General features: G+C 45.7%; 195 protein-coding genes, 2 tRNA genes and 4 pseudogenes (1 of these 201 cut by a window edge). 52 read left to right on the top strand and 149 right to left on the bottom strand.

The window, feature by feature from the left end; all coding sequences use genetic code 11:
* The 4 genes from C170_RS11990 to C170_RS12005 all read left to right on the top strand — a co-directional run.
* Positions 1-820 carry the 3' portion of a THUMP domain-containing class I SAM-dependent RNA methyltransferase gene (locus tag C170_RS11990; RefSeq protein WP_036609715.1) on the top strand. Its footprint begins 335 nt before the window's first position, so the window shows 820 of its 1,155 coding nt (coding positions 336-1,155); its start codon lies beyond the left edge, outside the window; its stop codon occupies positions 818-820.
* A gap of 214 nt (positions 821-1,034) precedes the next feature.
* Positions 1,035-3,035 (top strand): LTA synthase family protein, encoded by a 2,001-nt coding sequence (locus C170_RS11995; protein WP_036609717.1) that lies wholly within the window; start codon positions 1,035-1,037, stop codon positions 3,033-3,035.
* A gap of 75 nt (positions 3,036-3,110) precedes the next feature.
* Complete coding sequence (locus C170_RS12000; RefSeq protein WP_036609718.1) at positions 3,111-3,539, top strand: cytidine deaminase; 429 nt, start codon at positions 3,111-3,113, stop codon at positions 3,537-3,539.
* A gap of 82 nt (positions 3,540-3,621) precedes the next feature.
* The gene (locus tag C170_RS12005; protein ID WP_036609720.1) at positions 3,622-4,347 is read left to right on the top strand and encodes a DsbA family oxidoreductase; all 726 of its coding nucleotides are present in this window, start codon (positions 3,622-3,624) and stop codon (positions 4,345-4,347) included.
* A 354-nt stretch (positions 4,348-4,701) separates the two neighbouring features.
* Here C170_RS12005 and C170_RS12010 read toward each other — a convergent pair whose 3' ends face one another.
* Both C170_RS12010 and C170_RS12015 read right to left on the bottom strand, forming a co-directional pair.
* Positions 4,702-5,532 carry an aldo/keto reductase gene (locus C170_RS12010; protein WP_036609722.1) on the bottom strand — a complete coding sequence of 277 codons (831 nt, stop codon included), beginning with the start codon at positions 5,530-5,532 and terminating at the stop codon, positions 4,702-4,704.
* 174 nt (positions 5,533-5,706) lie between these two features.
* Positions 5,707-5,988: a hypothetical protein gene (locus C170_RS12015; protein WP_036609724.1), complete on the bottom strand. Its 282-nt coding sequence runs from the start codon at positions 5,986-5,988 to the stop codon at positions 5,707-5,709.
* Positions 5,989-6,138: 150 nt separating this feature from the next.
* On the opposite strand from C170_RS12015, the gene C170_RS12020 reads away from it, so the two are divergent.
* Entirely contained in the window at positions 6,139-6,537 is a 399-nt protein-coding gene (locus C170_RS12020) for a hypothetical protein (RefSeq protein WP_036609725.1), read from the top strand.
* A gap of 101 nt (positions 6,538-6,638) precedes the next feature.
* Here the strand turns inward: C170_RS12020 and C170_RS12025 are convergent, their stop codons facing one another.
* From C170_RS12025 to C170_RS12070, 10 genes and pseudogenes are all read right to left on the bottom strand, one after another.
* Complete coding sequence (locus C170_RS12025; RefSeq protein WP_017689421.1) at positions 6,639-6,860, bottom strand: DUF1450 domain-containing protein; 222 nt, start codon at positions 6,858-6,860, stop codon at positions 6,639-6,641.
* A gap of 21 nt (positions 6,861-6,881) precedes the next feature.
* Positions 6,882-7,184, bottom strand: coding sequence for a heme biosynthesis protein HemY (locus C170_RS12030; RefSeq protein WP_036609727.1), 303 nt, complete (start codon positions 7,182-7,184; stop codon positions 6,882-6,884).
* A gap of 142 nt (positions 7,185-7,326) precedes the next feature.
* A complete protein-coding gene (locus tag C170_RS12035) occupies positions 7,327-7,584 on the bottom strand; it encodes a hypothetical protein (protein WP_017689423.1) in 258 nt (85 codons plus the stop codon).
* 196 nt (positions 7,585-7,780) lie between these two features.
* Positions 7,781-8,992: a M14 family zinc carboxypeptidase gene (locus C170_RS12040; protein ID WP_442789458.1), complete on the bottom strand. Its 1,212-nt coding sequence runs from the start codon at positions 8,990-8,992 to the stop codon at positions 7,781-7,783.
* A 228-nt stretch (positions 8,993-9,220) separates the two neighbouring features.
* Positions 9,221-10,030 carry a glutamate racemase gene (gene racE, locus C170_RS12045; RefSeq protein ID WP_036610949.1) on the bottom strand — a complete coding sequence of 270 codons (810 nt, stop codon included), beginning with the start codon at positions 10,028-10,030 and terminating at the stop codon, positions 9,221-9,223.
* A 221-nt stretch (positions 10,031-10,251) separates the two neighbouring features.
* Entirely contained in the window at positions 10,252-10,629 is a 378-nt protein-coding gene (locus C170_RS12050; protein WP_017689426.1) for a YtxH domain-containing protein, read from the bottom strand.
* A gap of 183 nt (positions 10,630-10,812) precedes the next feature.
* Positions 10,813-11,727 (bottom strand): DUF4261 domain-containing protein, encoded by a 915-nt coding sequence (locus C170_RS12055; RefSeq protein WP_036609729.1) that lies wholly within the window; start codon positions 11,725-11,727, stop codon positions 10,813-10,815.
* 10 nt (positions 11,728-11,737) lie between these two features.
* Entirely contained in the window at positions 11,738-12,199 is a 462-nt protein-coding gene (locus tag C170_RS12060; protein WP_036609731.1) for a DUF86 domain-containing protein, read from the bottom strand.
* Between the two features lie 173 nt (positions 12,200-12,372).
* Positions 12,373-12,660 (bottom strand): Dabb family protein, encoded by a 288-nt coding sequence (locus tag C170_RS12065; RefSeq protein ID WP_017689429.1) that lies wholly within the window; start codon positions 12,658-12,660, stop codon positions 12,373-12,375.
* A 286-nt stretch (positions 12,661-12,946) separates the two neighbouring features.
* A pseudogene (locus C170_RS12070) lies at positions 12,947-13,330 on the bottom strand (phage holin family protein); the annotation flags it as partial.
* A gap of 448 nt (positions 13,331-13,778) precedes the next feature.
* On the opposite strand from C170_RS12070, the gene C170_RS12075 reads away from it, so the two are divergent.
* The gene (locus tag C170_RS12075; RefSeq protein WP_017689431.1) at positions 13,779-14,375 is read left to right on the top strand and encodes a helix-turn-helix domain-containing protein; all 597 of its coding nucleotides are present in this window, start codon (positions 13,779-13,781) and stop codon (positions 14,373-14,375) included.
* 223 nt (positions 14,376-14,598) lie between these two features.
* On the opposite strand, the gene C170_RS12080 is transcribed toward C170_RS12075, so the two are convergent.
* On the bottom strand, positions 14,599-15,753 hold the full coding sequence (locus C170_RS12080) for a sn-glycerol-1-phosphate dehydrogenase (protein WP_036609733.1): 1,155 nt from the start codon (positions 15,751-15,753) through the stop codon (positions 14,599-14,601).
* A 158-nt stretch (positions 15,754-15,911) separates the two neighbouring features.
* Here C170_RS12080 and C170_RS12085 point away from each other — a divergent pair, with 158 nt between their 5' ends.
* Positions 15,912-16,097: a hypothetical protein gene (locus C170_RS12085; protein WP_036609735.1), complete on the top strand. Its 186-nt coding sequence runs from the start codon at positions 15,912-15,914 to the stop codon at positions 16,095-16,097.
* Positions 16,098-16,202: 105 nt separating this feature from the next.
* On the opposite strand, the gene C170_RS12090 is transcribed toward C170_RS12085, so the two are convergent.
* A tRNA-Leu gene (locus tag C170_RS12090) sits at positions 16,203-16,286 on the bottom strand.
* A gap of 226 nt (positions 16,287-16,512) precedes the next feature.
* Here C170_RS12090 and C170_RS12095 point away from each other — a divergent pair.
* Positions 16,513-17,505, top strand: a complete 993-nt coding sequence (locus C170_RS12095; RefSeq protein WP_036609737.1) for a Gfo/Idh/MocA family protein — start codon at positions 16,513-16,515, stop codon at positions 17,503-17,505.
* Between the two features lie 223 nt (positions 17,506-17,728).
* Positions 17,729-18,091, top strand: coding sequence for a winged helix-turn-helix transcriptional regulator (locus tag C170_RS12100; RefSeq protein ID WP_036609739.1), 363 nt, complete (start codon positions 17,729-17,731; stop codon positions 18,089-18,091).
* A 51-nt stretch (positions 18,092-18,142) separates the two neighbouring features.
* On the opposite strand, the gene C170_RS12105 is transcribed toward C170_RS12100, so the two are convergent.
* The 5 genes and pseudogenes from C170_RS12105 to C170_RS30420 all read right to left on the bottom strand — a co-directional run.
* Positions 18,143-19,762, bottom strand: coding sequence for a sensor domain-containing diguanylate cyclase (locus tag C170_RS12105; protein ID WP_051447134.1), 1,620 nt, complete (start codon positions 19,760-19,762; stop codon positions 18,143-18,145).
* 164 nt (positions 19,763-19,926) lie between these two features.
* On the bottom strand, positions 19,927-20,664 hold the full coding sequence (locus tag C170_RS12110) for a spermidine synthase (RefSeq protein WP_036609741.1): 738 nt from the start codon (positions 20,662-20,664) through the stop codon (positions 19,927-19,929).
* A gap of 160 nt (positions 20,665-20,824) precedes the next feature.
* Positions 20,825-21,727 carry a LysR family transcriptional regulator gene (locus C170_RS12115; RefSeq protein WP_017689438.1) on the bottom strand — a complete coding sequence of 301 codons (903 nt, stop codon included), beginning with the start codon at positions 21,725-21,727 and terminating at the stop codon, positions 20,825-20,827.
* Between the two features lie 59 nt (positions 21,728-21,786).
* Entirely contained in the window at positions 21,787-22,524 is a 738-nt protein-coding gene (locus tag C170_RS12120; protein ID WP_036609743.1) for an SDR family oxidoreductase, read from the bottom strand.
* Positions 22,525-22,548: 24 nt separating this feature from the next.
* Positions 22,549-22,653 (bottom strand): annotated as a pseudogene (locus tag C170_RS30420) (Atu4866 domain-containing protein); the annotation flags it as partial.
* A 214-nt stretch (positions 22,654-22,867) separates the two neighbouring features.
* Here C170_RS30420 and C170_RS12125 point away from each other — a divergent pair.
* A complete protein-coding gene (locus tag C170_RS12125; RefSeq protein WP_036609745.1) occupies positions 22,868-23,803 on the top strand; it encodes an AraC family transcriptional regulator in 936 nt (311 codons plus the stop codon).
* A 63-nt stretch (positions 23,804-23,866) separates the two neighbouring features.
* Here C170_RS12125 and C170_RS12130 read toward each other — a convergent pair whose 3' ends face one another.
* The gene (locus C170_RS12130; RefSeq protein ID WP_051447136.1) at positions 23,867-24,304 is read right to left on the bottom strand and encodes a MerR family transcriptional regulator; all 438 of its coding nucleotides are present in this window, start codon (positions 24,302-24,304) and stop codon (positions 23,867-23,869) included.
* Between the two features lie 168 nt (positions 24,305-24,472).
* Between C170_RS12130 and C170_RS12135 the strand changes: the two genes are divergently transcribed.
* On the top strand, positions 24,473-25,351 hold the full coding sequence (locus tag C170_RS12135) for an SDR family NAD(P)-dependent oxidoreductase (protein ID WP_036609746.1): 879 nt from the start codon (positions 24,473-24,475) through the stop codon (positions 25,349-25,351).
* 90 nt (positions 25,352-25,441) lie between these two features.
* Here C170_RS12135 and C170_RS12140 read toward each other — a convergent pair whose 3' ends face one another.
* The 3 genes from C170_RS12140 to garR all read right to left on the bottom strand — a co-directional run bounded on the left by C170_RS12140 (position 25,442) and on the right by garR (position 29,269).
* Positions 25,442-26,800: a GntP family permease gene (locus C170_RS12140; RefSeq protein ID WP_036609749.1), complete on the bottom strand. Its 1,359-nt coding sequence runs from the start codon at positions 26,798-26,800 to the stop codon at positions 25,442-25,444.
* A gap of 92 nt (positions 26,801-26,892) precedes the next feature.
* Complete coding sequence (locus C170_RS12145; protein WP_051447137.1) at positions 26,893-28,317, bottom strand: four-carbon acid sugar kinase family protein; 1,425 nt, start codon at positions 28,315-28,317, stop codon at positions 26,893-26,895.
* A 58-nt stretch (positions 28,318-28,375) separates the two neighbouring features.
* Entirely contained in the window at positions 28,376-29,269 is an 894-nt protein-coding gene (gene garR / locus C170_RS12150) for a 2-hydroxy-3-oxopropionate reductase (protein ID WP_036609751.1), read from the bottom strand.
* A gap of 200 nt (positions 29,270-29,469) precedes the next feature.
* On the opposite strand from garR, the gene C170_RS12155 reads away from it, so the two are divergent.
* The 3 genes from C170_RS12155 (at position 29,470) to C170_RS12165 (ending at position 32,646) form a co-directional block, all read left to right on the top strand.
* The gene (locus C170_RS12155) at positions 29,470-30,090 is read left to right on the top strand and encodes a GntR family transcriptional regulator (protein ID WP_036609753.1); all 621 of its coding nucleotides are present in this window, start codon (positions 29,470-29,472) and stop codon (positions 30,088-30,090) included.
* A gap of 173 nt (positions 30,091-30,263) precedes the next feature.
* Positions 30,264-31,427: an oxalate decarboxylase family bicupin gene (locus tag C170_RS12160; protein ID WP_036609755.1), complete on the top strand. Its 1,164-nt coding sequence runs from the start codon at positions 30,264-30,266 to the stop codon at positions 31,425-31,427.
* 79 nt (positions 31,428-31,506) lie between these two features.
* Positions 31,507-32,646, top strand: a complete 1,140-nt coding sequence (locus tag C170_RS12165; RefSeq protein WP_036609757.1) for a zinc-dependent alcohol dehydrogenase — start codon at positions 31,507-31,509, stop codon at positions 32,644-32,646.
* A 139-nt stretch (positions 32,647-32,785) separates the two neighbouring features.
* On the opposite strand, the gene C170_RS12170 is transcribed toward C170_RS12165, so the two are convergent.
* From C170_RS12170 to C170_RS12235, 14 genes and pseudogenes are all read right to left on the bottom strand, one after another.
* A complete protein-coding gene (locus C170_RS12170) occupies positions 32,786-33,574 on the bottom strand; it encodes a class I SAM-dependent methyltransferase (protein ID WP_036609759.1) in 789 nt (262 codons plus the stop codon).
* A 143-nt stretch (positions 33,575-33,717) separates the two neighbouring features.
* The gene (locus tag C170_RS12175; RefSeq protein WP_036609761.1) at positions 33,718-35,685 is read right to left on the bottom strand and encodes a PTS fructose transporter subunit IIABC; all 1,968 of its coding nucleotides are present in this window, start codon (positions 35,683-35,685) and stop codon (positions 33,718-33,720) included.
* A 90-nt stretch (positions 35,686-35,775) separates the two neighbouring features.
* Positions 35,776-36,687 carry a 1-phosphofructokinase gene (pfkB, locus tag C170_RS12180; RefSeq protein WP_036609763.1) on the bottom strand — a complete coding sequence of 304 codons (912 nt, stop codon included), beginning with the start codon at positions 36,685-36,687 and terminating at the stop codon, positions 35,776-35,778.
* A 2-nt stretch (positions 36,688-36,689) separates the two neighbouring features.
* Positions 36,690-37,436: a DeoR/GlpR family DNA-binding transcription regulator gene (locus tag C170_RS12185; RefSeq protein WP_017689448.1), complete on the bottom strand. Its 747-nt coding sequence runs from the start codon at positions 37,434-37,436 to the stop codon at positions 36,690-36,692.
* A gap of 251 nt (positions 37,437-37,687) precedes the next feature.
* A complete protein-coding gene (locus C170_RS12190) occupies positions 37,688-38,173 on the bottom strand; it encodes a hypothetical protein (RefSeq protein ID WP_036609765.1) in 486 nt (161 codons plus the stop codon).
* A gap of 134 nt (positions 38,174-38,307) precedes the next feature.
* Positions 38,308-39,738, bottom strand: a complete 1,431-nt coding sequence (locus tag C170_RS12195; protein ID WP_036609767.1) for an NAD(P)-binding domain-containing protein — start codon at positions 39,736-39,738, stop codon at positions 38,308-38,310.
* Between the two features lie 323 nt (positions 39,739-40,061).
* Entirely contained in the window at positions 40,062-40,301 is a 240-nt protein-coding gene (locus tag C170_RS12200) for a DUF896 domain-containing protein (protein ID WP_017689452.1), read from the bottom strand.
* Between the two features lie 111 nt (positions 40,302-40,412).
* Positions 40,413-46,472: a hypothetical protein gene (locus tag C170_RS30030; protein ID WP_051447138.1), complete on the bottom strand. Its 6,060-nt coding sequence runs from the start codon at positions 46,470-46,472 to the stop codon at positions 40,413-40,415.
* Positions 46,473-46,824: 352 nt separating this feature from the next.
* Positions 46,825-47,788: pseudogene (locus C170_RS12210) on the bottom strand (NAD-dependent epimerase/dehydratase family protein).
* A gap of 74 nt (positions 47,789-47,862) precedes the next feature.
* Positions 47,863-48,384 carry a TetR/AcrR family transcriptional regulator gene (locus C170_RS12215; protein WP_036609769.1) on the bottom strand — a complete coding sequence of 174 codons (522 nt, stop codon included), beginning with the start codon at positions 48,382-48,384 and terminating at the stop codon, positions 47,863-47,865.
* Between the two features lie 235 nt (positions 48,385-48,619).
* Positions 48,620-49,432 (bottom strand): (2Fe-2S)-binding protein, encoded by an 813-nt coding sequence (locus tag C170_RS12220; RefSeq protein ID WP_036609771.1) that lies wholly within the window; start codon positions 49,430-49,432, stop codon positions 48,620-48,622.
* On the bottom strand, positions 49,433-50,413 hold the full coding sequence (locus tag C170_RS12225) for an ABC transporter substrate-binding protein (protein WP_036609773.1): 981 nt from the start codon (positions 50,411-50,413) through the stop codon (positions 49,433-49,435).
* Between the two features lie 108 nt (positions 50,414-50,521).
* Complete coding sequence (locus tag C170_RS12230) at positions 50,522-52,123, bottom strand: AraC family transcriptional regulator (protein ID WP_036609775.1); 1,602 nt, start codon at positions 52,121-52,123, stop codon at positions 50,522-50,524.
* A gap of 51 nt (positions 52,124-52,174) precedes the next feature.
* The gene (locus C170_RS12235; RefSeq protein ID WP_036609777.1) at positions 52,175-54,196 is read right to left on the bottom strand and encodes an AraC family transcriptional regulator; all 2,022 of its coding nucleotides are present in this window, start codon (positions 54,194-54,196) and stop codon (positions 52,175-52,177) included.
* 421 nt (positions 54,197-54,617) lie between these two features.
* On the opposite strand from C170_RS12235, the gene C170_RS12240 reads away from it, so the two are divergent.
* From C170_RS12240 to C170_RS12250, 3 genes are all read left to right on the top strand, one after another.
* Positions 54,618-55,037 carry a MarR family winged helix-turn-helix transcriptional regulator gene (locus C170_RS12240; protein WP_036609779.1) on the top strand — a complete coding sequence of 140 codons (420 nt, stop codon included), beginning with the start codon at positions 54,618-54,620 and terminating at the stop codon, positions 55,035-55,037.
* Between the two features lie 27 nt (positions 55,038-55,064).
* Positions 55,065-55,715, top strand: a complete 651-nt coding sequence (locus C170_RS12245) for a nitroreductase family protein (protein WP_036609781.1) — start codon at positions 55,065-55,067, stop codon at positions 55,713-55,715.
* 64 nt (positions 55,716-55,779) lie between these two features.
* Positions 55,780-56,076, top strand: coding sequence for a putative quinol monooxygenase (locus tag C170_RS12250; protein WP_036609783.1), 297 nt, complete (start codon positions 55,780-55,782; stop codon positions 56,074-56,076).
* Positions 56,077-56,248: 172 nt separating this feature from the next.
* On the opposite strand, the gene C170_RS12255 is transcribed toward C170_RS12250, so the two are convergent.
* The 4 genes from C170_RS12255 to C170_RS12270 all read right to left on the bottom strand — a co-directional run bounded on the left by C170_RS12255 (position 56,249) and on the right by C170_RS12270 (position 60,601).
* Positions 56,249-57,598 (bottom strand): FAD-binding oxidoreductase, encoded by a 1,350-nt coding sequence (locus C170_RS12255; protein ID WP_036609785.1) that lies wholly within the window; start codon positions 57,596-57,598, stop codon positions 56,249-56,251.
* Between the two features lie 112 nt (positions 57,599-57,710).
* Complete coding sequence (locus C170_RS12260; protein WP_036609787.1) at positions 57,711-58,232, bottom strand: MarR family winged helix-turn-helix transcriptional regulator; 522 nt, start codon at positions 58,230-58,232, stop codon at positions 57,711-57,713.
* A 46-nt stretch (positions 58,233-58,278) separates the two neighbouring features.
* Positions 58,279-59,088 (bottom strand): alpha/beta hydrolase, encoded by an 810-nt coding sequence (locus C170_RS12265; RefSeq protein ID WP_036609789.1) that lies wholly within the window; start codon positions 59,086-59,088, stop codon positions 58,279-58,281.
* 463 nt (positions 59,089-59,551) lie between these two features.
* Positions 59,552-60,601 (bottom strand): LLM class oxidoreductase, encoded by a 1,050-nt coding sequence (locus C170_RS12270; RefSeq protein ID WP_081745922.1) that lies wholly within the window; start codon positions 60,599-60,601, stop codon positions 59,552-59,554.
* A 152-nt stretch (positions 60,602-60,753) separates the two neighbouring features.
* On the opposite strand from C170_RS12270, the gene pdxR reads away from it, so the two are divergent.
* Entirely contained in the window at positions 60,754-62,169 is a 1,416-nt protein-coding gene (pdxR, locus tag C170_RS12275; protein ID WP_036609791.1) for a MocR-like pyridoxine biosynthesis transcription factor PdxR, read from the top strand.
* Between the two features lie 139 nt (positions 62,170-62,308).
* Here the strand turns inward: pdxR and C170_RS12280 are convergent, their stop codons facing one another.
* Entirely contained in the window at positions 62,309-64,735 is a 2,427-nt protein-coding gene (locus tag C170_RS12280) for a flavocytochrome c (RefSeq protein ID WP_036609793.1), read from the bottom strand.
* Positions 64,736-64,748: 13 nt separating this feature from the next.
* The gene (locus tag C170_RS12285) at positions 64,749-65,363 is read right to left on the bottom strand and encodes an NADPH-dependent FMN reductase (RefSeq protein WP_036609795.1); all 615 of its coding nucleotides are present in this window, start codon (positions 65,361-65,363) and stop codon (positions 64,749-64,751) included.
* 180 nt (positions 65,364-65,543) lie between these two features.
* Between C170_RS12285 and C170_RS12290 the strand changes: the two genes are divergently transcribed.
* Positions 65,544-66,473: a LysR family transcriptional regulator gene (locus C170_RS12290; RefSeq protein ID WP_036609797.1), complete on the top strand. Its 930-nt coding sequence runs from the start codon at positions 65,544-65,546 to the stop codon at positions 66,471-66,473.
* A 9-nt stretch (positions 66,474-66,482) separates the two neighbouring features.
* Positions 66,483-67,421 (top strand): FAD:protein FMN transferase, encoded by a 939-nt coding sequence (locus C170_RS12295; protein ID WP_036609799.1) that lies wholly within the window; start codon positions 66,483-66,485, stop codon positions 67,419-67,421.
* A 232-nt stretch (positions 67,422-67,653) separates the two neighbouring features.
* Here the strand turns inward: C170_RS12295 and C170_RS12300 are convergent, their stop codons facing one another.
* Positions 67,654-68,322, bottom strand: coding sequence for a Type 1 glutamine amidotransferase-like domain-containing protein (locus C170_RS12300; RefSeq protein WP_036609801.1), 669 nt, complete (start codon positions 68,320-68,322; stop codon positions 67,654-67,656).
* A 208-nt stretch (positions 68,323-68,530) separates the two neighbouring features.
* On the opposite strand from C170_RS12300, the gene C170_RS12305 reads away from it, so the two are divergent.
* Positions 68,531-69,061 (top strand): hypothetical protein, encoded by a 531-nt coding sequence (locus C170_RS12305; RefSeq protein WP_051447139.1) that lies wholly within the window; start codon positions 68,531-68,533, stop codon positions 69,059-69,061.
* A 95-nt stretch (positions 69,062-69,156) separates the two neighbouring features.
* Here C170_RS12305 and C170_RS12310 read toward each other — a convergent pair whose 3' ends face one another.
* Entirely contained in the window at positions 69,157-77,205 is an 8,049-nt protein-coding gene (locus tag C170_RS12310; protein WP_036609803.1) for an immunoglobulin-like domain-containing protein, read from the bottom strand.
* A 398-nt stretch (positions 77,206-77,603) separates the two neighbouring features.
* On the opposite strand from C170_RS12310, the gene C170_RS12315 reads away from it, so the two are divergent.
* On the top strand, positions 77,604-81,233 hold the full coding sequence (locus C170_RS12315) for an S-layer homology domain-containing protein (RefSeq protein ID WP_036609805.1): 3,630 nt from the start codon (positions 77,604-77,606) through the stop codon (positions 81,231-81,233).
* A 237-nt stretch (positions 81,234-81,470) separates the two neighbouring features.
* Here the strand turns inward: C170_RS12315 and C170_RS12320 are convergent.
* Both C170_RS12320 and nrdR read right to left on the bottom strand, forming a co-directional pair.
* A tRNA-Ala gene (locus C170_RS12320) sits at positions 81,471-81,543 on the bottom strand.
* A gap of 185 nt (positions 81,544-81,728) precedes the next feature.
* Positions 81,729-82,196: a transcriptional regulator NrdR gene (gene nrdR, locus C170_RS12325; RefSeq protein ID WP_036609807.1), complete on the bottom strand. Its 468-nt coding sequence runs from the start codon at positions 82,194-82,196 to the stop codon at positions 81,729-81,731.
* Positions 82,197-82,312: 116 nt separating this feature from the next.
* Here nrdR and C170_RS12330 point away from each other — a divergent pair, with 116 nt between their 5' ends.
* Positions 82,313-82,534, top strand: a complete 222-nt coding sequence (locus C170_RS12330; RefSeq protein ID WP_017689472.1) for an alpha/beta-type small acid-soluble spore protein — start codon at positions 82,313-82,315, stop codon at positions 82,532-82,534.
* 82 nt (positions 82,535-82,616) lie between these two features.
* Here C170_RS12330 and C170_RS12335 read toward each other — a convergent pair whose 3' ends face one another.
* From C170_RS12335 to C170_RS12390, 12 genes and pseudogenes are all read right to left on the bottom strand, one after another.
* Positions 82,617-83,180 (bottom strand): lytic transglycosylase domain-containing protein, encoded by a 564-nt coding sequence (locus C170_RS12335; protein WP_036609809.1) that lies wholly within the window; start codon positions 83,178-83,180, stop codon positions 82,617-82,619.
* Positions 83,177-83,773: a dephospho-CoA kinase gene (coaE, locus tag C170_RS12340; protein WP_036609811.1), complete on the bottom strand. Its 597-nt coding sequence runs from the start codon at positions 83,771-83,773 to the stop codon at positions 83,177-83,179. Before coaE ends, C170_RS12335 begins: the two co-directional genes overlap by 4 nt.
* Before the next feature lie 9 nt (positions 83,774-83,782).
* Positions 83,783-84,556, bottom strand: a complete 774-nt coding sequence (locus C170_RS12345; RefSeq protein WP_036609813.1) for a manganese efflux pump — start codon at positions 84,554-84,556, stop codon at positions 83,783-83,785.
* A gap of 142 nt (positions 84,557-84,698) precedes the next feature.
* Complete coding sequence (mutM, locus tag C170_RS12350) at positions 84,699-85,526, bottom strand: DNA-formamidopyrimidine glycosylase (protein WP_036609815.1); 828 nt, start codon at positions 85,524-85,526, stop codon at positions 84,699-84,701.
* A 118-nt stretch (positions 85,527-85,644) separates the two neighbouring features.
* On the bottom strand, positions 85,645-88,299 hold the full coding sequence (gene polA / locus C170_RS12355) for a DNA polymerase I (protein WP_036609817.1): 2,655 nt from the start codon (positions 88,297-88,299) through the stop codon (positions 85,645-85,647).
* A 233-nt stretch (positions 88,300-88,532) separates the two neighbouring features.
* Positions 88,533-89,192: a phosphate signaling complex protein PhoU gene (gene phoU, locus C170_RS12360; RefSeq protein ID WP_036609819.1), complete on the bottom strand. Its 660-nt coding sequence runs from the start codon at positions 89,190-89,192 to the stop codon at positions 88,533-88,535.
* Between the two features lie 63 nt (positions 89,193-89,255).
* Positions 89,256-90,011 (bottom strand): phosphate ABC transporter ATP-binding protein PstB, encoded by a 756-nt coding sequence (pstB, locus tag C170_RS12365; protein ID WP_036609821.1) that lies wholly within the window; start codon positions 90,009-90,011, stop codon positions 89,256-89,258.
* A gap of 229 nt (positions 90,012-90,240) precedes the next feature.
* Positions 90,241-91,422, bottom strand: a complete 1,182-nt coding sequence (locus tag C170_RS12370; RefSeq protein ID WP_036609822.1) for a methyl-accepting chemotaxis protein — start codon at positions 91,420-91,422, stop codon at positions 90,241-90,243.
* 152 nt (positions 91,423-91,574) lie between these two features.
* Entirely contained in the window at positions 91,575-92,303 is a 729-nt protein-coding gene (locus C170_RS12375) for a response regulator transcription factor (protein ID WP_036609823.1), read from the bottom strand.
* A 279-nt stretch (positions 92,304-92,582) separates the two neighbouring features.
* Positions 92,583-94,403, bottom strand: coding sequence for a two-component system histidine kinase PnpS (gene pnpS, locus C170_RS12380; RefSeq protein ID WP_036609824.1), 1,821 nt, complete (start codon positions 94,401-94,403; stop codon positions 92,583-92,585).
* A 43-nt stretch (positions 94,404-94,446) separates the two neighbouring features.
* Positions 94,447-94,792: pseudogene (locus C170_RS12385) on the bottom strand (cupin domain-containing protein).
* A gap of 292 nt (positions 94,793-95,084) precedes the next feature.
* Positions 95,085-95,957, bottom strand: coding sequence for an SDR family oxidoreductase (locus C170_RS12390; protein ID WP_036609825.1), 873 nt, complete (start codon positions 95,955-95,957; stop codon positions 95,085-95,087).
* Positions 95,958-96,347: 390 nt separating this feature from the next.
* Here C170_RS12390 and C170_RS12395 point away from each other — a divergent pair, with 390 nt between their 5' ends.
* Entirely contained in the window at positions 96,348-97,907 is a 1,560-nt protein-coding gene (locus C170_RS12395; RefSeq protein WP_036609826.1) for a histidine kinase N-terminal 7TM domain-containing diguanylate cyclase, read from the top strand.
* A 263-nt stretch (positions 97,908-98,170) separates the two neighbouring features.
* Here the strand turns inward: C170_RS12395 and C170_RS12400 are convergent, their stop codons facing one another.
* The 4 genes from C170_RS12400 to citZ form a co-directional block, all read right to left on the bottom strand.
* Positions 98,171-98,596, bottom strand: coding sequence for a hypothetical protein (locus C170_RS12400; protein WP_017689485.1), 426 nt, complete (start codon positions 98,594-98,596; stop codon positions 98,171-98,173).
* A gap of 135 nt (positions 98,597-98,731) precedes the next feature.
* Complete coding sequence (mdh, locus tag C170_RS12405; RefSeq protein ID WP_036609827.1) at positions 98,732-99,673, bottom strand: malate dehydrogenase; 942 nt, start codon at positions 99,671-99,673, stop codon at positions 98,732-98,734.
* A gap of 15 nt (positions 99,674-99,688) precedes the next feature.
* Positions 99,689-100,981, bottom strand: a complete 1,293-nt coding sequence (gene icd / locus C170_RS12410) for an NADP-dependent isocitrate dehydrogenase (RefSeq protein ID WP_036609828.1) — start codon at positions 100,979-100,981, stop codon at positions 99,689-99,691.
* Positions 100,982-101,128: 147 nt separating this feature from the next.
* Positions 101,129-102,241, bottom strand: coding sequence for a citrate synthase (gene citZ / locus C170_RS12415; RefSeq protein WP_017689488.1), 1,113 nt, complete (start codon positions 102,239-102,241; stop codon positions 101,129-101,131).
* 530 nt (positions 102,242-102,771) lie between these two features.
* Between citZ and ytvI the strand changes: the two genes are divergently transcribed.
* The gene (ytvI, locus tag C170_RS12420) at positions 102,772-103,890 is read left to right on the top strand and encodes a sporulation integral membrane protein YtvI (RefSeq protein ID WP_036609832.1); all 1,119 of its coding nucleotides are present in this window, start codon (positions 102,772-102,774) and stop codon (positions 103,888-103,890) included.
* Positions 103,891-103,992: 102 nt separating this feature from the next.
* Here the strand turns inward: ytvI and C170_RS12425 are convergent, their stop codons facing one another.
* The 9 genes from C170_RS12425 to C170_RS31330 form a co-directional block, all read right to left on the bottom strand.
* The gene (locus C170_RS12425) at positions 103,993-104,391 is read right to left on the bottom strand and encodes an FxsA family protein (RefSeq protein WP_036609835.1); all 399 of its coding nucleotides are present in this window, start codon (positions 104,389-104,391) and stop codon (positions 103,993-103,995) included.
* Between the two features lie 7 nt (positions 104,392-104,398).
* A complete protein-coding gene (locus C170_RS12430) occupies positions 104,399-104,905 on the bottom strand; it encodes an acyl-CoA thioesterase (RefSeq protein ID WP_036609837.1) in 507 nt (168 codons plus the stop codon).
* A gap of 131 nt (positions 104,906-105,036) precedes the next feature.
* Positions 105,037-106,464 carry a pyruvate kinase gene (pyk, locus tag C170_RS12435; protein WP_017689492.1) on the bottom strand — a complete coding sequence of 476 codons (1,428 nt, stop codon included), beginning with the start codon at positions 106,462-106,464 and terminating at the stop codon, positions 105,037-105,039.
* A gap of 105 nt (positions 106,465-106,569) precedes the next feature.
* Positions 106,570-107,601 (bottom strand): acetyl-CoA carboxylase carboxyltransferase subunit alpha, encoded by a 1,032-nt coding sequence (locus tag C170_RS12440; protein WP_036609840.1) that lies wholly within the window; start codon positions 107,599-107,601, stop codon positions 106,570-106,572.
* On the bottom strand, positions 107,602-108,495 hold the full coding sequence (gene accD / locus C170_RS12445) for an acetyl-CoA carboxylase, carboxyltransferase subunit beta (RefSeq protein ID WP_036609844.1): 894 nt from the start codon (positions 108,493-108,495) through the stop codon (positions 107,602-107,604).
* A 63-nt stretch (positions 108,496-108,558) separates the two neighbouring features.
* Complete coding sequence (locus C170_RS31015; protein ID WP_036609848.1) at positions 108,559-108,813, bottom strand: hypothetical protein; 255 nt, start codon at positions 108,811-108,813, stop codon at positions 108,559-108,561.
* Between the two features lie 87 nt (positions 108,814-108,900).
* Complete coding sequence (locus tag C170_RS12455) at positions 108,901-109,089, bottom strand: hypothetical protein (protein ID WP_017689496.1); 189 nt, start codon at positions 109,087-109,089, stop codon at positions 108,901-108,903.
* A 284-nt stretch (positions 109,090-109,373) separates the two neighbouring features.
* Positions 109,374-109,865: a phosphatidylglycerophosphatase A family protein gene (locus C170_RS12460; protein WP_036609851.1), complete on the bottom strand. Its 492-nt coding sequence runs from the start codon at positions 109,863-109,865 to the stop codon at positions 109,374-109,376.
* Between the two features lie 310 nt (positions 109,866-110,175).
* The gene (locus tag C170_RS31330) at positions 110,176-114,315 is read right to left on the bottom strand and encodes a DNA polymerase III subunit alpha (protein WP_036609854.1); all 4,140 of its coding nucleotides are present in this window, start codon (positions 114,313-114,315) and stop codon (positions 110,176-110,178) included.
* A gap of 268 nt (positions 114,316-114,583) precedes the next feature.
* Between C170_RS31330 and C170_RS12470 the strand changes: the two genes are divergently transcribed.
* The 3 genes from C170_RS12470 to C170_RS12480 all read left to right on the top strand — a co-directional run bounded on the left by C170_RS12470 (position 114,584) and on the right by C170_RS12480 (position 115,847).
* A complete protein-coding gene (locus C170_RS12470; RefSeq protein ID WP_026081169.1) occupies positions 114,584-114,913 on the top strand; it encodes a YtrH family sporulation protein in 330 nt (109 codons plus the stop codon).
* Between the two features lie 21 nt (positions 114,914-114,934).
* A complete protein-coding gene (locus C170_RS12475; RefSeq protein WP_036609856.1) occupies positions 114,935-115,423 on the top strand; it encodes a hypothetical protein in 489 nt (162 codons plus the stop codon).
* An 82-nt stretch (positions 115,424-115,505) separates the two neighbouring features.
* Complete coding sequence (locus tag C170_RS12480; protein ID WP_036609858.1) at positions 115,506-115,847, top strand: YtpI family protein; 342 nt, start codon at positions 115,506-115,508, stop codon at positions 115,845-115,847.
* Positions 115,848-115,990: 143 nt separating this feature from the next.
* Here the strand turns inward: C170_RS12480 and C170_RS12485 are convergent, their stop codons facing one another.
* The 3 genes from C170_RS12485 to C170_RS12495 all read right to left on the bottom strand — a co-directional run bounded on the left by C170_RS12485 (position 115,991) and on the right by C170_RS12495 (position 118,366).
* Positions 115,991-117,325, bottom strand: a complete 1,335-nt coding sequence (locus C170_RS12485) for a DRTGG domain-containing protein (protein WP_036609860.1) — start codon at positions 117,323-117,325, stop codon at positions 115,991-115,993.
* A 212-nt stretch (positions 117,326-117,537) separates the two neighbouring features.
* The gene (locus C170_RS12490) at positions 117,538-117,822 is read right to left on the bottom strand and encodes a hypothetical protein (RefSeq protein WP_085981456.1); all 285 of its coding nucleotides are present in this window, start codon (positions 117,820-117,822) and stop codon (positions 117,538-117,540) included.
* Between the two features lie 196 nt (positions 117,823-118,018).
* Positions 118,019-118,366 carry a YlbF family regulator gene (locus tag C170_RS12495; protein WP_036609862.1) on the bottom strand — a complete coding sequence of 116 codons (348 nt, stop codon included), beginning with the start codon at positions 118,364-118,366 and terminating at the stop codon, positions 118,019-118,021.
* Between the two features lie 237 nt (positions 118,367-118,603).
* Here C170_RS12495 and C170_RS12500 point away from each other — a divergent pair, with 237 nt between their 5' ends.
* Genes C170_RS12500 through C170_RS12520 form a run of 5 tightly spaced genes read left to right on the top strand, consistent with a single transcriptional unit; the run spans position 118,604 to position 124,966 of the window.
* The gene (locus C170_RS12500; RefSeq protein WP_036609865.1) at positions 118,604-119,971 is read left to right on the top strand and encodes a YheC/YheD family endospore coat-associated protein; all 1,368 of its coding nucleotides are present in this window, start codon (positions 118,604-118,606) and stop codon (positions 119,969-119,971) included.
* 50 nt (positions 119,972-120,021) lie between these two features.
* Positions 120,022-121,212: a YheC/YheD family endospore coat-associated protein gene (locus tag C170_RS12505; protein WP_051447141.1), complete on the top strand. Its 1,191-nt coding sequence runs from the start codon at positions 120,022-120,024 to the stop codon at positions 121,210-121,212.
* Positions 121,213-121,272: 60 nt separating this feature from the next.
* Positions 121,273-122,646, top strand: a complete 1,374-nt coding sequence (locus tag C170_RS12510; RefSeq protein ID WP_036609869.1) for a YheC/YheD family endospore coat-associated protein — start codon at positions 121,273-121,275, stop codon at positions 122,644-122,646.
* Positions 122,646-123,752 (top strand): YheC/YheD family endospore coat-associated protein, encoded by a 1,107-nt coding sequence (locus C170_RS12515; RefSeq protein WP_036609870.1) that lies wholly within the window; start codon positions 122,646-122,648, stop codon positions 123,750-123,752. The genes C170_RS12510 and C170_RS12515 overlap by 1 nt, the downstream gene beginning before the upstream one ends.
* A 35-nt stretch (positions 123,753-123,787) precedes the next feature.
* The gene (locus C170_RS12520; protein ID WP_143781262.1) at positions 123,788-124,966 is read left to right on the top strand and encodes a YheC/YheD family endospore coat-associated protein; all 1,179 of its coding nucleotides are present in this window, start codon (positions 123,788-123,790) and stop codon (positions 124,964-124,966) included.
* 63 nt (positions 124,967-125,029) lie between these two features.
* Here C170_RS12520 and C170_RS12525 read toward each other — a convergent pair whose 3' ends face one another.
* The 8 genes from C170_RS12525 to C170_RS12560 all read right to left on the bottom strand — a co-directional run bounded on the left by C170_RS12525 (position 125,030) and on the right by C170_RS12560 (position 135,030).
* Positions 125,030-126,952 (bottom strand): alginate lyase family protein, encoded by a 1,923-nt coding sequence (locus C170_RS12525; protein ID WP_036609872.1) that lies wholly within the window; start codon positions 126,950-126,952, stop codon positions 125,030-125,032.
* Positions 126,949-127,284 carry a cupin domain-containing protein gene (locus C170_RS12530; RefSeq protein WP_036609875.1) on the bottom strand — a complete coding sequence of 112 codons (336 nt, stop codon included), beginning with the start codon at positions 127,282-127,284 and terminating at the stop codon, positions 126,949-126,951. The genes C170_RS12525 and C170_RS12530 overlap by 4 nt, the downstream gene beginning before the upstream one ends.
* 68 nt (positions 127,285-127,352) lie before the next feature.
* A complete protein-coding gene (locus C170_RS12535) occupies positions 127,353-128,750 on the bottom strand; it encodes an ABC transporter substrate-binding protein (RefSeq protein WP_036609877.1) in 1,398 nt (465 codons plus the stop codon).
* Between the two features lie 135 nt (positions 128,751-128,885).
* Complete coding sequence (locus tag C170_RS12540; protein WP_036609880.1) at positions 128,886-130,490, bottom strand: helix-turn-helix domain-containing protein; 1,605 nt, start codon at positions 130,488-130,490, stop codon at positions 128,886-128,888.
* 11 nt (positions 130,491-130,501) lie between these two features.
* On the bottom strand, positions 130,502-132,253 hold the full coding sequence (locus C170_RS12545; RefSeq protein WP_036609882.1) for a sensor histidine kinase: 1,752 nt from the start codon (positions 132,251-132,253) through the stop codon (positions 130,502-130,504).
* A 104-nt stretch (positions 132,254-132,357) separates the two neighbouring features.
* A complete protein-coding gene (locus C170_RS12550; protein WP_051447142.1) occupies positions 132,358-133,227 on the bottom strand; it encodes a carbohydrate ABC transporter permease in 870 nt (289 codons plus the stop codon).
* A 22-nt stretch (positions 133,228-133,249) separates the two neighbouring features.
* Complete coding sequence (locus C170_RS12555; RefSeq protein WP_036609885.1) at positions 133,250-134,140, bottom strand: carbohydrate ABC transporter permease; 891 nt, start codon at positions 134,138-134,140, stop codon at positions 133,250-133,252.
* A gap of 203 nt (positions 134,141-134,343) precedes the next feature.
* A complete protein-coding gene (locus C170_RS12560) occupies positions 134,344-135,030 on the bottom strand; it encodes an HAD family hydrolase (RefSeq protein WP_036610980.1) in 687 nt (228 codons plus the stop codon).
* A gap of 294 nt (positions 135,031-135,324) precedes the next feature.
* Here C170_RS12560 and C170_RS12565 point away from each other — a divergent pair, with 294 nt between their 5' ends.
* On the top strand, positions 135,325-137,043 hold the full coding sequence (locus tag C170_RS12565; protein WP_036609887.1) for a methyl-accepting chemotaxis protein: 1,719 nt from the start codon (positions 135,325-135,327) through the stop codon (positions 137,041-137,043).
* A gap of 156 nt (positions 137,044-137,199) precedes the next feature.
* Here C170_RS12565 and C170_RS12570 read toward each other — a convergent pair whose 3' ends face one another.
* The 3 genes from C170_RS12570 to C170_RS12580 form a co-directional block, all read right to left on the bottom strand.
* Positions 137,200-137,649 carry a hypothetical protein gene (locus tag C170_RS12570; RefSeq protein WP_036609890.1) on the bottom strand — a complete coding sequence of 150 codons (450 nt, stop codon included), beginning with the start codon at positions 137,647-137,649 and terminating at the stop codon, positions 137,200-137,202.
* A 24-nt stretch (positions 137,650-137,673) separates the two neighbouring features.
* Positions 137,674-138,573, bottom strand: coding sequence for a hypothetical protein (locus tag C170_RS12575; protein ID WP_036609894.1), 900 nt, complete (start codon positions 138,571-138,573; stop codon positions 137,674-137,676).
* 84 nt (positions 138,574-138,657) lie between these two features.
* The gene (locus C170_RS12580) at positions 138,658-139,638 is read right to left on the bottom strand and encodes a Gfo/Idh/MocA family protein (RefSeq protein WP_036609898.1); all 981 of its coding nucleotides are present in this window, start codon (positions 139,636-139,638) and stop codon (positions 138,658-138,660) included.
* A 411-nt stretch (positions 139,639-140,049) separates the two neighbouring features.
* Between C170_RS12580 and C170_RS12585 the strand changes: the two genes are divergently transcribed.
* From C170_RS12585 to C170_RS12600, 4 genes are all read left to right on the top strand, one after another.
* Positions 140,050-141,681 (top strand): thiamine pyrophosphate-binding protein, encoded by a 1,632-nt coding sequence (locus tag C170_RS12585; protein ID WP_036609901.1) that lies wholly within the window; start codon positions 140,050-140,052, stop codon positions 141,679-141,681.
* Between the two features lie 12 nt (positions 141,682-141,693).
* Positions 141,694-142,062, top strand: coding sequence for a carboxymuconolactone decarboxylase family protein (locus tag C170_RS12590; RefSeq protein ID WP_017689521.1), 369 nt, complete (start codon positions 141,694-141,696; stop codon positions 142,060-142,062).
* A 187-nt stretch (positions 142,063-142,249) separates the two neighbouring features.
* Positions 142,250-142,600, top strand: a complete 351-nt coding sequence (locus C170_RS12595; RefSeq protein ID WP_036609902.1) for a hypothetical protein — start codon at positions 142,250-142,252, stop codon at positions 142,598-142,600.
* Positions 142,601-142,654: 54 nt separating this feature from the next.
* Positions 142,655-143,647 carry a 3-oxoacyl-[acyl-carrier-protein] synthase III C-terminal domain-containing protein gene (locus C170_RS12600; protein WP_036609905.1) on the top strand — a complete coding sequence of 331 codons (993 nt, stop codon included), beginning with the start codon at positions 142,655-142,657 and terminating at the stop codon, positions 143,645-143,647.
* A gap of 263 nt (positions 143,648-143,910) precedes the next feature.
* Here C170_RS12600 and C170_RS12605 read toward each other — a convergent pair whose 3' ends face one another.
* The 8 genes from C170_RS12605 to C170_RS12640 form a co-directional block, all read right to left on the bottom strand.
* On the bottom strand, positions 143,911-144,219 hold the full coding sequence (locus C170_RS12605) for a hypothetical protein (RefSeq protein WP_036609906.1): 309 nt from the start codon (positions 144,217-144,219) through the stop codon (positions 143,911-143,913).
* A 193-nt stretch (positions 144,220-144,412) separates the two neighbouring features.
* Positions 144,413-144,982, bottom strand: coding sequence for a manganese catalase family protein (locus C170_RS12610; RefSeq protein WP_036609908.1), 570 nt, complete (start codon positions 144,980-144,982; stop codon positions 144,413-144,415).
* Between the two features lie 98 nt (positions 144,983-145,080).
* Positions 145,081-145,356, bottom strand: a complete 276-nt coding sequence (locus tag C170_RS12615) for a spore coat protein CotJB (protein ID WP_036609910.1) — start codon at positions 145,354-145,356, stop codon at positions 145,081-145,083.
* Positions 145,346-145,585 carry a spore coat associated protein CotJA gene (locus C170_RS12620; protein WP_036609912.1) on the bottom strand — a complete coding sequence of 80 codons (240 nt, stop codon included), beginning with the start codon at positions 145,583-145,585 and terminating at the stop codon, positions 145,346-145,348. The genes C170_RS12615 and C170_RS12620 overlap by 11 nt, the downstream gene beginning before the upstream one ends.
* Before the next feature lie 278 nt (positions 145,586-145,863).
* Positions 145,864-147,216, bottom strand: a complete 1,353-nt coding sequence (locus tag C170_RS12625) for a hemolysin family protein (protein ID WP_036609914.1) — start codon at positions 147,214-147,216, stop codon at positions 145,864-145,866.
* 46 nt (positions 147,217-147,262) lie between these two features.
* The gene (gene yfkAB, locus C170_RS12630; protein ID WP_155985059.1) at positions 147,263-148,399 is read right to left on the bottom strand and encodes a radical SAM/CxCxxxxC motif protein YfkAB; all 1,137 of its coding nucleotides are present in this window, start codon (positions 148,397-148,399) and stop codon (positions 147,263-147,265) included.
* A gap of 220 nt (positions 148,400-148,619) precedes the next feature.
* The gene (locus tag C170_RS12635; protein WP_036609917.1) at positions 148,620-149,741 is read right to left on the bottom strand and encodes an HD-GYP domain-containing protein; all 1,122 of its coding nucleotides are present in this window, start codon (positions 149,739-149,741) and stop codon (positions 148,620-148,622) included.
* A 73-nt stretch (positions 149,742-149,814) separates the two neighbouring features.
* Complete coding sequence (locus tag C170_RS12640) at positions 149,815-151,245, bottom strand: bifunctional metallophosphatase/5'-nucleotidase (protein WP_036609921.1); 1,431 nt, start codon at positions 151,243-151,245, stop codon at positions 149,815-149,817.
* Between the two features lie 120 nt (positions 151,246-151,365).
* On the opposite strand from C170_RS12640, the gene C170_RS12645 reads away from it, so the two are divergent.
* Together C170_RS12645 and C170_RS12650 are read left to right on the top strand one after the other, a co-directional pair.
* On the top strand, positions 151,366-152,112 hold the full coding sequence (locus tag C170_RS12645) for a molybdenum cofactor biosynthesis protein (protein WP_036609923.1): 747 nt from the start codon (positions 151,366-151,368) through the stop codon (positions 152,110-152,112).
* A gap of 124 nt (positions 152,113-152,236) precedes the next feature.
* On the top strand, positions 152,237-153,286 hold the full coding sequence (locus tag C170_RS12650) for an HD-GYP domain-containing protein (RefSeq protein ID WP_036609925.1): 1,050 nt from the start codon (positions 152,237-152,239) through the stop codon (positions 153,284-153,286).
* A 132-nt stretch (positions 153,287-153,418) separates the two neighbouring features.
* Here the strand turns inward: C170_RS12650 and C170_RS31150 are convergent, their stop codons facing one another.
* The 10 genes from C170_RS31150 to C170_RS12695 all read right to left on the bottom strand — a co-directional run bounded on the left by C170_RS31150 (position 153,419) and on the right by C170_RS12695 (position 162,999).
* Complete coding sequence (locus C170_RS31150; protein ID WP_017689533.1) at positions 153,419-153,559, bottom strand: hypothetical protein; 141 nt, start codon at positions 153,557-153,559, stop codon at positions 153,419-153,421.
* A gap of 150 nt (positions 153,560-153,709) precedes the next feature.
* The gene (locus tag C170_RS30035) at positions 153,710-154,429 is read right to left on the bottom strand and encodes a M23 family metallopeptidase (protein WP_051447143.1); all 720 of its coding nucleotides are present in this window, start codon (positions 154,427-154,429) and stop codon (positions 153,710-153,712) included.
* Positions 154,430-154,638: 209 nt separating this feature from the next.
* Positions 154,639-155,988: a jacalin-like lectin gene (locus C170_RS12660; RefSeq protein WP_200868500.1), complete on the bottom strand. Its 1,350-nt coding sequence runs from the start codon at positions 155,986-155,988 to the stop codon at positions 154,639-154,641.
* Positions 155,989-156,289: 301 nt separating this feature from the next.
* Positions 156,290-157,687 (bottom strand): Fe-S cluster assembly protein SufB, encoded by a 1,398-nt coding sequence (sufB, locus tag C170_RS12665; RefSeq protein WP_036609927.1) that lies wholly within the window; start codon positions 157,685-157,687, stop codon positions 156,290-156,292.
* Between the two features lie 20 nt (positions 157,688-157,707).
* Positions 157,708-158,139 (bottom strand): Fe-S cluster assembly sulfur transfer protein SufU, encoded by a 432-nt coding sequence (gene sufU, locus C170_RS12670; RefSeq protein WP_017689537.1) that lies wholly within the window; start codon positions 158,137-158,139, stop codon positions 157,708-157,710.
* A complete protein-coding gene (locus tag C170_RS12675) occupies positions 158,129-159,349 on the bottom strand; it encodes a cysteine desulfurase (protein ID WP_017689538.1) in 1,221 nt (406 codons plus the stop codon). The genes sufU and C170_RS12675 overlap by 11 nt, the downstream gene beginning before the upstream one ends.
* A complete protein-coding gene (sufD, locus tag C170_RS12680) occupies positions 159,346-160,650 on the bottom strand; it encodes a Fe-S cluster assembly protein SufD (protein ID WP_036609929.1) in 1,305 nt (434 codons plus the stop codon). Before sufD ends, C170_RS12675 begins: the two co-directional genes overlap by 4 nt.
* A gap of 25 nt (positions 160,651-160,675) precedes the next feature.
* Positions 160,676-161,458: a Fe-S cluster assembly ATPase SufC gene (sufC, locus tag C170_RS12685; protein WP_036609931.1), complete on the bottom strand. Its 783-nt coding sequence runs from the start codon at positions 161,456-161,458 to the stop codon at positions 160,676-160,678.
* A gap of 379 nt (positions 161,459-161,837) precedes the next feature.
* A complete protein-coding gene (locus tag C170_RS12690; RefSeq protein ID WP_017689541.1) occupies positions 161,838-162,413 on the bottom strand; it encodes a DUF1802 family protein in 576 nt (191 codons plus the stop codon).
* Positions 162,414-162,537: 124 nt separating this feature from the next.
* On the bottom strand, positions 162,538-162,999 hold the full coding sequence (locus C170_RS12695; protein WP_017689542.1) for a Dps family protein: 462 nt from the start codon (positions 162,997-162,999) through the stop codon (positions 162,538-162,540).
* Positions 163,000-163,295: 296 nt separating this feature from the next.
* On the opposite strand from C170_RS12695, the gene mtnK reads away from it, so the two are divergent.
* Both mtnK and mtnA read left to right on the top strand, forming a co-directional pair.
* Entirely contained in the window at positions 163,296-164,513 is a 1,218-nt protein-coding gene (gene mtnK, locus C170_RS12700; protein WP_036609933.1) for an S-methyl-5-thioribose kinase, read from the top strand.
* Positions 164,514-164,536: 23 nt separating this feature from the next.
* Positions 164,537-165,610, top strand: coding sequence for an S-methyl-5-thioribose-1-phosphate isomerase (gene mtnA, locus C170_RS12705; protein WP_036609936.1), 1,074 nt, complete (start codon positions 164,537-164,539; stop codon positions 165,608-165,610).
* A gap of 106 nt (positions 165,611-165,716) precedes the next feature.
* Here mtnA and C170_RS12710 read toward each other — a convergent pair whose 3' ends face one another.
* The 15 genes from C170_RS12710 to C170_RS12780 form a co-directional block, all read right to left on the bottom strand.
* Entirely contained in the window at positions 165,717-166,019 is a 303-nt protein-coding gene (locus tag C170_RS12710; protein ID WP_017689545.1) for a YunC family protein, read from the bottom strand.
* Positions 166,020-166,234: 215 nt separating this feature from the next.
* Complete coding sequence (locus C170_RS12715) at positions 166,235-166,495, bottom strand: hypothetical protein (protein WP_036609939.1); 261 nt, start codon at positions 166,493-166,495, stop codon at positions 166,235-166,237.
* Between the two features lie 145 nt (positions 166,496-166,640).
* Complete coding sequence (locus tag C170_RS12720) at positions 166,641-168,587, bottom strand: CBM96 family carbohydrate-binding protein (RefSeq protein WP_162158968.1); 1,947 nt, start codon at positions 168,585-168,587, stop codon at positions 166,641-166,643.
* 23 nt (positions 168,588-168,610) lie between these two features.
* Complete coding sequence (locus C170_RS30040; RefSeq protein ID WP_051447144.1) at positions 168,611-170,716, bottom strand: hypothetical protein; 2,106 nt, start codon at positions 170,714-170,716, stop codon at positions 168,611-168,613.
* Between the two features lie 47 nt (positions 170,717-170,763).
* Positions 170,764-172,029, bottom strand: a complete 1,266-nt coding sequence (locus tag C170_RS30045) for an SPRY domain-containing protein (RefSeq protein ID WP_051447145.1) — start codon at positions 172,027-172,029, stop codon at positions 170,764-170,766.
* Between the two features lie 57 nt (positions 172,030-172,086).
* On the bottom strand, positions 172,087-173,520 hold the full coding sequence (locus C170_RS12735; RefSeq protein WP_036609946.1) for a hypothetical protein: 1,434 nt from the start codon (positions 173,518-173,520) through the stop codon (positions 172,087-172,089).
* Positions 173,521-173,579: 59 nt separating this feature from the next.
* Positions 173,580-174,779 (bottom strand): SPRY domain-containing protein, encoded by a 1,200-nt coding sequence (locus C170_RS30050; RefSeq protein WP_051447146.1) that lies wholly within the window; start codon positions 174,777-174,779, stop codon positions 173,580-173,582.
* A 65-nt stretch (positions 174,780-174,844) separates the two neighbouring features.
* A complete protein-coding gene (locus tag C170_RS12745; RefSeq protein ID WP_162158969.1) occupies positions 174,845-177,019 on the bottom strand; it encodes a hypothetical protein in 2,175 nt (724 codons plus the stop codon).
* Complete coding sequence (locus tag C170_RS12750; protein WP_036609950.1) at positions 177,019-177,705, bottom strand: hypothetical protein; 687 nt, start codon at positions 177,703-177,705, stop codon at positions 177,019-177,021. Before C170_RS12750 ends, C170_RS12745 begins: the two co-directional genes overlap by 1 nt.
* 4 nt (positions 177,706-177,709) lie before the next feature.
* The gene (locus tag C170_RS12755) at positions 177,710-178,282 is read right to left on the bottom strand and encodes a hypothetical protein (RefSeq protein ID WP_036609952.1); all 573 of its coding nucleotides are present in this window, start codon (positions 178,280-178,282) and stop codon (positions 177,710-177,712) included.
* 32 nt (positions 178,283-178,314) lie between these two features.
* Complete coding sequence (locus C170_RS12760; RefSeq protein WP_036609954.1) at positions 178,315-178,935, bottom strand: hypothetical protein; 621 nt, start codon at positions 178,933-178,935, stop codon at positions 178,315-178,317.
* Positions 178,936-179,000: 65 nt separating this feature from the next.
* Positions 179,001-179,543, bottom strand: a complete 543-nt coding sequence (locus C170_RS12765) for a hypothetical protein (RefSeq protein ID WP_036609956.1) — start codon at positions 179,541-179,543, stop codon at positions 179,001-179,003.
* A 17-nt stretch (positions 179,544-179,560) separates the two neighbouring features.
* Positions 179,561-180,322 carry a hypothetical protein gene (locus C170_RS12770; protein WP_051447147.1) on the bottom strand — a complete coding sequence of 254 codons (762 nt, stop codon included), beginning with the start codon at positions 180,320-180,322 and terminating at the stop codon, positions 179,561-179,563.
* A gap of 146 nt (positions 180,323-180,468) precedes the next feature.
* Positions 180,469-181,227, bottom strand: a complete 759-nt coding sequence (locus C170_RS12775) for a hypothetical protein (protein ID WP_036609958.1) — start codon at positions 181,225-181,227, stop codon at positions 180,469-180,471.
* A gap of 5 nt (positions 181,228-181,232) precedes the next feature.
* Complete coding sequence (locus C170_RS12780) at positions 181,233-183,944, bottom strand: hypothetical protein (protein ID WP_051447148.1); 2,712 nt, start codon at positions 183,942-183,944, stop codon at positions 181,233-181,235.
* A 269-nt stretch (positions 183,945-184,213) separates the two neighbouring features.
* On the opposite strand from C170_RS12780, the gene C170_RS12785 reads away from it, so the two are divergent.
* Entirely contained in the window at positions 184,214-184,786 is a 573-nt protein-coding gene (locus C170_RS12785; RefSeq protein ID WP_036609959.1) for a hypothetical protein, read from the top strand.
* A 124-nt stretch (positions 184,787-184,910) separates the two neighbouring features.
* Here the strand turns inward: C170_RS12785 and C170_RS12790 are convergent, their stop codons facing one another.
* On the bottom strand, positions 184,911-185,297 hold the full coding sequence (locus C170_RS12790) for a DUF423 domain-containing protein (RefSeq protein WP_017689551.1): 387 nt from the start codon (positions 185,295-185,297) through the stop codon (positions 184,911-184,913).
* A gap of 286 nt (positions 185,298-185,583) precedes the next feature.
* Here C170_RS12790 and C170_RS12795 point away from each other — a divergent pair, with 286 nt between their 5' ends.
* On the top strand, positions 185,584-186,054 hold the full coding sequence (locus C170_RS12795; RefSeq protein WP_051447149.1) for a hypothetical protein: 471 nt from the start codon (positions 185,584-185,586) through the stop codon (positions 186,052-186,054).
* Positions 186,055-186,159: 105 nt separating this feature from the next.
* The gene (locus C170_RS12800) at positions 186,160-187,008 is read left to right on the top strand and encodes a DegV family protein (protein ID WP_036609970.1); all 849 of its coding nucleotides are present in this window, start codon (positions 186,160-186,162) and stop codon (positions 187,006-187,008) included.
* A 194-nt stretch (positions 187,009-187,202) separates the two neighbouring features.
* Here the strand turns inward: C170_RS12800 and pdaA are convergent, their stop codons facing one another.
* Together pdaA and C170_RS12810 are read right to left on the bottom strand one after the other, a co-directional pair.
* Positions 187,203-187,982, bottom strand: a complete 780-nt coding sequence (gene pdaA, locus C170_RS12805) for a delta-lactam-biosynthetic de-N-acetylase (RefSeq protein WP_036609971.1) — start codon at positions 187,980-187,982, stop codon at positions 187,203-187,205.
* 97 nt (positions 187,983-188,079) lie between these two features.
* A complete protein-coding gene (locus C170_RS12810; protein WP_036609973.1) occupies positions 188,080-188,490 on the bottom strand; it encodes a hypothetical protein in 411 nt (136 codons plus the stop codon).
* Between the two features lie 207 nt (positions 188,491-188,697).
* On the opposite strand from C170_RS12810, the gene cysC reads away from it, so the two are divergent.
* Entirely contained in the window at positions 188,698-189,336 is a 639-nt protein-coding gene (cysC, locus tag C170_RS12815) for an adenylyl-sulfate kinase (protein WP_036609975.1), read from the top strand.
* 171 nt (positions 189,337-189,507) lie between these two features.
* Here cysC and C170_RS12820 read toward each other — a convergent pair whose 3' ends face one another.
* From C170_RS12820 to C170_RS12855, 10 genes are all read right to left on the bottom strand, one after another.
* Positions 189,508-191,304: an ABC transporter ATP-binding protein gene (locus tag C170_RS12820; protein WP_235200757.1), complete on the bottom strand. Its 1,797-nt coding sequence runs from the start codon at positions 191,302-191,304 to the stop codon at positions 189,508-189,510.
* Between the two features lie 20 nt (positions 191,305-191,324).
* Complete coding sequence (locus C170_RS12825) at positions 191,325-192,458, bottom strand: nucleotidyltransferase domain-containing protein (protein ID WP_235200772.1); 1,134 nt, start codon at positions 192,456-192,458, stop codon at positions 191,325-191,327.
* A gap of 52 nt (positions 192,459-192,510) precedes the next feature.
* Positions 192,511-192,993: a lasso peptide biosynthesis B2 protein gene (locus C170_RS12830; protein WP_036609979.1), complete on the bottom strand. Its 483-nt coding sequence runs from the start codon at positions 192,991-192,993 to the stop codon at positions 192,511-192,513.
* A gap of 4 nt (positions 192,994-192,997) precedes the next feature.
* Positions 192,998-193,297, bottom strand: coding sequence for a lasso peptide biosynthesis PqqD family chaperone (locus tag C170_RS12835; protein ID WP_036609983.1), 300 nt, complete (start codon positions 193,295-193,297; stop codon positions 192,998-193,000).
* Positions 193,294-194,241 (bottom strand): hypothetical protein, encoded by a 948-nt coding sequence (locus tag C170_RS12840; protein ID WP_036609987.1) that lies wholly within the window; start codon positions 194,239-194,241, stop codon positions 193,294-193,296. The genes C170_RS12835 and C170_RS12840 overlap by 4 nt, the downstream gene beginning before the upstream one ends.
* Positions 194,242-194,380: 139 nt before the next feature.
* Complete coding sequence (locus C170_RS30755; RefSeq protein ID WP_174806426.1) at positions 194,381-194,518, bottom strand: paeninodin family lasso peptide; 138 nt, start codon at positions 194,516-194,518, stop codon at positions 194,381-194,383.
* A 53-nt stretch (positions 194,519-194,571) separates the two neighbouring features.
* Positions 194,572-194,700: a paeninodin family lasso peptide gene (locus C170_RS30760; RefSeq protein WP_152683099.1), complete on the bottom strand. Its 129-nt coding sequence runs from the start codon at positions 194,698-194,700 to the stop codon at positions 194,572-194,574.
* 71 nt (positions 194,701-194,771) lie between these two features.
* The gene (locus C170_RS12845) at positions 194,772-196,703 is read right to left on the bottom strand and encodes an asparagine synthase-related protein (RefSeq protein ID WP_036609989.1); all 1,932 of its coding nucleotides are present in this window, start codon (positions 196,701-196,703) and stop codon (positions 194,772-194,774) included.
* Positions 196,700-197,968, bottom strand: a complete 1,269-nt coding sequence (locus C170_RS12850) for a sulfotransferase family protein (RefSeq protein ID WP_036609992.1) — start codon at positions 197,966-197,968, stop codon at positions 196,700-196,702. Before C170_RS12850 ends, C170_RS12845 begins: the two co-directional genes overlap by 4 nt.
* 424 nt (positions 197,969-198,392) lie before the next feature.
* Positions 198,393-199,727, bottom strand: coding sequence for an MFS transporter (locus C170_RS12855; protein WP_036609996.1), 1,335 nt, complete (start codon positions 199,725-199,727; stop codon positions 198,393-198,395).
* Positions 199,728-199,981: 254 nt separating this feature from the next.
* On the opposite strand from C170_RS12855, the gene yhbH reads away from it, so the two are divergent.
* Positions 199,982-201,151: a sporulation protein YhbH gene (gene yhbH / locus C170_RS12860; protein ID WP_036609998.1), complete on the top strand. Its 1,170-nt coding sequence runs from the start codon at positions 199,982-199,984 to the stop codon at positions 201,149-201,151.
* The gene (locus C170_RS12865; RefSeq protein ID WP_036610000.1) at positions 201,148-202,584 is read left to right on the top strand and encodes a SpoVR family protein; all 1,437 of its coding nucleotides are present in this window, start codon (positions 201,148-201,150) and stop codon (positions 202,582-202,584) included. The genes yhbH and C170_RS12865 overlap by 4 nt, the downstream gene beginning before the upstream one ends.
* A 135-nt stretch (positions 202,585-202,719) precedes the next feature.
* Here the strand turns inward: C170_RS12865 and C170_RS12870 are convergent, their stop codons facing one another.
* The 5 genes from C170_RS12870 to C170_RS12890 form a co-directional block, all read right to left on the bottom strand.
* A complete protein-coding gene (locus C170_RS12870) occupies positions 202,720-205,200 on the bottom strand; it encodes an EAL domain-containing protein (protein WP_036610003.1) in 2,481 nt (826 codons plus the stop codon).
* Between the two features lie 265 nt (positions 205,201-205,465).
* Positions 205,466-208,288, bottom strand: a complete 2,823-nt coding sequence (locus C170_RS12875; protein WP_051447151.1) for an endo-1,4-beta-xylanase — start codon at positions 208,286-208,288, stop codon at positions 205,466-205,468.
* A gap of 273 nt (positions 208,289-208,561) precedes the next feature.
* Positions 208,562-209,566 carry a LacI family DNA-binding transcriptional regulator gene (locus C170_RS12880; protein ID WP_036610005.1) on the bottom strand — a complete coding sequence of 335 codons (1,005 nt, stop codon included), beginning with the start codon at positions 209,564-209,566 and terminating at the stop codon, positions 208,562-208,564.
* Positions 209,567-209,695: 129 nt separating this feature from the next.
* Entirely contained in the window at positions 209,696-210,703 is a 1,008-nt protein-coding gene (locus C170_RS12885) for a globin-coupled sensor protein (RefSeq protein ID WP_036610007.1), read from the bottom strand.
* A gap of 243 nt (positions 210,704-210,946) precedes the next feature.
* A complete protein-coding gene (locus C170_RS12890) occupies positions 210,947-212,842 on the bottom strand; it encodes a PrkA family serine protein kinase (protein WP_036610009.1) in 1,896 nt (631 codons plus the stop codon).
* Between the two features lie 361 nt (positions 212,843-213,203).
* Here C170_RS12890 and C170_RS12895 point away from each other — a divergent pair, with 361 nt between their 5' ends.
* The gene (locus tag C170_RS12895; protein WP_081745924.1) at positions 213,204-214,049 is read left to right on the top strand and encodes a DUF2161 domain-containing phosphodiesterase; all 846 of its coding nucleotides are present in this window, start codon (positions 213,204-213,206) and stop codon (positions 214,047-214,049) included.
* Between the two features lie 114 nt (positions 214,050-214,163).
* Here C170_RS12895 and C170_RS12900 read toward each other — a convergent pair whose 3' ends face one another.
* From C170_RS12900 to C170_RS12910, 3 genes are all read right to left on the bottom strand, one after another.
* Complete coding sequence (locus C170_RS12900; protein WP_036610012.1) at positions 214,164-214,790, bottom strand: FMN-dependent NADH-azoreductase; 627 nt, start codon at positions 214,788-214,790, stop codon at positions 214,164-214,166.
* 190 nt (positions 214,791-214,980) lie between these two features.
* Positions 214,981-216,204, bottom strand: a complete 1,224-nt coding sequence (locus C170_RS12905) for an aminotransferase-like domain-containing protein (RefSeq protein WP_036610015.1) — start codon at positions 216,202-216,204, stop codon at positions 214,981-214,983.
* Between the two features lie 136 nt (positions 216,205-216,340).
* Entirely contained in the window at positions 216,341-216,997 is a 657-nt protein-coding gene (locus C170_RS12910) for a response regulator transcription factor (protein ID WP_017689577.1), read from the bottom strand.
* Between the two features lie 439 nt (positions 216,998-217,436).
* On the opposite strand from C170_RS12910, the gene C170_RS12915 reads away from it, so the two are divergent.
* On the top strand, positions 217,437-217,847 hold the full coding sequence (locus C170_RS12915; RefSeq protein ID WP_051447152.1) for a uroporphyrinogen-III C-methyltransferase: 411 nt from the start codon (positions 217,437-217,439) through the stop codon (positions 217,845-217,847).
* The gene (locus C170_RS12920; protein ID WP_036610017.1) at positions 217,844-218,908 is read left to right on the top strand and encodes a phosphodiester glycosidase family protein; all 1,065 of its coding nucleotides are present in this window, start codon (positions 217,844-217,846) and stop codon (positions 218,906-218,908) included. Before C170_RS12915 ends, C170_RS12920 begins: the two co-directional genes overlap by 4 nt.
* Before the next feature lie 298 nt (positions 218,909-219,206).
* On the opposite strand, the gene C170_RS12925 is transcribed toward C170_RS12920, so the two are convergent.
* The 6 genes from C170_RS12925 to C170_RS12950 all read right to left on the bottom strand — a co-directional run bounded on the left by C170_RS12925 (position 219,207) and on the right by C170_RS12950 (position 226,869).
* A complete protein-coding gene (locus C170_RS12925; protein WP_036610019.1) occupies positions 219,207-220,223 on the bottom strand; it encodes a LacI family DNA-binding transcriptional regulator in 1,017 nt (338 codons plus the stop codon).
* A gap of 77 nt (positions 220,224-220,300) precedes the next feature.
* Positions 220,301-222,466: a beta-glucosidase BglX gene (gene bglX, locus C170_RS12930; protein ID WP_036610022.1), complete on the bottom strand. Its 2,166-nt coding sequence runs from the start codon at positions 222,464-222,466 to the stop codon at positions 220,301-220,303.
* A gap of 98 nt (positions 222,467-222,564) precedes the next feature.
* Positions 222,565-224,160: an ABC transporter substrate-binding protein gene (locus C170_RS12935; RefSeq protein ID WP_036610025.1), complete on the bottom strand. Its 1,596-nt coding sequence runs from the start codon at positions 224,158-224,160 to the stop codon at positions 222,565-222,567.
* Between the two features lie 52 nt (positions 224,161-224,212).
* Complete coding sequence (locus tag C170_RS12940; protein WP_036610027.1) at positions 224,213-225,115, bottom strand: carbohydrate ABC transporter permease; 903 nt, start codon at positions 225,113-225,115, stop codon at positions 224,213-224,215.
* A gap of 18 nt (positions 225,116-225,133) precedes the next feature.
* Positions 225,134-226,093, bottom strand: a complete 960-nt coding sequence (locus tag C170_RS12945) for an ABC transporter permease (protein ID WP_017689585.1) — start codon at positions 226,091-226,093, stop codon at positions 225,134-225,136.
* Between the two features lie 11 nt (positions 226,094-226,104).
* Positions 226,105-226,869 (bottom strand): alpha/beta hydrolase, encoded by a 765-nt coding sequence (locus C170_RS12950; protein WP_036610029.1) that lies wholly within the window; start codon positions 226,867-226,869, stop codon positions 226,105-226,107.
* Between the two features lie 473 nt (positions 226,870-227,342).
* Between C170_RS12950 and C170_RS12955 the strand changes: the two genes are divergently transcribed.
* The gene (locus C170_RS12955; protein WP_036610030.1) at positions 227,343-228,260 is read left to right on the top strand and encodes a serine hydrolase domain-containing protein; all 918 of its coding nucleotides are present in this window, start codon (positions 227,343-227,345) and stop codon (positions 228,258-228,260) included.
* Positions 228,261-228,361: 101 nt separating this feature from the next.
* Here the strand turns inward: C170_RS12955 and C170_RS12960 are convergent, their stop codons facing one another.
* The 3 genes from C170_RS12960 to serC all read right to left on the bottom strand — a co-directional run bounded on the left by C170_RS12960 (position 228,362) and on the right by serC (position 230,479).
* On the bottom strand, positions 228,362-228,616 hold the full coding sequence (locus C170_RS12960; protein WP_036610032.1) for an AbrB/MazE/SpoVT family DNA-binding domain-containing protein: 255 nt from the start codon (positions 228,614-228,616) through the stop codon (positions 228,362-228,364).
* Between the two features lie 167 nt (positions 228,617-228,783).
* Positions 228,784-229,251: a tRNA (uridine(34)/cytosine(34)/5-carboxymethylaminomethyluridine(34)-2'-O)-methyltransferase TrmL gene (gene trmL / locus C170_RS12965; protein WP_017689589.1), complete on the bottom strand. Its 468-nt coding sequence runs from the start codon at positions 229,249-229,251 to the stop codon at positions 228,784-228,786.
* Between the two features lie 139 nt (positions 229,252-229,390).
* Entirely contained in the window at positions 229,391-230,479 is a 1,089-nt protein-coding gene (serC, locus tag C170_RS12970) for a 3-phosphoserine/phosphohydroxythreonine transaminase (protein ID WP_036610035.1), read from the bottom strand.
* Positions 230,480-230,686: the final 207 nt, after the last annotated feature.

Genomic DNA, 230,686 nt, shown 5'->3' on the forward strand with positions numbered 1-230,686 from the left:
GATCGTGAAAAAAGCAATCGTAGAGAAACTGAAGCTGACTTATGACACGGAGTGGTTCCCAGAGGATGGGTCTCGTTATGTGATTGAGGTCATTCTGCTGAACGATCGCGCCCTGCTTACTTTAGATACGACGGGACCAGGTCTGCATAAACGGGGTTATCGTAAACTCGTTACCGAAGCGCCACTCAAAGAAACACTTGCTGCAGCTCTTATTCAGCTCAGTCGCTGGAATGTATCCCGTCCATTCTATGACCCATGCTGTGGATCAGGCACAATGCTGATCGAAGCCGCTATGATCGGCTGGAACATTGCACCAGGACTTCGTCGGACCTTCAACTCTGAGGACTGGGCTGTCATTCCTGAAGAATTGTGGGAACAGGCGCGCGAAGAAGCATTCGATGCTGTACGTGACGATGTCCCGTTACAAATTTCAGGTAGCGATATTGATCCTGAAGCGATTGAAGTTGCTATGGCAGCGATCAAAAGTGCTGGCTTTGCCAAAGATATTGAAGTCAGCGTCCTGCCCGCTCATCGCGCAAGACCACAGGGTGAATATGGTGTCATCATTACCAATCCCCCATATGGTGAACGTTTGAGTGAAGAAAAAGAAGTTCAGAAGTTGCTCCGCTCATTAGGGCGCAGTTACCTCGACATGCCAACATGGTCCTTTTTTGCAATCACGTCAACCAAAGCTTTTGAGGAGTATTTCGGTCATAAGGCAGACAAACGTCGCAAGTTGTTCAACGGACGAATCGAAACCCAGTACTATCAGTATTTGGGCCCACTGCCCCCACGAAATAAAACACCACAATCTTCATAATTATTTCGAATCTAAAGTGCTCCTGCCATCTATGGCCGGGGCGCTTTTTTTGTGCGCTTTTCTGGTCATATGAATTCACCGACTTCGGTCTTCGGCTGGACAAGATTCAATTCTCCCTGAGGCATAGTTGAAAACACATGAGGCCACGCTATAATGGATGGAGCCCTATTTTACATTCCGATAACAAAACAACAAAAGCAAGGGGGACATACATATGGTTGTCACTCGGCCTACGCGCAGTGCCATGCCACGCGGGCTTCTAAATCATCCATTAACGTTATATCTTATTTTTCTTGTGCTCATGCTGCTCAAACTCATGTGGCTCCATCACAATCTTCACGCTTATAACATTACGATGGGACTGCTGGATAAAGTCATTGCTATTGGATCTTTACTACTCTTGTCCTTCTGGACCTGGTTGCTGCCACGTAGAGGCATGATCGTGTCTCTCGTGGTGCTTAACCTGCTGCTTACCGCACTAATCTACGCCGATATGGTGTATTATCGCTATTTCCAGGATTTCTTGACCATCCCGGTATTGTTGCAGGCGAGACAAGTTGACGCATTGGGTGACAGCATCGCTACATTGATCTACACAAGCGATCTATGGTTCTTTGCCGATTGGCTTGTCGTCATTCCATTCGCAGCTATCGTACTATTCAACAGACGTTACCGTTCGAAGCACACCAGTCCGTCTGTTCATGGCTATGGAAGTTATTCGTACAACGATGGCAAGGCACGGTTGCGCCGCCGTCTCACGGCTGGCAGCATTGCCCTTGTGCTGGGACTTGGCCTCGCGGTTGGCCCGATTTATTTCTACAGTAAAACATGGGCCAAAGGCCTGTTTGATAACAACTGGTGGAATGTATCCATGTATAATGTGACCGGACTGCTCGCTTTTCACGGTTATGATCTGTACAACTATGCCAAAGACCACATCGGCTCCGGGCCGCAGGCTGACCCCGCTGATGTTGAACAAGCAAAGGCATTCTTCGCCGAAAGGCAAGGAACTGCCCCGCAGAATGATGCCTTGTTTGGCAAATATAAAGACAGCAATGTGATCATTGTCCAGGGTGAGGCTTTTATGAACTTCATGATTGGCCAGAGCATTGGCGGTCAGGAGATCACGCCCCATTTTAATGAACTGATGAAGGAAAGCCAGTATTATAGTCACTTTTACCACCAGACCGGTCAGGGCAGAACGTCAGATGCCGATTTTGGTGCAAACATTTCCCTACATCCACTTCCGGTTGGATCAGCGTTTGTACGTTATGCAGACCATACGTATGATTCCCTTCCTTCCATTCTGAAGGATAACGGGTACAGCACCAACGTATTTCATGCTTATGAGAGTGGCTTCTGGAATCGGTATACGATGTATCAGAATATGAAGTACGACAAGTTTTATAGTAAAAATGATTTTGCACAGGATGACCCGCTTGGCTGGTCCCTGTCTGATGAATCCTTTTTCCGGCAATCCGTTGAGAAAATGAGTAGTGAGGTGACCGAACCGTTCTATTCCTTCCTCATTACACTCAGCAGTCACCATCCATACGCCTTGCCTAAAGAGAAACAGCAACTGGATGTAGGCGAGTTCCAGGGGACCATGTTTGGTAACTATCTGCAATCCGTTCATTACGTGGATTCAGCACTCGGTCAGATGGTGGAAGATCTGAAAAATCGGGGATTATGGGAAAATACCATTTTTATGTTCTACGGAGACCACGACAACTCAATTAAGGAACAATCACAATACGAACAGTTCCTGGGACGTTCGCTGAACGAACTGGATATGGCAAAGATCATGAACGAGGTTCCCCTGCTCGTGCATTTACCGGACGGAGCAGCTGCCGGAACCATCAACGAACCTTCGGGACAACTGGACATCACGCCTTCCGTACTGCATTTGCTAGGCTTATCCGACCAGTCCTATTATCATATGGGTAACGACGTATATGACGGGTCTGGGCGTACGGTTGTGCTACGTAATGGCACATTCTCGGATGGTTCTGTATTCTATATTCCATCGGATGATTATATCTATGAGAGCGGTGCTTGTTATGACCTGTCCACACGCGACAAAACGGACATCAATGCTTGCCGCCCCGGTCATGATGAAGCAGCCAAGCGATTACATGTCTCGGACACCGTAATTACCTATGATTTGATTCAGCGCTTTCGAGAGGAAGACAGTGGAGCAGCAACATCGCAATGAGCAATATCGTAATGACAAGCTAAACAAAAACACGAAATGAATTAAATTGGATTTAAAAAGGGGAACTTGCATTACATGACATCATACACTGAACCACTCAATATTGAACAGCAATTGTTCGATGCAGCCGCAAAATTTGTGAAGCAACGTTATCCTCAGGGATGGGGCGGTGCGGGTGCCGTCTATACCGAAGCTGGCTCCCTGCTGATTAGCGTAGCTCCAGAGGTCATCAACGATGCCACGCATCTGTGTATGGAAACAGGAGCTTATCTGGAAGCCCACAAATTGAACGAACGTGTCACCCACTCCCTCTGTATCACTCGTGATGACGAGCATTCAGAATTTAAGGTTCTTACACCTTGCGGTGTATGCCAGGAACGATTATTTTACTGGGGCGAAGAAGTCAAAGCTGCCGTATACGATCCTTCTGGTCAACTGGTCTTCAAGAGACTGGATGAGATTCAACCTTACCATTGGTCCAAGGCATATCGGGATAAAAAGTAATCTCCTTGCGAATTATAGAAAGTGGCTTTATAATTGTAACCATATTAGTTTCAACTAAAAGGATGATGGAGGTTTTAATAAAATGAATATTGAGATATGGTCTGATTTTCTGTGCCCTTTCTGTTATATCGGTAAACGCCGCCTGGAGAATGTACTGGAACAGTTCCCACACCGTGATGAAGTGAAGCTGCAATTCAAAAGCTTCGAGCTTGATCCAAACGCTGCATTGAACCCAGGCAAAACCAATTCGGAATATTTGGCTGCCAAATATAATATGAGCGTGGAACAAGCCAAAGGTATGAATGCCCAGATGAATGCCAATGCTCGTACGGCAGGACTGGAATACAATATCGATGCCATGATTCCTACAAACTCCTTCTCAGCTCACCGCTTGACACACTGGGCAGATACACAAGGCAAAGCGCTTGAACTGAGTGAACGAATCTTCCAAGCTGTGTTTATTGAAGGTAAACACTCCGGTGATACTGAAGTGTTGGCTCAGTTAGCAGAAGAAGTCGGCTTGGATCGAGACGCAGCTACGGCAGTGCTGTCCAGTGATCAATTCACCGACAATGTCCGCGCTGACCAAGCAGAAGGCGAGCAACTCGGTATCCGCGGTGTACCTTTCTTTGTATTCGACCGTAAGTTCGCCGTATCGGGCGCTCAACCTGACGAGGTGTTCCTGGATGCCATTCAAAAAGCATGGGACGACCGTTCCCCTTTCACCATGGTTGAATCCAACACAACAGAAACAGACGGCAGTGGCATCTGCACAGATGACGGATGCGAAGTCCCGAAAAAAAATTAAGCCAATTCACACGAAAAAAGCAACAGGATCAGGGATATTTCCCGATCCTGTTGCTTTTTTATATACTTCTTAATTACCCACCAAATCTAAAGATGGATTTATAATTTTCACGATAACGGAGTGGGCAGAAAAAAGCTGGAGAAGCGGAGCGCTCGCATTTATCACCGGATTTCTCCCTTGATACAGGGAATTTCAAAAAAATCCGGGTATAACGGCGATCGAAAGATTGTTCTGCACAAGTAGTGTCTTAGCGTGACCGATTATGCTACATCTTAAAACCCACGAAGAACGATCCGTGACCGGAACCTCCACTAACTTATCATCAAACACATAATTCAATTAGCGCCTACCCACTTAATCCCAGAACAGTTGATCCGGATGTGGACCTGTCCGCTTATCCGAATCCAGTGCATCAATCTGTCTCAACTCATCCGGTGTCAATTCAAAGTTAAAGATGTCCGCATTCTCACGAATACGCTCCGGGGTAACCGACTTCGGAATCGTCACAATCTGATTCTGAATGTCCCAGCGCAGAATGATCTGAGCTGGCGTTTTCCCATATTTCTGGGCCAGCGCTTTGAGGGTGGACTCTTGGTTAAGTTTGCCTTTCATAATAGGACTCCATGCCTCCAGCTGAATTCCCTGCGCCCCGCAGAAATCCTGAAGTTCCTGCTGGATCAGACCCGGATGCAGCTCTACCTGATTTACCGCAGGTACCGTTCCGCCCTCATCTATGATATCTTGCAAATGATGTACTTGAAAGTTACTCACACCAATCGCACGGATGCTTCCTTCGCTATATAGACGTTCGAATGCTCTCCACGTCTCCTTGTACTGATCTCTGCCAGGCCAGTGAATTAAATAAAGATCAATCACATTCAGTCCAAGTGCCTTCTGACTGGCTTCAAATGCTCTCAACGTTGAATCAAATCCCTGATCCTCATTCCAGAGCTTGGTCGTCACAAACAGTTCGTTACGGGCAACACCACTGCTTGCAATAGCTTGTCCCACTTCTTCCTCATTGCCATAGATGGACGCGGTATCAATACTACGATATCCAACCTCCAAAGCGGTCTCAACCGCCTGTTGTACTTCCTTACCTTTTGCTTTATATGTTCCAAATCCTAGCCATGGCATCGTTACTCCGTTGTTCAGAATCGTACAATCTGTAATATGTTTTGTCATTCTGTACCTCCCGTATGGAATTTTGCCTGCTCTTGTTCTATTAACCTTCTCACAGAATTTTAAGCGACCATTCGACATACTGTCGGAGTAAACCCATGGACCCAGAGTCTTTGCAAAAGATATGAAAAACCCGCAAAGCATTACTGCCCTGCGGGTTCTGATGTGACAGGAACGTTATAAATCCCCTTGACCGTGCTGACTCTGGATTGAATTCAATCTTCTCTTCTCCTCGATGAACATTTCCTCTGCCAACTCAACACCTTGCCCTCCGAGTGAAAGCTCTGCTTGTCGCATCGCCTGCTCCGTGTGTGCCAGACGTCGTTCCGCCTGTACAATGGTCTGTGCCGTCGGATGAGACATGGCCTGAGATACAGCATAATGAAGCTTGTTCACCGCATTTTGCGCCTGAGATACGGTGGTATCGGCTTGCAAACTGGAATCATAACGCTTCGGCATGAGTATTCCTCCTTGGGATTATCATGTTCCTGTTACCCCTTTAGGATGGATAACACAAGCCTTCCTTATTCTTCTTTTGTGTTTTTATCGTAACTTTAGTTGATTACGATACGTTTATTACATAATCATGCCGAATCAGGAGGAATTCATTTGAAGAAAATATTACTGACACTCTGTATGCTGCCCTTCCTCATTTGGGTACAAGGCTGCGCTCCAGCTACATACGAGATAGAAGGATATACAGCGTCATCCATGAACCCAGACATCCCGGTTCCAACCAATGCAAAACTTATTGAGAACATAACTTATTCCGATGATCCAAATCTTAAAAAAGGCGCTAATTACGAGCTGAAACATATTGGGGGTGAGCAAGGACTATACCCACCAATGGATTATTTTCAGAAGTTAGCGGATACAGGTTGGGTAGGATTGGAGGAAAAACGACTGGGAAATGTACATTTTCTGAAAAAGGATACTACCGTCATCGCCATTGAAATTCAAGAAAACACCTTCCAAATTACTGAGTTGGTCGAAGGTGCTATGGAGTAACACACCCTTTCACTTCTACCCAAACGCAAAAAAAGGAGAGGCACGTAGCCCCTCCTTTCTGATGTGTGGACAGTTTTCTCCACTCACCTTGTTATATCCTATTACTTCACAAACTTTGCGACTTTGGCGAGCACTTCTTCTTCTGTCGGCGCACTGATATACCGACCATTAATAAAGACAAATGCACGTTTCGCGCAAGGACCGCAATAGGATTTGCACCCAATCTTGATCTCCGTGTCTGGAGCCATTTTCTGCAACTTGGGCACAATCGATTTCAGTCGGACATGATTACACTTTTCGCATACGCGGATATCGTTAGCCATGAGTTCCCCTTCTTCGCGCCCTTAGTGGTCGCCGTGATTACCCTGGGACGGATTCGTAATAACAAATCCCTCTTCCGGGAAGTAGAGGTAGTCAATTTTAACACCGTTTAACAAAGGCTGATCATTCGCGAGAATGACATCAATCTCTTTATCGGTAGATACAACTGTATCATTTTCTTTTGGTGTGTCGATATCCAGGCCGTAGTGAGCATGGTCACCATGTGCATGGGTGATGACAACGCGCAGTTTTTTTCCTTCGTTCTCCGGCTTGTCCAATTCAAGCTTCAATACTTTAGCAGCATTACGCGTAATTTTGCAGTTCATTCTCTTCATCTCCTATATTGTAATTGCAGGTTTCAACAATTTCAGCATTCTTAAACTACAGCATCTATTGTAAAGAAAGTTACCGCTCTTCGCAATAACATTGATGCGAATTCATTGTTAAACCTATCCATTTAGGCACAAATTAAGAAGGAGCCCCTTCCTGAAGCACAGGATATTTGCGTTCTGCCCGGCTTACAAACCAGTTCATCAGAATCAAAGTGACCCCGATATCATCGATGGGCATAAACGGCATGACGTCAGGAAGTACCCAGTACAACAGCGCTGGAATAATAAACAACAGCTTTTCTCCCAAAGGAATCTGCGGAGCCCGGAGCAGCCGGGGGAGCCTTTTGAAAACTTGTGTCCATCGTTTGAACGACAGTAGTCTTCTCCACTTCATTTGAATCCCTCCGTATAATTATATATGTCGCCGAAACGGCACATCCATCATTACCCGTTCGAAAACCATTCAGAACGAATGACGTAACATGCCATTATAAAAAATAATAAAAACGGAACGTCGCTCATAGCGTCCGTTCCTGTTATACGAATGATCTACTGTTAAGTTTCACACCATCATAATTCAGGGTCTTGCCTCATTGTCCATTGGATAACAGTTCAGCCAGCAACATTCCCACTTCGATACAAATATCATCAAACTGTTCTACGGGAAGCGGATTAACACCCAATCCAACTTCTACCGTGAAGCCCGGTCTACCGAAATCTTGAATAAACCAGTCCTTGTATCCGGCATCACTGCCACCGAGCTTCACCGCCTTGTAGCCGGAAGCTTTGGCGAGTCTACGAGACAGCGGTCCACTCTCCCTGGGTTCCAGATCACGGTAGTTCCAATAAATCTCCTGTCCCTGACTATGCAGGGATACAACCGCATCAAATGTGTGTTGCCGCGTCCACTGCGCAAGAGCCTGTGCCTCCGGTTCTGTCAATGGCGCGGTCCCCGCATAATCCCTGGGGCCAGGTGAGGTCACACCTCTTCTCGCTGCCTCTTCATCCCAATGAGCTGGAAATTGATCATTCAGATCCACCCCTCTGATGTTGGCCTTCCAATGGGTGAAATGTGATCTGTCCGCATTCCAGGCTAACAACTGCTGTGCATGTGGATGCTGATTGAGCACACCTTCCTGAACCAGTTCGACCCCGTCCGGATTAACCATCGGCACGGCCCAGAGTGTCGTCTCTTGCATCCAGCGTTCTGTCTGATATTGATGCCATGTCCTATGCGCACTATACGCCTCGGCATACTCTTCGATAAACTTCATCAAAACTGCTGTTGTCAACCACTCATTCGCATGAACGGAAGCATTAACATGGATATGTCTCGACCCTTGCCCAATACGCAAATAAGGCAACGACTTCCCCATGACACTTGTTCCAATGGACCCCGTTTCTATAAACGGGTATTGATTCTCCAGCTTGTCTATATCCCTGATTAATTCTCGATAACCATACTCTCCCTGTATCTTTACAATAGTTTTTCCATTCGAAGCCGGAATATGAATACAGCGACCAACCCAGTCGGTTACATTGGTAATTTCGGGATTGGCCTGGCGCAACAACTCTTCGTCCAGACCAAATCTCCCTGCAATCTCCCCTACACTTTCTCCAGGCGGTACAGCGTATCTGCGACCTGTCCCGGGGACAATACGCAGCATCTGACCTGCCAGCAAGTATGGCTGGGAAGCCACTTCCGGGTTTAGTGCAGCAAGTAACTCTTTGGTCATATGATGTGCTGACGCAATTCGCGGCAATGTATCTCCCCGCTGAACGATAATCCACTGCAGATCCATGTTGTTCTCCTTTCCACAGGAAAAGACAGGTCTCCTGTCCAGTTCTGACCAATTTCGTGTCTGTAACATATGTATGCAGGTCAGGTTGTCCGTCATGTGACAAGAATCATGTTTATCTCCTGTTAATGCATAATGACGACAAAAAATCCCGGAACTTCACAGTTCCGGGATAGTCCACAACCATATTACATTAATTAAAAGTCTTATTCATGCATAATTTGAGTATAACTATGATAATTGCGTAACCTGCCAGACAACAGGGGTCTTGGAGATCTGCTCCCCCAACCATCGACGGGTGATATTCTGGAACATTCTCGGGTCACCCGTGCAGAAAAATTGATGCACCGGAGTCTCATCCCCACTGGCCAGCTTTCGTTTATCATATAAAATCGTACTGATTTCACGTGCCGTTTCATCTGCTGAACTGATTAACTTCACTTCCTGTCCCATAACTTCCTGAATCGTGTCCATGAGAAAGGGATAATGCGTACAACCCAGAATAAGACAATCGATTGGCTGTTGTTTGATCTCGCCCAATGATTGTTCCACCGTATGTGTCGTGTGCTCGGAACGAAATTCACCTTGTTCCACCAACGGCACCAGCGCCGGACAAGCCTGACTGACCACATCAATATAGGGGGACAACTGTTTGAGTGCCGATGTATAAGCCCCACTACCTATGGTACCCGTGGTACCAATCACACCAATACGTCCTGTACGTGTCGCTGTGATTGCGGCCCGCGCACCCGGATGTATAACACCAATGACAGGCATATTCACCTTGGCACGGATATACTCCAACGCGGCTGCTGTTGCTGTGTTACAGGCGATAACGATAACCTTCGGATCGAATTGGATCAAGAAATCAACGATTTGTTCCGTAAATTGTTTTACTTGTTCGGACGAACGGGGTCCGTACGGTGTCCGGGCAGTATCCCCAAAATAAATGATCTTTTCCCGCGGGAGCTGACGCATCACTTCCTTGGCGACGGTCAATCCCCCCACACCGGAGTCTAATATAGCGATTGCTTGCTGCACGAACACACCGCTTCCTTCTTCATTGAATTGGTTCTCAAAACGATTGTTTCTCAGAGCTTTCTTCCTACCGTATGAACATTCCGGCAAAAAGGTACCTACATCTTACCCGATTTCATCGCAGGGTTCAAATTAAATCCACGCGCTATGTCATCTATGTGTGGACACGCAACAAAGCAGGCTCTCCTCTAATTAGAGGAAAGCCTGCTTATCCCAAGCTTTGCTTAGTTGTCGTCCTTGGACTCATCCGCAGGAAGCTTCGCTACAATGTCAATTCCGGGTTCATCCACTGTTTTATCGATATCATTATCAACAATGGCTGCCGAGATGCGAATTTCTTTCCCTTCAGCGCAATTACGCCAGGATTGAATATCCTGAATCACAACATCTGCGGTCTCTTTAACTTTGGATACGATCTGTGAACTTTGTTCTCCCACGATACCAGCCAGTTCCTGACCTTTCTCCGATACCTGACGAGCACCTTCTGTAATATCCTGACGAAGTTCACGTCCCGATTTTGGTGCCAGCAATAATGCCGTTACTGATCCAACCACGGAGCCAATAAGAGCTCCCCACAACAAACTTTTGTTAGAATCCTTCACGTCACATCTCTCCCTTTGCTATTGTTTAAGTACCGGATCAGAAGCAACGGTCTGTCGCTCAGCCATCCGGGCGAATGCCTACTCTGTTGATGCATTATAAGCAACACAGGCTTGACTTGACACTCCAGATGTTAAAAATAATCTGAACGCCCTTTTTGAATGGATGCAAATGACGGCTTAAACTCAGTTCTGACGAGCCGGCTCGAGATCAGCCGCGGCATGCTCATCCCCCGGGTCCAAATCAATGACATATCGTCCAGGTGCAATTAATGCCGCCTGATGTTCACAACGCCAGCGACGTCCACCTGAAGAACCCAGCGTCTGTCCATCTTGCAGAACATCCCCCTGATCAAATATGTAATACGCTGCACCCAGTAAGGTCTGAGCCACCGTATCGGGATCAAGACCGACGAAGTGACACTGGACATCAGGTACACCCAGCGCAGATAATCCCACGGTATCCATGACCAACCCGCGCTGTTCCTCTGTACCTCCGGCTTGATACATTCGAACGTTCATGGCTGCATACAGATGTTCCTCACGTTCCTGAGCTTGCGTATATGCTTCCGGTTCAACCAGCTTATCACTGCCATACCAATACAGCGCGTCACAGGTCAAACCCTCCATGATTGCCAGTACAGTCTTCTGAAACAGCTCCAGGCGCTGTTTACGAGGCATGGCAGCCGTGAACATATCATGTATCCGAATGGAGTAACGCGCAGCTTCCACAGCTTGTCCTGCATCCGGCCAATGCCATGCTTGTTGCAGAGCACCGCCAAAGCGAGCACGATCTGCGATTTCATTCACAGGGAGCATACAAGTCTGAGCAGGGATATCCCCTTCCTGGAAGGATACCTTGTGGTCCAGATGATAGAAGACAAGCATCTCATGCTTTTGCCCTCCGCTCTCTTGTTTCACATCCAGTCGGACTTGTCCTGTATGACGAATCATAGCTTCCTGCAAACGCAAGCGATCCACCTCTGGACGTTCCCGGAACAAAAGTTCAACCATATACACCGGATGGAATCCGGAAGGTGTTTCATTTGTTTCGTTACTTTCAGTATTTACTTCATTGAATTCTTTTGATTCATTTGTCATGCGATTTCCCTCATTCCTTACGCTGTCCCTCGGCTTGTGCCGTATTGAAAGGACCAAGTTCTTTTTCCACGTAGGCGCTAACCTGAGTAGTAAAATGTTCAAGTATACTCGGCAACTCTACGCTAAGTGGATGGAGCTCAGACCGCTCCCAAGTGTAATAATCCTGCACCAGTGGCTTGCGTAACGTGACAAGCTGACGCAATATCTCATAGGTCGGATTATCAAAAACCTTTTCTTCATAATTAATCTGAATAATATCATCATAGCTGCTTGCATCTCTCATGATGAAGCCGTCTATCAGATAACTTCCCACATCGGTAACAATCTCGATCGCCAGGTGAAGACAACGTTCCTGTACCATACCCAGCATGAGACTGCCATCCCAAGCTTCTGCTGCCCCGCGAAGCCCTTTAGCTACTTCCGGTACAGCAGCAAGCCGGCGGGCAATCTGTTCTCTGTTCACATAATACATTCGTTCACTTCCCGTTCAGTGAGTTATCGGTTCCGTTTCCCTCTTCGCTTAAGCCAGAATATCATCACAGGACAAGCGATTAGAAACACAACAAAAATATATAGAAATTCCATAACGTCTCTTAAATCGCTCATGCAGAGTCCCCTTTATCTCAACGTAGTTTGAATGATAGATCAGATTTCGTAGTCCACTGCAATTGACTGTTCTCTGACTTCGTTCATGTACTTGATAACTTCCTGATGAAGCGGGTGTACCTGATACGCCTGGAGATCCTCCAGTGACGCAAACTCCGCCGTGAGTGAAATGTCGAACGATCTCTCCGAGCGAAGCACATCAATCCCGATTTCAAGTGAAACCAGGACATCAATTTTACCTTCCAGATTGCGAAGCACCTGGGCTGCAGCTTCAATACTTTCTGCTGACCGATCTTTCATTTTGAACAGGACAATATGTTTTATCATCTGGGCAAACACCTCGTTTAATATAATAGTAGAAATGAATGAATTTTCATGTATCCAAAATATATCATAACGTTCTCTATTACGAAAGGATACTTGGAAACGTTCTCTTGATTAAGAAAAACTAATCCGAACCGTTTCCTTTCGATTCGGATTTCTTTTGCGATCCATCCTCCGTCTGTTTCGCGGAGTCATCCTGCAAAGTTTGTCCTGTTTCAGCCTGCTGTTTGATGTTGTCCGGGGTTTGCTGCGGTTTGGACCATTCACGATTCGTCAGATACTCCTGATCCTCCTGTTTCTTCAACACTGCAATGGCCTGTCTGAGCTTTGCAGGCAATGGAAGACCGATTTTGGCATAATTCTCGGTAATTGAAATGAGTTCATTCACCAGATAGAAATAAATAGCTCCGCCTTTGATAAAATCGGTTCCCATGATCAGATCAATTCGATGAGCAAGCAAAACAACCGTCAGCATGAGCCCTTTGCGAGCAATCCCCCAGAATCCAATGTTGCTATTCAAGCCGGTACCTGTTCTTACCGCCGCTGCCAAACCTGTTATATAATCCACAGCCATCGCGACCGCGAGCAGGCTCAGCAATTGATCCCATCCGCCAAAAGCAAACGTAACAAATGCTCCCGAGATGACAGCAAAGGTATTCACAGATAGATGCACGTTCCTCACCTCTCCTTTACACTTGAGTATCATACAATATATGTAAAAGTAAGAGATTTGACAGGTCACATGTCATGCTGAACACGCGGATTTATCATTTCAGATTTGTGCACATCCTCTTCGCAACAGGGGAACGAAAATCACATGCTTTTGGGGAATTCAGGGAAATAAACCGCATCATATCAACAAAAAACAGATAAAAGTTCTTTAGACCTAGTAATAAGTAATTAGAACTATATTATTTTTATTCCTGTTCAATTTCTCCCCTCATTTTTAGTGAAACATTGTAATCTAGGAATATACTAGGATGTGAATTGCGCATGGTCTAGTTCGTAGTTCCCTCTTTATCGTGAATTCACGCATTGATGCATTTGTAACCGGTAATCCCGGCACTTGAAAGTACCCCGTTGTTTATTGTAGTATTTGGTTAAAAAAAATCGGAGGAAATATGCCTAATCAACCAGAACAACATTCCATCCAGGCGTGGTCTCTGATCAACCGTAAATACTTGGGAAAAGGCGTCCGTGTTAAACGATTCCGAAAACCGACACGCTGTCAAATCCGCAATCGTGTTCTTCTTGCCGTGCTGATGGCCAATGATATCAAGTTGTCCCAGCTTGCTGAAGACCTCTCCATCTCTTCACGCAGTGTCAGTGCGTGGGTATATGAAGGACGGATACCCGGCAGTACCAATTTGGACAAGACTTGCCAATTACTCGGCTACCCGCGTCATATTCTCTTCAATGAAGAAGTTGTGCGTAATAGCCCTGTCATATGTCAACCCGAGTCATCTCGCTTCATGAAGCGTACGGTGACCCGTTCTCCGGTTAGTAACCGTATTTTGACAGGCTTGTGTATGGTCCATGATCTGTCGGTGACAGATGTCAGCCACTGGATCGGGGTTCATCCCGGCACTTTCCGCAAATGGCTGCATCAGGGAACACTGCCTTCTGCTGCATTTCAGGAACAAGCGGAGCAATTTTTCCGTATCCCGAAAACTATTTTGTTCGCAGATGTCATCTTGAAAGATCGTCGCAACAACTAAATAAGCGAACAGCCAAAAGGCTCTGATCTCCCCATAGGGAGGCCAGAGCCTTTTTTAAAATAAATTGTATGCCTTCTCTCTCGGACTTGAAGCACTGTTCTGGCTATTCCATCAGAAATGTCAGATAACCTACCCTTTTTCGTCTTTTGCTCCCAAGGAGAGCCATCACAGCCCGCTACAAGTGAAGTTAATGCATTTCATCATGATCATTCTCTCTAAAAGGTCATCCTAATCTCGTGTTTAACACTTCATTGATATATCTCAATCCGGTATATCGAGGACGAAGCGTATGCGCTGTGTTGAATGCATGTTCCACCATCTCCGGGGTTACACCGAGTTGCTCAGTAGTCACAGGTCCACCTACTTGTTCCAACCATGCGATGAGCTGAGAAGCCTCCGGCAATTGATCATATATCCCAAACACTGGTTCATCCGATGTCTGTGCAAGTTCTTTATATTTCACTGTAAGCAATGCACATGCTACGCCAACTTTGGCACCATGCAGAACCGGTCTTTCTCCCGCTTGCATCAGATCCATCTCCAAAATATGGGACAGATGATGCTCACCTCCGGATGCCGGACGGGAATGGTCAATGATCAGCATGGAGATACCAGAAACAATTAATGCGTCCATTAATACAGCTACTCCCTCTGCTCGCCCCTCCGCAATCGCTTGTACATGATCTATGCAGGTATGCAGCGCTTCTTCTGTCATCCGATAAGCAACCGGACAGAACGGTTCCCCGCCCAGATCACGAGAAACAATCCAATCTGCAAGGGAAGTATATTTGCCAAGCATATCTCCGAATCCGGCAGCCGTCATCACTTGGGGAGCTTGCTCCAGGATATTCATATCAGCAAAAATGGCTTCAGGCGGAACAGCCTGAAATGTCTGTTTGATTCCGCTTACAATTAAGGGTGCACCCGCAGAGGTAAAGCCATCTACTGAAGCCGCTGTCGGTATCGACAGAAAGGGCTTATTCATTTTGGAACAAACAAATCTCACCAGATCATGAATGGTACCTGAACCCACCGCAATCACAGCCTGACTTTCGAGTCTCACACCCAACATGACCTGTACAATAGCTGCTTCATCCGCAATGATATCCCCCGTGCGATTCTCCGGTAGAGCGATCTCATCCACATGCATTCCCGCTTCGCGAATACTACTCAGCACATCAGATCCGGCGGCCCGAAACGTATGTCGATCATAAACAACCGTCACCTGACGATATCCTTGCTCAGACAAATAACCCGGTAACCTCTGAATGGCACCAGCTTCCAGATGTATCAGCATATCCACCACTCTGTGTTGATGACCGCAAGCACACTGCTGTGCTTCCTCATTCCATGCTGCAATTCGTTCGTTCATATTCATTCGCTCTTACCCTCCCATATGAGATATCATGCATAATTAACGGGTTAAAACCACAAGATAAAAAAGGAAATAAAATGTGATGATTTTCCTGATCACACTTTACTGCCTGTACCCAATATTTGCAAATCCATATCTCACATTTCCAAGTAGGTGAAGCAATGAAATTAACGAAAGAATTAGGAATTTCGCTCGGATTTCTCGCCGGAACCACTTTTGGCAGCGGTATCGCTTTTTTGTTTCGTCTCCAGTCGGTTGAAGTGGTTGCCAGTGTAACGCTATTTGGTATTGCAGGAGCCATTGCCGGGATCATCACGGCAGTCATTCTGCGCCAGCGGCAACATTAGCATTGGCATGCTGGTAGCAAAATGTAGGCTTCACACGAATGATCCACAAAATAAAAAAAGGTTCGTGAATTGCCCTAGAGCAACTCACGAACCTTTTTTGTTAGATGCGGTCGAGAGGACTCGAACCTCCACGGGGGTTAGCCCACACGGACCTGAACCGTGCGCGTCTGCCAATTCCGCCACGACCGCATAATATGTATCTCCTCATCCATCGATGAAAAGCGTTCCGGTGAAACAATTCCTTGTTTTACCGTAATTCAGAGTATACATGCTCCAAAATAAAAATGCAACTTCTTTTTTTACTCATTCAAGAATAGGACATATGTCCTTTTTTCTCAACTTCAAACACCCTATCGTAGCATTAATCAACAAATATACCATCCATAAGAATGCAAAAATGAAGGAGAGATCCACCTTGAAAACAACCCATCTGTGCTTTATCGGTGCAGGGTTTCATGCATCCACGAATATTTACCCTTCTGTTGTTGAAGCCGGAGCGCAGATCCAGGCCATTGCCACACGCAGTATGGAACGCTCTGAAGCAGCTCTGCTGCGATTTGGCAGCAACGGACAAGCGTATGATAACGCTCAGCTTATGTTACAGCAGGAAACTTGTGACGGTGTCGTTGTGGTCGCCCAGCCTGTAGATCAGACCGCTCTTGTTCTCGAATGCATTGGGGCTGGCAAGAATGTATACGTGGATAAGCCGCTCGGATGGAACGCAGCGGAAGCCGCCACTGTAGCAGAAGCTGCCGAGCAGGCTGGCGTCGTTGTCATGGTTGGTTTTATGAAACGTTATGCCCCCATATACATGAAGCTGAAGGAGCTAATTGATAGTGGTTCGCTAGGTAAGGTACGTTCATTCCAGATGAAATTCGCTGTAGACAGTACCCCATTTTGCAAGGATGAGGAACAGTTCATAAAGCTCGCTGCCATTCATATGGTCGATCTGATGCGTTACTTATTCGGAGAAGTAATACGAGTTACAGGCACAACCGTGAAGGATGGGGAACACATTAATCAAAGCATTTCCCTTGTATTTGAGAATAACGTAGTAGGCAGCGCTTATTTTACCGGCATGAGTGCTTGGTCACGGGAAAGTGAAAGTGTACTCGTCACCTTTGACAACGGATTTGCGTCAGCTGAAGAGATCAACACACTTACTGTTCATCAATCCCGAAGCTCGACCAGCCTTCCCTGGAAATCTCTCGAGGAGCAAGATACTGTATATACACCTTCCGGATCTCCCATGTCAGGAGCTTATCGTGACCTTTATCTACGCGGGTTTGTTGGTGAAATGGTGCACTTCATCGCGTGTTGCCAGAATCAGACTGTCCCACATTCCAGCGCCAAGGATAATATTGCAACGATGGCTCTATGTGACTCCATTCTATCGTCACTGAAGTAGCGTATATACGCTCATCATCATATTTTATACATCCAGCGAAGAGCCTGAAACCCGGGCTCTTTTTTATATTCTAGACATCAGCACATCTGCCTTCGGCTAGAGTTAGGGTTTATAATCTGCATCATAAGTGATATGCTCTTTCATGAACTATACGTACGTTATGTAATATAACCACCCAAATAGATACTATAGAAAATCACCGTAAAGTGGAGGTGTACTTATAATGAAAAAGGACGCAACCAAGCTATGTCCCGCGCCCTACGGCTGTTCCGTGGAAGTTACCCTCAGTGTGATCGGAGGCAAATGGAAAGGTGCCATTTTGTATCATTTATTCTCCGGTCCTTTGAGATTTAACGAGATCCGAAAATTGTTTCCTGACATCACCCAGCGAATGCTCACCCTGCAACTTCGAGAGTTGGAAAGCAGCGGAATTGTTCATCGTGAAATATACCCCCAGATCCCACCTAAAGTGGAGTATTCCCTCACACCATTTGGTGAAACGTTACGGCCGATTATCTTCAGCATGCGAGATTGGGGAGAAACGTATACAAATGAGGTTCTGGCCAGATCCTCACAAGAGGTATAGTACACAAAAGAAGCTGTCCCTGGTTTTTAAGGGAACAGCTTCTTTGCTTGCTTATTTAATAACCGATTGGATCGTAACCGTACGGTTACGTCCCTCTTCCTTCGCTTGATACAATGCATTATCCGCCAAGTGAAACAGTTCTGTGGATGTTGTGGAGTGCTTCGGATATTCAGCAATTCCAGCCGAGATGGTGACGGAACGATCTATAGGCAATATGCTTTCTTCGACCGTTATTCGGATACGTTCAGCAATCTCAAAAGCGACGTTAGACTCGGAATTTCTTAACAAGACTACAAATTCCTCTCCACCAAACCTGGCGCATACATCTTCTGGTCGAACAGACAATTGAATGATATTGGCAATGTGTTTTAATACTTCATCCCCAGCATGATGCCCGAATGTATCATTAATGGACTTGAAGCGGTCGATATCCAGAACAATAATGGAGAATGGCGCCTCATCCTGAATCCATTCCTGAATGACTTCTTCGAAGGTTCTGCGATTGTTCATGCCTGTTAAAACATCGGTTCTGGCATCATAGACAAGCTGGTTTGTCTGTTTCCTAAAGTTCGCCAACGCGCCAACAACTGCTCTTGTTAGAAGGTCTGCCTCTCTATTCCAGTGAGGTTTCATCACAGGCAGATCTACTTGTCCCTTATCGACCTGATTCACCAAATCAGCCAGCATAGCAAAAGGACTGGCCAGCTTGCGTGCAACCCGAACCACAATAAGGGTCAGGATCAGAAAAGGCACTGAGGTGTACAGCAACAACATACGGATATGATGATTCAACTGATCGTACACCGTTTGGGTTGGAGACACGATTACGACGCCCCAACCTGTTGATGGAACTTTGTAATAACCTGCAAGCGAATCCACACCTGCCAGGTTTTTGTATTGTTCTTTACCGTTCTTGTTTACTAGCAGCTTTTGCACCACTTCATTTTTACTGACATTTTCACCAATTCGGTTGGTGTTTGGGTGAAATAACAAAGTGCCCTTCTTATCCACAATAAAAAAGTAGGACCCATTACTTGTCTTGAGCTGACTGCCAAAAGACAGACTCAATATATTATTTTCCTGTAAAAAGATATTTCCACCGATTGTTCCTTGATACTCCCCTGCCGAATCAAAGATCGGTTCACTGACAAATACAATTCTGCGTTTGGTTCTGGGTGTCTGGTACGCTTCGGAGATATACGAAGTTCTCAATTTTACCGCTTCTTTTGCTGCATTGGAACTAACATGGTGACCTACACTAGCCTCTGAGTAAGGTGAGGTTGACCTGACTACCCCCGCTTTATTTACCAAAGAAACGGAATTGAAAAAATTACTGCTATTGCGAACTAAATCCAATGTGGAATTCAACTCTTTTGTATTGGAGTGATCCATATTCGGGAAATAATTGGCTGCATATTTCAAGCTCTCCTGCATGGAATAAAAAAGCGAATCCAGCGTTTGGCTCATTTGCACAGCGCTTGCATAGTTTAGGGACAGGGTGTTATCAATGAGTGACTGTTTCTGAGATGTATAAGATGAGATGACCATGAGGGTCAATGTCATTATAACTGAAATAGTGACCAACCCGCCGAGTAAAGCCGTGAGGCTGATCTTCTTGATGTTTTTTATTTTTCTTCGTAATCTTCTAGATCTCTTGATCTGTGCAATCATCGTTTACTTCCCCCGGATTTTCATGAAAAAGCATATTCCTTCTATCTTATACGAAAGTTGTTAAGATCAAATAAAGAGACTGAGAAATCTTAACAATTACATCGTAAGATTGACGATTTAATGACATTTTACTTTCCCTGGAAGAATCACTGTTCAGGATCGCCCTAATCGACAATGATATATCCTTCTTCTGGCTCTTGTTCCACAAACCCTGCCATCTGACGAACCTGAAATTCGATCGGGTGATGACTACCCATTAAAATGCGATTCTGAACTTCATCCGCTGTTTCTGTAGGTAATGCGAATGCACGTGTATAGGCAAACTGTGCCTGAAGTGTCGTATAGATCGCATTGACAAGCCGATCGTTGCCCGCACGCCCAAACACATTAAGGATGACAGCTCCGTCCGAGTCCAGCTTGTCCTTGACCATCGCAAAAAAATCACTGGATATAAACTGCTCGGGTGTACCCGTTGCCGTAAAGGCATCAATAATAATATAATCATATGACGCAGCAGGTTCCTGGCTCAATAATTCACGACCATCCCCAATGAGCACAGGGCTTCCCTCATAACCAAAAAAGGTTTGGCTCAACTCCACGACCTCCGCGTCAAGCTCAGCCACTTTTACCTGACGATCAGACAAGTAGGTTGGCAATGTGCCAATACCATGTCCCACCACAAATACGGTATCAAACTCAGGATCATTCCGTTCCATTAGATGCACCATCGCTCTCGGATACTCCAACACCATCCGGTTAGGCTCATCCAGATCCATGGCTCCCTGCACAGCTGCATTGGAGAATTCTAATACACGAAACTGGCCCTTCTCTCCATAAAGCTTTTTGGTATCATATACCGTCAGCTCATGCTGTTCACTTTTATTCCGATACAGAACTCTCACTAACCGTTCTCCCTTCGATCTCTTGCACACATTCGACATATACCTTCATTCTATTACACGTGATGACAACATACCACCCTATACTTTAAAGATCATAGTACAACAAAAAAACCGTTCCGACTCATACGGAAACGGCCTTTTGATGAACCATTTAACACTTCTAAGACCCTATGGCCTCATGCAGAGCCTGGACATATGCTACACCCAGATTAGAGAGAGAAGTGCTCTTGTGGCTTATCCACCCTACATTAATGGATTCCTCACATTCCAGCGGTACAGGAATGATCTCGTCTCCGTTCAGATCAGCGCTAAGTACGCCCGTAGAGATCGTATAACCATTCAGACCAATCAATAGGTTAAACAATGTTGCGCGGTCATTGACCTGTATGCTTTTGGGGTGAGATAACGTACTCAGGATCTCTTCGGAAAAGTGAAAGGAATTGTACTCTCCCTGATCAAATGACAGGTACGGATAATCCTGCAGTTGCTCGATTGCAACCGACTCCTGCTTCGCCAGCGGGTTCTTCACACTGATAAAGATATGGGGCTTGGCTGTGAACAAACTCGTGAAAACCAATCCCGCATCTTTTAACAATTTGTTAATTACCTTGGCATTGAACTCATTCAAATACAGGATGCCAATTTCACTACGCAGGCTTTTCACGTCCTGAATAATCTCGTAGGTCTTTGTCTCCCGAAGCGCCAACTCGTATTCATCCTGACCATACTGCTGCACCAGACGAACAAAGGCATTCACTGCAAACGCATAATGCTGCGTCGATACAGAGAAGTGCTGCGGGGATGGCTTGGCGTTCAGATAACGATTCTCCAGCAATTCAGCTTGTTCTACCACCTGACGTGCATAACTCAGAAACTCAACGCCTTCTTTAGACAGAGATATTCCCTTATTGGTACGTTCAAAAATAGTAATTCGCAACTCCTGCTCCAGATCCCGAATGGCATTCGAAAGGCTGGGTTGCGAGATAAACAACCTTTTGGCTGCTTCATTCATGGAACCGCGCGTGGCAACTTCGATCACATATTTTAGTTGTTGTAATGTCACTGCACTATTCCTCTTTTCGTATCAATTGAATCTATTATATACCAAAAGAGGATCCGAACTTAAGCCATGCTTGCTGTCGGTCTCACTACAATCTCATTTACGTCCACCTCTGCCGGCTGGCTAATGGCATACAAGATACTTTGCGCAATCGCCGAGGCAGGAATGGATATGCGCCGATACTCTTTCATGAGATCACGTGCTTCTTCATCAGAAATCGTATCCGCGAGTTCCGATTCCGTCACGCCCGGTGATACAAGGGTTACACGGATATCTCCGCCTACTTCCTGTCGCAACCCCTCCGAAATGGCGCGGACCGCGTATTTGGTTGCACAATACACCGCTGCCGTTGGTGACACGGCATAGGCTCCAATAGAGGCGATATTAATAAACTGGCCGAAACCCTGCTTTTTCATGACGGGCAGTCCAGCCGCAATGCCATGCAGAACACCACGAATGTTAACATCTATCATGCGATTCCACTCATCTACTTTTAACGATTCAAGGGGAGATAGCGGCATAACTCCAGCGTTATTTAAAATAACATCGATACGTCCATAGCGAGTTTGAGCGAGGTCAACGATGGTTTGCATCTCTTCCAATCGGGTAACATCCAGTGAATGATACTCCACCGATCCGCCCTCCAAACGAATGGCGGAGGCCAATGCCTCCAAACGTTCCATACGTCTAGCTCCAATAACTACATGTGCTCCATGCTGTGCAAGCAATCGAGCTGTTGACTCACCAATTCCACTACTTGCACCGGTAATCACAACAACTTTCCCTTTTACATTGGACATATTAAATCGCTCCTTATTTGGTTGTTATTGTACATTTTCTCTATACAAAATCATGCCTGCATGGTACAAAACGCCGTCCCTGAAGTCTCCATCCGCCGTAAATCCCGTATCATCCACGTATTCTATATGTTTCCTACATACGGGTGTTTTGGTTCTTGTGGTCGCCCATTGAATTGCGCTCCATTGTTTCTCACTCCTCTCTGCTTCAAAAGATTCCGTTGCTTATCTCCATTATGTAGAGGATCAGTCGTTGTACGATAGAAAAATCCTGCAATATTCTTGCCTATTCCTCCAGCGCGTTTTAAAATAATAGTTATCGTGGTTTACAAGGGGGCTGCAATTCATGTTTATCAAAACAAATGAAACGGATACGGGCATCACGGAGCAGCAGCAACAATTGGCTCAACTTATTGAGCATTTCACCCCAAATGACGGGATACATCCAACAGCAATTCCATCCCTTGCCTTAATCCGTACCTCCGAGATCTCACAACCCATATATTCCGTTCATCAGCCTGCCCTCTGCATTGTCGCTCAAGGTTCCAAATTAGTTATACTCGGCCGCGAGAGTTACACCTACGACCTGTCACAATATTTGGTAGCTTCCGTAAACTTGCCTATTTCAGGGCAGGTTGTAAAGGCTACAACCGAACATCCCTATCTATGTATTCGACTGGATTTTGATTCAGGGCAGATTTTTGATCTGATTCAGGATACGCCTTCTGCACAACCCAAACCTGACCATTCAACACAAAGAGGATTGTTTGTTAGCTCAACCAAACCTTCCCTTCTTGAAGCCGTGATCCGATTGGTTCGGCTGCTGGATACACCTGAAGACATTCCTGTCCTTGCCCCTATGTTTATCCGCGAAATTCTATATCGTATTATCCAGGATGAACACGGACATTCCATCAAGCAGTTTGCTATTCAGGACAGTCATGCACAGCACATCGCCGAGGTGATCGAAGTCATCCAATCTGATTATGCTAAGCCACTTCGGATTGAGCAACTCGCTGCCATGATCAACATGAGTTCTTCTTCATTACATCATCATTTCAAAGCCATTACCGCCATGAGCCCTTTGCAATTCCAGAAACAAATTCGATTGCACGAAGCCCGGCGAATGCTGCTTGCAGGTTCAACCGATGCCGCCGACGCTGCGTTCCAGGTTGGCTATGAAAGTCCGTCTCAATTCAGCCGGGAGTATGCCCGCATGTATGGTCTCCCTCCCAAAAGCGATATCAAACGACTTCGTCATACACTCGATATTAAATGCTAGAATCAGCAAAAAGACCCGCGTCATCATGACGTGGGTTTTCGGATTCAAATGGCAGCAACGCCATCAAGAGAATATGTTCTGTTTTTCAAAAACAGACATCTGGTTCTCCACGGAAATAGGACATTCATCAGGATACATACTTCGTTTCTCCAACTTCTCATCGATAAAATCAACGACTTGCTGTAGCGAAGCAATCTGGGCTTCAACTTTCTTCCGGTGATTCACCAGCATCTCCCGTTCATCCGGGAAATCTGCGAGATCGGAATCCATGGACATTTGTAAATAAGGCTTCATTTCCTCCAGAGACATTCCTGTTTTTTTCAGGCAAGTGATCAACTTCATCGTATGGATATCCTCCGAGCGATATACACGATGACGATTGGCTTTGCGTTCAGCTCGGGGGAGCAGCCCAATCTTCTCATAATAACGAATTGTATCTTCTGATAATCCGGCCTGTTCTGACGTTTCTTTAATGGAGAATACTTCATTCTCACTCATCATATGGGCCTCCTCCACATTCATTTCTCTCCATATTACAACTTGGAGCTGACTCCAAGTCAAGCATGATCCGTTCAATCCCAACACCCCTTGACTTGGAGTCGACTCCAAGTTATAGAATGAGCGCAGCATACAGATTCGTTCTGTAATCCCATTCTTCTGGAGGTATATATGAATATACAAAATCAACTTCGCACAGCTCTCATCACAGGGTCAACGTCAGGAATTGGTCTTGAACTGACACGCAAGTTACTGGCTGAAGGATGGCAGGTAATCGGTCTCAACCGTTCTGCTTTCCCATCCGAGGATACCGATATTGAGAACGCCTTACGTACAGGCCAGCTCCGTTGGGTTCAGGCTAATCTGACCAACTACGACAGTCTTAGAACTGCACTCGATCAGATTAAATCCGATACCAATTCGATCGATGTCTTGTTTAACAATGCCGGAGGCAGCGCTGCCGAACTTCGTTTCTCTGATCAGGGGCATGAACTGCACTTTGAACTTCAGACGGTAGTCCCTTACATCATCTACATGGAATTAGTTGAGCTATTGCTCAAAGGACAGATGAAAACAGTTATTAATACTTCCACCACCTCGTTCAATATGATCAGACAATTTGATATGAACATCCTGGAACGTCCAGCCGAATTCAAAAAGCTGTTTGGTCCTTATGCCACCTCGAAGCTCGGCTTATCCCTATGGACACGCGAGGTTGCCAAGTCTCCCAATGCGGATGGCATGCAATTACTAAGCGTAGATCCCGGTGGAAATAATACGCTAAGGGGCAACAAAACATCCGGCCTGCCCTTCTATATCAAACCTATCATGAAATGGTTCTTTCCTCATCCAAGCCATGGCGCTTCGTTGCTCTACAATGCGGCCTTATCCCCAGCCAGACACGAATCCGGTGCGTTCCTGGTTAAAAATAAAGCGACAGAGCTTCGTTTCACAGAGCAAGGCCCTGCTGTTTTAAAGCGGGTAAATGAGATCTACGAGCAGCGTTTTCGTACAACGCAGTCTGGAAAGACCACAATCACCCCATCTTAATCATGATGGATGGTGAGCAGTAAACATAACCTAAAAACACGCCATAGCGGCGTGTTTTTAGGTTTATAGGCTTTATGGTTTTTTTCCTTGTTAGATAAAGACACTCAACAATAACACCATGCCAAAGGCAGCAAATCCGAGAATGGTCTCCATGACCGTCCATGTTTTAAGTGTCTGCGGCACAGACAGATTCAAGTACTCTTTGACAATCCAGAATCCCGAATCATTTACATGGGACAAAATAATCGAACCTGCTCCCGTTGCGAGCACCAGCAATTCCGGACTTACCCCCGGCATCGTCATGGCGATTGGAGCCACAATACCCGCCGCTGTTGTCATCGCCACCGTAGCTGAACCTACCGCTGCACGAATCAATCCGGCAATGACAAAGGCCAGCACGAGTGGAGAAAGATGCGCACTTTGGGCAAATCCTGCGATCGCATCACCTACACCGCTGTCTGTCAGGATACGGTTGAATCCGCCGCCTGCACCGATCAGCAAGATGATGGAAGCAACTGGGCCCAAGCAATCATTTGTATATTTCAATATCTGCTGTTTGCTGAAACCACGTGCATATCCAAAAGAATAAAAGGAAAAGAGCAGAGCGAGCAGCAGTGCAATAATCGGACTACCGATGAAATCAACGACCTGACGGAATCCGTTTGTCTCTGGTAAAATCAGATCCACAATCGTAGCGAGTAACATCAGAATCACCGGAAGCAAGATCGTAAAGAGGGTGATGCCGAAACCAGGCAGTTCCCGATCTTTGGTCTCGGTGAACTGTTCCATTAGCTCACTTGAAGTCTCGACTTTGATCCGCTTGGAAATCCACGTTCCATAGAGCGGACCTGCAATCGCTGCGGCTGGAAGGGATACAATCAGAGCCAGGAATATCGTTTTACCAACATCGGCATTGAAGATTCCTACCGCGAGCATCGCCGCCGGATGAGGCGGAATCAGACTGTGTACTACGGCAAGACCCGCCACAAGTGAAAGTCCGATTTTGATCAGCGACGTCCCTGTATGCTTCGCAATAACAAATACCAGCGGGAAGAGTAGCACGATCCCAACCTGGATAAATACCGGAATACCACAGATCAGCGCAACAACCATCATCGCCCAGTGTACGTTCTTCTCACCGAAGACACGAACGAGTGTCTGGGCTATTCGTTCGGCCCCACCAGACTCGGCCATGAGTTTCCCGAGCATCGTTCCAAGTCCCAGAACAATCGCGATGAATCCGAGAACGCTTGCAACACCTTCCTGATAAGACTTCACGATATCCGTGAACGGCATACCCGAGATCAATCCCATAAAGACAGCACCCACGATCAGGGCAACAAACGGGTTCATTTTAAATTTGGCAATCAACAGAATCAACCCAAGAATGGATATCAGTGCGTAGAGCAGCAGACTTGCATCATGACTAAGACCGAATACGGAATACATCCGAATAGCCTCCCCCAAGTTGTTATGTTGTGTCAGCACGCAGTATTACACTGGTCCAAACGACCTGAACACTGCGTACCTTCCGTAATAGCTTAAGCTTCGATCTTCTCTACCGTCTCCAGCAGCGCACGTTCCCCGCCAACATTCCCCGGAAATACGATGTATGGAATACCACTGAATTTGGCTTCTTCCCCTGTCAACCATACCGGAATACCCGCAGCCACTTGACCAAGTACCCTTGCTTTGCGTATGGCCAGACCTTTTGTTGCCACATCACTGGATGTAATGCCACCTTTGGCAATAATGAACTTTGGTACGACTTCAAGGGATTGCACAATCTCGACCAAAGCTGACGATACCGTCTGGCTGATCTTGAAATTACCCTCATGTCCTTCGACGGTGATGAGCTTACGGCTGCTATATACAACAACATTGTTGCCCTCCGCAAGCTGCCTGTTCGCTTCACCAATCACACGTTGAATTTCCTCCGTATATCCATCCGGCGTTAATACACGCTCCACATCGATCTCCAGACTTATGATGCCCGGAAACGTAAGCAGGTGTTCCAGTTGACGAGTCGTCTTCTGCACATAGGAACCAACAACAACGATGCCGCCATGTTGTTCCTGTCCGCTTGCGATCAGCTGTTCTTTCGGCAGAAATGCCTGATCCGAGATGCCCGCATACGATTTGACAAAGGAGGCCGCCGTCCGAAAAATAAAAGCTTTCCCCTTATCCTCTGCTTGCAGCAAAGCCAGAGAAAGTACATCCATGTCTGCATAAGAGAGCGCATTCACGATAATCGGTACATTGTCTTCGGCTTTTAGCAAAATCGCTTTGACTACATCGACTCCTTGACGGATTTCCTCCAGTGAAATGGTAAGGCAGCGACTAGCCTTAATACGGCCTGAAGTCTTCTCCTCTACCCACGATGGCAGATCTCCATGCTCATACCCAAATACTTTATCCTTGGCAAATTCCGTCTCATGAACTGGAATCAACTGTTCGCCCTCAACCATATAATGCGTGTTGCCTACCGTAACCCGTCCTGCCTCGAAAAAGGCCGGAATGATCAGTTGTCCGTCATATGCACGTCCGCTGACACGCGCCACTTCTTCGGCTAGCACATCCGTCTCCAGCGGATAATAACCACGTAGCATGGAGTCACTACGACTCACAAAGGTGAAACTCGTTCCTTCCTCTGCTGCAACCTCTTGCACATTGCTGGCAATCTCCCGATTAATACGTTCCGCTGTATCTGCATCCAGTCCTCGGGTATTAGTCAGAATATAGAATATCGATTCAGAGGATCGAAATGCCTCCTGCAACAGTGGCTTGTCCCACTGCGTCAACACATCAATATCATGAACCGTCTGTACACCGGTTGGGTCATCATCCAGCACGATAATTTTGCGAGCCCTCGCGTCCTGCAATTGTTTAATCTGTCCTCGCACTCCTTCAGAAGAGTTGTCCGTCCGAAGAGCTGCGGGGATATCCGATAACGTCTGATAGGTCATGTCTCTCCACCTCATATCTATATCTATTAACATTCTTTTTTCTTTTTTTAATTTTTTATTAGACCCGATTCACTTCTACACCTGCGAGTTTCTCAAAATACTGAACGATTCCGCCATGGTCATCTGCGGCTTTCCCATCAATCTTCAGTGCATGGAAAATCTCCAGCAACTGACTGCTGAGCGGTAAAGGAACTCCGATATCATGCGCCGTTTCCATCACATTGGTCATGTCTTTGAGGTTAATATCAATCCGTCCCCCAGCGACAAAGTTACGATCCAGAATGAGTGGCACTTTTGCATCCAGTACCGCACTTCCAGCGAGCCCGCTGCGGATTGCCTGATACATCTTTTCTACATCAATGCCAGCTTTGGCTGCAAATACAAGCGCTTCGGACATGGCCGCAATATTCAGGTTCACGATAATCTGATTCGCCAGCTTGGCGGTAGCACCGGAACCATTATCCCCGACTCGCGTTACATCCTGTCCTACCACTTGCAGAACCTCTTTCACAGATTCAAAAATCATTTCATTGCCACCCACCATGATGGCGAGTGTGCCATCTATAGCTTTGGGTTCCCCACCACTTACGGGGGCATCCAGCATATACAAACCTGATTTGGATACAAGCTGAGCCAGCTCTTTGGAAACGACCGGTGAGATGGAGCTCATGTCGATAATGATACTTCCCGTATTGGCTCCTGCCAGCACACCTTGTTCGCCCGTTATAACGGTGCGGACATGCTCTGAGTTGGGCAGCATCGTGAAGATGACATCACTATGCTCAGCCACCTCTTTTGGAGATGCTGCGCCTCGCGCTCCCGCATCAGCCAATGACATCACAGCCGTTTGATTAATATCGTATACGCTTACATCATATCCCGCCCGGATCAGGTTCAATGACATAGGACGTCCCATAATACCGAGTCCAATAAATCCAATTCGTTTCTTCATATTGCAATCCCTCCAGCCTAAATTCTTCGCTTTTCACTCTTGTAATCGCTATCATTCCTGTTCACATTCGTTATTGTACACAACATTTTAATTTTTGTATACAATTTTATTATTTATGTATCCTAAAATTAAAATTCGGTTTTTAATCTTGTTGTTTATTGCCTTCTTTTTCGCTAAAGTAAAGGGAGAGGTGAAATACAATGCAACCAAGTACGGACAAGTCCCGTCCAGCTTATCAGCAGGCCTATGAAGTTCTGCGGGACATGATTTTGCAAGGCACCCTTTCTCCGGGAACCAAACTTGTGGAAGAGAAGCTGGCGACCGATCTGAATGTCAGCCGGACCCCGATCCGTGAATCCATCCGCCGCTTGGAACAAGAAGGATTAGTCGTGAACAAACGGGTCGTCAAGCTAACCGAGACCGATCTAAGAAATACGTTTGAATTACGGAAGTTACTGGAGGGACATGCGGCTCAATCTGCTGCTGCCTTCTTATCCGCCCAGGAAGTGGCGGCTCTTGAGCATTGCGTGCACGTGGGACATACCGGAAGCAAAGAAGAGATTATGGAAGCCAATAAAGAGTTTCACGAAATCATCATGCGTGCGAGTAATAATGCATTGATGATTGATCTGTTCGACAAAATGCAATCCGTCATTTATCTATTCCGTCAGACGGTTGTATATTATCAGCGCCCCTTCCTCATTGAAGAGCATCATCAGATCTGTGAAGCGATCAAGGCACATGACGGGCAGACTGCCGAACGACTGATGAAAGAACATCTGCAATCCGATCTGGAATTCTGCCTTCATCTGATTCGATAACCGGATTCATGAATTGTTCGACCTTCTCACATACGTATAAAGACGTGACCACATTGTGGTCACGTCTTTTTTTGTCGTTTGTCCTTCATATTATCCAGGCCCTGATTCATAGGTGTAAACATAACGATACAGTGTCGCGTGTGACATGTTATTGAATCTGGAGGGATCACTCAATGACTAAAGGACAGGACCCAAACGAAAAACCATTTATTATCCCGCAACCCATTCGTAGTGATGGCGCTGGAGGACCTGATCTGGGACCCAGAGATGTTATGAGAGATATACAAAACCCCGATATGCTGGTACCTCCAGCAACAGATAACGGGTTATTGCCCAATCTGAGAATGTCTTTTTCCGATACGCATATGCAATTGAACCATGGGGGTTGGTCACGTGAAATCACCGTACGGGATCTCCCTATTGCCACGACACTGGCTGGTGTGAACATGAGCCTGACACCGGGAGGTGTACGAGAATTGCACTGGCATCAACAATCCGAGTGGGCCTATATGATCTGGGGAACGGCAAGAATCACTTCGGTAGATCAGAACGGACGTAATTTTATTGCGGATGTCGGGCCTGGAGATCTCTGGTTTTTCCCCAAAGGTCTACCCCATTCCATTCAGGGACTGGAGGATGGTTGTGAATTTCTGCTTGTGTTTGATGACGGGTCCTTCTCCGATCTGAATACGTTATCCATATCGGATTGGTTTGCCCACACCCCACCAGAGGTATTGTCTGTCAATTTCGGCGTGCCCGAATCCGCTTTTCAGTCAATGCCGAAGGAACAGGTCTACATTTTCCAAGATACCGTCCCGGGTTCCATCGAGAGCCAGGAAGTTCAGTCGCCATATGGCACCGTTCCTCTCACATTCAAACACCGATTGCTGGCCCAGGAACCACTCATTACCCCCGGCGGAAGCGTCCGGATTGTAGACTCCACCAACTTCCCCATCTCAACTACCGTTGCTGCCGCACTCGTTGAAATCCGGCCTGGCGCCATGCGTGAACTGCACTGGCATCCTAATGCAGATGAATGGCAATACTATCTGACAGGACAAGGAAGAATGACTGTCTTTGGAGGCAATGGCATTGCTCGCACATTTGACTATCGGGCTGGAGATGTCGGATATGTTCCTGTCGCAATGGGACACTATATACAGAATACCGGTACAGACACTTTATGGTTTTTGGAGATATTCCGAAGTGATCGCTTTGAGGATGTCTCGCTGAATCAGTGGATGGCATTAACTCCTCGGGATCTGGTCCGTGACAATCTGAATGCGCCGCCTGAGTTGCTCAATGCCTTGCGTAAAGTAAAATGGCCTGTCGTTTAATTTAGTATGTATATCTATCATCTGTGCTGAAATGGGGTAATTGTCAGAGAATCCCACTATATAAGGAGGAATATGAAAGATGAGAGCCGTTACGTTTCAGGGTATAAAGGACATTCAAGTCAAAGAAGTTGAAGATCCCAAACTGCAACAGAAGGATGACATTATCGTTCGTATTACTTCCACAGCTATATGTGGATCCGATTTGCATATTTATCAGGGAGCCTTGCCTGCTGCCAAAGATTACGTTATCGGTCATGAACCGATGGGCATTGTAGAAGAAGTAGGTCCCGAAGTGACACGTGTGAAGAAGGGGGACCGTGTGGTCCTGCCTTTTAACATCGCTTGTGGTGAATGCTTCTATTGCAATCATGACATGGAGAGCCAGTGTGATAATTCCAATGGCAATCCGGATATTCATACAGGTGGATATTTTGGATTCACCGAACGTTACGGAAACCACCCCGGAGGTCAGGCAGAATTATTGCGTGTTCCCTACGGGAACTTCACTCCGTTTGTGATTCCTGAATCCTGTGAACTGGAAGATGAGGCTTTATTATTCCTGTCCGATGTTCTTCCAACCGCATATTGGAGCGTGGAGAATGCCGGAGTTAAACCGGGAGATACGGTTACTGTACTCGGTAGTGGACCCATTGGGCTGATGACGCAGAAGTTCGCCTGGATGAAAGGTGCCAAACGCGTTATTGCTGTGGATCGCCTGCCCTATCGACTGGAGAAAGCCAAACGTTTGAACGATGCAGAGATCTTTAATTTCGAAGATTACGATGATATGGGTGAGCACATTCGTGAGATTACACAAGGCGGAACCGACGTTGTTATCGACTGTGTAGGTATGGATGGTAAAAAAACCACGCTGGAGGAGATCGGACAGAAGCTGAAACTTCATGGCGGTTCACTGAGTGCGATCGAAATCGGCATGAAAGCAATCCGCAAATTCGGCACACTCCAACTTACGGGTGTATATGGCTCTTCCTACAACATGTTTCCGTTAGGTAATTTGTTTGAACGCAATATCAATCTTAAAATGGGACAAGCTCCTGTTATACATTACATGCCTGAATTGTTCCGCAAAATCACTGCTGGTGAATTTGATCCAACGGAGATCATCTCCCATCGGATTTCACTGGAGAATGCAAGCGATGCATACCGCATTTTCAACGATCATGAAGACGAATGTACCAAAGTTATACTAAAACCCTGAACCGTCGCTTTGATTATAAATATGCAAAATAAAACAAGCAGAACTACCTGTTCAAGGTACTCTGCTTGTTTTATTTTATCGACATTCATCCTGTTACCGTTGCATAAACTGCTCAGCCAGCTAAATGGTCTGTACCTAATCAGACATGAGTCGGTTTAGTCGCTTGGATATACACACTTTCTCCTTGGAAGCTGTCGAGCTTCCCGTTCGTTGTCACTTCAAAATTGAAAAATTTTCTGATGATGGACGGTGCACTCAACATACTTGCTTCAAGTTCCCTTCTCTCCCGTTCCGGCAGTGCCGCACGGTTACACCACTCTTCAAACTTAAAGCGCTTCTGGAAGGAAACCATCGTTTCCATTCGGAAGCCCGCATACTCCAGCATATGAATCCATTCCGTCTTGCGCCATGCTCGAACATGGCTTGCATCCCGGCACTTCTCCACTTCATTGTAAAACTGGTCATTCTCATCACGTTCAGGTGCCACGTTGTCAATGAATAATAACCTTCCACCAGGCTTCATGACTCGTAATGCCTCATGAACAAACGAAGAAACGTCCGGAAAATGGTGAGCAGCGATTCGGCAGGTCACAAGGTCATAGATATCATCATCGAATGGAAGCTTCTCTGCATCCCCGGCTACAAAATCTACATTACGGTGTCCATTGCCATGGATAAATGCTTCAGCTACCTGAAGCATTTCTTCCGTTAGATCGAGGGCTGTCACCCGCTGAACAAGTGGAGCCAATGCATTAGCGACATGCCCTCCTCCAGTGGCGATATCCAGCACGTTCATATCCGGAGTGGCTTGAGATGAAGCCACGAGCAACGTGAGATCCTCACCTTTGGCATGCCCCGAACTCGTCACATATTTACCTGCATTTTTCGCAAACTGCTTCTGCACCTGACTTTTGATTACATCAGACATTCCAATTCCTCCTGCATAAGTTTCATTAGACGAAACATAGTTTCAAAATATAATTATATTTATTTTACCATAGATGAATGTAAAAGCTGAAATAAAAAACATCCCCCAAGTGAATTTCACCCAGGAGATGTTTCTTATATTTATTACTTCACAAGCGTTGGTGACTTCTTCCACAGTCCCAGAATCAGACCGGAGATCACAGAACCAATCGCAACAGCGAGCAGGAACAATAATGCGTGGTTCGCCAGTGCTGCAACAAAGATCCCGCCGTGCGGAGCTGGTACATTAATGCTCCACAGTTGTGTCAATCCGCCAGCAACAGCGGAACCCAGAATACAAGAAGTCAATACACGTAATGGATCAGCCGCAGCAAATGGAATTGCACCTTCTGTAATGAAAGAGAATCCAAGTACATAGTTAGTCAGGCCTGATTTGCGTTCTTGCTCTGTAAATTTGGATTTGAAGAATGTTGTTGCAAGTGCAATCGCCAGAGGAGGCACCATACCGCCTGCCATTACCGCTGCCATCCATGCACCGTCTGTGTTACCACTGGATGTGAATACACCAATGGCGAACGTGTAAGCTGCTTTGTTGAACGGTCCACCCATATCGATGGACATCATACCGCCAAGCAACAAGCCCAACAATACCGCATTACCTGTACCCAGATTACCCAGTGCATCTACAAGCCAGGTGTTCAGGGAACCAAAGATTGGATCAAAGACATAGAAACTGATGGCACCCACGATCAGCAAACCAAATACCGGATACAGCAAGATTGGTTTCAAGCCATCAATCGCTTTTGGCAATCCTTTGAACAACTTACGGAGACCAATAACTACATAACCCGCCAGGAAACCGGCAGCCAAACCACCAAGGAAACCGGCATTTGAGTTAACCGCCATCAATCCACCGACCATACCAGGCATCAGGGCTGGGCGATCACCAATGCTCATCGCGATAAATCCGGCAAGTACCGGAATCAGGAAGTGGAACGCACCTGTTCCGCCACCGATCGTTTGAAGCAGTTGCACAATCGGATTCTCAGGGCTAGCAAGCTGTTCGAACAAGAAGGAGATTGCTAGCAGTATACCGCCACCTACAACGAATGGTAGCATATGCGAGATACCATTCATCAGATCTTTATAGATTTTGCTACCTACACTAATCTTGCCAGTGCTTGCACCCTCTTCCTTGGCATTTCCGCCTTGGCTGCGATAGATCGGTGCATCACCGTTAACAGCCTTGCGAATCAGCTCTTCGGATTTACGGATTCCATCACTCACCGGTCTTTGCAATACCGGTTTGCCATCGAAACGTGCCATCTCCACATTTTTGTCTGCGGCAACGATAACCCCTTTAGCACGAGCGATCTCATCAGCAGTGAGAACATTCTGCGCTCCTTCAGAGCCGTTTGTCTCTACGCGAATATTAATGCCCATTTCCTGAGCTTTCTTTTTAAGTGCATCTTCAGCCATAAACGTATGAGCTATACCGGTTGGACAGGCTGTAACCGCAACAACAAAATCTTCCGAATTGGCATTACCTACAATCACACCAGAAGTATTCTGTTGCTGACCAGTAGTAGAAGTGGATGCGGCATTTGCTGCTTTTTCAGCTTTTTCTTTTTCTTTGGCTGCTTCCTTCTCAGCTGCTTCAGCCTGTTTGGCATCAAACAATGCACTAACTTCGGCTGGTGTATCTGTACTCATCAATTGTGAGATGAAATCGCTATCAATCAACAACCTGGAAAGAGCTGCAAGCGTACGCAGATGGGTATTACCTGCGCCTTCTGGAGCCGCAATCATGAAGAACACATGAGCTGGCTGATCATCCAACGCTTCAAAATCAAGTCCTTTTCTACTCTTGGCAAATACAACTGTTGGTTCGTTCACCGCTGTTGTTTTGGCATGTGGCATTGCAATTCCGCCACCGATACCTGTGCTGGATTCAGCTTCTCTTTTATAGATCATTTCCTTGAACAGGACCGGATCATTGATTCGTCCGCTTCGGTTCAGGCTTGCAATTAGTTCATCAATAGCCTCATCTTTGGTTGTGGCTTGCAGGTCCATGATCATCGTTTCTTGGATCATCAAGTCTGTTATTCTCATCTTGGTACACTCCCTTAAGTTCAGTCGGCCTGCATAGGCAGGCCTCACTACATTACAATTACAATTAAGACCTTCTATAAGACCGTTAGACTAGATTGTCGTAATGGTCACTTGATTACGCAATTCATCAATCAATTCACGTGTTGCCAGATCATCCGAGAACGCAGTTGCGCTTCCAGATGCAACCCCTGTGCGGAAAGCTTCCAGCAAATTTCCGCTCTGTACATAGGTACCTACGAATCCGCCAATCATGGAGTCACCGGCACCAACCGAGTTTTTCACAGTACCTTTTGGCACATTCGCATGATGAACTTCCGCTTTGGTAATGAATAATGCACCCTCGCCTGCCATGGAGATCAACACATGTTTGGCACCGGCTTCCAGCAACTTACGCCCGTATAACACCAGTTCCTCGCGAGTATTAATCGTTACACCGAACAGTTCGGCCAGTTCATGATGATTTGGCTTCACCAGCAATGGTGCATGTTCAAGAGCTTCCATTAACGCAGGGCCAGTTGTATCAATCACAAATTCGGCACCCGTTTGCTTGCACACTTTAATGAGACGATCATAAAAATCCGTTCCAAGTGAAGGAGGTACACTTCCGGAGAGAATGACAATATCTCCTTTTTGCAATGAGGACAATTTGTGAAGCAACTGCTCCGCCTCTTCGGCACTTATTGCAGGTCCAAGACCATTAATCTCTGTCTCTTCTCCATGCTTCAGCTTGATGTTAATGCGAGTATCGTCTGCAATCGTAACAAAGTCTGTCCGAATGTTATCTTCTTGCAACTTGTCATTAATGAAACGTCCCGTGAATCCACCAAGGAAACCAATAGCCGTGTTATCTGCTCCAAGTTGATTCAGTATGCGAGAGACATTAATGCCTTTGCCGCCAGGGAGCTTCAAATCCCGATTCATTCGATTCAATCCGCCAAGCTTCAGCTCATCCACTTCCACGATGTAATCAATGGACGGGTTAAGTGTTATCGTATATATCATCGTTATCCCTCAATTATTTTAGTTTTCTGGGCGATTCCAGGCCGCCAATGTTCTGGCATCTGCTCGGTAATCAAATCGGCCTCCTCCAAATCAAACAATTTGGCAAAAGTAATTTCCCCTATTTTGCTGGAATCAGCCAGCACATAAGATTTTCCCGACAATTGATGTGCACGCCTTTTAATCAAGGCTTCCTCCGGATCCGGTGTTGTATACCCCATTTCGGGATCAACTCCGTTGCTTCCAAGAAAACATTTATCAAAACGGAAATTATCCATGTTCTGTAATGCGATACTGCCAATGACTGCTTTTGTATGAATTTTCATCATACCTCCGAGCAAATAACTGCGAATACGCTTGCTTACCAAAGCCTCAACATGTGAAAGTCCATTGGTAACAACCGTTACGTCTTTAGCTTCAATAAAAGGAATCATGGCTAACGTTGTCGTTCCTGCATCCAGATAAATGCATTCGCCATTTTCGATCTCCTGTGCAGCCAAACGGGCAATCGTCGTTTTTTGTTGAATGTTTTTGAACGTTTTTTCTTCCATGCCCGGTTCCAGCGTTTTTTCATTCACCAGTGCGGCACCGCCGTGGATGCGTTTGAGCATCTGACGACTCTCCAGATCGATCAAGTCACGCCTAATTGTTGATTCAGAAGCACCCAACACATCAACAAGCTCTTGCAATTTCACAATTCCCTGTAAATGTAAGCGCTCTATAATTGCAGCATATCGTTCTTCAGTCAGCATCTTCATTCCTCCAACTGCTTCTATAGTATCATAATTCACTCAAAAAACAACCACTTTCATTCAAAATAATTTAAAAACATTCAAAAACCCGCATCTTTCGACTTATTTTCTTGTCCAATTGTCCCTTTCTTACTTCATGTTCTTAAAGTTGGAATTCTGTGCCCTTCAAATCTTCATTAAAAATCCTGCAGCCTCCAGCGCTTGATGCGCGGCGTTGCAGGATTTTGATTTTCATGGGAACTGCATGACGTTTATGACTCTACAACCATAGCATCCGGTTTGGGTTTAAGCCATTTGCCATCTTCATTAATAAAAGCACCCTTGAAGCGGCCCATCTCCAATTGTTCAATTAACCTCTCCTCGTCCATGACCAGAATCTCAGCGAGCTGCCCCGAGGTGTAATAATGAGCGGGATTGTAATCGAGCAGAACAGGAACAGACGTATCATATAATTCTTTGATCAGATTCTCAAAGGAATGGCGACCCAGGTTCTCCATATCTCTATAAAACTGCAAATGTTGGGACACCATATTACGGAAAGATTTATTCTCCAGATGCATCCACAACGTATTGCAGGCCCGAACACTCATATGATTTTGTTCCACATCGTAAAATTGAACTTCTTCAATCTTCATGTATTTCTCTTGAAATGCTACGATCTTAATCAAAGGTACATTTCGTTTACGCGACGCTTTCTTCAAATGGGCTCTAAATTGTTCATAGTTCATTTCATTCATCTATTATCCCTGCCTTTAACATGTTCCAACCGACATTTTACAACAAATTAAAGGCAAGTGTAACCTTCATCATATGAAAAACGAAAAAACGTGCAGCATCAGATGCCACACGTTCACAATATTATAGAGTGCGATTACTCAGCGAGGGCACCACTTTTCACCCACGTAGCCGTAAATTCCTGTTCTTCATACGCATAGAATTGTTGCAAAATAATCTCCCGATCATCGAGGAACAATTGATCCGCTATGGCAGAGACCAGTTTCGGCACCGCGCTCTTGGTCCCCGATATTGCCGATGCCGACAGACCACAGCTGGCAAGTGCAGAGTAGTTGAATACAAACAGTCCGTGCAACGGTTTCTCACCCTGTTCACTCCTGCTGGTCATTGCAAACCCGGAACTCAGGTATGGATGTGCGTCCAGCAACGCATTGCGAAGCTCTGGCGGAGCCTGGTAACAATCCTCCCAACGTGCGATGTATGGCTCCACAAGCTTCAGTTCAGGACGGAGTGCCGGATCACTGAGAAGACCTGTGCTAATAATTAGAAAATCAAACTCATATGCACCCTGCGCGGTATGCACAATCGCGCCTTGGTCTGTTGCTTCTACACTCAGCCAAGGCGAATTCAAATGTAGTTCGAATCCTGGCCAGGCTGCCGCACGATTAAACGTATCATTGGTAGGCGGTTGATTGAATTTGAAGAAATGAGAGATCACTTCATATTTATCAGCAACCGGAAGAGCGTGGTATCGCTCTATCATACCGGATTGTTCCATCTGACGAATGGGATTAACACTAGGCAGTTGTTCCCGCCGTACAAATACATAAGCTTCTGCCACACCGGTGGCAAGGGCATAACTGGCATTATCGAATGCAGAAGCGCCGCCGCCAAGAACAGCAACCCTTTTACCTTTTAACCGATCAAAATCAATTGCTTCCGACGTATGTGCATACCGATCCCGAGGTAATCTATCCGCAATCATGGATGGCACATGCCACTCTCCACCACCTTGTATTCCCGTAGCAAACACTACTTTGCGAGCAAGTATAACGTCCATCTGAGATCCAGCCTTGTTCACATGAAGTCGATGTATTCCGTTCTCTATAGGCTCAACCAGCGTCACTTCTACCTCATTAAGCACAGGCAGATTCAGCACTTTCCGATACCAGCGTAAATAATTCATCCAGTCTCCACGCGGGATTTTATCTACCTCTTCCCAACCTTCGGGCCCTACCTGTGCTTCCCACCATGAGCGAAAGGTTAACGAGGGGATCCCCAGATCGATGGAAGTCAGATGCTTGGGTGTGCGCAAAGTAACCATACGCGCATAAGTCTCCCAAGGTCCTTCAAGCCCCGATGCATTCTCGTCAATGACAACAATATTGGAGATCCGTTCACGAAGAAGTCCAAATGCCGCTCCTAATCCACTCTGGCCTCCACCCACAATGACGACATCATAGACATGACCATCTGCATGTTCTCTTGGACGTACCCAGTTCGCGCCACCAAATGACAAATAAGCCAGATCATTCTTCACACGTTCATTTAAAGCTTCCAGGCTCATGATTCATCAACCCTTTCGAGATACATATATGAACTAATCTTTCTTTGATTATTTGATGTAAGTTTGTTGTCAGTTATATTGAGAGTAATTGTGATTTTTCTTTGTGTTTCTGAAATATATTAGCGTTATTATATGAGTTATCGGGGATTTTTTGAAGTTCGCGGTAGATTTATTGTCATCAATACTAAAAATATCTAACATGCTTGTTAATTAATACGAAACTCTAACTGGATTATTAATGCAGTTCCTGCTGAGCGGATGATTGCAGAAAATAAAAAAAGACAGACCAAGATGTAACCTTGGTCTGTCTTTTTAAAGGAATGCTATTGGCCGGCTTGTTCACGGCGCTGCAATTTTTCATTGGTTAATTTCTCAGGGGTCACATCATGACCCAGTGGGTCCACAACGGATACTGCCAGCATGGTTGTCAGCACCTGACCTCGAATAGCCTGCAAATATTGTTTTCTAAGCTCTTGCTGCTCGCTTTGTTCTGCTTTTGTCAAGCCGACGCTGCTGCGTTGTTTTCGACTTAATTCGTTAATGCGTCCCAAAATAGGAATCATGCAATCCACCTCACTTGTTAGTCCAAATTTCGAAAGATACTTCGAATATCTTCAAACTAACTTATTACAACTTTACGAATTTGTCCATAGGCGCAATCCGTTGAGAAGTGTTTAGGTGATCTCATGCACAGACCACACAATTCCATTTGTAGCACCACTGCCCAGGTTCAATGTAATCGTCAACCCATTTGCAGCATAGAACAGTCCAATCACATCTCCCGCATTCAATGCGACTTCCACTGCCAAAGTCACTGAACCACTTCCCAGCACTGCCCGCAGTGTGAGTAGCGTGATCGCGACATTTAGGACGGGCAACAAACCACTGACAAGTGTCGTTACCGTAGGTGATGTTCTCTGTACAAGAAAGGCTGGGTTAACCCCAGCACCCAGAGATAGGGCAATCGCTGCAGTCGTTGCATAATTGATCGTGGCCACAATGGAGTATCTTCCGGTTACCGGGACGGTATAGTTTCCTGTTGTTGCATTGAAGTTGGCATTACCGTAATAGGGAGCCGTAGTCGTCCAGTTGGTTAACTGAGTGCTGGTTGCTGTCGAAAGTGTAGCCAGGAATGCCGAGAACCCTTGTGTTGCAAAATTGGGGCCGGTTGGGCCCGTGGCTCCTGTCAGCCCCGTTGCCCCAGTCGCACCGGTAGTTCCTGTTATGCCTGTTGCTCCAGTGGCACCCGTAGCTCCGGTTGCACTCGTTACACCGGTTGCCCCCGTAATTCCATTAGCCCCAGTTGGTCCAGTCGGGCCGGTGGCTCCTGTGATGCCTGTAACCCCAGTAGTTCCCGTAACTCCGGCAACCCCAGTTGCACCTGTAGTTCCTGTTGTCCCAGTTACACCAGTTAGTCCTGTAGCTCCCGTTATTCCTGTTTCTCCAGTTGTTCCGGTCGCGCCAGTTATACCGGTAACTCCTGTTGAACCAGTACTTCCGGTGGCTCCTGATACACCTGTGAGCCCTGTAGCCCCAGCTGCTCCGGTCACGCCAGTAATACCCGTGGTTCCTGTTGTTCCCGTCGCGCCGGTCGTGCCTGTAACGCCTGTTACACCCGTCTCTCCTGTAATACCCGTGGTTCCTATTGCTCCAGTCACACCTGTGATCCCAGTGGCACCAGTCGCACCCGTAGTTCCTGTCGCTCCGGTTACGCCTGTAACTCCCGTAGTTCCCGTTGCTCCAGTAGCCCCGGTTGGTCCCGTCACACCAGTCGTACCTGTGCCCCCTGTTAGACCCGTCTCTCCTGTAATACCCGTGGTTCCTATTGCTCCAGTCACACCTGTGATCCCAGTGGCTCCAGTCGTACCTGTTGTACCTGTTGTACCCGTAACACCAGTTACGCCAGTTGTGCCAGTGGCACCAGTCGCACCCGTAGTTCCTGTCGCTCCGGTTACGCCTGTAACTCCCGTAGTTCCCGTTGCTCCAGTAGCCCCGGTTGGTCCCGTCACACCAGTCGTACCTGTGCCCCCTGTTAGACCCGTCTCTCCAGTTTGACCAGTTGGGCCGGTGGCACCTGTAATTCCAGTAGCTCCAGTCACACCCGTAATGCCAGTTACGCCGGTCGTGCCGGTTGCTCCTGTTTCACCAGTAATACCCGTTGGACCGGTTGCCCCTGTAGCACCAGTCGTACCTGTAACTCCGGTTATGCCAGTCGCACCAGTGGCTCCGGTTGGTCCTGTTGTACCTGTCGTGCCGGTAACGCCTGTTGCACCCGTCTCTCCAGTCGAGCCGGTTACGCCAGTAACTCCCGTAGTTCCGGTTGCCCCAGTGGCTCCGGTCGCACCGGTTGGTCCCGTTACACCTGTTGTACCGATGGCGCCTGTTACGCCCGTCTCTCCTGTAATGCCCGTGGTTCCTGTTGCTCCAGTAGCCCCGGTGGGCCCCGTCACACCAGTCGTACCTGTGACCCCTCTTAGACCCGTCTCTCCTGTGGCACCAGTTGTTCCCGTCGTTCCAGTAAATCCTGTATTACCTGTAACCCCAGTAAGTCCAGTTACTCCCGTCTCACCAGTTTGGCCAGTTGTGCCGGTGGCGCCTGTAATTCCTGCTTCACCAGTAATACCCGTTGGACCGGTTGCCCCTGTAACTCCTGTAAATCCAGTTACCCCAGTAATACCAGTAGCACCAGTCGGTCCGGTTACGCCAGTTATTCCTGTGGAACCCGTACTCCCCGTTGATCCTGTAACTCCAGTCGCACCAGTGGCTCCGGTTGGTCCTGTCGTGCCGGTAACGCCTGTTACACCCGTCTCTCCTGTAATGCCCGTGGCTCCAGTTAATCCCGTAACACCAGTAACTCCCGTAGTACCCGTACTTCCCGTTGCTCCAGTCGTACCCGTTTCCCCTGTGACCCCAGTGGCTCCGGTCACACCGGTTGGTCCTGTGAACCCTGTTTCTCCAGTTACACCTGTCGTTCCGGTAATTCCTGTTATGCCACTAACTCCTGTTGCACCTGTAATCCCCGTTTCTCCAGTTGATCCCGTCACACCAGTCGTACCTGTTGGACCTGTAGTTCCAGTAGCTCCAGTAGTTCCTGTTGATCCTGTTTCACCAGTATTCCCTGTTAGTCCTGTAGTGCCTATCGGACCGGGTATACCAGTAACTCCAGTCGTACCTGTGCTCCCAGTTAGACCCGTCTCTCCAGTGACGCCTGTTGCTCCGGTCGCACCAATTGTACCCGTAACGCCAGTTAAGCCAGTCGTGCCGGTTGGTCCTATTTCACCAGTTGGGCCAGTCGAACCGGTAGGGCCCGTTACACCTGTGTTTCCTGTTAGACCGGTCTCCCCAGTAACACCTGTCGTTCCGGTTATGCCAGTCACTCCCGAGATACCTGTAATTCCGGTTGCTCCTGTCGCCCCAGTCGATCCCGTCGGTCCCGTCGCGCCTGTGAATCCTGTTAGACCCGTTTCCCCAGTGACACCAGTCAGTCCGGTAACTCCGGTCACGCCTGTGATACCCGTGGTTCCAGTAATGCCAGTTAGTCCAGTTGTACCTGTAATTCCAGTTTCTCCAGTTGCACCGTTCAGTCCCGTCACACCAGTCGGACCTGTGACCCCGGTTAACCCCGTCTCTCCTGTAGGGCCAGTCGATCCGGTAGGGCCCGTTACACCTGTGGCCCCAGTTATACCCGTTTCCCCGGTGACACCAGTGACACCAGTGACTCCTGTTAGACCCGACTCTCCAGTTACACCAGTTGTTCCGGTTACTCCCGTGGCACCTATACTTCCTGTTGCTCCAGTGGCACCTGTTGGGCCCGTTACCCCAGCTGTACCCGTGGTTCCGGTAATACCAGTTAGTCCAGTCGCACCCATAGCACCTGTAATACCAGTTGCACCTGTACCTCCTGTTAGACCCGTCTCTCCAGTGACACCTGTTGCTCCGGTTACTCCCGTAATACCAGTTGTTCCCGTTATGCCACTAGTGCCAGTAGTTCCGGTCACACCAGTAAGTCCCGTTACGCCAGTTAAACCAGTCGTGCCGGTTGGTCCCGTTACACCTGTGTTCCCTGTTAGACCAGTCTCCCCAGTAACGCCCGTGGTTCCGGTAATGCCAGTTAGTCCAGCCGCACCTGTAATTCCCGTTTCTCCAGTTGCACCGGTCGGTCCCGTCACACCAGTCGTACCTGTGACCCCTGTTGAACCTGTATCTCCAGTAGTTCCGATTGAGCCGGTTGCTCCAGTAGGGCCTGTAACTCCAGTGATTCCTGTTTCACCTGTTGGACCCGTAAATCCGGTGACACCCGTTGGTCCTGTATTTCCCGTCAGACCTGTAGCTCCTGTCTCTCCAGTGACGCCTGTTGCTCCGGTCACACCAATTGTACCCGTAACGCCAGTTAAGCCAGTTGTGCCGGTTGGCCCTGTTTCGCCGGTGACCCCGGTTATGCCAGTAGCTCCGGTATTACCAGTTGAACCAGTAACCCCGGTGAGTCCTGTCGCGCCAGTTACGCCAGCAATTCCTGTTGTGCCACTAACTCCGGCTGCACCTGTAACACCAGTTGTTCCCGTCGCACCCGTACTTCCAGTAGCTCCAGTTAGACCTGTTAGTCCTGTCTCTCCTGTTGGGCCAGTCGAACCGGTTGAGCCCGTTACACCTGTAGCCCCAGTTAGACCCGACTCTCCAGTTACACCAGTTGTTCCGGTTACTCCCGTGGCACCTGTACTTCCTGTTTCTCCAGTCGCACCTGTTGGGCCAGTTACACCAGCTGTACCCGTGATTCCTGTGATCCCAGTCGCACCCGTAAGACCTGTAATACCAGTTGCACCTGTACCTCCTGTTAGACCCGTCTCTCCAGTGACACCAGTGGCCCCGGTCGCTCCCGTAATTCCCGTCATTCCGGTTACGCCAGTCACTCCCGAGATACCTGTAATTCCGGTTGCTCCAGTCGCCCCAGTCGGTCCCGTCGCTCCTGTCGTGCCTGTGAATCCTGTTAGACCCGTTTCCCCAGTGACACCAGTCAGTCCGGTAGCTCCGGTCACGCCTGTGATACCCGTGGTTCCAGTAATGCCAGTTAGTCCAGTTGTACCTGTAATCCCTGTGGCTCCAGTCTCACCGGTGATTCCGGTTACCCCTGTTAACCCTGTCGTTCCTGTGACCCCTGTTTGACCTGTATCTCCTGTATCTCCAGTAGTTCCAGTTGCTCCAGTAATTCCTGTGGCTCCTGTTACACCAGTATTGCCGGTTATGCCGGTTATGCCTGTAACGCCGGTTGTACCTGTACTTCCCGTTGCCCCTATCGCCCCAGCAGATCCTGTAGCACCTGTAACTCCGGTGGTACCCGTTTCTCCAGTAGCCCCGGTCGGTCCTGACACACCAGTCGTACCTGTGACTCCGGTTGTGCCAGTGGCACCAGTTGGTCCGATCGCACCTGTACTGCCTGTAAATCCAGTAATACCTGTTGCACCTGTTATTCCAGTCGTTCCTGTTGTGCCCGCAATTCCAGTAACGCCAGTTATACCTGTAACGCCAGTTATACCTGTAACGCCAGTTATACCTGTAACGCCAGTTAATCCGGTTGTACCTGTTGGTCCTGTTTCACCAGTGACACCACTTATACCAGTGGCCCCAGTGAGTCCTGACACACCAGTCGTACCTGTGACACCGGTAGTGCCAGTAGCACCAGTTGCTCCAGTAATCCCCGTGAGGCCTGTAATTCCAGTAGAACCGGTTACACCCGTGGTACCCGTAACGCCAGGTAATCCGGTCGTACCTGTTGATCCTGTTTCACCAGTATTACCTGTTATTCCAGTACTTCCTGTAGTTCCGGTTACACCAGTAACTCCCGTAGACCCGATCCCCCCAGTGGGTCCTGTCGTACCAGTACTTCCCGTTAGACCCGTTTCCCCAGTGGCACCAGTTGCGCCGGTTATGCCAGTATTTCCAGTTGGCCCCGTACTTCCCATTGCTCCTATCGCCCCAGTAAATCCTGTAGCGCCTGTAACTCCGGTGATACCTGTCTCACCGGTTGGGCCGGTCGCGCCCGTAGTACCTGTCGTTCCAGTTACGCCACTGACGCCTGTAATACCTGTGGTTCCAGTAATACCAGTTGTTCCTGTTGCTCCGGACGGGCCTGTGATTCCAATTTCGCCAGTACTTCCCGTTAATCCAGTCGCACCCGTAATACCTATTAGACCCGTCGCTCCGGTTGGGCCAGTCGAACCTGTAACTCCTGTGAATCCTGTTTCACCAGTAGATCCCGTTAGTCCCATCACACCAATCCCAGTTGGACCAGTTGGACCAGTTGCTCCAGTGAACCCGGTAGCCCCAGCTAATCCTGCAACTCCAGTTGGACCTGTGAAGCCGGTTATACCGGTATTTCCTGTAGCACCGGTCACGCCTGTAACACCAAATCCGGTAATTCCAGTTGCGCCGGTTGTTCCTGTGACTCCAGTCGATCCTGTACCCGTTGCACCTGTAGCTCCTGTACTTCCTGTAGATCCAGTTGCTCCCGCCTCACCCGTTGGACCGGTCGGACCTATAACTCCTGTAGTTCCATCCACACCTATGGTGCCCATCAGTCCGGTAGCTCCTGTTGCACCTGTGACTCCAGTTATTCCGGTACTTCCCGTGGTTCCGGTTACTCCGGTCCGTCCTGTTAAAATGGTTGCTCCCCATATGCCGGGATACCCAGGGTCTCCAGTTAACCCAGTAGCACCTGTTGCTCCAGTGAATCCTCTCATTCCCTGATAACCCCGTGGGCCGCGAAGGAAGGGAATCCTGTGACTTTTCTTTTTTTTGCATTTACGTCTGCTTTTCTTACAAGACTTACTCTTCTTCTTTGGGATAGAGTGCTTTTTTGATTTTTTTGCTTTCCGTTTACCTGTACTGATTAAGGAAATTTTGCGTTTCCTTTTGGATATACCGCTCACAAGAGAATCCCCCCTCCTTGTACACCACGTCAAATCCCCGCATTTTACAATAGTACACTCTATGCCCTGGACTAGCTTTGTGCGCCCCCCTATTCAATATACCTATGAAACCTTCACAGTTAGTGATCAATCAATTACTTTTCTCCAAAAAATATATTCCCCTCTACTCCCCCTGCAACTCCAACTCCTTAATCGTCAACGCAATTCCTTCCTCAAAAGATGTTGCCACAACCGGGCCAATCCGTTCCTCATACTTCTATCTACTCAGGATCAGGGGTTCCTCAGTCAGATATAACATTTCTACAATTTCTTTCATAACGGGTACACCTAGTCCAATCAAAGACAATCCCACTCTTCCTAACGCCATCACAGGTTTGCTTCTTCCCGCAGCCTTCTGTGCCAATCGCACGATGTCATGACCCGAGATGATCCCCGATCTAGGAATGTTCCAATTCTGTCCATACGTCATCTCTCTGCTTGCCAGCTCCACCACCATGACCGCAGCATCCGGTAAATAAATATACTCTCTCGGCACGTTCATATTTCCGATAAAAAAAGCCATCTTACCTTTTGCTATCGCTTCAAGGGTTGAACCCAGATAGGAAGCTTGATTAGCCGATGGGCCATAATAATCTGGCAAACGAACGAACGATCATCACCTGAGTTCTACTCCATCTTGTGCTGAATAACATCTGTTCATAGGCAAGTCGTGTCTTGCCTTTGCGGGTATGTGGCTGCTTCTGATGTTCTTCCGTTACTTCCTTCATTTGTCTTCTGCCATAGGGATAGATTCCGTCTATAACAACCACGTTCAGACCCAAGTGTTCTGCCGCCGCCATCACAGATTCACCGAGCGGAATCAGCCTGCTCTCCATCTCGTTATAAGGGACATTCGCACAATGAAATATGACATCGGCACCCTGGGAAGCAGCAATAATATCCTCCGACCGAAATGCATCTCCAACTGCAATTAGCAGGTGATCCGGATATCCCAATTTTACCGCAAGTTGCTCCAACTTTTGACGGGAGCGCCCAAATGCGATCGTTGAAATCCCTCGTCTAATCAATTCCTCCGTAATTGCTACACCTGTTCCACCTGTGGCTCCAATCACAATAGCTCTTTTCATCGTGGATCGACCTCTTTCATCTATTTAGTGATTGATCAATAACTAAAATTCAAAATGGGACTTTACCTCCCTCTCTATCGTTCCTTCAACTCTGGCATATCCAGTGCATTAGATACATTACACAACATCCCGATTGCCAGAAAAATCATGGTTCTTTTCAGCGGTTCAGCAATTCCTGCAACGGTGAAAGCTTCCAGTACCATACTTCGTACATCACTAATGCCTTTTTGCATAGCCTGACGAATGACTTCCTCCCGGATCGTTTGCGCCTGCATCTGAAGCAAGATCTCGCTCTTGTGCGATTCCAGAATCTTATCATAGGCTTCAATGAGATCATTCTCTAACTGATCTGGTGTCGCCATCTCCACCACAATTCGAAACGAATCAATCACCCGTGTCCATGAGACCTCAATTGCAGTTAATAATAAAGCTTCTTTTGTTTTGAAAAAACGAAATATATACGGCTGTGAGATCTGTGCCCGTTCAGCCACCTGGGCTGTAGTCGCACGATAATAGCCAATTTCCGCGAAGACGTCAATTGCTGCAGAGATAATATCATTTCGCCGGTTAACCGACGCTGCTTTATCCTTTGCCATGATAATCCGCCCTCCAATAGTTAGTGATGAATTGATCAATAGCTTGAAGTATAACGAATACTATCCCTCGATGCAAAGGTATCGTGACCTTGTACAAAGCCAACAAACCCGCAGACGCTGGCTCAAGCCGCTGCAGGTTGTGTAACTTGTCGATCATAGATTCTATCCACTGGAAACCGAAGAGAACATGGTTTGTCTGAAACAGATTCGTACCATGCGGTACAAGAGTGTCTGTTCACTGCTGAAGAAGTTTACGCAATCGGGATTCCGAATCCAGCTTCGGACAACTGTCACAATACCCATGTGTATGACTTCCGTCTCCAACCAGATAAGCCAAACAACAATATCGGCGTAGCAGGAACGGAGGTCCCTGCCACCCGGAATGTTCGAAGCGCTGCAGCTCATTGGCAAATGTACATGCATTATCGTTTTGCCGATCCAGCCAGAGGCTTTGATCTTCTTGAATCTTTGCAAGCCGTTCATCTGTCTTCCAAATGCTCTGATCATTGATCATACGTGCATACAATTGTTGCACATTATGGGCAACCAGAGACCACATGACCTTATCGCTCGCTCTTGTAGCGACGGCTACCGCTCGCAGGACAGGTTCCAGATGTAGCAGCACTCTTTTCTTGAGCAAGCCACTCTCTGACCTGCGCTGAACAGGATCTTCACCCTCCAGAGAGGTTCTCTCCAGCAGAGTCTCATATCGCATGCCACCTGCACCATTCAATTCAAACCGCACATCATCGTCTGCAACGCTAAGTATAGTATCGTATAGACTGAATGCTGAAATTACGGACATCACGAATACGGAGTAACGTTTGGCAAAAAGTGTACCGACGGCCGCACTTCCTCTTCCGCCCAATTGAAGCCCTTGCTGCATAGCCTGTTCACGCAATATCAAGTTTCGTTTCTCTTCATTCAGCAGATCCTTCACACGGAAAGGATACTTGGAATCATCGCAGTCCACTTGGATCGTCGTCACAAAAAATTGCTGTAACACTTCCGACATCTCTGAATAATCATGTCTTGGATAATGTCTCATCTATTGAATCATCTCTTCAACTTCGTTGATAATCTCGCTTCGCCCAATCGCTCCCCAGCCCTTAAACAACCAGAACGAGTCTGTCGTATAGACCTGATCTGCACCGACAGCCGGCACTGCCTTCCAGAGTGAGCTTGCGTTGATGTTGTTTACATACTCATCGGCATTCGGGTCAATCTCCAGAACTACGAAATCAGCATCCACATCTGCAATTTTCTCCATGGACAAATCCTCACGTTGTTCGGCAGGTGTCACAGTCGTTGGCACAAATCCAAGATCATGATACAAAAGTGTGTTGGTTGGATGTCCTTTTGCCGCGTAAATTTGTAAGGTCTTCTCTCTTACACGCAGATAAGCCAACTTTTTTTGATCCAGTTGTTCGATCTTCGCTTTTAATTGCTTCGCCTGCTGCTCTACCTCGGCTATCTTTTCTTTTGCCAGATCCACTTTGTTGTACATCCCGGCAATGGTCAACAGATCCTGTGTCCAATATGTTGTATCATCAACAAAATCCAGCCATTCAGTACCAAGTACAATCGTCGGAGCGATTTTCTCCAACTGATCATACGTACTCTCCGCAGTTCGACTCTCAATAACGATGACATCCGGATCAATCTGAAGGATAGCCTCCAGGTTAGGACTGTCTGCAGACCCTACCGTTGGAATGCCGGCAAGCTGATCTGCAAAGTAAGGCAAATAATCTCCTCCGTAACGAACTTCTACATTAACGCCTGCTGGTTTCTCACCAATCGTCAACATGTGATCGATGTAAGCAGCAGATAATACCACCATACGCTCTATTTTTTGCGGTACAACCGTTGTTCCTTTAAGATGCTCAATCGTTTGCGTACCACTCTCTTCCACAGGTGTATCCTGTTGCGGAGGCGTTGCTTCTGTTACTTCTGATGCCTTGCTACATGCCGTCAGAACGAGCACAAGCAGGGCCAACAGTATCATCGTTGTTGCTCTCTGTCTTACCATTTGTAGTAAATCCCCTCTACTATTTAATAATAATAATCATTATCACTATAGTAGGGAAAAGCATACAGGCTTACCATGGATTATTCCACTCTCTTCTCTTGCACAATATCACCGTAAGGTAACCCCAAGTTGCTCTGCCACATATCGCATGGCCCACATGCGTCCGGTGGGACCCAGCGTTTTGAAAAAAATATCTCCTGCATTATATACATGGCCTTCTTGAACAGCCTTTAATGCCAACCATGCACTGGATTGCTGTAATTGCCTCAGTTGAGCACGTGCGTCTTCTGTGGGATCGACCATTACAAACACATGATCCGCGTCGTATAACTGCAAATCGCAAACTTTGCTCTCTACAGCCCACTGTTGTTCCGGAAAATCACGAGGCAAATAAAATCCCATATCATCATACAATAGCGCCCCTGTCTGGTTGTTCAATCCATACATTCGGTAGAAATGAGAAGTCACCCGGATGAACATGGCACTCTGTTTCCCCCACCTCGATTGAATGCGTCCTCGAAGAACCCGGCTCAGTTCAGCATGTTGTTCAATCCACTGTACAGCCTGTTCGGTGCGACCCATAATGTCCGCCATATACAGAAGCCTCTCGCCAAAATGGTTGGTGTGCTCCAGCATGGTGGTAGGCGCGATACGATTCAGGGAGTCATTTGGCTCCAAACGATCACTTGTAATGATCAGGTCCGGTTGGACTCGCCTCAAATCATCATAGTTCTGATTGAAGCTATCCAGAATAAGTCCCTGATGACTGTGTGCTTGAAGCGCAGGTATGGCAACATGTCGAGCCACCCTCTGACCATAGGATAAAGCGGATACTGGCCTCAAACCAAGCGTTATCACATAATCGTCCAACCCGTAATACAAGGTGGCAATGCGATTCACTTTATTTTTCATATACAACGTTGGGGCGATTCCTTCGTTTTTCTTGAAAACTCTGCTGAAATAGTGCTCGTCCTTATAACCCACTTGCTCCGCAATTTCCTTGATTTTATCTGAAGAAAATAACAGCTGCTTGGCCTTTGCCATACGTAGTTTCAGGATATATTCAATCGGGGTCATATTTAATTGTCGTTTGAATGTTCTTATAAAATGATTCACACTGAGCCCTGCCATGCGGGCCATCTGATCAATTCGAATGTCTTCCCTATACTGATGCGTCATATAATCAAGTGCCAAATCCATCCCCGCTACAGGGGGTGTTGCTTCATTCACGTGCATCATTAACTGAATCAACAACTGATGCAAAAGATGTTTCCTGCGCGTCTTTTCCAGACTCGTAAACGAGTGTTTTCCACTCATCAGGGTATCCATCATCTCCTGAATATCACGTGTATTGGAAGGAACATTAAGCTTGCCCGTCACAGGGAGATCAAATGCCTCGGTATGCCAAGCATTCCGACGCCGGGTAAGTGTAACACAGGAAAATAAAATGATCTGATATCGGACAGGTGCTTCCATATCCGTCTGAAACTCCACATGCATTCCTGGCGTCAACAAAAACCACTCGTCTTGAGATACCGTATGTACAATGTTATCCATAGACAAAGATCCTTTGCCCGCGATGACCCTGCAAATGGCGAACCTTTTCCAGATCCGACGCTGAACAGCCCCCGGATTGCTAGAGTAATGGCAGACGTGGACAGCAGAGAAATGTAGTTGCTCCAGTTGTTTGATCCAATCATTTTCCTTCATGCTCACGTCCCCTCCCTGTTCTGATCCGATTCTATGTGAACTGATTACACTCTATTTTTCAGCTCCCAATAGTAAATTCTTTATACTATCCAACTGCAACTCCAGTGAATAGGGATCTTCCATGACGAACTCATCCTCTGTACCATCCAAGGAACCATAGGTGTAGACTTGTCCTTTCTGCACAGCAGGCAGACGTTTCCAAACCTCGCTGTTCAGGATCTCTTTGGCGTCCTCACTACCCGAACCATATAAGAAGATATGATCTCCCATATACTCAGGCAGTACTTCAAGGGAGATCGTCTCGAATCCATCCTTCATTTCGAGTGCTTGCTGAGTTGGAGGCAGTTTCAGCATCTCATAGATCGTGGAACTACCATAGTTCCCGCCTTCTGCACCAAGTACATACAACGCTTTGTACCCTATTTGTATGATGGATACAGTCTCGCCTTCTTTAATTACACCATCAATCTGCTTCTTAGTCTCTTCGATATTCTCTTCATATGTCGTGATCCATTGCTCTGCTTCCTTCTCTTTTCCAAAAACACCAGCAATCCGGCGCAGCTTTTCCAGTGGGCCAGAAGTTTTATCACCTTCCCAATAAGGTAAAAAGACGGTCGTTGCAATTTTTTCGTAATCCTCAATATTTTTATCAATGGAACCGATGATGAGATCCGGCTCAAGTGACACTAACTTCTCCAGATTCATTGGGAACTCTCCTCCCAAATCTTCAATACCCGCTATAACATCAGCAGCAATGCCAGACTTTTCAATCCATCCTTCGTTCAGCATAAATGTTCTTACACCAACCGGTACTATGCCCAGTTTCAGCAGGTACCCCATATATTGATCTGAAGCAACACGCTGCGGATTGGCCGGGATTACCACATCTCCCCTCATTGTAGAGACGGTCCGCGTCTCCGGCTGTGCAGTCGATTTCCCTGCCTCCGTTGCCTGGTTACCCGATTGTGTAGTAGTCGCATTGGTCTCTGTTTGCGTACCACTTGCAGACGGCGCTGGACTGGAACAGGCCGTGAGCAATAGCGTGAGACACAACATCATGCTTAGTGCTGTCATTTTGAATTTTCCTTGCATTATTAATTCCCCTCCAACACTCTTTTGATATTGATAATCAATATCATTATATAGATGGGAATGTAACGAATGAAGGGCATTTTCTTGCATTACACTGGGCAAATCTTGCTTGTTGTTCAATACCAATGGGTGTTTCGACTTGTTTAATCGTTGACTTACTCCTTTTTTGTAGCGAATTGGAGAAAGCCCTTTTATTTTTTTGAAACTGCGGCTCAGTGAATGTGCATCCGGATAGCCGATCTGTTCTGCAATCTGTTGCAGCGTTGCACTGGTATGCACCAGAAGATGTGCGGCCCTCTCCATTCGAATCTGTCCAAGATACTGGATGGGACTGATGTTTAACTTTTGTTTGAACAGCCTCGACAAGTGCCCCACACTGCATTCCATTGCTTCTGCCATTACGTCAAGAGCTATGGGCTCATGGAGATGAGCTTTCATATATTCAATAGCCTGTGTGACCGTATCCGGTTTATGTGGCTGAATGGATTGTTCGTGTAAGTCTGTCAATAAAAGATATACCCATTGATGAAATAAGGTTTTGGCATGTAACTTTGCAAGCTTAGTAGACTGCTCCCACTCCTGTTTCAATTCCTCCATACACTGATACATGTGTAGCGGACGGGTTGGTACAAGTGCATATTGGTCCTGAAACGGACGTTCATGGTCCATCAGATACTGAATTTCCATCCCACAGGGCAAGGCTAGGATGGCTTTGTACAAAATCATATAATACGCCACGCCCGAATCCGTCTCCATGTTTAAATACGCCTGCTTGCCTCCATGAATGATGTGGAATCCCTCCACGATGTATCTGTGTTGATCCATTCGTATCCGTGCACTTCCGTCGGTGATATATAGATAGGTACTTGCTGGTAGTTGATAATTCTTCAACTTCTCCCCAGGATGCAAAGCGTTTTGGCGTACATCCAGTATTTTGACAAAAGCATGATTCCACAACCTGATGTGATCATTCAAATTCATATCCGCTGTACTTTCCCTCCCGCCATATTACATCGACATACCTTCTTGCTATTCTTTATGAAGAGCCTGTAATTTTCGCTCAGTATGTATATTTCATTTCATTATAAATCAATTGATAACAATTCTCAATAACATGCACAATCAATATTAACTTACCCATTTGGACAACATATATGGACTGCAATGTATACGTAGCGGGATAATAACGCTAGAATCAGCAACATTTTCTAACCTGTTGCAAAATCATAAAAGGCATGATATATTAATTGAGCCATCAATGATTGACGCATCAAATATTGATACATCAATGATTCGAGAGCATCCAAATAATCATTAGGCAATGGCATTGTATACTGCAACATTAATCATTGGTTAACATACGCCGTTGTTCATGATTCAGATTCACCCGGGAGGTCTAGTCATGACACGTATTGTTTCCAAAGAAGAACAAATCATCAATCTGTTGAACGTGTTGGGTAACAAACTCAGTCCCAAGTTCGAACGCTGTACAGGTATCAGTTCCTCTCGCTTTGAAATTCTGCATGAGCTGGATCAGGTCGATGAGATTAACCAATCCATGTTGCAGAAAATCATTAACATTGATAGTGCTGCGATTACACGCCACTTGAAGCAACTTGAGGCGGACCTGATGGTTACAAGACGTAAGAATCCCGATGATAATCGGGTCACTTTTGTTCGTTTGACGGACCACGGTCGGAAGCAGATTGAAGGCTACAAAGCTGAGAAGACCAATTTTATCAACCAGATTTTACAGGATTTCAGTGAAGACGAAGTTCAATCACTCGCCGATTTCCTGGAACGTATGCAGAACAATTTCTAAACCCATATATAGAGGAGAGATCCATGCATGAGTACAATTCAAAGCAAATTCCAAAAAACCAATGATTTTAACGAAATCACCTACGGTCGTCGTTCTGTTAAACTTTACGATCCTGAAGTGAAAATTAGCCGTGAAGAAATGACTGAAATTCTGTCAGAAGCTTCCCGTGCACCATCTTCGATCAATTTGCAGCCTTGGCGTTTTCTGGTTGTAGATACAACTGAAGGTAAAGAAAAGCTTGCTCCACTTGCGAGATTTAATCAAAATCAAGTGTTGACTTCCTCCGCAGTCATTGGCGTATTCATTGACATGAAAAACGCGGAACATATGGAAGAAATTTTTGGTAAAGCCGTAGAACTCGGTTATATGCCACAAGAAGTTAAAGATATGCAACTATCAAAAGTATTGCCTTATTATGAAAATATGCCTGCTTCCGCTATTCGCGAAGTTAATATGATCGACGCTGGACTTGCTTCCATGCAATTAATGCTTGTAGCACGTGCTCACGGTTATGATACTAACCCAATCGGTGGTTACGAAAAAGATCAAATTGCAGAAGCATTTGGCATGGACAAAGAGCGTTATCAACCCGTTATGTTGATCTCGATTGGTAAATCGGCCAAGGAAGGTCACCCATCCTACCGCCTGCCTGTAGAAACAATCACAACTTGGGCATAATATCAGGGACGGTTTCCCCTTTCTTAACACATTCCAAACAAACACAATATGGAGGTTATACATTATGATTATCATTCACGCTCATCTGCAAGTTAAACCGGACCAAGAGCAAGCATTCCTCGCAGCTGCGAAAGAACTGATGGCTGCTACACGTCAAGAAGAAGGTAACATCAGCTACGATTTGGCGAAAAGCACAGAACGCGAACAACAATACACGATGATCGAGCTGTGGAAAGATGAAGCTGCTACAGCTTCCCACAACACAAGCGCGCATTTCCAAGCTTTTGTTCAACAAGCAGCAGCATTCATGGCCGCTCCAATGAACGTTGAAGTATTTGCTGGAGAACAAGTTAAAGCTTAACAGCGCTTTAACTGCCGTGCGTATTTAACATGTGAAGAAGCCGCTCTTGGTCATATGACCGAGGGCGGCTTTTTAGTTTCTTTTTGAAAATAAGTTAACTTCAACAAAAAACACGCCAATTAAGGCGTGTTTTCTTCACTCATTGAAGAGGTATTAAACAAGTGAACATGGACTACACTATCCGAGCCGGAGTAATGCTTTGCGGATTGTTAAACACATTTTTCGGGTCATACTTGGCTTTGACTCTCCGCAGTCTGGCATAGTTGGCTCCATAGTACACTGGACCGGAATTCTTGATCCCTTGGTCTGGAACGTTGATGTAGGAACCCACAATGTATGGTTGCAATTTCTTGCGAGTATTACGAGCGAGTGCGATATTTTTGGCGGCATGGGATGGTTTGAGCCACGTACTGGTCCATTCCACATAGAACTTCTCTTTACGCCAGAAGAAGGCGGTTGATCTAGGTGATTTGCGACTTACTGCTCCGCCCCAGTTGAGGAAATAGAATCCGCCTGGCCCCTCTTCCAGGTTCTCCAAGAATGCGCGCATCGATTTGATGGCTTTGTCGGGGAATGGTTTTCGTCCAAAACCGGACGAGAACTGGTTGCTATACCGTTGAGTCTCGGTTGGATCAGGTTGTAATAAAAACTTCACAACTTCCGTGTAAGGTAACAAACGAACAATGGAACTTGTCGGTGTGCCAACACTCGTAATCGGCTGCAATAGACGGAGAGCCTCTGTTTTTGACCCTAGGAAAAGCCCCTCCATGACGACATTGCCACCCTTTTTCGGTCCAATGGACAACTCGCTGCCCAGTCTTGTATCCACAGAGGGAGCCCACCTCTGCCATACTTTGAGTACCTTTTCGAATTGAGCCCATGGCCAGGTGATTTTAAATACAGTTGCTTTCGCTGGAGCACGGCGCACTTTGAATTTGTAGCGGGTGTATACTCCGAAGTTACCACCGCCTCCTCCACGCGAGGCCCAAAAGAGATCCGAATTACGATTTTTATTGGCCCGAATCACTTTTCCTTTGGCGTCCACCATCTCTACCTCAAGCAGGTTATCACTGATAAGACCGATGGTACGCTGGAGAGGCCCAATTCCCCCACCTAATGTAATTCCACCGATCCCTACAGTAGGGCTGTCACCAAAAGGAGCTATGAAACCTTGCTTGGCAAGGGTATTTGCAATTCTTCCCACTCGGTTTCCTGTTCCAACAACAACCGTTCCATTTTTTTTATCAAGCTTGATGGAATTCAGATCACTCACATCAATCACGATACCGCCATTCACCTGTGAAAGATTCACTTCAAGCGCATGTCTGCCGCTCCGTGGCCTGATCGGTACATTGTTTTCACGAGCCCATCGGATAGCATTGGATACATCCTTCGTCCGTTGGGCAAATACAAACACTTTGGGAAATTTGTCCGTATGCGGGTCCCAGTTCTTGCGCGCCGCTTCATATCCCGGATCTCCTTTATAAATAACCCGTCCGGTAAGCTTTGTTGATGATTTCACACGTCCCACTCCCTGCTGAATAATTGTCCTACAGCCTCTGCTGCATCAAGCACTTTATACTGTATGACGGACATTCGCGGAGGGAATGGGCTGTTGCCCTTAATTTCAAGGTTCATGTTTCAGAGGAATCAATTCTGATTAACTTACGCGCTTCCTGTTCTTTTTCACCATACCAGACGAGCACGTCGGCAAACAGATCCATGATGCGTACAAAGTTCTGCTTATCCGCTTCTGAAATCTGATCTGCATACTTGAAAATCTCATCAAAGCAAAGCTCCCTTACAAATTCGGTATACTTCGCATATACCTCGCGACCTTTCTCAGAAGGTTTGACGTAAATGTCTTTGCGGTTACCGCTTAAATGAAATTTTTCGAGTAGACCTTTTTCCGTCAGATTCTTCACGTTCTTGGAAAATGTACTGCGGCTTACGCCCAGGCGTGCGGCCATTTCCGACATCTTCTCTTCCTTGTCCTCGGCTTCCAGAATGTATTCCAGCGTCTGAATTTGTGAGGCAGAGAACATCATGTCTGTACCATAACTTCGCTGCAGCTTATACGTGTTTGAGTACGCATTACCGTATTTGATAATTTTCTCAATCAGTTCCCGATGGTCGCCCATCCAATCTAATTTCATGCGTAATCCCTTTCATATTCAGATTCTCTCTCTTACTCTACTGAAATCAGATCCGTTTTTCAATCCATGTAATTGCTTCTTCAATAACATCATCACGAGTCGGTTCATTAAAGATCTCATGCATCAGATGAGCATAAATTTTGAGTGTTTTATCAGTTGAAGCGATATCGCCGTAAAAGTCACGGGAATCCTTTTCGCTGACCAGTCCATCATTGGCCCCATGCAGAACAAGCACGGGATCTGTAAACTGCTTGGCGTTCTCCTTGAGCCATGTTATTCCATTTCCCAGACAGTTAAATAAATCTACAGAGATCTGCTTTTCAACCAGTGGGTCATTTGCGTAAGCGGATACAACTGCGGGATCACTGCATACGCCACTGCCCAGCTCATTCGGGAAATACGTGCCTGTAGGAAGTTCCATCGGCAGTTCTCCGGCAACTTTTGTATTGTAACGAGTGAGCGCTCCGGATAGTACGATGCCCTTGACCTTGCCTGGATATTTCGTTCCAAAGGATGAAGTTGCAAAACCGCCCATACTATGCCCGATCACAAACAGCGGAAGATCGCCGCTCTCTTGCAATGCCGAATCGATAATGACATGAACATCTTCAATAAGATGATCAAACTCTTTATAAAACGTACGTTGTCCCTCGGATCTGGCATGACCACGATGGTCAAACCGATATACCCTAAACCCGCGCTGATTCAGCTTCTCTGTCAAATAATCGTAGCGCCCTGCATGCTCAGCTAGTCCGTGTACAATAACGACAGCGGCTTTTGCATCACTAACTAAATTTTTACTAGAATATAGCCGAGTACCGTCAAAAGATTCGATTGTTGTTTCAATTATACTCATAATATTTCCCATCCCTCTCGTTACGCTCAAGCACCAAACAATTAAAATTCTTTAGCACAGGGCGTTATTCGTGTACTTAAGAATGAAGTCCTTATAATTATATTTGATAAGAACAATATAGTTTCTTACAGAAACAATATTATCACCGTCGGCATCCCTTGTCTATATTTAATTAAAGCGTTTACATAAAAATATGTCATACCTTTGGCATCATCCCTGATCTGCTGTATCGAGTCGATTTACAGCTTCATGCACGCACGCGGACTAAGCTACGCATTCGCTACCTGAACAATCCATAACGAAAAAAAACGCCAAAATATATTTCGTAATGACGTCTTTTTCGTTATGGTACCTAGGGGATCGAACCCCTGACCTTACCGCTGTCAGCGGATCGATCCTCTTCTGATCATTAACAGAAATGCGGAGAAAAGCCATCTGTGTCATCAGGCAATAATTTTATGCTCTACCACCCTGTAAACAACGGCTTCGGACCCACATGTGTGGGAAAGAGCGGCAATACTTCCTCTGCTAACTCCTGAATCACCTCAGCAGGAGGCCGACTCGAAAAATGAATGCCTAGTGCAGCATGATTAACGCCGACTGTTCGCCATTCCTCCAAAAGCTGAATTAAACCTGCCCGACCTGTACGTAATATGTACCCGCCACGAAGCGGTGTTCGCGGATAATTGACATCTTCCACAAGATCAATCCATTCGTTGGTCATATGCGGCTTGAACATGCCATTAGGTATTTTTTCACGCCAGGCACTAATCTTATGGGCAAGCATCTGAGGACCAGATTCGTTTGCCGTTGCTTCGGGATACGTAAGCCAGCCGTCACTGTTCTTCGCAATCCAATCTAAAGACTGCCTGCTTGAGCCTGTCACAACGAGCGGAATACCACCAGCTGCTGGTTTCGGGAGTAATTCAAGCCCTTTCAATTGACCAAGAGAAGATTGAATTGCGCCAGTTCTATCCTGTATAAGCTCACGGAAAAACTCCACCGTCTCCCGGAATCGCACATCACGATGCTCCCCATCTATCCCATATGCCGGAAACTCAGCAGGTCGGTCGCCAGAAGCAATCCCTAACACAAGTCGTCCGCCCGAGAGTACATCAATGGATGTAGCTGCCTTGGCTAAATCAATCGGATGGCGAAGCGTGAAGATCGCGCTTCCTGTTACTAGGGAGACGTTTTTGGTTCTTGCAGCAAGATAGGCTAGATAGACAAATGGGTCAAATACTTGTCCAGCATCTCCAAAGCCGGGATCAAATAAAGGGACATCTCGCACCCATACGGCTGCAAAATTGCATTGATCAATGCTTTCCACGAGGTCAGCTTGACCTTTTAGAACATCCATGTGTCCTTTATAGAATTTAAATGGTAAGAACAGCCCTATTGTTAATTGGTCTGGGGCAAACATACGGCGGAAACCAGGGTGTTGATTGAAGTTTTCCACCGCTTTTGTTGACGGATTTTCTATTCGTTCCATAACATCTATAGGTTTGTTCATTCCTTCTCCTCCTACAACAATAGTAATCCAGTGCACTGATATCTTTTCAATTCGACCGGAACTGATATAATTGTAACCATCGATTGACCCCATAAGTAGTGACAACTCTCAACAAAATCATAGGGTCAGTTCTGGCAACGAGGAGGATTAGCATGATTGATTTGACATTATTGTTGAACAGAGAGTCTGGAGATCCGTTATACGCTCAGCTTTATCACTATATTAAGAAAGATATTTTGAACGGAAAGTTACCAGCCGATAGTCGTCTTCCCTCTATTCGTTCACTATCCAGCCACCTCCACATTAGCCGTAATACAGTCGATATGGCCTATCAACAGTTATTAGCCGAAGGTTATGTCCAGAGCAGGCCAAGGAGTGGCTTATACATAATGGATTTGAAGCTGGAAGCATTGCCCCTGTCCCATGTAGTGAGTAAAAATTGGTTGGAAAACAGTATTCAGGATAGCCCTGAGATTCGATACAATTTTCGTTATGGTGACGTAGATGCTGAGCATTTTCCATTTGCTACTTGGCGCAAGTTATCCAATCAGAGCTTGCTCCAGAACCAAATGAAGTTGTTCTCTTATGGCGATCCTCTTGGAGAACCGGGACTTCGATCTGAAATTGCAAATTACCTGCACAGCTCTAGGGGAGTAAATTGTTCACCTGATCAAATTATAATTGGAGCTGGTGTTCAATACCTGCTCGGTGTGTTATCTGGATTAATAGGTAACGTTAGTCATGGTATCGCGATGGAAGACCCGGGATATGACGGTGTTCGGACGGTTTTTCAACATAAAGGTCTAAACATTCACCCGATTCCGCTGGAAGCAGATGGACTTCATATCCATAAGTTATACAAAAGCAATTCCCGCATCGTCTACATTACACCGTCACATCAGTTCCCCTATGGAATGGTCATGCCGCTGGCCAAGAGAATGCAATTACTGAAATGGGCAACAGATCAGAATGGGATCATTATTGAGGACGATTATGATAGTGAGTTCAGATATGTCGGCAAACCGATACCTTCCCTGCAAAGCCTGGATACTCAACAGCGAACCGTTTACCTGGGGACATTTTCAAAGTGCCTTCTTCCTTCATTACGTATTGCGTATATGGTTCTACCACATGCCATGGTAGAGCTACACCGTAAACAAGACTACCGATTATATGATCAAACGGTCTCTCATTTTCAGCAGAACACCTTAGAGCTGTTTATGAGTAATGGACATTGGGAAGCCCACATTCGCAAGATGAGGAAGGTATATCGACAGAAGCAATTCACACTTATTTCAATGATTCAGAAGATGATGGGTGCTCAAGTTACCATCATTGGTGAGGATGCAGGACTTCATATTTTGTTGCGTGTACATAACGGAATGGATGAACACAAGCTGATTGCTACTGCTGAGAAGGAAGGTGTTCAGGTCTACCCGGTATCCCCCTTTTGGGCGCAACCAGCTCAAGCGGAGCAATCCATGGTTCAGATTGGTTTTGGTGGATTGAGTATTGAGGATATTACAGAAGGTGTATATGCCCTTCACCGGGCTTGGTTTGGGGTCTGAGAACATTCGTATTACCACGACCACAAAACCAAACCATTTCCACATCGAAAAAACCCGCTTAACACTCGAAAATCCTTGTGTTAAGCGGGTTCTTTACATATGGGAAACCTGGAGTGATCTATATTTCTTATTTTACATTCTAATCATTCATCTCATCAACAGCAGTCTTACCAGCGATACGTCCGAAAGTAAATATATCCGTCAAGGCATTACCGCCTAAACGGTTGCCTGCATGTATACCTCCTGCAACTTCCCCAGCGGCATACAGATGTGCAATCGGCTGACCGTTTTCATCCAATACGCGGGTTTGGGTGTCGATCTTAATTCCGCCCATGGTATGGTGAACCGCCGGTTTTCTAGGTGTGGCATAAAATGGAGCTTGTTCGACTTTTAAGCTAAACGTATCCTTATGGAACTCCGGATCAAAGCCCGCATCCACATATAAGTTATACTTATCAATCGTATTTCTAAGAACTTCAGGGTCCATATTGATTTTCACTGCCAATTCTTCTATGGTGTCGGCTCTGAACAAGGTACCTGCTTCGACTTGACGGTCTATCTTTTCCTGGCTTGTGTTCGCTGCGGTTTTCTTGATCTCGTCATCCGCGATCAGGTAAAATAAACTTCCCTGCTCGATAGCAGCTTTGGTTAAGACATCTCTTCCAGAGAATTCATTAACAAATCGTTCTCCCTTTTTGTTAACAATGACAAAGTTTTCAGGAGGTACTTGCAGTCCACTGAAGAGTTCGCCCGTATCCGGATCGGCTACCGGCATCATTTGAGTGAAGCCCATGCCTGTCAGTGCTGCTCCTGCACTCTTACCAAGCGATATTCCATCACCAGTCATCGCATAGGAATTTGTTGTTTTGATATCATCGTCAATATGGCTCCAGTATGTGTTATATTCCTTGAGCATCTGAGTATTTGCACCAAAACCGCCACTAGCAAGAACAACCGCTTTTGCATGAATAGTAATTTTCTGTCCGTTAACTCCGGTTGCGATGACACCTGTTATTTCTCCATCTTCGATGATCAGTTGTTTGACCGGGCTATCTGTAATAATTTTCCCCTTATTCTCTTCTACATATTTGCTAAGTGCAATGATAAATGCAGAGCCATAACTTTTCACAGGTTTATGACCACGGCGCCAAAGGGCACCCACTGGAGCAAACACGATGCTTTTATCGTATTCAACACCGATTTCCTCAAGCCATTGCACACTTTCCAAGGCACGGTCTGTAAGTACTTTGACCAGATCGTATTGTCCATAGATCATGCTCCCATTCAGGTCTGCACGTTTGCCCCCAAAATACGTTTGCATTCTGTGAAGAAGTGGGGAGTCGAATAAATAAGCCTTTTCTGTGCCGAACTTATCCTGATACGCAGTAAACTCTTCTTTGAGTGCATGAAAATCATCTACATATTCTGGATGGATCAAGCTCTCATCGGTATTTAATAAATTCTCAATCGTCTGTCTTTCCCCTGGATTCTCAGTGAACTGTTGTTGCCATACAGGATCTGCAGCATTGACAGGACCACCTGAGCGGATCGTATTTCCCCCAACAGCAGGATATTTCTCAAGTACAATCACACTTGCTCCTTGTTGTAAAGCTGTAGCAGCAGCACTGAGTCCTGCGCCACCTCCACCTACAACGACCACATCGCAAGTGTATTCTTCGTCATCTTTCATCTGGCTGCTAGCAGGTTTTGGACGTCTTTTCAGAATATCCGGGTTAACTCCGGCAAGCTTAACCGCTTTGGCTACACCATTGATGACAGCATTACTGGTTTCAGAAGCACCTGAGAGAGCATCTACATTCAGCGTCTGTCCCTCAATGATTTTATTCGGAATTCTTATAAAAACAACATCCGCGATGCCTTCGGTTTCACCCTTCGAATCGATATCGATACTTTCAATTCTATTTTCACTAAAGGAAACCTTCATCGGCAGATTGCCACTGTGACCTATGGCATTGATCTTATACACACCGGGTCTATAGGTAAACTCCTCTTCTTCGTTGAGCTGATTTGAAATTTTGGCAAACCGAAGGAACCGCAGGAAACATGTTTCCAGGAAATCGATCGTTCCTTCATTGTTCAGGTTACCTGATTCGTCAAATGCTTTATGTGCACTTCCAAGCAAAAACTCATACCCTGGCATCACGTTAGCTTCGACACCTGGTGCATCCAGGATTTGACGAAGATGCAGCTGTGCACGCGAGGAACCTTGTGTTCCCTGTGACGCACCTATGATCATCACGGGTTTTCCAGCCAGCGGATGGATTTCAAAGCTCAACCATTCCAGCAGGCTTTTAAGGGATGAAGGGATGGAATGGTTATATTCTGGAGTCGCAATAATGACACCATCACTTGCCATAATTTTTTCATTAAACGATTGTATAATTGCACTGTTTGTTTGGTTATCGGACTGATTAAACATCGGAACATCTGTAATATCGAGGATTTCAATGGCTGCTCTGGACTCAAAATGCTTTTGTATGAATTGAAGCAGCTTGCGATTATACGATTTCTTTGCATTTGTGCCAACGATCGCTATGATTTTCATTGTGATTGGCCCCCTACTCTTGCCAGGAAAATTTTTTCGTTTTTTTCTTCAACGTCCTTTTTGATAACAGTTCCGTAGTGATCTCAGTAAACAAAATAAACTCATTGAAGATTTCGTCAAGCTCCGCTACTTTGTCAGCGTCAATGAGATTACCACTGCTATCAAATGCACTCTGTGATTTTCCCAAAAGAAACTCGCTACTAGGCATCATTCTCGCACCAAGCTCAGGTGAGTCCAGGATTTGTCTAAGATGCGCTTGTGCCCTGGAAGAACCGAGTGCACCATGTGAAGCACCCACAATCAGTACAGGCTTGTCTTTCAAGGTTTGAGTCGTGTAACTGATCCATTCCAGCGCACTTTTCAACACGGCAGGGATCGCATGATCATACTCAGGAGTAGCGATAATGACACCATTCGCTTTAGAGATTTGATCTAATAAGTCTTGTACCTTCACAGGAATATCAACTTCAGCATCCTCTAATTCATCTTTTTCAATAAAAGCAGGCAAATCCTTAATTTCAAACAAGTTAATCTGGGCCTCACTAGCAAAATGCTTTTGCATAAATTGAAGTAGCGTCCGGTTCGTTGACACATCCGAATTCGTGCCCACGATAGCTAAATAGTTCATCGTAATCCCCTCTCTGTCATTCGAGATGATGTTCGTAACTGTCAGGCTCAATCTTTCGGCCTAACTCTAACATATCAAAGCTCAAATGATCTAATAGTTATTCATTGCAGTTTGATAACTAATTTGTTATAATCACCTCAAATTAAAAGTTTGTTACTTTTTTCACAAGGGGTGAGGAACATGTCTAAGTTAGAATCTCAAGATATCTTGTGTTACATTGACAGCCTATTAAAATACAGCAACTATAGCAGGGCCGCACAATCCCTTTACATATCTCAGCCCTACCTCACAAAGGTTATCAAAAAAATCGAAATTGAGTTGGGCTGTGAGCTAATCACTCGCAACAAACTTCCGTACCGATTAACCGAGCAGGGGAAAATATATTATCAATACTTAACTTCACTCGAAAACAGCTACGCCAAGCTTATTAGGGAAATCTCATATGTATCGGATATTGGCAATAAGGTGATACGGATCGGCATTCTTCCGAGCCTTGGTGTGTACTTAACGCCCCTTTTTTTACCAGATTTTCTCGAGCTTCATCCTGCTTATAAAATTAATCTTGTCGAGGATTTACCTGAAAAAAATGAGAAACGTCTCCAAAATAATGAGCTGGACTTCTGGATCGGGCAAAATTCAAGCAGTATCTCCCCTAACTTGAACTCGTTTAACTGGGGCAGGCACAGTTACCAGGCCATCATTCCGCGTTGCTGCGAATTATATCAAGAGAATGTTGCAGTCATCCCGGAGGGCACGATTGAGATCAGCACCATTTTGAATCAAAAGCTTATTCTAACGTCCAAAGGTTCGGCAATCCGAAAACAGATTGATCAATTGCTCAGTGTCTACAAGGTGCAGCCTAATATCGTTATGGAGAGCAATGAAATCTACACGGTACTGAAGCTGGCAAAGCATAATTTAGGTCTGACCTTTGTGCCTGAAAGTATCCATATCAAGGAGTGCCCTTCGGAATACAACATCTATCCAATCCCTGTAGAGAAGATGAGTCTGGATTATTTTATAGCCCATCATGGAGAAAAAAAGCTGCATAGCGTGGATCATGACCTCATCCATACTTTTCTCAATCACGGACAACAATGTGCAATATAGGAGGCTATCATGAAACCTTTTACGAGAACGATACCACTTATGGGAACGAACATATCCCTCTATATCGAGGGGACAGATGCTGAAGAGCTTGCCGAGGAAGCCGTGAATATGCTTGTCCATTATGAACAAGTGTTCAGTGCCAACAGTGAGCAATCGCAGCTTGCCATGCTAAAAAAAGAAGCCACATCACATCCGCTTAGAGTAGACAAGGAACTGTATGATCTTATTAAGATAGGCAAAGAACACAGCCTGAAAAAAGATTCATTTTTAAATATTGCGATAGGGCCTTTGATCAAATTGTGGAGAATTGGTTTTCGCGAGGCACATGTGCCGGAGGATACCGAGATTAAAGCGGTGCTGGAGCTCTTGAATCCGGAGCATATACAGCTTGACGATGAGCTACAAACGGTCCATTTATTCAAAAAAGGCATGGAAATCGACCTTGGAGCGATCGCTAAAGGTTATTTTGCTGATCAAGTTATGTCATTTTTCAAGAAAAACGGAGCTGCATCAGCTATGGTCGATATGGGCGGCAATGTTTTGGTTCATGGCGATTCTCCCACCGGGTCCAGTCACTGGAAGGTTGGAATTCAAAATCCCTTTTTACCTAGAGGAAATGCAGCAGCACTCGTTAGTATACGGGAGCAATCCGTCGTTACATCAGGAATATACGAGAGAGTTTTAGAGAAGAAAGGGGGTCAGTACCATCATATATTTAACAGCGGAACAGGCTATCCAATCGAAAGTAATATCGCTTCTTTAACGATTATTGCGGATAGATCGCTCGACTGCGATATATATACTACAGAATTATTTGGGTTAGATGCGGTCTCCATTATTCATAAAGTTAATAATATGAAGGATATCGAGGCTGCCGTAATCACGACGGATGGAAATCTGGCCTATACCGATAATCTTAGGGGAAAAATCCATCCGATATCAGGGTAAAGTTATGAGATTGTTGATTGGCTACATTTCCGAAAAAGATGGTAGAGGCAACAAGCTAATTTTTCCTTTTTACACAGGTCACTCAGATGACAGAATAACTTTCCTATCGCTGTTATACCCAGATTTTTTTGATTCCCTAGGAGCATCCAAAACCTTTAAAGCTAAAAAAACCGCCATTGAAGGCGGTCTAAAAATGCTCATTCTCTGCAGCTGTTTACAAACCGTATGTATATCAGAGCGTTTCCATCAATTTCTGAATTTTAGATTCAGAAATTAAATATACAGGGCCTAAGATATCCATTTTACCATCCTTTACACGAATAGCACTCTCCTGCTCTGCCGCATAAACATTCATCTGTTCAGATAGTGGAAACAGGTATCCTTTAACAAACGTGCTGTAGTCGCGTCTAGCATGAGATTCATAGGCAAAATGATTAAAGCTCAGACCCTCATAAAACGTAGTTGTTTCATCCTTAGGATTAGTATCAGCCGAAGATATCCATTTTGCAGCCATATTTAATGCACCGGCACTTGCACCGAGGATAACGGCGTTACTGTTCTTAATAATATCGGATAGTTCATATTCCGCCAAAAACTCGTGCTGCTGAACAGGATATCCTCCACACATAAAAATGACAGAAGCGTTCCGAATCAACTGATGAGCCTCTTCTTTCTGCATACGATAATCAATGAAGTGATATTCATCAAAACTAAGGTTAGCCTGCGTTAACCAAGTCCATTCCGTAATATCCTCAAAGTTCACTTGCTCTCCTTCATAATCAGAAGGCTTAGCGCTTATCATCACAAGCGATTTTCTATCTGTGATATCCTCATGTAACCGCCCGACCAGCTTTTCTGGAAAAAAATCATTAAACCAACTGAAATAATAGTGAGTACTCAAACGTTATTACCTCCATATGTATAATTGACATGCTCCTATTTTTAAAAATTAAACTTAAAAGACAACTCTCCATTATCATAACATCGAATTGAAAGATGAGAGTAGTTCTATTTCCGAAAAGCAGTATGTCTGTTGCCCTATTCAGAACTGATCATCTTATAGGATAATATAGAGTATATATCAACTTTATATAAGGGATGGGATGACAATGAGTACGCTTCAACCGATTATCCATGTCTTGAAACATTCGTCCGATGAAGACGTCATAGAACAGTTTTTAGAGTACGAGTCGTTAATCTGGATTGATTGGAGAGAAGACGAGGGAGATATCATCCATTACTTTAACGGCCAACTGCCGGAATCTCACCAAATTCAGTGTAAAATTATCCAAATCGACAAACCAAGGGGCGTCGATATCGTGTTAAGTTCGGACGAGCGTACGCTGACGATTCCGTTCGCCGATGATTGGACTGATCGGGACAGTGCCGTTCGGGCTATGGAGGAGATGATCGCTCCCCAATATCAGATTCGATGGTTTATGGAATCCCTGGGCAGTGACACGTTGGCATTTCTATTATTGTCAACGGAGCAGTGGACGGAGTTAGAGAAGCAATTCGGCAAAGAAAAGCTGGAATTCCACTTCCAGCCGATAACGAGCAAGAGCATGATGTTTTCCCTCGACGTGGATGACGTATTCAAATTAATTGAGACAAGGCAAAAAGCGCGTACCTCTGAATAGACAACAAAAACTCTTCCTTGTACACTGAGTTCCCCAGTATTCCAAATAAAAACGCCATCACGTAATGTGATGGCGTTGCTCTATACTTAATGTGTCTACATCAAACCCAACAAATTATAGATCATCACTGCTGCTTCTGCACGGCTAGCATTCTTTTTCGGTGCAAACTCATCGTTACCTACACCGTTTATTATGCCTGCTCCCTGTATTGCCTCTACCGCTTGCTTCGCATAACTTGCGATGTTTGCTTCATCCTTGAAGGCTGTAGCTTCACCACTTGCTAACGCTAGTTGCTTAATTTGGATCGCCTTGTATACCATAACCGCCATATCTTCTCGCGTAATGTTCTCATGAACTCCGAATCGTCCATCTGGTTTCCCGTTCACAATCCCCAGCTTCTGCGCGGTTGCGATATTTCCATGGTACCATTCTCCTTGCTTCACATCACTAAAGCTTGTCGTTGCGCTCTCATCCGATAGCTCAAACAACTTCATCAGCATGGTGATGAATTCTGCTCTTGTCACTTGACCATTCGGATTAAACTCGCCGTCACCTACACCCTTCACAATGCCTCTTGCCCCCAATGCTGAGATCGCATCCTTCGCCCAGTCTTGAGTCACATCCTTAAAGCTCGTTGCAACATACGCTACCGTATACTTGCTCAGATACGTTGGCTTGAACTCTACTTTTCCTGTCGCTGCATTGTATTTACCATTCGTCACGACTCTTAGCTCTCCGTTGTCCTTCACATCGTATACTACGACGTTGTTTGGATTTTCGTTAGCCTTTAGTGTGTATGGCAATTCAATCACGAGATCATCTCTGCCATCAAACTGTGTAAGTTTCTTACCATCAATCGTTAGCTCGATATCGTATACGACCTCACCGTTCAGCTGAGCTTGTGCGCCAGCTGGCAGTTGATTAGCTGCAATTTTCTTAATCGACAATCCTAACGTTTTCCCTGCACTTGTTCCTGTTCCAAGCAGTTCGGTTGCCACTGTTACAACTGCAGAGCCTATGTTGATCTCGATGCGATCTACCGTAGAAGATCCACTTGTTAAGCGCGCATCTACTGCGAGCTCCATCGTTAGCCCGTTCAAGCTTGCATCAGCTTCAACTTGCATGTGTAACTTACCGCCTGTCGTTTGATCAAGCGCACGCTTCATTGTATCCGCACTTAACTTCACTTCAGAAGTACCGCTCTCATTTACAACTGGTTTAATGTTTATTTGGCCGTTGTCTATGACCACTGGCTCATTTCCACCTGGAGCTGTTGGTACTGTAGGTGCAGGAATGTTACCGTCAACGCCACCATTTCCATTACCACTGTTTGGTGCTTGTGGTGTTCCATCAACCAATGGTGTTACCGTTACCGTAGCGCTTGATGATAAACCACCATCCACTGTAGTTACTGTAATCCTTGCGGTTCCTGGTGCCACCGCTGTTACTTGACCTGTCGCACTTACAGTCGCTACAGCTGTATTGCTAGAGCTCCATGTTACTGCTTTTTTCGTTGCATTAGCTGGTGTTACCGTAGCTGTCAATTGCCCTGATTGACCTTCTACGATGGACAACGTCGTTTTGTCCAAGCTAATTCCGCTAACGGGTACGTTCTTCCCGTTGAGTGCATCATACTCACTTTGTGTAATTGGAATTACCGTTCCGTGACGCGGACTAGCTGGTAAGTTGTAGTTAGAAGATAATGTCCAGACATCTGATGCAAGATTTGTTGTCTCGAATGGAACATAACCTCTTCCACCAAACTCATCTACGAATAAATACCATTTTTCATCTGTATTCGATTTGAAGATCGTTGGACCCTCAACCCATTTGATGTTACCAACGCCTTGATTAATCATCTTGAAGGTTGGATCTAAGATCGAGTCACCCACCTCTTGGAAGATCATCTTGCCAAATGGAGCAGAAGCTCCGTTGTTTTGCTCATCTTTCGTAAAGCGATACACTTTTCCTTCATGCTCAATCATCGTTGTGTCAATGATTGAATATCCATAATCCAAATATACTTGCGGTTCAGTAAACGTATAGAAATCTCTTGTCTTGCTATACATCATTTTTTGATAAGCATCGCCTGTATGGGATGCGTCATCAAACATTCTTGATGCCCAAAATACGATATATTCACCTGTTGTGTTGTCGTACATAATTTCTGGTGCCCATGTATTACCCGCTTCTTCCGGTGCAACCTCTACCATGCGTTGATCTGTCCAATTGACTAGATCATTCGATTCCCAAACCATAATGGAACGACTGCCCCATGTGTGTGCTCTGCCCCAGTTACCATTGCCGTTAATTTTCAGATCGGTAGCGATCATGTAGAACTTATCACCTTCAGGCGAACGAATAATGAACGGATCACGTACCCCCTTCTCCCCTAAGGTAGAGGTCAATACAGGTTTACCATTATTCAATTCTCGCCAGTTCAACGGATCATTACCGTTACTTAGTGCAAAGTATACTTGCTCCCCTGTTGCGGTACCTTCTCCAGTGAAATATGTGAAAAAGTATCCCGCATATTTTTCATCAGCAGGCAATTCCTTCACCTTCGCAATGAATTCCTTCGTAGTGGATGCTGAATTTAATGTAATCGTAGCTGTAAGCTTCACGTCTACATTTCCACTACCGTGTGCCGGACGTTTTACTTCTCCAGTAACTGAAACAACGTTTGGTTGAGCAGAAGCCCAAGTAATCGTTGTTCCATATAGTCCAGATGTTGGTAATGATATATGACCTCTTACATCATTAATGTTATGAACGACTAGTGCTGCTTTTGCTTCATCTACAGAAGTGACATCGTTTGGCAATGCCTTAACCGTCAACTGAAAAGTTTTGTTAACTGTCTCTGTACCATCTGTAAATACTGCTGTTAACGTTACAACTTGATCACCTGTTGCGTTAGCTGGTCTAGTTACGACACCTGTAGTTGAGATGACATTCCCCTTATCTGAAGTCCAGCTTATTGTTGTGCCATAAGCACCTGATGTTGGCAATGTTACATTGCTTATAATCGCATCTTTTGATGCATTAGAAGCAAGAAGATCATGAATCGTTAATTTCTCTGTCGCAGCCGATACAAGCATGCCCGCCATCAAAGCAATCTTCTGATCTGCATGAGCCTTAAGTGATGTAATATCTGCCGCAGTCATAGCACCATCATAGATTTGGAAGTCTGCAATCAACCCGCCGAAGTATGGATCAGCTGTATAGAATGACTTACCGATGGTTCCACTACTGCCTGAAGTATTTTTTATTTGTTCTAGTGTCATTCCATTCGTTGAGCCTGATGCAACAGCAACACCATCGATATAAAGCGTTAGTGTACCATCCGTGCCTGAAACAACAGTCGTAACGACTTTCCATTCATTATTCTTTAAGCCTGTGGTAGAAGTTGAAGACTCATTATTCCAAGCATTCGTCGCGATACCAAGGCGAGCTAGACCGTTAGCGTTATAACGTGGTGTGAAGTACGTATAGTGCGTATTATTGTCTGGTCTTCCTAATGCATATAACCACTCGGCAGCGTTTTTACCGCTCCAGTTCACAATGGATGAAACGGTCATATCCGTTAATCCATCGAGAACTCCTTGTGGCAGTTCTACATAAGAGTTAGTTGTGCCACCAGTAAAGCTTAGTACACCAGCATCTTGTGTACGAATCCATTCTGCTTTAGACGGATTCATCCATTTTCCATTGAAGTTTCCTGTTTGGTCAATAACCGTTGCACCATCAATATCATCCATGTTGTAGTGAAGAATGAGCTCTGCCCCAGATGGCTGCTCTACTGGAGGAGTAACGTCTTCATCAGCTAATGTTGCAATCTCTTCAACGGATAATGCACGATTATAAATACGGAAATCATCAAATTTACCATCAAATAAACTATGAGAGCTGTTTCTCGATTTACCAATATAATTCATCGTTGTTTCCAGTAACATTCTCGGCTCAACGTTAAATGTCGAGCTACGTTTAACCTCTTGACCATTCACATACAATACGGCATCAAATTCATCCATTGTAATTGCAACATGCTGCCAAGTCTTCGTTGGTAATAACCCGGAATTTCTCACCGCATATTTATATTCTGATCCCAGTCGCGTGCTGTCATTGCTAAATTTCTCTGTAAAAGGTGTTACCACAGCAAACTCTAGACTACCTGTATCACCTTGTGTGCTCAAGTACATGGTGTTGCGGTTAACCTGTCTGCCTGTGTCGGAAGCAAAATCAAATATTCTTTGATTTGCTTGATTTCTGTCCATTTGAACCCAGGTAGAGAACGTAGCCTTCTCAAGATTCAAGGATTGAATCAAGTTATCTGGCAGCTTCACATATCCTGTTGATCCATTAAGCTCTAGTGCACCACCCGTTTTACCGATACGATCCTCTTCATTAATCGTTGCTCCACCTACTAGTGTTGCGTGATGACCATTGCCAGAAATGTCATTCACCGTTGTACCATTCACTGTATTAGCATCGAATGAGTAATGTACAACCGGGTCTGTTGATGGTGCTGGACCTTTCCATGCATACTTCTCCTGCAAAGCATTATACTCTGCACGTGAGATTGGAATCACCGTTCCATGTCGTGGGCCTGGCGGAAGTGCATATTGATCACTACTTAACACATTGTTCATATATTGCGTGCTACTATCCAGATCTGTTGTATATCGGACATGATATGGCCATGAATCAAGGAACAGATACCATTTGTCTTTATTATTATCTTTAAAAATCGTTTGCCCTTCGTTGTTTCCATTATTTCCGATCAAGCCAAGTTTATTATCACGTGTACCAAGAACAGCGTCGTATTGAAGGCCGTTAGCTGCAATATTGTCCTTGTCATAGTAAAAAGTTGGTGCTTTCTCCACATACACTTTAGTATTCACTTCTGATTTGGTGAATCGGTACAACATATCATTATGCTCAATAAACGTCGTATCAATGGTCGGAAGTGACTCATCAATCATGACCTTTGGCTCAGAGAAGTTGTAGAAGTCTCTTGTTGTTGCGTAGTACATCACATTGTACTGACCTGCAGGTCTTCCATTATAATCACCATATGTCTCTGTGTTTTTCATCGATGATGCCCAAAATACGATATACTCTCCAGTTACTGGATCATAGATAGCTTCTGGTGCCCACGTATTTCCTCCAGTCTTAGGAGCAACCTCGATCATACGCTGCTCGCTCCAATGAACGAGATCCTCCGACTCCCAAATCATCATGTAATGACTACCCGTAATTTGAGCTTGGTCGAAATTTGTACTTTCGCCCATTTTCAAATCGGTTGCCAGCATATAGAATTTATCCCCTTCTGGTGACCGAATAACGAATGGATCTCGAAGTCCTTTTTCACCCATATCGGATTGAAGGATCGACTTACCGTTATTCAGCGCTTTCCAGAACAATGGATCTTCAGCTGTAGCGAAGGATATCTCTTCACCACCCTCATATTCACCTGTAAAGTACGCAAAAAAGTAAGCATCAAGCTGAACTGGCGCTGCTGCTTGTTTAATCGTAACGTTAAACGTAAGCTGTTTAGAAGCTGCACCATTCGTAATTGTAGCTATTAGCGTAACAGGCGTATCCGTAGCTTGACGGCTTACCCAGCCTAGCTGTGTAGCGTTACCAGCCGCTTCAGCCGTTCCTTTAATAACTGCCGGTCTGCTAGATACCCATGTAATTGTGGAGCCTTGTTCACCTGTAGCAACAAGACGTAAGTTACCTTTAACGTTGTCAGCATTGTAGATCTCTATTTGTTCAGCGTCCAGATCAACCTTCTGCTGATCATCGAATTGCTTCAAGATCGTAACAGGGAATACAGCTGTAGTTGATACTCCTTGATACGTTAAAGTAGCCGTAAGCTCTGCCTGAACATTACCTGCTTCAACAGCTGGAAGTTGTACAGTGCCATGGTTAGAAATGACAGTAGGATGACTGGAACTCCAAGTAATGCTCACGCCGTTTTTACCGCTTGTCGGTAATGTAACGTTTCTTGTTATCTTATCGGTGCTTTTATCGCCTTCACCTAAGTAACGACTGATGTTGAGTTGATTCGCTGCATCATCAACAGTCAGCTGACGTATTTTTGAGATGTGAGTTGCTCCTTCTTGTTGATATAACTCGCCTACTTCTTGGTCTGTCAACGCGCGATCATATACTCGAAAATCAGCTACGCTACCTTGAAGGTATGGATCGTTTGAGAAGATTGATTTACCGATAAAGCCAGAGAAAGTAGCATCCGGATTAATAATTTCTGACAGCTTTAGTCCCTTTGCATTACCCGAAGCAACCTTAGCTCCATCCACGAATAACGTTATCCTATTGCTAGCTTCGGAGAAGGACACCGTTACATGCTTCCACTGTCCACCGATAAGGTTTGAGTTTGTGCTACCTGTAACTAATGCTTCGTTCGGCCAGCCATTTTTAGAGATACCTGTGGCAATCATATTACCTGATCCACTACCGTGACGTGGTGTTACGAAGAAATATTTGTTTGTTTCTGGTGTTAATACAGTACCCAAACCGAAGATCCAGCGATTCGTCCCATCATTCGTCCAGTTCACGATTGAAGATACTGTAATCTCATTCAGACCGTGTAGTAGATCTAATCCATTTGAGCCCTTAGGAATCTCAACATGCCCACTATTAGATGTAGAGCTTCCACCATTGAAGGAGACAAAGCCAACCTCACTGTTTGAAATGAATTGTCCATTATTTGGATTTCTAAATATTCCGTCAAATGTAACTGCCTTATTGGCAACATCCTTCAGTACGAGTTGACCGTCTACTTCTTCAGTCGTTTTCATGTTGTAATGAAGAATAAGATCATCTTTTAGCGATTTTCCTTTAACCGTAACGGCTGATGTAGCTGTAAACTCTCCATCTTCCGTCTGTACCGTAATTGTGGCTGTACCTTCACTAACAGCTGTAACTTTACCCGTTGAATTGACAATCGCTACACTGGAGTCACTAGATGTCCAGATAACTCTTTTATTCGTTGCATTTGAAGGTGAAATAGTAGCCACTAATGTCTCGCTGTCCCCCACTGATAAAATAATTGTAGATTCATTAAGCAAGACATTCTTAACGGCAATCTGCTCAACAGAGTCATCCTTAGGTAGTAAGGTAACCATGAACTCCTTCGTTGCCTGGCTTCCACCTAAAGAAATGGTTGCAGTTAACGTCACTTGTTGCTCCATTTCTCGTAAGAACACTTCCCCAGTTGGACTAATCGCACTCTCATCACTAGAAGTCCATGAGATCATTGCGCCATTCTTATCTTCAGTAGGCAGTTCAAGAGATTCTGTAACTGCTGATATGTCTCCTAACGTTAACTCTATTTTGCCTTGTTGTACTTGCTTTTCATTAAACGATTGTTCATATACTACAGCGATATCTTCATTATTTAGTGCCTCTCTGTAAATTCTTAAATCTTGAAAGCTACCCGCAAAAGTAGCATCCCCTAAATAATTGGAGCGACCGATGTAAGCATGCAAATCCGTACCAAAGCTTGCTGTTGTTTTCTCTTTGGCGGTCGTGCCTATACGAACACCGTTAATGTAACCTGTAATAGAGCGTTCTGTAATGACCGTCGTATAGTGAACCCATTGACCTTCGTACGGTGACGTAGAAGTGCCTGATACTCCTACCTCAGTCGTCCAAGGCTGGTCAACATTATTGTTATTCGTAAATACTGACTTAAAATCACCACCTGGATTCGATGGATTAAACATCCAGTAATTCGTTGGCAAGTTATTGCCAGCTGCTGGAGTACCGTAGAATAATGCTGAGTAGTTCCCACTTCCAGTGTTGCTCTTGGTCCATACAGATATCGTTGTATTTTCTTGATGATCAAACAAACCAGTAGGAAGCTGAACGTAGTTTGTATTACTATCTGTTCCCCCAGGTAAAGTGAGACCATCGGTGTACGTAATGTCTCCTACGGCCGTTCCATGCTTTTCATTACCTGACATATCCTGTACATCCTCAAGCAATGGATAATGCGCCAACATCGTTGGTGTTATTGTGTCCGCTGAAGCTTGATTGCTAAATGGCAGAACAAGATTAAACCAGCTACTGAAGGTCATAAGTAAAACTAACATTAGGATTGTAATTTGCTTCCGCATAGCATTCTTCCCTTCGATTAATTTTCAGAAGCATACAACCCATATCTCTCACCTATAAAACCAGACCACCTCGCTCAAGGAAATAGAGATACGTTTTTTAAAAAAAAAGAATGCGCTTACATTTCTTCTCATATTACATCTTCAACACTTCCAATTCAATGTAGTATCTTGTTAATAAGGTGGATTTTTTTATTGCAATTCAAGCAAACTTCAACACTATCCCTATACTTCGAAGTAATCGTTTTCATTCTAAATATACTCTATGTTTAAATTAAAGGATTGAACGCCTGATAAACATAATATATATAGTTGGGCGCTTGTCATATGGACAACGTGTCCAAATACGATGCGGTAAGCCGTGGGCGTACCGCATCGAAAAATAAGGAGGATTTTCATTTATGCCAAAACGATTTAGCAGAATGCTCGCGTTCCTCTGTTGCTTGGTAATGGTGGCGTCGCTAATGCCTACCAGCTATGCCGCCGCCACTGACAACATCGAGAACGCAGAAGCGAATGAAACACCCACCGCCATTTTTGGAACTCCCGAACTCGGGTCAAACGACCCACTCTGGGGCCAGACCATGGAGCATCACATCAACAAAAGCACTGTGCCCGCCGATCCCAGACCCCATGCCACGGGCACAGCCAAAATCCTTTGGGACCATGACTACCTGTATTCCCGAGTAGTTGTGAATGACAGTAATCTATATCAGGGAGCTGGCGGAGATCACCAGTACGACAGTCTGGAGTTTTATGTCGGCACCGGAACCGGAGGCTCAAACCAATGGCGCGTCAGCGCGACGGGCGTGTTCTCAGGGCAGGCCGCTCCGGGCAGAGCTGCATGGACCCAGATCACGGAAACAGGATATATCGTGGAGATGAGAATACCCAAAAGAACCTTGACCTTGGAGGAGGGCAAGCTTACCTTTGAGGTTTATATCAATAACTCAACGGAAAAGGGCGGTGACCGCTATGAAGTCGTTTCCAGTTTCGGAGATCCGGACGCGGCTTACACCAGCGCTGCTTCTTTTACAGACAGCCTGCAGCTCTCTTTAGCCAATGAAGTGGACACCAGATTCTCAATCACCGCCACTGCGGGACCGGGCGGCCGAATAACGCCGAACCCACCTGGCGATGTTCTGAGAGTAGATCGGGACTCTAACAAAGAATTTACGTTTACCCCCGATTCCGGCAAAATGGTGGATACCGTAACGGTAGACGGCGAGACCGTGACTCTATCTGCTGGCACTTATACCTTTTCGAATATTGAGGCTGACCATACCATTCACGTAACATTCAAAAACGATCCGGACGCGGGGCTACTTCCCTTTGTTGTATGGAATGACAACTTCGCCAGTGGCGAGTACACAACGGCTGTCATCATCGACTTAGGCGAGGGGAAGGCAGCGTTAGGCTCCGCGCTTAATCCGGACTTGTTTGCCTTATCGGCTAGGAACACAACCCTGAACGGCGAAGCAGTGACCTTTGAAGGACCACGCAAAATCACAAGGGTATACGCTAATGACGAGCCGAAAGTACGCGGCTATCTGGGGCCAGTAAGCAATTCACCGGATTATCAGGACGGACTGGCAAGTGGCCGTTACATCGTAGTTGAGTCTGAGTTTTATTCAGCGAGCGGCGGCAAAACAACGCTGGATGGCAGCAGTAACTCGACAAAGCAGGTTTACAACATCGTCCCAAACGGAGAGATCGTACTGACAGAGGGGAGTCCACTTCGCAACGTGGTTTTTGAACAGGACAAAGTTGTGAATCCGATCCTTGACAAGTTTACAACATTCACGGACAATTCGGTCAATCGCTCGCTCTACCTACACAAGGATGAAGACGGTAAAGTGATCAAAGGATTGCCGCTGTATGTTTATACTCACGGCATGTCACGCGGCGGTACAAACGCTGCGACAGACCAAAAAGCGGCCATGAAATCCGCCAACGGCTCGGTCGCTCTAATGAAAAAAATGGAGAAAAATCCTGACAAGTACGCCAGCCATGTACTGAATATTTCCTATAATGGCGTATCTGTTCCCTCAACCGAGAATGTTAAGAAGGTCATAGACGCCCTGATTGCCAGCGGCGAAGTAGACCCTAATCGTGTTTACGCAGCAGGCTTCTCCTGGGGCGGCCAGTATACGAACAACTTAGTTAACAGCTACCCTGGCTTCTTCGCTGCCGCCGCACCTATGGCCCCGGTAAGCGGTTCACCAAACGCTAAGGACAATGACGCTCACAACAACCTGGCCTATTGGATGTTTTTAAATGCTCATAATGTTGGAGGCTACCAGACTAACCTCAATAACTTTATCAATAACAATATGCCGAAAATGATCAACGCGAGGGCTTCGCGCTTTGAGAGTAATGAGGTCCTTACGTGGCCCTACAATCAATTTGATCAGCCGAATCTGAGGCCGAATCCGGCCAACACACCTGTTCTGGCTGATTACATAGCGCACGAAGTTGAAGCTGCGGTTCTTTACAACCAGATAACTATGGGGAATTGGAGCATAGCTCCCACGGCGCAGTCCTCTAACTTGCCAGCTTGGAACAATGACTACACAGACGTCTTTGATTGGATGTTCGCGCAGAGAAAACCGGTCGTGCCCGGTGCTCCGAGCGGCTTCAAAGCGACAGCCGGTGACGGACAGGTCACATTGAGCTGGACCGCCCCTGCTGACGACGGTGGCAGTGCGATATTGGGCTACAAGGTATGGTATGGCAACGTGACGCCGGTCACACTGGATGCGACGGAGACCAAATATACCTTTAAGAACCTGACAAACGGCCAAGGCTACAACTTCACCATCATCGCGGTGAATGCAAAGGGCGACGGCGCGGAGATCAGTGCAACGACGACGCCGATGAAGACGACGACTCCCACTGTGCCTGATTCTGGCGGCAATACGGGCAACACCGGAAACACCGGAAATACCGGCAACATCGGTAATACGGGCAACACCGACAATACGGGCACCGGGACAGACGCTGGAACGTTGAAGTCGACCTACACAGTGAATACACCGAAGGATAAGCCCGCGGTCACAGACAAAAACGGCAACACCACCCTCCCCGGTGGCGGCGAGATTGCGACCAAAGGCGGGACGAAGATTAAGGTACCTGAAGGCACAACGATAGACTCAAACGGTAAGGTAACCATTCCGGCAGACAAGAGCGCCGAAGTGACACTACCCGGCGGCAACAGCACAGTGACCATTTCGGGAGGCTCGACGATCGCGAGCGACGGTACGGTTACAGTAGGCGGCAAAGACGCGCATGTGAACCTGCCAAACGGCAACCGTGTGGATATCCATGGCGGATCGAAGATACGGAGCGGCGGAGCGGTTGTGATAGGACCGAGCGGCGCAAAAGTTAGCTTAGATAACGGCATGTCGCTGAACATCCGTGAGGGTACGGAGCTGGCGGTTGATGACGCCACCCCACTGGGCTTCCTCGTGATATCGGGCAATCCTTTCAGGGATGCCAACATGGACGACTGGTTCTACAGCTATATAAATTTCGCCTACACATACGATCTTTTCAACGGCACGACGTCCACAACGTTCTCACCCGGCACCGCAATGACACGTGCAATGTTCGTGCAGGTACTGGCCAATCTTGAGAACGTAAACCTCTCCAGCTACACGAGTTCCCGCTTTAACGACGTGACGGACGGGCAATGGTACACCGCGGCAGCTGAGTGGGCGGCCGAAAAAGGCATAGTCAACGGTACAAACGCAAACCTGTTTGACCCCAATTCACCGATGACGCGCGAGCAGATGCTGGTGATACTATACAACTACATGAAGTACAAGGGCTATGAGCTGCCTGAAAGCCACGCTAAGTCCTTCACGGACGAGAGTGAGATCAGCTCTTGGGCGTTGGAGGCCGTTCAGGCGCTGCGGGGCACCGGCATTGTAGTAGGCAAGCCGGACAACTTCTTTGCTCCCAAAGCCACCGCCACCCGTGCCGAAGTAGCCACGATCTTTGTAAGATTCGTCGAATATCTGGCTGACTGAAAGCGTATACAGAAAAATGGAGACCCTACCGACTGGACAATATCCAGCCGGTAGGGTCTCCTTGTTTTCAAACTGTACTTTTTTTGACAACTCCACAGTCAGGACTTTAAACCCTCTATTTTTGCATCTAGAATATTCATCCCCAAGTCCAAAAAATTCTAATTAATTAATGCATGTTTTGATTTATTTCACGCACAAAAAAACGCCATCACAATAATGTGATGGCATTCTTGATTATGGAGCCTAGGGGGATCGAACCCCTGACCTCATCGCTGCCAGCGATGCGCTCTCCCAGCTGAGCTAAGGCCCCAGGATATGAAATAGATAACTTGTCCAACACTGCTACGTTCCACAGGCGACTCCTATATCATATAAAATCCAGCTTTCGCTGTCAATCACTTTCTCAAGATCCAAAGTGATTGGAGAAGAACAACCGATTTCTCTGGTACACACGGACTGGAACTCCAGACTGCTCTTCTCCCTTTACCAACTTCACTAATCCTCCAGATCGTCTTTGGACAACAGGGATTTCAGTTCTTTCATGAACATATTGATATCTTTGAACTGGCGGTATACCGACGCAAAACGGACATACGCCACTTCATCGACTGGAAACAACTGTTCCATCAACAGCTCACCAATCTGGCGACTCTCAACTTCAGCATCGGCTGTATTACGCAGAGATTTCTCCACTTCAGATACCATCATCTCCAGGGTCTCTACGGAGACTGGACGTTTCTCACAGGCACGAATAAGCCCACGGAGAATTTTGTCCCGGCTGAACTCTTCACGACTGCCATCTTTCTTAATGACGATCAGTGGAGTCTCCTCAATCATCTCAAACGTTGTAAATCTTCGGGCACACTGCTCACACTCACGGCGACGACGAATGGATTTTGCTTCGTTGGCCGGACGCGAATCAAGCACTTTGGTACCCATATAACCGCAATAAGGACACTTCAAAACAGATCACTTCCCACGTTTTACTTTTTACCACATATTCCCTGTACTGATTTTGTAATGAAAAACGCATTGCCGACACATAATACTTTTACCAACCCGCGAGGAGGTGAACAGCAATGGCACAAAGCAATGGTAACTCCAACAACTTGGTGGTAACTAAAGCTTCCGCAGCACTCGAGCAAATGAAATATGAAGTTGCTCAAGAACTCGGAATCAGCATCCCACAAGACGGATACCAAGGTAACATGACTTCTTACGAGAACGGTTCGATCGGTGGATACATCACGAAGCGTCTGGTAACAATTGCAGAACAGCAATTGGCAGGTCAATACCAATAATATCTGCATCGTAATACGCTACACAGAGGAGCATGGAGCGGCCGGTGAATAACCGGCCTGCTCTGTGCTTCTACTTATATACTTAGAACGTATTATAGATCTTTACATACTGATTATAATAGTAAATGACTCTTTGTACATAGTGACGCGTCTCACCAAACGGAATATCTTTCACCGTATCGAACGAGCCATCCCATACACCATCTCTAAGCCAACTGTTTACTTTGCCTGGACCCGCATTATAGGCAGCGATCATAACTGCTTCATTGCCATCAAATTGATCGGACAGATTCCGCAGATACCATGTGCCTAACTGAATATTTCGTTCTGGCTCGTGCTTTAATTCCTCCAGCGAAGTGTCGGGAATTTTGGCTTGTTCCAGTATCCAGTTCGCCGTGTCCGGCATCAGTTGCATGAGCCCAATGGCACCTCGTTTGGATTCCTTGCTTGTCTTAAAATTGGTCTCCACCTTGATAATGGAAGCAATCAGAAACGGATCAACCTCATAACTCTGAGATTGGGCACGGATCTCTTCCTTATAATGTATGGGATAGAACCATGCCATCCAGTTTGTATTCAGAAATAACACCAGTACAAAGGAAACAAACATCAACAGCAATACACGTTTCTTACGCAATATTCTCATAACAAACCCTTACGCTGTAGATATGAGTCAATTTGCTGTTCCGTCGCAGACCATAAGCCGCTGTTATCGATAACAATGTCTGCCAGCTGTTTTTTGCGCTCAATATCCATCTGTACATCCATTCGAGCCTCAGCCTGTGCTGCAGTCATTCCATCCCGACTCATCAAGCGATCTCGTTGCACCGATCTCGGGACATATACAACCATGACTTCCTCAAAACCGTCCTCCAGACCTGATTCGTAGAGCAAAGGAATATCAGATACCACAAGTTTATCCGGATGTTGCAACGCGTATGCAGCAGCCCGTTCGCGCATCTCTTTTCGGATCGCCGGATGTGTGATAGCCTCCAATGCCTTTCGTTCCTCTGGTTGTTCGAAAACAATACTCCCAAGCTTTTTCCGATCCATTGTTCCATCTTCGTTCAGTATGGCTTGTCCAAACCGCTTAACAGCGGCGGCCAACACGGGATGCCCAGGCATCATAACTTCCCGGGCAATAACGTCTGCATCGATGAGCAACGCTCCCTTACTGGCGAGATAGGCGGAAACACTGCTTTTGCCTGTCGCGATCCCGCCGGTTAAGCCTATATTCATCGTTTCACCTCATAACAACTTCATTATTCCCATAATCATTAACATTAGCGCTGGCAATACAGACAGTCTTCGCATCCAGCGCAGAGCTGAGAATCGTAGGCCAACCTTCATGCCGAGTGACAGAAACGCCCCACTAAACAGTGCAATAATGAGTGCTGTCCATAGTGTAGGGAATCCCAGAAGTGCCGCTCCCAAACCTGCTCCAAACGCATCCAGAGACAAGGCAATACCCAGCCACATCGCTTCTTGAGCAGATATACTCCCCGAGTTATCCATATCCGCCTTGGAGGGACTGCGAAGGATCTGAATGACAACGCCCAGCTTGCGCAGCTCCAGTGTAAATACCATTCGTTCCAGTGATCCATTTGAAGCCGACTGCTCCAGATCCAGTGCGAGCACCTGATTCCTGCCCTTTGAATCCGACAGTCTCTCTTGTGCTTCTCCCACTCCAGTTACCTTTGCTTCTGTTCCCTCACCCATTCCAGTGTCTGTTTCCAGCTGTTCTTTGCCTTGCTTTCGAATTAGTTGCAACAGTGACCATGCACCAATACCTATCAATATGACGGCTCCCACGATCGAAGCGATATCCGGTGACACCACATGGGACAACATCACACCTACTTGCATCGACAAGGCAATAACCAATCCCGAACAGATCGAAATAACAGCGATAGATAACAGGGGAATCTTAGTCCTCCGTAACCCATATGTAATCCCGACTCCAAAACCATCTAAACTAAGCGCCAAAGCAAGCGCCAGCAATGAAATAAAATGATGCAGCACCCCGGACTCCTCCTCTGTGCGGTACTCGTGCCAACTGAAGATGCCAGTATGGGTATACGCCCGCTTATTTCTGCCATATCAGTATATGGAGGGAGGAATCCAAGGGTGCTATGATTTCATCATTTCGTTCATTCAGTTCATGTTACAACAGCTGACAGTTCGGACAAAAATGCGTGCCACGGCCACCAACCACCGTTTTTTCAATTAACGTACCACAAGTTGTACAAGGTTCTGATTTGCGTCCATAGATTTTCAGTTGATGCTGGAACATCCCCATCTCACCCTGTCCATTCACATAGGACTTGATGGAAGATCCACCTGCATTCACTGCATCTTGCAACGTAGCCACAATCGCTTCATGAAGCACCGTTAACTGAGCTTCGGTCAGTGTCTTGGCAATCGTCTCGGGATGGATAGCTGCGCGAAATAGAGCCTCGTCCACATAAATATTCCCGATACCGACCACATATGCCTGATTTAAAAGCACAGCCTTGATTTTGGTTGTACGCTTGCCAACCGCCTCGCGGAATGCAGTTACCGTAAAGGCGGGATCAAGCGGCTCCAGTCCCAGCTTAAGCAAAGGTTTGGACACCAGTTCCTCACCTGCATTGAACAGATGCATCGTACCGAACTGACGCACATCCTTATAACGCAATTCCGTACCATCATTAAAATGGAAGATCACATGTGTATGTTTCTCCACATCTTCATGCTGCTCGTACACACCGTACCTTCCTTCCATCCGCAGATGGGAGACAAGCACCAGCCCGTCCAGCAAAATACGCAAAAACTTGCCGCGGCGCTCCACCCCAATGACGGTATGTCCCGCGAGTTCCATTGCAAATGCATCTATGTCGTCCGGCCGCTGAATAATCCGCGGCAAGCTAACGGTAACATGATCAATCGTTTTGCCCACAATAAGTTGATTCAATGTTCTTCTGACTGTTTCGACTTCCGGTAATTCCGGCATGATGTTCTCACCTCCCCTATATTATAACGGAAGATGGCGCTCAGCGGGACCCTTTTCTTATATCTCAAACATGGAAAGGCCTTTTGTAAAATACCGGAAAAACCGCACGGCACTTGATTTATTTCGCTTCGTACCAGTTATCACCAAAGCTGACTTCTGCTTTCAGCGGAACCGACAGTTCCAACGCTTTTTCCATAACAGATGGTACTAACTCTTTCATCAGTTCCAATTCATCCGCAGGCACTTCGAATACAAGTTCATCGTGCACCTGAAGCAACATACGGCTCTTCAACTTGCGTTCCCGTAGCGCTTCATCCATCTGTACCATGGCCAGCTTGATGATATCTGCCGCTGTTCCCTGAATCGGTGTATTCATCGCCGTACGCTCTGCGAAGGAACGCAGATTGAAGTTACTGGCATTAATCTCTGGCAGGTAGCGACGACGTTCCAACAGCGTTTTGACGTAACCATCCTGACGAGCTTCCTTCACAATGTCATCCATGTATCGGCGGACACCCTGGAACACTTCAAAATACTGATCAATAAACTGCGCAGCCTCTTTACGTGTAATATGCAGGTTCTGTGATAAACCATAATCACTTATGCCATACACGATACCAAAGTTAACTGCCTTGGCGGAACGACGCATATCCCCATCCACATCCTCAGGCTTCACGCCGAATACATCCGAAGCTGTCTTTGTATGAATATCCATATCGTTGACAAACGCTTCCTTCAAGCGCTCATCGTCCGAAATGTGGGCCAGTACTCGCAGTTCAATCTGGGAATAGTCTGCTGCCAAAATGGACCATCCTGGCTCGGAAGGAACAAATACCTTCCGGATTTTGCGACCTTCTTCCATCCGAATCGGAATGTTCTGCAAGTTCGGGAATTGACTGCTAAGTCGTCCCGTTGCAGCAATGGTCTGACGATAATACGTATGCACCTTGCCATCCCGATTGGATATCTCTTTGAGCAATCCTTCCACATAAGTGGATTGCAGCTTGGCAAGCTGACGATATTGCAGAATATGCTTGACCACATCATTATAAGGAGCCAATTTCTCCAATACTTCCGCATCTGTGGAATAACCCGTTTTTGTTTTCTTCACCACTGGCAAGCCCAGTCTATCAAATAAAATCTCACCCAGTTGCTTTGGTGAATTCAGATTAAATTCCGTTCCTGACAGCTTGTAGATCTCAGCCATCAACCTGCTGATCTGTTCTTCAAACTCACTGCCCAAAGCCTGTAGATCGGCTGTATTGGCCTTGATACCCTGTTTCTCCATGTCCGCCAATATACGTGACAACGGCATCTCCAGTTCATGGAACAGCGAATTCATCTCATCGGTTTCCAGCACTTGCTCCTGAAGTGGAATAATGGCTGCTACTGCCGCAGCCTTTCGGCATAGGAAATCACCCAAAATCTCCACTTCCGGTACCTTGTACTTGGCCCCTTTGCCCATAACCGTGTCATCCTCCACAAGCGAAGGCAGACCATACTTGGTCGTGAGTCCACTAATCGTCTGATTGGATTCCGTTGGATCAAGCAAATACGCAGCTAGTTGTACATCAAATGACGCACCAGCAAATTCAATGCCATGTGCATGCAGGGCCAGGTCTACACGATGAAGATCATAACCGCGCTTTGGCTGGTCTGAATTACCAAGCCATGCCCGCACTGGAGCGGCAGCTTCGGAATGAAGCAATTCGGGAGATATGAACGTATATGTTCCAGCAGAACCTACAGCAAGTCCAATCAATTTCGCTTGGTGCGGGTTATCCCCATGTGTCTCCACGTGGAGGACATCAATGGAATCCAGTGAACTGAACAGCTCACTGATGTTGTCCTCTGTTGCAATGGAAGACTCCACCTCGGCAGCAGGGACCGCTTCCTGTTCAGAACCGATGCTGCCACTGAACGACAGGCGTTCGAGCAGAGATTTGAATTCCAGCTTAGCTAGTGCAGGGCCAGCATGTTCTTCTTTTAATCCAGCGAATTGCATATCCTCCCACGTCTGCTCCAGCGGAACTTCCCGGTGAATCGTCGCGAGTTGTTTGCTCATCCGGGCATCTTCGGCATGGGCCTCGATCTTTTCTTTCATCTTGCCTTTCAGCTCACTTGTGCCGTTCAGTACATCCTCTACCGATCCGAACTGGTGCAGCAGCTTCAACGCTGTTTTCTCTCCAACCCCGGGAATGCCTGGAATGTTATCGGACGCATCGCCCATCAGACCCTTGAGATCAATGATTTGCAGCGGCGTCAGACCATAACGCTCCTTAATCTGAGCAGGATCATACAGCTCAATATCGGTTACCCCTTTACGCGTCAGCCCGATATGTACATGTTCGGAAGCAAGCTGCAGCATATCTTTGTCACCCGATACAACGAGCACCTGTCTACCCGCTTCATCTGCGCGTTTGGTTAACGTTCCGATGATGTCATCCGCTTCAAATCCAGCGAGCTCAAACTGAGCAATGCCAAGTCCTTTCAACAGTTCCTTGAGCAAAGGGAATTGCTCTGACAACTCTGGTGGTGTTTTCTCCCGTCCACCCTTGTATTCCTGATACCCTTCGTGGCGGAACGTGATTTTGCCTGCATCAAAAGCAACCATAACATGTGTAGGTTTATGCTCTTCAAGCAGTCTCAGCAGCATCGTAGTGAAGCCATATACCGCATTGGTATGCAGACCTTTCGAGTTGGTCAGAGGCGGCATTGCAAAAAACGCCCTGTAAATAATGCTATTTCCATCTATGAGAATAAACTTGTCCATTCCAGCACCTCGCGTATTATATGGTCAACCTCTTCAGATTACATCTACTCTCATGATACCATACCCACCTGTCACATCAAAAAGAATAGCCTCTTTCACTTCACATTTAATCACAAAAAAGAACCTTCTCCACAGACAGCTGTACACAGCCTACCTGAGAGAAAGTCCTTTTTCATTCATATGATTGCATTACTTAATCAGTACTGATTCCCCAATTCCAAAGTAATGCTCTTCTATTGATTCAGATCCGGACGTTTACCTGTCACCAGGTATACCGTGCTCTCACCAATGTTGGTTGCATGATCGCCAATACGTTCAATGTAACGCCCAACCATCATCAGCAGCATAGCCTGAGAAGCCTGATTCGGATGCTCTGACATTAACGTGTAGAGATCACTGATCATGTGGCTATACAGTTGGTCCACCTGATCGTCCGTTTGAGCCATTTTATAGGCCAGGTCTGTGTTTTCTTTCAGGAAAGATTCGATGGATTCATCAATCATGGATTTCACGATTTCTGCCATTTGCGGGATATCCACCAAAGGTTTAATCAGCTTCTGTCCATCCATCCGGAGTGTCACCTTCGCCACGTCGAGCGCAAGATCTCCCATACGCTCCAGATCACTGGAGATTTTGAATGCCACGATAATACGTCTGAGATCCTTTGCCACCGGCTGTTGTGTGATGATCAGTTTGGAGCCAAGTTCCATAATTTTGTCTTCAAGGGCATTCAGATTCGCATCATTCTTGATGATGACCTGAGCTTTCTCCGCGTTCATCGTTTGTAAACTCTCAATAGCACCATCCAATGCTGCTCCTACATGTTCACCCATTTGTTTGAGCAAGGTACGCAGCTCTTCAAGCTCCTGATCAAATTCTTTTCTGCGAATCATAGATTTCATGTCCTCCTTATCCATCATCTCCGGGTATGCCGGGATCATTCCAATTCAGCTCGCTTAACCGAACCTTCCAGATATATAATCCTCGGTTCGGGAATCTTGCGGTGTGGAGAATAACGTCTCCGTATCAGCTGCCTCCACCACTTCACCATTCAGGAAAAATACCGTGCGTCCAGATACCCGTGCCGCTTGGTGCATATTGTGGGTAACCATAACGATCGTGTACTTGTGATGCAATTCTTTCACTAGCTCCTCAATCTTCAATGTGGAGATCGGGTCAAGTGCAGACGTTGCTTCATCCATCAGCAGAACGTCAGGCTGTACAGCCAGCGCCCGTGCAATACAGAGACGCTGTTGTTGTCCGCCAGACAAACTAAGTGCCGACTTTTTCAATACATCCTTCACTTCATCCCACAATGCAGCATGGACAAGACTTTGTTCCACCAACTGATCCAGTTCAGCCTTTTGGGTTACCCCGTGCAGGCGCGGTCCATAAGCCACGTTATCGTATATGGATTTTGGAAAAGGATTCGGTTGTTGAAACACCATGCCAACTCGTTTGCGCAGTGTCTCCACTTCAATCTCATTACTGTAAATGTCAGATCCATTCAGCATAACCTGTCCTTCCACACGAACACCCGGAATCATGTCATTCATCCGGTTTAACGTGCGAAGCAATGTCGATTTACCACAACCTGACGGCCCGATGAACGCAGTAACGGTTTTTTCCGGCAGATCCATCGATATATTTTTAAGCGCGTGATGCGTATCATAATATAAATTAAGATTTTCAATGTGAATGAGGTCCTTCATGGATGTTCACTTCTCCTTCGCTGCAGGGACACGGAAACTCCCTTTACGTTGAGACCGATACTGATAATCTTTCATCGCTGCTCGGCCATCTTTAATATCCTACCCTTTCATTGTAAAAACAGTATCACTTTCATGTTAACGGAATGTAAAAAAGACATCCTTAACCTTCATGATCTGCTTGATGGATCAATCTGATTCCTGATGTCTGCCTTATTGACTACATTAAAGTTTACTCACTATTCGTAACCATCTCATCCAGCTTCGTACGAATGTGCTCTGCAACTTCTCCAGCTTTTCCGCCTTCCATGGCGATCTCCTCTGCTATACGAGACAAATCTCTCACCGCACTGTTCAGTTGTCGGAACGTTGCTCCCCCTGCGGTGACATGCACCGAACTGTCGTCAATCTCCGCTCCGCTTGCCTTAACCAGTTCAACAGTCTGAAGGGTCAATCCACCAATATTCTCTAACAATGAAGACATGTTCCCCGCAACCTCACGGGTCTGTTTTGCGAGCGCTCGAATCTCGCCTGCAACAATCTGAAAACCTCGTCCATATTCACCGGCATGAGCTGCTTCGATGGAAGCATTCAGGGCGAGGAGACCACTTTGATCTGCCAGGGAGCGAATGGATTGTGCCATGCCTGAGCCTGTTTCGATCGAATTCAGCATGTGATCCGCATGTTGACCTTGACTTTCCATATGCTGATGTACCCGGTTATAGGAAGCATCAACGTGCTTCAAACTCTCTTCGCCCTGCTTGGACAATGCCATGATCTCACGGGCCTCATGAACGGTCTGATTCGCAGCATTCACCAGCTTGGTGACCGCATTGTTGATTCTGGATATCTCCTGTCTGCTCTCGGTTACTGTACGTATACGCTCTTCCGTAACAGCCTGCTGCAGTCTGCGAGAGAGGGACATTACGTCTCGCATCGTCAGCACACCAAGCAGTCTGCCTTGTTCCGTAACCAGCAGACAATCGTAGAAATGCTGTTCATTCCGTCCAAGTGCGATATCAATAATCGTTGCGGCTTCCATATGAATATCTGCAATAACGGGAGATGTATTCACTACTTGTATGACCGGCTTACGGTAGAATAGATCTGCCGCAAAACGGCCATTTAACATCCGATATAACGTCTCTCGCATTAACAATCCAGTGGGTTCCATCTGCTCATCACACAATACGATACATGGGTGTTCCTGATCCTGATTCATCATCGTGGCAGCTTCTCCACAGGTGGTATGGACTCCGGCGACAGGTACCTGACGATAATAGTCATGCAAATGGATCACAGATTCTTCAGCAACTAGTGCTACTTCAGTTTGCTCCATTATGGGTGTAGTTAGTTCTTCATTATGTAAAACAACATGAGGCTGGTCAGGTTTCACTTCGAGCAACATGGGCATAAATGCGCAATCTCCTTTACGTATTAGCTCCGTCTTGAGATAGATTATGTAGGTATAAAGTATCACCCAGATAAGTCCATGCTACTCCCTCTACGTAAAGTAAAATCCTCCTTTATGTTAAACGAACGTAAAATAAAACTCCCCGATCATTGCTAACTTGAATGATGGGGAGTTTTTCTTTTGACAACCAATTTATAACCTACACCACGAATCGAATCAATGTGAACCGATTCCGGGTCCAGCTCCAGCTTTTTACGTAATGAACTGACGTGAACGTCCACGGTTCGTTGACCTCCGATATAATCGAAGCCCCACACAGCGTTCATCAGATCATCCCTTGTCAGTACCACACCCGGCTTTTTGGCCAAATATAGAAGTACTTCGAACTCTTTCGGACGCAGACTGATGGATTGTCCACCCAGTGTCACTTCATATTTCAGAGGATAAATCTCCAGCTCTCCCAGAATAATTCGTGAGCCATCCTTGTCCTCAAGCTGTGGTAAATCTTCACCATTGGAATAACGTCTTAATACCGCATCCACTCGGGCTAACAACTCAGATACACCAAACGGTTTGGTAATATAATCATCGGCACCTGATTTCAGTCCCTGTACAACCTCGGCTTCACCGTTCTTGGCCGTCAGAATGATAACCGGTGTACTAACACCCTGTATTCTTAACTTGCTCAGAATGTCCAGACCATTCATGCCCGGAAGCATCAAATCCAGCAAAATGAGATCAAATTCCTGGGACAAGGCCCGATCATATCCTGCAGATCCGTGATCCTCTGCCGTAACGTCATAACCTTCCTGTGTCAGGTTATACGTGAGTAATCTTGATAATGTAGGTTCATCTTCAATAACTAGTAAACGCTGTGCCATGATACCCCTTCTCTCTTCATAGGTTGTCTGTTGCCACAACACTTTTTCTATCATAGCACTAATTTGTTAACGCGGTGTAAAACAATACACACTTTTTACATTTTGATAGGGCGTGTCTGAAAATTCTGAAGGAAGCAGATTTTTCCGAATTTTCGTTCCAAGCCAGGAAGTTTTCCGCAGGCGTGCCGGGGCACGTCAAGGGGAAGTGACGCAGCAGGGGGCGAAAAGGCGGTAAAAGATGCACTTCAGCGAAATTTGAGACATGCCCTAACCAGACGCCTACATCTCTTCTTCCTGAATGAATGGAAGGATCACACGGAACGTTGTCCCCATGCCCAGTTCACTCTCTACAGACAATTTGCCATGATGCAATTCCACCAGATGTTTAACGATGGAAAGTCCAAGGCCTGTGCCCCCTGAATTACGGGATCTGCCTTTATCAACACGATAGAACCGTTCGAAGATTCGCGGCAAATCTTTTTTCGGTATGCCAATTCCTGTATCTGACACCGCAAAGACAACTTCATCATCATTATCCATCGTCACCTGTAACTTCACTCGTCCACCATCGGGGGTATAGTTGATGCCGTTGGATAACAGATTGATGAAAATCTGCTTCATCTTGTCCTCATCCGCTTCAATGTACAGTTCCTCCGGAACATGCATTTCCAGACGAATTTGCTTTTTCTCCGCCACCTTGGACAAGGTGCCCAGCACCATTTCGAAGAAAGAGTGTACATGCACAGGTGAGCATTGCAACGGTGCGCGTTTCGATTCAATTTTGGATAACTCCAGAATATCCCCGATTAATCGGTTAAGTCGATCTCCTTCATCATAGATGATTTTCAGGAATGATCGCTCTGTCTCCTTATCCTGTACCCCGCCGCTGAGCAACGTTTCGGCAAACCCTTTGACCGCAGCAACTGGTGTCTTGAGCTCATGAGAGACATTTGCAACAAACTCACTGCGCATGGACTCCAATCGGCGAATCGCCGTCACGTCCTGCAACAGGAACAACATGCCTCGATACCCACCATCATCTTCGGACATCGGTACTCCATCAATACGGATCAGTTTTTCCTCCGGGTTGAACACACTCACTTCTTCATGCATCCGTTCTTTCAGTGCAACACTCTCTTCAATGGTGCGAGTTAATTCGTAGTGTCTTTTCAATTCAGTATAAGGCTTACCCGTAACCTTTCCTGCTTGAATACCAAGCATACGCTCCGCTTCCCGATTGACCAGTGCAATAGATTGCCCTGCGTCGATCATGACAATACCTCCGGTCATGTTCGCGAGGACACTCTGTAACAACGCTTCATTGTCACGAATCGTCTTCAGTTGGGACTGCAAGCTGTCTGCCATTCCGTTTATGGCAAGCCCCAGCTGTCCGATCTCATCTCTACGCGTTACATCAACTCTGGCATCGTATTCCAGCTTGGTGATCCGATGGGCCACTTTTGTAATATGCTCAATCGGGGAGGTTAATCCACGTGCAACCCGATAACTGACAAACGCGACAATTAAGAACAATAGCCCAAGTGCAGCAAACATAATCATCCAACCACGCTGAAGCCCTTGATCCACAGCCTGTAGACTCATGGATAGACGAATGTAGCCATCAAATTTGCCGCTAGGTATTTCAATCATGTCACTTTGATCCGAATTCACAGGTAGTGCTACATACAGCATGTCTTGTCCCAATGTCTCACTGTAACGTATGGATTGCCCGTATCCATCTCCGACGGCACCCTTAATCTCCTCACGGTTCAAGTGATTATCCATGGATGCCGGATCACTCTCGGAATCTCCAATGACCATGCCGTCTTTATTGATGAAGGTTACCCGGGAATCCGTCAGACGATCCAGTTCCAACGCCCGATCTGAATAATACTTTCGTGTGGCTTCCGAGGTTGGATCACTTGCATCATGGAATGGAAAAGTTGCTTTGAGCAAATTAATCTCGCGCACCATGGTTTGCTCCAATGCGGCTATATGCGTAGTCTTAAACACTCTGCCCATCGTATATCCAGCCACAATGACGGATACGCCGATCAGCACCATCATAATGATGGCAAGGCGAATTCGGAACGGTCTCATCTATCTCTTCCTTTATGATCAGATTAATATCTTATGAATTGCTCTACATTGAATCCAGTTCAATTCGGTCCCCACGGGTACCCGGATTGGAAATCACAAGAAACTCCACTTCTTCGTCGCTCCGATTCATCATCTGATGGGGCATTCCGGGTACAATCTCTATTCCTTCATGGGTTTCCAGCACAAACGTCTCTCCATTAAGTTCCATACACGCTTCACCGCTGAGGATAAAAAAAACTGACGGCTTACCGAATGATAATGTCGTATTTCAGCCGTTCCTGCGGGCATTCGTTCATGAATAATGCTCAGTGTTTCATTTTGAACGAGATGCCAACCGTCGCACTGTGCACCCATATATAATGTGCTGCATTCTGTTTGCTCATTTTCATATGACTGGTCCCTCCGAGTATAATTGCTCGATCTATCATATCACAGATTAGGGGACTCCCAATCTTTTCAGTCAGTACTTTGCAATACGCTATCAACTGCAGTCAGACATGGCTAATAATAAAATATCATAGTTGTATCAACAGAGATGCCGACTTTTGTAAACAGGTGCTAACCACATCTTTGACATACATATTCACCTGATATAAAAAAGACGCACCGCTCAGCCATGCTGAAAGCGATACGCCTCTCTATATAATCAATCTTATCCTGAATCTAAACGTCCTTAACGTATTATCCGTTCACCACTTCGCCGCCATTTACATGCATCACCTGTCCGCTCACATACGAAGAGTCATCCGAAGCAAGGTATACGTAAGCGGGAGCCAGTTCATCCGGTTGTCCTGGCCGCTTCATTGGCTGCGTTGCGCCGAACTCACTTACTTTTTTCTCATCAAATGTGGATGGAATGAGTGGTGTCCAGATCGGCCCTGGTGCAACGGCATTGACACGAATTCCCTTCTCAATCACATTCATCGATAACGAACGAGTGAACGAAGTGATTGCCCCTTTGGTAGATGAATAGTCAAGCAGGCTTGGGCTTCCGCGATAGGCTGTGATAGAGGTTGTATTAATAATCGTACTGCCCTTCTTCAGATGTGGCAGGGCTGCCTGTGTCACATAGAACATGCCAAAGATATTGGTACGGAATGTACGCTCCAGCTGTTCTGGCGTAATATCCTCCAGATTCTGCTGTGGATGCTGTTCTGCTGCGTTATTCACGACAATGTCCAGTTTGCCCAGTTCATTCACTGTCTGCTGAACAGATTTCTTCGCAAAGGCATCATCACCAATGTCACCTGCAATCAAGATGCACTTGCGTCCTTCTTGTTCGACCTGACGTTTCGTTTCCTTGGCATCTTCGTGCTCGCTCAGGTATACAATGGCGACATCCGCGCCTTCCTTGGCATACGTAACAGCAACAGCACGTCCAATTCCGCTGTCACCCCCTGTAATAAGGGCCACCTTACCCGTCAGTTTACCTGCTGCCTTGTATTCAGGCTTCTCAAATTCCGGTCTGGGATGCATCTCCGATTCAATACCGGGGCGTTGATCCTGATGCTGTGCTGGCATTGTTTTTTGATTTTGTTGTGTGTTGGTTGACATCTAACATTCTCCTCTCAAAATGTGAACATGTTTGGATTACAGAAGACATGGACCCTAACTGTATACTTCCTTGTCTTTCGTTCTCTGAAAAAGTCTCATTCTGTAGGATGGCATGAACAGTTTAGATTATTCTTCTGCGATGAACAGCAACTTAAGCCTCAGCGTGCTGTCTCTAATCGTTATTTACCACTCTCTTTAGATATCAAACAACCAATTTGCTTCAATGCCTGTTTGGCCAAAAATTCGAAATTTATTCGAAATTAGACTGTTTCATGATACAAAGTGTATTCCTATGCTGCTTGGGCTGATGTACAATGTACAGTATACTGATGTGCTTTAACTCTCATCTTTATTGGTTTAATCATTCTAACCTAACATGGAGACCTGACAATGGAATCGCATATTAATTCATATATAACACTCGTCGCTACTTCAGCCGTGCTGAATGTCTTTTTGTGTTTATATACCTATTTCAGAAGATCCGAGATTCCCAGTTCCAAAATATTCATTCTCTACACAGCAGCACTCTCCGTATATACTTTTGGTTATGCGATTGAGCTAGCCAGCAACACGCTGGAACAGATGATGTTTTGGACCACCGTGGAGTATATAGGCATGCCCTTCTCCGCATCTCTTGGCCTCATGTTGATGATAAAGTACACAGGAAAAACGTTATCCAAAAAGGTAACTGCCGCGCTGTTTGTAATCCCTTCCATTACCCTAGGTATGGTTGCAACCAATGACTTTCATCATCTATTTTATAAAAAAGTATGGCTGAGAGAAGATAGTCCCGTTCCTCTGATGGATATCGCAGTGGGTCAATGGTATGTTGTACATGGTGCATTCACCTTCTCCTGTCTGTTATGTGCCTGCCTCATTTTGATCGGACAATGGAGACACACCAAAAAGATGTATCGTCGTCAATTACTTACTCTCATTACTTCACAGATTATTCCTATGGTCGCAGCTTTTCTGTATTTGCTTGGTTTGACCCCCGGCGGGATGGACCCCGTACCCGTACTCATGTGTATCACATCTGCCATGTATATCTGGGCGATTCTATCCTCACGTCTACTAACCATCGTACCCATCGCCAAAGACAGTATTTTCGAGAGCATGCGTGAAGGTGTTATTGTACTGGATAGCTTCAATCGACTGGTCGATTACAACAGATCTCTGCGTGACATGTTGCCAGAGCTTAATACAACCATGATTGGCCAACCCTTGGATGATATCTGGCTTAATCTTGCTGGAAAGACATTTCCCGTTGAATACGGAAGAGAAGGATTGCAAACGGATCTGTACTGGCAGTTAAATGGAGAGACCGTCTGTTATCAGGTCAGGACATCTTACGTATATAACAAGGATGCACAGACTGTGGGCAGTCTAATTATGTTAATTGATATAACGGAACAACGCTTCTTGCAAGAACAGTTGAAACAACTGGCTTATTTCGATGGTCTGACCAAAATCTATAATCGCACTCAATTTTTGCATAGAGGACGGGAGATTTTGAGTGAAGCTCAGCTTAATCCGCAACCTGTTTCATTTATTTTATTTGATATTGATTACTTTAAACGTATCAACGATACGTACGGGCATGATGTTGGCGATCAGGCCATCATTCATGTGGTCTCTGTCTGTAATCGATATTTAAGCCCTGAGATGTTATTTGCCCGTTATGGAGGAGAGGAGTTTGTCATCGCTCTTCCGAATACCTCGCTTCAAGAAGCCGAGAAACTTGCCGAACAACTGAGAGTTGCCTTGTTGAATGACCCCCTGGATGTTAAGGGAGTGCCTATTACGCTCACCTCAAGCTTTGGTATTGCCCAGTACAATGGAGGGTCAGATTCGCTGGAGTCCTTGTTACGCGATGCTGATACTGCCTTGTACGAATCCAAGCGTAATGGTCGAAATGCAGTGCGGGCGTATACTGTGAGTACATCCTAACCAATGTAGACCTTGTCAGATAAATATGTATGATGATATGTATGGTAGTGATCCCTCTAGTTCCAGTTCAAATAAACCGAGGACTGCTGATTTCATCTTGGTAATAACAAAAAATAGACAGCCAATGAGGCTGTCTATTTTTTGTTTGTTTCAACGAAACACCATCTTACATCTCATCCGGCTTGTCCTAAGTACGTCTGCAAACGCTTAACCAACAACTAACAATACATCTTCATAAGGTGGATTAACCGTCCGCAACGCATTTAGATCACCTGATTATTCACCATCAGGTACACCATGATTAGCAAGAATACAGCCAGAAGTGTACTGAACATACGGATCTTGCTTTGCTCAGGACCCACATCACGTTTGTTTTTCACACCTTCTGCAGCGAGTCGCAGCGGTTTACCCATAATTCCTCCAATAGCCGCAATAGCCAAGAGCAGAACAACAACGACAGCCATCCAGACATGAGAATACTCACCTTTGGTCATCAGGTAACCACCAGTAAGAAGTTGGATTACAAGTCCATACTGCGCGACTTTGTTCAAAGAACGAAGTGATGCAAAGGCTCCCTCTTGTGCTGCGGCATTCAAAGTACGGATTTTACCGACCACAAATGGCAGAATCAAATAGAATCCCATCGCCAGTGCTCCAACAATATGGAGCAAATACATAATCATTGTCAAAATTTTCATCCTCCTCAACATTTTCGGTGTGCTATACATCACATCCCATTATACTGGGGAACTTATCCAAAGAAAAGAAAACCTCCGGGTTTACCGGAGGTTTTCTTTTAGCTTCTGTTCAAAAAGTTTTCAAACTTACAGGTTTACTACCGAAATGACGTTGCGAACCGAATCAGCAGATTTGTCCAATCCTGCTTTTTCTTCCGCTGTCAGGTCAAGTTCGAATATTTTCTCAATGCCATTACCACCCAAAATGGTTGGTACACCGAGGAACAGATCATTATAGCCATATTCACCTTCAAGATAAGCGATCACTGGAATGATACGTTTCTTGTCCTTCAAAATCGCTTCGGTCATCTGAACAAGCGAAGCTGCTGGTGCATAATAGGCACTGCCGTTACCCAGCAAATTCACAATCTCGCCTCCGCCAACACGTGTGCGTTGAACAATGGACTCAATGCGGTCTGCCGGAATCAACGTATCGATCGGAATACCACCTACACTCGAATAACGAACGAGTGGCACCATGTCGTCTCCGTGGCCGCCAAGAACGAATCCACGAACATCTTCAACAGATACGTTCAACTCTTGCGCAATGAAGGTACAATAACGTGCTGTATCCAGAACACCTGACTGACCGATAACACGGTTTTTAGGAAAACCAAGGGTCTGATAAGCTGCATAAGTCATCGCATCCACCGGGTTGCTTAGAATAATGACGATGGAATCAGGGCAATATTTTTTCACATTTTCACAAACGGACTTCACGATACCCGCATTCGTATTGACCAGATCGTCGCGGCTCATACCCGGTTTACGGGCGATGCCAGCGGTGATGATTACAATCTCAGAACCTGCAGTATCTTCGTAGTTGGAAGTACCGACGATATGACTGTCAAATCCTTGAACAGGACTTGCTTCCATCATATCGAGTGCTTTCCCCTTCGTCGGGTTCTCCAGTTGAGGAATATCAACCAGTACAACATCCCCGAGTTCTTTTTGGGCAAGCATTAATGCGGTCGTAGCACCGGTAAAACCGGCGCCGACTACTGTGATTTTTTTGCGCTGAATAGTCAAGATTCACATCTCCCCTTACAGGTTTTTAATGATTTGATCCGCGAATTCAGAACATTTCACTTCAGTAGCGCCGTCCATCAGACGTGCAAAGTCATACGTTACTGTTTTATTGTTAATGGATGTTTCCATACCTTTGTAGATCAGGTTAGCTGCTTCTTGCCATCCCAAGTGCTCAAGCAACATTACTCCGGACAGAATAACGGAACCAGGGTTCACGACATCTTTGTCCGCGTATTTAGGTGCAGTACCGTGAGTTGCTTCGAAGATAGCATGTCCTGTTACGTAGTTGATGTTCGCTCCAGGAGCGATACCAATTCCGCCAACTTGCGCTGCAAGTGCATCGGACAGATAGTCACCGTTCAGGTTCAATGTTGCGATAACATCAAATTCGCCTGGACGAGTCAATACTTGTTGCAGAGCGATATCGGCAATCGCATCTTTTACGATGATTTTACCAGCATCTTCAGCAGCTTTTTGTGCTGCATTCGCTGCATCTGTACCTTCGTTTTCTTTGATGATGTCGTATTGTGCCCATGTGAATACTTTGTCAGCGAACTCTTCTTCAGCCACTTCATATCCCCAGTTTTTGAAGGCACCTTCTGTGAATTTCATGATATTACCTTTGTGTACCAGTGTAACCGTCTTACGGTTATGGTCAATTGCATACTGCACAGCTGCACGTACCAGACGTTTCGAACCTTCGGAAGAAACTGGTTTGATACCAATACCGGAAGTCTCAGGGAAACGGATTTTGTTAGCACCCATTTCCTGTTGAAGGAACTGGATCACTTTTTTCACTTCTTCAGAACCTTCAGCATACTCGATTCCTGCATAGATATCTTCCGTATTCTCACGGAAAATGACCATGTCTACCAACTCAGGACGTTTAACCGGAGAAGGTACACCGTCGAAATAACGAACAGGACGCAAGCATGTGTACAGGTCAAGCTCTTGACGCAGGGCTACGTTCAGGGAACGGATACCGCCACCGATTGGCGTAGTCAATGGTCCTTTGATCGCTACGATATACTCGCGAATGGCTTCCAGTGTATCATTCGGCAACCACTCACCGTATGTATCGAATGCTTTTTGTCCAGCAAACACTTCATACCATGCGATTTTTTTGTTGCCATCATAAGCTTTTTCAACAGCTGCATCCAATACACGTTTGGAAGCTTTCCAGATATCACGGCCTGTACCGTCACCTTCGATAAATGGAATGATTGGATTACTAGGTACTTGAAGTGTACCGTTATCAATTTGGATTTTTTCGCCTTCAGTTGGGTGAGCAAATTTTTCTAATTTCATAGTTAAAATTCCTCCTAGGTTTCGTATATGCAGTATTCATCATACCACTAGTCTTGTTGAGAGAAGGGTCCTGAGAGCTTAAGCCAGTAAAGCCTCTGCTTTCCAACCCTTCACCTCGTCCATATTATTATACTGTTTTTGCGGCTATTAGCGAAGTTCAATAGAAACGTATTTCTGTTCTGTAGGACCAGTGTACTCCGCACGTGGACGAATGATGCGATTGTCCGCAAGCTGTTCCAAAATATGCGCAGTCCATCCAGACACCCGGCTGATGGCAAAGATCGGAGTGAATAATTCCTGTTCGATCTCCAGTTGGGTATATACAGAAGCAGAATAGAAGTCTACGTTAGGCTTCAGTCCTTTTTGTCCTGTTACCAGTTCCTCGATCTTCACAGACATATCATACAAACGCGTATCATTGTTCATCTCGCCAAGTTCCTTGGACATCTTCTGTAGATGTTTGGCGCGTGGATCACCGTTTTTGTACACCCGATGTCCAAAGCCCATGATTTTTTCACGATTATTCAGTTTTTCCTGAATTGCCGCTTCAAGACGATCTGGCGTACCGATCTCATTCAACATTTTCATAACGGCTTCATTAGCACCGCCATGCAGTGGTCCCTTCAGTGCGCCAATGGCGGAAGTTACACCGGAATAGATATCTGACAGCGTCGCAACCGTTACACGGGCTGCAAATGTCGACGCGTTTAACTCGTGATCCGCATGCAGGACAAGGGCTTGATCCAATGCTTTCACTGCGGTCTCGGATGGTTCTTCACCAGTCATCATATATAAAAAGTTCTCTGCGATGGAAGCGCCTTCTTTTGGAGCCACAGGTTCTTTGCCCTGACGGATACGGGCGATGGCTGCCACAATCGTTGGCAACTGTGCTTGCAACTTAACCGCTTTGTTCTCATTCGCTTCCGTTGTCATCTCATCCGCTTGCTCGTCGTACAGTGCAAGTGCAGAGACAGCGGAACGAAGTGCTGCCATGGTACTGACGTTTTTCGGATACAATTGGATTTGTGCAATCAACTCGCTCGGAATCGGCGCGTAATCGCTCAGGCTTTTACGAAGGGATTTCAGTTCATCCGTTGTTGGCAATTTACCAAACCACAACAAATAGGCAACTTCTTCAAAGCTGGCATGTTCAGCCAAATCGTCGATATCGTAACCACGGTATGTGAGCACACCGTCTACAATAGAACTGATCGAAGAGGTTGTCGCAACGATGCCTTCCAGACCTTTGGTAGCTGTCATATTACATCTCTCCTTTAATAAGCGAAATCAGGAACCATTCCAGAGTGTCATATAAGTGCCAAAATGCACCTATTCTCTTTTTGTAAACATTTTCATTTTAAAATTAACAAATATTTCAAACTAAGGTTTTCCTATCTGTCAATCGGTATTTACTTATAACATCATACTGGATTTTGTCGTTTATGTGAACATGATGAGAGTTCATTCGCACATCAAACTTCTTTATCGGTCCGATAAAGCATTTTTGAAAGCCTTTACAAAAACAAGGTTGACATTTAATGTTTTTTAACCAATCCTGTCGTATGAGAACTTTCTATTGCTATATTCTGTAATACTAAGGCATACTCTAGGCAAAAGAAAGAATCCCCATACATCTTGTTCAAAAGTCCACTCTTGAACAAGATCTGGTAACATCCCGGCGTTTCAAAACCTTGTAAATGCTCTATATTAATTAAGATAGCCATCTATTTTTAATACTGCTTCATGGATCATACATAGGTCGGCTTAATTGAAATAAGGAGAGTTGATGCTTGGATAGAATAATAATGAAACGCCTGCTCCGTGGCTTATGGGTTATCATTGCGGCCGTTCTGATCGCCGTTGCCATATACTTGCTGTTCCCGCTTTTGTACCCTTTTGCGATTGCTTGGATTATCGCCTATGCCATGAATCCTTTAGTGAAACTGCTTCAGCATCGAGCACGATTCCCGCGCTGGCTGGCTGTGACTCTTTCATTGATCCTTTATTTTGGAGCCATTGCGGTGGTGCTGTCTGCGGCGATTACCCGCATGGTAAAAGAAGTCATTTCACTTACGACAAGCTTTGATCTTCATGTTGATGAGATCAAGGACACGTTTGTGCGCTGGACCCAGAATGACACCATTCAAAGTTTGACTGCGCAGATCAATGAATTTTACAAGGAAAATCCCAACTACCAGGAAACCATCAACAGCAATATTAGTAAAACAACTGAAACGGTGGGTACAGCCGTCACAGATCTGGTCACCGGATTTTTCAACATGATTCTGAGTCTGCTGACTTCCCTGCCGAACATGGGCGCGGTATTAATCGTTGTTCTGTTGTCTACATTCTTCATTAGCAAAAGCTGGACCAGGCACAACATCACCGTATCGGGATGGGTACCCTCTTCCATTCGCAAGCCGATATCCGACATCTGGACTGACCTTAAGAAGGCACTGTTCGGATACGCAAGAGCACAATTGATCATGATCTCGATTACAGCACTATTCGTCATGATTGGACTGCTTATATTGCAAGTCAATTCAGCTTTCACCATCGCTCTGATGATTGGTTTGGTCGATCTGCTTCCTTATCTGGGTGTTGGCCTTATCATGGTGCCTTGGGCAGCGTACCTCTTTATGAATGGGGATCTGTATCTGGGTATTGGCATTAGTATTATCTATCTGATCTTACTGATTGCCCGTCAGATTATTGAACCGAAGGTACTTGCAAGCAGTGTAGGGCTCGACCCACTCGCCACGCTGGTTGGCATGTTTGTGGGTTTGAAGTTGTTCGGTGTTCTGGGCTTGATTATTGGCCCTGTCAGTCTCGTGATTCTCGATGCGTTCAATCGGGCTAACGTATTACGCGACCTCAGAACGTATATCATCAACGGCCGTGTCCGATGAGGCATCATCTTATGAGCACCCAGGAAAATAGAAAAAGGCTTCGTTCAACAGAAATCATCTGCTGAGCGGAGCCTTTTTTTATTATGCAAAACAACTGGTGTTTCATTTCGGACGACGATAAAACGTAATTTTGCCACTTTTCATTTTTTTCTCCAGCCACCCCAAGAAGAACAGACGGTACACCGGACGTGTTAATGGAAATACCAGTGTAAACCCGATCAGATCCGTTACAAAGCCTGGAATCAAAAGCAAGAAACCACCGACAAAAATAAAAAGACCATCGACCATTTTTCTTCCAGGTACCTTGCCACGCTCCATCTCGGATTTGGCGTCCACAAGTACTTTTCGCCCTTCAAACTGCAACATTGCTATACCAATCAAGGACGTGAGAATCATGAGAAGCAATGTCTTTCCGGCTCCGATCCAGTCACTCATCAGAATAAAACCAAATAATTCAATCACCGGAATGATTAAGAGTAAAGCCCACATCCATTTTCGCATTGACGTATTACCCCTTTCCCGAAAGCCACACCTTTTCAAGCGCGCTGAATAACTCAGAGGCTGCCTTATCCAGCCGAACTGGCTTCCAGTCCCCATTCACCCATACATGCTGGGTAGAACCTGTAACTAGCCGTTCACCGGGGAGTGATTCATCAGTTGACCATACCCGTTCTCCAATCGCCATACGCTCATCAGGTTCTTCAGACATGCGTCTTACGTCATACTCATAATTCAGTCGCAGACCACTAAATGCAGCAATACGGGTGAAAATGATAATCTCATCATCATATCGGGCAGGCTTGTGATACTTCACATCCAGTCCGGTTACGGGAAGCAGTAACCCCTGTTCCTCCATTTTACGATATGTATACCCCATTTGGCGAATCATCTCAGTTCGACCGATTTCAAACCAATTCAAATAGTTCGCGTGGTAGACCACGCCCATCTGGTCACTTTCTTGATAGCGTACACGAAGACGTGCCGCATACCAGTTACCATTGCTCTGTTCTCGCACGTTATCGGCCTCCTTCGCTCTATCATTCATACGTGTTACCTCGTTGTAAAGTGTCAATAAGATGGAAAAAAAGCAACGGGACAATAAAGCCCCATTGCTTCTCTCCTGTTGCTTCTCCATCCAAGACGCTATTAAGCGTTGTTTGGAATTTGGCTTACTTTAATCAGGTTGGTAGAACCGGAACGACCCAAAGGTACACCTGCTGTGATCACAACCAGGTCTCCTTCTTTAACAAGTCCGGATTTTACACCGCCTTCAATTGCATTTTCGAACAAAGCATCCGTGGAATCAACCAGTCTTCCTTTGACAGGAGTTACACCCCAAGCCAGAGCCAAACGACGGGAAGTTCTGTCTTCCGTTGTCACAGCGATGATTGGAGATTCTGGACGATACTTGGAAATCATGCGTGCAGTATGTCCTGATTCAGTCGAAGTAATGATCGCTTTTGCGTTCAAATCTTGAGCTTGGAGAGCAACCGATTGGCTGATTGCTTCCGTAACTGTTGTTTGTTGAGCAACACGTTGTTTCAGGTACAACTCTTGGTAAGGCAGAGCAGATTCTGCTTTTTCAGCAATACGGGACATGGTCAGAACAGATTCAACTGGGTATTTACCCGCAGCTGTCTCACCGGACAACATGATTGCGTCCGTACCGTCGAAGATCGCATTCGCCACGTCACTTGCTTCCGCACGTGTTGGACGCGGGTTACGCTGCATGGAATCCAGCATTTGTGTAGCTGTGATAACCGGTTTACCTGCAACGTTACATTTTTGGATCATGCGTTTTTGTACCAATGGTACTTCTTCCGCAGGAATCTCAACACCCAGGTCTCCACGAGCAACCATCAGACCGTCAGACACTTCAAGGATTTCGTCGAGGTTATCGACACCTTGTTGGTTTTCGATTTTGGAGATGATTTGGATATGTCCAGCATTGTGTTTTTCAAGCAATTCACGAATCTCAAGTACATCACTTGCTTTACGTACAAAAGAAGCCGCGATGAAATCGACACCTTGTTCGATACCAAATACGATATCGTTAGCGTCTTTTTCGGTGATACCCGGTAGAGAAATGGCAACGCCCGGAACGTTAACACCTTTTTTGCTTTTGATCGATCCGCCGTTAACGATACGGCATTTGATCTCGGTGCCTTGCACTTCCACCACAGTCAGTCCGATCAGACCGTCGTCGATCAGAATTGTAGATCCCGGTTCAACATCATTCGGAAGATCTGTATACGTAATGGAAAGACGTTCTTTGGTGCCCAGAATTTCTTCTGTTGTCAAAGTGATGTACTCGTCTTGAACCAATTCGATCGGTTCAACTTCGAGTTTACCTGTCCGAATTTCCGGTCCTTTGGTGTCCAGCAGGATCGCTACTGTTTTGTTCAACTCTTCGCATGCTTGGCGAATCGCAATGATCCGTCCGCCGTGCTCATCGAAATCACCGTGGGAGAAGTTCAGACGGGCCACATTCATACCGGCCATAATCAATTTTTTGGTGTTCTCCAGAGATTCACTGGATGGACCAATGGTACATACAATTTTCGTTTTACGCATTTTGGGTTTCCTCCGATTTTAAAGGTATTACTCTTTATCTATTTTTCTTTTTCCAACTATTAAATTTACTATACTTTTGCTCATTTGTATAGGAAATTCGTCACATTATTCAGCATTTCCCGACAAATTACTCGCAACATCGACTTTTACAAGCTCTTGAGGGGCTTCAATGGATGCTTGAGGTTCAAACGTGACCGATCCAATTTTACGGAATTTCTCATAACGATCCTGTTTCAGCTGATCCCCGCTCCAACCCTTCATATCGTCGAGATGACGGACCAACGCTTCACTGATGAAAGCAGCAGACGCTTCATAATCCCGATGAGCACCGCCGCGTGGCTCAGGGACAATCTCTTCAATGACTTCCATCTCCAACAGGTCTTTGGCTGTTATTTTCATTGCTTCAGCCGCCTGATCTGCCTTGGATGCATCCTTCCAGAGAATTGAAGCAGCGCCGTTCGGAGAGATTGCAGAATAGATCGCATGTTCCAGCATCAACACACGATTACCCACAGCCATAGCGAGGGCACCGCCGCTTCCACCTTCGCCGATGACCACAACAATAACAGGAACCGATAGCTTCGCCATTTCCATCAGGTTGCGAGCAATCGCTTCCGATTGACCTCTCTCTTCTGCAGTATTACCCGGATACGCCCCTTTAGTATCAATAAACGTAATAATAGGACGGCCAAATTTGTTCGCTTGTTTCATCAGACGAAGTCCTTTTCGGAAACCTTCCGGATGAGCGCTGCCGAAAAAGCGGGCGATATTATCCTTCGTGTCTTTCCCCCGCTGTTGTCCGATTACCGTTACTGTCTTTCCATTCAGCTTGGCAAGTCCGCCAACAACCGCAAGATCGTCTCCGAACATGCGATCACCGTGCAGCTCAATGAAGTCCGTAAATATCAGCTGGATCAGGTCCAGCGCCGTTGGGCGCTGCTGATGACGGGCCAGATGCATCTTCTGAGCTGCTGTTATGCCAGTGTAGATCTCTTCTTCAAGTCTATGGTAACGTTCTTCCAGGCGGGCAATCTCGTCCGTGAAGTCGATCCCTTTTTCCTGTCCAAACTGTACGAGTTCATCAATCTTTTTGCGCATCTCAACCAGAGGCGCTTCATATGGCAACTCACCCGCCATTTAGACCCCTCCTTTTTCACTATGCATATCCAGAAGCTTGCCAAGAGTGGCCCGAAGCTCTTTCCGGTGCACAACCATGTCCAACTGACCATGTTGCATATTAAATTCAGCCGTTTGGAAATCATCAGGTAACTTCTGACGGATCGTCTGTTCGATAACGATTCTGCCGGCAAAACCAAATACAGCGCCAGGTTCGGCAATGTTAATATCGCCCAGGCTCGCAAAACTTGCCGAGACTCCACCTGTTGTTGGGTCCGTAATGACCGAAATGTACAGCCCGCCCTGTTCATCCAAACGGGATAAAGCTGCGCTTGTTTTAGCCATTTGCATGAGGCTAAGAATACTCTCTTGCATCCGGGCACCACCTGATGTTGAGAAAATAATCAATGGTAACCGTTTCTCTGTGGCATGCTCAATGGCACGGGTAATTTTCTCCCCTACAACAGAACCCATGCTGCCTGTGAAGAAATCAAAGCTCATGACAGCCACAACTACAGGCAGACCATCAATGGTTCCTTCCCCTGTAATTACCGCTTCCTTCAGGCCCGATTTCAGACGCTGTTGTTCCAATTTGTTGCTATATCCAGGAAAGCCAAGTGGATCAACCGATATCATATCAGCATCAAACTCAACAAATCCTTGATCATCAAGTACCATAGCAATGCGCTCCATAGCGTTAAGACGCATATGGTAACCGCAGGCAGGACATACTTTCAGATTTTTCTCCAATTCCTTGCTATATTGAATGGTGCCGCATTTGCTGCACTTGTTCATAAGCCCTTCAGGTATTTCACGTTTTGGGCGTTCTAGGACTTCCTGGCCTTCGCCGGGAAGTGCACGCTCGGAAGGTATGGTAGCGTACTTCCGTTTCTTCTGGAATATATCTTTGAACACAACTACACCTCTCCAGCCGTTGATTTGATGGCCGCAACCTGCAGAGCGCTGCTTGTGGCAACTTCATCCGCGTGTTACGGTAAACCGCTTACGACCCACACGCTGCCATGGGCCTTGTCCAGCATTCACAACAAAAAAATCCGCCGGTACAGGACAAGGATCACCGGCTTCTGTCAGCACGATTGATGTTACCTGCAAAAACCGAAAGATTGTTGCGCCGATGTTTGAATCTATCTTGGTAGGGTCTCCGGGAGCAACCAGGTCGGTCCTTGTCCTAACAAAAAAAGAAGGAAGGACAGCAGCATACAATACATGCAAGTCGATTCCTCTCTCCGCTTACGCGATTAGTCCCTTATGTACCGATGGTACTTCTTCATCTGCCAAGGCACGTTGATGTCGAACAAATCAGGAATGCAGAATGGAATTCAGCACTTCCTGGACCTCTTCCAATTCCCCAGAAGGGACGCGAATCTCAAATTGCTGCTTGGATAAACTGATGGGACGGGTCTGTACCAGAAAACCTTCTTCCGAAAGCTTGGTCTTGATCTTGTCCGCAACCTTTGCTGTCGGTGCAATGTAAATCACCGTCCACATGCCTTGTCCGCCCCCTAAGCTAATGTTCAGAGCCCGTATATTGGACTAATGATAACATACCTCACTTTTTTTCTGCAAGAAAGGGTTCGGGACCTTTGGGGAGAATTTGGGATCATGAGGGACATTAGTCCCCCACGAATAACTCATATGGTTGACGGAATCTTCTTGTTCATACCTCTTCCATAAGCAGCCGCAAGCTTATCAGGGCAGCGTCAGCCGCCCTTGAAGACCTTCATATGAGCCATTAGATTGACCATAACAGACAAGCATGGAAATACAGGGGGTTAAAGGTCTGAGGGGTATTTTTTGGCTTTAATATTTTTGTGTGCAATCCGGGCAGAAGCCGCAGCGGCCACCCCTGCGACCAGATCATCCAAAAAGACATGAATGGCTGTTGTGTGTTCGTTCAAATCATGAATTACACCTATTTTTTCTTTATCCAGGTAACCAAAGCTGGTTAAACCAATCATACCATACACATGAGTAATGCCGAGGGCCAGAGTCTCGTCCACTCCATACAGGGATTCATCCGCTTCCATAATAGCCTGTAACGGTTGGGGCAAGAGTTTTTTCTCCGCAAGTTCGTCGAGAGCGATACCCGTATAGAGCGTATATTGCACCTCTCGTTTCTGCAGAACGGATTTCACGCTGGTTACACAGTCGTCCAAGGTCAGTTCGGGGTGGTACCCTTTTTGCAGACGGTATACAATTGCTGCGATTGCATCAATCCGTACACCCCGCCGGGCCAGCATGGCTTCTACGATTTCATATGACATATCTCGACCTCCCGCATCAATCCCCCGAGGACCGCGAGGTCCTTCGGTGTTCTCAAGTGTATGCAGCAACCTGTTAAAATGTTCATAAAATGTGCGGATGGTTAATACCAGTCGCACCCTGGACCTGTTGCAGGATTGTACATTCCGCTCTGGTCTGTAGCTGGCCTATGACAAGTCTGCAATTTGTTTGTTTAAACCCTGTCGTCAGGGAACCGAGCTCGCACTAAAATAATCAAAAAAAAACCTGTTCAGCATTGAGCCAAACAGGTTTCATACTATGGATAAGTGCTATCACTTACGGGACAGCCTCTTATTTAATTTTGACCGTGCCTTCACCCAGCATTTTCTCCATCTCGGAGAACAAGGTTGGTGATGGCTTAATCCGGTAGGCATCACTCAGCGCAAGCAGCTTCTGCTGCTGCTCATAGAAGAGCACTGTCGCCACAGGTCCGGGATGCTCCTGAAGCAGCTGCTTCAGACGTGCCAGAAGCTCAGGCTTCTCCGCATGCGGGGCAATCTTCACGAACACCCGCTGCTCCACGGCCCGCGGTTCGCGGCTCTGCGCCGGGCTGCCTGCCGCCTCAGCGGCACCGCCAGGCCGGGAAGCCGCCGCCGTGGCTGCGCCCGTACCCGCCCCATCGCTGCGCGTCGCTGCCGAGCCTTGGCTCCCGCTGCTACGCGCACCGGAAGCATCCCCGCCTGCGCTGCTGCGCTGCGCTTCGGCTCCTGCCCCCGCGGGCCGCCGCGGCGAAGCCGACTGCGCCGGGCGCGAAGAGCTGCCGCTGCCGGGCTTGACGCGCCGGTCACGGCTGCGCAGCTGCTGCTCCAGTGCCGCCGGTGACAACGGCACCACTTCCTCAGCCAGCAGCTTAAACCCTTCGTCCTGCTGCTGCACTTTGGCACGCACGACGAGCAGTTCACCTTTCCCGACATGTTGCTGGCTACGCCGCCATACCTCGGGAAAGAGAACCACTTCACAGCGTTCAATCTGGTCTTCCAGCTCCATGAACGCCATAGCCTTGCCCTGTTTCGTCGTAATCGACTTCACAGACACAACCATACCCGCTGCGACGGTCATCGTATCGTCTGCCGCCTCGGTCAGCTCCATGATCCGGTCAGCCCCACTCGATTCCAGCACATCTTCATAGTCATCCAGAGGATGCCCAGAGAGATACAAACCTAACAACTCTCGCTCTAGCTCCAGTTGCTGCCCTGAGGAATAAGGAGGAATTTCCGGATATTCAATCTCCCAGTTTGGCGTCTCAACAAAGTCGAACAATTGAATCTGCAGATCCTCGCGTTCCTTGCGCCATTTCAACGCTGCTTCAACAGTCTCATCCAGCATCGCCAGCAATTGGGCCCGGTGCCCAGGTAATGTGTCAAAAGCTCCGGCTTGGATCAGCGATTCAATCACACGTTTGTTGCATACACGCAAATCCACACGACGACAAAAATCGAGCAAACTGTCGAACGGTCTCTCCTGCCTTACGATCATAATGCTTTCCATTGCCTGGGTACCGACATTTTTCACAGCGGCCAGACCAAATCGTATTGCACCCGTTAATTTTTCCTCATCCGAATTATCATCAGACACTGCAACGTTCTTCTCCACAGAGGACAGTTCCCCTTGCTCCGCGCGCGAGGAAGAGGCCTCTTGTCCCTCGTCATTACCATTTTCCATTGAAGAAGCCTTCACCAATCCCGGTTCCTTCCAGTTGTCGGATGCCTCAGGCATGGATGTCGCTGCCTGCCACTCATATCCACCACCGTCCTCTTCCGGTCCAGGACCGGGATCATCCGGTAGAGGCGCTTCACCATATTCGGTTTGTCCCGAATGCCCATCATGCTCATGAACGCGATCTTCCCTGAAGGAACCCACGTTAACATTCGTGGCATGTTCTTCGGCAGGGCTTCCAGCGTCATTCTCTGCATCTGCTCCCGCAGTCTGCTGCGATGCATTGCTCTGATCCCCGGTTCCTGCGCTGCCGGACGGCACAAATACAGGTGTAAACAGAATACCGCTCTCATTCACATCCGGCGGAAGCACCTCCATGTCCATACGCCGACATTCCACTACGTACTCTGCCACTTTCCGATGACTGCCCATTACGGCTGTTAACATGGATGCCATAAAATGAACCGGATAATGCGCCTTCAGATAAGCCGTCTGGAACGCAAGCACACCATATGCCGCGGCATGAGCACGCGGGAAGCCATAGTTTGCAAACTTGACGATCATATCATAGACCAGGTCTGCCTCTTCTTCGCTATACCCTTGTTTCAGGCTGCCTTGTACAAAGTGTCCACGCTCCAGATCCAGCACTTCCCGTTTCTTCTTGGAGACCGCTCTGCGGAGCAAATCTGCCTCACCCAGCGAGAAACCCGCCATCCGGGAGGCTATCTGCATGATCTGTTCCTGATACACGATGATCCCGTACGTATCTTTCAGGATAGGCTCCAGATCCACATGGGGGTAATCCACTTCAATCTGTCCATGCTTGCCCTGAATGTATTTGGATATGAACTCCATCGGACCCGGACGGTACAAGGCAAGTACAGAGATTACATCTTCAAAACTACTTGGCTTCATCTCTTTCAGCACACGGCGTACCCCGGCAGATTCCAGTTGGAATATGCCCATCGTGTCCCCTCGCCCAAGCATCTCGTACGTTAACGGATCATCATCGGGGATAAGGCGGAAATCCGGAATTTCTCCATGTTCCCTAATCCAGCGTAAACACCGCTCAATGATTGAGAGGGTACGCAAACCAAGAAAGTCCATCTTAAGCAGCCCAATAGACTCCAGGTTTTCCATGGAATACTGGGTTAACGCTGTCCCTTCACTGCCCTCCTGAAGTGGCACCGCATCGGTCAGCGGGTCACGGGAGATAACCACACCCGCAGCATGGGTCGAAGCATGACGTGGCATGCCCTCGACCTTCATCGCCATATCCAACAGCTCACGTGTCTTAGGCTTCGTTTCATACAGCGCCTTCAGCTCAGGTGTAGCTTCCATAGCCCGCTCGATGTTAATACCAAGTTGCGCCGGAATCAGCTTTGCAGCCTTGTCCACTTCGCCATAAGGCACATTCAGGGCCCGCCCAACATCACGTACGGCTGCACGGGCAGCCATCGTTCCAAACGTAATGATCTGGGCGACATGGGCTTTGCCATATTTATGCGCGACATAATCAATGACCTCATCCCGCCGCTCATCGCTGAAGTCAATATCAATATCCGGCATAGAGATCCGCTCGGGATTCAGGAATCGTTCGAAGAGCAGGTTGTATTTCATCGGATCAACATCGGTAATATGCAAAGTGTACGCTACCAGACTACCTGCCGAGGAGCCCCGGCCCGGTCCAGTAACAATGCCTTGCTTATGCGCATAGGCGATAAAATCCCAAACAATCAGGAAATAATCCGAGAATCCCATGCTGTCGATTATACCCAGCTCATACGCCAATCGTTGTTCGAGTTCGGATCGAAGCTCTGCATCTGTCCAACGTGTGGACTGCGCATAACGCTCCTTCATTCCTTCTTCGCACAGCTGACGCAGATACACCGAAGGGCTAAGTCCATCAGGAAGCGGTCTGTATTCCGGCAAAATCGATTTGCCGAATTCCAGCTTCAACTCACAGGAATCCGCAATGCGGACGGTGTTTGCCAGAGCTTCCGGTACATGAGGAAACAAACGAGCCATCTCTTCTTCACTTTTCAGATAGAGCTGATTGGTTCCAATTCGGAGCCGATTCTCATCATCCACGGTCTTGCCTGTTCCGATACAGATCAGTACATCCTGAAGCTCCGCGTCCTCTTCGGACAGATAATGTGCATCATTGGTGGCTACAAGCGGAATCTCCAGCTCGGCAGCCAGTTTGATCAACTGCGGATTCACCCTTTTTTGCTCCGACAGCCCGTGATCCTGAAGTTCCAGATAGAAGTCGTCACCAAAGATTTTTTTGTAGCGTAACGCCGCACGTCTCGCCTCTTCTTCTCGTCCATGCAGTAAATGTTGTGGTACTTCACCACCAAGACACGCACTTAGACAGATAATGCCCTCGTGATGGGCAGCCAGACTTTCCATATCTACACGGGGTTTGTAATGAAAACCTTCGAGATGTCCAATCGAGCACAATTTCATCAGATTTCGGTAACCCGTCATATTTTTGGCCAGCAAAATCAAATGATGAATCGGTTGATCCTTGCGGCTTCCCCGCTCTTTGCGGGACCCTGCTGTCATGTATGCCTCGCAACCTATAATCGGCTTGATGCCTCGCTTCATACATGCTTTATAAAAAGGAATTGCACCATACATCACGCCATGGTCGGTCAGCGCAAGTGTCGTCATTCCGAGATCTGCAGCCTTATTCACGAGATCCGGAATACGCGCAGCGCCGTCCAGCAAACTGTATTCGCTGTGAACGTGCAAATGCACAAAAGAACTCATGTTTTTTTCTTCCTTTCGCCGCAGATAGTCGCAGCATCGATCTTCTGATCCGTCTGCTACCCTATCTATCTCATATATATATGAATTAAATAAATAAAAAAATGGAATCTCCTATTAAAATTCGTGACAACCTCTTAAAAGGAGACTTTATTATTCTATTTTATCATAACGTTCGGGGGCACGCCCATACAATAGAAGTACAAGCCGCTCCCCCTGTGACAGACCGAAGACAGGAGGTGTGCTGCTAGGTCTGAAAGGGGTGTTGCCAGTGAGCACATTTTTGTCCAAAGCCATTCTTGATTTCTTTATTGCGTTTGGAATCGTGCTGGGCGGCGCGATGATCGGAGGTATTGGAGCCGTGATCTCTCTTCAGCCTCCGACACAGACGATGCTCGATATTTCTGGAAAAATAAAGATATGGGCACTCGCAGCCGCTGTTGGCGGCACAATAGATCCCATGCGTGTCATCGAGAGCAATTTTCTGGATGGTAACCTGTCTCCGGCGGTCAAACAAATCCTGTATCTGATCTCTGCTTTTATGGGCGCGCATATGGGAACCGAGCTAGTGAAATGGGTGTGCGGCGGAGGCCGGAGCTAATATGAGACAGGAACAGCGTTCATGAGAGTTCCGCCATTTTCTCGTTACCGCCCGCTGATGCGAATGACCGCTGTGTTTGTTCTGGGAATGATCGCTGGATGTGTCGTCTACAACGGTGTATTTCACCTGAGTTACAATGCGTTGTGGCTGAACAATCAGGAGCTGCAGCTTCAGCTGCATCAGAATGAGGAGGATATCAAAACGCTGAAAAAATACAGTAAACGCCAAACCGTTATCAAGGAAATCAAAGTCCGTGCAGAAGAATCGGATAAGGGGCCAGACGAGGCTTCTCTGAAAGTGATGTTACAGAAGCTCGGAGACGAACTTGAGGTACTTCGGGGCAGAGATGTATTCAACATCGATGAGTATAGCAAAATGACGCGAATCATGCTGAATCAGAAAGTGTACTCGGTCAGGGAAAAGGAATACACCGTTCAGGTCAAAACGATGCTGGTTATGGAAGGCGTACTGCAAGTTTGGGTACAGATTCGCATGCACGTTCCTGCGTAACAGCAAAAAACTGCCCTTGTCTGCATCTCTGCATGGTACAATAAGGGCAGTAAATGCTTTCCAGAAAAGGAGCTGCGTCTTTGTGTTCATTGATGTACTCAAATATGCTCTAATCGCCATCTTTGCTGTTGCCATGGTTTTTGCAGCGTTGAACAGTATTCGTTCACACAGAAGTTCGGATGCTACCAGCGCCGGTCTGTACCGTTCGTGGACAAATATCTGGATGGGTGGCATGCTTGTTGTTCTTGCCCTGATCCTGATGTTTGTCTTCACGGGCTCCACTTTATCTGTGATTGTGGAAGCGCTATTTCTGATTATGGGTGCGTATAATGTATTTGCCGGAATACGTAACCGCAGTTATTATGCGCGGCTTCAACAACGGTCCAGTAATGGATCAGGTAAAACCTCCGGACAATCTGCATGATTTATTGAAGCGCTATCGTTGTCCGCAAAAAGAGAGTACTTCCCCTTCGTTAAGCGAAGCCAGAACCGCGCGACAGCGCAGCCCGGCAGAGCTTCTCGATCAGGGAGTACTCTCTTTGTCTATGCCCGAGGCAACGTACCCTGCTAGGCATGGTCAATCGACTGCAATGTCATTACCGCTTTGCATACCACACTGCCTTCACGGGTAACCACAATGTCCATTTTGCACGTTCGACGACTGGTTTCCAGAATTAACGGGCGAACCAGAATCTGATCCTCAATCTGTACCGGTCGAACAAAATACGTCGTTACATTATCCACCACATGGTCGTTCCCTGTAACATCCCACGCTGCCCGCCGGCCAGCCTGGGTCATCACATTCAACAGAACACCTTCGGAGATCGTACCCAGATCCGTTGCCATCTGAGGAATGATGAATCCGTGAAATAACAATTCGTTCTGTTCACCGCGCTCCTCGGCAAACCCGTTCCAGATCAGATGATCAAACGTCTCTCCTAGTTGTGGCTGTTTCTGTGCATCCCGCATGGCCTGAAGCACTTCCTTGCGTGTGACGGACGCAATCAGTTTGCGATTCCGATCCACAATTGGCAGAAAATCAATGCCTTCCCAGGTCATAATCTGGGCAGCAGAAGCAAGAGATGTCTGCAATGAGGCCGTAATCGGGCGGCGTATCACACATTTCTCAATACTTTGATCTTCTTTCAGCTCACTGACATCCTTCAGACTCACAATCCCGATGACCCGGTTCCATTCATCCACCACCGGGAAGCGATGTTCACCCGTCTCTGAAACCAACATATGAAAATCTGCGGCTGAACTGGTCACCTTCAATACCTGCAAGCGAGGTTTCTGACCAATGATATCCTCAACAAGCATAATTTTTTTCTTAATCAGCCGGTCGAAGATCGCACGGTTAATCATTGAAGCTACCGTGAATGTATCATGTCTGGATGAAATAATCGGTAGCCCAAGCTCGTCAGCCATAATTCTTACTTCACGACTTGTCCCAAAACCACCCGTAATCAACACGCCCGCTCCCTGTTCGAGGGCAAGCGAGTGAGCATCTTCACGGTTACCCACAATCAGCAGACTCCCAGCGTCAATATAACGGGCCATTGCCTGTTCCTTCATCGCGCCAATCACATACTTGTGCAGCGGTTTGGCGAGACCTTCGTTACCCCCCAGCACATGGCCCTCCACAATGGTCACGACATCAGCAAAGGTCAACTGTTCCGACATGCCCCGAGGTCTCTTCTCGATCCGCACCGTTCCAATTCGTTCCTTGGTCACGACCAGCCCGAAGTTCTCCGCCTCTTTCACCGCACGATACGCTGTCCCTTCACTTACACCCAGCTCCCGCGCAAGTCCACGTACTGATATTTTACTACCAACCTTCAGTTGTTCAATATGTTGAAGTAACTGTTCATGCTTCGTGACGTTCTCTTCCTGTCCGTCCAACTGTACCACCCCCGAAGATGCATCTGTACTATACTGTATCTATTATAACACGGCTTTAGGAAAATAACCCCACCCCTACCCATTCTCACAGGCAAGTTCGCCATCTGAATTTAATCATCCCATTAACCTCTAATTCTGTATGTACCAAAAAAGACCGGGGCCCCTTTGTACCAAGGGATTCCGGTCTTCCATGTTGGATCTCATTCTGTACCTTATACAGACTCGCTCCGCTCCTGCTTGTCCAGCAGTTTCATCTCCCACTGCCGCAGCTTCGCCCGGCGAACGGCTTCCAGTGCACGCTTCTTCTCTTCATCTACACCGAGAATAAAATGCAGATGTGCACCAACGATTAATAAGGAGAACAGCACCCATACGATGCCAAAAATATTAACCCAGTCCATTCCTCCAGCAAAGGAAATCCGCGGCAGTGCAATGACCAGCATCGACAACGCAATAAGCAGATAGATCACATGTTTTGCTTTTTTCAACCTCTTCACCATTCACAGCTCCTTCGTTCTTGATCGACTCTATATGTCTAGTCTATGAACGATAAGGAGCTAATATGAAAGGTTCAGGTAAAAAAACAAGACAAGCGTTTAGTACGTGTTCAAAAAGATCAGTTTTCAGTACCGAGAAGATGGAATGAAGCTAGGCATCCTTCGTAATCAAAAGTGGACTTTTTGAACTACCTTTTTACGCTTCAGCGCCACCGTACAGATGACCCAGGCTGTCAGCAATAATTTTATTCACGTCTTCAATGATGACACTGAGGCGACGCTCCGCATCAAACAAACGACGGATGTTCAGATTCAAACTCAGTACTTCAAACAGCTTCTCCATTTTCTCCATCTCATCCGGAGCTGGCATATCCCCGCTCATCATACGTTGTTGCAATTCCATTTGTTGATCACGGAAGTTATCCAGCATTGCTTTTGCATCCGGATCAGCTTCAATCAGCTTCATCGCGGAAGTAATCTCTTCCACCTCGCTGCTTTCTCTCAGTGCTTTGGCCAAATCATTGGCTTTGTCATAAATGTTCACTATTATTCCTCCTCAGATTGGTTTGTTCATCCGTGTTAATACACGCTTTTCTCTCCTGTCAAACAAGGGCGCTCTGAAACAGGCCATCAATAACCTGCCTCGAAATCAAATGCATTTAATCCATATGGGTCAATCACCAAGGGTTATATGTCCTCATATGATGAAGCACATGCCATGTTCAGATGCCGTTCAACTTCGAGATCAGACATCAAGTTGCCGCCCGGAAGGAGATCCGTGATGTCCACTAAAAAAGTAACGATTCAGGTTACCGGCTCGGGCATCCTGCAGGACGACGTCATCATGCTGGGCGAAGGGGTGCTTAAGGCGCTTAAAATCCCTTCAGGAAGGCCGCTTCAGCTGCAATTTGGCTCTTTCCGCCGCGAAGTCACTGTTATTCCGGTACCAAGGTATGACGGGCTGCGCATCAATCAGACAGTTGCCAGCAAGACCGGTCTCGTTCCACGTTCGGTCCTGAGGGTATCCTATCGTTCAGCCAGCCGTACGCTTCGCCTTGGACCCTACATCAGTGTACTGGTTAGCCAGGACTATCCCGATCAGCCCGATCGGCCCTTTGGCTCCATCACGATGTTCTGTCAAGAACTGGTGAACGCCTGCCGTAAGCAAGGCGCCTATGTATCCTTTTTCACACCGGAGGATATTGGAGCGGTAACGGGTTATATGAAAGGCTGGGTGTATGATGACGGCTGGAAAAAGACTGTTCTGCCTGTAGCAGACGTCGTCAATAACCGGCTAACGTCCCGCAAGCTTGAGAACAAACCTAGCGTACAGCATTTTATGAAAGAAGTAAAATCGCTCTACGGCACGCAAACCTTCAATGAAAAGTTTCTGGACAAAAACGAAGTGTTTGACGCACTCAAGTCCATTTCAACGCTTAAACGAGTTCTTCCCGAGTCTCATTTGCTCAAGACGTCCGCCATGCTCAAGACGATGTGCAACCGACATCCGGTTGTATTTCTGAAGCCCGTCCGCGGTTCTTTGGGCAAAGGGATCATCCGGGTCTCACGTCAGATTGACGGAAGCTTCCTAACTCTGGCGACTGGCGTCGGGGGGACCCGGAAACAAACGTATACTTCTCTGGATAAACTGTATGCCAGTATGTCTGGGAAAATGAAAACAACGCGTTATCAGATCCAACAAGGGCTGACTCTCATTGACAACAGTGGCAGACCCGTGGATTTCCGTGCGCTCGTGCAAAAAAACCGTACAGGTAAATGGAGTGTAACCTCCATCGTCGCCCGGATTGCGGGCGGGAGTCACTACGTATCCAATCTGGCACGGGGTGGAAGTCTCAGCACCGTCAAGGATGCTGTTGCCAAAACACAGTTGTCTGGATCAGCCAAAGCTTCCGCGTATGCAGGATTGCATACCGCAGCACTGGATATCGCTAAAGGAATCGAAAGTGCCATCCCTGCTCATTTTGGTGAACTTGGTATTGATCTGGCCTTGGACACCACTGGGCGCGTATGGCTGCTCGAAGTCAACTCCAAACCATCCAAGAATGATAATACACCACTGAGTGAGAGCAAGATCCGCCCTTCCGTCAAAGCCATGCTTGAATATTCTACGTACCTGGCGGGTTTTTGAAAAGTTATTCCCTATTGGAAACAAATCTGATAGAGGAGAGGTGCAGCGTAATGTTTCCAACATCTCAGACCAAGACACTGGCCATTCTGGTACGTGCAACCGAAGGCTCACCTCCCTTTACGGATGAACTTTTCTGCCGTCGTCTCAGTTTGGGGAGCATGAAATACGCCCTTCAGATTATTGTGATCCCGATATCGAATGATGCAGTCCAACTCCCTCTTCAATGGGGATATGTCTATCATCAAGGGAAGTGGAATTCGGTACCTGTTCCTGCAGTCGATCTCATTATGGATCGTTGTCTTCGCCCTATCTCCAGGTACGTCAGACAACAGCTTAAGGAATGGATACCAACCAACGGCACAGATCAACACCGTTATTGGTCTGCTTCCCTTCCAGGAAAATGGGAGGTACATCGTGTGTTGTCCCGAAATCCTGAATTGAGGTCACAACTTGCTCCCACAACCCGGATCGGATCGCATATCCCTTGGGAAACATGGCTGGACCGTTGGCCCAAAGGACTGTTCTTCAAACCGGTATCCGGGACTCATGGCAAGAATACCTTTCGCCTGTCTCGGAGAACGACTCCATCAACATGGATCGTGGAGGGGCGTAACGAGGACAATGAACCCTTTTTTCTTACATTCAACCATACCCAGGCTGTATCTTCCTGGCTAGCATTACATCAGGCTGAGCGCAAGATGATCGTGCAGCCATATCTGGAGCTTAGCCATCATGGAAGAGCATTCGACATACGGGCTCTAATGCAAAAGAATGGGCAAGGTCGCTGGACGCTTACCGGATGTATGGTACGGGAAGGACCCGAAGGTTCACTCACGTCCAATCTTCACGGTGGGGGTAAAGCATATCCTGCCCACGCATATCTGCTCCAGCGATATGGAACGATCCGCACGGAAACTCTGCTGAAGAGCATCCGGCAGACTGCTACGCTTATCCCCACCCTGCTGGAAAGCCGTTTCGGCAGGTTAGCCGAATTGGGGCTTGATTTCGGAGCAGATGCAGAGGGCCAACTCTGGCTAATTGAAGTCAACTCCAAACCAGGCCGCACCTCATTTGCAGAAGCGGGCGACCGACGCATGCATACCCTGACTTATACCCGGCCGCTTGCCTATGCCCGTTATCTGTTGCAACAACATGTTCTCACGGACGTCTTTCGTCCAATGAAATTGCCGAATACATCCAGCAAAGCTGGCCTGAAACCCATCCCGATTCACGGCGGCTGAGGCCCGCAGCGCCCGCTTGCCATGGAGCCCAAGGATCTTTTCAGGATAGGAGGATAAATCATGAGTTTGACCTTTTGCAATCTGCATTTCACCAAGCAACCGGATAAAGTGGTTTATGTATCCAACGCTTTAATGAAGAGCCTCAACCTGTCCGGCAAAAAAACGGTGCACCTTCGCTTCGGGCGTGACCGGGTACCTGCAACGATCAAACCAATCAAAAAAGCAGGTAAACATCTGTATCTCGCTTCAGGTATCCGTAATATGATGAACGTTCCCAAACGGGGCAGTATTTATCTCCGGAATTTGCAAAATGATGAGGTCCAGTTAGGTCCACTGATCGGCGTACTCTCTGATGGGCCTGCGACGAGCACGAATCCATTCGGTTCCCGTACTGGTTTCATCAAACAGTTACTCCGTGAAGGCAGCCGTAAATCCTACATTTACGCATTTACTCCTCGGGATATCAATTGGCAGAACGAGACTGTATCGGGTTTTTTCCTGAATGATAACGGAAGCTTTACCCGCAGAACCGTACCTCTGCCCGATGTTGTCTACAACCGGTTACCAAGCCGTCGTTCAGACTTCTCACCAGCAATCAACCAGCTGCGGGAACGATTTGTTCGCCGAAAAATTCCGTTCTTCAACTGGAGCTTCTTCAACAAATCGGATATCTATACGTTGCTGGAGAACGAGCCGGCAGCAGGACGGTATATCCCTGAATCGATTACCAATCCTTCCGTTGAACAGATGAAGGAAATGTTGGAACGCCATCAGTTCGTCTACTATAAGCCTACTGCCGGAAGTCTGGGGAACGGGATCTACCGCCTGACTTATTCGCCCAAACGTGGATATTTCGCACGTTATCGCAAAAAAGGCGGTAATGCACTCCTGCGTTTTGGGTCCTTCAACAGTCTGATGCGCATGCTTCAGGGAAGACATGGCAAGCAGCTACGCGGATATGTAGTTCAGCAGGGAATACGTCTAATTGAGATTGATGAATGTCCAATTGATTTCCGTTTTCACATGCACAAAAATGGTAATAATCAATGGGTTGTTGTCGGGATTGGAGCCAAAAAGGCAGGACGTGGCAGCGTCACAACACACATCAAAAATGGCGGCTCCCTAATGACTCCTGAGCAGGCGCTCAGTCGCAACTTCGGCGATCGTGCGGGAGAAGTTCTTCAGCATGCCAAATCCGTCGCTATTACACTGGCCCAGGCGATTGAAACCCAGCACCAGCATCTGATTGGTGAGATTGGCTTTGATCTGGGCATTGATCAGGAGGAACATGTATGGATGTTCGAAGCGAACGCCAAACCCGGGCGCTCCATTTTCCGTCACCCTTCACTCCGGGTGGAGGGCAAATCGTCGGTGGAGCACATCTTGGAACACTGCCTGTATTTGAGCAAGTTCCGGAAGAAGGAAGAGATTTGATGACCCTTCATGATGATTTCAAACCTGTCATTGCTGTTTTGACCATGCATGATAAACAGCGTATGTTCAGGGGAAATCATCAAAATTTTCAGGATATCTTACAGACAGGCGAGAGCATGGGATACGTGGTGTACATTGTAACTGTACGGGATCTGAACGTGAGTGGCCCCACCGTGAAAGGATATACGTACAACAAGGGGAGTGGAAAGTGGGTTTCACAACCTTTCCCCCTTCCCCATGTTCTGTACAATCGTATTCCCAACCGGGAAGACGAAGGAAAACCTTCCGTGCAGCGTAAAATTGACGAATGCATGCAATCAGGAATCGAACTGTATAACCCATTCTTTTTCAACAAATGGGATCTGTTCGAATGGCTCAGGAAATCCAAATCGACTCAGCAACTGATCCCTTATACTCGGCGGATGCGAAGTGCTTCTTCTCTGGGTGCCGTTCTACGGACGTATCCCTATCTGTACCTTAAGCCCGAGAGCGGCAAAGCTGGTAAAGGAATCATGATGCTTAAATTTCAGGAAAAAGAACGGCTTCCCTATCGTCTCAAAATACAAACCACACGTAGAAGCACGACCTATAAAGCATCTACACTTGCCAAGTTATGGGCACGAATTCGCAAAGAAACCGGACATACGCCCTATATCATGCAACAAGGCATTGAACTGGCATCCTCTCGTAAACGCCCCTTCGATTTGCGTGTTCTTGTACAAAAGAACACCAAGGGCCAATGGAGCGTAACCGGTGTAGGAGCGAGACTTGCTGGCTCCCGTAGCATTACAACTCATGTGCCGCGCGGCGGGAGCGTAGAAGACCCTGAGAAGCTGCTGACCGAGCTTTTTGGCGAAGAAATGTCAACAACCCTGATGAAACGTGTGAAATCCACTTCATTAATGATCGCAAGACAGGTAGAACGGGGATCAGGTTACACGCTCGGAGAAATGTCCATGGATCTGGGCATTGATGACCTGGGGGAACTCTGGTTCTTCGAAGCCAATGCAAAGCCCATGAAGTTTGATGAACCACAGATCAGACGGCGATCATTGGAACGTATATTTCACTACAGCGCTTATCTTGCCCGTCAGTCCAAACGATGATAGACAGGAATACTGCAAAAAGAAGGTGATTGTTTGTGTCCTCACCTGTTCTGGGCATTATGACGTTGTACTTAAATGAACATCGCGCTCTTGAAGAACGAAGCGTTTATCGCAGAATGATTCTTGAAGGGCGCAAGCGGGGACTCGATATCTATGTATTCACACCAGCCGACGTACACCCCGGCGGCAAACAAATTGAAGCCATGGTTTTTCATGAGGGAAAAGGCTGGTCCAGGGAGTGGCGATCATTCCCGGACCTGATCTTTGATCGTTGCCGGATTCAGCGTAACCGAAGGTTCCAGCAATTGCTTGCTTTTCGTGAGAAATATGGGCATCTGCTCTTTCTGAACAGGCCACTGCGCAATAAATGGACCATCCACCAGACCCTTTTGCAAAAAGCCAACTTTCGTGAACACCTGCCGGAAACCGCTCTATTTCAGGATATGTCCGATGTAAACCGGATGCTTAAAGTTTCTTCTCTGGTCTATCTCAAACCCATTAATGGAACAGGCGGACGTGGTATTCTGCGCATTGAACGCAGCAGTAGCGAGGCTAATACAGTGCTTGTTCAAGGGCGGGATCAGAAGCGTCGTATCATCACTCCACGTAAAGTTCATTTATCACGACTTGGCGCGTTGCTCCAGCACTGGAACATGAAAGACAAGTATCTTGTACAAAAGGGCATTCAACTTCAGCTTCCGAATGGACGTGTGCATGATTATCGCATGCTCGTTCAGAAGAACGGAGAAGGACAATGGGAGCTTACTGGATGTGCTGGACGCATGGGTGCAGAAAAAAGCGTAACCTCCAATCTGCATGGCGGCGGTCAGGCAATAGCGATGGACCGACTCATGAAGCAATGGATCGAAGATGACGACCTCCGGGCAGAAATTAACACAACTGCAGAGAAATTCGGCATTGATGTTGCTTCGTTTCTGGAAGATACGTATGGGGACCTATGTGAGTTGGCACTGGATTTGGCGATTGACAGAAGCGGGCGTATCTACCTGCTTGAAGTTAACCCCAAACCTGCACGTGAAGTATTCGCTCGCATCGGGGAGCGGGATATCTATTATAAAGCCATCACTCAGCCGCTGGAGTATGCCTTATGGGTATATCGCAACAGACCTCCCGGAACGGCCAGAAAGCCAGCCAGTCCCAAGCCCGTTACGCAAAAATCACCCAGAGTAAAAAGAAAAAATAAAGCCAAGTGAGTGAAGAAAAAGCAGGAGTCTATGTTCGCCAAGTGCGAGCATCTGCTCCTGCTTCACTGTTTTTTATTTCTGTTCTTTCGTCCATTGCAGCGTGTCGTTGTCTATCACAATATACCCTTTTTCCTCACCTTGCACATAAGATAATGCCAATCTCATCAGGTCAGGTTCTAGTTCGCATGTGGTAACACGTGTAACCTGATCATTATGATCCGCGGGGAGGCACAACGTCAGAATACCCACTTTACCCGAGAAATCAGTCTTGCCCTGGATGACCGATGTTTCCGACTTGGAACCATACACCTCAGATACCCAGCCGGGCTGCTCCGTCAACGCGAAGGCTCCCTTCCCGATGCCTGCCGTAACCCATTGCATCATCAGCGTTATGGAAGATGCCTCATAGCTCATATCCGCCGTCATTTCTCCAGCTTCATTCATTCTCAACGCAATATCCGCTTGCGGATGCAGGTGAAAACGTTGCTCCAGAGTATGCTCTGCTTCTGCCTCCAGCCAATCCACAATTATTAGTATAGGGATCTCCACCCCTGCCAGCATCCACCGACGATGTGTAACTGGATCTGGCAAATGTGTATATCCATCCTGTGAAGCATCAATGAAGTGATAGCTGTCATTGCTCTCCCAACGTAACGTTGTGGCCTGAGCCTCCGGTTCACCCCATTGCTGTGTGGAGAGATAAGGTGTCTGATCCAGACCATCCACCGTGACGGTATTGTGCGCCCGCGTACTTTTGAAATACCGACGCCATTTCCCTTCTTCATACGTATAACGTCCGGTGTCCGTGAAGAAAAGCTGGTTCTTCCACATCCACTCCACATTCAGCGCATCCGCATGTCCGTGTGCTCCGCCCATGGCAGCCGCATCAAAAAAAAGATATTGATACTTGTCCCTCATGACATAATATCCTGTCTGCGGAAAGGCTCGGCTCGACAAAGCCGGAGAAGAAGCAGCCTGTAGTCGGAGGCATCGCTCATATTTCTCCACACCCAGCAACCAGAGACACTCCGAGCTATCCGTTCCGCGAGCCATCAAATCATCATCGTCCAGGATCGCGCCAAGCAGGGTCAGTCGTTGTCGCCCATCGCCAACCCAATCCGAATCACCAATACCGGTAGACTGATGATCTGGTCGGATCAGTGCCTCAGTAAATGCGGCCATTTGGCGTAGACAGCGGGCATACCATGCCGAGAAAGGATGTCCTGAAATCTCGCCCAATCGATAAGGGGTGCCAAACATTTCGATGCTGGCATTGTGGTAATGTGTTGTCAGTTCAACCTGTATCCCTTCTTCACCCAACTGATGCAACAAACACAGCTCAAGACGTTCCATCGCCACTTGACGCCAGTGTGGACTTCGCGGGTGCTGGTGGTAGAACGTAGCAATCATGAACAACCCTTGCATATGCATAATGGCATGATTGATTTCCGTGCTGCCGAGATACCGGGTCAAAAACTCGGCGTGCTCGTCCAGACCTTGTCGAAACTCCGCCTGAAAGCCTTCGTCTATCAGTGAACTCGCTTCCATATATTTATATGCCGATATCCAGGACTGCACACGTAGTCCCGTCTCCAGCAGACGCCAAGGACCGGGTTTTTGAAAGAACACAGCCTCGTCGTAAACCAGATTTACAGGTACCGGGTTTTGCTGTCTCCAGCTACGGAAGTGGTCAATAAATGCTGTTACATATAGCGGATTGCCTTTCATCAGATACGCCTTGCCCAGATCGAGCATATGCCAGTGTCGATTGATGCCCCATGTGAACTCCAGATCATTGGTCGGGTTGTGAAGCCAGTCCACGGGTGTCCCCATCGGAATCCAGCGATTCAGATCGTTGGTATAAGGAACGATAAATTCATTCAGGATGGCACGATTGGCAATCGTGAGCGAATTTCGGGCTTCTTCCGGAAAATGTTTTTCATAATATTGGGCAGCCCGTTGCAGGTCCGTTGCCGAAAGGTAAAAATCGGTCATTCGGACGCCTCAAGGAAATCCTGACGGAACGGGGTAAACACATCCAGAATGACGGAGTCCTCCAGTGCCTTGACCCCATGCGGGACGTTAAAACCGGCATAAAAGCTGTCCCCTGCTTTTAAGATGTGAGTTTCTTCACCGACCTGTACCTCAAAGCTGCCTTTGACGATATAACTGACCTGCTCGTGCGCATCATGGGAGTGAACTTCTCCAATACCACCTTTAGCAAAGGTAACCTCCACCATCATTAATGTACCGCCCATACCCAAGATCTTGCGGGAACTCGTTTCGTTCACGATATGTGCATCGATAGACGCATGATTAATAATCATTTTGCTTTTCCCCTTTCCTTTTGAATAAGCGACCGAAGTGGTTAAACCACGGCCGCTATGAATGTTTATTAGTCTTCTGTGGACAATTTACCCTGAAGTTTGGAAGAATCAAATGATGGATCAGCAGTTATGTTGGTCAGCCCTGCCGCTTTGGTTTTCTCTAGAGCTGCATTATACCTTGTATCCAGATCCTTGATCACAGCATCGAGATCGCCACCCGTGAATACAAAGATTGAAAAAGCCTCACTCCATTTGGTGCCTTCCAGTGAACTCTCAGTTACCACACTTGGATTTGCCGGGAAAATGGCATCATAACGTTTGGGCAGGAAACCTTCAATGCCCGGAATGCTTGGTTTTTTGTCAGAGCTTAATACAGCAGGAATCAGTGAGATTCCGTATCCTTTTTCGTAATACTCACTCTGAAGATCTGTGCTGTACACATACTCCATAAACTTCCATGCCGATTCCTTGTTGGCAGAATCTGCATTGATGCCGATGTAGGAGCCCCCGATGACTTGTGAAGCGCCCTTGATCGTTCCATCATTAGTTGGTACAGGAGCGGCTGCCCAATTTTCTTTTGTAGGAAACTGATCTTTATATACCCCTGGTTCACCGGAGTGGTTAATGTACATTCCGATTTTGCCTTGAGCAAACTGGGCTCTGAGGGGATCGATGTCCAGACTTTCTACCCCTGGCAGCATGCTGCCATCCTGATTCATCTGACGAAGCGCCATTGCGATATCCTTGTACATCCCAAAATCAAATTGACCAGTCTTGTAGTTGTAACCATCAATACCAACATTATTGCTTGCACCTGCAATCGTATTGGCTGCTCTCCAGAAACCGCTGCTGCTCTTGAATGGGCTGGCAAAGCCATAGATGCCTTCACTTTTACCAATTTCGGTAATTTTTTTGGCATCCGCAACCATCTCAGCCAACGTTTTTGGTGGACTCTCGATCCCTGCCTTTTTGAAAATATCTTTGTTATACACAAGCCGCCAGACCTGCCCTGTATTGGGGAGGGAATATATTTTTCCATCAATCGTGTTTTTATTTTCAATCAAGCTGTCTTTAAACACGGCCTTCATCTCATCACTCATGTATCCATCGATCGGGGCGAGATACCCCTTCTGATAATATGTCTGAAAATCATTAACTTGCAGCACATCGGGTGCCTGCTTGCTGGCAAAAGCAATATCGACCGCCTGTGGATAGTTGTCCCCCATCACGGTCATCTCCACTTCAATGTTGTCCTTGTTCGTCTGGTTGAACTCATCGATCTTGGATTTCATAAAATCAGCATCATGGCGGTCCGGTGTCCAATATATGATTTTGGTTTTCCCTCCGGCATTCTCCCCGCTGGTCCCCGATTCGCTATTTGCCGAAGTACCACTGTCAGCAGAACAACCTGCCAAACTTAGCGCCAGCAATGCACTTAGCGTAGTCACCATCCACTTTTTAACCATTGATATGCCCCCTTATGCTTGTCTGGACAACCTGTTTGAGTTATCCGTTAACGTAATGATAATCGCTACGCTTTCATGGAGGTGAGGGACATTCTGACTTTACATGGTGGGAAAAATGACGATCCGTATCTGTTTTCAGTTCTCATACATTTGCCGGAAGCAGGTTGGCGTCATGCCGCAATATTTCTTGAACAAACCGCTGAAATAAGGCCTGTCCTCATAACCCAGCCTCTGGCATATCTCTTGCACCTGTACACCTGCAACCAGCAACTCTTTTGCCTTTTCCATCCTCATCTTAGTAATATATTGAATCGGCGTTATGCCGGTTTCCTTTTTGAAGGCATTGGCAAAGTAACTTGGACTTAAATGCACGGATTGGGCACAAGCATGCAGCGTCAGATTTTCTGCAAGATTCAGACTGATATATTCTTGTGCTTTGCTAATGGCCTGTTTGACATCGGTGAGTCGTTTTTTGTCCATAATCTCGCAACCCATGCTGCTAAAATGTTTGATATATCCCCTCCAACCCTCAAACGTCAAGGAGCGCATCGCCTCAAGCACTGTCAGGTCGGCCTCCAGACGCAAGCGTTCCTCTGCTGTAATCTCATCACAAAAGGCACGGTAGATGGCAAAAGCAAGTCCAGACAGCAAACGAATCATCGTGAGTGGCTCGGGAAAACCTTCGGAAACCTGCCATTCTTCGAGAATTTCATCAATGATGCGGTGACAGGTGCTCTCATTACCACATTTCAGGGCATAAAAAAGCTCTTTCTCCTTCTCCAGAGGATATATCGGAGCCACACATGCCTGATTCTCCAGTTCAGCATACTGGAGAATGCAATTGCCTTCACTGTAAAAGCGATAGGAAATCGCCTGATCTGCATGTGCGTAGGACGTCCAGATTTCCTGTGGTCTGCGTGCAATCGTACCGACACCAATCGAGACTGTTTTTTTGCTGAATCGCTCCACATTTTGGCGGCATTGCTCCAGTAGCTCGGAGACGTCGATCTGGCTTGGTATGTTCAATATGGCTGCGAGCCGGTATCGGTTTTCCCGTAAAACAACGCCCTTGGTATAACGGTTTATGGTTTCTCCCACAATATTTTGGACCGCAAAAGGAACGATTTCGGCATCCAGATGCATCGTGTATCCATATCGCGTATAACCATCCACCTCAATGACCATGACGAGAAGATTGGAGGAATCGAGATCAATCTGCAGCTCATTCCAGCGACTTTCATTCAGGAATCCCCCGATTTCATGACGCAACAAGCCCAGTAGATAGCTGTGACGCTCATACTGGCTACTGCTCTCCACCTTCTGCTCCAACTGTTCCAACTGCTTGCACTGTGCCTGCTCTTCCGTAATTACCTGTCTTACCTTCAACACCGCACCGAGTATTTCTTCAGGGGTAAACGGTTTGAGTAAATAATCGGATGCACCAAGCTTAATGGCCTCCTGTGCATATTGGAAATCCGAATAACCACTGATGAAAATAAATTTGGCTCGCAGTCCGGCATCCAATGCCCGCTTCATTAGCTCCAGCCCGCTCAGCTTGGGCATCCTGATATCACTAATCACGATGTCGGGTTGCTGCTCCAGCAACAAGGACCAACCGCGCTCTCCATTGCCCGCCGTGCCTACAATCCGAACCTGATGATCTTCCCACGGAATAGTTGAAGATATGCCCTTTACAACTGCCTGGATATCATCCATAACACACATCGTCAATTGGCCCATACTGCCCCTCCTCAGGTGATCGGAATCGTGATAACAACTGTTGTTCCCACATCTGTACTGCTATGAAACACAATCGAGGCCACATCCCCGTAGTGCAGGCTTAGTCTGCCATGGAGATTGGATAGGGCATAACCTTTGCGTCCCCCGTCAGGAACATCCTCAGCATAGATACTGGCTACATCCATCCCACATCCATTGTCAGCCACCTCCAGCCGTAGTGTGTCACCCTGACGATCAATGCGGATCAGGATAACGCCCAAATCTTCTTTGTCCTTGAATCCATGCAGGATGGAATTCTCCACCAAGGGCTGAAGCAATATTTTTAAAATATCAACAGCGTAACAAGAGGGGTCCCCCACCTCAATCCGATAAACGAACAGATCCTCGTAACATTTTTGCTGAAGCTGCATGTATTGTTCGACATGTTTCATCTCCTGCTCCACACTGGTGATGTCTTTCCCATCATTCAGTCCCAGACGGAATAATAAGGATAAGGAGACGATCATCTCACTTACATCCTTCTTCTCTCCGCTCTCACTTTTCCAGAACATCGTATTAAGGGTATTGTAGAGGAAATGAGGATCAACCTGCGCCTGAAGCGCCTTAACTTCAAACCGCCGTTTGTCTTGCTCCGTTGTCCGTACTTCTTCAAACAGAATCTGAATCTGGTCCAACATCCGATTGAAACGATGCCCTACAGCGCTGACTTCATCGTCATACTTGCTGCGAAACCGCACATCCAGGTCATTGGACTCCACCTCAACCATCAGGCGTCGCAGTTTGTTCAGTGGCTTCAGCAGAGCGGAGGCCACCAGGCTGGACAACCCGAGTGCAAGCAAAATGCAAAACAACATGATCAGGATAATCAGCCAGCGTATCTTTTGGAGGGGGGACAACAAGTCAGCCTTGGACTGTACACTTACCATGACCCAATCCTCGTTCATCGACAATGCCGAATAGTTAACAAGCATGTCCTCCCCCTGATCGTTCCTGTAGGTAAAATCCCCAGCATCGCCACGGCTAAACTGTTGGGTAAAGTCAGGCTCCATAATGAAATCGTAATTTCGGGACCTGGGCCGAATGACTTCATTTCCGTTTTTGTGCAACAAAAACAGTTGAATCTGGTTATTCATGAGATCCTGCGTCAGAATGTCTCGCATCGCCTCTTCCTTCATATTGACGACCATATATACATTCGAATAGGTATGATTATCGATCACAATAGGTTTGAGCAACAGAGATAACACATTTCCTTGGGATTGGAACAATTGACTCTGATGTGAACCAAACCACATCGTATTCCAGCCTTGCAGCTTCACGTAGCGTCCGTATTCCCTGTCGAATGAGTTATTGCGATTCGGAAAGTCTTTGGTCGAGAAAAAATCACCGATGGGTGTTGTCAGATATGCAGTATCAATCAGTGGCTCTACGAGCTTCAATTGAGCAAACGATGTTTGCAGCAGCGAGAGATTCTGATAATAATGAGATGTGTTATTTTTTCCCACGTCCTTCATGACCTGGGTGAACGTTTCATTGAGCATAAAAGAAAAAGAGGATACAACAATGTGCCTTAGATGTTCATCCATAACCTGCACTGATTTGTTCAGAATGCTTTGTTTCAGTTCAAGTGCATTCTGCTCAATGCTTCGTGCAGCAAAGAGATAAGAGCATATCCCGGTCACACTGATGCATAAGACAACGAGAAAAATGTACAGCAGCTGTATTCTTTTTTTCAGGGACATTTTATAAAAGTCGAATATCATCGGCGCTCACTCCTTGAACACGGCTTGGCCCGTCCGCTGTGAATTAAAATGAGTATAGCACAGTGGAATAACCCGTAAAACCGTTTCCATGATTGTGCTCACGCCTATCCTTTCACAGCTCCCAAGGTCACCTGCATGAATGATTTGTTGGCAAAAATATAAACGATGAGCAGCGGCAAAATGGACAGACAGGCTCCGGCCATCATCAGTTGGACCTCAGCCGCAGCTCCGATGCCATATCGCAGATTAGCCAGCCCAACCGGCAAAGTCTGCAAGTCCGGATTGCTCATGGTGAACACAAAAGGAAGAATATATTCATTCCATGAACTCTGAAATACACCCAGACCTGCAACGGCGAGTCCGGGGCGCAGGAGTGGAAGAATAATTCGCCAGTATGTGGTGAAAAAATTACAGCCATCAATCATCGCCGCTTCATCCAGTTCGCGCGGGATGCTCTTGAAGAAACCAATCAGAATAAAATATGTGGCAGCGTGTGCGCTGATCAGTATAATAATAACGCCCCACAACGTGGTATTCAGCCCCAGCTTGACCATGAGGTCAAATTGCGGACGCAGCACAACCGCGCCTATGGAAATAAACAGAGTAGATGCCATGAGCAGGGTGTACCCCTTTTTCCCTTTGAAATTCACTCGATCCACAGCGTAGGCTGACATCGAAGCTACCAGCAGTGTGCCAACTGTTGTACTGATGCTAACAAACACGCTGTTAATGGTAAAACCCGAAAAATTGGCGGTTTTCCAAGCCTGAGCATAGTTGGAGAACTGCCAAATCTTCGGCCAGATGGTAGCTCCTCCGGTCAATTCCTGGTTTGTTTTGAAGGAACCGAGCAATACAAGTATGATGGGGAACAGCGACAGCAGAGCGATTGCGATCAAAAACAACCAAAGTACCGTTCGTTTGGTCCAGCGAATGAGTTGGGGAGACCCTGAGGGCGCAAGCACGTTTTGAGTCATCATCGTTTCCTCCTGATAGGGATTAATAGACATCATTGAGCTTTTTGGATATACGGAAGTAAATGAGCGTCACAGCCCCTACGATGAGAGCCGTTGTGAAACCGACTGCACTGCCATAACCGAGCTGCTGGAGTGATTGGGTGTCAGCCGACACGGGAAACAACAGTTTGAACAAATACAGATACATCACCTCTGTTTTGCCATACGGCCCCCCTTCGGTCAGCACCATAATACTCTCGTAACCTTTCAGCGCCGTGGTAATTGCCAGCATGATGATCATCTGCAAGACAGGACCCAGCAACGGAATCGTTACATTTCGCAGTTTCTGAAACTCACTCGCTCCATCCAGCGATGCCGCCTCATATAACTCTTCAGGAATGCTCTGTAGACCTGCAATGAACAACAACATATAGTTGCCCACAGCCCCCCAGATGGCGATGATGATGGTTGTTAACATGGCATGTTCAGCCCCCAGCCAGCTAATGGATTCGGAGATCACATGATACTTAAGCAGCAATTGATTCAATATTCCGTTATAGGAGTTGAAAATAATAAAAAATACAATCGCCATGACCGAAGCGCTAAAAATAGTGGGAAGATAATAGATCGCCCTAAAGAGGGATCGCCCTCTCCATTTACGATTCAGAATAATCGCCAGAGTTAACGATAATGGAATTGTAACGACGAGTTTGCCCAGGGCATACACACCCGTGTTGCCTACAGAATCCCAGAATTGGCCGTCACGCAAAATGCGTCCAAAATTATCAAGCCCGATAAAGACCGGCGTCCCAATGCCTTGATAATCATAGAACATGTAACGCAGCGCCCATAACAGCGGATAGATCCCGAATACAACAGTTAAAAAAAGACTTGGAAAGATGAATATATAGGCATGTATTTTGGATGGTTTCACCAGAATCGGACCCCCTATAGCTTTTGAATGAAGTATAGAGGGAATATGGAGGAAGGCGGGATAGGGAAATCAACTTTCTACAGGGGAGAATGTGACTGCATGACCATACAAAAAAAACTGTATTCAACGAATTTCCGTTGAATACAGGTTCATTTCATGTGGTTCGTAATCTTAAATCTCAGGATACGTATGCAACGTAGAAGCTACTCTGCTTCATCATACAGACGCAGCAGTTCTGTAAAATCAGAGATGAGCACATCTGAGCCTGCAAGCTCCTCATCACGACCAAACCCGGCATAGGCACAGCCGATGACCGCCTGACCGTTCATTTTACCCGCTTCCACATCAGAAGAGCGATCCCCTACCATCCATGCGTCCTGAATACGATGTTTCTCAAGCAGGATCTGCACCAGATTAATTTTGGAAGGAGTCTTGTACTGGCCTGCACTGTATACCCCTTCAAAGAAAGGCATAATCTCGTGTGCAAACGCCACACCCTTCACATAGTCCTCCAGCCCGTTACTTGCAACAAAAAGACGCACTCCTTGTTGTTTTAATGCTTGCAGCGTTTCTTTCACCCCAGGATACAATTGGGAACCTCCTTGATCAAGCCCCTCAATCTCCAGTTGAAGCAACAGTTCGTCTGCACGGCGATGTGCCGCTTCCGACGCCTCAGGCATAACCACTTTCCATATATCTTCGAGCAACATGCCCAAACTTCCCAGCATCCGTTCCTCGGGTGGAGTTTCTCCTTCAAAGTGCCCTTCGGCACGCAATGTATCAAATAGTTGCTGGTAAGCTGGCAACAACAGGGTCTCTGTCTGGAACAGCGTACCATCCATGTCAAAAATCATCGCTTCCGGTTTGAGCAATACCTTCTCTTTATTCATGTCCAATGTTCCTTTCGGATTGGGATATTGTATATGTAATTGGAATCGTTCCCTTCCCATGATAAACATAACGTTTGAACGTGTAAACCAACGATTGTAAAACATCATCAACCCCAACCTTATACAGCATTAACCAAACGTTATATTATAGTTAAACAAACTATATACAAAAGAAGTTTATTTACGTATAATACTAAAAAATAGTGCTTTAGACACCTAATCTAAAGACCTACAATTATCAAATTTCCGGTTTTTTCGACAACTACATATACCCCATAGAGAGGAATAACAAACATGAAAAAGCGAAAGACCTTTAAGATTTTTTATAAGATCGGATTAGGATATTTACTCGTACTGGCTGTACTGGCTGGTTGCATCCTGCTGATTCAGAACAGCACAAGTCAGCTCCAACGGGAACTGGATTTTCTGGTCGATCACGATATGAGGGTACACGCCCTCACCTATGAACTCGAAAGAAACATGGTAGATATGGAAACAGGTCAACGCGGATACATCATCACGGGTCAGGACAACTATCTCGATCCCTACACCCAAGGAAAAGAGCAACTTATTACACTCAGAGATGAACTTGCTGCTTTAATTTCGGATAATCCGGCTCAACTTGCACTTTTGGAAGACATACATACTAATATGGAGAACTGGGTCCAGGTCGCTGGTGAACCTATGGTCGCCCTTCGCCAAGCCAATAATACACAGGCCATTCGAGATTTTTTCGCAGATGATCCAGGTAAAAGAGACATGGACCAGATTCGGACTGCTCTCGATACGTTTCGAACCAACGAGCATACGTTAACCGATAACCGTACAGAAGCACTGAAGCAAAAAAACACACTACTGAACTTGGAACTGTATGGGGCACTTATCGTTGTGGCCATTATCTCGTTCATCACTGCTTTGGTCCTGTCACGTGCCATTGTTAGAAACATTCGTACCGTAAAGCAGGCATTAAATGACATCGGTTCTTCCAATGGTGACCTGACACTGAGAATCGCTACGCCAATGAAAGACGAAACTCGTGAACTCGCGGAGGCAGCCAATACAATGCTCACTGGTTTGCAGCAAATGATGCTGGACGTACAAAGCAATGCCATGATTCTGAGCACAGCTTCGGATCGATTGGATAAAGGGGTTGCTGATAGCCATCTTGCAGGAAAAGAAGTTGCCACTGCCATGGAACGTGTCGCTGAAGGCGCTGATGAACAGGTTGCTCTTACGCAAACCATGGTAGCTGCGATGCAGCAATCCCTCAACGGGCTTAATCGTGTCGCCTCCTCGGCAAGTGATGTGGCAGGCCGTGCAGTTCGTACCGAATCCATTGCTGTGGATGGGCAACAGCGCATTGATAATGCTGTAGGTAAAATGAGTTCCATTGAGCAATCCTTCCTCTCTGTACAGGAAGCCATTAATGAAATTTCGAAGATGTCTGATCAAGTGATCAACATTGCAGATTCAATGTCAGGTATTGCGAGACAAACCAATCTGCTTGCACTTAACGCCGGAATCGAAGCTGCCCGCGCTGGGGAAAATGGACGTGGCTTCGCTGTCGTTGCCGCGGAAATCCGTAATCTTGCAGACCAAAGTGCAACATCAGCCAAAGAGATTACAAGTATATTGGAAACCGTGGTAGCAGGTGTTCAAAGTACAGTGCAGGTGGTTGATGAGAGCACTCTACATGTGAATGAAGGGTTGCGGACCATTGAGGATGCAGGTAATGCTTTTTCAACCATTACTCAGCATATTCATAACCTCAGTGGTGAAGTTCTGGAGGTATCTGCTGTTGTCGAGGAGTTAACTTCCGGTAGTGAGGCTGTGATGAAGTCCATTAATGAAGTATCGGCTGTTGTGGAAGATACTGCATCAGCTACAGAAGAAGTATCTGCGATGACGGAGGAACAACTTGCTTCTCTGCAGGAAATGTCTGACACGTCCAAGCAGTTGAATGAAATGTCCGATGCACTTGATCAGCTGGTTAAGCGATTCAAGCTTAAGTAAAACTCTTGCTGATACGGCTGAGTTGAAAGAAAAAGATGATTTCTGTATTTACAGAAATCATCTTTTTTCATTCCATTTCAGAAGCATATAGAAACACCCTCAGAGTGAACGCTCCTCAACTCCAAGGGCGTATTTGAAGAGGAATGCTCGTTATTTTTATTTTTGCAAAACAAGAAAATCATTAAGCTTGTTATTCGTGGCTAAATCTGCAGGCTTCGTAATCCACTCGGATAACAACCCCTGTAAAGTTTCTACCTCTGACACAGTCAACTTATGCTGGTAGCGTGGATAATCTCTAAAAAATCGTTCAAGATTCATAGAAACATTGCGTACTAACGGCTGCTCACTGTAATAGGTTGTACCTGTAGCTACCGCATTTAATTTGGAAGATTCCGCTTGATACAGGTATATTTCTTCCTCCAAACCCCGTTCAGCATTTTCTCGCAATTGATCCTGAATATTCTCCGCATACGTTGTGAAAGATTGATTCATTTTGTCCTGAAGCCGATCATATTGAGTGTTCGAATTCCAGAGCATATAGGTTACAGCCAGATTGGAGAGAATGAGTAGGATGATGATATAGAAAGGCCATTTTTTTGCTCCCATCTGCTTCACTCCCTTGAAAGTATATTATTTATATTGTAGTTGAGCGAAACTATCCACTTCTGAAAACTTATCTTGTTGATTTAATGACAAAGAACCTCCTATTGGAATGGAAACGCTAGGCGAAATTGAAAAAACTTTCTCTTGGTGTCTGTAGTATCCTAAAGTATCATAAAATGAGTTTAAGGTCCATTTACCACTTTCCCTAGGCTTGACGGTAAAACTAAGATACCCTCTCTCATCCCTGTAATTCATTGCTGGTGAAAATAAATTAAACTGAGCAGTGACGCCACCAGGATGGTAACGTAATGTTGCATTATTCTCTGTATACTCACGCCAGTCCATATTCAGTGGATTATAAGTATCGGTTTTATGAACGAAACTAGCTGTATTATTTAGAGGTGCTACATTATTACTAAGGCCAATGGCCAAAATATCCTCTTTATTATAATAAGCATTTTTAAGCCATTGAAATCTCACCGAAACCTGACCATTAGTATTGTAATAAGTCATATTTGTTTCAAGTCTTAGCCACGATGTTGTTGTAGTTTTACTGTCCCCAACGCTCTGTGTTGAAATTTCACTTTGCATTTCTTTCGCTATTTCATTCAATGCTTCTTCTCTAGTCACTTTGGTAACTACTGTATTGGTGCTGTCCTCGCTAAAAGACCTCATCTTTTGATTATCATCGTTTATTAAGTGTACAAGTTTAAAATATTCATCTTTATTAGATTTCAATCTTGGTTCTTTTGCCAGAAGTTTCTCTAAATCATTGTCAGTTAAGTCACTAGCAAATTCAGATGAAATTCCGTAACTTTGCACAATAAGTCTTTCCTTTTCACTTCGACTGTCTTCTTCTGCAAAAATCTGAGTGGGGACACATAAAAATAAACATAAAGATACTATTAGTTTTTTACCTTTTACCATAATATACCTCCTTTGTAGTATAACTTGATTACCACAAACGAAGAAAAATTAAACATTCGAGACAGACTTAATTCCAAATCATACTTAATTAAGTTGGTCACTGTTTTCTGTGTTCCGTAGTGCTTCCAGTATCAATTGTGCCTGATACCCATCGTTAAAATCATATATCTTAGCTGGTTTGCCCTGTATACGGGCAATGACATGTTTAAGAACCGGCAATTCACTGGCGGATTCAAGCACTTCTACTGGAGACAGTGGCTGCCCCACCAGACCCGTCTTCAAATCTTCCCAATTTTCCAGGGCAATCGTGCCTTCTGTGCCGTACACCACCATGGATACACGTTCTTCCCCCGCAAATTGAGAGATGCCATTTAGATGAATTCCAGTCCCGTCTTCCAGTTCCATTGCAGCCTGTACTTCTAGTTCACAGTCACCATTCTCAGGATATTGAACCTGAGTGCTCACTACCCGGATTGCACCAAACACCTTTTGAATCATATGAATCCAGTGAATCCCCACTTCAAGAATAAATCCACCCTGTTCCCGGCTCGTAATCCATGCATTCTGTTGCCATGATCGTGGCCACTGCGGGAATTGCAAAATGAGATCTATTTTGCGAATAGTCCCCACTGTACCCTGCTCAATCATCTCTTGCAACTTCAGCACGGAAGGTTCATGCGGCATAGAGAAGTGGATGGCATGAACAACGCCCGCCTGCTCTGCTGCATCCAGCATCTTTTCGGCTTCTTCTACACTATTGGCAAGCGGTTTCTCACAGAATACATGAATTTTGCGCTCCAGTGCTTCCATGACAACCGGATAATGAAATTTCGGCGGAACTGCAATATACAGCAGATCAATCTGATGTTCATTCATCAATTGCTTGTAATCCGTATATGTCCTAACTCCCCGATGAGAAGCTGCAAAAGACGCCAAACCTTCCTCATTCGCATCACACACCGCTACAATCTCAATCTCCGTGTCCATCTTCGTATTCTCGATTAGATGAACCATATGTAGTCCCATTTTACCCAGCCCAATCAGAGCCATCTTGATGACTGTCATTCCATCCCCTCCCAATTCCTTTCCAGTATAGCAGAAAGCAAAGAATTTCGAATGCGATGCGTTGATACGAAAAAAAATAAACCTCTAGCTTTCAAGTGGCTATTAGAGGCTGAAATTCATCATTTACAGTCATTATTTTACATTATTTGTAACTTTGTTGCGATTGGGTAATTCGTTGCAGGGATATATAACCAATTATTTTTACTTTATCCAGCAACACTTAAAGCGTTACCAACTTAAGAATCAGGAATTTAGACTCACAAAAACAGGTTGACAAAAAACCACAAAAAAAGATACTCTTCCTAATAACAATGAATATTTCCTCTTACAACCTTAGACTGTAACTTGCATTCAATAAATGGAATATGCGTATGGTTCTAATAACCTATTTCATGAAGCGAGGTGTCCCGCATGAGAACAGTTGCGGACTATTTGGCAGAAACTCTGCGTAATCTAGGCGTTACTCATGTCTTTGGTATTATTGGTAAATCCATCTGTCCTGCTGTACTGAAAATGGTGGATTACGGATTAGAGTTCATTCCAGGCCGTCATGAATCCAGCTCAGGTTTTGCCGCATCCGGTTATGCATTACAGACAGGTAAACTCGGCGTTGCCTTTGCCACATCCGGTCCGGGCGGAACCAATCTGCTTACTGCAGCAGCCCATGCAAAGGCCAACAATCTGCCTGTACTGTTTATTACGGGTCATCAATCCATTCAGGAACTGGGGCTCCCTCAGTGTCAGGATTCTTCTTCTTATCTGGCTGATCTGGCTGAAATGTTCAGACCTGCTACGCTATTCAGCAAACTGGTTGAGCGTGGAGATCACTTCGGCACACTGCTGAACCATGCCCTTTCCATTGCACTCGGTCCTAATAAAGGCCCTGTTCACCTCTGTATTCCTTTTGACGTACAGACCGAGTTGTTATCCCAATGCCGGATTGTCATTCCCGAACCGGAACCTCTGCTTAGCGTATCTAACCTGAATCGCATTTTTCCTCTCATTCAACAATCCAACCGCCCTTTAATTATTGCTGGTAAAGGTGTAAGTCGCGCCAGAGCCCATGATGAATTGCTTCAATTGGCCGAATCGTTCAACATTCCCGTCATTACTACTCCTGGTGGAAAAGGAGCGATTGCGTGGGACCATCCCTTGTACCATGGACCTTTTGGTGTTGGAGGTTTCCCGCATGCAGACGACATGTTGAACCAAAGTGACCTTTATATCGTACTCGGTTCACGTCTAAGTGACATGACCCTCTGCAATCTGAAGCCTGAACATCACCCGGCACACCTCATTCAATTTGACGCTGATCCTACATTTGTAGGCAAGATTCTGAGCGCTCAAACCTTACATATCACCGGTGATTTGAAGGACAACCTGCAATATTTGCTGGGCACATTAGAAGACCTTCCTACTCCTGTGAGAACCACGGCACCCATGGATTACACTGTCCCTTTACCAGATCTCCCCCAACTGTCTCTGGCTTCTGTACTAGATGGAATGAGCGATCTGCTTCCGTATGATCATAAGCTGTTTGTTGATGATGGCAGCCATGGATTTCATGCGGTTCAGCGATATAAAGTCAAGAAACCAGGCAGCTTTGTGTTTGACGCTTACTTTGCCTGCATGGGGAACGCCATTGGTATGGCGATAGGTGCAAAAGCCGCTTCACCCGGAGAGACCATTGTATGCATCACCGGTGACGGATGTTTCATGATGCTTGGGACGGAGATCAATACTGCGGTATGCAACAATCTGAACGTCATTTTCATTGTCGTTAACAACAAACAACTGGACATGGCACTCAAAGGAATGGAAAAAACAACAGGCAGAATTGATGGCACATTATATGAAGTTCCTATGGATGCTGCCAAATTCGCCGAATCTCTCGGTGCGGTTGCGTTTCGAGCAGAGACTCTTGCTGAATTCTCATCTGCGTTGAACACAGCCCAGACGTTGAATCAGGTAACTGTTATTGAGCTTCTGACCGATCGAGATGAAATTCCACCCACAGCTCACCGCACCGTAAATTTGAATTAGGAGGAGCATATCATGAGTGAACATGTAGCTCAGGGACTAGACCGTTTCGCGAAACTATCTGGTGAGTACGGCGCAAGAGCTCTCGCCCCCATCAAAGAACATTTTCCCGAATTGTCGGAATTTATTATGGGGACGGCGTACGGGGATATCTTTCAGCGCACCACGATTACGGATCAATGGAAGGAAGTTGCTATCATCTCTTCGTTGATCACCCAAGGACAGTATGAACAATTGGGCGTACATTACACGATGGCTCTGAGTGTCGGGGTAACTGTAGATCAGCTCAAGGGAATATTGCTACATCTGGCGCCATGTGTGGGTGCTCCACGCATTATAAGTGCATTTAATATTTTGCTTGCCACCTTGGACGAAATACAGTAATTCACTTTTCTACATTTTTATACATGATTCGACTTTTTTATTGATCTTTTTACATTCCTACCTTTATAATATGGTTAAATTATCCTTCGAACCAGCTCTCATCTTAGAAGCTTTCAGCAGAGGCCCTATGGGGCTGTGTATCCACTAACAGGATAGCCTTAACTCATTTAAAGGAGAGAGATCAAACATGGGAAATTTCATTCTGAAGACTGACGTTCCAAACAAGGTGTTAAACATTGAACTGGAGGGTTCTTTCTCTCAAGAAGACGGTTTGCGTTCCATCTCGGCCTATCAGGATACGATCGCTTCTATTAACACCAAGGAGTATGACCTGAACATCGATTGCAAAAAGTTGAATGTTACTGCTCCGGAGATTGTTCCTCTTCTGGAAGGCTGCCTTCAATTGTTCAAAAAAGATGAATATAAAAAAGTCGTGTTGACCCTCGAGAACAACGCGATTCTAAAAATGCAATTGTCCCGGCTCGGCCGATCAGTCGGTCTGGACAATCTCGAAATCATATCTACCGTTACCACTTAATAAACCAGGCGGACAAGCTGTGAATTCACCCTTCCGCTCAAGAGGAGAATGAAGATGGCCGGAATTCGTATTGTAGATATCGATATCTATCATCCAGCAACCAAGGTGCACAATGATTTTTATATTGAACATTTTGATGCAAGAGGTGTAGATATTCGTGGATTGTTACAGGCACTTGGTCGTGATACACGTTATAAAATTGACAAGGATGACGAAAATTCACTAAGCATGGCCTATGAGGCAGCCAGTAACCTACTGGAGAAAACCGGACTCACCGGTGCAGATATTGATCTGATTGCTTATGCAAGCCAAACGCCAGAATACATCTTTCCTACGAATTCCCTGATGATCCATCGCCTGATTAACGGAGCTTCTCACACGATCTGTATTGACAGCAACGCCAACTGCGCGGGTATGACTGCTGCTTTCGAACAAGTTAGCCGGCAGATGCTGGGCAATCCTCGAATTCGCCGCGCATTAATCATCGGCTCTGATTACGTGGCTCCTCACGCCAGTCCCGATGATCCCGTATACTTCGCCAATTTCGGTGATGCAGCAGCGGCGGTTATTGTAGAGCGGGATGAACATGCTGTCGGTTTCATTGATTCAATCTATCAGACGGATACCTGCGTGTATGGTAATTCTCTTTTTCCTGCACAAGGCTTGGCAAAGCTGGGCAAAACGGGTGTAGATGCGGGTGCCTTTCATGTGAAATTCATCCCATTTGATGATTCCATCTGTGTGGATGCTGCTTCAGAGTCCATTCGTACCTTGCTGATACGTAACGAGATTGCTCCAGATGAGATCAGAGCGGCCTGCTTCTCCCAACTATCCATTAGTAACATTCGGGCTGTATCCGAGAACGTCGGCATTGGTGATGATATTGCCGTCTATATCGGAGATGAGTTCGGATACACCTCAACCAGCAGTCCGTTCATCGCATTACATCGAGCGGTTACAACCGGTCAGATTCAGCGTGGTGACAAAGTGTTGTTCTGGACCGTTGGAGCCGGATGGCAAAATGTTGCCATGGTAGTTGAATATTAGGTATACACTTCAAAATCCAATAAAACCATCCCAGTAGTATACCGGGGATGGTTTTATTTTTTCCTTTTTCTCCCTTATCATTGGAGATTAAACATCTATAATTGTGAAAAGTACCACTTACATATTATTACACAATAAATATGATTTAAAAGTGAAAAGTAGCAGTCCAAATTATTTTATCTTGGAACTGCTACTTTCAATTTTATTATAAATGCGTTGTTATAAGAACTTAAATACTGGAAGGTTTAATCTACCATTTCTGATTATCTGTAAACGGTCCCTTCGTATCTTGCAGCAACAATTCCATCCACAGTATGATAACTAACCAACACCAAGGTTCCTACATAGCCATCTGGCGTAATATAGTCCGTAAGATATTTCGGTACTCCAAAACCTACAGGGTAATAATGCACTACAGAAAAAGGTTTACTTTCAAGCCTAGCAGATACTACGTCTGATACACTTGTACTGGTATTGGGTTGAATATTTGCCGCGGACACGCCTGCACTTGAAATGGAAGTAGTCAGAATAAAGGAACATGCAGTCAAAATAAGAACTTTACTAAGTCTCAAAATGATCATCTCCTAAATAGAGTTTTTAACTACCATTTCATTGTATAGTATGCGAGTACATTTAACAACAATATTTGTAAATTATATAATTATATGTAATTTTATTTTAAAATGAATTATTTAGTAATACTATCTTTTCATACAAAAAAGCAGCCCTACTGGACTGCTGAACTTCTGCCTCGATATCAAATATTCAGAAAATTTTCTTCGTATCCCGATCGTCTTTCAGAATCTCCACGGCTTCGCGGAATCTTAGAGAATGCACAATCTCCCGTTCCCGCAGAAACTTCAGACTATCCTGCAGATCCACGTCATCGGTCAGGTCGATCAACCATTGATATGTAGCCCGGGCTTTCTCTTCTGCTGCAATGTCCTCGTACAGATCCGCAATTGGATCACCCTTTGCAGCAATGTAGGCAGCTGTAAAGGGTACACCGGAGGAATTGGTATAAAACAAGGCAGAATCGCGTTGAGCATAGTTCGGCCCAAGTCCCGCTTCTTCCAATTGATTCACCGACGCGTCCTTGGTCAACTTGTAGATCATGGTGGCAATCATCTCCAGATGAGAAAATTCCTCTGTAGCAATATCCGTCAGCAGACCGATAATCTTGTCTGGAATCGTATAACGCTGATTCAGATATCGAAGGGCAGCGGCCAACTCCCCATCGGCACCGCCATATTGTTCCATCAGCAATTTCGCCATACGAGGATCACATTTACTAACCCTTACGGGATATTGCAGTTTTTTCTCATACACCCACATGTAAGACGCCTCCCTCTACGTTATTAAAATACAGCCCTTCTTCTAACCCTCGGGCTTCCTGTCCCTAAAGTCCTGCAAGGAAGCCTGAGGCTGATGTGTCACACTTGCCATGGCCAGGGTGTCTGAGACCATTCCCAAGGATACTTGGAGAAAGCATGCCCAAAGTTCATCAACGGTCCGTACAACTGCTGAAATTCATGGGCTACCCTCATTCGCTCCTGGCTGAACTTGTTGTACTGCTCAATGCTTTGGAAGTCTCCCGGATGGGTGTCCAGGTACAGATTCAGTTCCACCAACACGAAATCCAGCGCCTGAAGTTCTTCAAGCAATTCGTAGTATTTAGCGTCACAGGGTTTCGGCACTTCAGGTTCCATCCACTTCCACCTTCCTTCCCTTTGATCTAGCTGGTGTATAAGGGCTGTATAATGCAGGCCATAAGGTTCCCAATCTCAACGCTTCCGCCGGGCTGTACTGCGGCCAGCCCATGGGCTGAAATGGAATAAATAACTGCGGAGGTACCAGATACGTCCGAATCGCTACCGGCGGACAAGGATCAAACGGCCCCACAAAAGGGGCGTAAGCACGAAGCTGCGGATCTTTCACAAAACAACGCCTCCTTATTACATCGTTGGTGCATATTGAATAACACTGAGTTCTTTCCCGCTTCCCGTCTCTATATCCATATGACGCTGTCCCCGAAGTTAATCCGAAATTCGTTTCAACTATGTGCAGAATTTCTCCAAATTCTTCTTTAAAATAAAAAAAGACCTTCGGTTCGTTCCCCTTTCAGGTAACGTCCAAAGGTCTTACATCCTGGCAGATCTTCGTAATCTGCATCATTTTATACTTTTGCTCGTCTTATCTTACTCCTGCAACGAGTTCTATTCTGCTGGTTTTTCTTCCGAATTCATGTCTTGAGGGACAGATTGCTTGTACACTCGAACACGGGTAATTCGCAAACGAGTCGATTCTTCCACTTCAAAAACGTACCCATTCAGCTCCTGCGTTTTCCCCTTGGATGGATTGCCCCCAAGCTCTTTAAACAACCATCCGCCGATGGTATCCACTTCTTCATCCTCAATGATGGCTCCAGTCCACTTATGAACTTCTTCAATAAGCGAACGACCATCAATGGAGAATGAATCTCCACTGCGTTCCATATGCGGACGCTCATCCTCAAACTCGTCATACAAGTCTCCAACAATCTCTTCCAGAATTTCTTCCGCAGTCAGTAGTCCCGCTGTGCCACCATATTCATCCACAACCAGCGTCATCTGTGAATGTTTCTTCTGCATGAGACGCAGTACATGGCTGATTTCCATCGATTCAGGAACGTTTAAGATTGGACGGACAAGTGAAGCCAGATCATGTTGTTGCTCCGGTTTAGCCAGCAACAGATCGGTGATGTGTATAAATCCAATGATCTCATCCTTGTCTTCTACTGCTACGGGATAACGGGAATGTTTGGTTGCATTAATGATCTCCAGGTTCTCTTCCAAAGACATATGTGTGTACAGACAATCCATGTCTGTGCGTGGCAGCATCACTTCACGTGCCAACATATCGGAGAAATCAAAGATGTTGTCCATCAGTTTGATCTCATCTTTATCGATGACACCACTTTTGGCACTCTGCTTCATCAGAATACGAAGTTCATCTTCCGAGTGAGCTTCGCCTTCACTGGCAGGTTCGATACCCGCCAGACGCAGCAATGCATTGGCCGATACATTCAGTACCCAGATGAACGGGAAGAAGATTTTGTAGAACAACAGCAAGGGCGCAGATAAAAATAATGCCACTCCGTCTGTTTTTTGAATTGCCAACGATTTAGGTGCAAGCTCACCCAGCACAATATGCAGAAACGTAATGATACAAAAACCGATAATGACCGACACGGTCGAAATAAGCCCTGTATCTCCTACACCAAGTTTAAACATGAGTGGCTCAACGAGCAATTCGGAGATGGCCGGTTCTCCCAGCCACCCGAGTCCAAGCGATGTCAGCGTAATCCCGAACTGAGTTGCCGATAGATAGGAATCCAGTTTACTATTCACCTTCAGTGCATAACCCGCCATACGATTTCCTTCACTCTGCAATTGAGTTAAGCGTGTCTGCCTTACTTTCACAAGCGAAAATTCCGCTGCGACAAATACGCCATTCAAAAATACGAGCAAAAAGACACAGACCAGATTAAATACCAGCTGCCCAAGATGAAATTCGGTATGAATATCCAAGTTGAAACTCCCCTTTTCTATCTATTTCAGGAATACACCTGGAATATCAACGTGTGATTGCCTTTCTCGATTTGAAATCCACACCCTTGTAATACATATCTGCCACCAGCAGGTTTGGTCCGCAACAGGATGCGATATCGCAATGGCAATTGACCGTTTGATTCAACGGATGTTCAGCTGACCATTCATGGAACACATCATCCAGTTTACGATCACGAATGTTGCCAAACGCCGGGATGTCCGCAAAATCCGTCACATATACATTGCCCGTAAACATGTTCACGTTAACGCGGTTGCGTCCGTCCGGATCATTACGCACCGTCACATTTGGTTCGCTGTATAGTCGATTGATCAGTTCTCGATCCTGCTCTGCAGCACTGCACGCGAAGAATGGAAGAGTACCAAAGAGCATCCACATATCTTTGTCACGTGCATCAAGCAAACGATGTATCGCTGCTCTCATATGGTCCAGTGATAACACGGGCAACGACGAAGCAAAGTTCGAATTATACATTGGATGCACTTCGTGACGAACACAGCCCATCTCACGAATCAATTGATGAATACCATCCAGCTTGTCGTGTGTACGGAAGTTAATCATGGACTCGGCAGAGATAAACATGCCTGCTTCACTTAATTTGCGGGAATTTTCAATCATTTTCTCATACATCTTCACCGCGACTTCACGTTTCACAGGTCTGCCACTATTCGCAAATCCGACTTGATGGAAATCGTCAGCATTCAGGTAGTTGAATGAGATATGCATAACGTCCAGATACGGCAAAAGTTGCTCATATCGGCTGATATCCAGCGTTAAATTCGAATTGATCTGGGAACGAATTCCACGTTCCTTGGCATATTTGAGCAGCGGGATGATCATCTCATCCACTGTTTTCTGGCTAAAGCTTGGCTCGCCACCCGTCAGACTAATCGTCTGCAGATGCTCCACTTCATCCAATCGTTTCAGCATCAGCGGTAATGGAAGAGCCGGCGCTTCACGCATCGTAAGCATATCTCCTACGGCACAGTGCTCACACCGCATGTTGCACAGATGTGTCACAGTCATTTCTACACTGGTCAACACATGGCGTCCATATGTACGCAGAGAGCCAATCGGATCCCACGGATCATTCGTTGGCGATAAAGGCATCGGTTGTACCGATCCTGAGTTTAGCATGGTCATTGTTCTTCACCTTATTCCTTTTATTAACCTAAAAAGTTTTATTTACATCATACCTTGTGTTTCTCTTTTTGGAGTTGTCTTTTATCATAGCACAATTTTGAATGCTCCGGCATACGTAGACCCTGTCCATTACATGACAAAAAACACTCAGGTAACTCCGGGCCGAATCACGAAACGGCCCCGATATTACGACATGAGCGCTAATCATTTCTAAGCTTGTTCAGCTTTCCAACCGTTCACTTTGGGCAGATGAAGGTGTATCCTCCAGACCCTCTACACCTGTGATCATCACAGACAGTGCTGTAGACAGGTTAATTTCGTAGGGCGAAGATAAGGTCTGGCCGTCGGCATCCTTGAGCACCCGGATAAGTGGACGTTGAGGAACACGTGGATGAATCGCTGCAACTACCCCAACCTCTCCCGTACTGAGCGTGACCGATAGACCCACGGGGTAGATCGCTACACAATCCCTGAATCTCTCCAGCATTCGTTGTTCATAAAGCGTTCCTGAGCCCGTATACAGCACCTCTACGGCCTGATGTGGCAGCAAGGCTTGCTTGTAGACTCGATTCGTTGTCATGGCATCATACGAATCAGCAAGAGCAATCCACTTGGCATACTCATGAATCTCTTTATCCTTCAGCCCAAAGGGATATCCGCTGCCATCAATTCGCTCATGGTGCTGCAATGCACAATGTGCAGATAGAAGCGGTATACCTGGTTCGTCTTTGAGAATACGATGTCCATATGTAGTGTGCTGCTGAATGATTTTGAATTCCTCGTCACTTAATCTGGAAGGCTTATGCAGAATTTCTGGTGCAATCTGTGTCTTGCCAATATCATGCAATAAGGCACCCAGACCAATCTCCATTAATTGCTGGCGTGTGTAACCCGAAGCGACACCAAGAACCAGTGTATACACACATACATTCAGCGAATGATTATACAGGTCAAAATCACTGGAGTTCATGTCCATCAGCATAATCATGGCTTCCTTCTGACTGCCGATGTCTTCCAGAATCGCATTCATCACACCACTAAGCGCTTTACCGAAATGAGGAATCCGATTTTTGGTTTTCAGTCCTGACATGCTCTGAAATTGCTGTTTAATCTCGACCAGTGCTTTCCTTCGGGTCTCTTCCTGCAACATTTCAGGAACAATGATGTCCTCTGTCGCAGCATCTTTAATATACACATAACCGACTCCGAGATCCTTAAGGCGTCCAATCAATCGACTGGTTAGCTCTACATCCTCACTAAGTAATACAAGGCCTTCTTCACTATAAATACGTTTCCCCAGCTTCATGCCAGGCTGCAATAAGTTTATATGTACTAAACGCACAGCCTATCCTCTCCCGCTCCGTAGATGTAATTACCACTAGCCGCCGCTTCAGCAGAAGGCAAGTACTTTAAATTTAGCTTTGATGCCAGCGGGCTCGCAGGCTGTCGTCCAGAGCCCCTGGTCGTTTTATTTCCGTTTCCAGCAAATCGCGTATGAATTCCGGAAGATGATAGAGCGTACGGGTTCCATGAGCAAGAGGAGGATACCCCACATTGAACGTAAACATGTCCAGTGTCCCAACGATATACTCACATTGTTCGTCCATAGGCTCCCCATTGATGGATATGGTCTGGATCTTCTCATAGGCTGGCGCATCTGGGTTGTATTGAACTTCTATTCCGTCCATACATAACGTGCCTAGAATATGACCACGAAAACCAAATCCCACAATGGGCTTACCTGAAAACTCGTCCAACAAGGACTGCTCAAGTGCTTCACGAATATAACTTCCACTCAAGCATATTGTACAAGCATTTATAGGAGATGGACATAGGGAATGCAACATTCCTTTTGTAATATTACCTTGTGGAAGATCTCCTAGAAGCTGACCTGCATTCACCAGAGACAGCTGTGCCCCCGTGAAATGACGTACAGCTTGTGCAAGCAAGGTTGCAAACGGGGACTCCCGGTCATACGTGATGGGCAGCACCCGATCCGTTATCACTGCCGTCTGATTGAGTGTCCTTTCGGCCTCCGTACGATTCGTAGCGATTGCCAGCGCGACCTGATCATCCAGTAATATACTCTTGGCAGCCATACAACCGCTACTTACCAGATGGAGAGGTTCTCCCACACTTATTCGTTCCAGAACCACTTTCCCAAGCCATTGGCCAAATTTTCCAGCTGCGCCCAGCACGGTCTGACCAATGACTAAAGGTTCTTCGAGAACATGATGGGTATGTCCACCGAGAATAACATCAATTCCAGTAATCTGCTCCGCCAGTCTCCGATCTGTCGAAAGCCCCAGATGAGAAAGAATAACCACAACATCTACTTCATCACGTAATGCTTCCACTTGAGCTCTTAATGACTCCACAGGGTCCAGAACATCCCACCCGAGCAATTCGTAAAACGTGGTAAAAGGGGCCGTTGCCCCCAGCAGACCAACGCGAAATGGACCTTTCTCCACAATAAGAGAAGGTTTCATCCACACTGGCGCAAGTCCAGTATCTTGCTCCACAACATTGCTGCATACCACAGGACACAGAAGTCCAGCGTAGGACTGTGAGAGCTGAGCTGGCGTAAAGGTTAGTCCTTCGTTGTTACCGATTGTAATGGCATCGTAGCCCGTCAGGTTAATAACATCAACATTAGCCGTACCCAGTGTTCCCTCTGTTTCAACGGCCATCCGGTCCATATGATCGCCGATATCCAATACAAGGAAGTTGCCACCTTGGTCACGTTCCTCATTGATCATAGCGGCGATGGTGCTCATGGAGCCGAAGTGGCTATGAATGTCGTTGGTGTGCAGAATCGTTAACTTTTGCTTCTCCCTGGTGCTCATCACACCGCCTCCCCTGCTCTTCAATAAACGTTCATTCTTCTAATGGATAAGCATAACATTTTCCGCGTCGTTATGATATATTTATAGGGTTTAGAGATCAAAAAGAGGTGAGTCATATCTATGAAATTGACAATTCAACTATTTGCAGGCATTGCAGAACGTTTAAATACATCCCTTCTGGAGTTTGAGTACATTGGAGATATTCCAACCGCTGCCGATTTAAAAGAAAAACTGAGTCTGGCCTACCCAGAGGCAGCTTCTCAGATAAGGACATCCTTTTTGGCAGTTAACCAGCAGTACGCTCCTGCCGATACTATACTTAGCTCAGAAGATGAACTTGCGTTGATCCCTCCCGTCTCTGGAGGCGATGGTACGGATATATCCGATGAACAGCTTCGCTCTACCGTTCCAGAGCATCGGACTGAAGATGGCTTATTTCTAATTACAGAATCCACTTTGTCCGTGGAAGCAACAACGGCGCTAGTGATTACCCCGAATCACGGGGCAGCTCTTACTTTTGTAGGTACAACTCGTGAAATGACCGGTGAACAGCGCACCGTTCATCTTGAATACGAGGCCTATGTGCCGATGGCTCTTTCTCAGATGGCAGCCATTGGTGTGGAAATCTCCGATCGCTGGCCTGGTGTGTTATGTGCAATCAGTCACCGAATCGGCAAAGTAGATGTGGCAGAGATTAGTGTAGTCATTGCTGTTTCCTCGCCTCATCGCAACGACTGTTATGATGCAAGCCGTTACGCCATAGAGAGACTGAAACAGACCGTTCCGATCTGGAAAAAGGAAATTTGGGAAGATGGATCTGAATGGAAGGGGCATCAATTAGGACCATGGAACCCCATGGAGAACTAAACAATGAGCCTTTACACCTTTTTAGACAGAGTGGGTTAATAGTAAATAAGTCGTTGTCAACCCATTTTTTTCTTGTTATTATAATTATATGTGTCGATATTAGTCGAGAAAAGGTGGTTTATACGTGAGAGTGCATGTTACTGATCTTAAACCGGGTGACCTGTTACAAAATGATGTATACAACAGTTCGGGTCTCCACATGCTGATGAAAGGTTCCACCCTCAGTGAAGATGACCTATCCAAACTGTTGCAACATGGAATCGAGTACGCAGATGTAGAACACACACCATCCGACCTACACTCTGATGCACAAACCTTACCTTCCGATCAAACCCGTCTGTTAACTAATTTGTTTAACGATACGATCAAAGGTACTGAATCTCTATTTCAACAAGCGATGGAGAAGGGTTTTATTGATGAGACACAGGTCGATGAGATTTTGTTTACCCTAACAGAACAGTTGGAAAAACAAAAAGATGTTGTCTCCTTGTTGCTTATGCTTGACGGGGATAGCGATTATACGTACAACCATTCATTGCAAGTCGGAATGCTCGCTTTTTATATCGCCGGCTGGATGGGTTACAACCCCGAGGAATGTCTAACTGTAGCCAAAGCAGGATATCTTCATGATATCGGCAAGTCCAAGATTCCTTCTGAGATTTTACATAAACCTGGTAAATTGACCACGGAAGAATTTGACGAAATGAAGAAACACACATTCTATGGGTACGATATCATTAAAGAATCCACGCAGGATGAAATTCTGGCAATGGTTGCACTTCAACATCATGAGCGCGAGGATGGAAGTGGTTATCCTCATGGACTGCGAGGAGACGAGATCCACCCATATGCCCGTATAACTGCTGTAGCAGACGTTTACAGCGCCATGACGACGAATCGGGTATACCAGACCAAACAGGAACTGATCTCTGTTCTGTGTGAGCTGTACAGCCTCAGCTTTGGTCAGTTAAATGCTGAAGCAACACAGGAACTGATCAAGCACATGCTGCCTAATTTTATCGGTAAAAGGGTTCTGCTCACCACGGGTCAGACGGGACTCATTGTCATGAATAATCCTGCGGATTATTTCCGACCACTCGTTCAGACCTCTACGGCCTTTATCGATTTAGCGAAAGAAAGAGATATTGCTATCGTTGAGATTTATGTACAGTAACTATTCATTGTACACAGCATGTATACGAAGAACCCCATAGTAACTGAAATAACCAACTTATAGGTTGGCATATGACAAAAGGGAAGCCGTAATCGGCTTCCCTTTTGTCTATTCCGATTCGATCATGTTGGATTACACACAGAATGCTTTTGTGATGATAACCAACAGAATGAACAGTACCAAGATTGCACCAGTGTTTGTGAACATATTGTATCCACCAACGCCGCCTACTCCGCCTACATTGCCACCACAGCCATATCCTACTTCGCTCATGTGATTGCCTCCTCTTCATCAGGTATACCCTAACATATGACGTTTCCGTTGGAATGAACCGGGCGAACAGGCAACATTCGATAAATGGTTGTCTGTCTGCATCTACCTGAGTGGGTTAGCCTTTTGCTACTCCCTGTTCTTTGCAGGGATCTATATATCGGACTCCGAATGAACCTGGATGCCTTTTTCCTTGCGGTACATGATAACAAGTAATCTCCAAAATTCATAACTACCTCTATCATTCATAATAAACGGTCGATAATAATCAAATGCTTGTTGCGCCCATGCGGGACAATCCATATTGGAAAGTTGCTCCTGTTGCTGAATCCATCCCCCTTGAATCTCCAGCGTTTTCTGCATGGCTTCAAACATTTTCTTCTGCTCAGTGGTCATCGGCGGAGCCTCCTGTTCCTGAGATCCAGTTCCGTATTCGGCCTGTAGATACGCACCCGGTTCCGTCACACCATCTTCGCTGGCTGTATACCCGTAAGATGGTGTACTTGTTTTACGAATCTCATAATGTACATGCGGGCCAGTACTCTGACCCGTGCTTCCCTGATTCCCGATAAGCTGGCCTCGCTTCACCCGCTGCCCAACGGTTACGGCAATCCGCGAAAGGTGAGCATAACAATGCAAGTAGCCACGATGATCTTGAAGGGCAACTGTAAGCCCGTAACCGCCGAATCCGGAGCCTGTAACTCCTTCGGAAGCAAAACGTACCCTACCTTCCATAAAGGCATAGACGGGGCCATTCCAAGGCTCTGTCACGAGATCAATTCCGCGGTGAAATGTCTGTCCACCATGAATAGGATGAATTCGATAGCCGAATGAACTTGTAATCCGATATCCCTCGAAAGGGTTCACGCTCATACACTCACATCCTTTTCTATCATTAAATGCTTAAATCTATGAAATGGCTTGTGCTATTGGTCTTATTTTATTCCACAAAAATACCGCTCAGAATATCATTAGGGAAACCTTATGGTCTCTCTCCAACGTATATTCCAAGCGGCGCTGTGCTAATATGAACACTCTATGAGATGTATATATTATTATTTCATTTTAACCACTGCTCACTTCTAATTCAGAGGTCTGTATATGACGCCTAGCTGATCCAATTCCTGTCCTGCTCTTCCATAAAATCCGGCAATGTACCACCCTGCTGGTGCCTCAAGTTTGATTTGATCCGAGGTCTTTTGTCCGCCTTCAACTTTATTTCCAAGATTGGTGGACAACTCCACGTAAAAGATCCGTTTATCTCCATTACGTGTCCCCTGACCAATTGTTGCCTCGGTTAAGTACTCTCCGTCTGCCAAGTTCAGTGTGGCAATGTTGGATTGACCACCATGTACCAGGTTCGTTCCATCCCTGTACAGCGTTGAAATGCCGTCTACACGGTTGCCCGAATTAAGCACCACTGAGCTAGGTCTGGCATCGGGAATCTGATTCAGATCATTAAACCCAGTTCCTCCAGATCCTCCGATTGTTGAACTTAGTTGGTACTGAGAAGATGTGCTGTACACAAATTCCGCTGTAATCGGATAATGATCGGAGAGTTGCTTCCGACTCGGGTCAACAAATGTTTGATTTTCCAAACGGTAGCTCTGTGCATTAAGGGACAATGCCTTGCTTCCTCGATACAAAATTTTGTCTACGATCTCATAGTTTGGTCCGTTTAAATTGGTTGCATCCATAAGGGCATCTCCATCAGCGGGAATACTCCCACCCCGAATCAAATCGATCCACGGATCTCTTAAACCATTCTCAGACATGAGCAACTCTATATTGTCAGCCGCACGAGTGTACCGTGTATTGGTATCCCCAAATACGATAACTGCGTTCCCGTCCGAGTGCTCCTTTATGTAATTGGAGAGTTGTCTGATATTATCTCGTCTGGCCTCAAGCGATTTATCATCGCTACCTGCGTCCGCATGCAAGTTGTACACGTCCAATTTTACCTGAGGTGTGATCTCATATGTAGCTGCTGTAAATCCTTTTGGAGTCAATTCATCACTTCCATTGTCAAAAAGACCAGATCGCTTATCCCAGGTAATACGTTTCAAGTCACGGAATGGATATTTGGACAGACTGTTCAACCCACTACCAAAACCCGCAATTCCGCTTGTTGTCGTCAAATACGGCAGAGTGACTTGGGATATCAGCTCATTATGATAATTAAAATCCTCTTGCACATTAATGATGTCATAGTCATTTAATTTGGGGGAAATCTGAACGGTGTACTCCTTGGGGTTGGAACTGGATACCAGGTCCGGAAGACCACCTACATTGTAACTAAGTACGTTGAATGAACCCGATACCGATCCACCTTCTGCAGCACTCGCCGTTGATAAAAATAACGGAGAGCTCGTAAAGGCAACAACAGCAGACAATACCAAGGCTGCTCCTTTTTTAACTATACTTCTTCGCATCATAACCCTCCTCATATTAGAATCTATTCAAATATATGTAATATTCGTTAATGGAAGAATAACGCTGGTCTATTCATTTGTAAATATACAAATTGAACTAAAGAATATTTCCGCTTGCCACTCCGATAACAGAATAACCTTCTGATCACTGTTATCCCCAGATTTTTTGAATAAAAATACCCCCTAGAGAGACTTTTTAGAAAGTCTGTTCTAGAGGGTATTCGATCACATAAAACGATATCTACCGCTTAACATCAGCAACTAGCTTCAGCTTTACGGCTTCGAAAGGCGCTGCATTGGATTAACCAATGGAACCTTCCATTTCGAATTTAATCAATCTATTCATCTCAACGGCGTATTCCATTGGCAATTCCTTCGTGAATGGCTCAATGAAGCCCATGATAATCATCTGTGTTGCTTCTGCATCAGTCAGACCACGGCTCATCAGGTAGAAGAGTTGATCCTCAGACACTTTGGATACTGTAGCTTCATGCTCCAGCATGATGTTATCATTCATGATTTCATTGTAAGGAATTGTATCTGATGTGGACTCATTATCGAGAATGAGTGTATCACACTTGATGTTGGATTTCGCGCCCTCAGCTTGACGCCCAAAGGAAGCCAAACCACGGTACGTTACTTTACCACCATGTTTACTGATGGATTTGGAAACAATCGTAGATGTTGTATCCGGAGCCAAGTGGATCATTTTCGCACCTGCATCCTGATGCTGGTTTTTACCAGCTACAGCGATGGAGAGTACGGAACCTTTAGCTCCACGGCCTTTCAGTACAACCGCTGGATATTTCATCGTCAGTTTGGAACCGATGTTACCATCGACCCATTCCATCGTTGCATTTTCTTCAGCAACCGCACGTTTCGTAACGAGGTTGTAGATGTTTGGTGCCCAGTTTTGAATCGTTGTGTAACGAACACGAGCATTTTTCTTACAGATGATCTCAACAACCGCACTGTGCAGTGAGTTCGTGCTGTAGATTGGAGCTGTACATCCCTCTACATAGTGAACGAAGCTATCTTCGTCCGCAATGATGAGTGTACGCTCGAATTGTCCCATATTCTCGGAGTTAATCCGGAAGTAGGCTTGCAGAGGTACTTCACATTTAACGCCCTTAGGCACGTAGATAAAGCTTCCTCCGGACCATACCGCACTATTCAAAGCAGCAAATTTATTATCTGCTGGTGGAATAACCGTTGCAAAATATTCACGCAGGATTTCGGGATGCTCTCTGAGAGCCGTGTCCGTATCCATGAAGATTACACCTTGGTCTTCCAATTCCTTTTGCATGTTGTGGTATACAACCTCGGACTCATACTGAGCCGATACACCTGCAAGGAACTTTTGCTCTGCTTCAGGGATACCCAATTTATCAAAAGTTTCCTTGATTTCGGAAGGAACTTCCTCCCATGTTTTACCTTGTTTCTCCGAAGCACGCACATAATACTGAATTTCATTGAAATCCAATCCGTCTAGATCTCCGCCCCATTTTGGCATTGGCATCTTTTCGAATTGTTTCAAAGATTTCAAACGGAATTCCAACATCCATTCCGGTTCATTCTTAATCTTGGAAATTTCGGTAACCACTTCTGCAGTCAGACCTTTACCGGTTTGAAAGATGGATTTGTGCTCGTCGCGAAAACCATATTTGTAATCTTCCATTTCTGGTGCTTTTTTAGCCATCTTGCTCTACCTCCCTATCGTTATTGTACTTTGTTCTCTTCGTCAATCCCTTTGCGTAATGCATTCCAGGCCAGAGTGGCACATTTGATGCGTGCAGGGAACTTGTTCACACCGGATAGGGCTTCGAGATCTTCATAATCGTCGAAATCGACTTCTTCACCTTTCATCAGTGAGGAAAAACGGTTAGCGATATCGAGTGCTTGTTCCATCGTTTTGCCTTTGACGGCCTCTGTCATCATCGATGCAGAGGACATGCTGATGGAGCAGCCTTCACCCGTATATTTGGCTTCCTGGACGATTCCGTCTTTCAGCAAAATTTGCAGTGAAATCCGGTCGCCGCACGTTGGATTGTTCAAATTCACCGTGACAGCGTCATTATCAAATGTTCCGCGGTTACGCGGGTTTTTGTAGTGGTCCATTATAACACGTCTGTACAGATCATCAAGTTGCATCGCCAAAATACTCCTTTGTCTGGATTAAGGCGCTGACAAGCCGATCTACATCTTGTTCGTTATTGTATAGATAGAAGCTGGCACGAGCTGTTGAGCTAACTTCAAGCCAGCGCATTAGCGGTTGACAGCAATGGTGTCCGGCACGAATGGCTACTCCACTCGCATCCAGCACGGTTGCCACATCATGCGGATGAACATCCCCCAGATTAAAGGTAACAACACCCACATGCCGCTTGGCTGGGCCATAGATGGTTAACCCATCGATCTCGGCCAGTCGTTCTGTTGCATAAGCTGCCAGCACACTTTCATGATGTGCGATCTCATCCATACCAATCTGCTCCAGAAAATCAATGGCAGCTCCCAACCCTACCGCACCTGCGATAATCGGGGTTCCACCTTCGAACTTCCAGGGAAGCTCTTTCCAGTTGGATTCGTACAGACCCACATCATCAATCATTTCACCACCGAACTCAATGGGTTCCATGGACTCCAGCAGCGCCTTTTTGCCGTAGAGTGCACCGATTCCGGTTGGTCCGCACATTTTATGACCGGATAATGCATAGAAATCACAGTCCAGATCCTGAACGTCCACCTTCATGTGAGGTGTGCTTTGTGCGCCATCAACAACGATGACAGCACCATTGCGGTGTGCAATTTCAGCAATTTGTTTCACTGGATGGATCAGACCCATAACATTGGATACATAAGCGATTGCTACAATTTTAGTATTGTTCGTAATCGTCTTCTCAACATCAGCCAATTCAATATGACCGTCAGGCTGAAGCGGAATGTATTTCAATGTTGCACCTGTCTCCTTGGCAACTTGCTGCCAAGGAATCAGATTACTATGGTGCTCCATTTGCGTGATAACAATTTCATCGCCTTCTTTGCAATTGGCGCGGGCGTACGATGAAGCCACCAGATTGAGGGCTGTCGTTGTCCCGCGAGTAAAGATAATCTCCTGTGTACGGCGGGCATTGATAAACTTGGCTACCTTCTCACGTGCGCCTTCGTAAGCGTCCGTTGCACGGCTTCCAAGGGTATGAACACCTCGGTGTACGTTGGAGTTCTCATACTCATAATAATGTTTGACTGCTTCAATCACAGCATGAGGCTTCTGTGAAGTTGCAGCACTATCTAAATATACGAGCGGGTGTCCGTTAATTTCCTGGTGGAGGATCGGGAACTGCTCGCGAATGGACGGGTTCATTGTCCCAGCTTCTTCTCAATCAGGGACTGCAATTGGGTGCGCAGTGCTTCCAGAGGAATATCCGCCACCACCGGAGCCAGGAAGCCATAGATGATCAGGCGTTCGGCATCCGTACGGTTAATTCCGCGCGACATCAAGTAATGAATCTGCTCGGCATTGACTTGACCAACAGAAGCCGCGTGACCTGCTGTTACATCATCTTCATCAATAAGGAGGATTGGGTTCGCATCTCCACGTGCTTTAGGGCTCAGCATCAACACTTTCTCTGTCTGCTGTCCATCGGCTTTGGTAGCGCCTTTCTCAATCTTCGTGATGCCGTTGATGATTGCAGAAGCTTCTTCACGCATAACTGCACGTGTAATCATCTGGCTTGGTGTATTCTTGCCGAAGTGACGAGCTTCTGTGGTGTAGTTGATTTTCTGCGAACCGGAACCTACAGCGATGACTTTGGAATCAGAACTTGATCCATTGCCTTTCAGCACGGTCATCGTGTTGCTTGCTGTGTCGCCATTGTTCATTTCGCCTACAATCCACTCGATGGAAGCATCATTCTCCAACACTGCACGACGGAATGAAACATCAGTTACATTCACACTCAGTTGATGAACCGATGCGAAACGTACTTTAGCACCGGATTTTGCGAATACTTCCACAACACCATTATGGAAAACAGGTGCGGACAATTCGCCAGATACATAGTTATCAACATAAGTTACTGAACTGTTTGCTTCTGCAACAACAAGCACGTGAGGTGCAAACGTTGCAGATGCGTCATCCGTAAGCAACACTGCTTGCAGTGGTACTTCGATTTCGACATTTTTCGGAACATACAGGAAGACCCCGCCATTCCAAAGTGCCGCATGCAATGCAGCGAGGGAATGCTCATCCGCTTTCACTGCTGTGTTCAGATATTGTTTTACCAGATCGCCATGTTCGCGAACCGCTGTAGCCAGATCCGTGAAGATAACTCCTTTTGCTGCCAGATCAGCAGACACCTTGGAGTAAACCGTACCGGAATTGCGCTGGATAACCAGACTGCCTTCAGCTTGATCCTGAACCAGATCTTTGATAGAAGCAGGTACTTCTGTCAAAGAAGAAATAGCTTCACTTGTTTTATATGTTCCGTACTCGCTGACATTCCAGCGTTCGATTTTTTGTTTTTCCAGTTTAGGAAGCGCAAGCCCGCTCGCAAGCTTTAAAGCTTCAAGCCGCTGTTCGGTCAACCAGCCGGGTTCATTGTTGCTTTCCGACAAGGCGCGAAGCGCTTCAGATTCAACCGGAAGAATTGTTTGTGTAGTCATTAATTAATCCTCCTCCGTTTTGTCTTTACGCTTCTTGGCCTACAGTTTCGTCTGTAATTCCCAGCTCTGCCTTTACCCAGTCATACCCTTCCGCTTCCAGACGGTGAGCCAATTCAGGTCCGCCGGATTTCACAATACGACCTTGCATCATTACGTGAACATAGTCAGGCGTAATGTAGTTCAACAGACGTTGGTAGTGAGTGATGATCAGGAAGCCACGGTCTTCGCTCTTCATAGCGTTCACACCGTCAGCCACGATTTTCAAAGCATCGATGTCCAGACCGGAGTCAATTTCATCAAGTACTACGATTTTCGGATCAAGCAGCATCATTTGCAGAATCTCGTTACGTTTTTTCTCACCACCGGAGAAACCTTCGTTCAGGTAACGGTGAGCGAACTCAGGGTTCATGTCGAGTTCTTTCATTTTACCTTCCATTTGACGAATGAACTTGATCAGGGAGATCTCGTTACCTTCGCCACGACGTGCGTTAATTGCACTACGCAAGAAGTCGGAGTTTGTAACACCTGCAATTTCACTTGGGTATTGCATAGCTAGGAAGAGACCTGCACGTGCGCGCTCATCTACAGCCATATCCAATACATCTTCACCATCAAGTGTAATTTTACCGTCTGTTACTTCATATTTAGGGTGACCCATCAACGCAGAAGCCAGAGTGGATTTACCTGTTCCGTTTGGTCCCATGATTGCGTGGATTTCTCCACCTTTCATTTCCAGGTTGATGCCTTTCAGGATTTCCTTACCTTCGATCGTCGCTTTCAGACCTTCAATGACGAAATTCGTAGCCATGTGTATTGTTTCCCTCCATTGATTAAATTGATGTTTACTGTCGAAAAAGAAAAAGCGCCTATTATATCTGAACAGGGCTTCCCCTGAATTTCTCCTGTACTCGAATCTTCAAAGCAAGAACACTTTAGAATAATTCTAAACTGATTCTCAATGATAATCAAGTCATTTCCTAAGAACCTTTGTCCCTTGCATGAAACCTTATTCTTTCTGATTCTATAGTAAAAGACAAATTGAATCAAATCAGAAAACATCTTAAGCACAAATGCACAGTGAGAAAAATCACAGCAATTCAAGCTTTTATGCCATCTGCTGTACACTAATCTAAAAAAAGGACTCATCCATATTATGGACAAGTCCCTCCGTTAAATAACGTTACCATTTACAATTTGAGCATCTCGTTAATCTTCTGTACCTGTTCGTCAAAATCCGCAACGTCCACCACCGGCGTCATTTCGCGCGGCACCGGACCATTCGGAATAGAAATCCATGAACGGCAACCATTATATTCAGGCAGTACGGGGATTTCCATCGGTTCTTTCAAAAGGTACACACGTAAAATCAATACATGGAGCGGATCTTTACGTTTCCATTTCAAACGGTCTTCGGCAAAATCCGCTGTCCACATATGAAAGTCAAGAAGTCGATCCAGCATCTCCTGATCTCGTATCTCCAGATCCTGCGTTACTTCGGCATATGCAGTAATACGGATTGTCGAAGCTTCGGGCACCCATTCGGCCAGTGATTCTTCAACATAGGATTGATCCGAGGACTTAATCAGTTCTTTACGCTGATGTTCATAAGTCGGATACAGATAAAACGCTGGACTTTTCAGCTCAAAATGTCGGGTTTCCTCTACAATCCCGCCTTTGCGCATCACCATAATCTGGCGACCCGTTTCCAGTGCTTTGATTGCAGAAGCCCATTCTTTTAAAGCCGGTATCGTTGGTTCTAACATAAGCGGTCCCCTCCCCTATCGTTCTTGTCAGCAGTATAGACGCTCAGGGCGTTTCTGACAACATGATCCGGGCTCAGAAAGCTTACGTAAGAGACCATTTGTATTAGGCAAAATCTTACCTATATTAACCCAGGAAAGAGCGAAGCATCCACATGTGTTTCTCCAGGTCAGCCTTGAAACCTGTCAGCATATCGGATGTTGGTTGATCTTCAGCTGCATCTGCAACTTCGATACCTTCCTGATATTCATTCGAAAGTGTAGCGAAGTCCTCGATCAGGTTTTGCACCATTGTTTTTGCGTCTTCTCCGCCTGCTGCTTCCTGGATAGAGGAAAGCTCCAAATACTCTTTCATTGTAGCCGCCGGGCTACCTTTCAGCGTAAGGATACGCTCTGCGATTTCATCCATTTGTACTGTAACTTCGTTGTAGAACTCTTCGAATTTCACATGCAACGTGAAGAAGTTAGGTCCTTTAACGTACCAGTGATAGTTATGGATTTTAACATACAATACGTTCAGGTTAGCTACCTGACGATTAAGTACTTGTTCCACCGATTTTGCTTGATCTGTTTTGTTTTTTGTAGCCATATTAATCCCATCCTTTATTTAAAATTAGTCTGTCATGCCATGATAAGCAGGTTGTCCCGCAATGCATAACAGAGAGTTAATAATGTGTCACCACATGTAGTGGAGAGGCTTGTTAACGGCGTTTCTCTCAACCGTCCAGCCTATTTGTTTTTACCCTTGAACCGGAAGTTCGAATCAGGATCGACTTGACTTGTCTCAAAAAAAAGTTCAAAAACCGCGTTATTTCCGATATACTGACATATACCAAGCAAAGAAGTGGGTTTTCCTGTTTCTTCATATATATGGAGGTGGCACCTTTGTCCCAATATCGCCCGTTTACCCCCCAGGATGCAATTGAACTGGCCAAAACATTACCGGGTCCATTTGCGGCAGATGCGAATCTGGATTGTCACGAGATCGGCGATGGCAATCTGAATTTGGTATTCCACATCACCGATCAGAACTCCGATAAAAGTATCATTATCAAACAGGCGCTTCCTTATGCGAAAGTGGTTGGAGAATCCTGGCCGCTCTCTCTGGTACGTGCCCGCATTGAACGTGAGATTCTGCAGGAAGAGTATCGTCTGTGTCCAGGGATGGTACCCGAAGTGTATCATTACGATGATGACCTTGCGTTAACGGTTATGGAAGATCTAAGTGATCATGTGATCATGCGTAAAGGCCTGATCGAAGGTGTTTCCTATCCTCTTTTTGCACAGCATATTGGGGAATTCATGGCAAGAACGCTGTTCTTCACATCCGACTTGGGCATGGATCAGCAATTGAAGAAGGAACAACAGGGCAGATTCATTAATCCGGACCAATGCAAAATAACGGAGGATCTGATCTTTGATGAACCCTACCGGATCGCTGAGAAAAATAATTATGATGTTTCCATTGAGGACGAGGCTGAAGCCCTCCGCACAGATGGAGAACTTCACCTTGAAGTGGCCTTACTACGGGAAAAATTCCTGACACATGGGCAGGCATTGCTTCATGGAGATCTGCATACAGGCAGTATTTTTGTTACACCTGAATCAACCAAGGTCATCGATCCCGAATTTGCATATTACGGCCCCATGGGATTTGATGTCGGTGCAGTCCTTGCGAACCTGCTCTTGAATTACGCATCCCTGCCAGGATGGATTCAGGATGAGACTGCTTTGCGTGAGCGTGAGACGCTTTTGCTGAATATGGTTCGTGATGTATGGACTGAATTCGAATCTCGTTTCCGTGCCCTCTGGGTTAATGACCTCGTTGATCCGATGGCAAAAACGCCAGGGTATCAGGATCTATATGTGCAACAATTGTTCAGAGATTCCATTGGCTTCGCAGGTGCCAAAATGGTTCGTCGTATCGTGGGACTCGCTCACGTGGCGGATATAGATACCATTCCAAATGCGACTGAACGTGAACATGCTCAGCGTAAATCATTGGCCATTGGTAAAGCATTGATCAAGAACAATCGTCGCTTGAATACCATCGGCGAAGTACTGGATATTGTATCCACAGCTGTTACTACTACTAAGGTTTAACATAAGGAACGGAGGAACCACCCATGACAACCCCTGAATATCAGCCTCTGTCCTCTCTCATCTGGAAAAAGGACAAGCTTGAAATGCTTGACCAGCGTCTGCTGCCCGAAACGATCCTCATGTTGAAATTGTATACACCCGAGGAAGTATGGGAATCCATCCACTCCATGAAAGTGCGCGGTGCTCCGGCGATTGGTATTGCTGCTGCATTTGGTGTTGTATTGGGTGCCAAATCATATGACGGAACAACCGTTCAAGGTTGGTTGGATCACGTAAAATCCATATGTGCTCATCTGGCTACTTCCCGACCAACAGCGGTGAACCTTTTCTGGGCACTGGATCGCATGATGCAAAAAGCAAATGAGGTCGTTGAATCCGGCCTGAGCCTGGATGAGGGCAATGATGCTCTTGAAGTAGAAGCTCTGTTGATTCAGAAAGAAGACGAAGAAGTATGCCGCATGATCGGTGAGAATGCACTGCCATTGTTCGAAGATGGTATGGGTGTACTCACTCACTGTAATGCAGGTGGACTGGCTACTGCGAAATATGGTACGGCAACTGCTCCAATGTATCTCGCACAGGAACGTGGCATTCACCTGAAGGTATTTGCAGACGAAACTCGTCCCGTACTTCAAGGTGCACGCCTGACTGCATTTGAGTTACAGCAAGCCGGCATTGACGTTACGCTGCTCTGTGATAACATGGCAGGCATGGTGATGTCCAAAGGCTGGATTCAAGCCGTTATCGTCGGAACTGATCGTGTTGCTGCGAATGGCGATGTAGCTAACAAAATCGGAACATACAGCGTGGCTGTGCTTGCCAAAGCTCACAATATTCCGTTCTATGTAGCCAGCCCATTGTCGACCATCGACTTGTCCACTCCATCCGGGGACCTCATTCCAATTGAGGAACGTGCTGCGGAAGAAGTCACTGAAGGATTTGGGAAACGTACAGCACCGCAAGGTGTTAAAGTATACAATCCAGCATTTGATGTAACGCCTAACGAATATGTAACAGCTATTATCACGGAAAAAGGCGTTGTTCGCGCTCCTTTCCAAGAAAACCTGGCTGCCTTGTTCGCGAAGGAAGAAGCTTAATTTAATAGAAAGCGTTCGTGTGTATAGAGGTGGGAGCTACGATGTGCCAGGCTCTGTATTACGGCGTTAAATAAGGGCTTCCCATAGGGAGCCCTTTTGTTAGTGCTTAGATCATTTTCAACAAAGCCTCTACACCCGTCATGCCAACCGTAATGCCCATGGCCTCGGCTTCTGTTGTCACCGACTCCATAGGTGCATGCAACAATTGCTCCAGTGTACGCACACCAACCGCCCGAGCTGCAATAATTTTGCGATCCCCGAGCTTCTCATTAAGTAATCCCACGTCGAGTGCTCCGCACATGATATATCCTTTGGATGTGTTAATGGTCAGCAACGTTGTTTTGGGCAGCTTGACTTCTACCCCAACTAATACATGTTCTCCAACTACAATAGGCTCCATCGTCACCATAATTTCCCGATCCACCTCCTCTTCCACAGGTCACGATAATTGTATGCCTCATTCTGGATTGTCGTGTGGACACCTGCCGTGTTTGAGAAAATGTAGGTACTTACAGTTCAAATACAATGTTGGTAATTCTCTTCGCAGACTTAGATAGGAGGGATATGCTTTAGTTGAAATATAAAAAGCCACCCTCACCCAAGGATGGTCAAAGTGGCGCTAACTTAAAACGTATGCTCATCATTCTTTAATCGCCTTATCTCCGTTAACTCTCTTCTAATTCCTAGTACACGTCTATGAAGTACACTGCGGTCTATTGATTCAGCTACCGACTTTTTGAACTGGACATCCAAATCACTTAATTGCTCCTGAGCTAGTTTCTTTTTATGTATTGGTTTAACTTGAATTTTTGTAGTTTCAGGCTTGATAGGCTTCAATCTTTTCTGCTTCATAATCTGTTCAAATACGCTGTCCTCTTGACGCATGCTCTTCATTCCTTAATATGTGATGAACACATTGTATCATAACGAGAAGATGACTGTTACATAATAAAGTACAGATGCTTAGAGTTGGGCAAATCCTAAACGCAAAAAAAAGAGGGCCTACGCCCTCTTTGATGATGTACTCATTTTATAAAATGTAAAAATACGCTTGATTTCCTGGACTCTTCACAATTACTGTGGTCACTAAATCACCGGCATCCCGTTTACGGATACTTGTGATCGAATCCAATTCTTCATTTGCAATAACTCTTGGTCGGATATACGCAGCCAGATCAGGCTTGGAAATTGTCATTTCAGTAGCCATATCGACAATCTGTCTCACATCTACTGTAGACTGCATATCCTTCCAATCTCGCACCTGAAGATAGCTATCCAAGTATTCTCTTTCCTTGATACTAATGTGTGCATCCAAAACATCCATATACTTGACCTCAATGCTGGAAAGCACATCAGGTCTTGAAATATATAATTGCCCAAGCTGTTCTGCCAAATAAGGAATCTCAAGACTGCCTGCCCTCTCATCATGATCTAATGCTCTGACTTGAAGAACACTATTCAGATCAGGCTTATTAACCTTAATCTCTGAAATCACAGTCGAATCACCGTCGTACATGACCGTAAGCAAAGACCCCAACGTTGAAGTTGCTTTTATATAATTGGAGACTTCCAATGAAGCATGAAGATCTGGTACGGATACAATTAAACTCGTATCCCGTCCATCATCGAGCAGCTGTGATATCGTTAACGTACTGACTAGAGACATTTGTCTATCTACCGTAATGACTGAAGGCAAGTCAGGATGAGACACTGCGATTTCTACAGTTTTTTCGTCGTCTAGACCTGTTCTAACGGCAAGATTACCGTCTGTATCCTTAGTTGTTCGTATAGCAGTAATGAACTGCGAATGAAGCTCGGGCTTAGAAATAGAAACCCATGTTTCCTTCTCTTCTGTCCTACTTTCAGCAATAGAAATGTTCGAATCCAGTTCTGCATCTATACGTTTAGCTACTATCAGATCTACATCCACGTCCGGACGGCTGACCGCGATTACTTGAGGTATATCATGATGCATGTGATCCTGATAACGGTGGACGTACAACTGAGATTTGAGCCAGTCCAGCCCAATATCACTGTGTACAACTAACGTTGAAGCTATATCCTTGCGACCTGCACCATAAATAAAAACTTCACTTTCAATTTCGGTTCGACCGATGGAATAAATTTGAGAAGTGATATATTTGATCTGCAAAACAGGTGGTTTGGAAGACTCACGAGTGTTGAAATAAATCGGCGTGTTGCCGCTAGACTGAATAATCATTCCAACATTTGAAAGAATACCTTCTCTCCACATTTGAAGTAATGCCATCATATCAAACTCAACATAACGTTCAGTCGTATTCAGGATATAACTGGACGATAAGAGCTGAATGGAATGAGGTCTGTTCGCATACGTAATCCCGTACTCACGCCACAACGTATCCGGCTGATGCAGCTCAATGTGTGCTCCAGGTGCCAAGGTTCCTGTGTAATATAACCTCAATTTAGCGTCTTCCAGATATAACAGATCAGGTATTCTAGTATCCAAATCACCGAAATGTATAAACGATTCGAATTGCTCTATCTCGTCTCTACCGATCATCATACGCTGTGTATCACCAAAGTTGAGCGTCTGCAGGTGAGTTTGGCTTCGTGTGGTCGCATCAGCAACAGGCTTAAGATTAACAGTTACACGCGGTGCTTCCAGTAATTCATATTTGCCGTGTGCACGGTTATGTGGTCGAACGTACAACATGCCTTCAAGATCAACTTTGGATGCCGCTTGAATGGTTGCGCTCAGATCCCCTTGCGACCTGTACATCACATATAGCGAATTGCTTAATTCCTCTGACCGTCTGACACGTACGGATACACTAGAGACGATCTCGGACACTTTTCTTGTAGCAGCTATTAGGGTTGAAGACAGTTCTTCATCCACCTGATTGTACAGAATATACTTTGCTATAAAACGATTTTCCGGACTTTTAATATGTATATAACTATCTAATAGAGTCTCCCCGTTATTAATTCCACTCACTTCCTGTCTCATTGTATTGAGAGCTACACCCGGTCTGCTGTGACCTTCATTTCAAAATTGCCATTAGGATTCGGCTTGGCATGAATATCCGTTGCGATACGAATATAAAAATCGATGCTATCCTCCGGTTGAATCAGACTATAGGTCAGATAATCGATTGGAAGAAACGGGTCGGCCTGTCTGGATAATTGGACTTCAACACCATCCGTTTCGAATTTCTTATCCATCTCCAGGTAAACATGATCCACAGCATAACCAAGCAAGTTTTTGATTCTGACTTTCTTTGTTAACGTCGTCTGTCCGGCAATGATCACCCCATAATCAAGTTGTTTCAAAATACCACCAAAGGTATCTGAAAGAAAATCTCCAGACTCGTCCATAAACATTAATCCTGAATACGATCCGATAAACTTGATTTCCCGTGAGTCTACGGCACCCCAATAATCCTGAAATTCAACCTTCAATGTATTCTCTACGCCAAAATTAACATTTCTCTCGTCAATATTGAGTTCAATATTGAATGGAGATGCTGCTAGTCGTGTAAAATTGCCATCCGCCGGATAATACGTTTTACCGTTCAACAAGACGCGGTATTTAACCTTGCCTTGATCTGCATCATCCAGCACACCTGTAAGTTTGTTACCAGAGAAGGTCAGGTCGATTGTGGCTGTGGTGTTTAACAGTTGCAGTGACATATCTCTAAACTCCACTGCATGTCGCGGTGCATCAACGACCATCTTCACTTCGTCAAGCGAATAGCTGTTTTCATAGTGCTTACTGCTATCGAAGTAGTAGGCAATTCGAGTTAGAGCTATTAGATCCTTTTCAGGGATGGCGTTGAGTGTGTCCAGGTTCATTCCTTTTCTTTTGAATAACGTTGTATCCTGGATATCCAGATTGAACCACTTATTGAACCGGTAAGTCTTCCATGTCAGCCCCGAGTCGAACGAAGCAGCCATTCTTAATATACCTTCCGGACTGTTCTCCGCTACTTTCGTAGCGACAACCTTTTTCACGTCTCCATATAACGCTATGTCTGTTGGTTGCACAATTAATTGCTCAAACGGTAGCGCGTTATACGTCAGCATCATGTCCCGATTACCGGCAATAACCTCTTCATCATTCGTCCACGTAACCACGTCAAAATCTCCCTCAAGTTCATCCAATGGGGAGTAGTTAGCCGTGATATTTAGTTCCGCTGACGTTTTGGATGGATCGTCCGTGTAGTATAGAACATCTACACTGTCACCCAACTCGTCGTATATTGTAAAAGGTTCGGTTTCGATTGTAATCGTTGATTCGGTTTGGTTGGGGTCATCGGTGTATTCAATGATTTTGATCTCTTTATCTTCCCATTCTTCCGCTAGGGTGAAGGGATCAGTTTCGATTGTTACCACCGATTCTGTTGCATTGGGATCGTCTGTATAATAAAGTACTTCAATATCCTTGTCTGCCCACTCCTCTTCGAGAGTAAAAGGTTCGGTTTCGATGTTAAAGGATGCATTCGAAACTCTTGAATCTGTTGTGTAATAACAAAATTCTATTTCGCCTACCAACTTCATCCACATGTCTTCTGGAATAGTAGTGATATCATCTATCCCGAATTCTTTATAATCATTTTCCGTTGGAATAGTATTCATCAGAGTTGCCCAGTTCGTACCATTGATATATTTATATTGATCGGCATGGAAGACTAGCGTTTTGTACAAGCCAGTAGCACCGAATTCACCAGAACTATCAATATCAATAGCATCAATCCATACAATCGCATTTTGATTATTCTTTATCTCAACAGTGTGAACTTTATTTACCATACCTATTTTTTCATAAGTAAGGACCTGATAAACTAACCCGGCATTCTGAGTTGTCTTTTCTTCCACTTCATCAATGAAAATGCTAATATCGCTACTGCCAGTAGTATATTGAGCGCCGATTATTCTAAGCTTTGTTCCTCTGAATGTAAAAGCAACTTTATCATTAGCAGTTGATGTGAATGTATACGTATTATTGTAAAAATCATTACTATTTCCCGATGTCCATGCACCTGAATAAGTAATAGCATTATTATTATTGTCTATTCTTTGCCAACCTGACTCAGCAAGCAGTAGTGCCTGTCCTATTGTAGCCATAATCCCATCTCCTTTCTAAATTTAAATCAAACAATCATTTCACATCGTTATGTGATTGTTGCTTTCTTGATTGGTATTTTTGTTGTATCGATTTTTTGTTTAAACACTTTGCCTGAACCTAATATATTACTACCAGTACTTTGATAAGAGCGATGTTTTAACATCAAGTGCATATCAATTTCTCCGTTTTTATCCTTTCCATGAATCAAAAAATTAGACTCAGACAAAGAGTCTAGAGATTTCACTCTTGGAAACTCTAATATTTCGTACATTAACAATTCTGCAACCTGTATTAAACTACCGCCATTATTACTAGTTATATTAATTCTATATATCTTAAAATTGGCTGTATTTTTGAATGAGAAGTTTCTAACCTCTCCAACTGTCCAATTCGTCTGATTTTCTTGCTCATCTAAAACAGTCCAATTAACTCCATCATTAGATCCTTCGAATGTCCAGTCTTTAGAATTGTTCTCAGCGGTATATCCAAGCAATGAATACTTCCCAATAACTCTAGACTGAGTAAACTCATACTGTAAATTTATTGGAAAAGATGCTGTTGCATACCATGTCCCACCAATATCTCCGTCAAATGCTCTATATGGAAATGATGGGATATTCGTGTTACTTGCACTTGCGATACCAGAAGGAGCAGTATTAGATGTCATCTTTGGAATGACAGTATTGTCGCTATATTTTAAGGTTGAAACTGAATAATACTTATCTTCTGATGAAATCAAGAATTTATTATGCCATTTGCTTTGTCTACCATCGTAAGAATAAAAACCATATGGTATATCGTAATCAAATGGAGTTGCACCAAAATTAACTGTGATAACTTTACTGGTTGTAGATTGACTCTTAATAAACGGATAAACTTCTCCCATTGATAATATGTTTGTGTGAGATACTCCTTGACTTTTCCCATTTATATAAAATTCCAATTTTCCTTCATCCAGATTAAGGGCAATACCGATTACATCCCCAGCCGCTGGTCTTGAACTATATGCTACATTTTCAGGAAATTTAGCTCCAGTTGCTGCATAAATAGTCCTAATATTTAACGCATTTCCACTTGTTCCATAGTAGTCAGGACTCGCGATGGGATAATTCATATTTGCGATCCCAACAAAAAACCAATCATGCCCAGTGTACTTAATCTCCCAATACCATTTTCCAGTAGTTTTACCATGTGTGGCACGAATATTCCCCGTAGTTGCAGTGGTCATAGTAACAGTTAAGTTCCCATTAGATAAGGTAGTTGTACCATTCTTATCAGTGGGACTTAGTGTTACATCTAAAATATCTCCCATTCAGCCATCTCCTTTCAAAACAAATAGAACACACCATATAGATGTGTCCTCATAAATTTAGCCTAATATAATCTTGTTTGCTTGATGCTTCGACCTGTCGATTGGTTGTCTGAAAAGTTTTCCTGAACCAAGAGACTGAACATCTTCAACTACATTTTGTATGTGAGATATGGAAGAATTTAAGTCAATTGCATCATTTTTATTCATTCCATACTTTATAAAATTAACATCCGAGGCATGTGGAAATTCCCGAACCAAACTTGAAGTGTATTGGTACATTTTTAGTTCTCCCACTATTGCATATCTCCATCCATTGGTAGCACTCCAATTCAGTCTATACATTTTATATTTTCCAATCTTGCTTTTATCAATATAATACTCTTTATCTGTGTATGCAGTTGTCCACGCTTGATTGGTTTGAGTGTCTAGAACATTCCAATTTACCCCATCATCCGATCCTTCAAATGTCCAATCCTTTGATAACGCTTGTAGAGTTGAGCTATCAGCGGTCGCACTTTGTACAGAGTATTTTCCGATAGTTATTGCTATGTTAAATTCATATCCTAAATGCCCTGTCATTCCTGCTCCATCTCTACTTGCATAGGTTGTTTGAGTTTTGTCGAACGATCTCCAAGCGCCCCTATCTGTTGAATATTCACTACTTGAAAAAGCTTTTCCTAGTGGTGTGACATTGCTAGTCATGGCAGGTATCACTGTATCTTGGCTGTATGACTCCGATCTTACAGAATAATATTTATCTTCTGCTGAAATCAAGAATTGATTAGCTGTCAGTTTGCTAATATCCAAACGAAAAATCTTGCTTCCGGGGCTATATACACCGACAAACAACTGATTATCTCTCGCTCCTAAACCTGTTAATCTAGCAGTGTTATACGTATATATTTGAGTAAATGTTAGATTTTCTGTAGATTTACTTATATCGCTAGAAACAAAAATCATATTATTGAAATACTGAGACACAACAATATGCGCTTTAGAAATCCCCTTTTTCCTATAAATAATTGCACCACTACCAGAAGTAGTTATAGGCATTCTATATGTGTTTATCACTACACCTGTGGAATATCTAGTGATATACACCATACCACCAGAATATGTTTGAAACACAATTAAGTCTCTCTCAAGGTCAACATCAAATGTTGCGGTTAGACTAAATCCATAACTTATAGTTCCTATCTTAATTACAGCCCCAGTTTCCTTGTCTATAGTTACGATGCATTCACTGCTATTGGAAACCATTAAATTTGTTCCATCTGTACCTATTGACCCATACTGATTTGCTGTTACACCACTAACATTAAACTCCCTTTTAACGGTATAGGCATCTGCATCAAAAACTCTAATTCTATAGGTAGTTACATTGTATTGTGATACAAATATTTCATTTCCAATAACGGTAATTCCCCAAGGAATGAATCCAGTAGAACTTACTGCATCAATAGCATCACCTAAAGCAACTATCTCTGTCATTAAACCATCTCCTTTCAAAATAAAATAGAACACACCCTATAGATGTGTTCCTCATGAATTTAGCCAAGTGTAATTTTATCTACTCGGCGTTTTGACATATCAATTGTGTGTTCAAAGGTTTTGCCTGAGTCATAAGTAGAAGAGTTGGATTCAATTGATTTAATTTTTTTAATAGCTGAGTTAAACTTCGAAAGTTCGCCACTCGAACCATAATTAGCAAAGTAATCTTCATTCATTTCATTTGAAATTACCAACTCATTATCAGTTTTTTCAAACAATTCAAACTCATCTATAGAAGGTTGCACTCCTGAAGATACAGTCGCTAGTATATTCAACCTATATTTCAAATACCCTGTTTGATTCCATACATCAATTTTTTTTTTGTTGCCAACCACCCAATCTATTATATCGCTTTGAGTATCTAGTACGACCCAATTAACACCATCATTTGAACCTTCAAAATTCCAGCTTTTTGGCGTATTTCCTAAGCTATCTGCTCTTGGTAAAAGTGCATATCTTTTAATGATCTTTACAATAGGGAACGAATACGCTATCCAACCTGTGTTTAACGATGATGCTATCCATCTAGTCATTGTGCTTTTATCAAATGCTTTGTATGCAAGATACGTAGAATTTGCTTCGTTACTAGCACTTGCTGCTCCACTTGGAGTAGTGTTGCTAGTCATGATGGGAAGAGAATTGTTGTAACTACCCAGAGTAAACCCATAGTATTTGTCTTTGGATGAAAGTAAGAATTTATGTGAGTAGACTGATGCGTAAGAACTATATCCTCTTGGTATGGCATATGAAAATGGAGTATACCCAAAATTTATCGTTGCTGTTCTGGAGAAAGATCCACCTCCAGTTCCAATCACAGGGAAAACCTCTCCAAGTGTTTTTAGATCGGTATGACTAATCCCTATGCTCACACCATTCTTATAAAACTCCAATGTACCATTGTCAGAATCAAGGGCTACACCTATAACCTCGTTAACATTCCATTTTGCTCCATATGGATCATACGATGGATATTTTGTTCCATTGTATGCCCATCTCCAATTTGCATTACTGGCTGGAGAGGTGCTACCAACTGGAAAGTTGCTGTTTGCAACTCCTACATACACAGCCGCATCCGATCCATTTAGCTTCACTTCCCAATACCACTTTCCACTGGTTTTGCCGATAGATGTTCTAATGCTCCCATTAATCGAAGTAAAGACAAGTGAACCGTTGGAAAGTCTAATGTCTATATTCTCCATATAGCTACCTCCTTTCTAAATATTATCATTATTTAAAAAACAAAAAGAAGTAGAGTATCTAAGCCCTACTTCACACTTACACTTGTTATTTCGAAATACTTTTTCAGATCGATTCTTTCTTTGAACAACTTGCCTGATCCTAGCGATTCATTGGCAGTCATAGTCTGAACGAAACTTTCGTTTTTTCTATCTAATACAGAGAGATCATCCATTCCGTCATTAATAAAAGTGTCTTCTGATGGTAAAGTTGCTGAAATTGTATTCCATTCTAAAGTTACAGTATCAAGCCTTTTATAGGCTCCATCATGTTTGACGAAGGATTTAAACATTGGCAAAGTTTCTAGTTCCACTAATGGTCTATATCCAGTAGCGGTTGAACTTGTGTTTGTTGCTATACTTCCGTTGTTGTTTGCTATGAAAGCATCTGCGGATGTTCCACCTCTTTGAACTCTTCTGTCAGTAAAAGAAGGGTAAGTAGTAGAAGTCCAACTTCTAGTGGTTCCACTCCAATTCCATACACCATTGCTTCCAGCAATGATTGCTCCATTCAGCGTAGAGCTAACAATATATTTATCCCACTCATTATCCTTATCCGTTGCGTTGATACCGCCTCTGAGTAATCGATAAAGAAAGGTATAATTCTTCTCTCCCAATTCCTTTTGAATGCCAAATACAAGACCACTACTGTTCAATGCATCCCATGAAATTGTGGATTGAATGTTCCTGTCTGCAATTAAAATTTTCTTTCCATTATATGCATCAGCAACAATGAAATAGAAGTCACCATTAGGCACACTTGGAACAGATGTTGTTGATATAAAGTCAGATGTTTGTTTTCCTATATTTTTAAACTCTCCTGCCACACCAGCGGTATTCGAAACATAGTTACATCTAATACGCTTACCAACTTCAAGTTCAGTAATACTTGTCACTTCGTCTGGATGAAATAACCGACCATCTGAGTCTATATCTACGGCATCAAGAGCCATAAAAGTAGTCGTTGATCCACTGGATTTATTCACCATTTCTACTCGATGTCTTGATTTCGGTAATCCCACAATTTCAACCTGAAGTACTTGTGCAAGTTCTGATCCTAGTTGTGAATGAGTCCCATGCAATTTTCCATCAACGTAAACTTCGATTAAATCACTTCGATTGGTATATCGTGCTCCAATTAATCTTAACTTAGTTCCTTCAAAGTCAAAGACAATCTTGTCTCCTATTGTCGAAGTGTAATTAGAGTATCCATTGTATGCACCCGCACCAACACCGTTAGTGAACCTTCCAACATATTTAATAGAAGATACACTATCATCATATCTCTTCCATCCTGCTTCGGGGGCGGTTAATCGCGAACCAACACTAGCTAAAAGTTGTCCATTATCATCAATGTCGATAGCATCAATATCCAATCTCCAATCTCCGTTAGTTCCGCTGATAAGCTTAACTTCATGGCCACCTAATGGTAGATTAGTTTTTTCATAGGTTAACCGTTGTCTTTCGTCTATTGTTGTTGCCATTCTTGCATTAAACTTTTCAGTTGCTCCATCAATGACCACTGAAATATCATCTGCAAAAGTCGAACCTATACTTGATATTAGTCTTAACTTGGTTCCGTAAAATTTAAATCTAATTTCGTTGCCGCCCATCCCTTTTGCAGAATAGTGATGGGTTGCATTGTACAGAGTTGGCGTTCCTGTTTGAGTTTGAAATATCCAATTCGCTCCAAGATAAGCAAAAGCATCGTGTGTATCGTCATACCTCTTCCATCCTGTTTCAGGGGAGGTTAGAGTGTGTCCATACAGATACCCCGTTTCATCAATATCTATAGCATCTAAAGTGAAATTTATACGATTATGACCTGTTGCAATAGTAACCGTGTGAAATGCAAGAGGTAATCCAGTCTTTTCATACACTATGGATTGCTGAAGGCTAGGGGAACCTACTGTACGAAACGCACTATACATCTCTGTTACACCATCTATCGTGATAGAGTTATCAGAATGCCTATCTGAGTAAAAGTCAGAGATAATCCTAAGCTTTGTTCCGAAAAAAGAAAATGTAACATAGTTATTGTCGACAGCTCGGCTAGTTACTCTTATACTGCCACCATAATAAACTGTATTGGATGGGGATGGGGTGGTCCAAGTTCCTGTATACTTTAAGCCAACATGTGTATCATCATAGCGTCTCCACCCTGATTCGGGTGCAACTAATTGATCTCCTAATACTGCCATCATTACACCTCCTTATATTCAAATACTGGACGAAAACCAATATAGTTTTGTGATGCCGAAGAACCTGTAAAAGCTACACCTCGATTGTCTGACCTTGATTCATATCCACGTACAATTCTTGAAGTATTAGTTGCACTTAATGATGTTCCAGCATTTGTAGTCCATGTGCCAATAGCTGGAGATTCTTTAGTCCAAGAAAAAACATTTAGATGATGCCAAACATTATCGTCATTGGGCTTTACCTTTCCACCCAAACGACCATTTTTGATATACACATCCCACTCATTAATTGTAGGGAATGCTCCCAATCCTAAGTCCTTCATGCTCAGTTTTCCATCTTTGTCTGCATATCCTACTCCACCAGATATACTACGGACAATTCCTGAGACACCACCAAAGGTTTTAGGCAAACCTTCAATAATCTTATTTGCATTCATTGAATCCCAAGTGACAGTATGATGTCTAATGCGATCAGAGATTAAAAGACCTTTGTCTACTTTAATAGCGTACCAGTAGTAGTTGTTTAAACTTGTAGTACCAACCAACCCATTTACAGGTATTTCGTTTATTCCTAGAGTGCCATCTATAAATTGCTCTCCAGAAGAATCATATCTCCATACAATATAGTCGCCAATCTCCATATCACTTATATTTGATCTCAATACGCCTATAGTCGCTGGAACTGCCATAAAATCACCCCTTACTCACTCTGATTCCATCTACTTTTTGAAATTTCGTATTTTCAACCTTCTGACGTAGCACTATCCCTGTCGGAGTATCCGATGCTCGTTCCATGTTCAATTGATATATTCTCTTCAAGCCTAGTGAACCCGAATCGCTTTCAACAAAGGAGTTGTTGTATTTCCCCTTCTCTTTAAAATCGTCTATGTAAAAGTTCGAATATTTCTTTTCTGCAAAAATCTCAATTTTCACCTTCGCATACTTTGCAGGCGATTTGGACACAGCGCTATTAGCAGAGATTTCCTCATACGCCCCCCACTCAAACCCATCCTCAGATGTACTCCAGTAGATCTTGTATGCTGCGCCACCCGCAATATCTACGCTTGCAGCCACACCTTTAAATGAAGCAATCTTATCCTGAATCCGAATGGGAGTGGACTCCCAAGACCCATTAGCTGGATAGATTGAATTCCCGTCCGCATCCTGGCTCAACTCTCTTAGTTTCAACTTCTGGGCCTGATATATCGTATCTTTGAAAACACCTATGGATAGATCTATATCCAGTGCTATTTCTTGAATCGCCATACTTTCACCACCTTCTCATCTCAAAATCCAACTCAACGAATGTCCCAGTTTATGATTCCTGCATGATTTGCCTTCAGAGGGGCTACAACTTGATCTATGACAAAGCCATTTTTACGAATAACTAATTGCCCAGGCAGGTCCTGATCTGAGGTAATTTTAATTTGGAGAAAAGCAGTTTCTTTCAATGGCAGGGAACACACACATTGAAAGTTAATCTGCACATCGTTCAAATTCATCATTTTTTTGTACCCGAAGTTAAAACATTCAATCGTATTATTGAAAGCCCCCGAACTCCCAGGACCTGAATGTCCACTCATATTCACATCTGAAGAAACATTCTTGAATTGAATGATGTCACTGTATAGAAAGGTCCTACCCGTTAGCGGGTATTCTTGTTCTTCACATACGTATGATATAGAGTACCGATCCGCATTAATATGAAATACACCGTTGGCAACGTTGTGATACACGTGAGATCCTTGCCCAATCAATCCAAAAGAGACCAACTTTTCCTTGTTAATTTTATAAAAACTGTTTGATTGTTGTGTCTGCAAATCGAATTCGCTTAAATAAGTACCATCATAGTAATCAGCAATCCATACATAAGCTTGAGATACAGGTGAGCGCGTAAATTGTGTATTACCTAGAATCACAGAACTTCCCCCCTTTTAATAAAAAGGACAGGCTGCAATAGCCTGTCCCATAACTGTTTCTTTTTTTACACGTAACGATAAGAGATACGTTTCTTGAACTGTTGCTTGCCACTTTTCGCGTTCAGCGGTACTACACATTGAATGGATAGCGTTACATAGTTACCAGCCGCATCTTGAGGATTTCCATTGTTACTAACGCCCAGGATTTCTTTCGGTCCCGGTGCAAATGGTGTTGCATAAGCGGTTCCCGTATGATCTTTGGTTGTCTTGCCTGTTGTTCCGATGGGTTTGGAAAAATCCTTACCAATACGTGAACTTTCTTCTTCCAGGTCTGTCTCCCCCAAGGAATCAACCTGAACGTGGAACCAGTTATTCTTCACCACTTCTACATCATGAGCCTCCGTGTCACCAGTACCACCAGTCATATCTCGCGTTGTAATCGTGCAATCTTCCATTTTAGATACGTCCGAAGCACCATTTTTATTGTTCCATACATTGAAAATAAAAATATCACTTTTGCTATCCGCATCAATAACCTTGTAGTCAAAAGGGGTAATAATCTCATTACTATGTGTAGCATCCATCCATGAAATAATTGGTTGTGTCATTATAATCCATCTCCTTTTTATGTTCTGATCGTTAATTGAATCGTAAGATGTTGAATGTTTGAACCGGCTTCGACGATGTTGATTCTGAAGATATCTCCAGCCTCCACTTTTCTCACCTCAAATGTAGCCTCACCATCATCTTGATGTTGAAATGCTTCAAATTTCAGTGGACTCCCCATCACATCCTGCCAGTGAATGAGATCCTTGGATCGTTCAATTCTTATTTCAGTTGCGGTATCTCCAGTAACCCCACAGTAGCCCTTTACATGTAAAATCTCGCCATCGAATGGAAAAGGGGCTAAAATGCCCAGTACTTCCGGGTAAACCTGTGATTCTTTGCAAAAGACAATAACACGATCCTGTACTTCCAATGGAATCTCATTTAATTTCAGGTGTTCAGCTGTACTCATGAGCCCATCCACATCGGAATTAACGACCTGAAGGTTTTGACCAAATACATCAATCTCTACCCATGTCTGTCCATCAAAACGATATCTTTTACCATCCTTATACGTCTGCACCGTCCAGCCTATTTCAGGAGAAGAGTATTGCATACTTAACTCCTCAAAATCAGCAACTGGACTCTGATACACAAGTCGAGTCGTCTGATAAGCCTCTTTTGCTTTTCCGGCAGCCTGTAAGGCTTCGCCAGCAGCCTCCAGTGCCCGCTTGATAGCGAGTTCAGTTTCGTCAGGATCTCCTGGCTGCCCGGGACCGCTATGTTTCACCGCTTCTCTAATTAAAGACTCTACATGTGCTAAAGTTATCCCATTTGACATAATTCACCTACCTAAGCGTTATGTAGCGTATTTTCTTTATAAGACGGCTTCCAAGTTGATACCTCCCCCATAACTAGGAAACCTGTCTCTGGCTTATCATTAAAGAAATTCTTGAACAACCATGCAAAACATTGCTGTGTCTGGCTTTAGAGAAGTTTTCTAATTGGACTAATGCCAGCTTTTTTGCACTCCTTGCAGTATTTCATTCGATTCGATTTTGCAAGCATCCGTTTTCCGCATACGGTACAATTTTTAATATTTTCTCCTTTCCAGCGAGAGTACTCCAGCACAAAGTCATCGAAGCGAACTAACTGGAAGGCAACCTCACCATGCTCCGCAGCGAACAAAACCTGTACATTAGTTGAATCGACGCGTTTACTTTCTTTGAGATACCCTAACTGAATAAGTTTGTGCACCAATAACCCCTGATCTTTTTTGCTTACGGCCATTTGACTATCACCGTAGATTTCTTTCCATTCATGATTAATCCAGTACGTATCATTTTCATTGATTCGATTATTAATCTTGCTGTAGACCAGTAAAACAAAGGCCAATTTCTCGAGTCGTTTACTTTTAAGTTGTTTGATCTTTTGAAGTTCTTCGTGCGTTACAGGTACATGATCAATCTCGATTAACGTGCTCTTGCTTGCCTCCTCCCTTATCTTGATATACTTCTGAGACTGCTTAATGATACGATTGAGAAATGTATCCCACTGGACAGCATTGTAGTCTGGATAATACTTGGTCATAAACTGATTTAACAACGCATATGCATCTTCGGCGTTCTTCCCTTGTTGAAGCCCGTATTTAGCTAAACAAATCAACGTTTTGGTTGGCTTCTTATCCATTTTCCCATGTGCAATTGCTTGCTCGGCATGATGACGTTCATTCAGAATGATTTTCAAGGGCGCTACTCCTTCACATGCATTTGGGTCATTTTAAAGGTTTTTCCCGCGTACTCAATATCGCCGTCCCGGTCTCTAACCGGATAATGGATGATGTGATCATTGCGGAGCAATAGATTGCGAATAATCTGATCCCCGGAGACATCCCATACAAATTGCTTTGATTTCTCCGCATTTCGATAACACATGTCCACAATCATATTGCACAGATCTTCTTCGTTATTGCAGATCTCCAGCGCCTGCTCCTTGAAACGTGAAACAAACAACTGCCATCGGGCTGATCTTTCTTCCTTTTTCACCTTACTCTTGCGCAAGTTAGTCATATAGCTACGTAGCTCTTCGTTATGCATCTGATATAAACGTTGAATCTCCTTGTAACGAGCTTGTGAGTATTTTTTGGTACTCATCAGTATCGTATGATCAAATGGACTCTCGGACTGTTTTAGCTTTAACTTGTTGAACTCATCTTCCACTTGATGGCATAACCGGTTCATCACAGATGGTGCCGTGGATACAGGCATTCTCTGTTCATACTGTGCCAGGAACTGTTCCTGATCCGGAGATAGCTCCTTCTTCGAATACAACTCATCCACAGTCATGCCAAATAACTGCAAGCACTTCTGACTCGTTTTTTCTACATAGGTGGTATATTCTTTTTTCTGTTCCGGGTCATTGTATATGAAAAAATAAGGTTTCTTGTGTGCTACCATTTTCAAGGCAGACTCGTCCGTTACCGCAGCGCGAATATCATACCAGTGCTTCGGCATTTTTTTACATTCAATACCTTTGGCCTGATCAATGGCATTTTGTTGATAATGCTGACCACATTGAATTCGGTACATCATTTCCTGATATTCTGCACTATGCTCCTCATAATTGGCTAATACATCAAACATCGATGTGATTTTGTTCGTTGTAAAACCGATCAGATCACCAAAGCTGTCTTTGTTGGCCTGAATCAGATCCTTTTCATCCGGAATTTTTTGGGCTGAGGTTTTCTGTACACATACAATCGCATCAAGCTCCTGAATTGCCCCAAGAATTGTGTGGTTGTCTGTAGTTAAGACCTGATCACTATCCATATCTGCACCATTTAAGGAATGCGTCGTCGTATCCCATGAATTTAAGATCGTGACCGTGTTCATATAGCGATACCAATGCTGCATCTCATCTGTATTTCGAAAACGAAGCACCTTGATATTGTTATGACAAGTCATCGGAGCTCTGAAGCAAGCCACGCGGTCTACATGCCGCTCATTCCAATATCTGGAGTAGAACTCACCCGAGCTCAGCAATCCTGTTAGAGGTAAGCCAAATATGCTCTGACACAATGTATAGGGATCGCCAGAAATAATACTGAAATTGCCTTTCACTCTTAGAACTCCGATCTTGGCTTCATTCATTCGTTTACGTATTAAGGTATGAATTTTGTTGCGCACAAAAGGATCATCTATAAGTCGCGGGTCTACCATCAGCCCTTTGATATAATCATCTGGACTATTTCTATAATCGTTCTCATGGATGTGAATTCCTTTGAGAAATAACAGTGCCTTGCGATAGTCTTCACCCAGTACATCCTTAATCGAGTCCACCGTGGGAGTAATAAGTTCACCAATCTCGTTATCATCCAATTGGAGCGACTGAATAAACTGGTAGTTTAAATGACGCTCATCCTCCAGTTCTTCGGGTGTAACCTTCGTTACGCTGAACGTGTAGCCATAATAACCGCAACATAACAGATAATCGTCGATACTGTTGTACGAGCTCCATAGTTTGAGCATAGACGTTGTGATGATTAGGTCTACCTCTAGAATATCCACAGGATTACCCCAGGCATCGTCCACCATATACTTGCCTGCAACTCGATCAGCAAATTCGTGATAATCAAATGTAAAGACCATACCTTTACAGAAGCTATTACGGATACAAAATCCACTCGGGATATATGCATGTCCCAGCTCGGTTGCCCATCGTTCACTAAGTGCAGGAGAGATAAGACCGAACCCATCACTCATGTTCATCTGAATAGGCTCATTTTTCCTACTCTCAATGCGAGGGTATTCTGTCTCGGTATCATCAATCTGAATTATGTCTGCGCCAAATTCAGTTATACAATCATGAACAACCAATACCCGTTCGGGATGTGACACAGGCGTGCTTGTACTGCAAGCCAAGGCCTTATATGCCTCCAGTTTGGCAGGAACCAGCTCTTTATTGGGATCTCTGCCGTTATTCAATCTTTTCTCCAACAGCGGATGAATATCCTCACTCACATAGATGACCGTCGAACTTTTGGCTCCACCTGTCGTAGCCAATAACCGCTTGTATTTCTTGCCGTTGATGGAGAAAGCTTTTGATGAATTCAGCCGATCATAGTCTTTATTATTTTCAATGACCACCAGCAAGTAATCATCGGCAAACTTCAAATTTTTTAGTTCTTCATGCAATTTCTTCATTGCTCTTTTATGTTCAGCATTGGTTTTCAAGGCTTTTAATCGCTCTATTTCCAGCTTGATTCTAGCCAGATCTTGTTCCCTCTCCTTGGTGCCTCGAATACGATCTATAAAACGAAACACCTGATGGTTTCCAATAGATGCCACTTCTCCATTTACTGTCGCTTCTTGATAAGTAAGATGCAGATCATAATCCGCTTTTCTAATTCTGGAAGATGTAATTTTATAAACGTATCTCAATCGATCCTGATATGCATTGCCCATTCCCGATTCCCCCTGTTGCTTCCTGTCCTGATTAAATAAATTATAGAGTAGACCCGCACGACTGGCGCAGGCAAACAGGACGATCAGGGGATGAAAAAAGAAGAATATTTGTTCTATTCTGGAGAGAATTTAAGGGGCACTCCGGGACTAGATACATCTCGAATCGGCATATTTCTGCGTCTCTAGCACTATGATAATTTCCTTTTTAATGATATAGTGAATTGAAGCGTTTTTTTGAGCTGACATAATTTTTAACGGGGCTGGGATGAATGAAAGAAACCTTATCCAATCAAGAGGACATCGGCTTTTTATTTAATGTCGATATACTTATTAAGAGCCGCTCAAATGCATTGGCACTGCAGTCCCTGTTGGAGTTCATAAACAATGAAGAACAAATTGCGGACTTTCGGATTCAATCCGGCATAGAGCTAGGCAAAATTATTGAAGCGACACTCCAGTCCAAGAAGGACTCTTTCGTCACACTTCACAACGAACGCAAAAAAGCCAACGCAGCACAGAAGGCGTCCACTGCAGCTCAGACACCTGCCTCACCTGCTCCAGTCAAAACACAGAATCAACAAGAACAACCGGTTAGCGAGAAAAAGCCTGCCACCCAAACATCCAATGTATCCGATGGAAACTCGTTTGACGCGTGGATTGACACGCTCATTAAAGAGAATAAACTCACCCGTATTGTTGTCAATAACAAAAACGGTAAACATCAGAGCATTCCTTGCCGTATTCTGAATTTTGATCGTGATACCAGTATTGTGAGCATCTACCATGTCGATGAAAAACAGGTGTATACGTTCCGAACCAATGAAATCGATGAGTTTCTGTAACTAACTTCATCAGATTAAAACAAAAAGCAACTTGCGTTAGAATGACGGGACATTCTAACGCAAGTTGCTTTTTTAGTTCAATGGTTCATGTAGGATTGAACCCTCCGAGATTTATTTGGACCGATCAGGAGCGATCCTTACCTCGCTGCCATACATCTAATGCCAATAACAACCATCCGGCAATGAAGGCTACCCCACCAATCGGTGTGATGGCACCCAGAATCTTGATGCCAGAAATACTAAGCACATACAAACTGCCTGAGAACACAATAATTCCGATAAACAACAGACGCGCTGCCCACTTCAGTTTTGTCGATGCTCCAAGTTGACCAGCCGTCAAACCAATAATGAGCAAAGCCAATGCATGAATCATGTGATATTGCACACCTGTCTCATATGTAGCTATGGCCGCCGGCCCAATCGTATCCTTGAGCATGTGAGCACCAAACGCACCAATCGCCACCGACAGCATGGTCATTACAGCTCCAAGCATCATCCATCTTCGTTGCATATAAGTTCTCTCCCTTAATTCAACTACACTTCACACCTATTATTGTAGCGAATCCACTCCTTCTTTACCAGTCGGGACGGAGCTTCAAAGGTCATATGTCTGTTTATACTTAACAATCCTATCCCTGCCCTATAAATTGTAGGAAACAAGCGTAAATCCTTGATTTTTATCGATATTTATGGAAAAGTAAACAGGTATGTAATCGTTGTATTTTAAGAAAGAATCATTACTCATTGATTAGGTTAATAACACTCAGTACGATGATTAAGGGAGGCAAGTCAACATTATGGATAATCGCGATTCCTATAATTCAGGTTATAACAACACGGATCAGAATCCTGGCCATGCAGATCCATACAATAACAATGGGTATGAAGCATACCCGCCAGATCATGAGAGGCAACCAATGGCACCACTGAAACATTCCGGACCTGGGATCGCCAGCTTTGTCATTGGATTGGTTGCAATCTTGGGTTATATTCTGATATTCTTTATTGCCACCATGGCTGTAAACGAATCCATCGGAGTTCTCACCCCGTTGCAGACAGAAGAGATCGCCTTGCATCCAGCAGTGGTTCTGGCTTCATTAGCCATCCTGGTCTGCCTGATTCTCAATCTGGCCGGAGGTATCGTCGGAATTATTGGTCTTGTCCTCAAGAATCGAAAGAAAGTTTTTGCCATTATCGGAACCATATTAAATGGGATCATGATTCTGTTATTCGTTGGACTTATCTTGGTAGGCATGACGCTGATGTAACGCTTTGCATCAACGTCATGTTTCCTTATAATTAAAATGAATGGGTTTACACATAAGTATAATCTATATTTTTTGCCAAAATCATTGTTTTCAAAGGAGATTGACATGTCACGAATCAAAATTTTTGCGGACAGCACAAGTGATCTGGCTCCAGAATGGATCCAGCAGCACGATATCGGTATCATCCCCTTATATGTCGTGTTCGGTGAAGAATCACTGAAAGACGGTGCTGAGATTAAGCCTGAACAGCTATATGAACGTGTTAGCCAAGATGGGCGTCTTCCCAAAACAGCTGCACCTTCCCCCGCTGATTTCATAACGGCATTTCAACCTTACATAGATCAAGGGGATGAGATTTTATATATCAGCTTATCTTCTGAACTTTCCTCTACCTATCAAAATGCACGACTAGCGAGTTCCGAGTTCCCGGAAGGTCGAATATCGGTCATTGACTCACAGAATCTCTCATCAGGAATTGCACTGATGGTGATGAAAGCTGTACATGCTGCTGATAAAGGGCAAAACCTGACTCAGATTACACATCTGATTGAGGCAATGAAATCAAATGTACGCACGGAGTTTGTCATCGATACACTGGAGTATCTGCATAAAGGCGGACGCTGTTCGGGCATGCAGAACCTGATTGGAAGCCTGTTGAAGATTCGTCCTGTCATCCGGGTAACAGATGGCAAGATGGCACCTGCCTATAAAGTGCGCGGCAAACGGGAGAAAGCTCTGGAACAAATGCTGAATAATACGCTCAGCCAGAAGGATCAGATCGATCCAGACCTGCTGATTGTTGTGCACACCATGGCTGAAGAGGATGCGCTTGACTTGCAGAAGTCTTTGCAGGAACAGACGGGTGCCCGAGTTGAACTAACCACTGCTGGTTGTGTAGTATGCAGTCATTGCGGCCCGAAAACGATTGGAATCATCTATAATACTGTTTTATAGTATTACACGTTACATCGTATCGTATTACCCAATCCTTTCTTCTAGATCTGTATGTGGTACATGCAATACTTGGACTGGCATACCGTTATAACTAAAAAGGGCATTCCGAGCTTAATCGCTCAGGATGCCCTTTAATATTTTTACTAAACTTTTGAATGACCTACATTTGGTCCATTGCTCATTATAATAATGGATCAATAACTTTTGGTCCGCAGATCATCCAGACTTTTGAATACGTATCCTTGCTTGCGGGCCTCATCAATAATGGAACCAAGAGCCTCCGTGTTATCTTTGGATACCGAATGAAGCAAAATGACAGCGCCCGGATGGAGTTGTTTCAACACCTGTTGATGAGCATATTGTGCGCCACGCTGCACATTGGTATCCCAATCTTTATAAGCAACAGACCAGAACACATTCACATACCCTTGGGCATGACTCTCTGCAAGCGTTCGATTGTTAAAAATCCCGCGCGGTGGCCGTAAAAAGGTCGCTTGTTGACCGGTCAGCCGATTGACCTCCGACTTGACCTTCTCAAGTTCCTCTCTAAGCTTTTCATTGGAGATGCGGGTCATATCCGGATGACTCCATGAATGATTACCGACAATATGACCTTCAGCCGCCATACGTTTGACCAACTCAGGCTGATCTTTTAGATAATGACCTGTCACAAAGAAAGCCGCCGGCACCTTCTTGGTACGCAAAACATCCAGTATGGCAGGTGTGAATCCATTCTCATACCCGTTATCAAACGTGAGATACAATTCCTTCTGTTTTGTATCCCCCAGGAAAATGGCATCGTTATGTTGTAAGATTGATTTGAAGCCTTCCTGATCAATGGAGGGCAGTTGACCGTTTTGACTTTTTTTGAAGCCAAAGTGATACGCTCCGGTAACCGGTGATGCTTCAGTCTGTGCCGGTACCATACTGATGGATAACAGTCCAAACAGTATATATAGAACCATTCGCTTCATTCTATCCGCTCCTGTTCCTGAAAAATTCGGTTAGTCGTTTGCACACACGAACACCTTCAGGTAATATGCCACAGGAACGGCTAATGTATGTAAATCATTAACGATCGAAACGTTTATTTTCAGGTTGTGGCGGAGATTGATGGAACAATTCAAGTAAGGTCTGAGGTTTGCCACTGGAAGCAAGCCATTCCCTCACGGTCTGTATGGCACGGGTCTGTCCATCTCCCCGATCACGCCATGTAAGCAACTCGATAACTTTGATAATCAAGGCAGACATATTGTGATTATCCAGTTCGGACCGCTCTGCCCTCAGCTTGTGATACAAAGCCTCCTGCTCCCAATCCAGTAGAATCTCATCACCGATGGTTGGCTTCAAAAGTGTATACGCTCTGTCACAACCTTTACAACGAACCGTGCTGACCTGTTCATCTATAAATTCCGCTCGGATATCTTGCTGGCAATCCGGGCATTTAAACCCAACTTGTATGTTTTGTATGTTTTTGTTCATGACATTGTTCCTCCTGCGATGTGAGCATTTTGCATCATTTGATGCAAAATACTCCTTGGATATATGCATAATGCTTATGTATGTACTACATCTATACCCGATATTTTGTCGATTCACGCTTATTTTGAAGAAATCTGTAAGGTGCTATAATCTTGTAAATATGTTAAAATATTATACATATCATGGTAGGGAAAAGGCGGGATACTCATGTCGAAGGAAGAGCGCAACATAACCTGGCAATCATCCAGCATCAACAGACAAGACCGGGAGAAGCATAATGGGCACCGTAGTCGTGCCATATGGTTTACCGGGTTATCAGGTGCAGGAAAGTCATCCCTTGCATTTGCCCTGGAGCAGTATCTCTCCGATCAAGGCGTACGCTGTTATGTTCTGGACGGGGATAATGTACGTCATGGACTGAACCGTGATCTCGGTTTTACAGCAGGGGATCGTCAAGAAAATCTGCGGCGAATTGGTGAAGTATCGAAGTTAATGGTAGATGCCGGGTTGTTTGTACTTTCAGCTTTTATCTCTCCTCATGAACAGGATCGGGAGATGGTTAGACAGTTATTTGAACCAGATGATTTCATTGAAATCTATGTGCGCTGTTCAATTCAAGAATGTGAGCGGCGTGATCCCAAGGGTCTATACAAAAAAGCACGCAATGGTGACATCCCGCATTTCACAGGCATTTCCGCCCCCTATGATGTACCAAAATCTCCTTCATTTATCATCGATACAGAGCAGTGGTCCATTGAGGAAGCCGTGCAAGAGATCATACAGCATTTGGAGCAGATCGGTGCTCTTCAACTGCCGCTTCCTACGAAAACAGCCCTCGTTCATTAATTCTTGCTCATTATACTAACTACTTACATGAAAGGCGCGCCCAATCGTGGCGCGCCTCTTTACGTGATACCATTGCTGGGGTTATACCATCGATAAATGAATAAATAGAAGAAGATACACATGCTCTATCATCGCGTTTGAACGTCTTCTGATATCCACACACTCACTCACTTACTGTCCCACAACACCCGCTTGCATGTTCAAAAGTTTGCTGAACGTCCCTACCGGATCAGTAGATAACTGCTGGTACCCGCCCTCTTGAATCACCCGACCTTCATCAAGTACAATTACACGATCTGCCGTCCGAATCGTGGACAATCGGTGTGCAATCACGATAATGGTCACATGTCCTTTTAACCGTTCCAGCGCCTCATGAATGTACTGTTCATTCTCACTGTCCAGCGCACTCGTTGCTTCATCCAGTACCAATACAGAAGGATTACGCAGCATAGCCCGGGCAAGCACCAATCGCTGACGTTCACCCCCGGATAGCCGAATACCCCGATCACCAATAATCGTATCCAGACCCTGAGGCAACTTCCGTACAAATGCTGCAGAGGAGGAAAATTGCAAAGCCTGCCACATCTGTTCTTCACTTGCATTTGGATCAACCAGACGCAGATTCTCACGAATACTTGTGTGAAACAGGAATGGATCTTGGGAGACATATCCGATTGAACTTCGCCAGCTCAATAATCGTTCTTCTGACAGAGGAACACCGTCAATCAAAATACGACCAGTTTCAGGCCTCACAAGGCCCATAATCAGATCTATCAGCGTGCTTTTGCCTGCTCCGGATTTCCCCACAATTGCGGTCATACCCCTTGTTGGAATCGAAGCTTGCACATTTCTCAATGAGTAAGCATCACTTCCCTCATAGCGATAGCAGACATCCTCACAGGTGATAGATCCCTTCAGTTCCATAGGTTGAATCCCATCAGTTCCAACGTCTCCTGCCGAAGCAATCTCTTCACTAATCTCACGACTCTTCGCCGTCTGCGCTTGTAATTCTCTGACTACCCGAAATGCAGGCAGCATGGAGCTGATGTACTCCAGATTGGACTGAATTGCCGTAAACCTTGGCCATAAGCGGGAAAAGATTAGGATGATGAGCAGCAGACTTGCGGGCGGCACCGTCATTACACGGAGAGAAAGATAGATGAATGCCGCAATAATGATTGCCGCGGACATCCGGTGAATTAGCTGTGTTCCACTGTTCAATTGGCTAAATTGAATGACATTGCGTTCTATCTGTCTGCACATGCGCTCAAACCAGTTCATGTGTGAACGCTCAAGCATGTTGCTCTTAATATCCTTAATGCCGTTGAAATGCTCGGTAATGCCGTTATAATAACTTTGCGAGAATTCAGAGGTCTGGTCCCCGATCTGCTTGGCGCGCTTGACGAATTTTCGTAAGACGATAAATAATACCAATCCACAGACCAGCACAAGTGCCGTCAGCTTGGCGGATAACCAGAAAGCAAGACCGATCTGAATGCCCGTAAAGATCAGAGAGGCTGCCATTTGCAGCATAATGCTCGTTCCCTGGCTCACACGTGCAAGTTCAGTCGTTAATATATGGTTAAAATCGGATTTTCGTTTTTGGAGAAAAAATGACCATTGCGCCATAATAATAGCACCATAAGTTTCCATGCGCAGCGTTCGTACAAATTGCTGTTGGATTCGAGTATTACGGATCGTCTGGAGACGCTGCATCCAGGCCTGTCCGGAGACAATCAACACAAAGGTGAACAATACGAGTAACAATTGGCTATTTTCAGAAAAACGATTCAACACGTCGCCAAGCCAGGGAATGTTTAAGCCTGTGGAGCCCATCTCAAATATGCCAATCAGACTCAACATCGGAACAAGCATGTAGATGCCGATCCCTTCCATGAGACTGATACAGATCATCCCTAGCAGATTCCAATATAAAATGGGCCCCGTGACATGATGCAACTTTCGCATGAAATACCTTAATTCCGAGATCATACTTTACCCCTTTCCGTCACCGTATACCTTTTAATTCGCCGCCAGAACCAGAGAAACGGACGTAACGGAAAGTATAGAAAAAACAAAGAACGTGGAAGTGGCAATTGATCCACATCCCATGTACTTGGATATAAACGTTCAATAAAGAAAAACCATTTCTGTTTTGTACTTCGAAGTTTAAACAAATACGATTGATAAGACTTCATATCAGCCGGACTTTCCAGCATGTCGTTCATGAACTTTGCGCCTTCGTTGGCTAATCGCTTGCCTGTACGGTCACTCAAGGACATCAAGGACCTGTACTCTACATCCAGCGGCGTATTCAGCAGCTCCGAGGCCAGATAAAGAGCCTGTGAACCAATGGATAAACGTCCCTCCGCTTTCAGACGTCTCTCTAATTTCTTCACATCAAGTGGCATGCTGCGGATCATCTGGTCGATATCCAGTAACCAGCGCAGTCTGAACCAGCCGTGTCGTGCACCATGGGTTACGAGATAGGCCCATAGGTCTTCTTGTTCGAGCATACGGACAGGTGTCTGTGTATATGAACTGAACCGGCTGCGTTTCCACAGCAATTCAAAATCGGTTTCTTTACCCGAATCTGGGTTCAGACGCCAATGGATCTCCACTTGAGTCCTTTTGACCGGATGGGTGTAACAGATATGATGTTCCCGCCATTTCCAGCTGCGCACCGTATGTGCCCGCTCCCCTTCCTTGGATACGTATCCGAGGGTAGCCAGAATGCCTTCAGCTGCTTCCACATCATCAAACGGAATCAGGATATCCAGGTCTTTGGAGGTTCGCATCGATACATCGCCATAGAGATCATGGGCGAGCGCTGGTCCCTTTAGTGTAATATTGCGGATACCGCGTTCACGAAAAGCTCCACACACCTGCTCCATTTCAGCTGTCAGATGTAACATGCGGAACGTATTGACCGTATATTGTTGTCTCAGACTCTCCATAACATCTGCAGGAATAATTGCAGAGTTGAATTCTTTCATTTTCACATAAAGGACAGAGTATAAGCGGTGATGATAGACAAGCCGCAGAAAAAGTTGCCAATCGGTTCCTTGCAAACCCACCTTGAGTTCTTCAGGGGATAGAGCCGTCAGATCACCTCTAATCATGCTCAAAATCAGCTTAAGCTCCTTCGGAAACCCTGATGAATAGAGTTCACTTTCATGTATCATAGACAATCTCCCCAGATCCCTTCTCCGGACACCGTTTGCCAAACACACCGACAACCGTATATTGGTCCATAGTATCAGCTCCGGTCACGATCAATTTACCACTTCGCAGCCAGGCATGAGCCATCATATGTCCTTGCTTATTCCGTGCAGTCCCCATGTATAACGTACTCTCTATCTTGCGTCGCTCAAGCATCTTCATCCCGGCAATCGCCATTACAAGGCAGCGGCTTTCCCATAACGTATATTTGCTGGCGAGCGAAATTGCTTTGGAAATATTCCGTATAACGATGACCTCGCTGCGATCAAGTCCTGTCATCGGTGTTTCAACCATGGGTGTACCCAGCCCTGGGGCAATTTTGGCAAATGGCATAGCCTTCTGTATGCGTGCCCAGCCAAGGAGGATATAAGCCTCCCATACCAGTCGACGCATCGACCGCGGGAGCGAGAAATAAGCCTTTATTTTTCGCAACATGATTCTACACTCCGCGAGTAACGTCGATTAAACCTTCACGGGACAGATGTTCCAGGAACTGCACAACCTGCTCACGACATACATCTGGCTCAATCTCATACTCCGCAGCAAGGACCTCAACAACTTCACCCAACGTGCGTTCTTCTGCGATCAGGTCCCAGATTCGTCCACCGGTACTCCCGAGATTATAGTATTTTCCAGAGCTAATGCTCATCATCACTTTCTCACTGCCCATATCACTGACCAGATTACCTTCCTTCCGGGTTACCCGGTCTTCCACATTTATCGGCGTAGTTGCTGTCATTGTCGTGTATGCACTCCTTTACGTATATGATCTGTGATCCGATTCACCATCTCAAATGCTGTAAACTCAGCACCCGTTCTGACCAATCTGCCAATCTCCACACTTGCTGAAAGTCTTGAAGCCGTCTCAAACAACCATTGTGCCAGCCCCTGTCTTGCAACGAGTCCACCACGGAACGTATGCGAGCATAACAGATGCAGTCGTTCTAGCCCCGTCACTTCCACCAGTTGAACAGCTGTATGGTTTGCCTCCGGTTGTGGAGCAAGTTCGAATATTCCACCTAGTGGTACGGCCATCTCATGAAAATAGTGCTGAACAGGTATCGCATATTTTGTAATCTCTGCGTGAACCGTTGCATAATCCTGTTCCTTCATGCCGAAGCCGTCCAGACTGGGCTGCCATAACTTCTGTTGCGGGTAACCAGGTGATACGATAGCTCTTCCTCCGGCATCCCAGGTCAGTGCAACAACATCATCGGTGAGAAGTGGATATCCGCGTGATGCCAGTGCGGCCGACAGTGTCGATTTGCCTGCTCCCGAATGTCCGACAAATGCGTAAGCCCAGCCATCAATAACCACTGCACTGCCATGCAATGGAAGAATACCACGCTGCATCATAATGACCGCCATACAGGTGCCCAGGATGAATAATCTGACCTTTTTCTCATCCGCTCCTGGCTGAGGGGATACAACAATGCGCTTTCCTTGTTCCATTAGAAACAGACCTGTATCTTCGATTTTGAAAAAAAGACTGCCCTCTCGTGCCACAAAGTTGTCGTTGCCTACATCCCAACCCTCCCACAATAGGGTCAGATCTGAAGACTCGATGTGCACATCCACGACATCAAAATCAGTCTCTGCATCCTTGGGTGCGATCTGTAGTTCAGGCATTCGAATTTGACTCGACCAGCGCAGACCATACGCCACATAATGCACAGGCAACAATGAACGACGCCTCCTTCGTAATAAAATGTAAAAAAAAGCCCTTATATTCATGTTGCTCAATATAAGGGCGGAGGCGAAAAGCTGGATTTGTTGCATTTCCGCCCTTTAAGTATGATGACACTTCATAAAACTAAACTACTTAGGAAGTTGGATCGTACAGATCCGCATCGTGAACCGTGATCCAGTCAATTTGTCTGTAGCCAGTACCGGCCATTGTTTGATTGACTTCCAACACTTCAAGAGCTGGTGCTTGCCATTCCTTTTTTTCCATTTGCATCGTATTCACCTCCTTTTCGCACTTCTAAGTATGATGGCATATGGTAAAGCTTTCTAACTTGTTCCGTAGAGATCCGCATCGTGAACCGTAACCCAGTCGATATGTTTGTAACCTGTGCCCGCCATTGTTTGGTTGACTTCCAATATTTCCAGTGCTGGTGCTTGCCATTCCTTTTTTTCCATTTGCATCGTATTCACCTCCTATCATGAGTCAATTGTAAGAAAAATCCGGGCCCACAGTTCACCGGGCTATATCAGAATTTCCGAATGAACCGATAGACGATCAGACTATGCATCATCAATCGCAGATCTGGATGTGAAGCAAGCTCTGGTCTCGGACTTGGAAAGTTGGCCAGGGCGGATTTGATACGCTCCGTGTTTAATATGCCAGCGACCTTGCTGTCAGAACACAAAGCACGTAACTCAGCGGTAAAGGCATCCCAATTCGGAATGATACGATGTAACCAATCTGCAGGCTGCACACCCCGTACCCGCTGATTCAGTCTGACCTTGTCAGGCAACTCCGGTGAAGTAGCCCGGCGAATCAATGAACGATCCGTCCCTTGTTTCACATATTGTTCAATCGGAACGGACAGACAGAACCGGATGACTCTGGCATCACTTGTCGGATCACGTTCCCAAGCGCGGTAACGCAGAGAACATTTCGTAGCTACAGCACCGTTTTTGTTGGCAATGGCCAGGTTATTAAATTTCTCGGCACGTACTTTGAGTGCATCAGCCTGGGCACCGCCCTGCAGAACAATAATGGATTTGAGTCTTTCCAGTACACCCGTTCTCTGCGCAAAGTCAGGATGGATCAATTGTACGGATGCGGCCTGGCTGGCTCCTTTGGACTGAGCCTTGAACCAATCCGGATATGCCTTTTTCCCGGTGATCTTGGCTATACGTGAGAAAGGCATGCCCGTTCGTTCACTATACTGCTGCATCTCACGGAACCAGCGGTACCAGCGGCCACTTTTCAGTAGACTGGCGTAATAATCCAGAGCCGGTCCCCAGGAGATGGTGAAATTACCACGTGCCCCTGTGAGCAGGATGCCTGCATCTTGCTGGCTCGCTTTTTCATAGAATCCGCGAATCCAGAATGAATTTTCAAAGTATTTATAGGGCATTTCCATAATGTCGAGCCAGGTATCTACTTCACTGAGTGGACTTCTGCCTTCAAAATCGAGGTAGTTCTCTGTGATATTGCCGACATGATTAATCGTGGAACGTATGAAGGGCCGTTCGTCTGCGAGCAACGTTTTCGACGTATAATCTGTGAAATCGGGTACGGGAACATAACTATAGGCCTGCAGCCGTTTGCCCTGACTTCTCAGTGTTCCGGAAGCAAAACCAACCACGGCTCCCGAGTCCAGTCCGCCACTTAATGCAGCAGCCACCTGTCTGTGCGTTCGCAATCGTGATCCAACCGCCTGCCCAAAGACCTCCCGGAACGCTTCTACATACTCGCCATCGGATTTAAGCCTTAGAGGTTCCACTTCATTCCAGCGATGATACTGCTTCAGCTCCAGTCTCCCATCCCGGAAGACAAGTGTATGTGCAGAAGGCAGCTGGCTTATTCCCCGATATACAGTTGAATTGATATCTGCTGAATCATGCATGTCAGGAATGGCAAGGAATTCGGACAGCCAGGTCTCATCAAGTTCTTTATGTACCCCTTCAAGCCCGAGCAACGGATTCATCAGTGTGCAGAAAGCAAAACGTGAACCATCATGTCGGTAATAAAAAGCTCTCATGCCTGTAATGTCTCTCGCTGCATACAGTTTTCGATTCCGCTCATCCCATATCGCGAATACAAAATCCCCCAGCAATCGGACGGCTACATCGTCTCCCCAGCGCTGATAGGCACGCAAGATCAATTCACTATCCGCCAACATAGCCAGTTCAGCTCTAGATATTTGTAATTGATCTGCCAGTTGTTCCCGGTTATCCAGAATGGCATCTGCCGTGATGGTCAGACCACTTTCCTCATCATATAAAGGCAACTTCTCGCTAACCGATTCCGGTGTAATCCATTGGGCATGACAGCTGAGGAACGCCTCATTGCCTTTCCACACTCCTGTTGTATCCGCAGGGACATGCCCCAGGCTTGCGTACAGACGCCAGCTGTCTTCCCATAGCGCCTGCTGACCATCGTTGTGAACAATTCCTGCTATGGCGCTCATGATTTGCCTCCCCGTAGAATCTTGCGCTGTGAAGCCCAGGCGCTGATCTGATGACCAAATGGTACCCATGATTTGATACGCTGTATTTTGCTTTGAGCAGAAGCCAGCTGGACCTTCAAGCGTTCTCGCTCACTGTAACCCCGTTCCAGACGATGATCTGCTGCCCGTAATGCGGCTTGCAGCTGTCTGATCGTTACCAGTGCAGCTAGCGTCGGGTCTGTCTTTTCCGGTTCTTCGACAACTTGGTCATTAAGATTCCCAAGCGGATCATGAACGACAGAATCTGCTGGCTGCATTCGGTATTGCGGTTGCCACTGGCAACCGGTCGCTGCTGTCAACTGATGCGTGATTCGATCAATGACCTCCTGATCAGGACTTGCATCATAATGTACACCCGTCCATTGTTCGGCTTCTGCCAGCTGTTCACTGTATCCCATCTGGTGGAACAGATCTGCCCCCATCACACGGCAATACAGTTCAACTTCATGTGGTTCTAATATGTTTTTCCAGTTGTTAACAGAACCCTGATGTGCCTCTTGATGCGAAGAGAGGAAAGGATCACCCACGCCCATACTGTAGAACATGTCAGACTTGGCACTGTCCAGAAACTGTCCATACTGCTCCATTCCCTGTTCATATCGAATTCCCAGAAATGCGCATAGTTTCTCAAGTTCTTCCTGAGGATTGGAAACCAATCGTTCATATTGCAATTCATACGCATTGGAATGGGGTTTGGCAAAATAATCATTCAAGCGGAGCATCCCATGTGTGAGATCTACGGATTTCATATTTAATTTGGGGCTCTGCAGACTATGAATCAGGTCGAATCCTTCTCCTGTATGGCGGTTTACCTTTTTGAATGATGCAGCTACGGCCAGAGGATTACGCTGGAGATGAATGCGCTTGGACTGAGGGAACAGACGATCCAGCCATTCCAGCATGTAATAGTACCGTGGAGATTTATCAACGATGAAGTCTGCTCCGCTCCCCTCCAGGAATCCATTGTAGATTTCAAGAGCAAAACTTCTGCACGCCTTCTCAAAGACATCCTCAGATACCATGGCATTGTAGAACTGGCGCATGATGGAGCTGCCACCGTAAGCACGTGAATCAGCCTTGGGTAAATCGACAAGATTCATCAGAAACCACATTTCCTGGGTGGCAAATATACGACTATGATTTTGCAGCATTACGGTGGATAAGGAACTACCACTGCGGGGAACACATAGTAAGAAAACAAGTCCGTTACCTTGAGCATCGATCAATGGCAGCCTCTCCTCTGTTCATTAGTATAAATGTGTAGCTGGGATAGACCAGACTCTACCTTTGTGTTTGGAAAAACGAGTAATATGCACGCTATAGGTCAGCATTTTGCAATATTCCGTCGGAAGTTCACCCGGGAATGAAGCAAAACACATGATTACATTCGACAACTCTCGGATACAATATGTATTTATAGTTTTACTCTATGATACAAAATGTATCATGTCAATCTTTTATTTTCACCTTTTCATAAATTGATACTCTTTCACTGTATTCTACTGTCTGTCATTTAAGCACTTATTCATGGATCAATTATGTTCTGATTGCACAAACGCGAATAAGCTCCAGACATGTTCTGTGAGGAACAATGCCTGAAACCATACGTAATCCGTTGAGAAACTTAATATGAAAACGGGTGAACAACCATCAGGTAAATCTTACATCTGAACTTTTCCCAGTAGCTCCAACGCTCCCATTTCGCTCTTCTTCTTGATCTGCCCGTGTAGCATCCTGCAACCCCTTCTGTACCTTCACGGTTAACAATACAGCAATGCCCGCGACGAAAAAGAAGATGAGCGACAGAATACCCCAACGTGTGGAACCCGTGATCTGCCCAACATAACCAAACACAAATGGACCAAAGATCGAAGAGAATTTGCCTGTAATATTCACAAAACCAAAATACTCTCCTGTTCTGCCTGCTGGCATCAGATTGCTAAACAGGGAACGCGCTGTGGATTGACTCACACCCTGCACGACACCAACCAGCCCGGCGAGCACATAGAAGTGGATCGCTTGTGTCATGAAATAACCGAGAATCACAATACATATGTAGACCGATAAGCTAACGATTAATACCTGCTTTGCTCCCCAACGCTGTGCCCATGCTCCCAGTAACAATGTACACGGGAACCCGATGAACTGGGTTAACAGTAGCGCGAGCATCAGGTCGGCTGTGCCTATGCCTATACTTGTCCCATAGATCGTAGCCATTAGAATGATGGTATTAATGCCGTCATTAAAAAACCAGAAAGCCACCAACATGCGGATTAACTGGGGAAAACGCCGCATCTGACGAAAGGTTTGCCGCATTCTGCGCACGCCCACCGCAACGTACCCTGTCCACGTTCCGGGCAGATCCGGTGATGCAGGCCGTCTCGGAGCATGGCGGAAGATCGGTATCGAGAACAGCAACCACCACAACGAGACGGAGATAAACGCAAGTCTTGTGCCTGCCAGTGTACTGCTCATCCCGAACCAGCCCGGTTGCTGAATCATCAGCAGGTTCACCGCAAGCAGCAAACCTCCTCCAATATAACCATAGGCATAACCTTTGGAGGATATCATGTCTCTTCGTTCCACGGGTACCAGATCCGGCAGCATTGCATCGTAAAAGGTATTGCCACCTGCAAAACCAATCGTAGATATGACCAGCAACGCGGAAGCAAGGAACCAGTCCCCTTCACCGATTGCGCTGAATCCCAATGTGGCAAGGACGCCTATAATTGCAAATACACGCAGGAAGTCGCCCTTCCGTCCTGACAAATCAGCTAGCGTGCCTAGCAACGGTGTTAGCAGAGCTACGCACAACATGCCAATGGAGTGTGTATAGGCCAGGTAGGAGGCGGCGGTATCCGTATCCAGCGTTGCTGCAGCCACCGATGCATAGAATACAGGCAGTACTGCGGCCAGCACAGTTGTTGCGTAAGCCGAGTTGGCCCAATCATACATAATCCAAGCCTTGATCGCCTTTTTATTCACATAAATCCTTCCTTTACATGCATCTATTAAATGATTGATGTCTTTCTCCTATTGTATAGGAAGGATATCACACTTGTTCACTGTTTCTGTAAAAAATGGTGCAGTTCTGTTCTTACGACTCACCTTACCTCTGAGGTGAACTTGCGTAATTGTATCATTTTATATCCACTCTCATCACATATCGTCCTCGCCCGTGAATATACTTAATTACCGACAGGCCAAACTGTGCCGCGTAATCAATGGGGGGTGCCTACATGTCAAATTCACACCAGCCTTACTCGTTCGTCGTGTCGAAGGAAGATTGGTCGCTTCACCGCAAAGGGTACCAGGACCAACAGCGCCATCAGCAAAAGGTGAAAGATGTCATCAAGCAGAATCTGCCTGATCTGATTACGGAAGAAAACATCATCATGTCTGATGGAAAACAAATCATCAAGGTACCAATCCGCAGTCTGGATGAGTACCGTTTTGTGTATAACTACCAGAAGCAAAAACATGTCGGTCAAGGAGACGGTGACAGTCAGGTCGGAGACGTCATCGGTCGTGATCCCTCTGCTTCGCAGAAACCCGGCAAAGGTGAAAAAGCTGGCGATCAGCCTGGTCATGATATTGTGGAAGCCGAAGTTAGTATTGAGGAATTGGAAGATATGCTCTTCGCTGAGCTGGAATTACCCGATCTGAAGCAGAAAGACAAAGACCTGATTGAGACACATACGGTAGTTTTCAACGATATTCGCAAAAAAGGCATGCAGTCCAATATTGACAAGAAACGTACCATTCTGGAGAATCTGCGTCGCAATGCAACGACCGGTACGCCAGGCATCCATCACATCAGTCCAGATGACCTGCGCTACAAGACATGGGAAGACAAAATCATTCCACAATCCAATGCCGTTATCATTGCCATGATGGATACATCCGGGTCCATGGGTTCGTTTGAGAAATACTGCGCGCGCAGCTTTTTCTTCTGGATGACCCGTTTTCTACGCCGTCAGTATGAGAAAGTTGAGATTGTCTTCCTCGCCCATCATACGGAAGCCAAGGAAGTAACCGAAGAAGAGTTCTTTACCCGTGGCGAGAGCGGAGGCACCATCTGCTCCTCTGTATATATGAAGGCATTGGATATTATTGACAGCCGGTATCCACCTTCAAGCTACAACATCTACCCTTTCCACTTCTCTGACGGGGATAATCTGACCTCCGATAACGAACGGTGTGTGAAGCTGATCGGCGAGTTAATGAAACGTAGCAATATGTTTGGATATGGCGAAGTGAATCAGTACAACCGCAGCAGCACACTGATGTCGGCTTACCGTCATATCAAGATGGATCAGTTCATGTATTATGTGATCAAAGAAAAAGGCGAAGTGTACAAAGCTTTGCGCAGCTTTTTCCAGAAACGGGAAGGAGGCAGCGTTAGATGACAGATGAGATCCGCGACCTAGAATACGCTATTGCCGAGATTATGGAGATTGCCAATGGTTTTGGCCTGGATTATTACCCCATGCGGTACGAAATCTGCCCATCGGATATTATTTATACATTTGGAGCTTACGGCATGCCGACCAGATTCAGCCACTGGAGCTTTGGCAAAACATTTCATAAGATGAAAATGCAATACGATTTTGGACTCAGCAAAATTTATGAGCTTGTCATCAACTCCAACCCTTGTTATGCCTTCCTGCTGGATGGCAATTCCCTGATTCAGAACAAATTGATCGTAGCCCACGTCCTGGCACACTGCGATTTTTTCAAAAACAATGCCCGCTTCTCCAAATCCAACCGTAATATGGTCGAAAGCATGGCCGCTACGGCGGATCGGATCAGCAATTATGAGATGGAGTACGGAACGGAAGCGGTTGAAGCATTTATCGATGCCGTGATCGCAATTCAGGAACATGTGGACCCACAGCTGATTAAACCCCGCCATTTGGACAAACAACGTTACATGGAGATGAAAATGCGGGAGCAGCGCGGTGAGAAAAAACCACGGCCGGAAGGTCGCTATGATGATCTATGGTCACTTGATGACGTGCAGACCGAAGAAGCACCCGCTGAAGGTATTCAGGTTCATCATTTTCCGCCTGAACCGGAGAAGGATGTCATGTGGTTTATTCAGGAATTCTCGGAAGTGTTGACCGACTGGCAACGGGATATCATGAGTATGATGCGTGAAGAGATGTTATATTTCTGGCCACAGATGGAAACCAAAATCATGAACGAAGGCTGGGCATCCTATTGGCATCAGCGCATTATACGAGAACTCGATCTGAACAGTGAGGATACGATCGAATTTGCCAAACTCAACTCCTCCGTGGTGCAGCCATCCAAACAAAGTCTGAATCCGTATTATTTGGGACTGAAGATTTTCGAGGATATTGAACGGCGCTGGGATAACCCAACCCGGGAAGAACAGGATCGTTGGGGCCGCAAACCAGGCCAAGGTCGTGCCAAAATGTTCGAGGTGCGTGAATTCGATTCCGATACCTCCTTTATCCGCAATTACATGACCAAGCAATTAACAGAGGATCTGGACCTCTACGTATTTGAGAAAAAAGGCCCGGACTGGAAAATCACCGACAAGTCCTGGGAGAACATACGGGATCAGCTCGTATTTTCACGTGTCAACGGAGGCTCCCCTTATCTGGTTGTGCAGGATGCTGATTATCTGCGGACAGGGGAACTCGTGCTCAAGCATCAATATGAAGGCATCGAGTTGGATCTGAAATATATGGAACGTACCCTGCCTTATCTGTATCGCCTCTGGGGACGTACCGTGCATGTGGAGACACGTGTCGAGGATAAACCGATCTGGTTTACGTATGATGGCAAGAAACACCACCGCAAGTTTATGTGAGGTTCCAACAGCCCTTTCCCTTTTAAAAAAGAGAACCTTCGTATCACGTATGAAGGATGGCGACATACCATAAAAAACAAAAAAAGCGGCAAGCTCCCGACATAAACGGGGACTTGCCGCTTGGCATACATAAAATTAGGATGGTGCCGGTGGTGTACCATTACCCTGCAATCGCAGCGGCACAAAAAAGTCATGCTCTACTTCACTTGCCGGTAGTGGACGACTGAAATAATATCCCTGAATTTCCCTGCAGTCATTCTGCATCAGAATATCCAGTTGGCCTTTCGTCTCAATGCCTTCCGCAATCACTTCCATCTTGAGATTCTGTGCCATCGATATAATGGTCGCCACAATGGCTTGATCACTGTGACTCTCTGTAATGTCCGTCACAAACGAACGATCAATCTTGAGCTTGTGAATCGGGAAATGCTTCAGATAACTGAGTGAGCTGTATCCCGTACCGAAATCATCCAGGCTGATCTTGACACCCAGTGCTGTCAGTTCATTAAGAATCGCCGTGGATACGGCTGCATCCATCATCATGCTCTCTGTTATTTCCAGCTCCAGATATCGAGCATCCAGCCCTGTCTCCAAGAGTGCATTCTTGACCTGTTCTACCAAGTTGGATTGGTGGAACTGCTGGCTGGACAAGTTAACAGATACCGGAATGAGTGGCCCGCCACTGGCATGCCAGAGTTTCATCTGCCTGCATGCTTCCCGCAGCGTCCAATTGCCAATCTCATAGATCATGCCTGTCTCTTCTGCAAGCGGGATAAACACATTCGGTGCGAGCAAACCTTTGAGTGGATGGTTCCAACGTATAAGAGCCTCCACACCAATCATGCGGCTATCCTCGGTACGAATCTGTGGTTGATAGTACAGGACCATCTCATCGCGTTCCAACGCTTTACGAAGATAACCCTCCAGCTCAATACGTTCATATAGTTCCGAATCCAGTTGGGCCGTGTAGAATTGGAAACCATTTTTGCCGTTTTTCTTCACTTCATACATGGCGGAGTCCGCATGTTTCAGCAAAGCATCCACGCCCACTCCATGATCCGGATACATCGCAATTCCAATGCTGGCGGTTACGTAAAAGTCATTTTCCTTCAGTCGATAAGGTAACTGAATGGCTTCAACAATCTGTTTTGCAAGTTCTGCCACTCGTACTTCTGTCGCTTGACCCTGGGTCACAACGAGTGTGAACTCGTCCCCGCCCATCCGGGCCAGCATGACATTCTCCATAGCCAAGGGATCAGAAGCTTCTATGGCTTTCATGATCCGGTTGCTGACTTCTCTTAGAAATACATCTCCAATGGAATGTCCCAGCGAGTCATTAATCATCTTGAAACGATCTATATCCATCACCATAACGGCAAAAGAGTTCCCTTTTTCTGCTGAATCGTTAATCGTACAAGCCAGCACATCATCCAACTTGCGCCGATTGGGCAACCCCGTCAACGGATCATGCAAAGCTTGGTGACGAATCTTCTCCTGAGCCTGCTTCTCCTCCGTTACGTCTTTGATCAAAATGTGACTTCCCACATGTCTGCCATCAATGACAACAGGAACTACAACAATACTAAGGTCCAGAAGTTCACCCTGTACATCTCTCATTTTGGCCATGTAGTGCGCCTGCTCCAGCCCATGATCATCCCAATCGATGGAATCAAATTCACTTATCCACTCTATATCGATTTGCTGAGCGATCTCATCAATGGAACGATCCATGACCTCTTTTTCAGGATATCCGGTGATTGTTGTTACAGCAGCATTAATCCCTTTAACAATACCTTCCTTGTTCACTGAAATAATAGCATCCGAATGGTTATGATACAGGGCCTGATACCATTGCTCATTCTCATGAATCCGTCGATCTTTCTGTGACATTCGCTGATTGATAAATATGCCAAACAACGTCAAGCCCAAAGCAATAAATGTGCCCGATGCGATCAAGTAGGCGAGAATACCTGGCTCAATCTGCATACCTGAACTTACCATCGAGCCATGTGAATGATGGAAATGTGCCGCTGACATCCCGGTATAATGCATGCCAGAGATTCCAATACCCATAATGAGACCGCTGCCCATCTTGTAAACCCAAGTATGTCTTGATTGATGATAACGGAAGAAAAACATGAGCCACAATGCCGCAAATGAAGCAAGCGCTGCAATCAGAATAGATAACACCACTCTGCCTGGTTCATACGTAACCGGAATTGACATCGCTGCCATTCCCACATAATGCATCGAGCTGATCCCTGCTGTCATCAGTACTCCAGCAATCATGAGTTTACTTATCCTGCCCGATTGTCTACCCGCAATGTTCAAGGCCACCCCCGATGCGACAATAGCAAGTAGAACAGATAAAACAACCTTACCGGTGGAATAGGAGACTTGCGTAGGCAGAACAAAAGCTAGCATACCTACGAAATGCATGGACCAGATTCCCAGCCCCATCGATACTGCACCGCAGGTAAGCCATACATTCCGCGCCATCCCGCTAGCCTGACTTACACGGCCTGCAAGGTCAAGGGCAGCGTATGAAGCTAACGATGCAATAATATAGGATAAAATAACAAGTTCTAAGTTGTACGTGCCATGTAGGTGCTCCACTCACTCTGTCCTTTCAACCGGGAAATGCCTTGTATGTATGCAAAAATGTAAAAAAGAAGCGAGTGCGCTGTCTGGATGACAGGCACTCCCTCCGCATCATTTGACTCGTGACAACAGACTTAGTTGAAGCCGTTGTCATACATTGGAACCCGTTTATATGAATGTATATAGTCTAAACGTCCCAGCCTTTAAAATCAACACTTATTTCCAGATATACAATGTTGAATAGCTAACATTCTTATATTCTAATTCACAACTAAATATTCTATTTACGAGTCAGTAACAGACTGCCAAAGCCGGAAGTATCTTGATAAGAATTACCTGATGAATCACTCCAGATGGACACACTGCTTCGCTTGCCATCTCCCGCGCCATCATCATTAACTTGAAGATCAAACCCAATCCATCGTTGCCCTTCAGCACGAACGCTGTCTAGTGGGATTGCCACTTCAACTGTATACCCTCCGCTTGTTAATCGGGTAGCTGATTTGAAACTTTCTTTCCGTGCATTTCCTCCAAAAGAAGCCTCATTATCAAAATTGACCCGGTACTGGGCGTCATCCTCCTGATAGAATGTTGTCTGATCTTTGCTCGGGTCGATAAAAATCTCGATCGAATCCTGCTCATGTGCATTAGAACTTAATTTGCTTCGCAATGGATCTTTCACATCTGCCAATACGTACAGGTATTTCTCATCCCATAACAGCTGTGCAGTCGCCGTTGCACCGGAGTTTCCGACCACCCAGACATCCGTTTTAACAGATGCAGCTTTTTTCCAGACGTTATCCTTTTTTGCATCAATGACAGGTTTGCCATAAGTGACCTTCGTTTGTTTCAAGACAGAACCGAGCTTCAGTTTGCCCCGGTTGGCTGGTTTGTCGGGCTGTTGATTGGAAATATCATTCCAAACAATGGTCGCTGTCTTTCCAGCAGCATGTTCATCCGTAATCCGAAAATCCAGAGACAAGACCTGGCCTTCGGTAAGTAAAGCAGCTGACATAGGCAGTGATGCGTATACAACATACCCGGTTTTTGTCTCTTGTACGTTGTAAGTATTTTTATCTTTGCCTTTACCGCCATCCCGTTTAAATGTATATTGACCATTTGCAGACGGCGGATTTTTCTTCTTGGCAGACAGATCAGCTTCAGAAGTTACAGCGCCTGTCCCCTTGACTTCTTCCGCGAGGAAAACCTGCACCTGATCCCCTTTGCGACGTGTGGTATCCTTCACTTCAACTCGTAAATTCACCTTTTTGGCATCCCACATCATACGAGCCTCACCCGTAACCGCAGATGTACCATCTGCCAGATGATTAATTTCGAGTCCTTTCACAGCACCCCAAAGAATATCTTCCTGTCCTTTGTGATTCGGGAAAGAAGGGCTGGCCTTCAATGCTGTCCATTCATTACGATAGATCGGAAGGGTGGTAGGGTCCACCAGTGCCCAAAATGCCGGTTTTGCTTTTAATTTACGATCAAATAACAATGGTGCATCTTTGCGTCCTTTGACCGGATGATTATCAAGCCATGTACCATCATCCGCAAGTCCCCAGACTGTAACACTGTCCATTACGCCGCGTTTTCCCAGCTCGTCGAACAGGTCGAACAGTTCACGATAACGGTAAGCTTGTTGCAGCAATAATTCATCTGTGACAGGCATCTCCAGTTCAGAATTACTTGAATAGATTGAAACGTCCAGCTCTGTAACCTGTACATTCACACCAAGAGCGATCACTTTCTCAAAAGCCTCACGAATGAGCTTTACATCCGGTCCGTACATGGATACATGCATCTGGAATCCAACCGCATCAATCGGTGTTCCTTTGGCAAGCAGCTTCTCTACAAGCTTCACCATATCATTCACCTTGTTTCCATTGCCCTCCATTCCATAGTCATTAATCACCAGTACAGCATCGGGGTCAGCCTCACGTGCATAACGGAAAGCCAGCTCAATGTAATCACTGTCATCTCCGTCGCCATCTACATCCCCAATAATATCTCTCCACTTGGAATTACTGGCCTCATTCCGCAAGCCGCCTCCGTCTGAGATGACTTCATTGACGACATCCCAAGTATGAACCTTTCCTTTGTACCGGGTCACGATGGTTTGAATATGGGTTTTCATCCGTGCAAGCAACTGTTCCCGCGTGGCAGGTTTCGATGCATCATTCGGATCAGTAAAGAACCAATTCGGCACCTGACTATGCCATAACAGCGTATGACCTCTGATTTCCATGTCATTTGCTTCGGCAAACTTCACCAGGCGATCTGTCTCTGACCAGACAAACTCTCCTTCCTTGGGCTGCATCGCATCCATTTTCATAAAATTGTCCGCTGTAATACTATTAAAGTGTTTCGTCAACAACTGGGAATGCTGGTTTTCCGCGTCTAGTGCAGACTGGTTGATGGCAGCTCCCATTGCGTAATTTTGTCCCACGATATCGACCAGATTCGGAATATCCTTCTCAATTTCAATTTTCTGAGCAGCCGTAATCAGAACATCATCCACGTAAAATGAAATCGTATCTGCCGGCGTCACTTCCGCTGACGTCTTCCATGGTGTCTCCACATACATGCGGAATCCGGTGATGCCACTATTTTCTTCGGGAATCACCACATCGGCCTCGACTTTTTTCCACTGTCCTTTGTTCAAGGTAGCGGAGGCAAAGGTAGCATATTCAAGACTCGAAGCGTCTTTATTGTATTCTTTCTCGAGTGCACCGTTAAGGACCTGACTGTCCGGCCCTTCATCGTACATGGCCCAAAATGAAATATGAACTGTGCTGCCCTTCTGTACATGATCCAGCACTTCAACTAAGGGTCCATGGAACGTTTCGGTACGTGAAGAGGTTCTCAGGCTGCGTGTACTGTCATGACCTACTTGCGTTACGATATCAAGCTTTTCACTTGCACGTGGACGCCATTGTCCCAACACACCATCTTCAAAATCAGCCTTGAACAGTACTTCATCATCGCCAGTCTTAACGTCCGCTGCCGAAGCACGTGTCCCTCCTGTTCCCACACTTGGGAACAAACTGAAGATCAATACAGCCGACAAGCACAAGCTCCACCATTTTCTCAAATGCATCCGATCTCCTCCTTGGTTCGTTGTTTGTGAAGAATAACCTTTGCTCTGCCATGTGCCAGCCCTTTACAAGATCGTTATACAGGATGGATAGATGCAAATGGACAGAAAATTGTAAGCACTTTCATTATACGATTGCCAGTAAACTTTGTTTACCCGTTAAACTATAGGACTTGTACCACTCCATCAACCATATGTTTCCAAATGAGATATAGAACGACAAAAAGCACAGCTTATTAGCTGTGCTTCGTGTAAACATCTTTACTATTTACGTTTTTAAGCTTTTAAAGGTGCTGTCGTCTGACGGATGACCAGATTGGAAGGTTCCGTAACCACAGGAGGAGAATAAGATGGATTCTCGATCATGGCAATCAGATATTCAATGGACTTAATGCCAATAGAATAGATATTCTGATTCACCGTGGTCAACCCCGGTTTGAATACCTCAGCATAATACGTGTTATCGAACCCGACAACCGAGATATCTTCTGGTACACTCAGTCCATGCTTTTCAATTTCATGAATCGCACCAAAGGCAGACATGTCTGATGCACAGACAATTCCCGTTGGTTGATCCTGAAGTGCCAGCAATCGCCGGGCAGCCTTGCTTCCCCCGTCGAAGGAATAATCGCAGATCTCCAGATATACCGTAGAATACGGGATGCCGCATTCTCGCAGCCCTTCTCGATATCCTTCCAATCGCAGATTGGCTACAGCAGGTCCAAGTGTCCCTGAGATATAGGCAATTTTGCGGTGCCCAAGCTCATGCAGATGTTTGACACCCATCGAGATCCCGTTCGCGTTATCCGTAGTAATGTAACCGGCACGTTTGCCCAACATGTCCGTATCAACAAACATCGTTGGAATCTCTGCATCCACCAGTTCCTGAATACTCGCGTTTTCTCTGCCTTCCCCGAATACCACAACGCCATCCACATTACGACTGCGGCAATGTTTGATGAACGAGTACGCCGGATCATCGAATCGAGTAGACAACCGGACCAGGTCATATCCACTGTTCTCCAGTGCTGTCTTGATCCCTTCCAGCAACTCCGCCACAAAAGGGTTCGTAAACGGAACTGTTAAAAGTACTCCCACCGTCCATGAACGGCGTTTGACCAGCCCACGTGCGACCACATTGGGTTGATATTTCAATAATTCGATGGCTATATTGACTTTTTTGCGTGTTTTTTCACTTACATCAGGATAATCGTTTATCACTTTGGAAACGGTTGCAACAGATACTCCCGCTTCCTTGGCTACATCATGGATAGAAGCCATCTGATCACCTCAACCTCTTTCAAATCCCCTGTCTCCGGCTGCATTTTCTATAACATCGGCAGGTTTGTCTACCCATTATAGCTTAAAACAGCCTGAAACGGTATGGAAGGTTCCTAATGCTTTTAAGCTCTATTCCTGCTGTTCCAGTTTCTTCAAATCCAGAGACAGTTTCTCCATTGTTGTTGCAAATACAGCGAGTTCAGCCGAGCGTGAAGCTTGGCTACGTGCTCCGCGAGATGTATGATCCGACTCCTGCTGCACACTGCTCAGTTTCTTCATGATCTGCTCCAGATTAGACTGAATTTTACCCTGGGCATCCCGGGAACTGGCTGCAAGCTTGCGCACCTCACTAGCGACTACTTCGAAGCCACGTCCAAACTCTCCTGCATGAGCAGCTTCAATCGCTGCGTTCAGGCCGACAAGATGACTCTGATCCGATATCTCGCGAATGAGTTCACCCATTTTTCCGATCTGCTGGATCTCTCCTGTTAATTCGGTAAGCATAACCTGAGCCTGATCCTGAGAAGCCGCTGTTTCTTTGGCTACACTTGATATCGCCATTGCACTTTCATTTAATTCACTAATCATGCCTGTAAGCTCTTGGGTAATCTGCGTAATTGCCTGTAATGTATGTTGTTGGTCATCGGCAAGCTGATGTAACTTTTCTTTTTCTTTCTTCTCATAGGCTTCAAGGACAAGCTGTGAATCCAGATTAAACATTTTGCTGAGCGCCTGAATGACAAGATGCCAGGAATTAGGGATAACCTGTTGGAATATGCTCGTTGCAATATCCAGGTAGACCATATAGGTACCCAGATAATAATCTTCAGACAGACCAATCCGTGAATGCACAAGTCCAATCGCAATCCGTTGCTCAATATATGCGTCATCCACGATTCCATCCGTCATTGATAACCAGTACATCTTCTGTGTTTCTTTTAGACGATCAATGGTAGAGAATCTTGCGATCAGATCTACCAATTCAGGATAATTCCCCACATGATTGTAGAAATGATCCACCACTTCATTAACGACTTTTTTAAAAACAGGCCGATGTTCGGCAAGCAATGTTAGATCCCCTGCGGTTAATCCCATGTAATCAAGTTGCTTCTGTCTTGTTGCGGAAATACTGCTCATATCTGGTTCAGTCAGCTCCTTAATAAACACTAAATTACTTTAAATTGTAAATATATGTATTGATTATAGACTAAAATACCTAAATATACATATACCATTAGAACCAATTCTCTTTAAAATTAACCTTATTTGTTAGCTTTTTAGACTAATATGACCTTCATGTAATTAAAAAGGCCCTGACCCTGCTGTGAAGGAGCCTCACAACAGGCATCAGGAGCCTGATCCGGAATGGTTCGTTGCCGATTAGCGATTAAGCAGACTACCCACATAACGTAACAGTTCATTCGCGCTGGCTGCGGTATATCCATGTTCCTCAATTAAGCGTTTAATGACTTCATTCATACGTTTCAATTGTGTTGCATCCGGTGTTTTGGTTGAGGTTGTGATCTTGACGATATCTTTCAGATCGGTGAACAACTTCTTCTCAATCGCTTCACGCAAACGGTCATGGCTGCTGTATTCGAACTTGCGCTCCTTGCGGGAGTATGCCGAGATTCGGATCAGAATCTCTTCTCTGAACGCTTTCTTTGCATTCTCGGAAATCCCGATCTGTTCCTCAATGGAACGCATCAGACGCTCATCCGGGTCCATCTCTTCATCCGTGAGCGGATCACGAATCTTGGACCAGTTGCAGAATGCTTCAATGTTATCGAGATAATTTTCAAATAACGTTCTCGCGGATTCCTCGAATGAGTAAACAAAGGCTTTCTGCACTTCCTTCTTGGCCAGTTCATCATACTCCTTGCGTGCAAGAGCAATGAAGTTCAGATAACGCTCCCGCTCTTCCTTTGTAATTGAAGCATGCTGGTCCAGACCGTCCTTGATCGCCCGCAGAATGTCCAACGCGTTAATGCACTGAAGATTTTGCTTAATCAAAGCACTGGAGATCCGGTTAATGACATACCGCGGATCAATGCCAGACATCCCTTCATCCAGATACTCATTTTGCATCTCGCGCAGATCAGCTTCTTTGTATCCTTCTACTTCTTCACCATCATACATGCGCATTTTTTTAACGAGATCCATGCCTTGTTTCTTCGTTTCCTTCAAGCGGGTAAGTATGGAAAAAATGGCTGCAGTCCGCAGTGCATGCGGTGCAATATGAACATGCTTCATGTCACTTTGCTGAATGAGCTTGGCATAGATTTTCTCTTCCTCGGATACCTTCAAGTTGTACGGAATAGGCATGACAATCATCCGGGATTGCAGTGCCTCATTCTTCTTGTTGGAGATAAAAGATTTATACTCCGATTCATTCGTATGCGCCACAATCATTTCATCCGCACTGATTAAGGCAAAACGTCCCGCTTTGAAATTTCCTTCCTGCGTGAGCGACAGGAGATTCCATAGGAATTTCTCATCACATTTCAACATCTCCTGGAACTCCATTAACCCACGGTTCGCCTTGTTCAACTCCCCATCAAAACGATAGGCACGTGGATCGGATTCGGAACCAAACTCCGTAATGGTGGAGAAGTCGATACTCCCCGTCAGATCGGCAATATCCTGTGATTTCGGATCGGATGGACTGAACGTTCCTATTCCCACGCGATTATCTTCGGAAACAATGACCCGTTCCACCGGTACCTTGCTGATATCACCACCATATTCGGTACGGAGTCTCATCTGGCAGGATGGGCAAAGGTTACCCTCAATACGGACTCCAATTTCCTTTTCCACTTCAGGACGAAGCTCCAGTGGAATCAGATGCAGCGGTTCCTCATGCATCGGGCATCCATCAATGGCGTATATGGCACCTTTCTCTGTCCGCGAGAACTGTTCAAGCCCACGCTTCAGCAGCGTCACCAGCGTCGATTTCCCTCCACTTACGGGACCCATCAGGAGCAAGATCCGTTTCCGTACATCCAGACGGCGTGCTGCCGAGTGAAAGTATTCTTCAACCAGCTTTTCAATCGAACGATCCAGCCCAAAGATCTCCTGTTCAAAAAACTTGTACCGCTTATGCCCACCTACTTCTTCCACCCCAAACGATTCAATCATCTCATACACTCTGGCGTGAGCCGTCATTGCCGGAGTCGGGTCCTCTCTCAGCAGTGCAATATAATCTTCAAATGTTCCGTTCCATGTCAAACGGTCACTCTCTGCCCGATGTTCCGCAACGCGTTCAAAAATATTCATGCTTGGTACCTCCCATGGCTCCTTTAGTGTGATTGTCAACCATTCCGAATGGTATGAAGAAATCAATAGAATTGCGGCTCCTACTTGAATACCAATCTTGCGGTCCTGTGTAGTCCCGCCACCCTCTGTCCAAACGTCTTGTTTTGTTGTGAAAAGTGTATTACATACCTATGCGGCAATTCGGATAAGTTGACCTCTTTTTTTCAATCAACCGCTACGAATTTTGGCTTTTCCCTGTTCTATCAGACATCTTGTGCCTTCAGAAAAAAAAGAACGAATATGATATAATGAGGGTTCTAAATTCAGGAAACCGGACAACACATGGTCAGAGACAGGCCACTTCTGGAAAGGAGCACGGACGATGGCAGTGAAATACGAAACCGAATTATATTCGCCTGTGAAGGCGTTCTTCGAGCAGCGTGGCTTCGACGTCAAGGCGGAAGTCAGACATTGTGACCTCGTCGGAGTCAGACCGGACCAGGACGAACCACTCATTGTGGAGATGAAAAAAACATTTAACCTCTCCTTGTTGCTGCAGGGCATGCAGCGCTTGAAACTTAGCCCGTTCGTGTATCTGGCCGTCGAGCGCAATCGCAGTAAACGCGGAGCCGTAAACCAACGCTGGAGCGAACTGACCGCACTATGCAGACAGCTCGGTCTGGGGCTGCTGACTGTCACATTTTACAAAACCAAAGCCCCCCTGATTGATGTATTGTGCGAGCCTTCCGCCCTGATCCCCCTCACTGGCCGCAATCAGGTTGCCCGTAAAAGCGGTGTTCGGCGGAAACGATTGCTCAAGGAATTCGACGAACGCAGCGGAGACTACAATACGGGAGGCAGCACACGAAGACAGCTGGTCACAGCATATCGTGAGAAGGCTTTACGTGTCGCATCCGCTCTACGAACGAACGGAGAAGCCTCTCCGGCCAACCTTGCCAGACAGACAGGCGTAGGTTCTGCCGCAGCAATTCTGCAAAAAAATTATTATGGCTGGTTTGAACGCCTCTCCCGTGGAAAGTACATTCTGACAATTAAGGGAGTACAGGCGTTAACCGAGCATGCACACATGCTTGAGGATAATGATATGATTGAACGAACCATTAATGAACTCGATGTAACGTATTCTGTATCTGGTGAAAATAAGGACGACCTTGCACACATCGCTGAAACAGCGGAGCAGTACTTAAAAAATACAGGCCATATCTGATATGGAGTCATCTGAAGTAACGGATGTGAAAAAAAATGAGAAGGCAAAAAAAACACCTGTAATCTCCACTGGAGACTACAGGTGTTTTGATGTGTTCTATATAGAAGATTGTTATTAGAATTTTACTGCTACTTCGGAAGCCAATTTCAGACCTGCAGTAACGATTTCTTCAGCACGATCTGCAGAAGCGTTATGTCCTTCAACGATAACCACTTCAGGGTTTTGAATGCCCCACAAGCCGAGAACTGTTTTCAGGAAGTTCAGGGACATTTCAGCAGCTGCCATTGGGCCTTCGGAATAAACGCCACCACGTGCGTTAAGCAAAGCTACTTTTTTGTCGCCAGCAAGTCCTACAGGACCTTCAGCAGTGTATTTGAATGTTTTACCAGCTTGGCTCAGGTAAGCAATGTAGTTTACCAATGGAGCTGGAACAGTGAAGTTCCACAGTGGGAATGCAAATACAACTTTGTCAGCTGCCAGGAATTGATCTTGCAATTGTGCTGCAAGTGAAGCTGCTTTTTGCTCGTCAGCTGTCAGTTCAAAACCGTTAGCTGCTTTGTAAGTACCTGTGATAGCAGTGTTACCATAGAATGGGAATTCTGTATTGTAGAGATCCAACTCAGTAACTGTGTCACCTGGGTGGGACTCTTTGTATGCGCTCAAGAATGCATCGTACAATTTAACGCTGACTGCTTGATCTGCAGGACGGTCATTTGCTTTAACAAATAAAATATTAGACATGTTGAATTTTCCCCCGTTAGATAAAATATATGAGTGCTTTTCCTGAACTGGCCACCATTGTAGCTTATATAAAGAAACCAACAACTCATTAATTCATATTATATATAAAAATGTTAGTGGATGCAATAACGTAATCACTTTGGTCATGAACCAATTTTAATTTTTGCTACAAAATCTATTTTGATCTGACTTAGCTACGAGCCGTAAATTCGGAAATGGCTTCACTGATCAGGTTCATGCCAAGTAGCAATTCATCCCGGCCCGGGTGGCTAAAGTTCAATCGGATGTAACGTTGATCCTGTACACCTGTGGAGCATAGTGATCCAGGAAGAAAGGATACACCTTTGGGCAAAGCCGCCTTAAGCAGAGCGCCACTATCCAATCCTTCCGGCAACTGTACCCACAGATACATTCCGCCCTCAGGGATGTTGTACTGACACCCTTTCCAGCCCGGCCTCTTCAACAGTTCAAGCATCAGTTTGAGTCTTGTCTTATACTCCCGATTCAACATGGATAAGTGATCACTCCAACGAAATGGGGAATGGGCAAGCAATTGATACAACAGCCGCTGATTCATCGGACTGGACTGACCATCTGCAATTCGTTTAACCGAGGCCATTGCCTGAATCAGCGCAGGATGCCCAGCGGCCCATCCAGTTCGAAGAGCGGGCGCTACTGTTTTGCTGAATGAACCAATGTAGAGAACATGTCCACCCTGATCGGCAGTATCCAGTGCAAAGAGTGAAGGATATTTACGATAGAATTCCGTTGGCTCAAGGCCATCAAAATGGAGCTCTCCGTAAGAATCATCTTCCACAAGCAGTACACCATAGCGCGAACACAGCTCAAGGACTGCCTCCCGCCGCTCCATACTCCACAAAGCACCGGTCGGATTCGAGAAACTGGGTGCAGCAAAAAGCAGCTTCGGTCTAACCTGCTGCATGTGATGCTCCAAAAGGTCTGGCAGTATGCCGTCCCGATCACCCATTACGGGCACAATCTTGGCTCCTTGCATCTCCAGAACCTCAAGACAGCCTGGAGATGTGGGATGTTCAACCAGTACAGAATCTCCTGGCTCAAGCAATAGACGCATCACCAGATCGATGGCCTGCTGGGTACCAGTGGTCAACAGAATCTGCTCGGGTACCGTTCGTATGCCTTTGCGTGCATTCCAGTCTTTGTTCAACCACTCTCTTAGGGGTGTGTAGCCTGCTGGCTCTCCATATTGCAATGCGGAAGGGCCTGAACTAAAGACAGACACCGCTGCTTCTTCCAACAATTTGAAAGGAAACAACTCCTCCGCAGGCAATTCTTCCGCCAGAGAAATGAAATAATCCCTGCCAGACATCTCACGTATATCCCTCAGTGGTGATGACAAAAGCCTGTTGGTACGGGAAGCAAAGAAATATTTCATCGATCCGTTCCCCTTTCGTCCCTATTCCGAAACTGTACTCGCAGTCCGCAGCCCTACAACCTATTCCTGCTCACCATCGAATATGACCGGATGCATACCGAACTGTTGTGATCATGGGAAGAACAGACCTGTTTCGTTAGGATCCCGTCTTCACTTGTCTTGCATGCAAGGCATAACGTTCAATGGCCTGTGCTCTACTGCTCACTTCCAGCTTCACGTATATTTTACGCAGGTAATTATCAATGGAACGTCTGCTAACGTTGATCTCATTCGCTATTTTATCATAGGTTACACCCTGAACAATTCTTTCCATGATAAAAGTTTCGGTTTCTGTTAATTCAATGACACGTGCTTCTGTCGGAGACTCCACAGGTTGCGCCCACTCCGCACTGTTTAACCACGACAATGGAATGGACACATGGCCCTCACGCAATCCAGAGATCAGATGAATCAGCTGGCTAGGGGAAGCCTGTTTGGATAACATGCCGCTTGCACCAAGGCTCATCAGATGACGAAACAGCTTCACATTGTCTTCATCCGTCAAAATAATGATGTGACTGTGAGCTGACAGATTCTTCATCTGGGCAATATATTGATCTGCCTGACCTTCCGGAAGACGATAATCCATCAGAATCAGATCAGGCTGGTGAATATTCACCAGATCGAGCCCTTCTGTTCCGGTCGAAGTCATACCACGTACCGTCAGATCTTGCTGCTCTTCCAAAATCAATTTTGTACCGAGCATGCTGGTGGGGTGGATATCTATGATGACCACCTGCCATACTTTTTTCATTGTTGTTCCCCCTGTTATGTATTGGACAAATAACTTTTAAATTCTGTCATGATGATTTCATCGTCTATGCGACAATCCGAGTATAGAAGAAGCATAGGTCGGATTATGTCGAAAAACAGAAAAATACAGGAGGAAGCCGATAAAAAAGCTCTATTTTCACTGTATTTTGTTATAAAAACACCATGACGTCCATCTTTCCATCCCCGGAAAGGTCAAAATATAGTATAAATTTCCTGCATTTCTATCTAAAAAAGTCGAAAAACCTGCCCAAAGTTCCTACTTATTGCATCTATAAGAAATTGTATCCTAGGACTTCCTTCCGATGCAATCTCTTTTTACTCTATTAAGTAAAGAATTTCATTTTTGCGTAATCAATAGGGGCATGATAGAATGAGGACTGGAAATTTTTTTGTACCTATAAATGACCAGGAGTGATGATATGAAACCATCTGACCCGTCCTCTGACATCCATCACACCCGGAGCGCCAAAGGCAAGGCTGGATCTTCAATCAAACTGTTTCTGGTAATGTGGATTGTTCTCATTGCACTAGGAGTCGTTGGAACCTACTATTATAGTAACCATCTCCAGCAACAGATGATTAACCAGCTTCAAGCCCATAATCAGCAGCAGATTGCAGCGCTAAAAACCGACTATGAAAATCAGCTAACAACGATATCAAAGGAAGTAGAAGACCTGCAGGGACAGGTTCAATCCTTCAATGAATTGCTGACTTTCACCAAGGATAATGCAAGTGACAAAACGGATAACAGCAACAAACTGTATACCCAGCTGAGCGAAGTCAAAAAACAACTGGAGACACTCCAGAAAAAGATGGACCTGCTCAAATGATTACACCCGTCAAACAGGTTAATCGTTTTTTTATGCTTGCACTCGCTCCTTTTGTTGGATTGATATTATGCCTGCTGCTGCTTCGTCCTCCACTTGAACCCGGAGGTTTGATGCCTACCGAACTGTCAGAGGATACGATTACACCCCGGACCCAAGCAATTAGCCAAGAGCTTGCGGGGGCAAAAGATGCTGCTGTCCAGACTTCTTCTTCTATTAAAAGAACGACACAGCTCTATAATAAAACAACAAGTACGATGTCTACACTTGTGCAGAAGGCTTCCACCCAAGCGGATCGTCCGGAAAAGATTTACAACAACCGGATTTCATCCAAGCTTGGCGTTCCATTTGAACGGGTAGACAGTGACCGGCTAACGATTGAAATGTACAGAGTGAATCCTGGCAGCTATAAGGGCTATGCCATGAAGATCAAGCTAAAAGACCCTACAGCCATGCAGATGGCTCTAGACAGTGAACCTGGGCGTTCTGAGACGACCATGCAGGCTGTGAAGCGTAACGGCGCTATTGCCGGGATTAACGCAGGTGGATTTGCTGACAGTGGCGGCAAACGTTATCCACTTAGCACAACCGTCATGGACGGGAAATACGTGAACGGTTTCCAGGCCAGTTTCAAAGATCTGTTTTTTGTAGGACTTAACGATGCCGGTAAACTGGTTGGAGGCAAGTTCTCCGACAAAAACTCACTGGATCGCCTGCAACCACAATTTGGGGCTACGTTTGTTCCGGTGCTGCTACAGAATGGGCGTAAAACCACAATTCCTGCCAAATGGAAAGTATCACCCAAACGAGCACCACGTACAGTCATTGGCAATTATAAGGATGATCAGTTATTAATCATTGTGGTCGACGGATATAATGAGGGCGGAAGTTCCGGTGCTACCCTTGAAGAGTTGCAAGGGCGGTTGTACAAGCTTGGGGTGATTGACGCCTATAATCTGGATGGCGGTGGATCATCCTCGCTTATTCTGAATAATCGGGTTGTGAATAACCCTTCAGATGGCAGCCTCAGACCAGTGCCCACACACTTTTTATTTTACAAATAATAGGGTGAAGCATTTCTTTTCTACCTATAATGGTTATAATAGAAGAAAATGAGCTTGTGCAGGAGGTGCGAAGGGCATGTCATTTTCACTGACATTCTGGATTATTGCAATCGTATTGACTCTCTTCATTACAGGCATTCTCACTTCATCCTACAACAATGACAAAACAAAAGGCTTGTAAAGGCCAAGCCTCTCTCCGGAGAGGCTTTTTCTATTGCTTCATCCTCGAAATAACAAGAGACAAGGCTTAAAAGAATGATTCGATTCTTCTAAGCCTTGTCTCTTGCTGTATTCGGGATCAATAGCTAACCGCCCGGTCATTCCGCATAGATATAACAGAATCAGACAGAATAGGCCCACTCACCGACCCACCCTCAACTAATGTCACATAAATTCGTTCATGATCAACGGGTTCTCCAGCAATAATTTTGATCAATTGTTCAGCAGCGAGTGATCCCCACTTGCGCTTGGAATAATCAATGCTCGCCAATCTCGGCTGGACGTATTTGCTCAATTCAATATTGTCGAATCCGATGACATCAATCTCTTGACCAACGCCAAGTGCACTGTCTGCCAGACGATCACACAAGCCAATAGCCATCTCATCATTGAGGCAGAATACCGCTGCCGGTCCATCATACACCTGTACAATCTGATCTGCGGCTTGTTCTCCACCACTCTTCTCGAAATCTCCCGTGATCTCAATCCATTCCACATCGGCTTCACGTTCCGCAACCTGTCTCACAGCCTTTAACCGCTGCACAGAGTCAAACGAACCTTCCGGTCCTGTCACCACGTAGATTTTCTTATGTCCCTGTTCAATCAGATGTTCCATCGCAAGTGTTGCCCCGGCCTTATTATCCAGCAGAACCTGATTAATGTTGGGATGATCCATCTCACGGTCCAATACAACGATTTTGTGCCCACGATCGGCATACTGCATTAGTTCCTCACTTGCAAACGTATGATCCAGAATGATCGCACCATCAATCATTCTCTCTGGAAGCATGCGATGGGATTGTTTACCACTGCACACGATCAGGTCATAGCCTTGAGCATTACATACGGCTTTCATGCCACTCAGCAAGTCTCCATACACATCTCCTCTAAAATCGGTCAAGAATACACCTAGAATTTTGGATTCCCTCTTCTTCAGTGTTCTTGCTGCGGCATTTGGAACATAGTTCAGTTCTTTGGCAATGGCCAAAATTTTGGAACTCGTCTCATCGGTCACTTTGTTGCTGCCATTCAGCGCATATGACACAGTAGAGATGGAAACTCCCGCCTGTTTGGCGATATCCTTGATACTGACCACATTCTTCGCTCCCCTGTTATGTTCATCAGGCCTTCCATAACAAAAGGCCTGACACATTACTCTTTCCATTCACCGGATTAAACAAGTCTGAATGATTTCTTCTGAGTATCCCGACTGTTTGCACCCACAAGAATATGGAACTCGCCTCGATCACTGCGGCGGCTTAAGTCGGAATGGTGATAACGAAGCTGTTCTTCATTTAACGTAAACGTGGCTGTACCACTCTCGCCTGGCGCCAGTGCAAGCTTCACATATCCTTTCAGCTCACGCATAGGACGAACGACTTCACCCGTTACATCACGAACGTACAACTGAACGGTCTCTACGCCTGCGCGCTCACCCGTGTTTGTTACACGTACTTGGATGCTCAGGGACTCTTCGGCAGTCATCTCGTTACTTGACACTTCGAGATCACCATAAGAGAAAGAAGTGTATGAGAGACCATAACCGAACGGAAGCAAAGGTTCATTTGGGCTGTCAATGTATTTGGAGACATAACGTTCTTCCGTCTTCTCCGGGTTCAGTGGACGACCTGTATTGAAATGGTTGTAATAGACCGGAATCTGACCTACGGACTGCGGGAAGGACATCGTCAGACGTGCGGATGGATTCACTACACCTGTCAGAACATCTGCAATCGCAACTCCGCCTTCACTACCCGGGAACCAGGCTTCAAGAACGGCATCCGATTCATCGATTACACCATGCAGATCCAATGGACGGCCGTTGAAAATAACGCTGGCAATCGGTTTTCCCGCTGCTTTGAGCTGTTTAACCAATTCCAATTGGGCTGCTGGCAGACGAATATCCGTGCGTGAGCCACCTTCTCCACTCATCTCGGAGTCTTCACCAAGAGCAAGGACAATCAGATCTGCTTTGCTTGCCACTTCCAGGGCTTCGGCAATCTGCTCAGCTGTAATCGTATGAACATTACTGCCTTGAGCAAATTGAACTTTCCCACCCGTCAGGCGTTCTTGCAGAGCTGTTCCCAATTTAACTGCATCTTCCTTAACCCCTTCACAGGACCACCAGCCCAGAATATCAGGACTCTGTGCAAAAGGACCAATAAGGGCTACATTAGCATCAGGTTGAAGTGGAAGCACGCTGTCATCATTCTTCAACAGGACAGCTGATTTCGTTGCCAGTTCATACGATACCTGACGGTGCTCTTTGGAGAATACAATCTCACGTTCACGTTCCGGATCAGCTGCACGAAGTGGGTTATCGAACAATCCCAGCTTTTCTTTCAGTTGCAGAATTCGCAGAACGGCTTCATCAATGAGCTTCTCATCCACTTCACCACTCTCAATCAGTTCAGGCAAATGATGTACATAACAAGGTGTCATCATCTCCATATCTACTCCTGCGCGAATGGCACGATATGCCGCTTCACGATCATCTTCTGCAGCACCATGCGCAATCATCTCGCGAATGGAAGCCCAATCCGAGATCAATACACCATCAAAGCCCCACTCGTCACGCAAAATGCCGCGCATTAACTTCTCATTGCCACTTGCCGGAATACCGTCAACCGTATTGAACGAAGTCATGACCATTTCCACGCCCGCATCCAATGCTGCTTTGTACGCTGGCAAATAGTACTCACGCAGGTTACGCTCAGACATGTCCACCGTATTGTAATCCCGACCACCCTCAGCCGCTCCATAAGCCGCAAAGTGTTTAACACAGGCTGCAAGACGATCTGGCTCATCCTTCAAGCTATCGCCCTGATATCCACGTACAAACGCAGCCGCAAACAAACTGTTTAAATAAGGATCTTCTCCTGTCGTTTCCATCACACGACCCCAGCGCGGGTCACGAACCAAATCCACCATCGGTGCAAAGGTAACATGCAAACCGGATACAGCTGATTCACGTGCTGCAATTTCAGCACTTTTCTCAGCCAGTTCTGTGTCCCATGAACAACCGATCGCCAGTGGAATCGGGAAAATGGTTTTGAATCCATGAACTACGTCAGCCATGAACAAAAGCGGAATGCCCAAACGGCTTTTTTTCATATAAGCTTGCTGTACATCAATGATGGCCTGCGCACCCGACAATCCCAGAATGGACCCACTGGCATCTACGGACTGCTCCGTAATTCCCATCTCTTCCATCGGCCCTGTGATCTGACCTTCAACATTTGTTCCTTCATAGAAGTTGGCAGTCAACTGAAGAAGCTGAGCTGTTTTTTCCTCCAACGTCATCTGTCTTACCAGATCTAGCAACTGCTCGTTATTCATCTAATCGTATCCTCCACTATAAGTTGTTGAAATAAAGAACCCGGCTGCGTTCGGGGAGAGACCGCGCACCGGGTTCAAAATTAATTACTGAATGATTACTAGAATTTATCGTTTAGCTCATCCAGATAAGGTTGAACCAGGGACATTTTACTGTTTACCCATTCTTTCCAGTTTGCCTCTAGATCTCCGTTTTTGAGGATCAAGTTGGCATATTCATTCTGGTAGTCGAATGAAGCCTGACTCTTAGCTTTGGAATCGTACAGGTTGACATCCCAATCGTATGGTGCAAGCGATTTGCCTTCTGTACCAAGTTTTGCTTTTTCTTCGAACAATTTCACGGCTCTATCACGGTAATCTTTTTTGATTGCAGGGTTTACAACACTGAAGTCGTCACCGAGCAGATACAGACCTTCGAAACGTGCTGGATATTTATCTTCCAATACCGTTCCTTCTGGCAACAAGCTAACGAGTTCGTTGTTTTCATCATATTTCCAATCTTTTCCTTCAAAGCCCATGTTGATGAGCAACTGTCCTTCTTTTGTTGCGGAGTAATCGATCAGATCCATGATCCGTTCGAATTTCTCGTCACTAATCTCCGGATTGAAGATCAATGCAGACCAGAAGTTGGCTTGTTCCATGTTACGGTATTTACCGTCATCGCCTACTACGATTGCTGTGTGTACCAGTTCATCACTATCTACACCCAGATTTTTTTTCATATCGGAATCCAGACCTTGTCTGTACGAAGCCAGTCCGCCCAGACTTGTTACAGCAGCTGTACCTGTTACTTTGAAGTTGTTTTGACCTTCATTGTTTTTCCATGTGTAGAACTCAGGATTGAGCAGTCCATCTTTATAGGCTTTTTGCATCAATTTAAGTCCTGTCAGCGTTTCAGGATCTGCTGGTCCCCAGTGGAATTGGCCATCTTCACCTTTGTAGAACGGAGAGTCAGTCATGGCATGCACACTGTTTGGCATAATCATGTTTGTCATGGCATCTGCCGCATTGTAGGACAGAGGTACAAGTTTGTTACCCACTTTGCCTGGATCTTTTTCTTTTACTAGTGCAGCATATTCATTCAATTCGGTTGTTGTATAAGCATCTTTCAGTTCAAAACCAACCGCTTCAGCCCAGTCTTTACGAAGCGCAATGACACCAATTTGGTTCGTGAGTGGGTCAGCCGGTTTGTTTTCGAAATAGATTGGTCTAGGCAGGACATATGTTCCACCTGTCAATTCTTCCAACTTGTCTCCAAGACCCGTCAAATTGTAAGCTGCTGCCACGTTAGGCCAGCGTTCTTTCCAGTCATCCGGGAATTTGTAGAACAAACCTTGTTCAATGCTGTTAATGGCATCGCCATGTACGTAGTTCCATACCGCTACATCCGGCAAGTCGCCAGAGTTGATCCACAGACGAAGTTTCTCGCCCCATGAATCCCAATCGATATAGTTGTAGTCCCAAGTTACATTAAATTTGTCTGTCCAGAACTTGTGGAAGTCATTATCCAGGTTCCCGTTTTTGATTTCTGTCAGGTTAGCTACAGAGATGGTCAGGTTGTCTTTGTAATTTCCCTCTGCATCTTTTTCGTTACCACCTGAAGCTCCTTGACTGGAACAAGCGGTCACCATCAGCATAACTACACTAAGCGTGATGGCAAAGAGAGCTCTTACTGACAACTTTTTTTTCGTTTTCATGTTTTACCCCCATGTTTTTAGTAGAATTTTATTGCAAAATCCTATACGTATATCAGGTCTTGATTGCCCCTGTTAATACCCCTTTGGCAAAGTGTTTTTGCAGCATTGGGAAGAAACACATAATTGGTACCATGGTGACAAATACGGCCGCCATCTTCATACCCATTGAGAAGTTGCTTGCTTGGGCAGCATCCACACTGGATGCATTGGATGCATTCGTCGTAGATGTCACGATAATATTTCGGAGTACATTCTGGAGCGGTAACTGATCCGCTTTTCGAAGGAATATCATCGCATCATACCAACTGTTCCAGTAAGCTACACCGTAGAACAACGTGATTGTAGCCATAATTGGTGTAGCCAGCGGAAGAACAACGGAGAACAAAATTCTCCACTCTCCGGCTCCATCCAGTCTCGCCGATTCCATGAGTGATTCAGGCAAGGTGTAGAAGTAGTTCATCATCAGAATCATGTTAAACGCACTGAAGCTTCCCGCCAGGATAACGGACCACAGCGTACCTGTAAGATGAAGTGATTTCATGATCAGGTACAGTGGTACGATACCACCATTAAAGATCATGGTGAACAGTACCAGGAAAAAGAGAAATTTCTTAAACGGAAATTTGTTGCGACTAAGGCCATATGCCATGCTTGTTGTCAGGAACAAGCTGAGTGGCAAGCCGATGACTAGCAATATAATTGTATTTTTGTATCCCGTCAGAATCGTTCCGTCAGCGAACAATGCCTTGTAGGAATCCAATGTCCATTCTTTAGGGAACATCAAAAATGGATTGTCAGCATATTCTTTTTGTGTTGCAAACGAGATCATGATGACATTCCAGAATGGAATCAGGATCATCAGGGCAAGCACTAGTAATACGGCGAAAATAATGTAATCGAGAAGTGTCATTTTTTCTGTACCAATTCTCGGTTTTTTGTTAGCTTTCTTGCTCATCTCATTTTTCCTCCTCTCTTATCGGAACAAACCGTCTCCGCCAAGCCACTTGGCAAATCTGTCAGCAAGAAGCAGCAAGGCCATATTCACCAGGGAACGGAACAAGCTGACCGCTGTCGAGAATGAGAAATCGGTAGATGACTGGAACGTAATCCGATAGATATATACATCGAGTACTTCCGATACATTTTTGGTAGCGGCATTTGCCAAGTTGAAGATCTGGTCAAACCCGGAAGACATCAATCCACCAACCGAGAGAATAAACATGATTGTGATGGTTGGAAGGATGTTCGGCAAAGTAATTTTGAACATCTGTTGCATACGGGAAGCCCCGTCAATCTGTGCTGATTCATACTGATCCTGATCAATACCGGAAATGGCAGCCAGGAATATAATCGCGCCCCATCCACTTGATTTCCAAATATCAGTCAACAGCAACATGGGTACAAAGTTGGATTCAGACCCCAGGAAGTTAATCGTTGGCAATCCGAGTAATCCGAGCGCGCTATTTACCAGTCCGTCATATGCCAGCACATTGATGACTACCCCGGATACGATGATCCAGGAAAGGAAGTGCGGGAACGTAAGAACGGTTTGGAACAATTTTTTCCCTCTGCGCATCCGCAATTCATTCAGCAACAGCGCCAGAATAATTGGGAACGGGAACTGAATAATCAGTTTCAGAATATTGATGTACAGCGTACGCCATACTGCGTCGATAAAGGTTGGATCACGGAAAACATATTTGAAGTTCTCGAATCCGCTCCATGGACTTCCCCAGATGCCCAGGTTGGCCTTGTAATCTTTGAATGCCAGAGACAGGCCACCCATCGGCATGTAGGCAAACAGAATTAGCCAGACAAGCCCCGGAATAAGCAGGGTGTATGTCATTCGGTGCTTCCAGATTTCAGTCCAGAGCGAATTGCCCTTCACGTTTCCCTTCAGCTTTTTGCTAGGTCCTTCGGCTGCAGGTTTCACATTGCATCTCCTCACTCTACTATGGTCTTGTCGTTGTACAGAAAATCAAACATCGTTCTCAGGTGGTGCTCCCAAAATTTCCATTCATGAGCCCCCGGCGTCTCCACATACCGAAAATCAAAGGCAGTCCCCTGCATGTATTTCGCATAGTCGCGATTCATCTCTACGAAGGGGTCACTATCGCCACAGCAACTGAGGATATCCGGTAAAGGAACACCCTGTTCCAGCAGCTTGGCCGACAGTGCGTAAATATCCTGATCGGCTTTTACCTGTAAACGCTCTCCAAAAACCGCTTTCATTTCCTTGATCATTGTCGCTGGCATATGGGGATCATGAAGCCGTGTCTGGATATCCGTTACGCCGGATAGAGACACTACTTTGCGATATCGCTCTGGATAAGTTAGTCCACATTTCAGTGCACCATATCCACCCATGGATAAACCTGCGACGTATGTTTTCTCCGGATCAGGATTCAGATTGAGCAGACGCTTGCATATTTCAGGTAACTCCTGAGTGATGTAGTGGAAGTAATTCAGGCCGTATTCCATATCGGTGTAATAGCTTCGATTCGCTTCCGGCATAATGATCGTACAGCCATATTGCGCTGCATACATCTCAATTGTGGTTAACCGTTGCCAGGTACTCGCATTATCGCCTGCCCCGTGCAACAGATATAGTGTACCGCCTGAAGTCTCTCCGGAGTCACTGGACACAACATGTATGCTGGTATTCATGCATAAGGTTGGCGATCCAGTTTCGATCGTTATATGTGCCATAAATGTAACTCCTCTCATCATCGCCTGCTGTCTTTACTCATTCGTTTCTCTGGCGTTGGATTGCAGGCTGTTGTAGATTCCCTTGTATTACGATGGGTTATCGAAACGATTTTCTCGAATCGTTTCAAAACATAGCCAACGTTGATTCACATGGACTTCATTACAACACTTTTAATGTGGAAGCGATTTCTTCGAATCGTTTCGAATAAATCATAAGCCCGATGAGTAAATCCTGTCAATAACCTTTTTACAAATTTCGCGTTTTTTTCTCGAAAAAATGCTCTTTTAAGTCTAAATTTGCGTCCAAAGACACTATTATTACGAAAAAATGAAAATTTAGTAAGTACTATTACAACTTTAATTGACACCAAACCAGGTTTATACTAACATGGGTTCTGATTTTGCATTCGAATTACGGAAACGTTTCACCAACCGATTTTACTCAGGTTTCACCTGATATTAGGGAGGTTAATATGTCTGAGCAACTCAAAGGTTTCATTCATACGATTACGGAGCAACAATTGAACGTTTTTTCCATTCGCATATTACAAAAAGGGCATCTGCTTGCCCATTGGGACCGGTATAAGGATCAGCGCAGGGTACAACATTCCATCAGTAAATCCTTCACGTGTATGGCCGTTGGTCTTGCTCTTGAAGAAGGTCTGATACATCTGGATGCGACACTTGGTGATTATTTCTCTTATGATCATGCACCCGTTGCACAACGCAATCTCCCATCGCCGCAAGAATTGAGACTGCGTGATCTTCTCCGAATGACTTCGGGTCATGACTCTCCCCCTCTTTGGGCTGATGAGCGAGCTTCATTGACCGAAAAGGACTGGGCGAAATATTATATGTCTCTGCCTCTGGACCGGGTACCTGGAGAACAATTTACATATAGCAGCGGGGATACGTTTATGATCTCAGCCATGCTACAGGCTGCTACCGGCCAAACCGTGAAAGATTACCTGACTCCACGGTTATTTGATCCGCTTGGCATCCATGATGTAGAGTGGGAAACCTCTCCACTCGGCGTAACGCTTGGCTGTGCAGGTCTTTGGATAAGTAATGAGGAACTGAGTCGATTTGGACAGTTACTGTTGCAGGAGGGCTTTTGGGAAGGCAGACAGATTGTACCTGCGGATTGGATTCGACAGGCTACGTCCCAGCAGATCGAAACGACTGGAGACGGAGATTGGGGAAAAGGTTACGGGTATCAGTTCTGGATGTGTTCTCATGACGCTTACCGCGCCGATGGGGCCTATGGTCAGTTGTGTATCATAATTCCCTCAAAGGAAGCTGTCATATGTATTAATAGTGAGGAAGAAAATATGCAAGGCATCCTGAATGCCGTGTGGAATGAGGTTTTACCCCTTTACATCCAGGGTTAGTATACGTATTTTATCTTTTTTTCAAATTGCAATTATGCCATTCAATTGAGAATAAAACAAAAAAAACGCCACGGGGTCAATGGACCCCATGACGTTATTTCTTATCCGTGTTGTGGAAGCTGAGTCATTTCATCTAAACATTGTGCGCATATGTAACGCTCCTTGAACTCGTTGACTTCCTCGATGGATCCGCAGAAAATACATTTTGGACGATATCTCTCCAAGATAATATGGTCCCCTTGTACTAAGATTTCTACAGGATCTCCCTCATTCATTTGATACCTTTTACGCAAAGATTTAGGCAATACGATCCTACCTAATTGGTCAACTTTGCGAACTACTCCAGCTGGCTTCATAGCTACGGCACACCTCTCCTATCTTACTCTAAATTTCTAGGTACATTTGTACTATGTTTATAGATTCGCCAAGATTTTGTCGAATCCTGCTGGAAATAAACATTTTTTGTCCTTTTTTTTGAAAAATGTTTTTTTTCCGAATTCTAGCCGTCATTTATAACCAAATTTTATCCTTCTAACCCCGGGAAATTGAGCTGGCGTAACGCTTCATATACAATAATTGCTGCCGAATTGGACAGATTTAATGATCTAACGTCACCAGTCATTGGCATTTTCATGCATGTATCGGGATTCGCAGCAATTAATTCAGGTGGCAGGCCTTTAGTCTCTTTACCAAAAACGAGGAAATCCCCATCCTGAAAATTAAAATCACTATATCGGTTCTTGGCCTTCGTAGTTGCATAGAAGAAACGACCTTCCGGATATTTTTCCTGAACCTCAGCAAATGAGTCGTGGTATTCAATATGGACAGCATGCCAGTAATCCAGCCCTGCACGTTTCAATGTAGCATCATCTGTTCGAAATCCAAGTGGGCGTACGAGATGCAGATGGGTACCGGTTGCCGCACAAGTACGCGAAATATTGCCTGTGTTCGCCGGAATTTCTGGTTCAACCAGAACGATGTGTAAAGCCATATGTGTTCAATCTCCTTTTCATTTCATGTTGACGACAACCCTCTAATCTTAAAGAAAAGCCCTCCACACGTCAATGTGGAAGGCTCTGGTAAGGCACAGGATAAGACACAAAGGTCCATTACACCGTACCTATACTTAATTATCCATTTGTCTTCTGGAAGTGGCTCATGAAGTCTGTCAGTGCCTTAACACTTTCATAAGGAGCAGCATTATAAATGGAGGCACGGAGACCACCCACACTGCGATGTCCTTTCAAACCTACAAATCCTTCTTCCTCCGAAGCCTTGATGAACTTTTTCTCCAATTCTTCAGAAGCAAGACGGAAGGTTACATTCATGAGGGAACGATCTTCTTGTTCCACACAACCACGGTAGAAATCACCGGAACCATCAATTGTGTTATAGAGCAATTCCGCTTTTTTCGTATTTTTTTGCTCAATACCAGCCAGTCCGCCCTGTTCTTCAATCCATTTCAATACTTCATTCACCATATATACTGAGAAGGATGGTGGCGTATTGTACAGGGAATTGTTATCTACATGTGTGCTGTAACGAAGCATGGTTGGAATCGTTTTAGGCGATTCGCTCACCAGTTCCTCACGAGCAATTACAACCGTAATTCCGGATGGACCCAGGTTCTTCTGTGCACCCGCGTAGATCATGCCGAACTGATTAAGATCAAATGGTTTACAGAAAATATCACTCGACATGTCCGCAATCAGAGGTACTGAACCGGTATCCGGGAACGACTTGAATTGCGTACCTTCGATCGTTTCGTTGGAAGTCAGATGCACATAAGCCGTACGTTCTGGCAAACTCAGATTCGAAACATCCGGCAATTTCATAAATTTCTCTGCTTCCGAAGATGCAGCAACATGTGTCTCGCCGATCAACTTCGCCTCAGACAGAGCCTTCTTCGCCCAGCTGCCAGTCATCACGTAACTTGCAGTCTGCCCTGCACCGAGCAGGTTCATTGGCAACATCGCGAACTGAGTGCTTGCACCGCCCTGCAGAAAGAGAACCTTGTATCCTTTTGGACTGCCTAGAAGCGACAACAACCGCTCCTGAGCTTCATTATGTACAGACTCATACACCGCTCCACGGTGAGACATCTCCATAATCGACATGCCTGTATTACGAAAATCTACAAATTCCGCCTGTGCACGCTCCAGTACCTCAAGTGGTAACGCCGCAGGTCCTGCATTAAAGTTATACGCTCTTTTTGTCACAAAATCCCCCGCCCTTTCCATCCGTAACTCTGACATACAAACAGCATTTTGCACAATTCGATTAGAATCGCTCACGGGTATAAGAGTTGGACAGGAAGAAGCATCCTGATCCAACCAACGTATAGACAAATTGAAACATTTTGATCTATATCTTACTTATTGAAAGTCGCTCTATGGATTTGTGCAAAATGCACTCAAAGTAAATAT

This window comes from Paenibacillus sp. FSL H7-689 (assembly GCF_000517905.1).
Taxonomy (GTDB): Bacteria; Bacillota; Bacilli; order Paenibacillales; family Paenibacillaceae; genus Paenibacillus; species Paenibacillus amylolyticus.

Excerpts from the sequence above, each read along its gene's own strand:
- mtnA (WP_036609936.1), top strand. The coding sequence starts at position 164,537 with ATGACAACCCCTGAATATCAGCCTCTGTCCTCTCTCATCTGGAAAAAG.
- C170_RS12615 (WP_036609910.1), bottom strand. The coding sequence starts at position 145,356 with ATGGAACCTGAAGTGCCGAAACCCTGTGACGCTAAATACTACGAATTG.
- C170_RS12645 (WP_036609923.1), top strand. The coding sequence starts at position 151,366 with ATGAAATTGACAATTCAACTATTTGCAGGCATTGCAGAACGTTTAAAT.
- C170_RS30760 (WP_152683099.1), bottom strand. The coding sequence starts at position 194,700 with ATGGAAAAAAAGGAATGGCAAGCACCAGCACTGGAAATATTGGAAGTC.
- C170_RS30030 (WP_051447138.1), bottom strand. The coding sequence starts at position 46,472 with ATGAGAGGATTCACTGGAGCAACAGGTGCTACTGGGTTAACTGGAGAC.
- C170_RS12910 (WP_017689577.1), bottom strand. The coding sequence starts at position 216,997 with ATGAAAAAAGTATGGCAGGTGGTCATCATAGATATCCACCCCACCAGC.
- C170_RS12280 (WP_036609793.1), bottom strand. The coding sequence starts at position 64,735 with ATGAAAATCATAGCGATCGTTGGCACAAATGCAAAGAAATCGTATAAT.
- C170_RS12240 (WP_036609779.1), top strand. The coding sequence starts at position 54,618 with ATGACACGTATTGTTTCCAAAGAAGAACAAATCATCAATCTGTTGAAC.
- C170_RS12215 (WP_036609769.1), bottom strand. The coding sequence starts at position 48,384 with ATGGCAAAGGATAAAGCAGCGTCGGTTAACCGGCGAAATGATATTATC.
- C170_RS12235 (WP_036609777.1), bottom strand. The coding sequence starts at position 54,196 with ATGAATTTGAATGATCACATCAGGTTGTGGAATCATGCTTTTGTCAAA.
- C170_RS12525 (WP_036609872.1), bottom strand. The coding sequence starts at position 126,952 with ATGACCGATTTTTACCTTTCGGCAACGGACCTGCAACGGGCTGCCCAA.
- C170_RS12570 (WP_036609890.1), bottom strand. The coding sequence starts at position 137,649 with ATGGGAGCAAAAAAATGGCCTTTCTATATCATCATCCTACTCATTCTC.
- C170_RS12065 (WP_017689429.1), bottom strand. The coding sequence starts at position 12,660 with ATGATAAAACATATTGTCCTGTTCAAAATGAAAGATCGGTCAGCAGAA.
- C170_RS12165 (WP_036609757.1), top strand. The coding sequence starts at position 31,507 with ATGAGAGCCGTTACGTTTCAGGGTATAAAGGACATTCAAGTCAAAGAA.
- polA (WP_036609817.1), bottom strand. The coding sequence starts at position 88,299 with ATGGACAAGTTTATTCTCATAGATGGAAATAGCATTATTTACAGGGCG.
- C170_RS12695 (WP_017689542.1), bottom strand. The coding sequence starts at position 162,999 with ATGGCTACAAAAAACAAAACAGATCAAGCAAAATCGGTGGAACAAGTA.
- C170_RS12575 (WP_036609894.1), bottom strand. The coding sequence starts at position 138,573 with ATGGTAAAAGGTAAAAAACTAATAGTATCTTTATGTTTATTTTTATGT.
- C170_RS12510 (WP_036609869.1), top strand. The coding sequence starts at position 121,273 with ATGAGTTTGACCTTTTGCAATCTGCATTTCACCAAGCAACCGGATAAA.
- C170_RS31150 (WP_017689533.1), bottom strand. The coding sequence starts at position 153,559 with ATGAGCGAAGTAGGATATGGCTGTGGTGGCAATGTAGGCGGAGTAGGC.
- C170_RS12640 (WP_036609921.1), bottom strand. The coding sequence starts at position 151,245 with ATGAGCACCAGGGAGAAGCAAAAGTTAACGATTCTGCACACCAACGAC.
- pfkB (WP_036609763.1), bottom strand. The coding sequence starts at position 36,687 with ATGATATATACGATAACACTTAACCCGTCCATTGATTACATCGTGGAA.
- C170_RS11995 (WP_036609717.1), top strand. The coding sequence starts at position 1,035 with ATGGTTGTCACTCGGCCTACGCGCAGTGCCATGCCACGCGGGCTTCTA.
- C170_RS12170 (WP_036609759.1), bottom strand. The coding sequence starts at position 33,574 with ATGTCTGATGTAATCAAAAGTCAGGTGCAGAAGCAGTTTGCGAAAAAT.
- C170_RS12310 (WP_036609803.1), bottom strand. The coding sequence starts at position 77,205 with ATGCGGAAGCAAATTACAATCCTAATGTTAGTTTTACTTATGACCTTC.
- C170_RS12890 (WP_036610009.1), bottom strand. The coding sequence starts at position 212,842 with ATGAATATTTTTGAACGCGTTGCGGAACATCGGGCAGAGAGTGACCGT.
- C170_RS12585 (WP_036609901.1), top strand. The coding sequence starts at position 140,050 with ATGAGAACAGTTGCGGACTATTTGGCAGAAACTCTGCGTAATCTAGGC.
- C170_RS12160 (WP_036609755.1), top strand. The coding sequence starts at position 30,264 with ATGACTAAAGGACAGGACCCAAACGAAAAACCATTTATTATCCCGCAA.
- C170_RS12515 (WP_036609870.1), top strand. The coding sequence starts at position 122,646 with ATGACCCTTCATGATGATTTCAAACCTGTCATTGCTGTTTTGACCATG.
- C170_RS12175 (WP_036609761.1), bottom strand. The coding sequence starts at position 35,685 with ATGAGAATAACAGACTTGATGATCCAAGAAACGATGATCATGGACCTG.
- C170_RS12395 (WP_036609826.1), top strand. The coding sequence starts at position 96,348 with ATGGAATCGCATATTAATTCATATATAACACTCGTCGCTACTTCAGCC.
- sufB (WP_036609927.1), bottom strand. The coding sequence starts at position 157,687 with ATGGCTAAAAAAGCACCAGAAATGGAAGATTACAAATATGGTTTTCGC.
- C170_RS12915 (WP_051447152.1), top strand. The coding sequence starts at position 217,437 with ATGAAACCATCTGACCCGTCCTCTGACATCCATCACACCCGGAGCGCC.
- C170_RS12135 (WP_036609746.1), top strand. The coding sequence starts at position 24,473 with ATGAATATACAAAATCAACTTCGCACAGCTCTCATCACAGGGTCAACG.
- mutM (WP_036609815.1), bottom strand. The coding sequence starts at position 85,526 with ATGCCGGAATTACCGGAAGTCGAAACAGTCAGAAGAACATTGAATCAA.
- C170_RS12590 (WP_017689521.1), top strand. The coding sequence starts at position 141,694 with ATGAGTGAACATGTAGCTCAGGGACTAGACCGTTTCGCGAAACTATCT.
- C170_RS12545 (WP_036609882.1), bottom strand. The coding sequence starts at position 132,253 with ATGATATTCGACTTTTATAAAATGTCCCTGAAAAAAAGAATACAGCTG.
- C170_RS12105 (WP_051447134.1), bottom strand. The coding sequence starts at position 19,762 with ATGATTGCACAGATCAAGAGATCTAGAAGATTACGAAGAAAAATAAAA.
- C170_RS12390 (WP_036609825.1), bottom strand. The coding sequence starts at position 95,957 with ATGTCAACCAACACACAACAAAATCAAAAAACAATGCCAGCACAGCAT.
- C170_RS12190 (WP_036609765.1), bottom strand. The coding sequence starts at position 38,173 with ATGAATGAAATGAACTATGAACAATTTAGAGCCCATTTGAAGAAAGCG.
- C170_RS12440 (WP_036609840.1), bottom strand. The coding sequence starts at position 107,601 with ATGGCGGGTGAGTTGCCATATGAAGCGCCTCTGGTTGAGATGCGCAAA.
- C170_RS12530 (WP_036609875.1), bottom strand. The coding sequence starts at position 127,284 with ATGATTATTAATCATGCGTCTATCGATGCACATATCGTGAACGAAACG.
- coaE (WP_036609811.1), bottom strand. The coding sequence starts at position 83,773 with ATGAATATAGGCTTAACCGGCGGGATCGCGACAGGCAAAAGCAGTGTT.
- C170_RS30045 (WP_051447145.1), bottom strand. The coding sequence starts at position 172,029 with ATGGGAGATATTTTAGATGTAACACTAAGTCCCACTGATAAGAATGGT.
- C170_RS12055 (WP_036609729.1), bottom strand. The coding sequence starts at position 11,727 with ATGACAAATGAATCAAAAGAATTCAATGAAGTAAATACTGAAAGTAAC.
- C170_RS12260 (WP_036609787.1), bottom strand. The coding sequence starts at position 58,232 with ATGAAATTAGATTGGATGGGCGACCATCGGGAACTGATTGAGAAAATT.
- C170_RS12785 (WP_036609959.1), top strand. The coding sequence starts at position 184,214 with ATGAAAGAAACCTTATCCAATCAAGAGGACATCGGCTTTTTATTTAAT.
- C170_RS12270 (WP_081745922.1), bottom strand. The coding sequence starts at position 60,601 with ATGAACAAACCTATAGATGTTATGGAACGAATAGAAAATCCGTCAACA.
- C170_RS12795 (WP_051447149.1), top strand. The coding sequence starts at position 185,584 with ATGGATAATCGCGATTCCTATAATTCAGGTTATAACAACACGGATCAG.
- C170_RS12500 (WP_036609865.1), top strand. The coding sequence starts at position 118,604 with ATGTCCACTAAAAAAGTAACGATTCAGGTTACCGGCTCGGGCATCCTG.
- C170_RS12595 (WP_036609902.1), top strand. The coding sequence starts at position 142,250 with ATGGGAAATTTCATTCTGAAGACTGACGTTCCAAACAAGGTGTTAAAC.
- pstB (WP_036609821.1), bottom strand. The coding sequence starts at position 90,011 with ATGAAGGACCTCATTCACATTGAAAATCTTAATTTATATTATGATACG.
- C170_RS12770 (WP_051447147.1), bottom strand. The coding sequence starts at position 180,322 with ATGTCAAATGGGATAACTTTAGCACATGTAGAGTCTTTAATTAGAGAA.
- C170_RS12875 (WP_051447151.1), bottom strand. The coding sequence starts at position 208,288 with ATGCATTTGAGAAAATGGTGGAGCTTGTGCTTGTCGGCTGTATTGATC.
- C170_RS12295 (WP_036609799.1), top strand. The coding sequence starts at position 66,483 with ATGAAACCTTTTACGAGAACGATACCACTTATGGGAACGAACATATCC.
- C170_RS12460 (WP_036609851.1), bottom strand. The coding sequence starts at position 109,865 with ATGTCATATGAAATCGTAGAAGCCATGCTGGCCCGGCGGGGTGTACGG.
- C170_RS12375 (WP_036609823.1), bottom strand. The coding sequence starts at position 92,303 with ATGGCACAGCGTTTACTAGTTATTGAAGATGAACCTACATTATCAAGA.
- C170_RS12800 (WP_036609970.1), top strand. The coding sequence starts at position 186,160 with ATGTCACGAATCAAAATTTTTGCGGACAGCACAAGTGATCTGGCTCCA.
- C170_RS12920 (WP_036610017.1), top strand. The coding sequence starts at position 217,844 with ATGATTACACCCGTCAAACAGGTTAATCGTTTTTTTATGCTTGCACTC.
- C170_RS12830 (WP_036609979.1), bottom strand. The coding sequence starts at position 192,993 with ATGTTGCGAAAAATAAAGGCTTATTTCTCGCTCCCGCGGTCGATGCGT.
- C170_RS12660 (WP_200868500.1), bottom strand. The coding sequence starts at position 155,988 with ATGCGAAGAAGTATAGTTAAAAAAGGAGCAGCCTTGGTATTGTCTGCT.
- C170_RS12905 (WP_036610015.1), bottom strand. The coding sequence starts at position 216,204 with ATGAAATATTTCTTTGCTTCCCGTACCAACAGGCTTTTGTCATCACCA.
- C170_RS12900 (WP_036610012.1), bottom strand. The coding sequence starts at position 214,790 with ATGTCTAATATTTTATTTGTTAAAGCAAATGACCGTCCTGCAGATCAA.
- C170_RS12600 (WP_036609905.1), top strand. The coding sequence starts at position 142,655 with ATGGCCGGAATTCGTATTGTAGATATCGATATCTATCATCCAGCAACC.
- C170_RS12290 (WP_036609797.1), top strand. The coding sequence starts at position 65,544 with ATGTCTAAGTTAGAATCTCAAGATATCTTGTGTTACATTGACAGCCTA.
- C170_RS12005 (WP_036609720.1), top strand. The coding sequence starts at position 3,622 with ATGAATATTGAGATATGGTCTGATTTTCTGTGCCCTTTCTGTTATATC.
- C170_RS12765 (WP_036609956.1), bottom strand. The coding sequence starts at position 179,543 with ATGACACAACCAATTATTTCATGGATGGATGCTACACATAGTAATGAG.
- cysC (WP_036609975.1), top strand. The coding sequence starts at position 188,698 with ATGTCGAAGGAAGAGCGCAACATAACCTGGCAATCATCCAGCATCAAC.
- C170_RS12735 (WP_036609946.1), bottom strand. The coding sequence starts at position 173,520 with ATGACAGAGATAGTTGCTTTAGGTGATGCTATTGATGCAGTAAGTTCT.
- C170_RS12475 (WP_036609856.1), top strand. The coding sequence starts at position 114,935 with ATGAGAGTTCCGCCATTTTCTCGTTACCGCCCGCTGATGCGAATGACC.
- garR (WP_036609751.1), bottom strand. The coding sequence starts at position 29,269 with ATGAAGAAACGAATTGGATTTATTGGACTCGGTATTATGGGACGTCCT.
- C170_RS12560 (WP_036610980.1), bottom strand. The coding sequence starts at position 135,030 with ATGAATAAAGAGAAGGTATTGCTCAAACCGGAAGCGATGATTTTTGAC.
- C170_RS12015 (WP_036609724.1), bottom strand. The coding sequence starts at position 5,988 with ATGCCGAAGCGTTATGATTCCAGTTTGCAAGCCGATACCACCGTATCT.
- C170_RS12335 (WP_036609809.1), bottom strand. The coding sequence starts at position 83,180 with ATGAGAATATTGCGTAAGAAACGTGTATTGCTGTTGATGTTTGTTTCC.
- pyk (WP_017689492.1), bottom strand. The coding sequence starts at position 106,464 with ATGCGTAAAACGAAAATTGTATGTACCATTGGTCCATCCAGTGAATCT.
- C170_RS30050 (WP_051447146.1), bottom strand. The coding sequence starts at position 174,779 with ATGGAGAATATAGACATTAGACTTTCCAACGGTTCACTTGTCTTTACT.
- pdxR (WP_036609791.1), top strand. The coding sequence starts at position 60,754 with ATGATTGATTTGACATTATTGTTGAACAGAGAGTCTGGAGATCCGTTA.
- C170_RS31330 (WP_036609854.1), bottom strand. The coding sequence starts at position 114,315 with ATGAGTTCTTTTGTGCATTTGCACGTTCACAGCGAATACAGTTTGCTG.
- C170_RS12675 (WP_017689538.1), bottom strand. The coding sequence starts at position 159,349 with ATGAACCCGTCCATTCGCGAGCAGTTCCCGATCCTCCACCAGGAAATT.
- C170_RS12750 (WP_036609950.1), bottom strand. The coding sequence starts at position 177,705 with ATGGCAGTTCCAGCGACTATAGGCGTATTGAGATCAAATATAAGTGAT.
- C170_RS12245 (WP_036609781.1), top strand. The coding sequence starts at position 55,065 with ATGAGTACAATTCAAAGCAAATTCCAAAAAACCAATGATTTTAACGAA.
- C170_RS12880 (WP_036610005.1), bottom strand. The coding sequence starts at position 209,566 with ATGGCTTCTATCCATGATGTAGCCAAGGAAGCGGGAGTATCTGTTGCA.
- C170_RS12825 (WP_235200772.1), bottom strand. The coding sequence starts at position 192,458 with ATGATTAGAGGTGATCTGACGGCTCTATCCCCTGAAGAACTCAAGGTG.
- C170_RS12060 (WP_036609731.1), bottom strand. The coding sequence starts at position 12,199 with ATGTATTATGTGAACAGAGAACAGATTGCCCGCCGGCTTGCTGCTGTA.
- C170_RS12790 (WP_017689551.1), bottom strand. The coding sequence starts at position 185,297 with ATGCAACGAAGATGGATGATGCTTGGAGCTGTAATGACCATGCTGTCG.
- C170_RS12780 (WP_051447148.1), bottom strand. The coding sequence starts at position 183,944 with ATGGGCAATGCATATCAGGATCGATTGAGATACGTTTATAAAATTACA.
- yhbH (WP_036609998.1), top strand. The coding sequence starts at position 199,982 with ATGTCAAATTCACACCAGCCTTACTCGTTCGTCGTGTCGAAGGAAGAT.
- pdaA (WP_036609971.1), bottom strand. The coding sequence starts at position 187,982 with ATGAAGCGAATGGTTCTATATATACTGTTTGGACTGTTATCCATCAGT.
- C170_RS12955 (WP_036610030.1), top strand. The coding sequence starts at position 227,343 with ATGTCTGAGCAACTCAAAGGTTTCATTCATACGATTACGGAGCAACAA.
- C170_RS12455 (WP_017689496.1), bottom strand. The coding sequence starts at position 109,089 with ATGTGGACGGTGATTTACATTGCACCGACAGCAAAGGTTGCGGACAAG.
- C170_RS12025 (WP_017689421.1), bottom strand. The coding sequence starts at position 6,860 with ATGGCTAACGATATCCGCGTATGCGAAAAGTGTAATCATGTCCGACTG.
- C170_RS12120 (WP_036609743.1), bottom strand. The coding sequence starts at position 22,524 with ATGTCCAATGTAAAAGGGAAAGTTGTTGTGATTACCGGTGCAAGTAGT.
- C170_RS12935 (WP_036610025.1), bottom strand. The coding sequence starts at position 224,160 with ATGAAAACGAAAAAAAAGTTGTCAGTAAGAGCTCTCTTTGCCATCACG.
- C170_RS12285 (WP_036609795.1), bottom strand. The coding sequence starts at position 65,363 with ATGAACTATTTAGCTATCGTGGGCACGAATTCGGATGTGTCAACGAAC.
- C170_RS12540 (WP_036609880.1), bottom strand. The coding sequence starts at position 130,490 with ATGGGCCAATTGACGATGTGTGTTATGGATGATATCCAGGCAGTTGTA.
- citZ (WP_017689488.1), bottom strand. The coding sequence starts at position 102,241 with ATGACAGCTACCAAAGGTCTGGAAGGCATCGTTGCGACAACCTCTTCG.
- sufC (WP_036609931.1), bottom strand. The coding sequence starts at position 161,458 with ATGGCTACGAATTTCGTCATTGAAGGTCTGAAAGCGACGATCGAAGGT.
- C170_RS12130 (WP_051447136.1), bottom strand. The coding sequence starts at position 24,304 with ATGATGAGTGAGAATGAAGTATTCTCCATTAAAGAAACGTCAGAACAG.
- C170_RS12125 (WP_036609745.1), top strand. The coding sequence starts at position 22,868 with ATGTTTATCAAAACAAATGAAACGGATACGGGCATCACGGAGCAGCAG.
- C170_RS12940 (WP_036610027.1), bottom strand. The coding sequence starts at position 225,115 with ATGAGCAAGAAAGCTAACAAAAAACCGAGAATTGGTACAGAAAAAATG.
- C170_RS12895 (WP_081745924.1), top strand. The coding sequence starts at position 213,204 with ATGGCAGTGAAATACGAAACCGAATTATATTCGCCTGTGAAGGCGTTC.
- yfkAB (WP_155985059.1), bottom strand. The coding sequence starts at position 148,399 with ATGACCATGCTAAACTCAGGATCGGTACAACCGATGCCTTTATCGCCA.
- C170_RS12330 (WP_017689472.1), top strand. The coding sequence starts at position 82,313 with ATGGCACAAAGCAATGGTAACTCCAACAACTTGGTGGTAACTAAAGCT.
- C170_RS12315 (WP_036609805.1), top strand. The coding sequence starts at position 77,604 with ATGCCAAAACGATTTAGCAGAATGCTCGCGTTCCTCTGTTGCTTGGTA.
- C170_RS12745 (WP_162158969.1), bottom strand. The coding sequence starts at position 177,019 with ATGATGGCAGTATTAGGAGATCAATTAGTTGCACCCGAATCAGGGTGG.
- C170_RS12580 (WP_036609898.1), bottom strand. The coding sequence starts at position 139,638 with ATGACAGTCATCAAGATGGCTCTGATTGGGCTGGGTAAAATGGGACTA.
- C170_RS12535 (WP_036609877.1), bottom strand. The coding sequence starts at position 128,750 with ATGGTTAAAAAGTGGATGGTGACTACGCTAAGTGCATTGCTGGCGCTA.
- C170_RS12845 (WP_036609989.1), bottom strand. The coding sequence starts at position 196,703 with ATGAGCGCCATAGCAGGAATTGTTCACAACGATGGTCAGCAGGCGCTA.
- C170_RS12195 (WP_036609767.1), bottom strand. The coding sequence starts at position 39,738 with ATGAGCCTGGAAGCTTTAAATGAACGTGTGAAGAATGATCTGGCTTAT.
- pnpS (WP_036609824.1), bottom strand. The coding sequence starts at position 94,403 with ATGAGACCGTTCCGAATTCGCCTTGCCATCATTATGATGGTGCTGATC.
- C170_RS12820 (WP_235200757.1), bottom strand. The coding sequence starts at position 191,304 with ATGCGAAAGTTGCATCATGTCACGGGGCCCATTTTATATTGGAATCTG.
- C170_RS12305 (WP_051447139.1), top strand. The coding sequence starts at position 68,531 with ATGAGTACGCTTCAACCGATTATCCATGTCTTGAAACATTCGTCCGAT.
- C170_RS12950 (WP_036610029.1), bottom strand. The coding sequence starts at position 226,869 with ATGGCACATATAACGATCGAAACTGGATCGCCAACCTTATGCATGAAT.
- C170_RS12000 (WP_036609718.1), top strand. The coding sequence starts at position 3,111 with ATGACATCATACACTGAACCACTCAATATTGAACAGCAATTGTTCGAT.
- C170_RS12715 (WP_036609939.1), bottom strand. The coding sequence starts at position 166,495 with ATGCGTCAAGAGGACAGCGTATTTGAACAGATTATGAAGCAGAAAAGA.
- C170_RS12040 (WP_442789458.1), bottom strand. The coding sequence starts at position 8,992 with ATGGATCTGCAGTGGATTATCGTTCAGCGGGGAGATACATTGCCGCGA.
- C170_RS12710 (WP_017689545.1), bottom strand. The coding sequence starts at position 166,019 with ATGGTGACGATGGAGCCTATTGTAGTTGGAGAACATGTATTAGTTGGG.
- C170_RS12610 (WP_036609908.1), bottom strand. The coding sequence starts at position 144,982 with ATGTGGGTGTATGAGAAAAAACTGCAATATCCCGTAAGGGTTAGTAAA.
- trmL (WP_017689589.1), bottom strand. The coding sequence starts at position 229,251 with ATGGCTTTACACATCGTTCTGGTTGAACCAGAAATTCCGGCGAACACA.
- C170_RS12425 (WP_036609835.1), bottom strand. The coding sequence starts at position 104,391 with ATGCGAAAATGGATGTGGGCTTTACTCTTAATCATTCCGGTGATTGAA.
- C170_RS12010 (WP_036609722.1), bottom strand. The coding sequence starts at position 5,532 with ATGACAAAACATATTACAGATTGTACGATTCTGAACAACGGAGTAACG.
- C170_RS12885 (WP_036610007.1), bottom strand. The coding sequence starts at position 210,703 with ATGAGCAGTATTTCCGCAACAAGACAGAAGCAACTTGATTACATGGGA.
- bglX (WP_036610022.1), bottom strand. The coding sequence starts at position 222,466 with ATGAATAACGAGCAGTTGCTAGATCTGGTAAGACAGATGACGTTGGAG.
- C170_RS12565 (WP_036609887.1), top strand. The coding sequence starts at position 135,325 with ATGAAAAAGCGAAAGACCTTTAAGATTTTTTATAAGATCGGATTAGGA.
- C170_RS12035 (WP_017689423.1), bottom strand. The coding sequence starts at position 7,584 with ATGAAGTGGAGAAGACTACTGTCGTTCAAACGATGGACACAAGTTTTC.
- icd (WP_036609828.1), bottom strand. The coding sequence starts at position 100,981 with ATGAAATTAGAAAAATTTGCTCACCCAACTGAAGGCGAAAAAATCCAA.
- C170_RS30755 (WP_174806426.1), bottom strand. The coding sequence starts at position 194,518 with ATGCAAATGGAAAAAAAGGAATGGCAAGCACCAGCTCTTGAAGTGTTG.
- C170_RS12220 (WP_036609771.1), bottom strand. The coding sequence starts at position 49,432 with ATGAGACATTATCCAAGACATGATTATTCAGAGATGTCGGAAGTGTTA.
- C170_RS12185 (WP_017689448.1), bottom strand. The coding sequence starts at position 37,436 with ATGCTGACTGAAGAACGATATGCTGCAATTATAGAGCGCTTACATTTA.
- C170_RS12505 (WP_051447141.1), top strand. The coding sequence starts at position 120,022 with ATGTTTCCAACATCTCAGACCAAGACACTGGCCATTCTGGTACGTGCA.
- C170_RS12145 (WP_051447137.1), bottom strand. The coding sequence starts at position 28,317 with ATGACCTATCAGACGTTATCGGATATCCCCGCAGCTCTTCGGACGGAC.
- C170_RS12100 (WP_036609739.1), top strand. The coding sequence starts at position 17,729 with ATGAAAAAGGACGCAACCAAGCTATGTCCCGCGCCCTACGGCTGTTCC.
- C170_RS12550 (WP_051447142.1), bottom strand. The coding sequence starts at position 133,227 with ATGACTCAAAACGTGCTTGCGCCCTCAGGGTCTCCCCAACTCATTCGC.
- phoU (WP_036609819.1), bottom strand. The coding sequence starts at position 89,192 with ATGATTCGCAGAAAAGAATTTGATCAGGAGCTTGAAGAGCTGCGTACC.
- C170_RS12865 (WP_036610000.1), top strand. The coding sequence starts at position 201,148 with ATGACAGATGAGATCCGCGACCTAGAATACGCTATTGCCGAGATTATG.
- C170_RS12225 (WP_036609773.1), bottom strand. The coding sequence starts at position 50,413 with ATGGTAAGACAGAGAGCAACAACGATGATACTGTTGGCCCTGCTTGTG.
- C170_RS30040 (WP_051447144.1), bottom strand. The coding sequence starts at position 170,716 with ATGGCTACAATAGGACAGGCACTACTGCTTGCTGAGTCAGGTTGGCAA.
- C170_RS12080 (WP_036609733.1), bottom strand. The coding sequence starts at position 15,753 with ATGAATATGAACGAACGAATTGCAGCATGGAATGAGGAAGCACAGCAG.
- C170_RS12155 (WP_036609753.1), top strand. The coding sequence starts at position 29,470 with ATGCAACCAAGTACGGACAAGTCCCGTCCAGCTTATCAGCAGGCCTAT.
- sufD (WP_036609929.1), bottom strand. The coding sequence starts at position 160,650 with ATGACTACACAAACAATTCTTCCGGTTGAATCTGAAGCGCTTCGCGCC.
- C170_RS12075 (WP_017689431.1), top strand. The coding sequence starts at position 13,779 with ATGCCTAATCAACCAGAACAACATTCCATCCAGGCGTGGTCTCTGATC.
- C170_RS12690 (WP_017689541.1), bottom strand. The coding sequence starts at position 162,413 with ATGTTAGAACCAACGATACCGGCTTTAAAAGAATGGGCTTCTGCAATC.
- C170_RS12140 (WP_036609749.1), bottom strand. The coding sequence starts at position 26,800 with ATGTATTCCGTATTCGGTCTTAGTCATGATGCAAGTCTGCTGCTCTAC.
- sufU (WP_017689537.1), bottom strand. The coding sequence starts at position 158,139 with ATGCAACTTGATGATCTGTACAGACGTGTTATAATGGACCACTACAAA.
- C170_RS12810 (WP_036609973.1), bottom strand. The coding sequence starts at position 188,490 with ATGAACAAAAACATACAAAACATACAAGTTGGGTTTAAATGCCCGGAT.
- C170_RS12085 (WP_036609735.1), top strand. The coding sequence starts at position 15,912 with ATGAAATTAACGAAAGAATTAGGAATTTCGCTCGGATTTCTCGCCGGA.
- C170_RS12755 (WP_036609952.1), bottom strand. The coding sequence starts at position 178,282 with ATGGCGATTCAAGAAATAGCACTGGATATAGATCTATCCATAGGTGTT.
- C170_RS12200 (WP_017689452.1), bottom strand. The coding sequence starts at position 40,301 with ATGATTCCTATTTTGGGACGCATTAACGAATTAAGTCGAAAACAACGC.
- C170_RS12250 (WP_036609783.1), top strand. The coding sequence starts at position 55,780 with ATGATTATCATTCACGCTCATCTGCAAGTTAAACCGGACCAAGAGCAA.
- C170_RS12960 (WP_036610032.1), bottom strand. The coding sequence starts at position 228,616 with ATGAAGCCAGCTGGAGTAGTTCGCAAAGTTGACCAATTAGGTAGGATC.
- C170_RS12370 (WP_036609822.1), bottom strand. The coding sequence starts at position 91,422 with ATGCCCATGTTGCTCGAAGTGAAACCTGACCAGCCTCATGTTGTTTTA.
- C170_RS30035 (WP_051447143.1), bottom strand. The coding sequence starts at position 154,429 with ATGAGCGTGAACCCTTTCGAGGGATATCGGATTACAAGTTCATTCGGC.
- C170_RS12030 (WP_036609727.1), bottom strand. The coding sequence starts at position 7,184 with ATGAACTGCAAAATTACGCGTAATGCTGCTAAAGTATTGAAGCTTGAA.
- C170_RS12265 (WP_036609789.1), bottom strand. The coding sequence starts at position 59,088 with ATGAGTATAATTGAAACAACAATCGAATCTTTTGACGGTACTCGGCTA.
- C170_RS12230 (WP_036609775.1), bottom strand. The coding sequence starts at position 52,123 with ATGAAGGAAAATGATTGGATCAAACAACTGGAGCAACTACATTTCTCT.
- C170_RS12835 (WP_036609983.1), bottom strand. The coding sequence starts at position 193,297 with ATGACAGCAACTACGCCGATAAATGTGGAAGACCGGGTAACCCGGAAG.